This is a genomic window from Candidatus Eisenbacteria bacterium (assembly GCA_016867495.1).
In the GTDB taxonomy this organism is placed as follows: Bacteria; Eisenbacteria; RBG-16-71-46; order CAIMUX01; family VGJL01; genus VGJL01.
Window position 1 is genome coordinate 1 of the sequence record VGJL01000001.1, and the last position, 191,279, is coordinate 191,279.

160 protein-coding genes, 5 tRNA genes and 1 pseudogene are annotated in these 191,279 nt (G+C 66.6%); 36 read left to right on the forward strand and 130 right to left on the reverse strand.

What is annotated here, in order from left to right; genetic code table 11:
* The 6 genes from uvrC to FJY88_00030 all read left to right on the forward strand — a co-directional run.
* The coding region (gene uvrC / locus FJY88_00005; protein MBM3285727.1) for an excinuclease ABC subunit UvrC at positions 1-2,088 on the forward strand (2,088 nt) is incomplete at its 5' end.
* Positions 1,988-2,980, forward strand: coding sequence for a tyrosine recombinase (locus FJY88_00010; GenBank protein MBM3285728.1), 993 nt, complete (start codon positions 1,988-1,990; stop codon positions 2,978-2,980). The genes uvrC and FJY88_00010, both read left to right, overlap by 101 nt.
* A gap of 11 nt (positions 2,981-2,991) precedes the next feature.
* Positions 2,992-3,663: a hypothetical protein gene (locus FJY88_00015; protein MBM3285729.1), complete on the forward strand. Its 672-nt coding sequence runs from the start codon at positions 2,992-2,994 to the stop codon at positions 3,661-3,663.
* A gap of 11 nt (positions 3,664-3,674) precedes the next feature.
* On the forward strand, positions 3,675-5,657 hold the full coding sequence (locus FJY88_00020; protein MBM3285730.1) for a DEAD/DEAH box helicase: 1,983 nt from the start codon (positions 3,675-3,677) through the stop codon (positions 5,655-5,657).
* Complete coding sequence (locus FJY88_00025) at positions 5,654-6,817, forward strand: hypothetical protein (GenBank protein MBM3285731.1); 1,164 nt, start codon at positions 5,654-5,656, stop codon at positions 6,815-6,817. Before FJY88_00020 ends, FJY88_00025 begins: the two co-directional genes overlap by 4 nt.
* Before the next feature lie 46 nt (positions 6,818-6,863).
* Positions 6,864-7,538 (forward strand): tetratricopeptide repeat protein, encoded by a 675-nt coding sequence (locus FJY88_00030; GenBank protein MBM3285732.1) that lies wholly within the window; start codon positions 6,864-6,866, stop codon positions 7,536-7,538.
* A 27-nt stretch (positions 7,539-7,565) separates the two neighbouring features.
* Here FJY88_00030 and FJY88_00035 read toward each other — a convergent pair whose 3' ends face one another.
* The 11 genes from FJY88_00035 to FJY88_00085 all read right to left on the reverse strand — a co-directional run bounded on the left by FJY88_00035 (position 7,566) and on the right by FJY88_00085 (position 21,336).
* Positions 7,566-10,673, reverse strand: a complete 3,108-nt coding sequence (locus FJY88_00035; protein ID MBM3285733.1) for an insulinase family protein — start codon at positions 10,671-10,673, stop codon at positions 7,566-7,568.
* Positions 10,674-10,733: 60 nt separating this feature from the next.
* Positions 10,734-11,597 carry a tetratricopeptide repeat protein gene (locus FJY88_00040; protein MBM3285734.1) on the reverse strand — a complete coding sequence of 288 codons (864 nt, stop codon included), beginning with the start codon at positions 11,595-11,597 and terminating at the stop codon, positions 10,734-10,736.
* A gap of 8 nt (positions 11,598-11,605) precedes the next feature.
* Positions 11,606-11,938 (reverse strand): thioredoxin, encoded by a 333-nt coding sequence (gene trxA / locus FJY88_00045; GenBank protein ID MBM3285735.1) that lies wholly within the window; start codon positions 11,936-11,938, stop codon positions 11,606-11,608.
* Between the two features lie 21 nt (positions 11,939-11,959).
* Positions 11,960-12,964, reverse strand: coding sequence for a hypothetical protein (locus FJY88_00050; protein MBM3285736.1), 1,005 nt, complete (start codon positions 12,962-12,964; stop codon positions 11,960-11,962).
* On the reverse strand, positions 12,961-13,476 hold the full coding sequence (locus tag FJY88_00055; GenBank protein MBM3285737.1) for a hypothetical protein: 516 nt from the start codon (positions 13,474-13,476) through the stop codon (positions 12,961-12,963). Before FJY88_00055 ends, FJY88_00050 begins: the two co-directional genes overlap by 4 nt.
* A 37-nt stretch (positions 13,477-13,513) precedes the next feature.
* Positions 13,514-14,941 carry a sigma-54-dependent Fis family transcriptional regulator gene (locus tag FJY88_00060; protein ID MBM3285738.1) on the reverse strand — a complete coding sequence of 476 codons (1,428 nt, stop codon included), beginning with the start codon at positions 14,939-14,941 and terminating at the stop codon, positions 13,514-13,516.
* 11 nt (positions 14,942-14,952) lie between these two features.
* Entirely contained in the window at positions 14,953-16,707 is a 1,755-nt protein-coding gene (locus FJY88_00065) for a PAS domain S-box protein (protein MBM3285739.1), read from the reverse strand.
* 69 nt (positions 16,708-16,776) lie between these two features.
* Positions 16,777-17,832 carry an NAD-dependent epimerase/dehydratase family protein gene (locus FJY88_00070; GenBank protein MBM3285740.1) on the reverse strand — a complete coding sequence of 352 codons (1,056 nt, stop codon included), beginning with the start codon at positions 17,830-17,832 and terminating at the stop codon, positions 16,777-16,779.
* 119 nt (positions 17,833-17,951) lie between these two features.
* Positions 17,952-18,689, reverse strand: coding sequence for a hypothetical protein (locus FJY88_00075; GenBank protein MBM3285741.1), 738 nt, complete (start codon positions 18,687-18,689; stop codon positions 17,952-17,954).
* Positions 18,690-19,073: 384 nt separating this feature from the next.
* Positions 19,074-20,027: an SDR family oxidoreductase gene (locus FJY88_00080; GenBank protein ID MBM3285742.1), complete on the reverse strand. Its 954-nt coding sequence runs from the start codon at positions 20,025-20,027 to the stop codon at positions 19,074-19,076.
* A 13-nt stretch (positions 20,028-20,040) separates the two neighbouring features.
* The gene (locus tag FJY88_00085) at positions 20,041-21,336 is read right to left on the reverse strand and encodes a nucleotide sugar dehydrogenase (GenBank protein ID MBM3285743.1); all 1,296 of its coding nucleotides are present in this window, start codon (positions 21,334-21,336) and stop codon (positions 20,041-20,043) included.
* 284 nt (positions 21,337-21,620) lie between these two features.
* Here FJY88_00085 and FJY88_00090 point away from each other — a divergent pair, with 284 nt between their 5' ends.
* Complete coding sequence (locus FJY88_00090) at positions 21,621-23,231, forward strand: S41 family peptidase (protein ID MBM3285744.1); 1,611 nt, start codon at positions 21,621-21,623, stop codon at positions 23,229-23,231.
* 105 nt (positions 23,232-23,336) lie between these two features.
* Here FJY88_00090 and FJY88_00095 read toward each other — a convergent pair whose 3' ends face one another.
* The 11 genes from FJY88_00095 to FJY88_00145 are packed head-to-tail and all read right to left on the reverse strand — an operon-like array spanning position 23,337 to position 39,019.
* Positions 23,337-25,235 (reverse strand): fibronectin type III domain-containing protein, encoded by a 1,899-nt coding sequence (locus tag FJY88_00095; GenBank protein ID MBM3285745.1) that lies wholly within the window; start codon positions 25,233-25,235, stop codon positions 23,337-23,339.
* On the reverse strand, positions 25,232-26,068 hold the full coding sequence (locus tag FJY88_00100; GenBank protein ID MBM3285746.1) for a PEGA domain-containing protein: 837 nt from the start codon (positions 26,066-26,068) through the stop codon (positions 25,232-25,234). Before FJY88_00100 ends, FJY88_00095 begins: the two co-directional genes overlap by 4 nt.
* A gap of 42 nt (positions 26,069-26,110) precedes the next feature.
* Positions 26,111-27,556 carry an O-antigen ligase family protein gene (locus FJY88_00105; protein MBM3285747.1) on the reverse strand — a complete coding sequence of 482 codons (1,446 nt, stop codon included), beginning with the start codon at positions 27,554-27,556 and terminating at the stop codon, positions 26,111-26,113.
* A 45-nt stretch (positions 27,557-27,601) separates the two neighbouring features.
* Complete coding sequence (locus tag FJY88_00110; protein ID MBM3285748.1) at positions 27,602-29,032, reverse strand: hypothetical protein; 1,431 nt, start codon at positions 29,030-29,032, stop codon at positions 27,602-27,604.
* Positions 29,033-29,050: 18 nt separating this feature from the next.
* Positions 29,051-30,571, reverse strand: coding sequence for a tetratricopeptide repeat protein (locus tag FJY88_00115; protein MBM3285749.1), 1,521 nt, complete (start codon positions 30,569-30,571; stop codon positions 29,051-29,053).
* The gene (locus FJY88_00120) at positions 30,568-31,404 is read right to left on the reverse strand and encodes a hypothetical protein (GenBank protein MBM3285750.1); all 837 of its coding nucleotides are present in this window, start codon (positions 31,402-31,404) and stop codon (positions 30,568-30,570) included. Before FJY88_00120 ends, FJY88_00115 begins: the two co-directional genes overlap by 4 nt.
* 20 nt (positions 31,405-31,424) lie before the next feature.
* Positions 31,425-32,051, reverse strand: a complete 627-nt coding sequence (gene epsI, locus FJY88_00125; protein MBM3285751.1) for an EpsI family protein — start codon at positions 32,049-32,051, stop codon at positions 31,425-31,427.
* Positions 32,045-32,959 (reverse strand): exosortase/archaeosortase family protein, encoded by a 915-nt coding sequence (locus FJY88_00130; GenBank protein MBM3285752.1) that lies wholly within the window; start codon positions 32,957-32,959, stop codon positions 32,045-32,047. Before FJY88_00130 ends, epsI begins: the two co-directional genes overlap by 7 nt.
* Positions 32,937-35,162, reverse strand: a complete 2,226-nt coding sequence (locus tag FJY88_00135; protein ID MBM3285753.1) for a hypothetical protein — start codon at positions 35,160-35,162, stop codon at positions 32,937-32,939. Before FJY88_00135 ends, FJY88_00130 begins: the two co-directional genes overlap by 23 nt.
* Before the next feature lie 12 nt (positions 35,163-35,174).
* On the reverse strand, positions 35,175-36,122 hold the full coding sequence (locus FJY88_00140; GenBank protein MBM3285754.1) for a hypothetical protein: 948 nt from the start codon (positions 36,120-36,122) through the stop codon (positions 35,175-35,177).
* A complete protein-coding gene (locus FJY88_00145; GenBank protein ID MBM3285755.1) occupies positions 36,119-39,019 on the reverse strand; it encodes an SDR family NAD(P)-dependent oxidoreductase in 2,901 nt (966 codons plus the stop codon). Before FJY88_00145 ends, FJY88_00140 begins: the two co-directional genes overlap by 4 nt.
* Before the next feature lie 20 nt (positions 39,020-39,039).
* Between FJY88_00145 and FJY88_00150 the strand changes: the two genes are divergently transcribed.
* Positions 39,040-39,834 carry a hypothetical protein gene (locus FJY88_00150; protein ID MBM3285756.1) on the forward strand — a complete coding sequence of 265 codons (795 nt, stop codon included), beginning with the start codon at positions 39,040-39,042 and terminating at the stop codon, positions 39,832-39,834.
* A 25-nt stretch (positions 39,835-39,859) separates the two neighbouring features.
* On the opposite strand, the gene FJY88_00155 is transcribed toward FJY88_00150, so the two are convergent.
* Entirely contained in the window at positions 39,860-40,291 is a 432-nt protein-coding gene (locus FJY88_00155) for a hypothetical protein (protein MBM3285757.1), read from the reverse strand.
* Between the two features lie 47 nt (positions 40,292-40,338).
* Here FJY88_00155 and FJY88_00160 point away from each other — a divergent pair, with 47 nt between their 5' ends.
* Positions 40,339-41,664 (forward strand): AI-2E family transporter, encoded by a 1,326-nt coding sequence (locus FJY88_00160; protein MBM3285758.1) that lies wholly within the window; start codon positions 40,339-40,341, stop codon positions 41,662-41,664.
* Here FJY88_00160 and FJY88_00165 read toward each other — a convergent pair.
* The 19 genes from FJY88_00165 to FJY88_00255 form a co-directional block, all read right to left on the reverse strand.
* Positions 41,621-42,163: a CvpA family protein gene (locus FJY88_00165; GenBank protein MBM3285759.1), complete on the reverse strand. Its 543-nt coding sequence runs from the start codon at positions 42,161-42,163 to the stop codon at positions 41,621-41,623. The two genes, FJY88_00160 and FJY88_00165, sit on opposite strands and share 44 nt — an antisense overlap.
* A gap of 185 nt (positions 42,164-42,348) precedes the next feature.
* Positions 42,349-44,484 carry a sodium-translocating pyrophosphatase gene (locus FJY88_00170; GenBank protein MBM3285760.1) on the reverse strand — a complete coding sequence of 712 codons (2,136 nt, stop codon included), beginning with the start codon at positions 44,482-44,484 and terminating at the stop codon, positions 42,349-42,351.
* A gap of 87 nt (positions 44,485-44,571) precedes the next feature.
* The gene (locus FJY88_00175; GenBank protein ID MBM3285761.1) at positions 44,572-45,336 is read right to left on the reverse strand and encodes a TonB family protein; all 765 of its coding nucleotides are present in this window, start codon (positions 45,334-45,336) and stop codon (positions 44,572-44,574) included.
* The gene (locus FJY88_00180; protein MBM3285762.1) at positions 45,336-45,824 is read right to left on the reverse strand and encodes a biopolymer transporter ExbD; all 489 of its coding nucleotides are present in this window, start codon (positions 45,822-45,824) and stop codon (positions 45,336-45,338) included. The genes FJY88_00175 and FJY88_00180 overlap by 1 nt, the downstream gene beginning before the upstream one ends.
* Positions 45,825-45,827: 3 nt before the next feature.
* Complete coding sequence (locus FJY88_00185; protein ID MBM3285763.1) at positions 45,828-46,280, reverse strand: biopolymer transporter ExbD; 453 nt, start codon at positions 46,278-46,280, stop codon at positions 45,828-45,830.
* Positions 46,249-46,983 (reverse strand): MotA/TolQ/ExbB proton channel family protein, encoded by a 735-nt coding sequence (locus tag FJY88_00190; GenBank protein ID MBM3285764.1) that lies wholly within the window; start codon positions 46,981-46,983, stop codon positions 46,249-46,251. The genes FJY88_00185 and FJY88_00190 overlap by 32 nt, the downstream gene beginning before the upstream one ends.
* A 22-nt stretch (positions 46,984-47,005) precedes the next feature.
* Complete coding sequence (locus tag FJY88_00195; protein ID MBM3285765.1) at positions 47,006-47,359, reverse strand: STAS domain-containing protein; 354 nt, start codon at positions 47,357-47,359, stop codon at positions 47,006-47,008.
* Positions 47,360-47,393: 34 nt separating this feature from the next.
* On the reverse strand, positions 47,394-49,244 hold the full coding sequence (locus tag FJY88_00200; GenBank protein MBM3285766.1) for a tetratricopeptide repeat protein: 1,851 nt from the start codon (positions 49,242-49,244) through the stop codon (positions 47,394-47,396).
* 32 nt (positions 49,245-49,276) lie between these two features.
* Complete coding sequence (locus tag FJY88_00205) at positions 49,277-50,296, reverse strand: hypothetical protein (protein MBM3285767.1); 1,020 nt, start codon at positions 50,294-50,296, stop codon at positions 49,277-49,279.
* Between the two features lie 19 nt (positions 50,297-50,315).
* Positions 50,316-51,281: a hypothetical protein gene (locus FJY88_00210; GenBank protein MBM3285768.1), complete on the reverse strand. Its 966-nt coding sequence runs from the start codon at positions 51,279-51,281 to the stop codon at positions 50,316-50,318.
* A gap of 14 nt (positions 51,282-51,295) precedes the next feature.
* Positions 51,296-51,937 (reverse strand): hypothetical protein, encoded by a 642-nt coding sequence (locus tag FJY88_00215; protein MBM3285769.1) that lies wholly within the window; start codon positions 51,935-51,937, stop codon positions 51,296-51,298.
* 392 nt (positions 51,938-52,329) lie between these two features.
* Entirely contained in the window at positions 52,330-53,757 is a 1,428-nt protein-coding gene (locus tag FJY88_00220) for a hypothetical protein (protein ID MBM3285770.1), read from the reverse strand.
* Positions 53,758-53,824: 67 nt separating this feature from the next.
* A complete protein-coding gene (locus tag FJY88_00225; GenBank protein ID MBM3285771.1) occupies positions 53,825-54,640 on the reverse strand; it encodes an SAM-dependent chlorinase/fluorinase in 816 nt (271 codons plus the stop codon).
* Positions 54,637-54,996: a divalent-cation tolerance protein CutA gene (locus FJY88_00230; protein MBM3285772.1), complete on the reverse strand. Its 360-nt coding sequence runs from the start codon at positions 54,994-54,996 to the stop codon at positions 54,637-54,639. The genes FJY88_00225 and FJY88_00230 overlap by 4 nt, the downstream gene beginning before the upstream one ends.
* Positions 54,997-55,087: 91 nt before the next feature.
* Positions 55,088-55,465 carry a hypothetical protein gene (locus FJY88_00235; protein MBM3285773.1) on the reverse strand — a complete coding sequence of 126 codons (378 nt, stop codon included), beginning with the start codon at positions 55,463-55,465 and terminating at the stop codon, positions 55,088-55,090.
* A gap of 115 nt (positions 55,466-55,580) precedes the next feature.
* Entirely contained in the window at positions 55,581-56,909 is a 1,329-nt protein-coding gene (locus FJY88_00240) for a DUF4340 domain-containing protein (GenBank protein ID MBM3285774.1), read from the reverse strand.
* Between the two features lies 1 nt (position 56,910).
* Complete coding sequence (locus FJY88_00245; protein ID MBM3285775.1) at positions 56,911-58,455, reverse strand: hypothetical protein; 1,545 nt, start codon at positions 58,453-58,455, stop codon at positions 56,911-56,913.
* Positions 58,452-59,375, reverse strand: a complete 924-nt coding sequence (locus tag FJY88_00250; GenBank protein ID MBM3285776.1) for a hypothetical protein — start codon at positions 59,373-59,375, stop codon at positions 58,452-58,454. The genes FJY88_00245 and FJY88_00250 overlap by 4 nt, the downstream gene beginning before the upstream one ends.
* Positions 59,240-60,187: an ABC transporter ATP-binding protein gene (locus FJY88_00255; protein ID MBM3285777.1), complete on the reverse strand. Its 948-nt coding sequence runs from the start codon at positions 60,185-60,187 to the stop codon at positions 59,240-59,242. The genes FJY88_00250 and FJY88_00255 overlap by 136 nt, the downstream gene beginning before the upstream one ends.
* Positions 60,188-60,190: 3 nt before the next feature.
* On the opposite strand from FJY88_00255, the gene FJY88_00260 reads away from it, so the two are divergent.
* Both FJY88_00260 and FJY88_00265 read left to right on the forward strand, forming a co-directional pair.
* A complete protein-coding gene (locus FJY88_00260) occupies positions 60,191-61,870 on the forward strand; it encodes a LysM peptidoglycan-binding domain-containing protein (protein MBM3285778.1) in 1,680 nt (559 codons plus the stop codon).
* A gap of 164 nt (positions 61,871-62,034) precedes the next feature.
* Complete coding sequence (locus tag FJY88_00265) at positions 62,035-63,468, forward strand: proline--tRNA ligase (GenBank protein ID MBM3285779.1); 1,434 nt, start codon at positions 62,035-62,037, stop codon at positions 63,466-63,468.
* Positions 63,469-63,541: 73 nt separating this feature from the next.
* Here FJY88_00265 and FJY88_00270 read toward each other — a convergent pair whose 3' ends face one another.
* From FJY88_00270 to FJY88_00325, 12 genes are all read right to left on the reverse strand, one after another.
* Complete coding sequence (locus tag FJY88_00270) at positions 63,542-65,653, reverse strand: hypothetical protein (protein MBM3285780.1); 2,112 nt, start codon at positions 65,651-65,653, stop codon at positions 63,542-63,544.
* Positions 65,654-65,670: 17 nt separating this feature from the next.
* Positions 65,671-68,370, reverse strand: coding sequence for a hypothetical protein (locus tag FJY88_00275; protein ID MBM3285781.1), 2,700 nt, complete (start codon positions 68,368-68,370; stop codon positions 65,671-65,673).
* 234 nt (positions 68,371-68,604) lie between these two features.
* Entirely contained in the window at positions 68,605-69,489 is an 885-nt protein-coding gene (locus tag FJY88_00280) for a porin family protein (GenBank protein ID MBM3285782.1), read from the reverse strand.
* A 204-nt stretch (positions 69,490-69,693) separates the two neighbouring features.
* Complete coding sequence (locus FJY88_00285) at positions 69,694-70,584, reverse strand: hypothetical protein (protein ID MBM3285783.1); 891 nt, start codon at positions 70,582-70,584, stop codon at positions 69,694-69,696.
* Positions 70,585-70,822: 238 nt separating this feature from the next.
* Positions 70,823-72,280: an HAD-IG family 5'-nucleotidase gene (locus tag FJY88_00290; GenBank protein MBM3285784.1), complete on the reverse strand. Its 1,458-nt coding sequence runs from the start codon at positions 72,278-72,280 to the stop codon at positions 70,823-70,825.
* Positions 72,281-72,415: 135 nt separating this feature from the next.
* Complete coding sequence (locus FJY88_00295) at positions 72,416-72,673, reverse strand: hypothetical protein (protein MBM3285785.1); 258 nt, start codon at positions 72,671-72,673, stop codon at positions 72,416-72,418.
* Positions 72,674-73,754: 1,081 nt separating this feature from the next.
* The gene (locus tag FJY88_00300; GenBank protein ID MBM3285786.1) at positions 73,755-75,473 is read right to left on the reverse strand and encodes a GAF domain-containing protein; all 1,719 of its coding nucleotides are present in this window, start codon (positions 75,471-75,473) and stop codon (positions 73,755-73,757) included.
* Positions 75,470-78,718 carry a tetratricopeptide repeat protein gene (locus FJY88_00305; protein ID MBM3285787.1) on the reverse strand — a complete coding sequence of 1,083 codons (3,249 nt, stop codon included), beginning with the start codon at positions 78,716-78,718 and terminating at the stop codon, positions 75,470-75,472. The genes FJY88_00300 and FJY88_00305 overlap by 4 nt, the downstream gene beginning before the upstream one ends.
* A gap of 20 nt (positions 78,719-78,738) precedes the next feature.
* Entirely contained in the window at positions 78,739-80,445 is a 1,707-nt protein-coding gene (locus FJY88_00310) for a hypothetical protein (protein MBM3285788.1), read from the reverse strand.
* A gap of 226 nt (positions 80,446-80,671) precedes the next feature.
* A complete protein-coding gene (locus FJY88_00315) occupies positions 80,672-81,334 on the reverse strand; it encodes a glycosyltransferase family 2 protein (GenBank protein ID MBM3285789.1) in 663 nt (220 codons plus the stop codon).
* Between the two features lie 63 nt (positions 81,335-81,397).
* Positions 81,398-82,486, reverse strand: coding sequence for a glycosyltransferase family 4 protein (locus FJY88_00320; protein ID MBM3285790.1), 1,089 nt, complete (start codon positions 82,484-82,486; stop codon positions 81,398-81,400).
* Complete coding sequence (locus FJY88_00325; protein MBM3285791.1) at positions 82,486-83,370, reverse strand: site-2 protease family protein; 885 nt, start codon at positions 83,368-83,370, stop codon at positions 82,486-82,488. Before FJY88_00325 ends, FJY88_00320 begins: the two co-directional genes overlap by 1 nt.
* Before the next feature lie 129 nt (positions 83,371-83,499).
* On the opposite strand from FJY88_00325, the gene FJY88_00330 reads away from it, so the two are divergent.
* The 6 genes from FJY88_00330 to trmB all read left to right on the forward strand — a co-directional run bounded on the left by FJY88_00330 (position 83,500) and on the right by trmB (position 89,526).
* Complete coding sequence (locus tag FJY88_00330) at positions 83,500-84,399, forward strand: ATP-binding cassette domain-containing protein (GenBank protein ID MBM3285792.1); 900 nt, start codon at positions 83,500-83,502, stop codon at positions 84,397-84,399.
* Positions 84,336-85,664 (forward strand): ABC transporter permease, encoded by a 1,329-nt coding sequence (locus tag FJY88_00335; protein ID MBM3285793.1) that lies wholly within the window; start codon positions 84,336-84,338, stop codon positions 85,662-85,664. The genes FJY88_00330 and FJY88_00335 overlap by 64 nt, the downstream gene beginning before the upstream one ends.
* 54 nt (positions 85,665-85,718) lie before the next feature.
* A complete protein-coding gene (locus tag FJY88_00340) occupies positions 85,719-86,036 on the forward strand; it encodes a hypothetical protein (GenBank protein MBM3285794.1) in 318 nt (105 codons plus the stop codon).
* Complete coding sequence (locus FJY88_00345) at positions 86,033-87,631, forward strand: hypothetical protein (GenBank protein ID MBM3285795.1); 1,599 nt, start codon at positions 86,033-86,035, stop codon at positions 87,629-87,631. The genes FJY88_00340 and FJY88_00345 overlap by 4 nt, the downstream gene beginning before the upstream one ends.
* A 129-nt stretch (positions 87,632-87,760) precedes the next feature.
* Complete coding sequence (locus FJY88_00350) at positions 87,761-88,825, forward strand: Mrp/NBP35 family ATP-binding protein (GenBank protein ID MBM3285796.1); 1,065 nt, start codon at positions 87,761-87,763, stop codon at positions 88,823-88,825.
* Positions 88,822-89,526, forward strand: a complete 705-nt coding sequence (gene trmB / locus FJY88_00355; GenBank protein ID MBM3285797.1) for a tRNA (guanosine(46)-N7)-methyltransferase TrmB — start codon at positions 88,822-88,824, stop codon at positions 89,524-89,526. Before FJY88_00350 ends, trmB begins: the two co-directional genes overlap by 4 nt.
* Here the strand turns inward: trmB and FJY88_00360 are convergent.
* Positions 89,423-89,776, reverse strand: coding sequence for a DUF2087 domain-containing protein (locus FJY88_00360; GenBank protein MBM3285798.1), 354 nt, complete (start codon positions 89,774-89,776; stop codon positions 89,423-89,425). The genes trmB and FJY88_00360 overlap by 104 nt on opposite strands.
* Before the next feature lie 300 nt (positions 89,777-90,076).
* On the opposite strand from FJY88_00360, the gene FJY88_00365 reads away from it, so the two are divergent.
* A complete protein-coding gene (locus FJY88_00365; protein MBM3285799.1) occupies positions 90,077-90,535 on the forward strand; it encodes a dCMP deaminase family protein in 459 nt (152 codons plus the stop codon).
* Between the two features lie 80 nt (positions 90,536-90,615).
* On the forward strand, positions 90,616-91,236 hold the full coding sequence (locus FJY88_00370; protein ID MBM3285800.1) for an ATP-dependent Clp protease proteolytic subunit: 621 nt from the start codon (positions 90,616-90,618) through the stop codon (positions 91,234-91,236).
* Positions 91,237-91,301: 65 nt separating this feature from the next.
* Here FJY88_00370 and FJY88_00375 read toward each other — a convergent pair.
* A tRNA-Ala gene (locus FJY88_00375) sits at positions 91,302-91,374 on the reverse strand.
* Positions 91,375-91,497: 123 nt separating this feature from the next.
* Between FJY88_00375 and FJY88_00380 the strand changes: the two genes are divergently transcribed.
* The 3 genes from FJY88_00380 to murB all read left to right on the forward strand — a co-directional run bounded on the left by FJY88_00380 (position 91,498) and on the right by murB (position 93,562).
* Positions 91,498-91,581 (forward strand) — tRNA-Leu (locus FJY88_00380).
* 137 nt (positions 91,582-91,718) lie between these two features.
* Positions 91,719-92,666, forward strand: a complete 948-nt coding sequence (locus FJY88_00385) for a TerC family protein (protein ID MBM3285801.1) — start codon at positions 91,719-91,721, stop codon at positions 92,664-92,666.
* The gene (murB, locus tag FJY88_00390) at positions 92,666-93,562 is read left to right on the forward strand and encodes a UDP-N-acetylmuramate dehydrogenase (protein ID MBM3285802.1); all 897 of its coding nucleotides are present in this window, start codon (positions 92,666-92,668) and stop codon (positions 93,560-93,562) included. The genes FJY88_00385 and murB overlap by 1 nt, the downstream gene beginning before the upstream one ends.
* An 11-nt stretch (positions 93,563-93,573) precedes the next feature.
* Here the strand turns inward: murB and dacB are convergent, their stop codons facing one another.
* Genes dacB through dnaJ form a run of 5 tightly spaced genes read right to left on the reverse strand, consistent with a single transcriptional unit; the run spans position 93,574 to position 100,474 of the window.
* Entirely contained in the window at positions 93,574-95,097 is a 1,524-nt protein-coding gene (gene dacB, locus FJY88_00395) for a D-alanyl-D-alanine carboxypeptidase/D-alanyl-D-alanine-endopeptidase (GenBank protein MBM3285803.1), read from the reverse strand.
* A 6-nt stretch (positions 95,098-95,103) separates the two neighbouring features.
* On the reverse strand, positions 95,104-96,981 hold the full coding sequence (locus FJY88_00400; GenBank protein ID MBM3285804.1) for a phenylalanine--tRNA ligase subunit beta: 1,878 nt from the start codon (positions 96,979-96,981) through the stop codon (positions 95,104-95,106).
* The gene (locus FJY88_00405; protein ID MBM3285805.1) at positions 96,972-98,489 is read right to left on the reverse strand and encodes a phenylalanine--tRNA ligase subunit alpha; all 1,518 of its coding nucleotides are present in this window, start codon (positions 98,487-98,489) and stop codon (positions 96,972-96,974) included. The genes FJY88_00400 and FJY88_00405 overlap by 10 nt, the downstream gene beginning before the upstream one ends.
* A gap of 15 nt (positions 98,490-98,504) precedes the next feature.
* On the reverse strand, positions 98,505-99,317 hold the full coding sequence (locus FJY88_00410) for a 16S rRNA (uracil(1498)-N(3))-methyltransferase (GenBank protein ID MBM3285806.1): 813 nt from the start codon (positions 99,315-99,317) through the stop codon (positions 98,505-98,507).
* Positions 99,318-99,319: 2 nt separating this feature from the next.
* Positions 99,320-100,474 carry a molecular chaperone DnaJ gene (gene dnaJ, locus FJY88_00415; protein ID MBM3285807.1) on the reverse strand — a complete coding sequence of 385 codons (1,155 nt, stop codon included), beginning with the start codon at positions 100,472-100,474 and terminating at the stop codon, positions 99,320-99,322.
* A gap of 303 nt (positions 100,475-100,777) precedes the next feature.
* Here dnaJ and FJY88_00420 point away from each other — a divergent pair, with 303 nt between their 5' ends.
* Complete coding sequence (locus FJY88_00420; GenBank protein ID MBM3285808.1) at positions 100,778-101,392, forward strand: hypothetical protein; 615 nt, start codon at positions 100,778-100,780, stop codon at positions 101,390-101,392.
* A 32-nt stretch (positions 101,393-101,424) separates the two neighbouring features.
* Entirely contained in the window at positions 101,425-105,804 is a 4,380-nt protein-coding gene (locus tag FJY88_00425) for a hypothetical protein (protein ID MBM3285809.1), read from the forward strand.
* A 25-nt stretch (positions 105,805-105,829) separates the two neighbouring features.
* Here FJY88_00425 and FJY88_00430 read toward each other — a convergent pair whose 3' ends face one another.
* From FJY88_00430 to FJY88_00505, 16 genes are all read right to left on the reverse strand, one after another.
* A complete protein-coding gene (locus tag FJY88_00430; GenBank protein ID MBM3285810.1) occupies positions 105,830-107,119 on the reverse strand; it encodes a transglutaminase domain-containing protein in 1,290 nt (429 codons plus the stop codon).
* A gap of 4 nt (positions 107,120-107,123) precedes the next feature.
* Positions 107,124-107,924, reverse strand: coding sequence for a hypothetical protein (locus FJY88_00435; protein MBM3285811.1), 801 nt, complete (start codon positions 107,922-107,924; stop codon positions 107,124-107,126).
* A gap of 78 nt (positions 107,925-108,002) precedes the next feature.
* On the reverse strand, positions 108,003-109,529 hold the full coding sequence (locus tag FJY88_00440; GenBank protein ID MBM3285812.1) for a sugar transferase: 1,527 nt from the start codon (positions 109,527-109,529) through the stop codon (positions 108,003-108,005).
* The gene (locus FJY88_00445) at positions 109,415-110,488 is read right to left on the reverse strand and encodes a glycosyltransferase family 4 protein (GenBank protein ID MBM3285813.1); all 1,074 of its coding nucleotides are present in this window, start codon (positions 110,486-110,488) and stop codon (positions 109,415-109,417) included. The genes FJY88_00440 and FJY88_00445 overlap by 115 nt, the downstream gene beginning before the upstream one ends.
* A 63-nt stretch (positions 110,489-110,551) precedes the next feature.
* Complete coding sequence (gene hemW / locus FJY88_00450) at positions 110,552-111,694, reverse strand: radical SAM family heme chaperone HemW (GenBank protein MBM3285814.1); 1,143 nt, start codon at positions 111,692-111,694, stop codon at positions 110,552-110,554.
* A gap of 4 nt (positions 111,695-111,698) precedes the next feature.
* Positions 111,699-112,307 carry a signal peptidase I gene (gene lepB, locus FJY88_00455; protein MBM3285815.1) on the reverse strand — a complete coding sequence of 203 codons (609 nt, stop codon included), beginning with the start codon at positions 112,305-112,307 and terminating at the stop codon, positions 111,699-111,701.
* Positions 112,308-112,331: 24 nt separating this feature from the next.
* On the reverse strand, positions 112,332-114,128 hold the full coding sequence (gene lepA / locus FJY88_00460; protein MBM3285816.1) for an elongation factor 4: 1,797 nt from the start codon (positions 114,126-114,128) through the stop codon (positions 112,332-112,334).
* A 2-nt stretch (positions 114,129-114,130) separates the two neighbouring features.
* Complete coding sequence (locus tag FJY88_00465) at positions 114,131-114,649, reverse strand: hypothetical protein (protein ID MBM3285817.1); 519 nt, start codon at positions 114,647-114,649, stop codon at positions 114,131-114,133.
* A tRNA-Sec gene (locus FJY88_00470) sits at positions 114,612-114,707 on the reverse strand. The genes FJY88_00465 and FJY88_00470 overlap by 38 nt, the downstream gene beginning before the upstream one ends.
* 88 nt (positions 114,708-114,795) lie before the next feature.
* The gene (locus tag FJY88_00475) at positions 114,796-115,206 is read right to left on the reverse strand and encodes a RidA family protein (GenBank protein ID MBM3285818.1); all 411 of its coding nucleotides are present in this window, start codon (positions 115,204-115,206) and stop codon (positions 114,796-114,798) included.
* Positions 115,207-115,213: 7 nt separating this feature from the next.
* Positions 115,214-117,040, reverse strand: a complete 1,827-nt coding sequence (gene glmS / locus FJY88_00480) for a glutamine--fructose-6-phosphate transaminase (isomerizing) (protein ID MBM3285819.1) — start codon at positions 117,038-117,040, stop codon at positions 115,214-115,216.
* A gap of 2 nt (positions 117,041-117,042) precedes the next feature.
* Positions 117,043-118,461, reverse strand: a complete 1,419-nt coding sequence (locus FJY88_00485) for a phosphoglucosamine mutase (protein ID MBM3285820.1) — start codon at positions 118,459-118,461, stop codon at positions 117,043-117,045.
* 19 nt (positions 118,462-118,480) lie between these two features.
* A tRNA-Thr gene (locus FJY88_00490) sits at positions 118,481-118,556 on the reverse strand.
* A gap of 71 nt (positions 118,557-118,627) precedes the next feature.
* Positions 118,628-118,703, reverse strand: a tRNA-Phe gene (locus FJY88_00495).
* Between the two features lie 138 nt (positions 118,704-118,841).
* Entirely contained in the window at positions 118,842-119,234 is a 393-nt protein-coding gene (locus FJY88_00500; GenBank protein ID MBM3285821.1) for a response regulator, read from the reverse strand.
* Between the two features lie 28 nt (positions 119,235-119,262).
* Complete coding sequence (locus FJY88_00505) at positions 119,263-120,543, reverse strand: hypothetical protein (GenBank protein MBM3285822.1); 1,281 nt, start codon at positions 120,541-120,543, stop codon at positions 119,263-119,265.
* Between the two features lie 262 nt (positions 120,544-120,805).
* Between FJY88_00505 and FJY88_00510 the strand changes: the two genes are divergently transcribed.
* Together FJY88_00510 and FJY88_00515 are read left to right on the forward strand one after the other, a co-directional pair.
* Complete coding sequence (locus FJY88_00510) at positions 120,806-121,117, forward strand: DUF3467 domain-containing protein (protein MBM3285823.1); 312 nt, start codon at positions 120,806-120,808, stop codon at positions 121,115-121,117.
* 44 nt (positions 121,118-121,161) lie between these two features.
* Complete coding sequence (locus FJY88_00515) at positions 121,162-122,367, forward strand: pyridoxal phosphate-dependent aminotransferase (GenBank protein ID MBM3285824.1); 1,206 nt, start codon at positions 121,162-121,164, stop codon at positions 122,365-122,367.
* A gap of 22 nt (positions 122,368-122,389) precedes the next feature.
* Here FJY88_00515 and FJY88_00520 read toward each other — a convergent pair whose 3' ends face one another.
* Positions 122,390-123,313, reverse strand: a complete 924-nt coding sequence (locus FJY88_00520) for a LysR family transcriptional regulator (protein ID MBM3285825.1) — start codon at positions 123,311-123,313, stop codon at positions 122,390-122,392.
* A gap of 135 nt (positions 123,314-123,448) precedes the next feature.
* Between FJY88_00520 and FJY88_00525 the strand changes: the two genes are divergently transcribed.
* The gene (locus FJY88_00525; protein ID MBM3285826.1) at positions 123,449-124,756 is read left to right on the forward strand and encodes an inositol-3-phosphate synthase; all 1,308 of its coding nucleotides are present in this window, start codon (positions 123,449-123,451) and stop codon (positions 124,754-124,756) included.
* A gap of 114 nt (positions 124,757-124,870) precedes the next feature.
* Here the strand turns inward: FJY88_00525 and FJY88_00530 are convergent, their stop codons facing one another.
* The 13 genes from FJY88_00530 to FJY88_00590 all read right to left on the reverse strand — a co-directional run bounded on the left by FJY88_00530 (position 124,871) and on the right by FJY88_00590 (position 139,640).
* Positions 124,871-125,680, reverse strand: a complete 810-nt coding sequence (locus FJY88_00530; protein ID MBM3285827.1) for a fumarylacetoacetate hydrolase family protein — start codon at positions 125,678-125,680, stop codon at positions 124,871-124,873.
* Between the two features lie 52 nt (positions 125,681-125,732).
* Positions 125,733-126,737 (reverse strand): lysophospholipid acyltransferase family protein, encoded by a 1,005-nt coding sequence (locus FJY88_00535; GenBank protein MBM3285828.1) that lies wholly within the window; start codon positions 126,735-126,737, stop codon positions 125,733-125,735.
* Positions 126,617-127,741, reverse strand: coding sequence for a DNA-protecting protein DprA (gene dprA / locus FJY88_00540; protein ID MBM3285829.1), 1,125 nt, complete (start codon positions 127,739-127,741; stop codon positions 126,617-126,619). Before dprA ends, FJY88_00535 begins: the two co-directional genes overlap by 121 nt.
* Positions 127,734-128,873, reverse strand: coding sequence for a GTPase ObgE (obgE, locus tag FJY88_00545; protein MBM3285830.1), 1,140 nt, complete (start codon positions 128,871-128,873; stop codon positions 127,734-127,736). The genes dprA and obgE overlap by 8 nt, the downstream gene beginning before the upstream one ends.
* 29 nt (positions 128,874-128,902) lie before the next feature.
* Positions 128,903-129,211 carry a zinc ribbon domain-containing protein gene (locus tag FJY88_00550; protein ID MBM3285831.1) on the reverse strand — a complete coding sequence of 103 codons (309 nt, stop codon included), beginning with the start codon at positions 129,209-129,211 and terminating at the stop codon, positions 128,903-128,905.
* Positions 129,212-129,236: 25 nt separating this feature from the next.
* Positions 129,237-130,448, reverse strand: a complete 1,212-nt coding sequence (locus FJY88_00555) for a pyridoxal phosphate-dependent aminotransferase (GenBank protein ID MBM3285832.1) — start codon at positions 130,446-130,448, stop codon at positions 129,237-129,239.
* On the reverse strand, positions 130,445-130,996 hold the full coding sequence (coaD, locus tag FJY88_00560) for a pantetheine-phosphate adenylyltransferase (GenBank protein ID MBM3285833.1): 552 nt from the start codon (positions 130,994-130,996) through the stop codon (positions 130,445-130,447). The genes FJY88_00555 and coaD overlap by 4 nt, the downstream gene beginning before the upstream one ends.
* Positions 130,981-131,550, reverse strand: a complete 570-nt coding sequence (gene rsmD, locus FJY88_00565; GenBank protein ID MBM3285834.1) for a 16S rRNA (guanine(966)-N(2))-methyltransferase RsmD — start codon at positions 131,548-131,550, stop codon at positions 130,981-130,983. Before rsmD ends, coaD begins: the two co-directional genes overlap by 16 nt.
* Positions 131,547-132,083 carry a shikimate kinase gene (locus FJY88_00570; GenBank protein MBM3285835.1) on the reverse strand — a complete coding sequence of 179 codons (537 nt, stop codon included), beginning with the start codon at positions 132,081-132,083 and terminating at the stop codon, positions 131,547-131,549. The genes rsmD and FJY88_00570 overlap by 4 nt, the downstream gene beginning before the upstream one ends.
* Positions 132,080-132,433, reverse strand: coding sequence for a hypothetical protein (locus FJY88_00575; protein MBM3285836.1), 354 nt, complete (start codon positions 132,431-132,433; stop codon positions 132,080-132,082). The genes FJY88_00570 and FJY88_00575 overlap by 4 nt, the downstream gene beginning before the upstream one ends.
* 122 nt (positions 132,434-132,555) lie before the next feature.
* A complete protein-coding gene (locus tag FJY88_00580) occupies positions 132,556-133,575 on the reverse strand; it encodes a PorV/PorQ family protein (GenBank protein MBM3285837.1) in 1,020 nt (339 codons plus the stop codon).
* A gap of 23 nt (positions 133,576-133,598) precedes the next feature.
* A complete protein-coding gene (locus FJY88_00585; protein ID MBM3285838.1) occupies positions 133,599-136,733 on the reverse strand; it encodes a hypothetical protein in 3,135 nt (1,044 codons plus the stop codon).
* A 57-nt stretch (positions 136,734-136,790) separates the two neighbouring features.
* A complete protein-coding gene (locus FJY88_00590) occupies positions 136,791-139,640 on the reverse strand; it encodes a TonB-dependent receptor (GenBank protein MBM3285839.1) in 2,850 nt (949 codons plus the stop codon).
* 304 nt (positions 139,641-139,944) lie between these two features.
* Here FJY88_00590 and FJY88_00595 point away from each other — a divergent pair, with 304 nt between their 5' ends.
* From FJY88_00595 to FJY88_00630, 8 genes are all read left to right on the forward strand, one after another.
* Positions 139,945-140,496, forward strand: a complete 552-nt coding sequence (locus tag FJY88_00595) for a type II secretion system protein (GenBank protein MBM3285840.1) — start codon at positions 139,945-139,947, stop codon at positions 140,494-140,496.
* Positions 140,497-140,516: 20 nt separating this feature from the next.
* Positions 140,517-142,115: a hypothetical protein gene (locus FJY88_00600; protein ID MBM3285841.1), complete on the forward strand. Its 1,599-nt coding sequence runs from the start codon at positions 140,517-140,519 to the stop codon at positions 142,113-142,115.
* A 17-nt stretch (positions 142,116-142,132) separates the two neighbouring features.
* A complete protein-coding gene (locus FJY88_00605; protein ID MBM3285842.1) occupies positions 142,133-142,618 on the forward strand; it encodes a hypothetical protein in 486 nt (161 codons plus the stop codon).
* Between the two features lie 13 nt (positions 142,619-142,631).
* Complete coding sequence (locus tag FJY88_00610) at positions 142,632-145,472, forward strand: DUF1080 domain-containing protein (protein ID MBM3285843.1); 2,841 nt, start codon at positions 142,632-142,634, stop codon at positions 145,470-145,472.
* The gene (locus FJY88_00615) at positions 145,469-146,314 is read left to right on the forward strand and encodes a hypothetical protein (protein ID MBM3285844.1); all 846 of its coding nucleotides are present in this window, start codon (positions 145,469-145,471) and stop codon (positions 146,312-146,314) included. The genes FJY88_00610 and FJY88_00615 overlap by 4 nt, the downstream gene beginning before the upstream one ends.
* Before the next feature lie 273 nt (positions 146,315-146,587).
* Positions 146,588-146,989: a hypothetical protein gene (locus tag FJY88_00620; protein ID MBM3285845.1), complete on the forward strand. Its 402-nt coding sequence runs from the start codon at positions 146,588-146,590 to the stop codon at positions 146,987-146,989.
* A gap of 18 nt (positions 146,990-147,007) precedes the next feature.
* Positions 147,008-148,363 carry a DUF4900 domain-containing protein gene (locus FJY88_00625; protein ID MBM3285846.1) on the forward strand — a complete coding sequence of 452 codons (1,356 nt, stop codon included), beginning with the start codon at positions 147,008-147,010 and terminating at the stop codon, positions 148,361-148,363.
* Positions 148,344-148,898 (forward strand): hypothetical protein, encoded by a 555-nt coding sequence (locus FJY88_00630; GenBank protein ID MBM3285847.1) that lies wholly within the window; start codon positions 148,344-148,346, stop codon positions 148,896-148,898. Before FJY88_00625 ends, FJY88_00630 begins: the two co-directional genes overlap by 20 nt.
* A 150-nt stretch (positions 148,899-149,048) precedes the next feature.
* Here the strand turns inward: FJY88_00630 and FJY88_00635 are convergent, their stop codons facing one another.
* The 39 genes and pseudogenes from FJY88_00635 to FJY88_00825 form a co-directional block, all read right to left on the reverse strand.
* Positions 149,049-149,570, reverse strand: a complete 522-nt coding sequence (locus FJY88_00635) for a hypothetical protein (GenBank protein MBM3285848.1) — start codon at positions 149,568-149,570, stop codon at positions 149,049-149,051.
* Between the two features lie 438 nt (positions 149,571-150,008).
* Entirely contained in the window at positions 150,009-151,469 is a 1,461-nt protein-coding gene (gene pilQ, locus FJY88_00640) for a type IV pilus secretin PilQ (GenBank protein MBM3285849.1), read from the reverse strand.
* Entirely contained in the window at positions 151,441-151,926 is a 486-nt protein-coding gene (locus tag FJY88_00645; protein ID MBM3285850.1) for a hypothetical protein, read from the reverse strand. The genes pilQ and FJY88_00645 overlap by 29 nt, the downstream gene beginning before the upstream one ends.
* The gene (locus FJY88_00650) at positions 151,919-152,635 is read right to left on the reverse strand and encodes a hypothetical protein (protein MBM3285851.1); all 717 of its coding nucleotides are present in this window, start codon (positions 152,633-152,635) and stop codon (positions 151,919-151,921) included. The genes FJY88_00645 and FJY88_00650 overlap by 8 nt, the downstream gene beginning before the upstream one ends.
* 38 nt (positions 152,636-152,673) lie before the next feature.
* On the reverse strand, positions 152,674-153,234 hold the full coding sequence (locus FJY88_00655; GenBank protein ID MBM3285852.1) for a hypothetical protein: 561 nt from the start codon (positions 153,232-153,234) through the stop codon (positions 152,674-152,676).
* Positions 153,231-154,364, reverse strand: a complete 1,134-nt coding sequence (pilM, locus tag FJY88_00660) for a type IV pilus assembly protein PilM (protein ID MBM3285853.1) — start codon at positions 154,362-154,364, stop codon at positions 153,231-153,233. The genes FJY88_00655 and pilM overlap by 4 nt, the downstream gene beginning before the upstream one ends.
* Before the next feature lie 9 nt (positions 154,365-154,373).
* Positions 154,374-155,177 carry a prepilin peptidase gene (locus FJY88_00665; protein ID MBM3285854.1) on the reverse strand — a complete coding sequence of 268 codons (804 nt, stop codon included), beginning with the start codon at positions 155,175-155,177 and terminating at the stop codon, positions 154,374-154,376.
* Positions 155,178-155,182: 5 nt separating this feature from the next.
* Positions 155,183-157,870, reverse strand: coding sequence for a hypothetical protein (locus FJY88_00670; protein ID MBM3285855.1), 2,688 nt, complete (start codon positions 157,868-157,870; stop codon positions 155,183-155,185).
* A 50-nt stretch (positions 157,871-157,920) separates the two neighbouring features.
* Positions 157,921-158,652 carry a hypothetical protein gene (locus FJY88_00675; GenBank protein ID MBM3285856.1) on the reverse strand — a complete coding sequence of 244 codons (732 nt, stop codon included), beginning with the start codon at positions 158,650-158,652 and terminating at the stop codon, positions 157,921-157,923.
* A gap of 25 nt (positions 158,653-158,677) precedes the next feature.
* Positions 158,678-159,748, reverse strand: a complete 1,071-nt coding sequence (locus FJY88_00680; GenBank protein MBM3285857.1) for a PilT/PilU family type 4a pilus ATPase — start codon at positions 159,746-159,748, stop codon at positions 158,678-158,680.
* Between the two features lie 2 nt (positions 159,749-159,750).
* Positions 159,751-161,064: a hypothetical protein gene (locus FJY88_00685; protein ID MBM3285858.1), complete on the reverse strand. Its 1,314-nt coding sequence runs from the start codon at positions 161,062-161,064 to the stop codon at positions 159,751-159,753.
* 6 nt (positions 161,065-161,070) lie between these two features.
* Entirely contained in the window at positions 161,071-161,559 is a 489-nt protein-coding gene (locus tag FJY88_00690; GenBank protein MBM3285859.1) for a hypothetical protein, read from the reverse strand.
* The gene (locus FJY88_00695) at positions 161,556-162,152 is read right to left on the reverse strand and encodes a hypothetical protein (protein ID MBM3285860.1); all 597 of its coding nucleotides are present in this window, start codon (positions 162,150-162,152) and stop codon (positions 161,556-161,558) included. The genes FJY88_00690 and FJY88_00695 overlap by 4 nt, the downstream gene beginning before the upstream one ends.
* Complete coding sequence (locus tag FJY88_00700; protein MBM3285861.1) at positions 162,082-162,654, reverse strand: hypothetical protein; 573 nt, start codon at positions 162,652-162,654, stop codon at positions 162,082-162,084. Before FJY88_00700 ends, FJY88_00695 begins: the two co-directional genes overlap by 71 nt.
* On the reverse strand, positions 162,651-163,625 hold the full coding sequence (locus FJY88_00705; protein ID MBM3285862.1) for a hypothetical protein: 975 nt from the start codon (positions 163,623-163,625) through the stop codon (positions 162,651-162,653). The genes FJY88_00700 and FJY88_00705 overlap by 4 nt, the downstream gene beginning before the upstream one ends.
* A 25-nt stretch (positions 163,626-163,650) precedes the next feature.
* Positions 163,651-164,976 (reverse strand): hypothetical protein, encoded by a 1,326-nt coding sequence (locus tag FJY88_00710; GenBank protein MBM3285863.1) that lies wholly within the window; start codon positions 164,974-164,976, stop codon positions 163,651-163,653.
* 11 nt (positions 164,977-164,987) lie between these two features.
* Positions 164,988-165,473, reverse strand: coding sequence for a hypothetical protein (locus FJY88_00715; GenBank protein MBM3285864.1), 486 nt, complete (start codon positions 165,471-165,473; stop codon positions 164,988-164,990).
* A complete protein-coding gene (locus FJY88_00720; GenBank protein ID MBM3285865.1) occupies positions 165,470-165,910 on the reverse strand; it encodes a type II secretion system protein in 441 nt (146 codons plus the stop codon). Before FJY88_00720 ends, FJY88_00715 begins: the two co-directional genes overlap by 4 nt.
* Before the next feature lie 42 nt (positions 165,911-165,952).
* Complete coding sequence (locus FJY88_00725) at positions 165,953-166,456, reverse strand: prepilin-type N-terminal cleavage/methylation domain-containing protein (protein MBM3285866.1); 504 nt, start codon at positions 166,454-166,456, stop codon at positions 165,953-165,955.
* Between the two features lie 53 nt (positions 166,457-166,509).
* Positions 166,510-166,926 carry a prepilin-type N-terminal cleavage/methylation domain-containing protein gene (locus FJY88_00730; protein ID MBM3285867.1) on the reverse strand — a complete coding sequence of 139 codons (417 nt, stop codon included), beginning with the start codon at positions 166,924-166,926 and terminating at the stop codon, positions 166,510-166,512.
* Between the two features lie 217 nt (positions 166,927-167,143).
* Positions 167,144-167,581, reverse strand: coding sequence for a prepilin-type N-terminal cleavage/methylation domain-containing protein (locus tag FJY88_00735; GenBank protein ID MBM3285868.1), 438 nt, complete (start codon positions 167,579-167,581; stop codon positions 167,144-167,146).
* An 88-nt stretch (positions 167,582-167,669) separates the two neighbouring features.
* Complete coding sequence (locus FJY88_00740; GenBank protein ID MBM3285869.1) at positions 167,670-168,914, reverse strand: type II secretion system F family protein; 1,245 nt, start codon at positions 168,912-168,914, stop codon at positions 167,670-167,672.
* Between the two features lie 30 nt (positions 168,915-168,944).
* On the reverse strand, positions 168,945-169,583 hold the full coding sequence (locus FJY88_00745) for a hypothetical protein (GenBank protein MBM3285870.1): 639 nt from the start codon (positions 169,581-169,583) through the stop codon (positions 168,945-168,947).
* 18 nt (positions 169,584-169,601) lie between these two features.
* Positions 169,602-170,672: a hypothetical protein gene (locus tag FJY88_00750; protein ID MBM3285871.1), complete on the reverse strand. Its 1,071-nt coding sequence runs from the start codon at positions 170,670-170,672 to the stop codon at positions 169,602-169,604.
* Between the two features lie 787 nt (positions 170,673-171,459).
* Positions 171,460-171,552, reverse strand: a pseudogene (locus FJY88_00755) (prepilin-type N-terminal cleavage/methylation domain-containing protein).
* A 296-nt stretch (positions 171,553-171,848) separates the two neighbouring features.
* Positions 171,849-173,249, reverse strand: coding sequence for a sigma-54-dependent Fis family transcriptional regulator (locus tag FJY88_00760; protein MBM3285872.1), 1,401 nt, complete (start codon positions 173,247-173,249; stop codon positions 171,849-171,851).
* 17 nt (positions 173,250-173,266) lie between these two features.
* Positions 173,267-174,838, reverse strand: a complete 1,572-nt coding sequence (locus FJY88_00765; GenBank protein MBM3285873.1) for a PAS domain S-box protein — start codon at positions 174,836-174,838, stop codon at positions 173,267-173,269.
* 4 nt (positions 174,839-174,842) lie between these two features.
* Complete coding sequence (locus tag FJY88_00770; GenBank protein ID MBM3285874.1) at positions 174,843-176,063, reverse strand: type II secretion system F family protein; 1,221 nt, start codon at positions 176,061-176,063, stop codon at positions 174,843-174,845.
* Between the two features lie 15 nt (positions 176,064-176,078).
* Positions 176,079-177,182, reverse strand: coding sequence for a type IV pilus twitching motility protein PilT (locus tag FJY88_00775; GenBank protein ID MBM3285875.1), 1,104 nt, complete (start codon positions 177,180-177,182; stop codon positions 176,079-176,081).
* A gap of 163 nt (positions 177,183-177,345) precedes the next feature.
* Complete coding sequence (locus FJY88_00780; protein ID MBM3285876.1) at positions 177,346-178,464, reverse strand: DegT/DnrJ/EryC1/StrS family aminotransferase; 1,119 nt, start codon at positions 178,462-178,464, stop codon at positions 177,346-177,348.
* 50 nt (positions 178,465-178,514) lie between these two features.
* Entirely contained in the window at positions 178,515-180,185 is a 1,671-nt protein-coding gene (pilB, locus tag FJY88_00785; GenBank protein ID MBM3285877.1) for a type IV-A pilus assembly ATPase PilB, read from the reverse strand.
* Positions 180,186-180,335: 150 nt separating this feature from the next.
* Positions 180,336-180,842, reverse strand: coding sequence for a helix-hairpin-helix domain-containing protein (locus tag FJY88_00790; protein ID MBM3285878.1), 507 nt, complete (start codon positions 180,840-180,842; stop codon positions 180,336-180,338).
* A 30-nt stretch (positions 180,843-180,872) separates the two neighbouring features.
* The gene (locus tag FJY88_00795; protein ID MBM3285879.1) at positions 180,873-182,567 is read right to left on the reverse strand and encodes a hypothetical protein; all 1,695 of its coding nucleotides are present in this window, start codon (positions 182,565-182,567) and stop codon (positions 180,873-180,875) included.
* A gap of 233 nt (positions 182,568-182,800) precedes the next feature.
* Positions 182,801-184,522 carry a tetratricopeptide repeat protein gene (locus FJY88_00800; protein ID MBM3285880.1) on the reverse strand — a complete coding sequence of 574 codons (1,722 nt, stop codon included), beginning with the start codon at positions 184,520-184,522 and terminating at the stop codon, positions 182,801-182,803.
* 12 nt (positions 184,523-184,534) lie between these two features.
* Positions 184,535-185,833: an imidazolonepropionase gene (locus FJY88_00805; GenBank protein ID MBM3285881.1), complete on the reverse strand. Its 1,299-nt coding sequence runs from the start codon at positions 185,831-185,833 to the stop codon at positions 184,535-184,537.
* Between the two features lie 16 nt (positions 185,834-185,849).
* On the reverse strand, positions 185,850-187,526 hold the full coding sequence (gene hutU / locus FJY88_00810) for a urocanate hydratase (protein MBM3285882.1): 1,677 nt from the start codon (positions 187,524-187,526) through the stop codon (positions 185,850-185,852).
* Entirely contained in the window at positions 187,523-189,631 is a 2,109-nt protein-coding gene (locus FJY88_00815) for a hypothetical protein (protein ID MBM3285883.1), read from the reverse strand. Before FJY88_00815 ends, hutU begins: the two co-directional genes overlap by 4 nt.
* A complete protein-coding gene (locus FJY88_00820; protein MBM3285884.1) occupies positions 189,628-190,008 on the reverse strand; it encodes a DUF2304 domain-containing protein in 381 nt (126 codons plus the stop codon). Before FJY88_00820 ends, FJY88_00815 begins: the two co-directional genes overlap by 4 nt.
* Entirely contained in the window at positions 190,005-190,751 is a 747-nt protein-coding gene (locus tag FJY88_00825) for a glycosyltransferase family 2 protein (GenBank protein ID MBM3285885.1), read from the reverse strand. Before FJY88_00825 ends, FJY88_00820 begins: the two co-directional genes overlap by 4 nt.
* A gap of 204 nt (positions 190,752-190,955) precedes the next feature.
* Between FJY88_00825 and FJY88_00830 the strand changes: the two genes are divergently transcribed.
* Positions 190,956-191,279, forward strand: a 324-nt coding sequence (locus FJY88_00830; protein ID MBM3285886.1) for an NAD-dependent DNA ligase LigA, incomplete at its 3' end; no start/stop codon positions are given.

Genomic DNA, 191,279 nt, shown 5'->3' on the forward strand with positions numbered 1-191,279 from the left:
CGATCCGCCGGCGGGGCTCGTCGCCGCGGCAGGACGTTTCCTGGCGGCTTCGCTCCTGGGCGGCTGCGTAGCCTACGCGTGCGACCGCTGGATCCCCCTCCCGGCCCCGCCCCGTCTCGCGGCAGCCGGGACCGGCGGAATCCTCGCCTACATCGTCGTGCTCACGGCGATGGGCGCGGAGGAGCCGCGGGACCTCTGGGCGATCCTCGGAGGGAGGCTGCGGAGGAAGGGATGAAGCTTCTGGAGGAGCGGCTGCGCATGCTGCCGCGGCGGCCGGGCGTCTATCTCTTTCGCACCAGCGCCGGCGAGGTGCTCTATGTCGGCAAGGCGAAGAGCCTGCCGCCGCGCGTCCGCAGCTATTTCCGCACGCGCCACGAGCCCGGATCGAGGCTGGCCCAGATGGTCCAGCGGATCCATGACATCGAGACGATCGTGACCGGGTCCGAGACGGAGGCGCTCATCCTCGAGGCGAACCTGGTCAAGGAGCATCGTCCCCGCTACAACGTCTTCTTGAAGGATGACAAGAGCTACCCGTTCCTCCAGGTGACGACAGGCCATCCCTTCCCCGGCCTCTTCCTCACGCGGCGAGTGATCGCCGATGGGTCCCGGTACTTTGGGCCGTACACATTCGTGAAGGGCCTGAGACGGACGTTGAAGGGGCTGCGCGGCGTCTTCCGGCTGCGCAACTGCACCGATCAGAGGTTGGAGAGCGGGGGACGCGAGTGCCTCGAGTACTTCATCGAGCGCTGCCCGGCTCCCTGCACGGCGAGAATCGATCAGGCCGACTACGGCGCCATCGTCGCCCGTCTCCTTCGTTTCCTCGGGGGAGATGTCGGCGGCGTCGTGGAGGAGATGCGCGCTCGGATGCTCGCCTGCTCCCGAGAAGCGCGCTTCGAGGAGGCAGCCCGCCTGCGAGACGACATCGCGACCCTCGAGCGGCTTGGCCTGCTCCAGAGAATGACCCCGGCGCTGCAGTCCGATACAGATGTCGTGGCGCTCGTCCGGCGCGGCGCGCGCGCCTGCTGCGTCGCCATGCATGTGCGCGACGGGAAGGTCCTCGGCAAGGAGCAGCGCATCGTCCTCAGGGCATCGGAGACGGAGGAGCCGGAGATCCTGAGGCTCTTCCTCATCGATCTCTACGGCGGTGCTCAGGATCCCCCCGATCTGATACTCACATCGCTCGCCCCCTCGGAGGCGCCGCTCCTGGAGGGGTGGCTGTCATCCCGGCGGGGGGCCGCGGTGCGGATCCGCCCGGTCCGCGCGGGCGCGAAGCGAGGGCTGCTCGACCTGGCCCGAGAGAACGCGCATCTCGGACTGGAGGAAGAAGAGCTCCGGCAGAGGAAGAGGCGGACTCTCGTCGACCCCGGGATCTATGAGCTTCAGGAGAGGCTCGGTCTACCTCGAATCCCCTATCGAATCGAGGGGTTCGACATCTCCAACCTCCAGGCGACCTATGCCGTCGCGGCTCAAGTCTGCTTCCAGGACGGATCACCCTTGAAGAGCGCCTATCGCCGCTATAGGATCAAGCAAGTCCAAGGACCGGACGACGTTGCCATGATGGAAGAGGTTCTCAGGCGACGGCTCGGGAGGCTGCGGCAGGATGGAGGGGCTGGGCCCGATCTGATCCTGGTCGATGGGGGGAGAGGGCAAGTGGGCAGGGCGGTAGCCGTCCTCGAGCAAGCGGGCCTTGGCGAGATCGCCGTCTTGGGGTTGGCGAAGCGGGAGGAGCAGTTGGTCATCCCCGGCGTCAGCGAGCCCCTCCGTCTCCCTCGCAACTCGGACGCGCTCCGACTTCTGCAACGGGTCCGCGACGAAGCCCATCGTTTCGCCCTCTCTTACCATCGGTCTATTCGGGGGAAGGGGCAGACCAGGTCCGCTCTCGATCCGTTGATGGGAGTCGGAAGGGTGAGGCGGGCGCGTCTGCTCGAGCGCTTCGGCAGCGTCGAGGGGGTCAGGCGCGCAAGCGTCGAGGCCCTGGTGCGCGTGCCTGGGATCGGGCCTCGGATCGCCCGGCGCATCAAGGAGGGGCTCGGGGCCGCAGAGATCCCGCGAGCGGAGATCTCCGGAGGGACCGTTGACGAGTCTTGAGGCGGCGCTGGACGCCTACCTCGACCACCTGCGCCTCGAGAGGCGCCTCTCCGCGCGCACCGTCATCTCCTACCGGAGCGACCTGGTCCAACACGTCGCCTTTCTGCTGGAGTCCGGCGTGACGGCCTGGAAGCAGGTCGACACAGAGCTCCTGCGAAGGGACCTCGCGCGCCTGCACGGGGAGGCGAGAGCGCGGCGGAGTCAGCAGCGGTACAGGAGCAGCCTCCGGGGGTTCTACCGGCGCCTTCTGGAGGAGGGGGAGATCGACCAGAGCCCCGCCAGGGACCTGGAAGGCCCCCGCGTGGCGCGGCGACTTCCCGAGAGCCTCTCGATCGAGGAGATCGAGAGGCTCCTGGATGCGGCGGGCGGGCGGGAGCCTCTCGACTTGCGGGACCGCGCGCTTCTCGAGATCGCTTATGGCGCAGGTCTGCGCGCCTCGGAGCTGGTCGGCTTGGGCGCTGAGGCCGTCGACCTGGAGAACCGCCTGATCCACGTTCATGGCAAGGGAGACAGGGAGCGGGTGGTTCCTCTGGGCAAGCCGGCCTGCCGGGCCGTGCGGGACTACGTCGCGAGGGCTCGCCCCCGCTTGGCCCCCGGTGGGGGATCGGAGCGCCTCTTTCTCAACCGCCGGGGTCGCCCCCTCTCGCGAATGGGCTTCTTCCGGATCGTTCGAAAGAGGGGAGAGGTGGCCGGCCTCGATCCTCGCCGCCTCCATCCGCATCTCCTGAGACACACCTACGCGACCCACCTCCTCCAGAACGGAGCATCCTTGAGGATCGTTCAGGAGCTACTGGGCCATCGCTCCCTGACCACGACGGAGATCTACACAGCCGTCGACCCCGCCTACCTCAGGCGGATTCACAGACAGCACCACCCCCGCGGCGGGGGATGAAAGGAGCCCGCGTGAGACGCGCCACATGCGATCGGAGGGGTTTTGGAGGGGCTGGGGCCGTCCTGCTAGCTCTGCTGCTCCAGCTGGCCTCCCTGGTTGCCCCGGCAAGCGCCTACGAGCACCGCCAGAGCACCCCCAGCTTCGGAGTCCAGTTCGGGTATGGACGAGTGTTCGGTGACGACTCGTACCGGATCTCCTATCCCGAGGGGACTGACGAGACCTACCGAGTCGGAATCTCCAAGTACCACGATGAGTGGGGACCGTCCGCCCATGTCGCCGTCCGCTTCGTCCTGGACCGCAGCCACGCGCTCGGATTCGGGTTCGACGACCTGCGCTACAAGAGGAACGCGGACCTCGATTCGGCCCTCAAGGGTTCTCTTGCGCAGTGGGCCAAGTTCACGTCCTTCCGGGCGGACTACTACATGTACGTGAACCGTCGCCAGAAAGCCTCCTACTACGTGGCCCCCAGCGTGGGGATCCAGCAGCGCGAGATCCGCTTCGCCAGGAGCGAGGTGGAGAAGCGCGAATTCCGCCTGCTGTACGGGGGGGCCCTGGGTATGGAATACTTCATCCGCCGGTCCTTCAGTGTGGACCTGAGCGGCCGTGTCTATGGCCTGCCGGGGCAGGACGGCACCAACCTGGTGGTCCAGCCAGCGCTGGGAATCCACATCTACGTGATCTGAGAGGAGAGGGGTTGGCTCCGGTCAAGCGGTTCGCGGTGGGGGACACGCTCCACCATGTCGACTACGGGGAGGGGATGGTCGTTGGGGTGCGCCCCCGCCCCTTCTTCGACATCCTGGAGGTCGCCTTCCAGGACGGCGTGCGCAGGCTGAACTCCAACCACCCGCGCGTCGGCCAGAAGGCCCCGGAGCCTGCGGGCGCCCCCCAACCGAGCGAGAACGCGCCCGAGGAGGCGCGCCCCGGGACGCAGGACGAGAACGGCGCCCTTTGCATCGATCCCGAGACGGTCGACGCCTTCCGATCGCTCGCGGAGATGCCCAAGGGAAGCGCAGAGCGATTCCTGGTCCACCTCGCCGCGGAACGCCTCGCGCTCACAAGGGGATTCGAGAACCTGCTCTGCCTGAACGGCGTCCGCGATCTCGAGCGCTATGACTTCCAGATCCGGGCCGTCCTCAGGGCGCTCCGCCAGATGCGGGGCAGGGCCCTGCTCGCCGATGAAGTCGGTCTGGGAAAGACGATCGAGGCGGGACTGATCCTCAAGGAGTACGCGCTGCGAGGCCTGGTCCGGCGCGCGCTCGTGCTCGCGCCCGTTTCCCTGCTCACGCAGTGGCGGGAAGAGCTGACGCACAAGTTCGATCTTCCGTTCGTCGTGCGCGCCCGGGGCGAGGGATGGGGGAACCACGCCTTCCTGATCGCCTCGCTCGACACCGCCAAGACGGAGCGCAATCGGGAGGAGATCGGGCGCCAGGGATTCGACATCCTCGTGGTTGACGAGGCCCACCGCCTCCGCAATCACCTCACCCAGGGCTGGAGGTTCGTGGACGCCCTCTCGTTGAAGTACCTCCTTCTCCTCACGGCCACGCCCGTCCAGAACGACCTGCGCGAACTCTACAACCTCGTGACTCTGCTGAAGCCTGGCGTGCTGGGAACCTATCGGGCGTTCAGGAAGCAGTTCATGGTGCGGGGCGACAAGCGGTTGCCCAAGAACACGCGGCAGCTCTCCTCTCTTCTGAGCGAGATCATGATCCGGACGACGAGAAGCTCGACGGCGCTCAAGTTTCCCAAGCGCGAGGTGATGATCGAGACCTTCGACTTGAGCCCGGAGGAGAGGCGCCTCTATGACGGGGTGTCGAGCTTCGTCCACGACATCGTCTCCGACAGCGAGCCGGACGAGTACGGCCATTGGCACTTCCTCTTGCTCGTGCTCCAGAAGGAAATGGGCAGCAGCCACCTCGCCGCGCAGAAGACTCTCGAACGCTCGGCGCGGGTCTTCCGGACGGGAAACCAAGCGAAGAGACTGAAGCGCCTGGTCGAGATGGCCCGCGCCGTGCGCGTCAGCAGGAAGTTCGAGGGCCTGCAGCAACTCCTGAGCAAGACCGACGCCGACGAGAAAGTCCTCATCTTCACCCAGTTCCGCCGCACCCTCGAGTTCCTCGAGTCGGGGCTTCGCGCCCTGGGGGAGGAGCCGGCGATCTTCCACGGCAGCCTCACAGCGGCGGAGAAGGACACTGCCGTCGAGGCCTTTCGGCGCGACAGGCGGATCCTGATCAGCACGGAAGCAGGGGGAGAGGGGCGCAATCTGCAGTTCTGTCGCACCGTGGTCAACTACGACCTCCCGTGGAATCCGATGCGGATCGAGCAGCGCATCGGCCGCGTGCATCGTCTGGGTCAGACTCGAGACACGAGGATCCACAACTTCACCGCCAAGGACACGGTCGAGGACTACGTCCTCGCCATTCTCCACCGGAAGATCAACATGTTCGAGCTGGTCATCGGCGAGATGGACATGGTCCTCGGCCAATGGAGCGAGCGGGAGAGCTTCGAACAGCGCGTCTTCCAGATCTGGGCGAGTCACCGCAACAGGAAGGACCTCGAGGAGGCCTTCGGCGCCTTCGGTGAGGATCTTCTGCTGGCGCGCAAACGCTACGAGAAGATCCGCGACTATGACCAGGCGATCTTCGAGTCGGTCGGGGCGCGGGAGGGGGAGATCTCGTGATCAAGGCTTCGGTCCTGCAGCGCTTCGTCGAGGATTGGCTCGAGGTCCGAGGGCTTGAGCCGCAGAGGCTGGAGCCGGACGTCTGGTCGTTTCGGCTTCCCAAGGAGCTGCGCGAGCGCTTCGGGCGCGGGGAGCTCGTCTTCTCGTTCAACCAGCGGGCCCTCTCGCGCCACCCGAGATCGGAACTGGCCACGGTCGGGAATCCTGTGTTCGACCGTCTCCTTGCCGTGGCGCGCGAGGAGGGGCGCGTCGGAATAGCCTTCGCAAGACCACCCTCTTCAGCCGCGCGCCCGCCCGCGCTCTCGAAGGCGATCAGCCTTGGAGGACAGCCGCCCGCGAAGGTCGAGCCGACCTACCAAGCGGTCTACCACTTCGTCTTCACGATCGGTTATCCATCGATCGAAGCTCCGGACGAGACCGAGGTGGTCAGCGTCGATGGGGCCACGCTCGAGACCTGGGCGCAGACGCCCGATCTGGCCGATCTCTGGGGAACTCTGGAGCCTGAGCCGCGAAAGGGCCGGAGCCTGCTGCCGCCGCTGCCGATTCCGCCGCGGGTGATCGAGACTGCCCTGGCCGGATTCGAGAAACGGATGAGGCGCCGCATCAAGAAGGTCCTGGCCACATCGGAGACCCGGCTTCAGCAGGAAATCGAGTCGATCCAGGGATACTACGAGCAGCTGATCGAGGAGGCGCGCAATCAGAGCCGCCGGTGGGCGACCAAGGTCGAGGACCGGGAAGACCGGATCCGATGGCTCCAGCTCGAGTGGAAGCGAAGAACCGAGGAAGCGAACGAGTTCTGGAGGCCCAGGGTGAGCGCCCGCCTCGTGGCTCTCGGTCTGCAGATGATGCCGCGCGCCGCCTATCGATACGCCGGCCCCGGCAAGGGCCAGGGCAGGTCCGCTCCGCGCGGCGCCCTGCTGGTATGGGACGAGCAGTCCCGCAGGTTCCTGCCGCCCTACTGCGAGGCGTGCGGCAGGGTGGGTCTGACGGAACCCCAGGCTCGCCCGCGGGGGGGGATGGTCTGCCTCGAGTGCGCCGGCAAGGAGCGAGAGATCGAGCATCAGAGTCTGGAGCCGGGGGAGAAGGGGGGATCTCCGCGTGAGAAGCCGCGCGGGAGGCGGGCACGCGGGCACTTGACCCTGGTCCCCGGGGACCGATAGGCTCGAACAGTTCGCGCCTGATAGTTCGAGGAAAGGGAGGCATGGGTTGACGGAGAGGCTTTCCAAGGAAGAGCTGCGCGAGGATCCGGTCCTTAAGGCCGCCGCGCGCTTCGCCCAGGCGGTCCGGGAGAGGGCCGCGACGATCGCCATCGTGGTCGGAGTCTTGGTGGTGGCCCTCGTGGCGGTGCATTTCATGCGCCAGTCTCGCGCCAAGACTGCCCGGCAGGCCGCAGTCGTTCTGCTCGACGCGGAGTCCTACTACCAGAACGGAATGCTGGAGATGGCCGCCCGGCAGTTCCAGGAGACGGCAGAGAGGCACGGAAGCACCCCGAGCGGGAAGCTCGCCCGCCTGCGCAACGCCGACTGCCTGCTCGAGATGGGACGGCCCGAGGAGGCCGCCCGTCTCTATGAGGCATTCCTCCGAACGCGTCCTTCAGATGGATTGCTCCGGGCCTCTGCTCTGAGAGGGACGGCGGCCTCGCTTCTCGCCCTCGGCAGGGTCGAGGACGCGGGGCGGAAGTTCCTGGAATCGGCGGCTGTCGACGGCTCGCCCATGCGATCCGACGATCTCGCGTCGGCCGGATCGGCCTTCGCGGACGCCGGGAAGTACGACGACGCGATTGCGGCCTACCGGCTGCTGCTCGAGAAGTTTCCGGAAAGCCCCCGGGCGCGCGAGGCGCGCGAGGGGCTCGCGGCGGCCGCGGCGCGCAAGGGGCCCTGACGCGCCGCTCCCTGCGCCGTCGCGCGGTCAGTAGGTGACAACGACGAGGCCTGGGCCCTTCCCCCGAAGGGACGGAAGAGCCGCACCGACATCCCGGGCCGTCACGGCCATCGGCGCTCGCAGCCTCTCGTCGATCCCAAGGGGATCTTCTCCGCTCAGCATCGCCATCCCAGCCGCATAGGCCCTGTTCATCCGGGTCGCGCGCCTCATGAGGGCGCGGCCGTAGATCTGCGCCGCCTGCGTCGTCACGGCCGCGGAGTCGGGCGCGTTCGCGAGGGCCGCCCCCAGGAACTCATCGAATCCGGCCAGGATCCGCGGGAGATTCTTGCTGGCGGAGCCGGCAGAGGCCGTCCAGAGGACCGTGCCGTCATCGAGCCACTCGACCGAGGAACCGATCGAGTAGGCGAGGCCCTCTGTCTCGCGGAGCTGGAACTGGATCGCGGAGGAGAGAACCGCATTCCAGACCTCGATCGCCGGTTGTGTCTCGCCGTCCACCCTTCCCAGGAGGCGGGAATAGACGAGGCTTCCTTGCTTGGCGTCCATCCTGTGAACACGAAAGAGAACCGACTCGGGGAGAGCGAGACCCGGCAGGTCCGGCGGGATCGAGTCGGCGCTCGGGAGCGACCCGCGAAGGCGCGCGGCAATCGATTCCCCCAAGTCGAGCGGGGGAGGGGACGAGCCGGCGGGAAGCTCGCCCAAGTGACGCTCGGCGAGCGCCACGACGTCCTCCGGCGGCAGGGAAGTTCCCACGACCAGGAGCATCCGATTGCCGATCCAGTAGCGGCGCGCGAGATCGCGAAGCGCGGGGGGAGTGATCCTCGCGAGCGTCTCGGGGGTTCCGAAAACGGCGCGCGACCGCGGAGCGGAACCATGGAGCGCCCTTCGCGCGATCGCCCGCCCTGCGGTTGCGGCGCTGGCCGAGGCGCGTTGGGCTGCCGCGAGCATTGCCTTCTGCTGCTCCCCGAACTCCTCGTCGGTCCAGGCCGGAGGGCCCAGGAGCTCGGCAAGCAGGGCGAAAGCCTCCTCAGCATGCTCGTCCAAGGTCTGCAATCGGACGAAGCTGGCCCGAGGGCTCGAGTAGAAGTCGTCATAGGGGATGTTCGGGTCATCGGCCGTCTTCACCTCAGCGCCGATCCCCCTGAGCCTGCGGGCGAGCTGCTCCGGCGAGGACTTCGATGTTCGGACCTGCATCAGGCGGTGGAGCAACTCCACGGCGCCATCCAATCCATCCGGCTCGACCTCCGATCGTCCGCGAACCAGAAGATGGAGAGCGAGAACGGGGCTCTCGGCACCCGATAGAACCAGCAGATCGATGCCGTTGCGGAGGGTCGTCCTCAAGTGCGCGGCGCCAGCCCCTGAGGTGTCGTCGGGCTTCGTTTCCTCGCGGGGCAGAACGACCGCCAGCCGGAAGCGATCCCCGGGCCAGCGAGAGTGCTCCGTTTCCAGGTCTTCTATCGTGAGGCGGGCGAGCCGCTCGGGAAGCGTGAGGATCGAGGAGAGCCCCTGGCCGGCGATCTTGTCTCCGCGAACGATGCCGTAGAAGTGCGGCTTCTCCCGCAGGAAGAACTCCTCGGTTTCCTGGCTGACCTTCCATCCATGCAGATCGGACTCCGAGGGGAGTGGGATCGTCCGCAGGATCTCCGGCACGACCGGCTCGACGGCCCGCCAGTCCAGATCTGCGTCCGTCTCGACGCGGATACGCAGGAAGGTGCCCCCGGGAGCGAAGTCGAGCCACCCGCCGCAAGAGTGGATCCCGCGCGGGAAGCGCTCCCGCAGAGCCCTTTCGAACGGGGAGAAGCTCTCTCCGGCGAGGAGCGAGGTCAGACACTCGACGGCCAGGCATGCGGGTCCATCGGGGGAGGGGCCCGGAAAGGTCCATTGCTGGACCGCCGTCGCTCCCCCACTGCTGGCGACGGTAGGGGAGGGGTCCCACGCCGGCTCTGCCAGGGCTGCGGCTGGCGGAACCGGCCCCGGGGGCTCGGCCCCGAAGATCTCATGAAGCGCCCTTTCCATTTCGCTTGAAGCAAAGTCGCCAATCACCAGCACGCTCATGTTTTGCGGCGTATAGAGACCCTTATAGAAGGAGAGGATCGTCTCGCGGCTCAGGGCCTTGATCGAGCGTTCGCTGCCAAGCACCGGAAGGGCTAGCCCAAGCCCTCCTGGACCGAAGGTCATCAGATCGAGGAGCCGCTCGCGGTCGAAAGTCCCCGCGTCCTTGTCCTTGGCGAGTTCCGCTAGGATGATGCCCCTCTCTTTCTCGAGCTTCTCGGGAGGAAGGATCGAGTGAAAGAGCATGTCCCGCTGGATCTCCAGCCCCTGCCGGATCTTCTCCGATGGAGTCAGCATCATGTAGAGGACATGGTTCCGGCGCGTCGTCGCGTTGTTATAGGCGCCAAGGGCATCGACCTCCGCATAGAGCTGCTCCTGCGTCCGGCTCTCCGTCCCATTGAAGAGAAGATGCTCGAGGAAGTGGCTCGCCCCGCTCGTCGTGAAGTCCTCGCGGGCCGACCCCGAGTGGACGAAGACCGAGCTGCCGATGAGGGGGGCGGCGTGGTTCTCGAGAAGCAGGTAGGCCATGCCGTTGTCGAGGTAGCCCCAGCGTGGCGGGTTCAGATCGGCCCGCGCGCCGCCGGCAGCGACGGGGGAGAGGCATGCCAGCAGAAGGGAGAAGGCCAGGAAGCCGGCCCCGAGAGCCCTTTTGAGGCTCTGTCGTAATGGCGCATAAGAACTATTATGTAACGTAGTCAATTCAGCCCCACGCCCTGCGGCCCGCTCAAATCGCATCGCCGTCCCTTGCATTCCGCCTCCTTCCCTCCAGCGGCCTGCCCCCCGCTGAACCCGCCGGGCGGCAAGCCTGTCACACAACACGCTGGCGCGCGAGCCGCTAGAGCAGCATACGCAGTCGCACGCCCCTGCCTGCCGAACGGCACGCCCCCTGCAATCCGAAACCGCGGAGGTGAGAGCGAATGGACGCAACAGCGTCCACTGAGTCTCGCCTCCTTGCGAGGGGGCCGACTCTGGGCCGCCCGTGAGCAGTCCCGGCAGCCACGGACCGCGAGAATACTCTAGGCGTTCCGTGAATGGCTGCCAGGCACGGCGGAGGCGGATGACACCCCAAGAAATCGCCGGCGGCATGCCGGCATCCGATCGGGCCCCCGGCTACGTGCCCTTGGGGCCCGATCATCTATCTCCTCGCTAGCCGAGCTCGGCAAGCCGCTCGCGGGAGCGGGCCGCCAACCATCCCTCCGGGAGCGTCTCCAGGATCCGTCGGAACTGCTTGCGCGCCTCTTTCCTGTCCCCATCGGCGAGGCAGGACTCCGCCAGATGGTAGAGGGCGATCCCGCGCATCCTTCCCCGGCTCATCTTCGCAAGCGCCGCGAAGAGCGGGCGCGCCTCGCCCGAGCGTCCCGCCCCCATCAGCGCCCTCCCGCGCAGTAGCAGGAGATCCCCCGCTCGATCTTCCCCGAGGTCCGCCCCCGCCTCCGTCGTTTCCTCCAGCAGCGCGCATGCCTCCTCGTGGGCGCCGCGACGCAGGAGAATGCGCGCAAGGTCGATCCTCACCTCGATCAGCTCGGGATGGTCCTTCGCCCTCTGGCGGAGCGTGTACTCCTCTGCGCCGGCGTCGAGGAGACGATCCAGAAGCAGAGCGAAGTCGGACGGCGCCTTGTAGCCCCGGACTGCCTGGATCGGCGAACCGTCCCAGCGAAGGAAGACGACCGTTGGAAAGGCCGTCGCCCCGAGCTTGCGCGCGAGATCCGCCCTCTTCTCGCCATCCACGCTCACCGCGACCATCCGGCATGAGCGTTTGACCACGGCCGGGTCCCGATAGGTCTCGCGCTCCATCTTCCGGCACCATCCGCACCAGCCCGTGTAGAAGTTCGCCAGGACGACCTTGTCCTCCACCTCGGCTTGCTCGAGCGCTGTCTCCAGATCGGCGACCCATCTTATCGCCTGAAGATCCTCGCATCTCTCCCCGGCCCCCATCGACTCCGCGGACGCACACAGAGGGAGCAGGACGACGGCCAGCACCGCAAGGCAGCCCCGGGATCGATGCCGCATCGAACCGCCTACGAGACGCCGAGGGCGCCCGCCAGGGCGCTCTTGAGCGCATCCTTGCTCATGGCCCCGACCTGCTGGCCCACCGGCTTGCCCCCCACGAAGAAGATGAGCGTCGGGATCCCCTGGATCCCGTAGGCGCCCGGCGTCGCATGGTTCGCGTCCACATCCAGCTTCGCGAAGAGGACCTTGCCGTCCATCTCAGCCGCGAGCTCCTTGACGACCGGCGCCATCAGCCTGCAGGGATTGCACCATTCGGCCCAGAAGTCCACGACGACCGGGATCTTGCTGCTCAACACAACGCTCGCGAACGTCTCATCTGTGACATCGATAACCTGCGCCATTTCTTCTCCTCGTTTCGCGCCCTACTCACCCTTGCGCGCCGTCCCCTCGGCTCGGCACACCCTCGCCAACATCGTCTCGAAAGCGGTCTCCTGTACGATGGAAGCGATCTCTCCCCTCTTGATCGCACGTTCAAGACCGTAGCACTCCCTGAGCAGCCGGAGGACGGCGCGCGGGTCGCGTCCCCCCTCTCCTCCTCCCCTCCCCCACCTCGCATCGAGGAACTTGCTTCCCATCATCCAGGTCACGGCCGCGGGAGCGAACTTCGGCCGCACCGCGGCCCAGTAGCGCAGAGCAAGCCTGACGTCCCCGCCCAGAACCGCCTGCTCGAGGTCCGCGAGCGAGCCGGCGATTCCCGACCTCAGCCAACTCCGCAAGTCCTCATCGGTCACCTTGGCGCCCGAACCCAACCGCAGGGCGAGCCGATCGATCTCGTTCGAGATCTCCATGAGATTGGGACCGACCGCGTCGACCAGCCTGCGCGCGGCATCCTCAGGCAGGGAGAGGCCATGGCGCTCCTGGGCGAGCTTCTGCGCGAGCGCGACGCCGTCAGCATGACCCGGGTGATCGAGAGGGATCACGGCGTCGACGCGCGAGAGCGTCCCCTTCACGAACTCGCTCGCCCGCTCGAGCTCCCATAGCGGCTTCTCGCTCGTCAAGACGAGATGGACGCCGGGGCTGGGCGAGTCGAGACAGCGCCAGAACTCCTCCCGGTCGGCTTTGCCGGAACGCCCGTAGCGCTCCACTTCCGTGACGACCACGAGGCGCGCGTCGCCGAAGAGACCCACCACCCGGAGCCCTGAGGTCAGCTGCCCAAGCGGCAACTCGCGCGCCTGGTAGGTCTCGCGGCTCCAGCGGCCGCTGTCCGCTTCCTGTCCGAGCACAGAGCGCCGCAGGAGCGCCAGCATCTGGTCGCGGATCAAGACCTCGGGGCCCGCCAGCAGAACGCTCCCCGGAGGACCGAACTTCTCCAGGAGGGGCGCGAACTTCCCCGGCGCCGTCCGCTTCCCGCCCCAACCCGCGCTCACCATTGCTCCATCGTCCGCGCAAGGACATCCTCGGCGAGGTCCGCGATCGCCTTCCTGCGCGCCGCCTCCTCGTCGCGCAAGCCGTCCTGCCCCTCTCCGGCGACGCGGTAGACGGCCGAGACGACCAGCGACTCCTCGCTCCAGAGCTCTCTGTTCTTCACGCTGTCTCGCATCGTGAGCCCAACGCGCATGACGACGATGTAGTCCTCTGGAACCTGGGCGGCCGAGTAGTTGTGGACCTTGTTCTCGTAGGAGACCACCCGCCCCTCGAGGATGCAGTCGGCGCGGCTCTCCCCCGCGATCTTCAGGCGGCCGTCTTGCAGGAAGCGCTGGGTGATCGCATCGGTCACCTCGTTCGCCAGCGCTGGCTCGTGAGTGTCGTTCATCAGGATCGGAACGGAGACGCTCTTGATGTGCGACGGCAGCGAGCTGCCCGTGAAGGAGTAGATCCCGCAACCCGAGGCGAGAAGAGCGACCCAGGCGAGATGGCAGGCGCGCGCACGATTCCCCATGGACGGAGTATAGGAAGCGCGCGCGCGCGGGACAACTCTAGGGCTCGCGCGCCCCCACAGGCTCGCGCAGCCCGTACTGCTTCATTCGATATCTGAGCTTGTCGCGGGTCGTCTGGAGGATCTCCGCGGCCCGGGTCTGATTCCCGCCGGCCGCCTCGAAGACTCGGCCGATCAACCCTCTCTCGACCGCCTCCATCCACTCCTCGAAGGGAATGCCGCCCGGGTCGATCTTGCCGTCGACCATCACCCTTCGGATCGCATCCAGGAGATCTCCTCCGCCTCCCGCCCCGACCGCCTCTCCGCCCATCTTGAGCTGCTCGGCCTCGATCCTCTCTCCATCCTCCAGGAGCACGGTCCGTTCGATGACGTTCCGCAGCTCGCGAATGTTGCCGGGCCAGGCGTACTCGAGCAGCTTCGCCATCGCCTGGGGGCGGATGCCCCGGAAGCGCCTGCGGAATGCCTTGCTGAAGAAGGAGACGAAGTGCTCCGCCAGCAGGGGGATGTCCTCCCGTCTCTCGCGGAGGGCGGGCATTCGGATCGGCACGACCATCAGACGGTAGTAGAGGTCCTCGCGGAAGCGCCCCTCCCCCACCATCCGCGCCAGATCCTGGTTGGTCGCGGAGAGGATCCGCACGGAAACCTGGATGTCCCGGGTTCCGCCGACCCTCCGGAACGACATGTTCTCCAGCACCTTCAGGACCTTGACCTGGAGGTTCGGGCTCATCTCGCCGATCTCGTCCAGGAACAGGCTGCCTCCGTCGGCGAGCTCCAGGAGTCCCTGCTTCCTCGCGCGGGCGTCCGTGAAGGCCCCCTTCTCATGCCCGAAGAGCTCAGACTCGAGAAGCTCCCGCGGGATCGCCGCGCAGTTGATCTCGAGGAAGGGGCCGTTGGCGAGAGGGCCCATGTCGTGGATGTAGCGGGCGATCACCTGCTTTCCCGTGCCGCTCTCGCCGGTGATCAGCACGCTCGTCGTGTCGCTGGCGGCTACCTTCTCGGCGACGTCATAGACGGCCTGGATCGCCGGCGAGGTCCCGCGCACGAATTCGCGTTCGTAACGCTCCTTCTCGTGCCGGCGCCGCATCGAAAGCTCCCTGAACGCCCGCGCCGACTCCAGAGCCTTGCCGCAGAGCACCTGGACCTGCTCGAGGTTCACCGGTTTGATCAGGAAGTCGTAGGCGCCAGCCTTCATCGCCGCCACGGCGGTCTGCACCTCGCCATAGGCCGTCATGACGATCACGGGCAGCTCCGGCTCCCGCTCGCGCAGGCGCTCGAGGAGGTCGATTCCGGATCCGTCCGGAAGACGGAGATCGAGGAGGACGAGATCGGCGCCGTCGGCGGTCGCCCTCTCCCATCCCTCGGCCAGCGTGCCGGCCGAGCGCACTGCGTACCCTTGCTGCTCCATCGCCCGGGTGAGGAAATGGCGCAACGATTCCTGGTCGTCGATGATCAATACGGAAGCCGACATGCGGATCCTCCCTACGGGATCGGATCGGGCAGCCTGAGCGTCACCCGCGTTCCTCGCCCCTGCTCGGAGGCGATATCGATCTCGCCGCCGTGCTGGCCAACGATTCCGCGGCAGACATACAGGCCAAGACCCGTCCCGGTTGGTTTCGTCGAGTAGAAGGGCTCAAAGATGTGGGCGAGGTGTTCCGGCGGAATCCCAGCGCCCCCGTCCTGTATCCAGAGCAGAGTCGAGGGCCCGCCGCCGGGATCCTTCTCCCAGCCGACCTCGATCCGACCGCCGGGCCGCGACGCCTCGGCGGCATTTACGAGCAAGTTCACCAGGACCTGGAGCAGCCGGTCCACGTCCACGTCGATCTCGGCTTCCCCGTCAGCCGCCCGCCTCGGCTCGACAATAAGGCTGAGGTTGCGCTCGCGGAGGGCCGGCTCGACTGCCTGACGCGCCCGCAGAATCAGGTCCTCGACGCGGATGCGAGTCCTCTGGAGAGGCTGATTCCTGGAGGGCTCGAGCAGATCCCGCACGATCCGATCGAGACGGGCGATTTCGGCCTGCACGAACTTCAGGTCGCCCTGATTCTCCGCGGGAAGCGCTCGCGACAGGAACTCGACGCCGGCTCCGATCGCGGCCAGGGGATTGCGGATCTCGTGCGCGACCGACCCGGCGAAGCGACCCAGGGCGGCCAGCCGGTCGAGTCTGCGGACCTCCGCTTCCATCGTCCGGATCGGACGCAGATCCGAGAAGGTCGCGACGATCCCGCCCTGCGCGCCGTCATCCCCGTTCAGGGGAACCACGGTCACGCTGACCGGGACCTTCTCCCCCTCGGAGGCGATGCCCGCCTCAGCCTGGGTGATCCGTTCGCGCTTGGCCAGGCCCTGCAGACAGTGACGCACGAGAGCGGGCGCGCGGCCTCCAAGGTCCTCCACCTGGCGCCCTAGGACGTCCGCCGCCTTCAGGCCGAGCATCGAGAGCGCCGCCGGATTCGCCGCGTTCACTCTTCCATTCCCGTCTGTGGCGAGCAGTCCATCTCCCATCGCCTCGAGGAGACACTCACGAAACTCCTGTTCCTGCCGGCTGCGGCGGCTCTGCCGAACGCTGTCGAGGAGCGTCGCGGTTTGAAACCCCAGCTCGGCGAGATCGAATGGGTCCTCGCCGGCGCCGGAATCGTGAGCGGGGCGTACCGCCAGGACTCCGATCACGCCGCCCTCTTCATGGGACAGCGCCTCGTCCCGCTCGCCGTTCCTCGCGCCCGAGCGCAGGGGAAGGATGAGGGGAAGGCAAGGCGGCGCCCCGACCGTCCCGCTCCGGGCGGCGCCCCGGACGGTCTCCCCGCCGAGGGCCGATTCCCATGCCGTGCCTCGAAGAAGCTCCTCCGGCCAGGCGACCGCCTCGCAGTGCGGGCCGTCGCCCGAGCGGGCCCTGTATCCCTGAAGCCGGCCGTCGTCGCGCCGCGTGAGCAGGAGCACCTCCGCCAGGGCGTAGGCGTGCCGAAGGTAGAGAGTGACGGTCCTCAGGGTCCGCTCCTCCTCGGGCTGGCGGAGGAGCGTCTCAGTCAGCTCCCGCAGGGCCGCGAGACGCACATCCTCCTCGATCAGCCTGCGCTGCTTCTTCTCCAGAAGCTCCAGGATCGGCCAGAGGACCATCTCGGCGTCCCCGTGGGGCGCGAGCAACGGAACTTCAGGGATGAGCGCCCTCAGATCGTCCAGGCGCGCGCGTAGCGTGGCCCTTGCGGGCCTTTCGACCCGCAGGCGCGAAGTTGCTTTGCCGGGCAAACCGACGCCCTCCGTTGGGTTTCCCCACGGATATCGGCGCTGCGGAACGAGCGGTTGAGGAACTTTGCGCTAGGCGGACAGGTGGGAAAACAGGCCCCGGTTGTCCGTTGCCCATCGGATGAGCCGCGCGACACCATCGGCCGGAGAGACGAGGGGCTCCCATCCGAGCTCCCTGCGGGCCTTCTCGATGCTCGAGATATAGACCTTCTGATCGCTCGGCCTCCAGGGCCCGTAGGCGCACCGGACGGGGCGCCCGAGGTGACCCCTCAGGAGCTCGAGAAGTTCGAGCAACGATAGGGTGTTCCGCGGCCCGCCGCCCAGGTTGTAGACACCGACCTGCGGTCCTCTCTCGATGAAACACTCATAGGCGCGGATCAGATCATCGACCCAGAGGACGTCGCGGACCTGGCGCCCGTCCCCGAAGATCGTCAGCGGCGCGCCGGCCAGCGAGGCCAGAACGAACCATGCGACCCATCCCTGGTCCTCAAGCCCGAATTGCCGCGTGCCATAGATGCACGACATCCGGAAAACACCCACGCGGAGGCCATACAGGTGGCCATAATCCTGCGCGTAGAGGTCCCCCGCCAGCTTCGAGCATCCGTACGGCGTGTGCTCGCAGAGGTCGATTCCGTAGCCTTCGGGTATTCCGCCCTCGTAGTCCCCTGCGAAGAGATAACGGTCCTTCTCCTCTCGCAGCGGAACGCGATTCACATTCGCGCCGTAGACCTTGTTGGTCGAGCAGTAGAGCACCGTCGGCCGCGTCGGGGAGAGCCGCGCCGCCTCGAGGACGCGAAAGGTGCCCAGGGCATTGGAAAGGAAGTCGGTCTCCGGATCGACCGTCGACGTGGTGACGGCCGTCTGCGCGGCGGCGTGCAGTACGGCATCGGCATCCCTCAGGGCGCGATCCATGACGCCCGGTTCGCGGATGTCGGCCCGGATCCTTTCGATGCTCGACATGGAACCGAGGCGGTCCCAGTTGTATTGGGCGTTCGGATCCTCGCGACGCAGGAGACGCCCGCGCGAGAGGTTGTCGACCACGACCACCGCGTGGCCGCGCGCCGCGAAACTCTCCGCGGCGTGCGAACCGATGAAGCCCGCCCCTCCGGTCACGACGATGCGCGCCATTCCAGATCTCCCGCGCCGCCATTACGGCACGACGTCAGACTATCGAGCCGGACGTCGGGTGGCAAGCCGCGCGGCCAGCGAGGACGCGGGGGTTCCGGGGCGAATCGCTGATCGACCGCTCAAGGGCGTTCCCCGTCGATGACGCTCACGCTGAAGGAGTGGGCCGTCCCGGTCTCCTGCTCCGGGACATAGGCATAGCCGAACCGAATCTTGCCGAGGGGGATCTCCACTCCCCCGCTGATCGTCGCCGGCTCGGCGCGCCGATCGCCGCGAACCGCGAGACCGGCCAAGAGAGAGGACCCGGCAGGACCTTCGAGGCGGACCCCAGTCAGAGCCCGGGCCTCGCCGCCTCGCTCGGCGACCAGGCTCAACGCGATCTGTCCCTTCCGGGCCAGCCGCATCGCCCCGCCCAGAGCGACCTCGGCCGGAAGCGGATAGCGATCCTCTTCCCCTTCGCAGTCCGGACCGAGGTTGCGGCCGCAGGCGGCGAGGGTGAAGGGGCCGGTGTCATACTCAAGACCGGCGCCAAGAGCGACGCCGCCGGCGGGCCTGCCGGGCAGATGAAGACGCATCATGTGGAGCGACGCGCCCAGACGGAGACCCGGCGCCACCGGGCGCGCATACCCCAGGCCTCCAACGACCTCGGCCGGGGCGAAGGTCCCGCCCTCGCTCCCGTCCGAGTCATAGGCCGGCATCGCCCCGGCGTGTAGCGCCGAGATTTCCGCAGCGCAGACGCCGCCGAGCATGCCCGCGCTGGCGCCCGCCCACTCCAACTTGAGGCCCCACATCCAGTCCTGATGGGCCATGCCGATCCAGGGGGATCTCTCGCTGGCGAGCCCGGCCGGGTTTGCGCGCAAGGCGCTCGGACCAGCCTCCGCCGCGCAGTGCTGCCCACCCCGCGCGATTTGGGCCGATGTGACGGGTCTTCTGAGCGACTCGAAGGCGAAGATCCCGCCCCCGGCACCGGATGAGCCCACAGAGAGGCATATGCAGACGGCAGCGGAAACCGCAGAGAGGATCGGCTTGCTCGAGGCTCTCAGGTCGGACATGGCCCTGACAAACGCCGCGATATTCGTGCCTGTCGGCGCAATCGGGCATGGAGACCAGCGCAGGGCGTAAAAGAGCTATTACCTGCGCGTTACGCGTTTCTTTGAGGAGGAGGGAAAGGGATCTCTCTCACCGCAAACGGGCGTCGACCTTGCGGATTGCACGGCGCCCTGGCGACCTGCCAGAGACGAGTGTCACTTCTGCGCTTCGTCCGACGCCTGGACGGTCAAGCGGATCCCGTCCTCGAACCCGATCGTGGGCGCGAATCCCAGGAGCTGCCTGGCCAGCGAGACATCGGCCTGCGAGTCGCGAACATCCCCCTCCCGCGGCGGCGCGAACACGGGCTTCGGCTCCCGTCCCATGAGACGCCCTAGATGATCCAGAAGCGCAAGGAGCGAGATTCGCTCTCCGCAGGCCACATTGAGGGCCTGGCCGCCAAGGCGCGGGCCGTCGAGGGCCTTCAGGTTCGCTTCCACCACGTTCGCGACATAGGTGAAGTCGCGCGTCTGGTTCCCGTCCCCGTAGATCGTCGGCGATCGCCCCTCCGCGAGAGCCCGAATGAAGAGCGGGATCACGGCGGCATAGGGCGACTCAGGGTCCTGTCGCGGGCCGAAGACATTGAAGTAACGCAGAGTCACGGTTCCCATCCCATAGAGCTCGGCGTACAGCCGAGCATACTGCTCCGCGACCAGCTTGGAGAGGGCGTACGGCGATCGCGGCGCGGCCGCCATGCTCTCGCGCTTCGGCAGCTCGGGCTGATCGCCATAGACCGAAGAGGACCCCGCGAGGACGAATCGCTCCACACCCGCCCTCCGGCATGCCTCGAGCAGGATGAGGGTTCCATCCGCGTTCACCTGATGAGTGGTCCAGGGATCGCGGACCGACCTCTCGACGGACGGAAGGGCCGCCTGATGGGAGACCGCCACGACACCCTCCACCGCGTCCGAGACCGTGGCGGCGTCCCGGACGTCTCCTTGGATGAAGTCGATCCTGTCCGGATAGCGCGAGAGCAGGGCCTCCACATTCTGTCGCCGCCCGGTCGACAGGTCGTCGAGGATCCGAACCGCACGGCCCCTCGCGGCCAGCCCATCGGCCAGATGGGAGCCTATGAAGCCGGCTCCCCCCGTTACAAGGACCAGTTCCCTCATCATCCTCCCCGTCTCAGAGCCGGAACAGCTTTGGGCTTTCAACGCCCTTCCAGACGTTGCGCGTGTCGACCACCAAGCGGCTCTGCGCAAGGATGCGCCCATAGTCGATCGAGCGGTGATTCGTGATCACGACAGCGCAGTCGTAATCCTCGAGGACCGCGTCGTTCAGCTCGACCGACTCCAGGCGCGCCTCCCCGAACTCGAGCTCAGGGACCCGGGGATCGTGGTAGTCGACATCGCCCCCCATCTCCTTCAGCAAACCTATGACGTCCAGGGCAGGCGACTCGCGCGTGTCGTCGATATCGGCCTTGTAGGCGACGCCGATCACCAGGACGCGGGCGCCATTGACGCTCATGCGTATCGAGTTCAGGGCGCTGACGACCCGGGCGACCACTTCTCGCGGCATCTCCGAGTTCACCTGGCCCGCAAGCTCGATGAAACGCGCCTCGAAGCCGGCCGCTCGAGCTTTCCACGACAGGTAGAAGGGATCGATCGGAATGCAATGGCCCCCGAGCCCCGGTCCAGGATAGAAGGGCATGAAACCGAAGGGCTTCGTGGCCGCAGCATCGATCACTTCCCAGACATCGATCCCCATGCGGTGGCAGAGCAGCGCCATCTCGTTCACCAGCCCGATGTTGACGCTCCGGAAAGTGTTCTCCAGGAGCTTCACCATCTCGGCGACCTTCGGGGAGCTGACCGGCACGACGGTCTCGAGCGTGCACCCATAGAGGAGCGCCGCCAGCCGCGTGCACTCGGGAGTCACTCCGCCCACGACCTTGGGGATGTTGCGCGTTTGGTAGACCGAATTGCCGGGATCGACTCTCTCGGGCGAGAAGGCCAGGTAGAGGTCGGTCCCGACCTTCAGGCCTGACTCCTCGAGAGACGACTGGATCAGCTCCTCCGTTGTGCCGGGGTAGGTCGTGCTTTCCAGGATGATGAGCATCCCCGGATGGAGGTGGCGTCCGATCTGGTCGACCGCGGATACTATGTACGACACATCCGGATCTCGCGTCTTGCGCAAGGGCGTCGGCACGCAGATGTTGACGACATCACAGGCGGCCAGCGCCGACGCATCGGTTGTCGCATCAAGCCTTCCGGACTCGACTAGAGGGGCCAGGTCGTCCCCGGGGACATCCTGCACGTACGAGATGCCGCGCATCACATGCTGAGCCTTCATCGGATCGGCCTCGACACCGGTCACGCGGAATCCCGAGCGCGCAAACTCGACGGCCAGCGGGAGACCCACGTATCCCAGCCCAATCACCCCCAGGTGCGCCGTCCGCTCGCGTATCTTCGTCTCCAGATCCACGATCTCCCCCTTCTTTTCTAGAAGTGATCGGTTGGATGCGGCGGCGCTTGAGCCGGATCCCACTTGGCAGCCCGTCGACCGCCGGGGCGATCCCCTCTTACTCCACGATCCTTCGCGCCCGCCCACCCGTTTGGACGATAGGGCAGCGCGCGACGGCGGGCAATCATCCCCATTTGCCTCGGAATCCCCGGAACCGTATGCTGTTCTTGACAGTTGAAGAAGAACCGGCCGGCCGAAGAGAGTAGGGCGGCTGATGCCGGAGGGGCACGGAGGGAGATCGAATCATGGGACTGAAGCGAACAGGCCTGGTCTTGACCGGATGCGTCTTCCTCGCGGCGCTCTTGATCGGCGTCCTCTTCCTGAACAACGGGATCGCCTCTGGCGGGAGCGTCTACACGCAGCTTCAGGTTCTCACCGAGGTGCTCCGGCTGGTCACCGAGAACTATGTCGAAGAGGCCGACGGGACCGCTCTGGTCAATGGGGCGATCGCCGGCATGCTCGACGAGCTCGATCCCCACTCCACCTACTTGGACCCGGACCGCTACAGGCGCATGCAGGAGCGCAACCGCGGCATGTACTACGGCATCGGCGTCTCCTTCGAGATCGTCGACGGCGATCTCACGGTGGTCTCCGCCATCGATGGCTCCCCCTCCCACAAGCTCGGCATCCGGCCCGGCGACGTCATCGTCAAGATCGACGGCGTCTCGGCCAAGGGTATCAAGCAGGAAGAGGTTTTCGACAAGCTCAGGGGCGAGCGGGGAACGATCGTGCACGTGACGATCCGCCGCCCCGGGGAAGAAGAGCTTCACGAGTTCGACATCGTGCGCGATGAGATCCCCATCTTCAGCGTCCCGTATTCCTTCATGCTGCGACCAGGCGTCGGGTATGTCCGGATGATCCGCTTCTCCGGCACGACCAGCGACGAGCTCGAGGAAGCGCTCCAGAAGCTCGAATCGCAGGGGATGGAGGAGTTGATCCTCGACCTCAGGGGCAACGCGGGCGGTTTCTTGAACGAGGCGATCGAGGTGGCGGACAAGTTCCTGCCCGCCGGCAAGAAGCTGGTCTACACCGTCGGCCGGATTCCTGACTCGAGCGAGGAGTACTATTCGACCGGGCGCGGGAAGCACACGCGCTACCCCCTCGTGCTGCTCATCGATCACTACAGCGCCAGCGCTTCGGAGATCGTCTCAGGGGCCGTTCAGGATTGGGACCGCGGCCTCGTCGTGGGCCAGACGAGCTTCGGCAAGGGCCTGGTCCAGCGGCAGTACCAGCTCAAGAACGGAGGCGCCCTCCTCCTGACCGTCGCCCGCTACTACACTCCCAGCGGTCGCCTGATCCAGCGAGACTACTCTGACAAGGAGCAGTACATGAGAGCCGAGCTCGACGACGGCGCGCCGGAAGCCTCTCCGGATGTCGAGGCGGCCGAGATGCCCGAATTCAAGACCGCGGCCGGCCGGATCGTCTACGGCGGCGGCGGCATCACGCCTGATGTGAAGCTCACCGAACGGTGGCTCTACAGCAGGCTGCAGCGCGCGCTGGACCGCTCCTACTTCGACTTCGCGAACCGCTTCGTGAATGAGAGTCGCTACCGGCCGCCCAGCTTCGATGAGTTCCGCCAGAGTTTCGTGGTCACGGATGAGGTCTTGCGCTCCTATGAGGCCTTTCTCAAGGACCGCGAGGTCAAGTACGAGCCGGACAGCCTCAAGGCGGAGATCGATCAGGTCCGATCAGGGATCAAGCGCGAGATGGCCCGCAATCTCTGGGGAGAGAACGAGCGCTGGCAGATCCTGATCGAGTCGGATCCACAGGTGCTCGCCGCGCTCGACCTTCTGCCTCAGGCCGAGTTGATGGCGCGCAACGAACCGGCCGGCGACTGGCAGACGCGATCGCGCTAGCAGCCCAGGCTTTGGCGCCAGGTTCGGCGATGCCTCGCCGGGAGGCCCCGGAACCGACGTCATCTCCATTCCCCCCGCCGACGGCATGGAGCCGAGGGCCGGCGGCTACGGCATGTTGCCGGCCGTCGTCACCATGATCTCGTTCGACGGACTGGCGTGCCCCCCCTTGTCCCTGACGTAGACTCTGTAGTAGTAGCTCTGGTTCGTCTGGAGCCCCTGATCGATCCACCTGGTGCGCTCGGCCTCGGTGATCGTCGCGATCAGCTGGTCATCTTCTCCGACTCCGGCGCTCGGCGAACGGTAGAGACGGTAGGACTGGAAGTCCCTCTCTTCGCTCGCCGTCCATGACAGACCGATCGTCGTCTGCCCTACCGGATCGGGCGCGCTGAGGGTCACGGCGGCAGGGTAGAGGTCGTCGATGACCGCCGCCACCTCGTTGCTCACCGAGGCTGCGCCGAACGCGTCGACAACCTCTACGACGTAGCGGTAGGTGGCGCCTTCCTCGATCTCGCTGGCATCGGTGTGGGTCGTCGTCGCTGACGACTGGATCGTAATCAGGATCTTTCGGTTGGGGTCGCGCAGCACATCGTTCCGCTCACCTCGGATCAGCCTGTAGGCGGAGAAGTCGGCATCGAAGTTGCGGCTCCATGACAGATGAACCTCGCGCGCAGTGACGCCGAAGGGAGGATCGAGGACGACTCCCGCCGGGGCATCGTTCGCGATCGGCCGGCCCATCACCTCGTTGCTGGGAGTCGAGAAGCCCAGGGGATCGACCACCTCCACGACATAGTAGTAGGTCGACTCAGGCGGGAGCCCCGTGTCGGTAGCGCTCGTCTGCGAGCGCGAGGAGATCTCCTGTAGCAGTCTGCGGGAAGGATCGGTCGCCACGCCCGGGCTCTCCGAGCGATAGACCACATAGCTCGCGAAGGGGAGCCCCTCCGGGGCGCGCGACCAGTGGAGCGTGATCTCGCGCGGACCCGCGCTGGTCGGCGTCTCGAGGACGACGGCGGGAGGATCGGCGTGCACGGTCAGCAAGCGCGGCGCCGCGAGCTCAGGAGCCTCGTTGCCTGCCTCATCAAGGAAGTGTCCCACCATCTCGGCGGCAAGGAACTGATGCGAACTCTCCGCCTCGTACGCCAGGACGAAGACCCCATCCGCCGCCGCCAGATCAGGGGCCGACCCGTCGTCCCGCATGGCCCGCCTCGGTCCGCCCCGCGTGATCTCCACCTCCGCCTGGCCCCCCGTCTCCCCCGCGACGAGTGTGAAGACGACGATCTCTCCAGGCGACCTGCTCTCGCTTCCCGAAAAGCTGAAGTCGCTGATCTCCGCGCGCGTGTCCAGTCGGATAGCGTCGCCGACGATCTCCGACGGATTCCCGTCCGCATCGGTGAAGCGCGCGTAGACCCTCTTGTCCCCATCGCCTTCCTCGAGAGTCCAGGCGAGCCTGGACGCGAACCCGACCGGGGATGATCCGCTCAAGTCCGCGGCCGATCCCAGCGTCACCGCAGCGGTCCCCGAGGGCCCGCGGAGATCCACCAGGACGGAGCGCGCGTTCGTCACGGGCCGCCCATCGGCGATGGCCACGGCATAGAGTCCGGGTGTCGCGAGCGCCTCGCGGGATCGAACCCCCTCCAGCCCGTTGTCCAGAACCGCACTCACGGAGAACCAGGCGCTCGCTCCGTTGGCCAGGCCCTCGACCGCGCATGGACTTGTCCCGGAGGAGTCAGCGAGCTCGATCTCGCCGGAAACCGGATCCTTCCTGTAGACGCGATAGGAGCGCACCCTGCTTGCCACCGAGGAGTCCGGCAACTGCCAGGAGACCGCGACGCGGCGGTTGCCGACCGTCGCCCCGACACCAGTCGGCACGGGCGGCCTCACCCCCCCGGCGTAGGGATCGCGTGGGTTCTGGCCGGCATCGAACGAGTGCTCCTTCGAGCACCCGGCCCCACCCGCAGCGAGGAGCACCACGAATCCCACTATTGCCAGCCTCTTTCTCGCCCTCATCGCTTCACTCCTCCATGCAGCGGCCACCGCAGCGAGAGGCCGATCCCGCTCGGTTCCTCCCCTCCCACAGCCAGCATCGGTCCACCGGCCCCCCATGGGGCGACGCCCGCATAGATCCCCCCGGCAGGCTCCGGGAAGAAGAGAAAGGCGTCGAGGACCGAGAGCGCGTAGACGCCCACGGTCGCGACCAGAAGCACCTGGCGGCGGTCGTATGCCCTGTCGGCCCTTCGCTGCGCGCGCTCCATCTGCCTTCTCTTATCGTCGAGCCAGGTGACGTTCTCCTCAGCTAAGTAGGCATCCCTGGCGGCCCGAAACGACTCCACATGATCCTTGTAGTCCTCGTCCAGCCACCAGAGCCCCCCCACCGCGCCGAGGCTCCCGAGCATGAAGAGGGCGCCCTTGCCCGGCTGCTCAGCGTAACGCTGTCCCCACCCAGGAAGCAGGACGGAGCGCGCCGCGGCCTTCCACCGTTGCTTGGGAACCAGCTCGATCGATAGGTCGCGAACATCGCCGGGCGCGATCTCGATCGTGCGGCGCCAGCGTTCGAACCCGCTGAGCGTAGCGCTCACCCAGTAGGTCCCTTGCAGGCCCCGTTGAAGGTCCCACGGGGTCGTGCCCCGCCATCGATGCGCCCCCGCCAGCGTCACCAGCGCACCGGATGGCTCCGATCGGATCCGGAGCACGCCCAAGGGGGCGAGGAGCGCGGGCGGAACTTGCTGGACTCCGGGCTCCTGTCCCCGGGCCGGCTCCGGCACGGCAAGCGTTGCGAACAGAAGCCCGATGAGCGTCGCGCCCCGGAGCCTCCTGGCGATCCCTGTTCCCGCGAGTCGCATCGATCCTCCTATGGTCCTATCTCGCCCGCCGTCGGGCTCTTCTCACGCCTTGGCCAGCCGAGGGCGTGTCAAGCGTTCCTCAAGAGCGACGACGGCACTGAGCAGAAAGAAGAAGCCCGTCAAGCCGAAATCCAGAAACCTCGTCCCAAAGATGTTCGCGATGAGAAGCGTGAGAATGGCGCCGTGATAGGCCCGTCCAAGGATGAGCCCCCGCCCCCCCCGCTTCTGTATTGCACTGCCCAGTCTCCACGCCCTGAAGAAGATCCACAAGAGGAGGAAGAGCCCAGGGAAACCCATCTGGCCGGCAACCTCAATGTAGAGGTTGTGCGCGTGCTTGTAGTTCCCGGCGGCGATGCCGGTCGCGACCGACAGGTTCCCGTACCCAACGCCGATCAGGGGGTGGTCCACGATGAGATCCGCCGCGTCCCGCCAGATCGAGAGCCGCCCTCCTGATTCGATGTCGATCGCAGTCTGCCTGTCCTCCGACGCTGCAGCCTGCCAGACTTGGGCGACTCTGTCTTGCACGAAGGAGGGAGCCCACAGCGCCCCGCTCAGGACAACCGCGACCAGAATGGCGCCGCCCGCAACGTTCGTGCGAAGCACCTGAGGAACGGCCCCGATCAGAAAGGCGACATACGCGCCCCGGGAGTTGGGCAGGATCATCGCTGCGGCCGGGAGCAGGGCGGCAATGGCTCCGCCCAGCTTCTTCCATGCCTTGTAGGCGGGAAACATGCACAGGGCGAAGACGGCCGCCATCGCCAGGTAGGCGCCCATCTTGTTGATGTCACCAAGCCCCCCGGCCGTGCGCTTGCCCCATCCGTCCCGGATCGTCTCCTGGAGCGGTCCGATGACGGCAAGCGCCCCGCTCAGAAGGAGGACGGCCACCAGACGCCAGAGCGCCCTTCGGTCCCGCACGAGGGGCAGGACCACGAAGAAGACGAGGAAGCCGGAGATGATCCCCCATACGTACTTGAACCTCGCGATGCCTCCAATCCAGCGATCGGCATAGATGAACTCGCCGTAGTACCACGAGAGCATCAGCCAGGCCAGAAAGAGGAAGATCGGGAGGTTGAGCGGGGTCGCGATCAAGACCCGCGTCTCCCCTCGCAGCGCAAGAACCAGTACGGCCAGCAGCGATCCGAGCACAAGGAGATTCGCCGTATTCAGAAACGGCACGGGCGAAACGGGCAACCACTCCCCGAACGGAAGAACCAGGCAGATGACGTACGGGAGCCAGCGGGGACGGGCCATGAAGAGGCCGGCGAGGACGGCCACGGCGGCGATCTTGAAGAGCCTGTGAGTCGCTTGGTCGAGCGCGTAGCCAAGGAAGGCCAGACCGTAGGCGATTCCGATCGCGAAGACGGTCGCCGCGGCTGTGATCGCGACTGTCCGCGTCCGTTCCGCGATCTCCGGCGCAGTCGGCAGCTCGCCGTAGGAACCCCTGGGATCGGAAGCCCGTCGCGACAGCGTCTGAGGCGTCTGCGACATGCGCCTATCTCTCCCCGGCTCCGGCCAGCCCCGCGCGCCTCAAGCTCATACCTCCCTCAAACGGCTCGCGGCGTCTCCTGGCTCTTCCGGCGCCCCCAGCAGAGGGGCCAATCGGGCGCTCAGACGGCCGAGAGTCTTCAGGTCCTCGGGATGAAAGGCCCTGCCTTCCCCAGGTCCGCATCCGAGGATTGCGACGAGCCTGCCTCGCGACACGATGGGAAAGAAGACGCGTAGACGGTGGCGCGACTGGAGTTCCTCGCAGGCCACGTGCAACGGGACCTCCTTCACGGATGCCGCATCGCCTGTGATCACGAGGGGCTGCGCGCGCCCCGAGAGGGCGCGGACGAGGGGATGTGAGCCCGCCAGATTGGAAATTCCTGCGTCTTCGACCGGGAGGAACGCGCGAGCCGCGGAGCGCTCCACCCATAGCGCCAGATGGATCGGTCCGAAGATCGACCGCAGCGCTCTCCGCATCTGCCCCATGAGGGCCGCCGGATCCTTCGCCTCCTGCACCACGCGCTCGAGCCTCTCCCAGGAAGCCTGCTGCGAGAGGGAAGGCGGGTAGAGATGGCGGTCGAGGAACGTCTGCAGGCCAATCCGCAGGCCGGGAAAGACCCAGAGTGCGAGGCCGCCCGCAAGCAGAAGGGCGCTTGCGGCCTCGTACCAGAGGGCTTCCGTCTCTCCCAGCCGGCGCAGCAACTTCGAGATCAGAGCCAGGCCGATGAGAAAAAGACCGAGCGCCGTCACGATGGATGGGGAGGGGACGAGCGGACGGCGTACCGGCAGGCTCAGCTCCTCCCTCCACTTCCTCCCAAGCGCCAGCATCGACATCGCGATCGCAAGAATCAGCCCGGGCAGGAAGAGCGTCACGATCCGAAAAGGCCGCTCGCCATAGAGGAGCATTTCCGCCAGCAGATAGAAGCCTATCAGGTGGACCGGCAGCAAGGCGTAGATGGCGTGGGCGATCCGTCTCCGGCCTTCGAGTCGAGCAGCCTCGAGCGTGCCCTGCAGGTTCCAGAGGGCGATCGCCAATCCGACTAGCGCATAGAGGATCTGGACCCGCCCGAGAGGCCCCAGCACCTTTATGGCCACAGGATGCCCCGAGCCTTCCTGGACGGCGAGCGGAGGAAGCCACACTCCTCCGATCAGCAGGCCGATCGCCGTTAGCCAGAGAAGTGAAGCGAGGGCAGCCTCCGTACCCCGCGCAGCGCCACCCTCCGGGCGGCCGAATCGCGAAGAGAAGGCGACCCAGGTCGGCACGCCGAGAAGCACGCTGCCCCAAGTGAGGCCCAGCAGATAGGGTCTCACGGGCTCCCAACCACGGACGGCCAGGGCGCCCAGGGCGAAGCAGGTCGCTCCCAGACTGATCGATCCGATCGCCAGAGGTCGGTCTCCCGGATGGCGCCCGCCCCTCCTCCGGGCGAGGCAGAGAAGCCAGACCAGCGCGCCTGCCGCGAACCATGGTGCCGAGAGCATCCCGCCGCCCACCGGGGCTCAGGGCCTCCGCAGCCGATCCGCCTCTCGCCGAGCCTGCGCAGCCAGCGGCGATGAAGGATACGTGGCGGCCACTTCCTCAAGGATTTGCAGGGCTCGCTCCGGAGATCCCAGGTGTTCCGCGTGGATACGCGCAGCCTCCATCAGCACCGCGGGGCTCCGCGGGTCGCGCGGGAACATGGCGGGCAGCGAGAGCAGCCGCTCAGCCGCTGCCGTCCACTCCTCCAGAAGGATCAAGACTCCAGCCGTGCTCTCCTCCACCAACCAGAGGACTCCCGCCTCGGGCCTCTCCTTCCGTAGTTCCTCGTACCCCTCGAGCGCGCGCTGGAGCGCGGCACGCGCCGCGCTCTCTTCGCCGACACGGCGATAGTGGGAGGCGATCTCGAAAGGGGCTCGAATCGCGAAGGAGGTCGTCCTGTAGTCGGTCATGAGGGACCGATAGCGCGCGAGCGCCTCGGGCCACCTGCCGGCGTGCGAGAGAATCGCGGCGGCCAGCGCCTCCGCCTCCGCGCATCGCTGCGCATCGGCAGGAAAGGCCTGCTTCACCGACGAGAGGGCGGATAGGGCCTCGTCCGTCCTTCCCAACACCCCCAGGCAGTCGGCCTGACGGATCCTGGCGGCGGCGGCGAGGGGGTCCGTCGGGAATCTCTCCGCTATCTCCGCGAATGTTCTCGCGGCGGCGGCCGGGTTCCGCTCCCCCTCTTGCTGGAGGGTGCCCAGAACAAGCAGAACCCGCGGCTCCATGCTTCCCACCCCAGGCGTCCGTCGGGCGCGTTCCAGATTCTCGGCCGCCTTCGCAAACCTTCCGCGCCGTCCCTCTATGGATCCCAGCTGGACCCAGGCCAGCGCCGAGGCGGCATCTTCGGGGCTCTCCTGCACGATCGTCCGATAGTAGACCTCCGCCCGGTCAAGCTCGGCCGCGGCCTCATCCAACCGCCCCATCTCCCTCAAGAGATCTGCGGCAAGCAGCGGGGCATCCTGCACGGCCCCCACCGGCCGTCCGTCCGGCCGACGGGCGGGCAGGGCCGAGGCCATCTCCTGGTAGAGCCGGACGCACCCATCCAGGTCCCCCCGCGCCCGAAGGACGGACGCCAGTTCCGCGTGAAGCTTGAGCGTCAAATCCAGATCCCAGGGATACCGTTTGCGCGCGCCATCGAGAACGCGAACGACATCCTCGTTCTCGCCGCGCATCTCGTGAACGCGGACCAGTCCTCGCTCGGCGTGGGCCTTTATCCGCCCGATGGCGTGCGCCACCGCCGTGTCCCCGCCCGCGCCACCACCCTTCGAATCGACGACTCTCTGGAAGGCGACGAGAACCCGGCGGGTCTCCTCCTCCGTCGGCGGAGTCGCGACGCTCATCCGCACAGCCGCCTCCATCCGCGAGGCCTCCCAGTAGGCGCGCTCCGCACGATAGAGATCCCCCGCGTCCCGCTCGGAGCATCCGCCCTGCAGCAGCGCGGCAACGACCGCGCCGGCGGCAAGACGGGCCGCCCCTCCCCGGCAGAACCCAGCCACGCTCATTCCCCCCTCTCCGTGACGTAGAGTCGATAGAGGCGCGAACCCGCTCCCACGACATAGAATGCCGCCACCATGTAGAGCGCCGAGGCGCCGACAAGCATCCAGGCGATCATCTCCGGGCTCATGGAGCGCACGACGGAGTCGGCGCGCCGCAGCATGGCCGAGACGGGGATCTGGATCAGGTTTGGGACCAAGACGGCGCCGAAAGTCGCGATGGGCATCCTCACCATGATCGAGAGGCTGCGGCCAATGGCTCTCCCGACGCCCCGCCCCCCGACCAGCAGCACCAGCGGGACATAGAGAAAGAAGGCTTCGAATAGCGAGCCGAGGCCGATCGATCCATACCGGAAGAGCCGCAGCCTGGTCGCGCCGACATCCTGAGATCCCCCGAAGAGCAAAGCGGGCAGGAAGTAGAGGAGCAGGGCGAAGAGAACGATCAAAGGCAGTCTCGCGAGCACCAAGCGTCCGTAGGACTGGCCCGCCCGGCTGTAGGCCCCGCCTGTCGGTTCGGCGGGGTGATCGATCTGCCACGCGATCAGGAAAGCGGCTCCCAGCGTCCAGGAGGCGACCAGGAGGTCGATCGCGAGAGCGAAGTAAGAGAACAGGCTCGGAAGCGCCAGATAGAAAGTCGGGTAGTGAACCACCGGCTCCCCGCCCAGTAGGCGCAGGATCGGCACCATGAGCGGGGACAGGAGCGGTCGATGGAACTGCGTCAGGAGGAGGATCATCCCCGACTGCACGAGCCAGAGGAGCACGAACGGAACCCACTGCCGCCCGCGCCCCAGGCAACGTGTCGTCTCGATCCATGACCAAAGGAGCAGGCTGATCTGGTGCATCCCTGCGAACCGTCCTTTCCCTAGTCCCGAATCAGGCCCGGAAGATCCCGCACGATCTCGGTGACAAACCGGCGATTCCACTGGTCCGCCTCGCCAGGCGAGTCGGTTTCGAGCGTAGAAACCCGGATGAAGATGCCATAAAGACGATTTTGGCGCAGCCCTTGAGTGAACAGACCCCAGCGGTATCCGCGAACATCCTCAGGCGTCCCGGCGACGGGGCGGTACCACAGCGTGGCCACACGCTCTGCCCTCCTCCCCTTGCTCGCCAGGAACTGGGAAGCCCGCATCCCCCCCATCAGCGTTTCGAGATCCAAGGGGGGAAGCTCGCTCGTCCGGTATCCCTGGCTTCGGTAGCAGAGCTGCGGATCGTGCCCTCCGAGTCGGCGGTTCACGAAGTAGATCAGGACCAGCCAGATGGGGACGCCATCGGGCCGGACATAGCGACGGACGAGCAGGTCGTCATGTTCCAGATCCTCCAGAACCATCTCGGCGACTGGGACATCAACCCCTCGCAGGCCGGCGATCTCAAGGGGGAGGGAGGCCAGATTCGATTCAGCGCCTCTCCCCGGCGGCGCCGCGACTCGATAGAGGCCGACCAGTCCCAGCAAGAGGCAGGGGAAGACGAGAGGCGCGAGGCGGCCTAGCATCGCAGGAGTCCCTTCGAGACGACCAGCATGGCGAAAGCGATGAGGAACAGGGCGTACCCTCCCGCCGTGTGGAACGCTCCGGCCGCCTCCTGCGGCCCCGCGATCCCGGCGTAGACGCAGAGGGCGGCGATCCGCACGACGTTCGCCGCGACTGCGATCGGCAGCGCGAGGGCGAAGAGGACCACCCTCCTGACGACTCCGCGGTGGGCCAGATAGGCGAAGAGCGCGCCCAGGGCGAGCAAGGCAACCAGAGAGCGGAGGCCGGAGCAGGCGTTCTCGACCTCGAGCGTTCCCCCGGGGAAGAGGAGATTCACTCCGTCGCGGTGCACGATGACGCCCATCAGCTTGGCGATCGCCACGGCGCCGCGCGCCGCCACGACCTTCAGCTGGTAACTGAGTCCGTGGACGAACCAGGGCATCAGGGGGAGCATGAACAGCAGGAAGGCGAGCGGGAAGAGAAGCCGCCTGAAGGAGGAGACACCGTGAATCTGGAGGGCCGCCCCGGCAAGTGCCAGCACAAGCGACAGGCCCTGGAGGGCCACGACGTCCCCCCGGAGACCCACGATCTGCAGGACGGCGGCCGGCAACAGCAAGGCGATGCCCCGCCAGCCGGCGCGACTCTTCTCTGCGGTCAGCCAGCTCCGCTGGCGCCAGACGAGCCAGGCCGCCACGGGCGGAATCAGGAAACCGTGCGAGTAGTTTGGATTGCGCATCCAGAGATTCCACAAGTCAACCATGGTCGACTGATAGGCGAAGACGATAGCCCCTGCAGCGAGCGCCCAGGCGCCGATCAGCCAGATCCCCGGTCGCCTGAGATTCGCCACAGCGAGAATCGCGCCGCCGTTCTTGCTCTCCACGCTCACCGGCCGCTCCCCCGCCGTCCACTCATGATGAGCGTCGCTCTCCATAGCGGTAGCCGAAGTACCGGTGGTTGTAGTAGTACGGCATCAGCTCTTCGACGTTGTTCATCAGAAGTCCGCGCACGTTGCCCGTGAACTGCTTCTGCAACTCCACTCCGCGCTCGACGAGGTGGCGCGGCGTCGATCTCGCCTTCAGGACAATCAGAACCGCGTCCACGAGTTGCCCGATGATCAGGGCGTCGGGGACCGGCACGTTCGGCGGAGAGTCGACAATCACGAAACCATACCGTCTCGTCAGCTCGGGCAGGAGCCACGACAGGTTCTCATAGGTGAGCAGGTCGTTTCGGGGAGCCAGGTGTCCTCCCAGAGGGAGGACGTGGAGATTCGGCATGGAGGTCTTTTGAAACCACGACTCCTCCAGGCGGTGGACTTCGAGCGCCTTGATCACCCCCGGATTCTCGCCCGAAACGCCGAGGACACGACCTAGAGCGCCTCGCCGGAAGTCCAGATCGACCAGTAGCACGGGCAACCGCGCATCCTCCGCCGCGGCGGCCGCCCCCAGGAGAACGCAGGTCGTCGACTTCCCTTCCCCCCCCCGCGCGCTGGTGATGAGTAGACTCCGCACAAGGCCGTCCGACTCGCTCCTCAGCTCGAGGGCAACCCTTCGCATCTCCTGGAAGGGCGGGGAGTCTTGCAGGTAGGCCCCCAGGCGCGCGGCGTTCCAGACAAAACTCCCCTCCCGCGCGGTCTTGCGCAGGGATTCCACCTGCGGAAGGGTGCCAATCACCCGGAGACCGAGAGATCGCTCCGTTTCTCGCGCGTCCCTGAATGTGAGGTCGTGCCTCTCGACCAGCGCGAGGGCTCCAATCCCGAGCGCAAGACCGACGATCGTCGAGAGGATCGCGACCGCCACGCGGTTCGGCTTGAAGGGCTTCATGGGTCGCGACGCCGGCTCGAGAACGGTCAGGCGTCCGGCGGCCTTCGTCGTCTCGAAAGCCCCGCTGATCTGGCTCGAGGCGATCTGCTGGACGAACGCGTTGTAGAGCGTCCGGTTGGTCTCGACCTCCTGCGTCAGTCTCCGGAGCGTGGTTTCGGTCTGCGATGTGCCGGAGACACGCGCCTGGTAGGAGTCCAGCAGCGCGTCATAGGTCGCGAGCCTGCTGGCCCCGGCGTCCACCCGCGCCTCCGCGATGACCGCGAGAACGGCCTCATCACGCAGTCCGGCGCTCGCCGTCAGCCCCGATTCCGAAAGAAAGGCGCTCGCTGCGGCGCGCAGCTCGTCGGTCTTGCGGCCGATGACGAGAGCAGCCGTCTCTTTCCCCTGCCCGACGCGCGGTCCGGGCGTCAGCGTCGCCTCAGCGTATGCCCGCTCCAGATCCCTGATCTCCTCGAGCAAAGGCGACCAGTCCGAAACGATGCGCTCTCGGAGCGTCGCCGCGGTGGCCGTCGATTTCCCCTCGAGCGCCGTCCTTCGCGCATCGCGGTCCTCCCGCATGCGGTCCAGGGTGGTGGATGCCTCGGAGCGAAGCCTGCGCGCTTCGGCGACGTTGCTCTCATTGATCAGACCGGCATTGACGACGACGGCGGCCATCCCTCGCTGGAACTCCTGCAGTCTCTGCTCCGCCTCGCCGAGTCTCTGCTTGTAGACGACGAGCTGCTCGAGGCTGAAGTCGTGCAGCGATCGCACGCGCTCCAGCTGGGAGGACTTATTCGCCTCGATCACGCCCGTCGTCAGATTCTGCGCGATCTCCCGGGCGCGGTCCGGGTAGTAGTCGGCGACCGTGATGACGACGACGTTCTCTCCGGTGCGACCCCTGGCGGTTCGTATCGTCTCGCGCAACCACTGCGTGAGGCGCAGTTCCTGGAGCGCCTCGATCGTCATGTCCGGATACTGCTTTCTGCTCTTCTCGACCCACTTGCGGAGTCCGGGATCGGTGCGCAGGCCGGATTGATCCGCCACCTTCAACAAGAACTCGTTGCTCTGCATCAGCGATTGCAGCCTCGCAAGCTGCTCCTGCACGCCGCTGACGGGGAGGATCCCCTGAAGCTCCCGACTGACCGGCTGGGGAAACTCGAGCAGGATTGTCGCAGAGGCCCGATACAGGGGGCGCATGATGCTCGGATGGCCGACGACGATGCCCGTCAGAAGTCCAGCGAGCGCCGGGACCAGGAGAACCCACCGGCGTCGCCAGACGATCGCCGCCATTCCCCTGAGATCACGCCCTTCCTTGACGACCGGAGATGTCTCCATGGCGCGCGCCTCCTACTGCGTTGTGAGTACGTCCGAGATGAGGAAGAGATTCAGGATATCCCGTGACAGCCCGAGGACCTCTCGTGTCGCGAGCCATGCGGCACCGCTTCCCCGCCGCCGCTGCGAAGGCACGCCGATGGCGTCTCCGGGCTGCACGATGAAGTCCGACCAGCCGGCCTCCAGGTATCGATCGAGATCGACTTCCGCAACGAAGCTCTTCCCCTGCGCGTCGCGTCCGACAACCCGGACGCGCCCGAGATCGGCCGCCGGCCCGGGCCCCCCGGCAAGGCTGAGCACTTTGACAAGATCCAGCCCGGTTCCGACGGAATAGGCTCCGGGTCTGGCCACCTCGCCAATGACATAGGCAGCCCGGCTAAGCTCTCCCCAGGGGCCGCCAACCGCTGGGACATAGATCACATCGCCCGGCATGAGCGGCGGCAGAGATCCGAAGTCGCCTGATTGGAGCGCGCTCGTCAGGTCAACCGTGAGGACGGTTTGCTGGTCTGCGACCTTCCGGAAGACCTGGACGCGGCCCAGATCGGCAGTGGCGCCCAACCCCCCTGCCGCCCCGAGAGCCTCGATGATCCCCGGTATCTGCTCGAAACTGTATCGCCCGGGAGCCGTCACAGCCCCGGAGACCGTGATGCGGCGGCTGTTGAAAGCCTGCATCTCGACCGTCACCTGCGCGGGTCCGCGCAAGAGATCGGTCAGACGTTCCTCGAGGTGTCTGGCCAGTCCGGCCGGCGAGTAGCCGGCAGCTTGCACGTCGCCTAGCGGCGGGAATGTGATCTCGCCGCCGGCGCGAACGGTCACGGTGCGGCTGAGGTCGGGCCTTTCCCAGACAGAGATCATGAGCACATCCTCAACATCCAGGATGTAGTCGCTCTGGGTTTCTCCCTCTCCCGCGCCGGCGACCGTCGTCGCCAGCAGGCACAGCAACACGAGGATCCTCGCCATCATGCCTTCCTAGCCTCCTTCCCGCCGTCCCTTGCGGGAGCCGCGTAGGGAACGTCCCGCACATCGAGCCCGCTGCCGTTGCTGCGCGGTCTGAGCAGTCTCGGCAAAGCAAGCCTTAGAGCATCGATGTCCAGCCGCCAGTTCCGGTGCTGGCCGTAGTATCGATCGTAGTTTGGAACCTCTTCCCCCGCCCCCCCGACAAGCTGCGCCGGCCCGGTCAGGCCCGGCCGTTGCGCGAAGCACCAGGCGCTCACCCGGGACTGCTTCCATGTGTCGCTCTCGATCAAGTGGCAAGAGGGGCCCACCAGACTCATATCTCCCTTCAGGACCGACCACAGATAGAGGAGTCGATCGACGCGCGCAGCCTCGAACCACCTCCTCAGATGGCGAACCGCGGATCCGCCGCCGGCGGGCTCCTCGAACTCCAGAGCATATGTCACGAAGGGGCGTCCCGGGAGCGAGTGCTTGCGCCGATCGTCGTATCTGCGATCGATGTGGACCCCGGCCGGCGCCAGTCTTCGGTCGCGCGTTCGCCGGTTCATTCCGATCCTGTCTTCTCGCCTGAAAACGACGCGTCCCGGGCCCAGAAGGGCCATGAGGCCGTAAGCGAACGCCGCGGGAGCCGCCAGGATCGCCAGACCGAGGCCGGCAGCGAGCATGTCGAGCAGCCGCTTGCCCGGAGCGCTGTCGGAGGCGGCATGGGGCTCGGCGGGCGCATCATAGGCGACGCGCTCGGGCTCCTGCGGCAACGGTTCCGGTTCCTGCGTGACGTACTCAGGCACCATGCCCATCATCGCCTCGCGAATGGCGTCCGGCGGCGCCTCTCTGGCCAAGTCGATCAGATCCTGAACCCGGCGTTCAACCAGGTCGGGATCGACGTTTTCGAGCTCACACCGCAGGATCTTCGCGTGGCGCGTCGTCCGCGTGGTCTCCTCAGCCGTCAGGATCTCCTCGGAGAGCTTCTCCCCGGGGCGGAGGCCTATGAACTCCACCTGGATGTCGTGATCCGGCCTGAGTCCGCTCAGCCGGATCAGCTGCTTCGCGATATCGAGGATCCTGACCTGCTTTCCCATGTCGAGGATGAAGACGTCCCCCGACTGGCCGAGCAGGATCGCCTGGATCACGAGCTGACTCGCCTCCGGAATGGTCATGAAGTACCGCCGGGCCTCGGGGTGCGTCACTGTGAGCGGCCCCCCGCGGGCCAGCTGTCGCCTGAAGATCGGGAGCACGCTCCCATCCGAGCCGATCACGTTCCCGAATCTCACAGCGACCATCGTCGTCTTGGATCGCGAGGCCATGGCCTGCAAGAGCATCTCGCACGCCCGCTTCGATGCCCCCATCACGCTCGTCGGATGGACTGCCTTGTCGGTCGAGATCAAGGCCAGCGTCTCCACTCCTGACGCCTCCGCCGCGAGGGCTACGTTTCGCGTCCCCAGCAGGTTGTTCAAGATGGCCTCGCGCGGACTGGTCTCTAGGAGGTTCACATGCTTGTGCGCGGCCGCGTGCAGCACGAGGTTCGGCCTCTGGGCCAGCATGAGCGCGCGCATGCCGCTCTCGTCCTTGATGTCTCCCACAACGTGGAGAAGGTCCAGCTTGCGATGTGTCTCCTTGAGCTCGAGACCCAGATAGGTCAGGCTGTTCTCGTTGTGGTCGAGCATCACGATCCGCTCGGGATCGAAGCGCGCGAGCTGCCGGCAGAGCTCCGATCCGATCGACCCTCCTGCACCGGTCACCAGGACAACGCGCCCCTCGATCGCCTGGCGTATCCCAGGCAGGTCGATCTCCACGGGTTCCCGCCCCAGGAGGTCCTCGATGCGGATCTCGCGGACTTGGTCAAGGGCCCCTCTCCCTTCGATGTAATCGGCCAGGGCGGGGACGGTCTGGCAGACAACCCCCTTCTCTATGCACACGCGGGCGACCTCGCCCACCAGCCTCCCCGGGGCGGAGGGGGCCGCGAGGATCACGGCGTCGATCCGTTCCTCCTCGAGGATTCGGGGAAGATCGAACGTGGTGCCCAGCACCTCGATGTTCTCGACCCTGGCGTGGAGCTTGTCGCGGTCGTCGTCCAGGAAGCCGATGGGGCGACCGGCGAAGTTGACGGTCCGCGCGATCTCCCTCGCCACCATCGCCCCCACGTCCCCCGCGCCGACGATGAGAATCCGGCGGTCCTTTCTTGACACCCAGGGCATCGGATACCGGAGGAGCCTCCATGCGACGCGGACACCCATCACAAGGACGGCTGCCATGATCCAGGAGAGGACGATGACGCTTCTCGGCAGGGGTTGCGGCCGGATGAGTTGGTTCACTACGTAAAGGGCCAGGAATGCCAGCGTGAGCGCGTTCGCGATCGAGAGCGCCGTGGGGAGCCCCGCGTACCTCCAGAGGGTCCTGTGGACCTTGAAGAGATCCAGACAGAGGAGGCCGACCAGCACGGCCACGGCGGCTCCGAGCACAAGGCCGCCCTGGAACTGCTCCGGGATCCTCCCATCGAATCTGAGGAGGAGCGCGAGGTAGACGGAGGCGATAAGCAACACCCCGTCCATCAGATGAAGCAGGATGAGCCGGACAGGCTTGGGCACTCTCGTTCCTCCTTGGTCGCCTCTTCCGCGGCGCCTCCAGCGCCGCCCGCGCCGCCAATGCCGCGGACCGCCACGGGGCCCACAACACGGGATTATCGGCGCAATCGCTTGCCGGGTCGAGCAATGGTGAGTTCCCGCCTGGCGCTTCGCCCGGAGAGCCGATCGACCCGATACTGGCCCCTGCGGGAGGCCGGCGGACCAGACGAGCCTTCCCTGGGCAAGCTGCTCGCCAAGAGCCCGCTCTCCATGGGCGCGACCCGGTTCACGGCGGCGTTGACACGGCCCGGCGGCACGGCGATTCTGGCCTCGCCCAGGGGCCATCGAGGCCCAAAGGAGGCGGAATGAACGAGAGCTTATCGACCCCCGGCGACTCCGGGGCGCGGTCGTCCACTCCAATCCACCCCGACTCCGGCCCAGGCCCCCTCACCAGGTTCTTCCGGGCCCTCGGTCTCTCGCCCGGGGCCTACGGGCTGCCTTACCGCAGAAGCGACTGGCTCGTCCCGTTGCTCATCGTGCTCGTCCTCCACCTGGCCAGCGGCCTCGTCTTGCGGGACCTATTCGTCCAGGCGCAGATCGAGCAAGTTCGAACGATGCTCGAGTCGAATCAGCGCCTCTCCGCCGAACAGAAAGAGGAAGCAATCGAGCAAATGACGGGGGGGGCTGCGGCCGACCGGATGGGCTGGGGAGCAGTCGCGGGGTCAGTCGTCATGCCGGTGATCGGAGCTCTTCTCGGCGCTGCCATCCTGCTCTTGATCCTGAACTTCGGCGCCGGAGGAAGCGTCCGTTACGGACCTCTCTGGTTTCTGATGACTCTCTCTCTCGCTCCCACAGCGATCCACACGGTTCTCTTCACGATCCTATCCCTCTCCCGCGGCAGCGTGGATGTGGCCTTCGGCCCGGCCGCCTTGTTGCCCACCGATGCCGGATGGATCAGGACCTTCCTGCAGACCTTCGACTTCTTCGGGTTCTTCTGGGTGTTCGCGACACAGTATGTCGGCGTGCCGGTCGTCACCGGAATGCGCCCCCAGAAGGCCCGAACGGGTCTTGTGATCCTCTGGGTCGCCTACATCCTCTTCGCACTCCTGGGGGCTTTCGCCTCCGGATGCGCGATGACGATGGGAGGCGGCGGCGCGTGATCGATTCCGAGAGGACCGCGGGGCCTCAGGCGTGCTTCTGGATCAGATGGAGCAGGTCCTCGTGGAGAGCGCTTCGCTCCGCCTCGTCCAAGGCCAGGAGGGTGATCTGACTCAAGGAGCAACCCTCCAGCAGCTCATCGATCAGGACCGAGAGGGCGGCCTGGACCGTCTCTCGCCTCGTCCCCTTTGCGGCTCCGTGGAGCGAGTGGATGAGGAGCTGCTTCCAGTGACGGACGGCCGCGACCTCCAGCGACCGGCTCATCGCCTTCGCCGCGGCGGCCGCATCGACGCGGAGGTCCTGTCCCATGACGGCCGCGTGGACGACGCCGGCCAAGGGGAGCGTTCCGGCCCCCGTCACAGTGACCTCCCCCATCGGAATGGGGCCCTGGCGGACCGCGGCAAGCTCGATCTCCTCCCCGCCAGCCTGCTTCAGAGCCAGGGCCGGACCGGCGGCCATCCAGAGGTAGTCGTTCGTGGGGAGGACCAGCCCCTGGGCCTCGGGCCATGGCTTGGAGGCCAGCTGAATCTCAATCCGCGTCTGGACCAAGTGGAATGACAAGTCGCAACCCCTCCACAGATGCCAACGAAGGCCTGACGACCGGGATCCACCCGCTTCTCGGCGCGCTGCTTGCGGGCGTCCTCGCCCTCATCATCTGGTCGCTCTACCGCGCGATCGGGATGCTCATCCCGATCGTGGCCGCCGCGACTCTGCTGTGGCCGCAGCGCCGACAGGCTTGGGCGCGCGCCCTGCTCTGGCTCCTCGCGCTCCTGGCCGTGATCTGGATTCTCCACAAGGCCCGCATGGTTGTCTATCCCCTACTCGCCGGACTCTTGATCGCCTACTGGCTCGATCCGATCGTAGATCGACTGGAGCGCCGCCGCGTCAAGCGGAGCCTCGGCTCGCTGATCGCCCTGCTCCCGGCCATGGTCGTGGGGCTCCTCTTCGTCGTCTTCGCGCTTCCCCTTCTGATCGAGCAGCTCGGTCTCCTGATCGCGGCCATTCCTCGCATCTACGACTCGCTCTACGAGAGGCTCCGGCCCTGGGTCGAGACGGTGATCCCCTCTCAGGGAGCCGCGAGGTGGAAGGAGCTCCTGGTTCCGGCGGGGGCTCACATCGAGACGATCCTGCGCGGACTGTGGGGCGGAGCTTCCGGTCTGGGTCGGGGTATCGGCGCGTTCGTCGGATTCCTCGGCATGCTTGTCCTCGCGCCGATTCTGACCTACTACCTCCTGGTCGACTTCGACCGGATCCGGATCTGGCTCCCCTCGCTCCTTCCCGAGCAGAGACGGGCCTGGGCTTCGGAGGTCATGACCCTCTTCGAGCAGACGGTCAGCTCCTACTTCAGGGGACAGGTCCTCGTGGCGTTCTGCATCACGCTCCTGCTCACCGCCGGCTTCCTCCTCATCCGCCTCCCGTACGCGGTGGTCCTCGGAGCGCTTGCCGGTCTCTTGAACCTCGTCCCGGTCATCGGATTCTGGACGAGCGCCGTCCTGTGCGCCGCCGCCGCCATCCTGAGCGGCGAGCCGGGCCCAATGCTCTTCCGACTGGCGATCGTTCTCTCCCTCGGGCAGGTGCTCGAGGCTCAGGTGCTGACCCCCCGGATCGTGGGTCGCGCCGTCGGCCTCAATCCCGTGATCATCTTGCTCTCGGTCCTGGTCTGCGGAGCGCTCCTCGGCCCCGTGGGACTGATTCTCGCGGTGCCCGCGGCCGCCTTCGCGCGGGGTATGCTGCGGCGCCGCGCCGCGCGCAACAGCGCGCGATCCGACTCGCCGCAGTCGCCGCCTGCTAGGTTGGAATCGCCTCCTCGTCCGTCGCCCGGCGCTCCATGACTCGGATCCACCCCTGCTCCATCTTGAGCCGCAGGGGCGCCGGCGCGAGACCTGACACGACCGCCCCAGCCGGTCCCAGCAGGGGAATGACGCGCGTCTCGCGCATCAGCTTTCCCTCGGGAGGCAGATAGGCCACGAGGAAGGAGGCGATCGCCGCGGAAAGGAAGAGTCCCCGAGCGAGCCCGAGAAGGCCGCCCAACCACCGATCCCCCGCGCCCCTGTCCTTGCCCCCCTGACCCCCCGCGGCCGCCCCGAGGAGTCGGAGCAGTGCGAAGGCCAGAAGCCCCACAAGCACCCCCGTCACGATCACGACCCCGGGGACACGCTGGATCGTCGCCGGAAGGCGGCTCAGCACCGGATGCGCCAGGTGCACTCCGAGAAGGACGCCCCCCAGCCAGGCGGCCAGGGAAAAGAGCGATTCGACGAAGCCGTTGCGAAAGCCCGCGACGAGGCTCAGCACGACAAGGATGACGAGACCCAGATCGGTGACCCCTACCATGGACCACTCCTCCGCCGTGAGGCGCGCGGCGTGGGCCGAATGTAGACCCCCGTCTCGCCCGACACAAGATCAGAGACTCATGGAAACGGCCCGACGGGCCGGAAGGCTTGCAAGCGCGGCCACCAAGCAGGAAGGCCGGGCGATCGCGCCCGGCCTTCCTCTCGATCCGCGGCAGATGCCCTTCGCTATACGAAGAGCGCCGCCAGAACCAGAGTGACAGTGGACAGGAGCTTGATCACGACGTGAAGGGACGGGCCGGCCGTGTCCTTGAGCGGGTCGCCAACCGTGTCGCCGACGACCGCCGCCCGGTGGGCCTCCGACTTCTTCCCGTGGACATGGCCGGCATCGTCGGCGAGATGCCCCGCCTCGATCATCTTCTTGGCGTTGTCCCAGGCGCCTCCGCCGTTGTTGAACACCGTCGCGAGGACGATCCCGGCCATGGTTCCGCACATCAACAGGGCGGCCACAGCCTCAGCGCGGAGGACAAGCCCCACAATGACAGGGCTGGCCACCGCGACGATCCCCGGCAGGACCATCGCCTTGAGAGAGCCCCGAGCCGTGATGTCGACGCACTTGCCGTACTCGGCCTTGCCGGTTCCTTCGAGCAACCCGGGGATCTCGCGAAACTGCCTCCGTACCTCCTCGATCACCTTCTCCGCGACCTTGCTTACCGCCCGGATCGCCAGGGCGCTGAAGAAGAAGATCAGCATGATCCCCACGAGCGCCCCGGAGAAGACCTCCACTTTGCCGAGGTCGACGTGTGCGAGCTGCGGCAACCCGGCCTCCTTCTGCACCAGTCTGACCTTGTCGATGTAGGCGCTGAAGAGCAGGAAGGCGGCGAGGGCCGCCGAACCGATCGCGTACCCTTTCGTGAGAGCCTTGGTCGTGTTCCCCGCAGCGTCGAGAGCGTCGGTTCCCCGCCGGACATCCGGCGAGGCGTTCGACATCTCGGCGATGCCCCCCGCGTTGTCCACGATCGGGCCGAAGGTGTCCATCGCCAGAATGTAGGCGCAGGTCATCAGCATCCCCATCGTCGCAACGGCCGTGCCGAAGATTCCCGCCGTCGACTGCGCGACCCCGAGGGCGTCGGCAGCCTCGCGACCGCAGGCGTACGAGCCCATGATGGCGGCGACGATCACGAGAACCGGCATCGCCGTATTCTCCAGCCCTACGGCGAGGCCCGTGATGATGTTAGGGCCGACCCCTCGCAGCGACGCCTGCCCGATGCTCCGGACCGGACGCCAGCGCCCTTCGGTGTAGTACATCGTGATGAGAACGAACGCCACGCTCGTCGCAAGGCCGATCAGGCCGGCCAGGAAGAACCAGTTGCTTCCAAGCAGCTCGCGTACGATCCAGTAGAGCCCCGCGATGGAGAGAACGACGGAGATCATGTAGCCGCGGAAGAGGGGCGTCATCGGCGCCTCCTTGCCACGGTGCTCGGTCAGGAGGATGCCGACCGCGCTGGCGATCAACCCGGCGGCGCGCACCACGAGGGGGAAGAAGATCCATTCGGGACGGCCGGTCACGACCGCAAGGCCCACTCCCAGGATCATGGCGCCGATGTTCTCAGCCACCGTCGATTCGAACAGGTCGGCGCCTCGGCCTGCGCAATCGCCCACGTTATCGCCGACCAGGTCGGCGACAACCCCTGCGTTGCGCGGGTCGTCCTCCGGGATCCCCGCCTCGACCTTCCCTACCAGATCGGCTCCCACATCGGCCGCCTTGGTGTAGATTCCCCCTCCAAGCTGCGCGAAGAGCGCCACGAAGCTCGCGCCGAACCCCATCCCGACAACCAGGAAGGGAGCGTGCGCGTATCCTTGGGGATTCATGCCGCCGTAGGCCAGCACCATGAGGTAGACAGACATCAGCGATAGGCCGACGACCAGAAGGCCGCTGACCGCCCCGCCCCTCAGGGCGACCTTCAAGGCGGGTCCGAGTCCGCCCCTGGCGGCGTTCGCGACACGGCTGTTGCTCTTGACCGCTACCCACATCCCGATCACGCCGCTGATCATGCTCGCCGCGGCCCCCACGAGAAAAGCGAGCCCCGTGCGCCACCCAAGATCCCAGCCGACGACTCCCGTCTCCGACGTCTTCTCGAAGAAGGTCACGAGAAGCGTCACGGTGATCGCCGCCAGGATGGTGAGCGCCACGATCGTGCTGTACTGCCTGGTCAGGAACGCGGTGGCTCCCTCCTGGATCGACCGGGCGACCGCGCGCATCTCCGGGGGGCCCTCGTCGAGCCTGAGGACGCGCCAGATCAGGTAGGCCGCCAGGACCAGACTGCAGAGGCCCGAGACCGGGACCAACCACACCAAGCTCATGCAGGTATCCCCCTATCACGTGAACCGCTCTCCCATCCCTGGAAGAGCGGCGTTGTCTGCCAGTGTCGAGAAGGCACGCTAGCGCGCCTAGTTCAGCGAGAAGCGCATCGGGATCTGGACCCAGACGGCGACCGGCTTGTGCTGCTGGAGGGCGGGCTTGAAGACCGCCTTCCTCGCCGCGGCAACGGCAGCATCATTGAGCATGGGGACGCCATCGGTCACGAAGGCGTCCGCCACCTTGCCGTCCTTTCCCACGAGCGCTCGCACCATCACGGTTCCTTCGACCTCGGCCTGGCGCGCCATATCCGGATAGATGGGAGGAGGGATCTGGATCAGCACGGGCATCTCTTCGACCGCCACGAACTCGTCAGGTGAGGGGTTGTCGCTGGTCACCGCGTCCGGGATCACAACCAAGGAGTCGCCCCCCGCGCCGTCGAGGGAGGAGAGGGTCGTGGGCACGAATGCCTCCGCTAGCTGCTCCTGCGTGGCAATCGTGGAGGTGGTCGCCTGGAAGTCCGGCACAGGCTCCGGAACGCCCAGAGAGGGCGGCGCGATCTGCTGGGCGATGGCCACCTGAGCGCTCGCCGCCGTCTCCTGCGCGAGGGACGGGGGAACACCGAGCTCCCTGTAGCTCACGATCTGAACCTCACGGGGACGCTCGACTTCCTTCTCCATGCTCCGCGCGACCAGCCAGGCGCCGAAAATGAGCAGATGAACTGCGGAAGCGACGCCGATCGACCAGTAGAGGAAGCGCTGGTAGCGCCGCCGCAGCGGATGCATCTCCCCTACGACGGGGAGGCGCTCGGCGAAAGAGAAGTCGAGCGGGCTGGCCGCACTCTTTTGGGTTGTCATCACAGGGCCTCCAGCTGCCGGGCTTCCTCTTCCGTCATGGGTATGAGGCTGAAGCGGGACATCTCGGCGATCTCCAGCTCATCCATGATGTCGACCATCGTCTCGTACTTGGCCAGGCGATCGAGCTTCACGAGGACGATCAGCTCAGGATTCAGGCGCACATTGTCGGTGAAGAGCTGACCCAGGTCCGGCAGCCTGGTCGAGATCATTGGGCCGGTCGCGAGCTTGTAGAAGTAGCGGAGGTCTTTCCCCACGAAGAGGGTCAGAACGTTCGACTCCGGAACTTCCACCTTCGCCCCGGCGGGGGGCAGGTTCACCTCCATGGCCTGCGGCTTGCGAAAGACGGTCGTCACCATGAAGAAGATCAAGAGCAGGAACGCGATGTCGACCATGGGCGTCATGTCGATCCGAATGGCGACACGGCGCTTGGGCCGCCGCAGCCCGCTCTGCTTCGCGCCTCTACTGCTTTCGGCAACGTCGCCGCCCACGGCCTATTTCCCCCTCTCTTCTGGCGTCCTCAGATCTGTCATCAGATTGAACCGATAGGAATTCGTATTCTGCAAAGCGTCCATGATGTCAGCCACGTACCCGTACTCCGATTGCTTGTCCCCCTTGACGATGATGCGCGCTCCGGGACGCCGGCTCCGCATGGTGACGATCGCCTGCTGCAGCTCCTCGCGAGGAACCGCGGCCGCGGCCCCCGACTCATCGCCGATGAAGATCCTTCCCGCCTTGTTGACCGTGATCACGATGATCCCGGTCTCGGGCGTCTTCAGATTCGACGTGGAGGCCGGCAGATCGACAGCAACTTCCTCCGGCGGCTTGAACTGCGTCGTCGCCATGAAGAAGATCAAGAGCAGGAACGCGATGTCGACCATGGGCGTCATGTCGATGCGGATCGAGACCCTTTTCTTAGGGCTTGCCACGAGTCTGCCCCTTGTCATGCATCAAGAGCTGAACGACCTCGTACGTCGTCTCATCCATCAGGTAGTTGAAAGAGTCGACCCGATTCGTGAAGTAGTTGTAGCCAACGATCCCGACAATCGCCAGACCGAGACCGCCGGCAGTGTTGATGAGCGCTTCGGAAATCCCGATGGCAAGCTGGATGGCGTCCGGCGCCCCCGCGTGCCCCATGGCCTTGAAGGAGCGAATCATGCCAACCGTCGTGCCGAGCAACCCGATCATCGTCGCAATCGAGGCGATGGTGGAAAGGGCGATCAGGTTCCGTTCGAGAAGCGGGGTCTCGAGCGCGTTCGCTTCCTCGATCGCTCGCTTCGTCTCCTCGATGATCTCGTCCTTCGGGAGGTCGGACCCCTGGAGCATGTCGTAGCGTTCCAGCCCGGCGCCCACGACATTCGCCAGGCAGCCTCCCTGCTTCTTGCAGACGGTGATCGCATCGGGGATGGCTCGCCCATCGAGGCTCTTGCGGAGCGCGCGGGTGAAGTGAGCTACGTCTCCGCGACCCTGCGCCCGCTTCAGCGTGATCATCCTCTCGATGATGAATGTAACACAGATGATTGAGATGGTCATCAGAAGCGGAACGATCGGACCTCCAAGCTTGATGAATTCGGGAAGCATGTACTGGTAGATCGCCCAGGAGACCAGCGCAGCCCCCACAAGGATCGGGACGAACACATAACCTTTCATTTCAGTCCTCCGTTGACACTCCCTACGACTGATCGCTCCGGTTGACCCCCGCGAGCGCTTCCTCCACACTGTCGAACGTCTCGAATACGAAGTTGAGCTTCGTGATCAGGAACAGATTCTTGATCCGCTTGCCGATGCGCGAAAGCCGCAGATACCCCTGGCGATTGCGGCAGCTCGTGTGCAGGGCTACCAGGGTTCCCAGGCCAGCGCTATTGATGTAGGACACGCGCCCGAGATCCACGACCACCTTGGGCACGCCCTCGGCGATCACGCCCTGGATCGCGCGCTCCAGCTCACGCGTCTCTTCGCCGCCGCTCAAATCCTTGTGCGGCGCAAGCACATTGACATCGCCCCTCTTGTCCTTCTCTAAGCTCATCGGTTCCCCCTACGGTCACACACACATCGCCCCACTACTTTCCGGCCGATCCCTTCTTGGCCCCCTGCAGGGCGTCCAGGGCCGCCTTGGCCGACACGTGGGCCGGATTGATCGCCAACGCCTTCTGCAACGCCGCCACGGCTTGGTCGGTCGACCCTTGCAGTGCCCGAGCCTGTCCCAGCATCGCCCAGCCGTCGGCGCTGTTGGGATCGACGGTGGTGGCCTCATCCAGCACGGAGGCGGCCTGACCGTAATCCCGCCGCTTAATGTAGCAGAAACCAAGTCCCCGAAGGGCCATGGCGTTTTGCGGGTCCCTTTCCCGGATCGCCTTGTACTCGAGCACCGCCGCGCCCAGGGAGTCGGCCCCCACTAGGGCGTTGGCCAGGTAGTTGCGCGCGGGGACATAGTCCGGAGCCAGCGCGACCGCCGCCCGGAGGGTCCGGATCGCATCGGCGCTCCTCTTGGCCTGCATGTAGGCGATGCCGAGGTTCACCTGAGCTCCCGCGTTACCCGGCGCGAGACCCACCGACTTCTCGAAGAGCGCGATGGCCGAGTCCGGCTTCCCCTGCGTCAGATTGAGCAGCCCCAGCGCGAAGAAGGCGTCGGCCTGCGTCGAGTCCATCTCGAGGGCGCGCAGGAGGCTGCCCCTGGCGGCTTCGAACTCCTTGGCGTCCAGCCGGATCTGACCCATCCGAACATGATCCGCTGCCTCGAACTTTGTCGAGTCCGTGACGGATCCGTAGAGGCGGCCGGCGCGTTTCCTGTCCTGGTTGATGAACTCGCTGCGGGCGAGCTGGACGCGGATGTCCGCATTGAGGCTGTCGATCACGAAGGCCTGCCGGGCCGCGTCGAGCGCCTGTCGGTTTCGCTTCGTCTTCAAGCACGCCTCCGACAGCCCGAGGAACCCCTCCCAGTCGTCTGGCCTCAATCCCGTGAAGGCCAGATAGGCGGTGGCCGCCTCCTCATTCCGGTTGGCAAGCGCATAGAGGCCGCCCATGTCCTTGACGGCGGGGGCATAGGTCGAGTCCATCCGGACGGCCTGCCTGTACTGCTCCAGGGCGTCGTTGTAGCGCTGCTCCCGTTGATAGAGGACTCCCAGCCGGTGGTGGACCGGCGCCGTCACCGTAAGTCCAGGCGTGGCGAGCGCCTTCTCGTAGGCGTCGATCGCCAGTGTCGGCGCCCCCCGCTTGGTGTAGATCTCCGCAACGAGCGTCCCGTAGTCGGGATCGTTCGGGTTGATGGCGAGGGCCGCCAGGGCGTTCTTCTCCGCTCCCGGCAGATCGCCCTGCGCGTACTGGACGAGCGCCATGCCGTGGCGATAGAGATCCTCTCTCTCCTTCAATCCCCTCTTCCTGGCACCGTCCTCGAGGAACTTGGCGGCCTCGTCATACTTCCCGTCCTCGATGGCGATGCGGGCCATTCCATACTGAGCCTCCCAGAGCCCCTTCTTCTCGACGAGCGCCTGCTCGAACTCCTGCTTGGCTTCGGCGAAGCGCTGCAGCCGGATCAAGACGAAGCCGAGTCCCGCATGGGCTTCCGGGAACTCCGGATTGCCGGTCTCTTGGTTTTTCTCTGTTATCGCCTGCCGGTAGAGGGGCTCGGCCTCCACGAAGGCAGCCTGAAGGTGAAGGATGTCGGCCAGGCCGAGGTGGGCACGGTGGATCTGATGCTCGTTGGCGATGGCCTCGTTGAAGTGAGCCTTCGCATCGTCGAGCCTCCCCTCCTCCACCGCCTTGACACCCAGGCGGACCGGATCGTCCTCATACCGATACCCCTTCTTCCCGGCATGGGCAGCGAGGGCCAGGGCCCCCATGAGGAGGAGGGTCATCGCGAGCGCGAGCCACGAGGGCGCGCCGCCGCGCCTATTGAGTTCCATTCCCGGCATGCAGACTCCCTTTCTTCCTGTCTTCCATCTCCTCAACCGATCTTCCCGACCGGTCGGCTCGTCAGTTGTATCTCTCGCGGCATGTCCCTCGCCGGCAAGAACCCCTCCCGCGCAACAAGTCTCTGTCCCCTCCCGCTGAAGAGGAAGGAGACGAAGCCGGAAACCGCCGCGCCGCAGTCCGGTCGACAGGCAATGTAGAGGTAATGAAACAACGGGTAGTCGCCGGCCGCAAGCGCCATGTCGCTCGGCATCGCGCCGGGACGGGCTTCGCCCGCGAGGCGGACGGCCTTGAGCCCTCGAGGCCTGCTCTCCGAGGAGACGGCCAGCGTGCTTGCGATGCCCATGGCGCACGCATCCCGCCCAACCGCGGCGGCAACCGAGGCATCATCCTCGCACCAGAAGACGCTCGCTCCAGCGGTGTCAGGCAAACCGATCTGCCCGACGAGCGCGGTCCACAGCCCGAGATTGGGGTCTGGCGCGTAGATATGCGGCCGCCCGTCCGCGTAGGCGCAAAACGCGGCGGACACGAACCGTTCAGGCAGGGTCCCGCCGGCGAGGAGCGCGCGCAGCTCGTCAACATGCAAGGAGTCGATGGTCGCAGACTCCGGAACGAGGATCGCGATCCCGCCGAGGGCGATCGGGAAGCTCCATGTCGTGTCGACGACCGAGCGCACCACGGCCTCCTCGTCGTCGGTCGGAAGCCGCCCGAGGAATGCGACATCGGCCCGCAGGTTCAGCAGATCCTCGAGCGCATGCCTTGTGCCCCCTCGATTGAGCCGGAAGGCGACCTCCGGATATAGCCGCCGGTACTCCTCGGCGAGCCGTGGGATGAGCGAGGGCGCCAGATCGAGCCCGGTGAGCGTGAGGATCTTCTCGGTCTTCTCCGCCCGCGGCAAGACGCGGGTCTCCGGCCAGAGGCCCGGAATGGCGCGCGCCAGCACCAGGACAACCAGGACGGCGACATAGAGCATCCACCGCCTGCGCAGAAGATTCCCGGGGAATCCGCCGTCATCTCCGGCCGCCGGCCGCGCGGCCATGGGCTGCCTGGGCATGTCGCTTCCCTTCCCGAGGCTAGCGCCTGCCTATCGTGACCCCGAGGAAAGGCAGCACGTCGCCATGCGCTGCCCTCGCACCGACGCCGATGTGCAGCCGCTGCGTATAGAAGGGCGAGACGCGCAACCCGGCGGCCGCGTAGGCGCCCGGGTCATCCTCGCCCCCGCTCTCGGTGAGCACGGAATAGCCGGCCCCGAGGTCCAGTCCCAGCCGCCGATGCACAAGGGGCCGCGAGAGAAGGAGGCCAACCTCCTTGTTGGAGGACTTCTCGCGGGAGTCGAGACCCCAGCCGAGGGAGAGGCCGACATCGGTTCCCGCGGGGTTCCAGAGAACGTGCTGCAGCTCGAGGTTGGTCAAGTCCAGATCCTCCCCGACGTCACGCCGCACCGCGAAGCCTGTCCTCGCCGGGAACGTCCCCTTGGGGTCATATGCTTCCGCCCGGCGCGCCTCGTAGAGCGCCTGGGCCGTTCTCTCCCGCTCGGCGCGGGTCCGCTCCAGCTTCGCAAGCGCCTCATCGCTCTGCTCCCGAAGCGACTCGATCTCCTCTTCGCGAGTTCTCAGCTCCGTTTCATACTTAACAACCTGGGTGACGGCCTCCTGGGTCCGTTCCTTCATCGCCAGGACGTTTTCGGAGAGCGGGAAGATCTGGGCCCCGAGGGCCTGGCTGCGGACGAGCCCTGACTCGAACTCGTCACGGAGCCGCATAAGGTCCACGTAGGACTTGACGCTGTCGGCGAGCATCCCCTGGAGGTTGACAGAGGCCGCCGCGACAACCGAGTCGGCCTGCTGCAGGAGACGGACCCCCTCCGCCTCCGCGGCGGACCGCTCGACTTCCTTGCGCTGCGCGACAGCTTCCCCCCTGGTGCTCATGAAGATGCGACCCGCGACCGCGAACAGAAGCACGATGATCGCGAGGTCGAGGAGATGCCAGAGATGCTTCTTCCGGAGCTTGAGTTCGGGCTTGGGGAGTTCGTCGAGTGGCATGTTCCCTTCCTCCCTCACCGCTTCGGCAGGTCGTCTCGATTGGGGAAGTCCCCCGAACCGGTGACGAGCGCGCTGTTCTTCCTGTAAGCATCCGGCCGGAGAATCCGATCGGCGAGGTCCTTGTCTGTTGAGATCTCCGTCTCGAGCCGGGCAGTCTCATCGCCTCTTTCTGCGATCAAGGTCCTGAGCGAATCGACTCGGGCCTGCAAAACCGACAGCCGATCCGAAAAGACGCCCATCTTGCCTTGCGCCTCCGAGAAGACCGCGCGGAGCGACTCGGCCTGGGCTTCGAGCATCCGGATCTCCGTCCGCTCCTGGCCCTCGAGCACCCGAAGGCTGTCAAGGAGATCGCCCATCTGAGCGAAACGCACTTGGAAGGTGTCTCCGACCGCCCGCAGCAGCGATATCCGCACTCCCATCTTGCGGGCCGCCGCGAGCGAGCTTGTGCGCGTCACTTCGATTCCCTGACGATGCTCGGCGATCTTGGCATCGATCTGCTTGGCCATGGGATCGATCTTCCTGGCCTCGAACCACCACATCGCGATGAGCGGAACCACCAGGAACCAGCTCCGGGCGAAGATCGCCTTGAAGATCGGGTTGCCTGGCTTCTCGTCTCCCCACAGATCTTCGCTACCCCTGGAAAAGCGCGATGGCATCGCTCTGATCCTCCATGGGCCGCGCCTTCCGGCGTGCTCTCTCTAATGCTGGTCTACGGCAGTCGGGCCAGGGAAGAGCCCCGACCCGACCCGGCACCTTGGCGCCTGCGCTGAGCAGACGCCAAACCCGCGGGCCGGGGGTCGGTCCGGCGCGGGGAAGGGAGACTTCTGACTCTCGTGCGGTCTGCTTCTCATTGAGGCGCAGGTCTCTGAGGGAAGACGCGACTGGCTGGCTAACCGCCTTCTCTCCCAAAGCAGTCCCGGCGGTCCGAGATCCCGCTTCCGCACCCATTACACCCCCCTCCCGGCACCATCAGTCTCACGGTCCGGGCACCGTCAACACAAGAGGAAATTGCCTTGGGCGTGGAGTGGAGGGGGCCGGAGCCCCGGGTCTACCGGCTCAGCACGACCCTTCCGGTTTCCGCGCGGGAGCCGTCCAGACGCAACTCGACGAAGTAGAGCCCCGAGGGGCAGGCGCTTCCCCCCTCGTCCCGTCCGTCCCAGGCCCACTGATGGAAGCCTGCGGAGTACTCCCTCGCCGGCATCTCCCGGACGAGCCTGCCCTGGAGATCGAGCACCGCGATCGATGCCGCCTGAGGGGAGCCTCCCGGCACCTGGAAACGGACGGTCGTGGACTCATCAAACGGATTCGGGAAGCAGGGCAAGAGGCGCGCTACAGATCCCTCGCCGTTGTCCTCCGTCGATGCCGGATCGACATCGGCTGTGACCCAGACCGGGGCGGACCAGGTCTTGTCGCCATCGACCTGGCTCACCCGCACGAAGTAGTAGTGGCTCTCCCCGTCGGCCAGTCCGCGGTCGAAGACCCAGGAGATCGTGGTTGCGACTTCCAGATGGTCGGCCACGACCACCCCGTCTTCATAGAGCTCCGCGCGGACGAAGAGGCCCGACCCGTTGAGGGCGACGGCGCTCCCCGTCAAGGTGAGATGGGCGCCCGAGACGACCTCCTGACCCATGATCTGCCCGTTCGCGTAGAACTCGAGGGCGATCCTGTCGGTCGGAGGGTTGACCTCCATAGCGTAGACACGCCTGCTGCGCAGGGCGCTCAAGACCGCCCCCGCCGTCAGCTCGTCCGCGAGAATCCCGGTCAGGTATATGTCGCCTCCCATGCTCGGGTTCGGCTGATCCCCCCAGTGGCCGTCGTGGTTGTCCTGGTTGGCGAAGGGAGCCAGGTGCCAGCCGTTGTCCAAGGCCTGGATGTACTGGGTCTCGTAGTCGTCAATCCTGAGCCCATTGCGAACCTCGATACCGATCATCTGGTTCACATACCCTGCATAGAACGCCAGGTTGTTGAAGTTGGTGCCGTACTGAGGGTTGGGATGATTGAAGACGCCGAAGGCGCCGGTGTCTCTGATGAAGGAGTAAGTCGCCAGCAGGTTGTCCGTGGGGTTGGGGTTTCGATAGAGGCAGTCGAAGATGTTCATGTGGCCGAAGTCGTTCAGGTTACCGAACTCCTGCGCGCCGAAGGCGACGAAGACTCCGTCCTCTGTGAAACTGGCCGCCGTGGAGAGGAGGTTCGTCCACTCGTACTGGGTCAGCATGTGGGTGTGCTCGGTGAGGGCCAGGACGTCGATGTTCGCTACATCCCTGGCATATGCGTAGGCTTCGGCAGGAGTCCCTGTGCCGTCCGAGAGCGATGTGTGCCCGTGCATGCTGGCGAAGTAGGCGTTGTAAGCCAGGCCCGCCCCCGGAATGCAGGCGCACGCGACGATCAGAAGGCCGAGCCGTCGGATCATTGAGCTTCCCCTTATGATGGTGGTCGTCCTGCGGCCATCCCCAGACACTCTCAGTATACAGCCCATCGCGCGGGGGCTCAAGCAGATGCGGGCGCCTCGGCGTCAGCCGAGTCGTGGAGCGCGGTCTTCGCCCTCAGTCCGGAAGCCCCTGCCCGGCCAGCACCTGGACCAGATCCCCCTTGCCGGCGCCCATCTGCCGGTCCGCGCGCCCGCCGTGGATCGCGATCTCGAGCAGCTGCATGCTTCCGAAAATCGCCAGGGCCTTCCCCCTGGGAACATCCTCATACGACCGCGAGATCGACTCGATGGCCTTTCCGTTCGTGGTGACGCGGAACGTCCTGCCCGCGGTCACAGCGTCGAAGACCTCGCGTGTGATGTTGGTCACGAGATTGCCGAAGCTGTCGATGTAGATCACTTCTCCGCTGATCTGATCCTGCCAGACCGCGGGGCGCCGCGGCTCGCATCGAACCGGGTCGCGGACGATCGGTCCCAGATCGGCGGGCCGGACGCCGTTCGCCAGATGGGCTGCGACCGGAGCGAAGACGTCCCGGCCGTGGAAGGTGTCGCTCGTCCTCAGGAGCTTGAACTCGCTCCGCGCGATCTCTCGGACCTCGAGCTCTGCATGCGCCGAGTAGATGCGCGAGAAGACGCCGTTGTCCGGGCCGACGAAAAGACAATCGGGGACGTCGACGACGATGGCCCGTCGCTTCGTTCCTACTCCGGGGTCCACGACGACCATGTGCACCGTCCCCGGCGGAAAGAACCGATAGCTGCTCTCCAGGACGAACGAGGCCTCCATCAGGTCCTGATGGCCGATCTGATGCGTGAGATCGACGATCACGGCGCCCTTGCAGATCGAGTGGATGACGCCCTTCATCGTCCCGACATAGCTGTCCTTCGTCCCAAAATCCGTAGCAAGCGTGACGACGCGGCTCGGCTCGTGCTTCATGACTCCACCTCCCTGTCGATGCCCGTGCTCTCGTAGAGCCACTGCAGATAGGGTGTCGATCCCGAGAGCACAGGCAGAACGAGGAACTCGGGAACCTCGTAGGGATGCAGGCGGTCGATGACGTCCCGCACGCGCTCAGCCAGAGCCCGGCGGGTCTTGACGAGCAGGATCAGCTCGGCCTCGTCGAACTTCTCTCCCTTCCACCGATAGAGGGAGCGCGCGCCGGGAACGAGGCTCACGCAGGCGGCAAGGCGGAGATCGAGCAAGCCATCTGCGATCGCCCGCGCGTCAGCGTCCGTCCCCACGGTGGTGAGTATGACGACCGCCTCGTCCTGATCCTGCGGGGAGAGGCCCATGGCCGCCAAGGGTACGGTTCGTTGGCCGGGAAGGTCAAGAAAGCGGCCCCGCGCCGGGCAGGGCCGCCTTCTTCGAACGGATCGGGCAGGCTCAGGCGGCCTTACGGTACTTGGGCCGCACGCGGGTCGATGCGTAGACGCGCTTCTCGTTCTGCGGACGGCTCCTCATCGCGCGCGCCCCCTGCATGGGACGCGGCGCCTGACCCGCGCGCTGCGGCTTGCGCCACTGCCTCTGCCGGGCCTGGTACTGGTTCTGCCCGTACGCCTCGTACCAGCAGTTCCAGAAGTTGTAGAGGTCCACCATGAGGATCCTCTTGGGGCTGTCCTGCGGCTTCCACCAGACGCGGGAAACGTTGTGGCGGGCGCAGAAGTTCATGACCGCCCGGGGGGTGGCGCACCCGCGGTACTTCATCGCCGCGACCTGCTCAGGATTGACCAGCGTGAATGACTGACGATACCAGTTCTTCATCAGAGTTCTCCCTCCTTCCGTGCGGAAGTTCTCTTCTTTCGTCGGCTGCAGGTCTCGGCGAATGAAGGGAAATCCAGGTCCGCGCCGGTAGGCGGTCCCGGGCCCGGACAGGCGCCTATGGCCTGACCGGGCTCCGGATCCAGGCCAGCCAGAGCCGATAGACCTCCGAGGGGATCCCGCACGCGGTCGGTTGGCGCCGGCTCACGGCGACGGCCGTCTCCCCGCCGTCGTGCCCGAGCCGCAGCGTGTCCACCCCTCCCCCGCCGCCAGCCAGGAGGATGGCGATCTCCCCCGGGAGGGTCCTGGGCGGCGGCCCTGAATGGAAGGCGATGGCCCGAATCTGACAGGTATTTCGAGCCATCCGCCCGAAACCCTCCGACCGCACGGCGAGAGTCTCTTTGCCCGCGATCTCCGCCCAGTCCCCCGCGGGCAGGCGATGGAACAGACGGGAGAGGCTTCCACCCTCGATGCGGACCGCCTGCAACGAGTCGTACGCCACGTCGAGAAGGAGCGGCTCGCGGAGGAGCTTCAGTCCATCGACCCATGGACGGAAGGACTCGCTATCGATCATGGCCACGACGTCACGGCCGGCCGGGATCACGAAGACGCTCCGCTGGTCCTTCGTCGGGTGTCCGATCCGGACACTCTGATGCAGCCGGCCCTGGTGAAGGGTCCAGGTGGCGCGGGGCGGATCGAGGCCGGCGGCGGCCAGATCGACCTCGCCAGTCGGTCCAAGAATGGACTGCAGCTTCTCCGATCGGAGCGCGGCGACGGCGCGACCGATCGTGACGGCTGATCCCTCGGCGAGGAGCGGGGAGACGATCTCCCACCGATCGGCCCGCCGCCGAATGATCCTGATCCTTTCCTCCCGCGTGACGACTTCCAGGCTGTCGAGCGGTCCCACCTCGATCGACGTCGCCTCCGGCGCGTGAATGTCGTCCTTCGGCGGGGCGAGATAGCGCATCGACAGGAACGGGTCGACCACTCTGATCCTGGGATCGCCCCCTGCCCGGGCGAATCTGCCTCCGCTCGCGGGGAGCGAGTCGCCCAGCAGGATCGTGTAGCTCCCCCCGGGCCAGAGACAGCTCCACCGCGCAATGGGCCGATGCAAGCCAAAGGGCTCCGAGGAGGTATCGGGAAGGATCCGCAGCGGCGACATCGTGGCGGCCACCTTGATCGACTGGGCGAGGAACCTGTCATCGGCCCGATCCCGATAGGGCTGGACGATCCAGAATCCGTCGCTCTCCCGCACGACCCTGATCCGCTCTCCTCGGCGCTGGAAGAGGACTTCCGTGACGACGGAGGGATCGAAGGCGCCCCCTTCGAGGACGGCCGACTCCGTCGGGGATCCTGTTCGATCCTCTCGCCTGAGAAGCAAGGCCACGAGCACGACAAGCAGGAGAGCCAGGACGATCTGGCTTGCGGTGGGCGGGCGGCCGCGCATCCTAACGGCGCCGGCTCCAGACCCAGAGCCCCAGGGCGAGGAGCGAGAACGGCACTGCGATCTGGAGCAGGTAGAAGAGAGTGCGGAGTCCGCGGAGGCTCACCCGGAGAGGCGTTCCGCGCATGTCGATCGGCGGGATCTTGAGCAGGAACTCGCGCCTGGCCAGCCAGTGGAATGATCGCAGCGCCAGATCGCGATTGGAGAACAGGTCGAGAAACTGCCCCGACAGCCAGTCGGAATCGCCGATCGCCATGAGGCGGGCGTAGGGTTTCTCCGCCGCTGCGCCGCTTGCCTCGCCCGTCGCGGGCGCGGGGACTTCCCACTCCTGCACGACACCGAGCGGCAAGGCCGCGCTCGACCCGATCGGCTCCTCTGATCCGCCGATCGCCGGCGTGATTCTCCTCGCCCCCTCCCCCGTTCGCAGGAGGACCTTGGCGTTCACTCCCCAGGTCGGCTCATCGCCGAGCCCCACTGAGCGAACGCCCGGGAAGACGCAGTAGCCGATCCCGGCCGGGGTGATCGGATGAGCCCCGTGATCGGCGGCAACGACAACCCGGGGCCCAAAGCCCAAGCCGCGCGTCGCCGGGCTCTCGTCATAGACCTCCAGGCTGTCCAGGACGACGCCCCTGGACCGGAGCATCTCCTCGATCCCCGTCATCGCCCCGGGTTCGAGACAGACCAGCGCTCGCCCTCCCCCGTCCAGGAACTCCCCGATCTTGGCGAGCTCTCCCGGCAGGAACCGCCGGCTCGCGCCGACCACCGCGAGCATCGCCGCGTCCGGGGGGATCGCTTCCTCGAAGAGCCGCACCTCCATCGGCTCGTAGCCGGACTGACGCAGGACAGAGGCGAGCTTCCCGATGCCAGCCGCCCCCCCGTCGGCGATCGATCGCTCGCCGTGCCCGCCGACGAAGACGACTCTCGATCGACGGGGATTCTGAGCCCGGACGATCGTCTCGCTGATCGACTGCTCGGTCAGCTCGTCGGCCTCTTCCTGAACGGCCCCGATCCGGACGACCACGAGGGAGGCCCGGTTGATTCCCAACGACCGCATCTCATCGGGCCGTCGATCGGGATCGACCATGCGCACGCTGACCCGACGCGATGCGACCCGATAGATTTCGAGAAGATCGACGGCCCTGGCGCGCTGCGGGCTGGTCTCCCGGTAGATGCCGATCAACTCGATGGGGGCCTCGCCTTGCCCGAGGACCGCCTCGCTCATCGGGGTCAGCTTGTTCAGCAGGCGCCCCGTCGCATCCATTCGCAGCGGCCTCTGCTCGAACACGATCGCCGCAGCGAAAAGAACGGCGGCGGCCAGCAACCAGGTCCCGGCGGGCCCGGGCTCAGAGACCCTGCGCGCGCGAAGCAGGAGAAAGGCGATCTCCCGGCGCCCGCGGTAGAGGAGGACCGCGAATGTCACAGCCGCGCCGAGCAGGCAGAGCCGCGGCAGGTAGGCCTGCGAGCCCGACAGACTCGCGAGAGCCCCCGCCAGCGCGGTCAGGAAGAGGGCCGCCAGCAGGAGCGGTAGAAGGCGCGAGCCGCCGTTCACGCGCCCCTCCAGCGCAACAGGTCGAGCGAGCGAAGCGCCAGCGCGAGCCAGAGCGCAGTCCCGCCTAGGAAGAAAGCGACGTGACGCAGGTCGATGACGCCGCGCGTGAAGTCCTCGAAGCGCGTGAGCACCGCGACGTAGCCGAGGGCGCGCGCGATGGCGGGGCTCACCGCCTCGGTCACGCTCGGCCCCAGTCCGAGCAGGAGGAGGACTCCCAGAGTCAGCACGCCCGCCTCGACCTGACTCTGGGACAGCGCCGAGATCAGGATCCCTAGCGAGACCATGAAGAGGCCCAGGAGAAGGAGGCCAAGCCCGCCCGCCGCGGCTGCCCCCCAGTCGGGCGTCGTCAGGAACGCGAGGACGAGTCCGTGGAGAGGAACGACGAGCAGCAGGGCGAGGAGACAGCAGAGGGAACCCAGCAGCTTCCCGAGAACGAGATCGCTCCCTCGCAGAGGAAGCGAGAGCAGGAGCTCGAGACTTCCGCTGCGGCGCTCCTCGGCCACGCTCCGCATGGTGAGGAGCGGAATGAAGAAGAGGAGCACGGAACCGAGATTGTAGAGGTAGGGGCGCATGACCCAGTCGTTCACGTGCAGACCGACGTCGCCGGTTCTGACCTGGGCGCTCTGCGCGAGGCTCAAGGCCGCCTGCCGATATCGTATCAGCAGGCCGACGAATATAAGCCCGGCCACCAGAGAGAAGACGGCCGCGATCGACCATCCCACCGGGGAAGCGAAGAATCCGCGCACTTCCCGCATGGCGAGGACCCAAGCCCTGCGCGGCGTTCTCATGAGTCCTCCCCTCCCAGCGTCAGGCGACGGAAGACATCCTCGAGCCCGCCGCTCCCCGATCGCCAATCGAGAATGCTCGCGCCCTGGCTCACGAGTCTCGCAAGGGCCTGGCGCCCTTCCTCCTCGCTCCATGGGGCCTCGATCAGCCAGATCGACTCATCGCTGGCGCGCGTCACGCGGGCGCGCGGGTCGCCCGGGTCGGGGCTCGTCGCCAGACGGACCTTCGCGAGCACCTGCCTCGCCCCACCTTCCTTCACCCCCAGACGGTCAGGCCGGTCCATCGCGACAAGCTTGCCGCGGTTCAGGATCATCACCCGATCGCAGATCTCGAGCGCCTCCGGAAGAATGTGGGTCGAGAGGAGAATCGCCCTCTCCTTGCCCAGGGCGCGCAGGAGGCTTCGGAACTCACGAATCTGATTCGGGTCCAAGCCCGAAGTCGGCTCATCGAGAATGAGGACATCGGGCTCGCCGAGGAGGGCCTGCGCCAGACCGACGCGCTTCCTGTACCCGTGCGATAGGGAACGGATCGGGCGAGCCCACACCGCGTCGAGCGCCAGGCGCTCGCGCACGGCTTGGAGGGCCGCCGGGCTCTCCCCCGCGCCGAACCCCTTCATCGTCGCGACGAATGCGAGGTAGCCCGCGACGCGCATCTCAGAGTAGAGGGGCACAATCTCCGGAACGTATCCGAGCCGCGCCCGCGCCCGCTCCCCCTCCCGCAGAACATCATGCCCCGCCAGTCTCACGCTCCCCCGCGTGGGGATCAGGCTGCCCGTGAGCATCCGCAGCGTGGTGGTCTTGCCCGCGCCGTTGGGCCCGAGCAGACCCACGATCTCGCCTCGCTCGACGCGAAACGAGAGGGAGTCGACGGCTCGGATGGGACCGAAGTCCCTGGTGAGATCAGCCGCCTCGACCGGGGGGGCCAGGACCTGCGCAGCTTGGCTCATCGGATGATGATCCGACGGCCCGCCCCCGGCGGGTCGAAGGTGCGGAGCGGGCCGCCGCCAGGCTCCCTCGCGCCGCGCTGGCCGCTCACCGATTCCCTCCCGACGGAACTTGCGACGCTCACGCTCCTCCTTCTAGACTCGCGCCATACGGGCCTCTTCGCATCTGAGAAGCGGGCAGGCGCGCTGCGAGGCCGACGCCGCCCGAGCCTGGCTGAGTCGAGCCGACGTTTCGAACGAGCATCTCAGATGCGATCGGACCGCGCCAGGAGCAGTCTTCAGATCGTCCCCGGATCGACCGATCCTTGGCACGGGAGTCGAGGCGAGTCTAGGAGAGGAGGGCGTCGCAAGGCAATGAGGGGAGCGTACCGGCGATCGGCGCTACGGGGCCTGCTGCTTCTCGCCCTCTGTCTTGCGCCAGGCCTGCGAGCCCACGGGGATGGAGCGGCTTTCCCCCGCCCAGCGGAACTGGAGGAGCACGTCCAGTTCTGGATCGAGGTCTTCACCGAGCACGATGGCGACTGGACCGTCATTCACGACGAGGACGATCCGCGCATCCGCTATGAGACGGTCGGCACCGCCGGCCTGAACGAGCGAGCCCGGCGGGATCTGGTCCGCGAGCGACGGGTCCACTACATCAAGACCCTCGAGAGTCTCTCCATGAAACCGAAGGAGCGCTGGAGCGACGAGCAGAAACGCGTGGCGGCCCTCTTCCCCACCGGCTCGGGAGTCAGCCGATTCATCGACGCGGCCGGCAAGGTCCGCTCCCAGCGCGGAATCCGGGACCAGTTCCGGGCCTCGCTCGTTCGATCCGGACGCTGGAAAGAGACAATAGAAGGGATTCTGGCCGCCTACGGCATCCCGGAGGAGATCGCCGCCCTTCCGCACATCGAGTCCAGCTACCGCCCCGACGCGCTCTCGAAGGCGGGCGCCGTCGGAGTCTGGCAGTTCACATCGGGCACGGGCAAGCGGTTCCTGCGCATCGATCGCTACGTCGATGAACGGCGAGACGTCTACCTCAGCACGCACGCCGCGGCCCGATACCTCAAAGAAGCGCACGAGAAGATCGGCTCATGGCCTCTCACGATCACGAGCTACAACCATGGCGTGAACGGGATCCTGCGCGCGCAACGGGAGCTGGGCACGAGCGACCTCGTCCGACTCATCCGGGAGTACGACGGACCCTACTTCGGCTTCTCCTCGAAGAACTTCTATGCCGAGTTTCTCGCGGCCCTCGAAGTGACCGGAAACGTCCCTTCCTACTTCGGGGCGCTCGAGTCCGATTCGCTCGAGCGGGTCGAGCGCTTCGTCCTGCCCGAGGCGGCCCGCGTCGATGCCATCGCCAAGGCGTTCCGCACGACGACCGAGGAGTTCTGCAGACTGAATCCGGCCCTTCTCGACCCCGTCGTCGAAGGGCGCCTGCCGGCGCCGGCCGGCAGCGTCCTCAACGTGCCCGCCGGACGCGTCGAGGACCTCGCGGCGGCCTTCGATTCGATTCCCGCAGCCGCGAGGCGCGGGGGCGCCGACCCTGGCGAGGAGTACCGCGTTCGCGCCGGAGATACGCTGGGGAGCATCGCGCGGCGCCACGGCGTGAGCGTCGCCGATCTCCAGGAGATCAACGGCATGGGGCGCTCGACTCAGATCAAGACCGGCCAGAGGCTCCTGATTCCCGACGGTCTGAACTAGGGCCCCGCTCCCGCCGCGGCCGCGATCAGCCGCTGACGTCCCCCGCTCACGAGGTTCAGTCCCTGCGCCGGCATCCGCGCTTCTTGACACGGGCGACCCGCCTTCGGGATGCTCGCCCTGTTTCACATCCATACTCATCGGACAGCAAGGAGGTCGGCGTGGGCATCGAAGGGATCACCCCGCGGAGTCAGGATTTCTCACGGTGGTATCAAGATCTCGTCCAGAAGGCGGAGCTTGCGGATCACTCCCCGGTTCGCGGGTGCATGGTCATCCGGCCGAACGGCTACGCGATTTGGGAGAAGATCCAGGCTGGACTGGATCGCCTCATCAAGGAGACCGGCCACCAGAACGCCTACTTCCCCCTGCTCATTCCGGAGAGCTTCATTCACCGGGAGGCGGAGCACATCGAGGGCTTCGCCCCTGAGCTGGCGGTCGTCACGCACGCGGGAGGGGAGAAGCTCGAGGAGCCGCTGGTCCTGCGCCCCACATCCGAGACGATCATCTACAGCATGTTCGCCAAGTGGGTGCAGTCGTACCGCGATCTTCCGCTCCTGATCAACCAGTGGGCCAATGTGATCCGCTGGGAGCTGCGAACGCGCCTCTTCTTGCGGACGACGGAGTTTCTCTGGCAGGAGGGGCACACCGCCCACGCCACGGAGGAGGAGGCGGAAGAGGAGACGCTGCGGATGCTCGGGGTCTACCGCACCTTCGCCGAGGAGCACATGGCCCTTCCTGTCTTTGCCGGGAGAAAGACGGAGGCGGAGAAGTTCGCGGGGGCGAAGCACACCTACTCGATCGAGGCCATGATGCAGGACGGCAAGGCGCTGCAGGCCGGGACCTCCCACAACCTGGGCCAGAACTTCGCGAAGACATTCCAACTCCAGTACCAGACCCTCGACAACCGGATGGACTTCTGCTGGAACACCTCTTGGGGCGTCTCGACGCGGCTCGTCGGCGCTCTGATCATGGGGCACTCGGACGACAACGGGCTGATCCTTCCGCCGCGCCTGGCCCCTCTCTCCGCCGTCATCGTCCCGATCTGGAAGTCCCCCGAGGAGCGGACCAGCGTCTCGGCTTTCGCATCCGAGATCGGAGAGAGCCTGCGCGCCGCCGGGCACTCCCTGCGGGTTGATCTGCGCGATCAGCTCACCCCGGGCTGGAAGTACGCAGACTGGGAGCTCAAGGGAGTTCCGGTCCGGATCGAGGTCGGGCCGAGGGACCTAGCCAAGAACCAGGCGGTGCTCGTCCGGCGCGACAACCGCGCCAAGCAGTTCGTCCCCCGGGAAGGGATCGCGGCCGCCTTGAAGGAGACCTTGGAGACCATGCAGCGAGACCTCTTCGCGAAGGCCCTCGCCTTCCGCGATTCTCGCACGCGCCCCCTGGAGGACTACGACGCGTTTCGCGCGTACATGGAGGCCGACATGGGCTTCGCGACCGCGCACTGGTGCGGAGCGGCGAGCTGCGAGAGCAAGGTCAAAGAGGAAACCAAGGCCACGATCCGAACCGTTCCGGAAGGAGACTACCTTCGCGAGAAGGGCCGATGCATCGTCTGCGGGGACTCCTCCGATCGCCGCGTGATCTGGGGCAAGGCCTACTGAGCCGCGTCCGGTACCGGTCGATGCAAGGCGCGGGCGGGGCGGCAGGAGGCCCCGCCGGAGTAGAGCCGGCGGCCTAGGGCGCCAGCCATACCCGCCGCACGCTCTCGTTGCCGGCGGCATCGACGGCGCGGGCGGCTACCCAGCCTGCGTCCTCTTCCCTTTCCAGACCGACTTCCGCCCGGAAGCGCTCCTCGCGCGAGTCGAAGAAACCGTCCTGGGCCGACGCCGGCCGCCACGCCTTGCCCGCCAGGGAGATCTCCACCCGCACGATGGGAGAGGCCTCATCCTGAGCGGCGCCCTCGACCACGATCCGCATCGGCCCCTCGGCGCGGACCTTGAGGTCGACCAGCTCGGGAGGCCGGTGGTCGACGCGAAACGGCCCCGCGATCCGCTCCGTCCGCATCGATTCGCCCGGAGGATTGGACGGGGCGTCGCTGGCGGCCACGAGGATCTCGTATCGGCCGTCGGGAAGCGTCCGCGTGTCGAGCGCGTAGGAGGTCGCCGGGTGGTCGCGGGCGAGCACCCTGAAGCGCTCTTCCCCTGACTGTCGTATCGCGATCTCGAAGCTCATCTCGTCGCCGTTGGGATCACTCGCCTCCCAGATGATCGAGCGGACAGTCCTCACCCACTCCGGGGCCTCCGGTGCCGGATCGGGGGGGGGCGCCGCCGGATCCCTCTGGAACTGCACCCTCACGCCGCCCCCGAGGTCCTGGATGTAACCCGCATCAGCCCCTCCTGCGGCCCCCGGCGTCACATCATCCGGCGAGAGCCGCAGCGATCCCAGCCTCGGGGCGAGGTTCGCCTCGCTGTAGGGGATGGAGATCGCCCGCAGGCGCGCGGATCCTCCCGGACCATGCCCGACGAGCCTCGCCTCGCACTGAAGGAAGCGCGCCGCCGGACTTGTGATGAGCGATCCCTCTGGATCTATGAGGGGCTCGCTCCACTCGCTCCACGACGAATCCGGATGACTCGTGAAGCCGGAGCGAGTCCTGACTTCCCACTTCCCCGTCCCGTCCAGCACCTGCCAGGATGCCCTTCCCCACGAGACGCTCCCGCCGGCGTCGACCGGCTCGGGCTGGATCCATGCCTCGTTCCGCGCAGACGGACTGAGCCGATAGACGCGCCCCGGATTCCCGGTGCCGACGTAGAGATCACTGCCTTCGGGCAGCAGGGAGAGCACCTGCCCTTCCTCCGGCTTCCAGACGAGGGTCTCCTCTCCTGTCGGCGAGACTCTGTAGATCGCCGCCGTCGAGCCGGTTCCAACCCAGAGGTCTCCCCCCGGCGCGAGCGCGAGGGCGTGGACGGTCTCTCCGGGCTTCTGCCAGAGGCGACGGGCCACCCCGTTCCCCCCGACCGCGAAGAGCACGGCTCCGGTCGGCGTCGCTCCCTCCGCTTGGGGGGATGGCCGCTCCTGCTCGGCCGCGATCGCCCCATTCGCCGCGAAGAAGATCGTGCCGTCGGCTGCGACCACGATGTCGGAGATCTCCGTTGGAAGAGCGTCGTAGAGCACCCGCGGCGCGCCCGTCGCGGGATCGATCTCGAGAAGCAGGCCCCGGCCGTCGGTCCCGGCGATCAGCTTCCCCCCGAGAGACCACGCGAGAGCCACGACATGGTCATCCTCCGGGCGGTAGATCACGGACGCTTCGCCGTCCGGTCGGACTCTGTAGAGAAGCCCCCGCTCTCCCGTCGCGGCATAGAGGTTCCCCTGAGAATCCGGCAGAAGGCTCCAGACGATCCCTTCGGGAGTGTCGAAGTGCGTTCTGACGCTACCGTCCGCAGCGATCTCGCTGATCGTCCCGTTCGGGGCTCCGGCGGCGAAGAGCCGGCCCTTGACGGCGGCGAGGGCGAAGACCTCGTACTCGAAAACGTGGGAGACCTGTCCGGAATCGATCCCCTCGTCGATGCGGAAGACCGATCCTTCGGAGCCGGTTCCCGCCTGAATGGCTCCATCCGGCCCCCTCAGAAGAGTCCAGACTTGCGTCCCGGCGTTGGCGAGGAGCGCCTTGGAAGCGAGACCGACCCCGACGGAGCCATCTTCACTGACGGCAACCGCCTCCATCTTCCCCTGCCGGAAGGCCTCGTATCCCTCGATGCGCACGTGGCGGGTACGGGCCGCGTCGCACTGATTCACCGGCGAGGCGATCAGAAGAAGCCCCGCGCAGACGGCGCCGACCTGTTTCTTCATCGTAGCCCTCCCCTACGCTATTCGATTCCGACGCGCACCATCAGGGCGCCCGTCACGACTCCTCCCGCGTCGATCCTCCTCTCGTCGAGAAGCGGATTCGGCGCGGGCCCCGCGGGCCCTCCTCTGTTGGCCGTGCCGAGAACGGCCAAGACCGAGCCAGGCAAGCGGCCGAGTTCGCGGTCGCCCAGCGCGGTCCCCTCCCCCTCGCCGTAGACGCGGACTAAGAGATCTCCCTCGTCCGGGAAATCCCGGATCAGTCGCTCGAGCCCCTCGAGATCCCGCGGTTCGTAGAGCGCAGGCGCGCGGTCGCGGTCCCAATCCGTCAGATCTCTCGCGCCGCCCGCGACGATCAGAAGAGTCTGGCCGGCCCAGCGTCCCGGCACCGGGAGATCGATCGTCAGCTCGCGCTCGGCTCGCTGGTAGTCCACGAGCCTCGCCACCAACCGGATCCGCTCTCCCGCCTGGATCCTCCCCTCGCCAGATCTCAAATCCACGAGGGTCGTCCGCCGCGATCCGGGCCGGTAGGAGAGATCGAAGGCGACAGAATCGATCGAGACCTTCCCAAAGGGGTTCGCAAGGAGGAGCGGGATGGGGCCGAGAATCGATCCGGCCACGTCGCCGGCCGGCGAGCTCGTGTCGATCCGGTCTCTCCTCGTCAGAGTCCGTCCGCCGTTGTAGTGGATGGCGATCCTCGCGTCGACGCTCGTCTCTCCCGTCCTCCACCCCTGCTGCAGGAGGGAGTTGGCGGCCACCCAGTTCAAGAGGAAGGGCTCGAGCATCGTCCCGCGGGCGGTCCGATAGCGGAAGACTTCCCGGCCGGAGGTGCCCTCGATCGCAAGCCGCACAGGCAGCATCGCCGGAGCCTCGCCGATGACTCCCACGACTCCGGCGCGCAGGTCCTGGCGGATCGCGCCGACGATCGGGCCGGCGCTGCCCATCTTGAAGGAGACGCCGATGGAAGGAACGATGGTGTGGATCCTGACCGAAGTCATCGGAAGCTCCACGGGGCCGGCATGGAACAGCGGATGGCCGTAGGCGAGGATCCGGTTCCCTTCCCTGTGCGTGAGGGTTCCGATGGCCGAGAGAGTGGCGTCGCCGTCGATCAGAACCACACCCAGCGCGGAGCCGGGGCCGAGATCGTTCGGAGGACCGCCGTCCCCGTTCGAGGCAGCGGCGCCCGGAATCGGCCGAGGCAGCCCCGCCCTCTCCGCGAAGCGTCCCAGCAGAGACTCGGCATCCTCCGTCCATCCGGTGGCGCTGAGGGCGACCATCGCCGTCGCCTCCCCGGAGGAGACAGGACTCGGGATCAAGGCATCCCACAGCCCGTCCCCCCAGCGCCGCGCCACGAACGCCTCTTTCAACTCCCCGTAGAGGCCGCCCATGCCGCCCATCCAACCCCCGGGCGCCTCGTCGGCCCTGTCGAGACCGGCGAGCATCTCCCCGATCGGCGTGATCATCCCGATCGGCTCCTTGGCGAAGGCGAACGCGAAGGCGATCGCCCCGACGAGCCGGCCGTCAACGTAGACGGGGCTCCCGCTCATCCCCTCCACGACGCCGACATAGGCCAGGGTGTCCCCCAGCCCGCGGAACAGGATGAGATCGCCTTTGGCGCGGTTGCCCTCCAACACACCCAGGAGTTCGACCGGGAAGGAACGAGGCTCGAGGCCCGAGAAGACGGTCAGCGCAGTGCCCCGCATGCCTGGACGGATCTCTTCGGGGGCGAGCGTCGCAGGCCCCGCCGCCGACCCCCCGGCGAACACGGCCAGGGGGAGGATGAGCGCCGCCAGCCCTGATCGGGCGGCCCGCAGACGAGCGATCTGCTTCAAAGACCCTCCATCATCCGCTGCCATGGCACTCGGGCGAGCGCTCACGCGCCCGCCCTGGCCGCCGGGGATCGACGGACTTGTGCATTGTAATGATCGGTCGCCGCGGCGGCCATCATCGCTTTTCCCTTGCCCGGCAGAGGGGAGCGTTCCTAGAATCCGCCCTTCCCGGAGGTGCCGATGCGGGTCAGCGGGTTCTCCTTCGTCAGGGATGCCGTCCGGCTCCACTATCCCATCTGCGAGGCGATTCGATCCGCCCTGCCGCTCGTCGACGAGTTCGTGATCGCCGTGGGCCCCTCGCAGGACGGGACCTTGGAGGCGGTTCGCGCCATCGGAGATCCGCGCGTCCGCGTTCTCGAAACGAGCTGGGATCCGTCCCACTTTGTTCATGGAAAGATCAACGCGACCCAGACGGACATCGCGATGGATGCCTGCTCGGGCGATTGGGGTATCTACCTGCAAGCGGACGAGGTCCTTCACGAGGACGATCTCCCGATCATCCGCGCAGCGATGACTCGATGGCTCGCCGACCCGGCGGTCGAGGGTCTGCTCCTGCGGTACCTCCACTTCTGGGGCGAGTTCGACCGCTTGCAGTGGACGCGCAACTGGTATCGCCGAGAAGTTCGCGTGGTGCGCCTCGGAACAGGCATCCGCTCCTGGAAGAGCGCCCAAGGATTCCGCAGGGAAGGCGACAAGCTGCGCGTACGGGAGACCCAGGCGAGGGTCTTCCACTATGGATGGGTGCGTCCCCCCGAGGTCATGAAACGCAAGCAGATCGCTCTGGACCGTCTTCACCACGACGAGGCCTGGGTCCGCCGGCGTCATCCCGAGGCCGATGGCCACGCATTCGACTACGGCCGGCTTGAGCACCTTCGCCACTTTCGGGGCACTCATCCGGCGGTCATGCGCGAGTGGATCGGGCGCAAAGACTGGCGGGCGGAGCAGTTCAGGAGACCGGGCACGCGTCACGAACACGATCAGATCGGCACGCGGCTGTGGACCTGGATCGAGGATACGATCCTGCGGACGCAACTCGGCGTCTACAGGAACTACAGGAAGATCGGGAAGGCCTGAAGACCCGCCGGCGTCTGCGCTTTTCTCTCCCCCGCCAATGGGCGGGGATACGGGCTAGAAGAGGTAGAACCTCAAGCCTATCTGTCCCTGCAGACCCGAAAAGTCCTGTTCGAGCACTCGGCAAGTGGGTTCGACGGCCATGCACTGGCGATACCTCTCGTTCAGGAATCCCCACAGGAAGGACTCTTCAGGCAAGTCCCGGTTGTTCGGCAGCCTGTCCGCTTCCGGGCCGGTACATCCCGCTTCGTCATCGTTCGAACCGGGATCTCGCAGCTTCGTGATCGTCCACTCCCCGCTGTCGAAGCTCGCCTTCGCTTGTCTCCACCCCAGTTCGAAGGCGAGGCTGAAGCGGTCCGCTATGGTGTACTCGCCCGCCAGACCGGCAGCGAACCCTCTGCCGGAGCCTTTCACGGTGAGACCGTCGAGCCGAGGCGAGCCTTCGCTCGTGTTCTCATGGCTGATCTTCGTCACCGAGTCCAGTAGGAAGACCGGACCCGCGAAGGCGCGCAGGGACATGTCGTCCGTCGGCCGGTAAGGGATGCGATACATGGCGCGCGGGAAGAGGAGTTTCGTGCGGGGTTGGACAGAGATCTTCTGGAGAAAGTCGACGCTCGTGCTACCCCAGGTAGTGCCGTAGATGAGGCCAACGCGGATGGACGGCAGGAGATCGAAGTGGATGTCCCCGCCGACGTTGAAACCGAACCGGATCCTCTCCGGCAGCTCCCAGTCGGCCGTGCCCTCGGCTCCGCGCAATCTCGCGTTGCTCCTGCCGATGCCATCATTGATGTCACCGAGGTCCAGGCCGTTCAGTCCGCTCCGAATCCCCAGCGAGAGCCTTCCGATCGGGTCTCCCGCCCAAGCGGCGGACGGCTGCCAGATCAGCATCGCAGCCAGAAGCAGGGCCCCGAACCCCACCCATCCCAGTCCCTTCAACACCATCGTCGGACCCCTCCCCGCAAGCTCCTTCCCGAAACTGGCTTCGGCAGAAAAGAAACCGGCGCTCACCCCGACCCAAGCGAGCGCACCGTAACACACGCCTGGGCGGGTGTCAACGCGTCCCGGCTCGGAGGGCGGGCCTCGGCACACCAGCCGACCGCGTATCCCCGCTGCGGCGCGCGACAGCTCCACCGGCGCGGAGGACTCTCACCGAAACATCGCCTTCAGGGTGGACCATCGCACGGTTCGGACGGCCACGGGCGTGCAGCCATTCGCTCCCGAGATCGAGAACTCGCCCGACGCCCCCCCGAAGCCGTCGACCACGAGGTAGTAACGTCCTGCGATGGCCGCCGTATACTCGAACGCCGACATGTCCGGATAGGCGTCGTCTCCCGCCACACAGGTGAAACGCCCCTCGCCACACTCGGCGAGCAGATAGACCGAGTCGTCCCAATCCATGACTGTGTCCATCACGACCGAGAGCCTTTCGCCGGACTTCAGATCGGTGAAGTAGACCAGGTCGGGCCCGCTCGCCGAGTATCCCGTGCAGCTGGACGGATAGAATGGGGAGTAGTCGTTCGACGCCAGCGCCGTCGAGCCGATGATGGAGTAGGTTCCGCATGGGAGGCGGCTAGCCCCCGCGCAGTCGTCATTCGCCGGAGGAGGAGGCAAGGCATAGTCGCTGAACGAGACGGCGTCGAAGTCTCCTTCCGCTCCGTCGGATCCCACGTAGCCAAAGGCAACGAGCACCGTGCTTCCAATGTGCTCCCTGACATCCACTCGATGGACCTCCCAGACCCAGCTCGTCCCGCGATTGGCGGATCTGAAGTCCCACACGACCGCGCCGTTGATCGCGACCAGCAGGTTGTAGTTCTGATGCGGAGTCGTGCTCCAGTAGACGCTTCCCATCGCGGCGAAGGTCAGTGTCGCTTCATCGGGGGCGAGCGTGTGCGCGAAGCTCAGCCACTCCTCCTGCTCGCCGAGCCGATCGTCGTAGGGGCACGCGGCGCAGAACTCCCCCTCGAACGGATCGACGGAACTCTGGCGCCACGTGGCAAGGGGATTGGTCTGAGAGATCGACCAGCCTTGAGGAGGCACTCCAGCCTCGAACCCTTCTGTGTACGCAATACCCGCAAGCGGCGCGGGGCGGTGCCGATTGGGATTGGCCTTCGGCTCCTCGCTCCCACTCCGCGCCTTGACTGTCGCGCTCAGCGAAGCGCAGAGAAAAACACCGATGAGGCCGGCCCGCGTGAGGAGACTCGCCGCCGCTCGCGTGGCAGCCATGGTCACGCCGGAATGTCTCGATGCCGCGGTCTTGAGGCAATCGCGCATTGCGCTACCGTTCGTGCGGCATCACTTCAGGTAGGACGTGAAAGTACTTCGCGACAGGGTAGTGGATGAAGTTCGAGACCCGTCCCGTGTAGATGCATGCGAAATCCTGGACCTGTTCCGCGAAGTGACTCGGCGCGTGGCCGGTTCTGAATACCGGCCCCCAGTGGATGTTGTGGGCACGATCGATGAGCCCCGCCAGGCCGTCTATCTCCCGCTGAAGGATCCGAAGGCGCTCGTCGATCCGATCCCGGAGGTCCCGGGCCCGCTTTCTGCCCAGCCCGGGAAGCTGCGGAGGCGCGTCCCCCCGCGCCGCCCGATCGAGCCCGTCCCGAACAAGGTCCAGCTGCTCGCGTCTCTCGCGCGCGCGGTGAAGACGCTCGATCGACGCCGCCATGCGGCCGCGCGCGGTCAACTCTTCCTCCAGCTCCTGGATCACCATCGCGGTCCGCCACATGCGCACGCGCTTCGACTTGAGGATGTCCCCGTATGTGTGGTCGCCGAAATAGAGGATGCGATCGCCTGCGCAGCCGATCCTCCGTTCCAGGTCCCGCACGCCCCCGCCAGCGACCGCCTTCAACCTCTCGCTCGCCCGGCGCACGCCCGGGAGCGCGGTCGGCATCGAAACCGTGCGGTTACGGAAGAAGCCCGGCTTGCCGGCGCGGACGACCACAAGATCGAAGAACTCGGTCCATCCGCGCTTCGATGGGATCATCCCCCCCAGCAGCCGGTCCATGATGAGCGATGTGTAGGAGGCCTCGGAGTTGGTGAGCAGGAAGAGGCGATAGCCGTGCTCCTTCATCCGGTGCAGCGTTGCCGGCAGCGAGGGATCACGGACAAGGAAGCGTCCTGGATCCTTGGCGATCTCGTTCTTGATGCTCCCGTCGGCGTGGGCCTGGTCAACCGCCCAGCGGACCTCGTCGTACAGAGTTCGGTAGCGATGGGCACGCCACCGCTTCCTGTCGGCGAGATCCACGAGCTGGGCGTACAGGTCGATCTCGGGCAGCGAGAACGGCGTGTCGATGGGCATGAAGCTGTCGCCCGAGAGACGGATCGGGCTTCTCTGGTAGAGCCGCTTGCGCTCCTCGTCCGGCAGCCGCGAGGTCCCGTGGTAGGCCTGGGCGACGTAGCGGTGCTGATCCATCTTGAGGATGTTCCCGCGCCGCTTGTCGACGATGAGACCCCTGATGACGAAAGAGGCGTCGTATCTCAGATCGGCAACATCGGATGGGTAGCCCGCCGCAAGCAGCTTGCGCTTCGCCTTCTCGAAGGCCAGTTCCTCGAAGGGCCTCTTGCGATAGAGCGCCAGAGTGTGGTCCATGTCGAACCCCACCGCCAGCACCGCCGACATCCTCAGGTCCCTGTTGACATAGATGCGACTCTCGGGGGGAATCCCGGCCGCCTTCTCGATCGTCCTCCAGCCCCTAGAGCTGATGGTCTTCTGGCCCCTGCGCGACGTCCTCATGCTCGTGCAGGATCTTAAGAGGGCGAACGGGATGTCTCAAGCGCGCAGGATTCTCCGGGGTGGGCGAGTTCGGGAAAGCGCATGAAAAGACCGCGTCCCCGGGGACGCGGTCGGAGGCGGGGACTTGGAGCCACGTCACTCGACGAGGTCGATACGGTACCTCGAGAAGTGCTGCAGGGGGGCAACCCTACCCATCCCCCCCGCGACGCTCGGGATCGTCACCCAGCTGTTCTGAGTCAGATCGAGCCACTGCACCGCGCAGCTCGCCGGAGATGCCCCGGTCGGAGCGCTGAGGTGAAGCTCAACCGGGACGAAGAAGGTCTGTCCGTGCGGCTCGAGCTCGACCGTACCGTCAGAGAACTGCGTCAGGCGGACGGTCGTTTTCGTCTGCAAGGCCCCCTTCGGAACAACAACCATCGCCCCTGAGACAGACACGGTCCCGCCGGCAGGACCGACCTCTCCCTTGGCATGCGCAATTGTTTCCACCTGAGCCGTCGCAAGCGCGGGTTCGGGCGCAAGCAGATCACTTGGCTCGGCCGAACAGCCAGCCATTGCCAGGAGAGCAAGACCGAGAGCACATAGGCTGAGTTCATGATGGCGCGTGGTCATGGCCGGATCCTCCTCAGAGTTCTGACGCTTGGGGGAGCGGCAGCTTCGATGCCAGGCTTGCCGTCAAGGTCAGAGAGAGTTCAAGATCCGTCTAACTGATTAGTAGTGCAGGAGCTAACGGATGGCAGAACTCCGGTCGAAGGGGGTGGGAGGCGCGCAGGACTGTGGACTCGTCTGCAATGCCCTCGATCGAATCGATCCAGCTTCCATCCCGGCAGGCAGGAGAGCGTTGTTTCTCAAGCAGTTGGCTCACGCGGCTGAAAGGAGCCACTCCGGAGGGTGAAAACCCATTGAACTGAGGCCTGCTTCAACCACGCTGGCCGGAGGGGCGCATCCAGCCGAGCTGGCACCGAAGCAGGCCTCCTTACTGATTGGCGACCCTCCCGCTGCCCTCACTGGCCCGAGAGGAACCGGCTGGCGGTTGGGCTGATCCCGCCATCACCGAGCTGTTCTACCAGCCCGCCCGGCCCATGGCCGCCACGACCACCGCCAACAGCTGCAGCAAGAGTGTGAAGAACATCCTGTCCACCTCCTTCCTGGGTCGAGGCTCTCGCCTCAGATTGGCGACCTCCAGTCGCCACCGTCCCATCAAGCAGGCGGCATGCCAGCGGCTCAGCCGAGACACATTCCCAATCGATCTTCTATCTTATATTCTATCAATGTGTTGCATTGACGTCGAATCACGAGCTTTCGACTGGCGGCGTTGTCCCCGGCATCGCACCAGTCAAGGAAGAACGACAGTAGACGCGGCTAATGGTCATAGGAGGCCGGAACTGCCTGCAATGATGATAGATCGCTCGCCTTACACCGGGAGTCGTCTATCGTTTACATGACCCTGCTGCTAGGGCAGGCTCACAACACATCCTCAGGCGGAAGGCCGCTTGAGTCTGTGGTGCCGGATCCGGTTGTGCAGGTGCTGTCTCGAGATGCCAAGAGTGCGCGAGGCGCTGCTCACATTCCACCCGCAGTTGTTGAGCGCGCCGAGGAGCAGGCGCCTTTCGACATCCTCCCGTCGCTCCCGGAGACCTCCGTCAGCGACCAGATACCCGGCCGAAGCTTCGGATGCCCCCTTCCCCCGCCCCGCGAGCTGCAGATCGCTGACATCCAGGGGCTCCCCTCTCCTCAAGAAGACGCAGGACCCCTCGATCAGATTCTTCAGCTCCCGCACATTGCCGGGCCACGATTGCTCTAGCAGGAATCGCATCGCCCCGGGCGTGAATCCGCCGTACGGGCGATCGAGGGCTGTCAGGGTCTTCCGAAGGAAGTGCTCGGCAAGGAGAGGGATGTCATCCCGTCTCTCCCGCAAGGGTGGAACCCGCAGCGTGACGACCATCAAGCGGTAGTAGAGGTCTTCGCGGAACTCTCCATCCCGGATGGCCTGCTCGAGATCTCGATTCGTCGCGGAGAGCACGCGCACGTCGACCTTGCGCTCATGCGTCTCCCCCACCCTTCGAATCTCCTGGCTCTCCAGAGCGCGCAGGAGTTTCACCTGCAGCTTCACCGGCATCTCTCCGATTTCATCGAGAAGAAGGGTGCCTCCACTTGCCGCTTCGAAGAGCCCCTGCTTGTCCTGCACCGCGCCCGTGAAGGATCCCCTCTTGTGACCGAACATCTCGCTCTCGAGGAGATCGGCCGGCACAGCCCCGCAGTGGATTCGGAGCAAAGGACCGGACCCCCGTGGACTGCCCGCGTGGATCGCGGTCGCGACCAGTTCCTTCCCCGTGCCCGTCTCGCCCAGGATGAGGACTGGAGAGAGAACCTCTTGGACAAGACCGATCCTTTGCCGCAGCTCCTCGATCGCGCGGCTCCTTCCAAGAATCTCCGAAGCCCCCCGGGAACCAGGGAGCGACTGCCGCAGGCCTCGGTTCTCGCGCTCGAGCCCGGCGCGCGCGTCGAGAATCTCGCGATGCAGGCGCGCATTCTCGAGCGCGACGGCGGCCTGCGCGGCGAAAGCCTCCAGGACATCGAGGTCCTCTTGGGCGGGAAGGGTCTCCGGCCTCCGGCTGTCGAGATAGAGAACGCCGATCGGACCGTGCGTGGTCCGGACGGGGACACAGACGATCACGGAGAGATTCAGGGCCTGAATGCTCTCTTGGGTGCGGAACTCCTCGCGCTGGAGCGCGTCCGTGACCCACAGGGATCGTCCATCCCGGAAGGAGGTCGTCGCCAGGGAACGGCTCACCTCGCTCTCGAACGCCGCGTCGAGATGACCCAGGGAAGCATCGAACCCCCGCTCGACCCTGAGGCGGCCGTGTGGATCCGGCCGCAGGAGGAACCCTCTGTCGACACGACAGAGCCCGACGACCTCCTGCAGAATCGCCCCGATGAGCGTTTCCAGGTCCAGGATGGACGACAGAGACCGGACACACAGGACCAGCCGCTCGTACATGTTCAACCTGCGGTTGAGCTTCTCTGTCTCCTCCAATGTCCGGGTCTCTCTCTCCGCGAGCAGGCTCCTCTCGACCGCGCTCAGCGACCTGCCGAGATTCTGGAGAAGATCACGCGCTGCAGCTTGATCCGGCGGCGAGGCGGCTTCCTTCTCGGATGATGGCTCGCGCTCGGCGGGTTCGGGTTCACGTCTCATCGCAGAAAGACCTCCAGATCGGAACTCCCATCGCACAGCGCGCTGAGAGTCTCTCGGTCTCCTTCACACCACGAAAGGAAAAGGCGTGGATCGGGCAACAGGATGTAGGATTCCTGAAGGCCCGTCCCGCCGATCGCATCCAGCAAGTCCTTCAGCGCTTCGCGGGCGTTACGAAGGGCCGCGATGGCCATCGCCGTCTCGCCTTCGGCCCGCGCGACCATCGCCATCGCGGCATGGCACTTCCAGGTCCATGGGCGCAGGCCGATCTCGGTGCCACGTATCCCTGCCTCGCCAAGACTCCTGAGCCCCGCGGAGCGATCGGCGGAGCCCTCGCTTCCCGTACGGGCAGCAGCGCGCGCGAAGCCAGCAATGACACCAAGGTCGCCGCCGCACGGAAGCACGCCTGTCGCCGCTGCCTCAGCGAGCAGTGCCCGCGCATCACCAAGGGCACCCCACGCGGACTCGGCGAGCGACCATTCGACCAGCGTCCGGGCGACCTCATCTCCCGCTCTGATCCTCCTCGCCAGCCCGATCGCTCTCTCCCAACTGGCCCGCGCAACGTCTCGGTCGCCGCTGAGCCTTGCGAGTCTCCCGAGATCACGACGAAGAATCGCCTCCACCAGTGGATCAGGCTGCACGCTCAGGCGCCTCTCCGCCAGTCTGGACACCTCGGAAGCCATCTCCAGCATGCCTACATCAGTGAGGATCGCCACTTCGAGCGCGATGGCGCTTGTGAGATCGTCCTCCGCTCTCTCGGCCGCCAGCCCCTCACGTGCTACTCGACAGCAGTCCAGTGCCTCCAGCACACGCCCTTGGAGTTGAAGCACTGCAGCCAGGTTGCGCATCGTGAAGGCCAGGTGCATCGGATCGCGCAGATCTCGGTACGCGGCAAGTGCACTCCGGTTTGACGCTTCGCAATCAGCAAGCTGGCCAGCCTCAAAGTGGACACCTGCGAGGTTTGTCTGAGCTGTCGCTACTTGAATAGCGTCGCCCCGATCGTGCGCGACCAGGTAAGCCGTCTGCAGGAGCTTGGCCGCGTCCTCGAATCTCCCCTGTCGGAACGCAACCCCCCCCAGCGTCGCCGCGGCCAGCTGCCTTTCCCGAGCGCCCTCCGCCTCCAGGCACGCTTCGCAGACGGCATGCACCTTCGCATAGGCGGCGCCTCCGCTTCCGCGCGCCGAGAGGACTTCAAGGAGAGCATTGGCGAGTCGCAAACGCTCCGCGGGCGTCGTTCCCTCATCCGCCTCGTCGAGGAGAGCGAGACCGACGCGCTCGGCTTCCTCGAGCTGACCCAATGCGTTGAGGGACTTGATCAGCACGACGCCCGCCCCCCGCCGTATCGTCGGTCTCTCCGAGGCCCCAAGAAGAGGGCGGACCAGGTCGATGGCCTCCTGGCGTCGCCCCCCCCGGAACTCCAGGTGAGCCTCCAGCAGGACTCGCCACTCGCCGTCGAGAGATGGCCCGTCGCTCCGAAGGAGGGCCATGCATCGCGCAGGCGCCCCATCCTCAAACGCCAGCCAGGCGAGCAGATCGAGCCACTCCGGAGCGCATGCGGCCCCCACAATCCGCCTGGATTCCCAGAGCAGCTCGAAGGCGAGAGCCAGATCCCCTTTCCCAAGGAGCTCCTCGACGCCCGGCCGCGCATGCTTTCTCACACCGTCCGCGTCCGCCGCCCCCACCGCATGACGCAACGCCACCACATCGCCGCCGACGGCGCGCTCCAGATGCCGTCTGTGCGCATCGCGAATCGCCTGATGGCCTGCGAACGCCGCGAGGCTCTCCTCGTCCCATGGCGGGATCGCCCGCCTCAGTCTCCCCTCCTCGTCCTTGAGGAGCCATCCCCCGCGGACGAGCGGATCATCCTTTTCGGCGAGGGGTGCCTCTTCCGCGACGACGGCGGCGAGCAGATCCGCGATGCGTTTGCGGTCGCGCTCCCCCAACTTCGATCCCTGCGCGGCGGCGAAGGTTCGCCTCATCCTGCCTGCGCGCCGGCGGGCCTCCTCACCTCCCAGACGCTCGCAGATTCGCGCGTGAAGCAGCGCCCGCGTCCAATCCTCCTCGCCCCCCTCCGCGATGAGCCCAAACGCTGCAAGCGCCGCCTGCGCCTGGCGGGGGCCCACGCGCCCGGTTTCGACGCGGGTCTCGTCCGGCCTCGCTTCTCCGATCCGGCATCGGAGAGTGGACGCTCCTCCTCCAGGAGCAGGACCGAGGTGGACTTCGAGCAGACCCTCCTCGACGCGGCACGCACCGCCAAGAACCTCGGCGCGCGCTCGGAGCCTCTGAAGCAGGCGGTGGCGACCGCTTCCCGGCGGCCCCTCGATCACCCATCTCTCTTCCCGCGCCCTGCCGACGACCTCGTCCCAGCGCTTCTCGATCTCGGGGTCAGGGACGTAGGGAAGAGCGCTCGGCGCTGGCACCCGCCTCCGCTCGAGATAGCGATCGAGAGAGCCTGTCATGCTGTGGAGCGACTCCCATGCGGCCGATGCGCTGACCGGCCTTCGGTCCGGATCCGGATCGAGCATCGCCTCGACGACACGATCGAGACCCTCCGGAATCCCCGGCACACGGTCGCGCAGTCTGAGCTGAGGCCGGGAAGTCTGTCTGCGCAGCTGCTCGGTCGCATCCCCGCGGCCCCATGGGCTCTCACCGGTCCAGACCTGGACAAGGAGGCTTCCGGCGCCATAGAGGTCGACTCGATGGTCCCACTCGGCACCCGCGAGGATTTCGGGAGCGATGAATCCCCAGGTGCCTCGCGGCGGGGTCCGATCGCCGATTGGACACGCCAGACCAAGATCAATGAGGCAGAATCCGCGCGCGCTTCGAAGGACCTGGCTCGGCTTCAGGTCGAGATGCGCGTGGCCGACGGCATGGAGGGTCGCGAGGGCGCCCAGCACCTGCCGCAGGGCCTCGAGGCTGTCGGGCTCCCATCCGGGGGGAATCGCGGGGCCCCCATCCAGAGGCCCAAGCTCTTCCATCAGGTAGCCCCGCGATCCGTCTTCGAGGTGTAGGAATCCCTCCACATGGACCCAGGCGGGGTGGTGCAGCCTCTCCAGCAGCAGAAACTCCTCGGCGACCGCCCGGCGCGCCTCTTCTCCGGCGCTCGGGAGGACGATCTTGAGGACTTTCCTCTTCTCATCCAGTTGGTCGAAGACGCGGAACAGAGCGCGTTCCTTGCCGGCGCGCACCTCGCTGATTGCCCGCAGCCTTTCAGGCAATCCCGGGATCGACAAGGCCTGCGAACTCATCTCGCTTCGCTCCCAATCGATCAGCGTGCTCGGGTCAGCTTGGTCTGCATAACACGGCCGTCCGCGAACCGGGCGCGAAGAAGGTAGACGCCCGCGGGGAGCATCCGTCCGGCGGCATCGCGTCCGTCCCAGGCCAGCGCGTCGTCACAAACCGCGCGGCTCCAGAGTCTCCGGCCCGCAAGATCGATGATCTCGCACGACCATCCCAGACGGAGCACCCCCCCCTGAGTGAAGAGCCGCACAGGTCCCGTCGATGGATTGGGAGCCACGACAAGCTGGAACCTGTCCGTCCCGCCTCCCTCGCTCACCAGGGCCGGGTTCCTCGTGTTGCGGAACAGGTACTCCCCGATGTTCGAGTCCCAGTTCGAGACCGCAAGGTCGAGATCGGTGGACGAGACGTAGGTCACGCGGACATCGGCGTATGTCGGCGGGGGCGCGTCCAGGATGAACCATGCGTCGTCGGGGTCGAGGTAGACATCCTCCGGGTCGATCTCCGAATCGCCCACGATCACCCGTATGAGCTCGCGCGCAGGTCTCGACGGCAGGTAGAAGAGGCGTCGGGCTCCGTCGCCGACAAAGTCGGCAGAGAGACCCCGCTGCAAGGCATCGTTGTCGACATCCTCCCACACCTCGTTCTCGATGACCGAATCGGTCGCCGACGTGTAGGACGGATTGGCCCCAAGAACGCCGGCGACATTCTCATAGATCCGCACCGGGTCCCACCAGGTCCCCGCCGCGAGATCCAGGTCGCCGTCCTCATCGATGTCGACGAAGGAGACGTGGGAGCCGTAGCCCGTCTGGTTCGAGACCCAACCGGGAACGGTGGAGAGGGTTCCGTTGCCGAGATTCAGGTAGAGTTTGAAACGGCCGCTACCCCCGAGCTGGCTGTTGTCCGCGATCGCCAGATCGATCCACCCGTCTCCGTTGAGATCCCCGGCCGCGGCCGTGTTCGCGTAAATGGAGGCGTCGGTCGATGACCATCCGGCCGTAGTCTGGATCGCCCCGGCCTGTGAGAAGTAGATCCGATTGGGACAGGAGGAGCCGGCGAAGGCCAGATCGAGCGCCCCATCGCCGTTGAAGTCGGCCCATGTCACGTCCAGGGAGTACTCGACCTCGGTCGACAGCCAAGCGGGAGCGGTCCCCAGGACGCCGCCGTCGTTCCGGAAGATCCGGCGCCGCTCGGGCGAGTTCTCGTAGTCCTCGCCGGCGGCGCAGGCGAGGTCCGGGTCGCCATCCATGTCCATGTCGCCGAAGGCGACGCTGAAACAGTAGAAGTCCTCGGCAGACTGCCAGATCGGAGTAGCGCTGAAGGTTCCATTCCCGTTGCCCCGGTAGAGCTTCACCTTTCCCGGCGTGCTGAAGCCGCTCGGTCCGATGTATACGGCCACGGCGCAGTCGACGAAGCCGTCGCCGTCGACATCGGCCAAGTCGAGATGGCCGTGGTAATCGATGTCGGTCGAACTCCAGGTGGGCGCGAGAGGGAAGTTCCCGTTCCCTTGGTTGAGATAGACCACCAACCGCTGGCGGGCCATGTCGTTGCCGTTGGCGACGACCAGGTCGACCCAGCCGTCACCATTCAAGTCGGAGACCCCGAGTCCGGTCCCGTACTGCCCGTTGGGCGTCGACTGCCAGTACGGAGATGTCTGGAGCGGGATGACGCCGCCCGCGGAACCGATGAACGCGATGAGAAGCAGGCAAGCAGCTGGGACGATCCGATGCATCCGCATGGTGAACTCCTGGTCACATCCTGTGGCCGCAGGGGACCCGACCCGGGTCCCGGTTGTCGAGCTTGCGTCAGCTATTCTAAACAGCGAGGGGGTCTATGTCAACGAATGGCTACACCCGGGCCAGCAGCCAGCCATGTTCCGGGAGAGGTGGCACAGGCGAAAGGGACCGGCCCCTGGGGAGCGCAGGCATGGAAGAGGCTTGGCGCTCCCAGCGAGGGGGCGCGGCTCAGTCGAAGAAGCGGTAGCGAAGGATGGCCCCGATCGCCGCGATCCCGTCCTTCAGCCGGATCTTCTTCCCTTCGGAATAGCCCCTGCTCCTGTAGCTCACAGGGACTTCCAGGAAGCGCGCTCCCCCCCGGGCCAGCTTCGCGGTCACCTCCGGCTCGAAGCCAAACCGGTCGGAACGAAGACGGAGCGACTGGAGTGTCTCGCGCTGGATGCACTTGTAGCAGGTCTCCATGTCCGTCAGGCGTAGGCCGTTCAGGAGATTCGAGAGGGTCGTCAGGAACCGGTTCGCCAGGTAGTGGAGAACCAGGCGCCTCTCCCCTCCCTGACGCAGGTACCGGGATCCGTAGACGACGTCCGCCACGCCGGCCTCGATCGGCGCGAGGAGCGCCGGAATCTGTTCCGGGTCATACTCCAGATCCGCGTCCTGGATGACTACGAGATCCCCGGTCGTGTGCGGTATCGCGGTCCGGATCGCCGCTCCCTTTCCACGGTTGGTCGCGTGACGGAAGAGGCGAACGCGGGGATCGCTGATCCCTGCGAGAATCTCGGGCGTTCCGTCGCGGGAGGCGTCATCGACGATCAACAGCTCCAAGTCCAGGGGCACCTCAAGGACCCGGCGCACGACCGTCTCCACCGTCGCCCGCTCGTTGTAGACGGGCATGATGATGCTCACCTTCACGCTCTCGCTCCGGCGCACGGCATCGCTCTCGACATGCGGATCAGCCTAGCAGCAGGCGCTCTCGCCGGCAAAGGCATCGAGGTAGAGCCTCTCGACCCGCTCCACCATCGTCCCGATCCCATGTTCCGCGGCGACCCGCCGCATCGACTCGATCTCCATCGACCGCAGCCGGTCGCGGTCGCGGGAGAGATCCATGATGGCCGAGGCCCACGACGCAGGCTCGCGGCGCAGCAGGAGCCCGGCCGGCGGCTCCCCTCCCAGAAGCTCGTCGAGCGCTGCGATCTGCGACCCCAGAACTACCACACCGGCCTGCATCGCCTCGAGGACGGCCAGCGGCTGCCCTTCCCACCGTGACGGGAAAAGCAGCAGATCCAGTTCATCCAGGAAGTCCTCTGCATGGTCGATCTCACCCATCCAGACGAGAGAGCCCGCTGGACAGCCATCGGCAAGTCCTTCGCGAAGCCGCTTCGCGAGGGGGCCGTCGCCTGCGATACGCAAGGTCCATCCGCCTGGCATGGCGCCCTTCAGGTGCCTCACGACATCGATGAGAAAGAGAGGATCCTTCTGTGGGGCGAGCCGCCCGAGGAACCCGAGGCGAAGCGTCCCCCCTCCTCTCTCGCTCGGAGGCCGCCGCCTCGGAGGGATGCCGTTCGAGATCCTCACGACGCGACTTGGGGGCAGACCGCCGCGGATCAGGACCTCGCGATCCGCCTCGCAGACGGCGATCGTCCGCTTCGCGAGCCGACAGAGGAACGCCTGCGCTCGCAGCCGCGCGCCCGCGAGCCCCTCGCTCCCCAGCCCATGCCGCGTCTCAACGACAAGAGCGATCCCGGCGATGCGGCCCGCCAGACACGGAAGACGTCCGCTATGCGCGTGGAGGATATCGATCTCACGCTCCTTCAGCAGCGATACCAGCCGGAAGACGTAGGTCGGATCCGGGCCCCGCGTCCGCCGCAGATGGACGACGGGAATCCCGGCGCGCTCGAAGGCAGCCTCCGCCGGCCCACTTCGGCTCACCGCGACCAGCGGCTCCCATCCTCTCATCTTGAGGCCTTGCGTCAGGGCCAGGACGTGGCGCTCCGTACCGGCGAGGGCCGCTCGATGCAGGACGTGCAGGACTCTTCGCGACGGCATCACGGGCTGATGGCGAAGGGATGAGGAACGAAGCAGAGGACGAAAACAGCAAGGGCCGCGAGTCCCAGAAGGATCCGCCGCCGGTCGAGCGGCGCGCTCCGCAGCTTCGTGGCGGGGTGCTTCACCCCGAGCACAAGCAACAGGGCGAACCAAACGAACCAGCCGGAGAAGACCAGCGCGCCTAGCAGACCCAGGCCTCCGAGGCAGACGAAGGAGAGCCAGATCGATCTCCTGCCCAGCAGGCCATAGGCCACATGGCCGCCATCCAGCATCCCGATCGGGATCAGGTTCAGTCCGGTCACGAACAGGCCCGTCCACCCCGCCAGGGCGACGGGATGCAGAAGGACAACGGCCGAGGAGTCCACGTCCCCAAGGACGATCCTCTGCAACAGCGAGAAGATGAGGGAGTCTCCGAGGACCAGGCCGGGGGTGGGCATGGGACCCTCGACGACGCGGGAGAGGGCAAGACCCAGGACGCTGACCGGCAGGGCGACAGCGAGCCCCGCCAGGGGGCCCGCGATGCCGATGTCGTAGAGGATCCTGCGCTCCCCCGTGCGCAGGCGCATGCGGATCACCGCTCCAAGCGTCCCGAGGAAGGAGATCTGCGGCGGAAGGGGGATGAAGTAGGGCAGCGTGGAGGGTACCGCGTAGCGCCTGCACATCAGGTAGTGCCCCATCTCATGCACCAGGAGAATGGCCACGACGCAAGCGCCGTAGAGAAACCCGTTCGCGAGGGTCGTCGTCAGCAGGGTCAGGGCGAAGAGGACGCCGGGCACGAGGAGTTCGCGTCGAGTGGGTCCCCGCGCCTCGACCGTGTCCCCCCGCGCCTCAGGAGCGTCGAGGCTCCAGTAGGGTATGCGGGCAAGCTGTTCCCGGACGTTCAACCGTCGATTCCTCCCGCCGCCAGAGCCTGGGAGTATAGCATCGACTTCGGTCGTCGGCCCCTCGTCCATGCCATTGCCTCTGGCCGTGGCTCCCTCCGACGACTATCATCCCCCTGACAAGGAACCCCTATGGACGCGGTCTCGATTCAGGGCATCTCCAAGAGTTTCCAGAGCCAGAAGGCTGTCGACCGGCTCAGCCTGGACGTTCCGGTCGGCTCGATCTTCGGTCTGCTCGGGCCGAACGGATCTGGCAAGACGACTACGATCCGCATGATCCTGAAGATCCTGCTCCCTGACGAGGGGACGATCCGCGTTCTCGGCTCTGATCTCGACGACGCCGGCAAGCGCAAGGTCGGCTACCTCCCCGAGGAGAGAGGCCTCTATCGGTCGATGCGCGTCCTCGATCACCTGGCCTTCCTCGGAGCGCTTCACGGACTGAGCCTGCGCGAGGCGCGCGCCAGGGGAAAACGCTGGCTCGAGCGCTTCGAGGTCGGAGACTGGGCGAACCGGAGGATCCAGGAACTGTCGAAGGGGATGCAGCAGAAAGTCCAGTTCATCGGGACGGTGCTTCACGAGCCCGAGCTCGTAATCCTCGACGAGCCCTTCTCGGGGCTCGATCCCGTGAATGTCCGCCTCCTCAAGGACGCGATGCTTGAGTTGAGGGACCGCGGCTGCACCGTGATCTTCTCGACGCACCAGATGGAGCAGGTGGAGAAGAGCTGCGACCGGATCTGCCTCATCCACAAGGGCCGCGCCGTGGTCCAGGGGCCCCTCGCCGAAGTGCGCGCGCTCCATGGCGACGACACGGTCCAGGTGGAGTACTCCGGGGATCTGCCCCGCGATCTCCTCGACTCGATGGAAGCGGAGTACCGGGACCACGGCCGGTACGTGGAGATTCACCTGAAGCGCCCCGACGATGCAGGAGCGCTGCTGCGCCGGCTGGTCGAGCGGGTCGAGATCCGACGATTCGAGGTGGCGGAAGCCTCTCTCGAGGAGATCTTCATCAGGCTGGTGGAGGGGGCGCGGTGAGACAGCTCTGGACGATCCTGAGGCGCGAGTACCTCGAGAGGGTCCGCCAGCGCTGGTTCATCATCGGCACAGTCCTCGGCCCCGTCTTCATGCTGGGAATCACGGTCGTCCCCGGTTATCTGGGGTCGCGCTCGACGGGCCGCTCGATCATCCTGGCCTGCATCGACCAGACGGGAGCCATGGAGCAGCGCCTGGAGACGGCGCTGTCGGATACGCTTCCCGATGGGTCCCGCCGGTACACGCTCGCCTGGGAACAGGCCCCCGCCGACACCGTCGCGGCGCGCATGCAGATCGACCGCCTGCGCGAACGGGTCCTCGAGGGCGAGTTCACGGGGATCCTCTGGCTCCCTCCCGACGCGCTCGATGGCGGCGATGCCCGTCTCTACGCGCAGGGCCTTGCCGACCCGGAGATCCTCGGGAGGATCCGCGAAGCGATCAACCGGACGGCGATGGTTCATCGCCTCGCTCAGAGGGGCGTCACCATCGATGACACCGAGGCGATTTCGAGGGACATCCGCTTCCGCAGTTTCAAGGTGACGAAGGACGGGATGCGCGAGGGCGGATTCGCCACCGACATCATCGCCGGGTTCGTGCTGGCCTTGATCCTCTACATGACGCTCTTGATCTACGGCGTCAGCATCCAGCGCTCGGTGCTCGAGGACAAGAACTCGCGGATCGTCGAGATCCTCCTGACCTCCGTGCGGCCGCTTCCGATCATGCTTGGCAAGATCCTGGGCGTCGGGAGCGTTGGCCTGACGCAGTATGCCATCTGGTCCCTGGTGGCTATCGCAGGAACCGCCTACATTCGAGCGACAAGCCCGGTGCTGGCGAACATGACCGCGATCCCTCCGCTCAGCCTCGTCTTCTTCGTCGTCTACTTCCTACTCGGCTACTTCCTCTACGCAGGCCTGTTCGCGGCCGTCGGCGCGATGGTCACGAACGACCAGGAAGCCCAGCAGCTCAACTGGCCGGTCTCGCTGCTGCTCGTCGTTCCCATGCTGCTGCTCCAGATGATCCTCCGAGACCCCGACAGCACGGCGAGCGTCGTGCTCTCCCTGGTGCCGTTCTTCAGCCCCGTCCTGATGCTGATGCGAATCAACCTTCACACGCCGCCCGCGTGGCAGCTCGCCCTATCCGTCGGGATCCTCCTGGTCTCGGTCCTCGCGGTGGCGGCGATCGCGGGGCGGATCTTCCGCATCGGCATCCTTGTTTATGGCAAGCGGCCCACGCTCCCCGAGATCCTGCGGTGGGTTCGCGAATCATGATGTCGGATCGGATGCTCGCTCGCCCGCCGCGGCGCGAGGCGCGCTGAGGGGAAAATGGCCATCGAGGGATTCGTCGTCGTCTATCGAGCGGCCGGGCTTGCCGAAGCGGAGATCGTCAAGGGGTACCTCGTGGCGCAGGGCATCCCGGTCGATCTCGCCTACGAGAGCGCGGGGCCGGCCATCGGAATCACGATGGATGGCCTGGGCGAGGTGCGCGTGGCGGTCCCTGCCGAGTGGGAAGAAGCGGCGCGCGGCGCAATCCGCCGCAGGCTCGCCGAGGCGGCCAGGCAGCGCGCGAGAGCCTCCATGAGGGTCGTTCCTCCCAGGGAGACGGAACCCCCCGCTCGGGAATCGGATTCCGAGACGCCGTGAGTCGGCCCAAACTCTCTCCGACGGACGCGAGCGCCGACCGAGCAAGACCACTGATCGCGCCTCCCTGGGCCGTCGCGGCCGCCGGCGTCGCGCTCGCAGGGCTGCTTCTCATCACGCTCCGCGACTTCTACAACGACGACGCATTCATTCCCCTGCGCTATGCGCGGAATCTGCTGGACGGCGCCGGCATCGTCTGGAATCCAGGCGAGCGAGTCGAAGGATACACGAGCCTCCTCTGGGTGCTTTGCTCGGCCGCCCTCGGTATTGCAGGGCTCGATCTGGTTTTGGCGAGCCGCCTGCTCGGCATGATCGGTCTCCTGCTTCTCCTCGTGCTCCTGGCCGTCCGAGAGGGGCCGGACGGATCCCGCACGGCCCTTCTTCTCGGAAGCATGGGACCGCTCGCGGCCTGGGCCATCGGAGGGCTCGAGACGCTTGGCTTCGCATGCCTGATCAGCGTCGCCCTCCTCTCCGCGGGGCGCCTCATCGAGTCGCTTGACCAGGCCAACCGGCTGCGCCCCGGAGCCTTTCCGCCGGGAACCCGAGGAGCAGCATTCCGCGTCGGCCTCGTCTTCGGTCTCGCCGAGCTGTGCCGGCCGGAGGCGACGCTCTTCGCGGCCGTCGCCATCGGCTGCCTGCTCGCGACAGGGATCCGTCGGGTCGGCCCGCGAGACGCGCTCCGGATGGTCTCGACCTGCGCGCTTGGCTTCGCGGTCCTCTTTGTCCCCCGCCTCCTGTGGCGCATCGCCTACTACCGCGACTTCGTTCCGAACACATTCCACGTGAAGGCGGGAGCGGGATTCACGGTGCTCCCCGACGGTCTGCTGTATCTCGCGGACTTCCTCCTGTACTACCCCGCTCTGCCGCTGCTGGCTCTCGCCGGCTGGCACGGTTGGCGGACGCGCCCCCTGGCCGCGTCCGAGCGCTTCGCGCTCCTGGCCTCCGCCGTCTACCTGCTCTACGTGGTTTGGATCGGCGGCGATCACATGCAGTGGTTCAGGTTCCTCGTGCCCATCCTCCCGATGCTCTTTCTCGTCTGCGCGCGGAGAATCGCCCCGTCCGCGCTCGATCGACGCAGGGAGGCCCTCTCGCTCCTCTTGATCCTGGTCTTCTGCTTCATGAACGTGGTGTCGACAGTCCACCTCGCCCGCGAGAGGCGCTGGGGGGAGATGGAAAGCCCCGCGAGAAACGGGCGGGCCGTGGGCCTCCAGATCCGCGACGCGTGGCCGCGGGGCTCGTTGGTCGCCCTGAACACGGCCGGGTCGACTCCCTACTACTCGGGGCTGCCCTGCATCGACATGCTGGGCCTCAACGACAAGCGGGTCGCCAGGCGGAAGATGCCGCCGCCGGATCCCGGTTTGCCCTGGGCAGGACTGCAGGGCCACCACAAGGGCGACGGGGCGTACGTCCTTTCCCGCTCGCCTCGATTCATCATCTTCGGAGGCTCCGAGGGGTACCCCGAGCCCTGGTTCTCGGGCGACTTCGAAATCTACAGCGACCTCCGGTTCAAGAGAGCCTACCGGCTGCGCGAGGTGATGATTCCCACCGGCGGCGCGGAGCCGCTGTTGTTCCGCTACTACGAGCGGATGGAGCCCTGAGGCAGCACCCGGATCAGCCTCCGCGTACTCCTCGCGCGCTCCGGCGGCTATACTGGACGGTTATCGTACGGGCCCGACGAGCAGGCGGCACGGGATCGCCGCCGGCCTTCGACCCGAGAAGGAGGCAGGATGGTCGAGAAGGAGAGGATCCTGGACGCCCTGCGGGAGGTCCGATTCCCGGGTTTGGAGCGAGACATCGTCTCGCTCGGATACGTGCGAGGGATCGCGAAGGACGGAGACCGATGGCGGGTCGCGCTGGAGATCGCGACCAACGATCCCGCAGCCGCCGGCGAGATCGAGGCGGATGTCAGAAGGCGGTTCGGCGCGCTCGGCGTCCCCTTTGAGCTCGATCTGTCGCTGCCGCATCGGCAGGCCGTCCAGCCGGGGCAACTCGCCCCCGGCGCAGTCGACCTGCTTGCCGGGGTTCCTCTGAAGATCGCCGTCGCGAGCGGCAAGGGCGGGGTCGGGAAGTCGACCGTGGCCGTGAACCTCGCCGTGGCCCTCGCCAGTCTGGGGAAGGCAGCCGGCTTGCTCGACTGCGACATCTACGGCCCGAGCGTGCCCCTCATGCTGGGGATGGAGAACGAGCGCCCCCTGATCGCGGACCAGAAGCTCCTGCCGCTGCAGCGCCACGGGGTTCGAAGCATGTCGATCGGGTATCTGGTCGATCGGGCCACACCGGTCATCTGGCGAGGCCCGATGGTCGGCAAGGCGCTCGAGCAACTGATGACCGATGTCGCGTGGGATGGGATCGACACCCTCGTTCTCGATCTCCCGCCGGGAACGGGGGACGCCCAGATCTCGATCGCGCAGCTCGTCGCCCTCTCGGGAGCGGTCATCGTCACGACTCCGCAGGATGTCGCTCTGATCGACGCCGGCAAGGGAGCCGCGATGTTCGAGAAGGTCCATGTCCGAGTCCTCGGATTGATCGAGAACATGAGCTACTTCGCCTGTCCCCATTGCGGCGAGCGCACCGAGATCTTCCGAGGAGGAGGCGGACGCCGCGAAGCGATGCGGCTGGGCATCCCCCTGCTGGGGGAGATCCCGATCGATCCGCGCATACCAGTGGGCGGCGACCTCGGCAGCCCAGTCGTCGCGGAAGCTCCGGACTCGGAGGCGGGGCGCGCCTTCTTAGCGGCCGCGCGGGCCTTGCTTGACGCTCTGGGCGCCGGGGCGACGGTCGGCCGGACGTGAGGAGGGTCCGGCTCGACGAGATCCGTCCCTGGATTCTCGACTTGAGCGAGCGAACTCCCCCGTTGCGATGGGAGGAGATCTTCGCGGTACCCGTGCGCGGCGTCGAGCTCGAGATCGGGTCCGGAAAAGGGAGATTCCTGCGGGAGCAGGCCGCCTCCCGCCCCGAGACCGGCTTCCTTGGCGTTGAGCGGGCGGGCAAGTGGTTCTCGCTGTGCGCGGAGCGCCTTGCCCGCGACGGCCGGAGGAATGTCATCCTCGCGCGCGCGGACGCCTTCGACCTCCTGTCGCGCTGGGTTCCGGAGGGATGCCTGCGCGCCATCCACGTCTACTTCCCCGATCCGTGGCCAAAGAAGCGCCACGCCAAGAGGCGTCTCCTCTGCCCCGCCCTCTTCGACCTCGCGGCGCGGGCGCTCGAGCGCGGGGGGATCCTTGCGATCGCGACCGATGTCGAGCCCTACTTCGCGGCGGCGCGGGAGTGGCTCGCGGGCCATCGCTGTTTCGAGGAGACCGGGGCCCCCGAGCTGGCGGCGGCTTCCGAGGCGACGAACTACGCCGTCAAGTATGCGAAGCAGGGGCGGACCCTCTGCTTCTGCGTCTTCAGCCGGACGGCCGATCCTCCTCCGCCCGCGCCTCTTCCCCCGATGGCGGCGCCGGGTTGCGGCGGTAGGTGCCCTTCTCTCTCGTCAGAAGCTTCGCCATGATCAGCTCCCGGCGGAGCGTGCAGAAGTCGCCGTGGAATCCGGAGAGGATCTCGTTCACCTCGGACTCCTTGTAGTCCCGACCCGCCTCGAATGATCGGGCCAGGATCCGCAGCACGATCTCCCGGCGGCTTCGCCGCGCCGGGATCTGCTTCAGCCGCCCCCCATCGAAGAATCGCCTCCGGATCTGCTCTTCCGCCCCCTCGGTTCTACCGGAGGGCCGGTTGGAGACGCTCTTCAGCCAGGCGCGCAGCTCCCCCTCCTCGATCCTCCAGTCCTTTCCGATCTTGTAGGCAGGTATCTCGCCCGCGAGCAGCTTCCTGACCAAGACCTGATGGTTGAGCTTCAGAAGGGTCGCCACTTCCGCTGCCGTATAGAAACGCATCTCCTGTTGAGGACTTTCAACCATGTAATACCTCCTATAAATAGTATAGAGGATTCTACCGGATTGTCAAGAATATTACAGGACTATAGCGCCACGCTCGCCCACCTGCCTCCAACCCCTTTCGGGCGGGGGCCAGCATGCTAGACTCCCCCGACAGGGGTGGAGGCCATGGACTCAAGGGTCAGCTGGCACGAGTACTTCATGGGGATCGCGCATGTCGTCGCGACCCGATCGACATGCGACCGGAAGAACGTGGGGGCGGTCATCGTGCGGGACCGCACGATCCTCTCGACCGGCTACAACGGCAGCATCCGGGGCATGCCCCATTGCGACGAGGCCGGCCACATGATCGAGAACGGGCACTGCGTCGCCACGATCCACGCCGAGACCAACGCCATCCTCCAGGCCGCGAAGAACGGCGTCCGCATCGACGGGGCCGAGATCTACACGACGGCGAGCCCCTGCTGGAGCTGCTTCAAGATGATCGCGAACGCCGGCATCAGGACGATCTACTTCGGGGAGTTCTACCGCGACGAGCGGATCTTCCGGCACGCCGAGCTTGCCGGGATCGCCCTCGTCGATCTCTCGGGCGGACGCCCCGAGCGGCGATCAGAGGAGACCGGCTAGGCTACAGGAAGGACCCGGCAGGGCCGAAGGGATAGGAAGGTCAACAGAGGGAGGGCGATGTGGACGAGCTGACACGGACGCTGCACGACCAGGGCGATGAGGAAGAGGAAGAGAATACGGACGAGGGGCCTCCCGCGCAGAAGGAAGAGGAGCCGAAGCTGCTCGAGCGACTCCTGAAGACCAGGACGATCCTGATCTCCGAGGAGATCACGGCGGACGTGGCCCGACGCGTCTATCAGAACCTCCTGCTCCTCGAGGCGGCGGATGGGGCCAAGCCGATCACCGTCATCATCAACAGCCCCGGCGGGGAAGCCGACTCGGGATTCGGCCTCTATGACATGCTCCACTTCGTGCGCCCTCCGGTCCGGACCCTCGTCGCCGGCCTTTGCGCCAGCGCGGCGATTCTCGTCTTCATCGCCGCCGAGTCGGGGTCGCGCCTCAGTCTTCCCCACTCCCGCTTTCTCCTGCACCAGCCGTCCTCGGCGAGCTTCGGCCAGGCATCCGATCTCGAGATCGCGGCCAACGAGATCATTCGACTGCGGGACAAGTACAACCATCTCATCAGCGACGCCACGGGCAAGTCCACCGAGACGGTTTCCCACGATGCGGATCGGGACTTCTGGATGGCGGCGCCTCAAGCCGTGGAGTATGGGCTGGTGAGCAGGATCATCACACGGCGGACCGACATGGACGGCGCCTGATACGCCCTATGGGGTCAAAGCGAGCCCCCGGAGCCTGGTTGCGGATCCGGGGGCCCTCGCTTACCTGGAGCTGATCGGGATCGAACCGACGACCTCATGACTGCCAGTCATGCGCTCTCCCAACTGAGCTACAGCCCCATCGCGCGCATGGTCACCGGCCAGTCACGAACCTAGCGACGCGAGGCGTCGACTGTCAATCGAAAAGCCCCTTGCAAACCGCCGCGTCCCGTCGTGTATCCTGTGCGGGCCACGAGCGAATGAGCCGGAGTGGTGAAACTGGCAGACACGCGGGACTCAAAATCCCGTGAGGGCAACCTCGTGTGGGTTCGACTCCCACCTCCGGCAAGTCCGACCCGCGACCGCCCTCGCGTTCGCCTCGCGTCGCAGCGTCCGCCCCGCTTCCCCCGCCCGCAGCTACATGATAGCGTGCGGCCTGTCGTTGACGAGGAGACCGGCTCGTACCGGCGGCCCGGGAGGAGAGATTGTCCCAACTTTGGCTTTGGCTGATCTTCGCCTCGGTGGCGGTACTGACTCTCGGGATCGACCTCGGGGTTCTCCACCGCAGGGCGCACGCCGTCCGGCCGAAAGAGGCCGCCATCTGGAGCGGCGTCTGGGTCACCCTCGCCCTCTCCCTCGGGCTCCTCGTCTTCCTCGTGGAGGGGCACGCCAAAGGGCTCGAGTTCCTCACCGGATATGTGATCGAGCTCTCCCTCTCGGTCGACAACATCTTCGTCTTCGTACTGATCTTCGCCTACTTCGGCGTCCCCGCCGACTACCAGCACAGAGTCCTGTTCTGGGGCATCGTCGGCGCCGTCGTGATGCGCGGCTTCTTCATCTTCTTCGGCATCATGCTGCTCCAGTACTTCTACTGGCTCGTCTACATCCTGGGAGCAGTCCTCATCTGGGGCGGGATCCAGCTCCTCCGGCAGAGCAAGATCGGCGTCGACCCGGAGAAGAACCGGCTGCTCAAGCTCTTCCGGCGGACCGTTCCAATGGTGCAGGACTACGATGGGCAGAAGTTCTTCTGCCGCCGCAGGGACCGCCTCCTCGCTACCCCGCTCATCGCCGTCCTCCTCGTTGTCGAGACGACAGACGTGGTCTTCGCTCTTGATTCGATTCCAGCGATCCTCGCTATCACTCGCGATCCCTTCATCGTCTTCGCCTCGAACATCTGCGCAATCCTCGGCCTGCGATCGTTCTACTTCCTCTTCGCCACCCTCGTCGATCGTCTGCACTATCTGCAGTACGGCCTGGCGGTCGTGCTCTGCTTCGTCGGGGTCAAGATGGTCCTCTCGCACTTCGTCAAGATCCCGATCGGAGTCTCCCTGGAGTTCGTCGCGGCGGCCATCGCCGTTTCTGTCATCGTCTCGCTCATGAGGCCCGGGAAGAGCCGGCGGGAAGCCGTCCAGGCCGAGGCCGCGGAATCGTGATGCGTCGGGGGAGCTGGACTGAAGGGGCGCGCCTTGCGCCATTCACCTCCTGGCGGATCGGCGGCCCTTGCCGCGCGCTCGCAGAGCCCGCGACGCCGGAGGAGCTGACCATCTCGCGCAGAGAAGCGGAGCGCCTCGGCTGGCCGGTCTTCCTGTTGGGAGGCGGGACGAACCTGCTGGTCGCCGATGAGGGGTATCCCGGTCTGGTCGTTCGCTACGCGGCCCGGGGAAGGAGCCTCGAGGTGATCGGGGATCGCGCCATCGTCCGCGCGGAGGCCCGTATGCCTCTGGCCGGCCTCGCCCGCGAAACCGCCCGGTCGGGATGGGCGGGGATGGAGTGGGCGGAGGGGATTCCCGGAACCCTGGCCGGCGCCGCCGTCGGCAATGCCGGCGCCTACGGGGGGCAGATGGCCGATGTCGTCGTGGGAGTGGAAGTCGTCCTGCCCGACGGCAAGCTGGAAACCTGGCCTCCCGGTAAGATGGAGTACGGCTACCGCCGCTCTGCCCTCAAGGGGCGCGATCCCGCGGGCCCTACCGTCGTGGCCGTTCAGATCGAGCTTGAGCGGGACGATCCGGAGCGCCTTGCGGCCGAGATCCGACGGATCGCCGGCGAAAGGAAGTCGAGGACGCCGGCCGGGGCTTCCTGCGGATCTGTCTTTCGCAACCCGCCCGGAACCTCGGCGGGCAGGCTGATCGACCAGGCGGGCTGCAAGGGACTGCGAAAGGGAGGCGCGTTCGTCAGCGATCTGCACGCGAACTACATCTTGAACGAGGGTGGAGCGCGAGCCCGCGACGTCCTCGATCTGATCGACGAAGTGCGCCGTCGCGTTCGCGGAGCCTTCGGGATCAGTCTGGAGCTGGAGATCCAGCTGGTCGGCTTCGGCGAGTCAGTCTGACGATCCCGAGGTCAGGGAGCCACGAAGAGCCGAAGCCAGGCCTCCTCGCGCGCGCGAAGCGCGGCGATGGCGCCGGCGCCCGGCTTCCCCTGCTGGAGGATGCAGAAGGCGTAGCGTTCCCCTCCGGCCCGATCGACGTAGCCGGCCATGCTGCTCACGCCGATGTCGCCGAGCGTCCCTGTCTTGGCGCGCAGCCCCGGGGCGCCGCCGTCTCGGAAGCGCTTCTCCATGGTCCCCTCGTCCCCGGGGCGGGCGAAGGAGGCATAGAGGTCCGGGAAGATCCTCTCTTCGCCGTGCGCCCAGGCGAGGAGGCGCACGATCTGCTCGGCGGAGATCCGGTTCGAGGGAGAGAGGCCGCAGCCATCCTTGAGGATCGGCAGGGGATCCAGACCGACCCTGCCGCGGAGCCACTCCTCGACCCTCGCCCTTCCCGCCGCCGCGGACCTGTCCGCGCCGAGATCCACCAGGAGAAGATCCGCCATGAAGTTGTTGCTCCAGAGATTCATGCTCCGAACGAGGAGCGAGAGCGGCAGGGACTCGAGCGTGGCGAGCGGGTAGGCCCCGGCCGGCGGAGCCCCGAGTCGTACTCCGGAGACCCCGATCCCCTGCTGCGCCAGGATGCCGCGCAGCATCCCGCCCGCGAGAAAACCCGGATTGCGGGTCGATCGGAAGATTCGCGCCGGGCCCGACCCATGGGCGATCGCGCCCTCGAGAGTCCACACTTCCCTCTCCCCATCGAAGCTCCGCCTCGCGACGACCGGCGCGGTCGCCTTCTCAAGAACCGTCTCGACGAGGCTGTTGCTCTCGATCCCTGGAAGGGGAAACGGCTCAATCCGGCACTCCGCCCTCTCTCCAACGCTCGCTCCCGGCAGGATGAGGAACGAGACGCTGTTGAAGTTCACTCCGAGAATCGAGACGGGGGCCGCATACGGGCTGTCCGAGGCTTCCGCGAGCCGCAGCGAATCGAGGTCAGCCACGATCGGAGCGGCAACGACGATGTCGCCCCGCACCTCCGTGAGGCCCGAGATCGCCGCTTCACGGCCCAGGAGCCAGAGACGCTCGGAGACGAGGAAGGGGTCTCCATCCCCGACCAGGTACAGATCCCCTTCGAGGATCCCGCCGCGCGCTTCCTGCTCCCGGAGGAGCGACGTGGAGAACCGATGCCCCGGGCCGAGCATGTCGAGGGCCGCCGCGCTCGTCACGACCTTCTGCACGCTCGCGGGGGGGAGCATCAGCTCCCCTCCGATCGCGACCCTCTCCCCCGCTCCGCAGACCGGCGCGAAGACCACGCCGACGGCGATCGTCTCGTCTTCGTTCGCGGCGCGCAGCGCATCCGCGAGGGCCGCGGGCGTCCCCGCCGATGATCGAGCGGCGATCAGCGCGATCGCGAAGAGAAGAGCGATGCGCGGGCCCTGCGCCGTTCGCCTTCCGCGACCGCGGGAGGGGCCGGAGATCAGATCCTCCGCGCGGCGGAGAAGAGCGGCCGAACCCTTGATCCCCCGAGCGTCCGAGAGCGAAGCGCGCCCGCTGGGCATCCTGTGTCAGTCCTCCAGCTCGAATCGCTGGAGGGGCGTCCGGCCCGCCAGCAGGTCGACCGACAGCTCCGCCAGAACCGATGGATTCTCGAGGCCGAAGCGAGCGAGGACGTCCGGATCGACTTCGCCGAGCATGCCGGCAACAGCGCCGTCGGGCATCAGCAGCCGCGCGCAGCGGCCCTTCAGAAACGGCGCCTCGGACGCGGCCTCCCAGGAGGGAGTCACGCCGAACTCCCGGGCGACCGCCTCGGCGTAGGCCCGCGCATCGGTGAATCCCACCTTGGGTCCGATGATCCCGAAACCCACCGACCGCCGCTCGCGCGCGCGCGTCTCCGACTGCTCGTCCAGATCGACGACGTCCCCCACTTCGAACACGCGCTGCGGCAGCGGCTGATGGCGGTTGTGCCGGAAGATCTGCAGGAGTCCGGGCAGCAGGCTCCTCCTCAAGCGGGTCTGCTCGGTCGAGATCGGATTGGCGATTCGCACCGCCCGGTCGTCCGGCGGCCTCCCCAGGTTGCGGTCGTGCTCCTCATCGCTGCTCAAGATCATCGTCAGGCTCTCGTGGAACCCGAGGCCGCAGAGAACTTCCCGGACGTGGGACGTCAGGGTCTCCAGGGCGCGGGGCTTGCCGACGGTCCTCGCGGGGAGAAGCTCCGGCGCGATCCGGTGGTATCCATAGGCGATCGCCAGGTCCTCGATCAGGTCGTTCTCGTGGAGGATGTCGTTGCGATAGGCCGGGATCGACACATCGATCACGCCTTCGTTCGACTCGCGCGCGTCGTGTCTCATCCGTTCCAGCAGCTCGACCGCCTGCCCGGCCTCGATCCTGATGCCGAGAAGCCGCGCGCTCTTCTCGACGGCCACGCGGCCCGGCTGCGGGGTCAGATCGGGCATCAGCAGGCTTCCCTCCATGCCGGCCCGCCCGCTCATGTCGCTCGCTCCCTCGATCGCGACGGCCCGAAGCCTCGCTCCGGAGAGATTCTCGAGCATGGAGGTCACGAGGATGTTGAGGGCCCGCTGCACGACGCGCTGGCCGAGCCCGGTCACGTCGATGAAGAGGTTCCTGCTGCCGAGGTGGACCTTCGTCTCCTCGCTGTTGATGATCGGCGGCATCGACAAGACCTTCCCCGTGCGATCGCGGAGGATCGGATACCGATCGAACGAGTCGAGGAGGTGGCGGAAGGCCCGCCCTTTGGGGTGGCGATCAAGGATCTCTCGCAAGGTCATCCCGACGCCATCGGCGACCCCCAGGGGGACGAAAGCGTATGCGGAAGGGTCCTCACTCGTATACTCGATCTCCGGGACCACAGTGTCGAAGTCGTAGACGCCGATCGAGGCGAGTTTCCGGTTGCGGCCGAGGGCCCAGTGCAGGTTCTCCTGCAGCTTCATCAAGACCTTGAGCGTTCCCTCGTCCAGCCTGACATTCTCGAGCACCGCGCACGCGATGTGAGGGCGATGACTCCCGGGCAGCCTGACAGAGGGATCGACACGAACCGTCGCCGCCTGCGGCCCGACCTCGTAGACGGGCGCTCCACGCTCCAGGTCGAGGTAGCCTCGAAGAGCCCGGGCGAGCCCTCCCGGGTCGAACATGTCGGGCCTCACGGCCAGCAGCTCCATCCGGACGACCTCGATCTCGGGGAGGTCCTCGAGGGTCGAGGGATCCTGCCGGTGATCCGCATCGCACCGATCGCAACGAGCGGGCGGGTCCTCGGTCGGAGTCCGTTCCTCGATCCACCCGCAGCGCGCGCAGCGGGTCCTCGGAAGGAGCGCGAATCCCTCCACGTCGCACCCGATCTCCTCCAAGACGCGCAGGAGTCTGTCGCGGGGGATCTCGGCGCCCAGGCGCTCGCGCAGCGCATCCAGCGGGATCGCGATCACAGGCATAGAGGAACCCCCTTGAGCCACTCCGTGTCGGGCAGGTAGAGATCCCGCATGTCACTGAGGTCGTAGCGCATCATCGCGATTCTCTCGAGCCCGAGGCCCCAGGCCAGGACAGGGCTCTTGCATCCCAGCGGCTCTGTCACCTCGGGCCTGAAGATCCCCGCTCCACCCATCTCGACCCAGTCCTTCCGTTTCTCGAACCAGATGTAGACCTCGACGCTCGGCTCCGTGTACGGGAAGAAGGCCGGGCGAAACTGGAACTGTCCAAAGCCCATCTTGCGGTAGAAGGCCGAGAGAGTGCCGAGGAGGGTCGCGAAGGACGCCTCCCTGTCCACGACGATGCCGTCGACCTGATAGAAGACCGGCAAGTGCTTGTAGTCGATCGTCTCGCGGCGAAAGACCCGCCCGACGCAGAAGACCCTCCGCGGCCCGATCGGATCGGCCGCCAGGGCTCGCGCGGTGGTCGCGGTCGTATGCGTGCGCAGGACCGCGCGCGCGGCCTTCTTCTCGTCCCATCGATACTGCCATCCGATCGAACCGGTCTCTCCCCCATCTTCGTGAGTCCGCCGGACGCGATCCACGAGCGTCCGGTCCTCCGGCAGCGGAACATTCCCGGGCCGATCGAGAAAGAAGGTGTCCTGCATCTCCCGCGCCGGATGATCCTGCGGCTGGAAGAGGGCATCAAAGTTCCAGAACGAGGACTCCACGATCGGTGAGACGATCTCCTGGAATCCCATCTCGAGGAAGACTCGCCGCGTCTCGTCGAGTACGCGCTGCAGCGGATGCCGCTTCCCGGGGAAGACGGGTTCGGTCGGCAGGTTCACGTCATAGGGACGGATCGTCGCCTCCCGCCACCGGCCCGAGGCGATCAGCTCGGGCGTGAGCTGGTTCACCTCCGATGCTCTTTCGATGCCCGCGGAGAGCAGCTTCCTCCCCTCGGCGGTCAGGTGAAGGCGCCGATGGGCCTTCTCGCGCACCTCGCACCATTGCGGGCGCCCCTTGAGGAGTTCGAGCGCCCCCGCGAGATCGACTCCGGCGCGTTCCAGATCCTCCGCGGTCGCCTTCTCTCTGCGGAGCAACTCATCCAGCAGCCGCTCATCGGCCGTCGCGGCCGGGTCGCGCGCGAGGCTCTGGAGGATGGGGCCATCCTTCTTTCCCCATCCCCGCGACTGGAACCAGCGGAGACAACCTCCGATCTCCTTCGGCTCCATTCCGGTCCTGCCCGGGGCATCGGAGATCGCTAGGGTTCCGCCGGCCTCGACCACGGCGGCGAGGAGTCGGCGTTCCGGGATTCCTCCCTGAATCCAGCGCCGCCCTTCGGGGCGAATCACCAGCTCGCGATAGGCCTCCTCGGCAATTCTCAGGAGCCCGATCTCGGCAAGCTGCACGGCCGCGGCGGCCACGCGCGCTTGATCGAGAGCGAGATCCTCGCCCAGCTCCGCCACCCTCTTGCCGTCGCCAGCCTCCCCAAGGTGCGCGAGGAGCCGAATCTGATCGTCAGGCAGGCGCATTCCATCGTCCTCTCATCATGACGGCCTCGCCGTCGTTTCCCCTTCTCTCGCGGCCCGAGCGAGGCGGTGGCTGCCCACGATTGCCGCCGTCTCCGCCCGCAGTCGGGTCGGCCCGAGGGACCAGCGGATCGTACCGCAGGCTTCGAGCGCGCGCCTCTCGCCCTCGCTCAGCCCCCCTTCGGGCCCCACGAGCAACCGGACGCGCAACGCCCCGCGCAAGTCGGGCAGCGCCTCCGACCCGGCGGGATCGGCCAGCAGGGCCACGGTGCGCGCCCCGTCGGGCCGGGACGCTCCCTCACGCCGCGCCGGCGCTCCTCCGCGCTCCGGGGGACCGCTCGCGCCCGAGCCGGAGAGCGCGAAAGTGACAGGATCCTCGGGATGGACGATCTCGGGCAACCAGGATCGCTCCGACTGCTTCGCGGCCTCGCGCGCGATCCTCTCCCAGCGGGCGCGCGGAATCGCGGCCGACTCCTTCACGGCGCGCTCCCAGAGAAGAGGCGTGAGCGAATCGACGCCGACCTCGACCGCCTTCTCGAGAAGCCACTCGACGCGCGCCCGCTGCCGCAGCATCGGGAATCCGAGATCGAGTCGCGGCGCGGGGGGTTCGTCCCGCATCCTCTCGATCACGGTTCCCACCAGGCGCCCCTGCTCCTTCCCCAGAACCACCCGGTATCGTCCCCCTCGCCCGTCCACCACCCTGCACGCATCGCCCGGCTTCAACCGGATCACCCTGAGGATGTGGCGGCTCTCCTCCTCGGGAAAGAGGACGCGGCCATCGACGTCAATGCACTCGGCCGGCACAAGGAAGGGATGGGGATCGCGGCCCATGCTCAGCCTGCGAAGGCATCCCGGATTCGATCGAAGAACCCTTTCTCGGCCTTCGCCGGACGGTTCCCCTCCAGGCGGCGGAGCTCCTCATATAGTTCCCGCTCGCGCGCTCCGAGCTTCTCGGGAACGCGGATCTCGACGCGGATCAGCTGGTCGCCGTGCTCCCGCGACCGCACGGAGCGGATCCCCTTGCCCCGCAGCCGCAGAACCTTCCCCGCCTGGAGTCCGGGCGGGATCTCGACCATCGCCCTTCCCCCCAGCGTCGGGACCTCGATCCGCGCGCCGAGGGCCGCCATCGCCGGCGTGATCGTGATCCGAGTCAGAACGTCGTCGCCATGACGCTCGAAGATCTCGTGGGGCTTCTCCTCGAAGATCACGATGATGTCGCCAGGAGGGGAGCCCCGGAAACCGGCGTGGCCCCGTCCCCTGAGGCTCATGTAGTTCCCCTCCATCACCCCGGGAGGGATCTTGACGATCACCGTCTCCTGGCCCGCGCCGACTCCGTCTCCCCGGCACTCACGGCAGGGGTTCTCGATGATCCTCCCTTCCCCGCGGCATCTCGGACAGGCAGTGACATTCACGATCTGCCCGAAGAAGGACCTCTGGACCTGCCGCACCTGTCCCTGCCCCGCGCATTGCACGCAGGTCGTGACGCCGCTGCCGGGCTCGCCACCCGTCCCCTTGCAGTGCGGGCAGGGCACACCCTTCTTGACCCGCACCTTCTTCTCCGTCCCTTCGGCGATCTCTTCCAGACCGAGCTTCAGTCTGATCTGGATGTCTCCCCCCCGCGTCTCCCGCGCCCTCCCGCCCATCTCCTCGTCGCCGAAGAAGGAGCCGAGGCCTCCGAACTCCCGCATGAAGGCGCGAAGAGCGTCCGAGAGATCGAAACCGAAGCCTCCCCCAGCTCCGGCGCCGCCGGCCCCGTAGGAGGGATCGACGCCGGCGTGACCGAAGCGGTCGTACTGCGCCCGCTTCGTCTCGTCCGAAAGGACCTCGTAGGCCTCCGTCACTTCCTTGAAGGACTCTTCCGCCTCCTTGCTGCCGGGATTGCGGTCGGGATGGTGCTTGAGGGCGAGCTTGCGATAGGCCTTCTTGATCTCATCCGGGCCGGCGCTCTTCTCGACGCCCAAGACCTCGTAGAAATCTCGCTTCGCCAACTCGACAACCCCTCCACGCGCCTTCCCGCCGCGGATCGAGCCGGGACTTGACGCTGATTCCCAACCGTAGGACCCGCATCACCGGGGGTCAAGTCGCGTGCCACAGGCCTGATGGACGCCCGCTCTCCGGCTCGCAACTCGGGGGAGAGTCTACGCGTCGGCCGCCTGTCATTGGAAGCCGTGCCGAGCCCGCGCCGGGATCCGGATTGACCTTCCGCGAAGCGATGGGCTAGCGTGAGGCCTCCCGGCACGAGCGGGTCAGGTCAGCGGATATTCGCGGTCAGGTCGTCCAAGGAGGGCCAGATGATCGAGCGACTCGGGCGCGAGCCGAGGCTGTCGGGCCGACGCAGGAGAGGCATCGTCTGGACGGGGCTCATCGGCAGCCTGTCGCTCCTCGTTCTGCTCGGCGCCCTCGGCATCGCCGGCTGCGGAGATGACAAGAGCGGCAAACCGGACGATCAGCCGACTGGACCACGGCATCCGCAGGACCTGTTGCCGCCGACCGGAGGCAGCATCACGCGCACCGGCGATCTCCTTCTCGCCGACACCGCCCAGGAGCTTCAGGCCGCGATCAACGGCGGCTACACCCTGTACGTGAGCTACTCCTTCCAGGAGTTCGCCGGCCAGGAGTACACGGCCCAGGTCGGGGCGGAGCAACGCGTCAGGATCTGGATCTTCCGGATGGACACGACGGGGAACGCGCAGGGGCTGCACAACGACGAGAACAACCAGATGGGAACGCCAACCGACGAGTACGGCGAGGAGGCGCGGATCGACGTCAGCACCGCGACCACCATCCGCTTCTGGCGCGGCGTCTACTGGGTGTTTCTCACGATCGACAGCGCCAACGCCGACGCGCAGACCTTCCTCGGCCTGCTCGCGACCGACATCGACACCGAGATCCAATCCGGAAAGTAGAGAGCAGGGCTGCGCCTCCCGGAGACGAGCGGATGAGAGCCCCACGGGCAGTACCTTTCCCGCTCGCCCGGCCGCGGCCGCTTTCTTCCCTGCGCCGGTCCGCATCGAGGTCGACCTCCTGGGCGCGGGCGCGCATCCCCACCGTCCTCCTTCCCCTGCTCCTCCTTGGTCGCCTCGATTCGGCCGAGGGTGAGCCCTTCTCGGCGACCGAGGCGGGCGACCTGAACGAGCGCGTCATCTGGACGAACGACCGGCTCACGATCCTCACCCCTGCCGCGCTCGTCCGCTTCGAGCCTGTCTCCGAGGCCTGGACGCTCATCGAACCCTCCGATGGCCTTCCCGACCCGCCGTTGCGCGGCTTCAGCCAGTTCGAGGATCAGTTCTGGATCGCCGGCGAGGGCGCCGCCCTCACGAGTCCTCGCTTTGACGCCTGGCAGACCTTCAAGAGGGGCGACAGCCCGCCGTGTGCGGGCCTCATCGACATCGAGGCCGACGACGAGTACGCCTTCGCGGGAGGCGAACTCGGCGCAGCCCGCTTCGATCAGTACATCCGCGAGTGGGAAGTGCTGGCCGGCCCGGACGGGCGGCCCCTCGGTCCCGTGCGGGACCTCGTCGCGGATGACGAGCGGGTCTGGTTCGCGCTCGAAGGCGGCGTCGCCGAGTATCGCAAGGACACGCAGAGCGTCCGCGTCGACTCGATCCTGGGAGAGTTCCGCTCTCCCGCGGTCCTCGCCATGCGACAGACCACCCGTCATCTCTGGGCCCTGACGCGCGCGGGCCTCGCGCGCTACGACAAGGAGTTGAGGAGCTGGAGCAGCTACGCCGCCGGGCGCGATCTTCCTGACGCCCGAGTCCACGAGTGGATTCTCCAAGGCGATGACGTCTGGCTCGGGACCGACGAGGGGCTCTGGCAGTTCCAGAACGCCACCGGCATATGGCGCCGCCATCCGGCAATGGAAGGGATGCCCGGAGAGAAGGTCGTCGCCTTCGCCCTCGAGCCGGATCGGATCTGGACGGTGACGGATGAGGCCATCGCCCTCTATGAGAACGCGGCGGCGCGATGGATCGACTTCACCCCCGTCGTCCCGCTCCCGCGTGAGGAGATCGCCGACATCGCCTTCAGCGGGGGAACCCTCGTTCTGGCGGGACGCCGGGCGGTCGCTTGCGGCCTCCCGCGCGGGCAGACCAATCCCAGCCTCTATCTCTACGCCGTCCGATCTCTCCCCGAAGGCGACGCGACCCCACCAACGCCAGAGAGGAGATGGGGCCTGGGTCTCGATGAGCGCGGCGCGACCCTCGAGATGCCAGGGGCGGCGTCCATGCAGCTCGGCGGAGGCGCGACGATCTTCATCGAGGATGACGACTACGCTCCCGCGGGCGCGAAGGGGATCGAGAGGCTGACCACAGAGGAACGCCTGGACCTCTCCCTGAGCGGACGCTTCGGGCGGGAGCGGACGCTCACCGGCCGCTATGACACGACCGATCCCGAGAATCCCGCCTATCAGCTCACCTACAGAGGCTCGCGCGACGACAACCTCCGAACCGCGAGCGTCGGCGAGATCGAGCAGGAGATTTACAACTCGCGCTTGACGCCCGGCACGGGTCTGCGGGGCGGATCTCTGAGGCTCGAGGCGGGACCCCGCTCGACCGAGAGGAAGCGCCGCTTGGTGACCGCCGACGCCTGGGCCGGCGAGCGAAGAACCCGGCCGGGACGCGATGTCTTCTACGGAGGCAACCGCTCCGTGACCTCCCGATTGCGGGATGTCGACTACCTGCGCCGGCGGGTCTATGCCCTGCCCGACTTGTGGACGGATCGCGATCTTGCAGGCGCTCGGCTCTACAAGGACGACAACGATCCAGAGACCGATGGGGTCAACACGGAGGTTCGGGAGCTTGCCGGGATCCCCGGGGCCTGGGATCTCATGGAGCCGATCCGGGACTACTCCTACGAGAGCGACCATCGGAGGCTTCTGCTGGCCGTCTCCCTTGGAGACGACGACCGGCTGGTCCTGGTCCGGACAGCGCCGGATCCCCCCACGCCGGCCGATCGACTCGAGTCCACGGTCGCCTTCGAGCCCCGCGTCTCGGAGATGGACCTGACCGGCCGTTCGCTGAGGAATGTCTACTCGATCGGGGTGGAGATCATCCCGGGATCTCTCTCCGCCGCCATCCTCGACTCGACAGGCTCCGATACCGACTCCGAGGGAACTCCCCATCTTCGGCTCTTCGGGCTGGACAGCGAAGGCGACGGCGAGGTCGACCGCGACCGGCTGAGCCTTCTCTCCGGCCTCCTCGCCTTTCCGGACTCGCTCCCCTTCCCCGCGGAGGTCTATGCAGACCCCCCGCGGTCGGCCTACACCCTGAGCCTCGCGTACGAGACGCGCCTAAGCGCGTTCCGGCTGACTCACTCCAACGTGGTCCCTGGCTCGGAGCGGATCACCCTCGATCGAGAGCCTCTGAGGGCTGATGTCGACTACAGCATCATCCCCTCCTCCGGCCTCTTCGTCTTCTTCGAAGGGATCGTCCTCGAGGACGATTCCGTGATCGAGGTCGAGTACGACTACGAGGTCGCGGAGGAGTCGGCCGATCTCGAAACCGAGACTGTCGTGTCCGGGCAGGTCGGCCTCGCCCCCGGGGATCTCGCCTTCGCGGGGCTGAGCGCGACGCGCTGGACCGACGAGAAAGGCGCCGTGACCGCGATCACGGGGATCAACAGCCGCATCGAAACGAAGGGGGACGACTCCTTCCTGCGGCTCTCTCCGGAAGCGGCCTGGTCGCGGGCGATCGCGCGGGCGGATGATGGGACCGGCGCCGGCGGGTCGCCGGCCGGGCGCGATGGATGGGCGGCCGGCGCGAGCCTCCAAGCCAGGCGCGGTTCGATCGAGATCACGGGGAGTCACCGGCGTCTTGGAGAGCGATTCACATCGTTCGAGGACCGCCGCACACTCCTCGGCAGGCTTCGGGACGAGTCGGAGGCGGCTGCCCGATGGAGCCCGAGCGCCCGCCTGCAGACCGAGGTCAACTGGGCGCGCGCGCGCTCGGATTCCGCCGAGGGGGCGGGACTCGAGTTGGGGGGTCGCGAGTCCTCTTTCACCGGCAAGGTCAGACTCCTCCGAAGCGGCCTGCCCAACCTGGAGATCCGGCGCGGCCGCGTCAGGCTGGACACGCCCCGCGGCGAGCAAGAGAAGTGGATCACGCGCGCGGAGGTGGAGATCAGCCCGGAGCAGGCGGGCGTCCGTCCCCGCTTCCTCCGCCGTGTCTGGCTCCGGTCCTTCTTCCAGCGCAGCGAACGACGAGGCGAGATCCTGAGTCCCGGGAGCCAGGCCGCTTCCCGCGACTCCCTGCCGAGGGATGAGATCGCCGACACGTTCTTCGCGCGCCTCAACGGATCGACCGGGAATCCCGTCTCGTGGAACGTCGCCTTCGAAGCGCGGCGATCCTCCCTTCCCCGGCCAGGAATGGACACGACGCAGGACCAGCGCCAGAGCCTCGACGCCACCCTACAGTCGCAGGCGCACCCGAGCCTGGATCTCCTCCTTCGGATGGAGTCCGAGCGGGAGTTGTTCGCCGACAGCGGCGGCGAGGATCTCGGCCACCAGACCCGCAGGACGTTCTCCGGAAGCGGGCTGATCTACCCCGGAAGGATCAGCCGGCGCCTCACCCCCCTCTCCTTCCGAGTGGAGGTGGGAGGAGATGAGACAGGCCGAGGGGAGGCCGGCGATCGACGACCCGGCGCCGAGTTCCTCTGGGGCGCCTCATGGAAGCCCCGGCGTCTCCTTGTGGAGCGCCGAGCGACGATGGAGAGTCGACTGCAGGTCTTCTCCTGGTTGCGCTGGATCGAGCGCCTGGAACACCGTTCGGAGTCGGAGGAGCGCGAACCCCTCAGATCCGCCGGCGTCACCCGTTTGATCGAGACGAGGATGGAAGCGAAGCCCAGCGCCGGTCTTCTCACCCTCCGGGCGATCCTCGAGCGGAGCGAGCGCGGCGAGCAGGAGGAGAGCCGCCGCTTCGTCGGCCAATGGGACCAAGGGTGGGGCCGCGGGTTTCTCACCTATCTCGCGCTCGAAGGCCGGCATGAGAAGATGAACGAGAGAAACCTGCGCGCGCAGATCCGCGACTGGACGCCGGAAGCCCGCCTCTCCTGGCGGCGTTCGCGGTGGCAGACCGACGCCTCGATCGGGGTCTCCCTCAACTGGAACAGATCCGAGGATGCCTCCCTTGGGGCGGCCTCAAAGGCTGAGACGAAGAGGCGGGCCGGCCTCACGACATCGCTGAGCGTGCAACCGGTCAAGATCCTCACGCTGAAGCTGAGGCACCTCTATTCGTTCACCAAGATGCCCGCAGCCGAAGCGGGGAGCTTCGCCCGCGATGAGGATCATGACTTCCGAGTCACGGTTCTCCTGCGCTCCTAGGGCGGCATGACCGCATCCGGGAGGCCTAGTTCGTCATCGCCTCAAGGTAGTCGACGAGAGTGCGCGCGCGGGCAGACTCCAGCTGCGCGGGGCTGATCGTCCCGGTCTCGAGAAACCGGGTCCACGCGATCGATGTGGCCCGCACAGCCTCCCCCGCCGCCTCGAAGCCGGCCAACGGCGCGGCGACAGTCCAGAAGAAGTCGGTCCCCCAGAAACAGAGCCCCGGCCGGGAGATCTCGGCCTCCTGCCCGAAGGGGCACCCCGCGGGCGCCGCCACGCGGGCCACGCCGCCCATCTCCTCGTCGGCGAGGGTCGTCTTGGCCATGATGACGCACCGCCACGGCTTCAGAGGGATCTCGTCGTGGAGAAGAGAGGGGTCGAAGGGGATCCATGATCCGTCTTCGAAGTATTCCACCACGCGGTGCATCTCCAGGCGCTGCGAGTTGATCGGCACCACGGCCAGGGATCGACAGGGCGCGCCCCTCTCTCGCATGAGGGCGCAGGCCAGGTTCGCGTTCGCCGTGCATATCGTCTTCTCCCCGCTCCTCAGGACGGCGAGCGCATCCAGGGTTCGCGGCGCCTCCCTCCGCGCCATCCCCTGGATGAAGCGCTGGATGCTCGCGGCATAGTCCCGCAACGCTCCGTCGCGCGGGTAGAGGCGCTCCGCCAGCTCCTCGACCTCTCCTGCGTCGGACTGCGCGCACGCCGTCGAGGCGAGATACTCCTCCGGCCGCGTTCCGTTCTCGCTCGGCTCGCGATCGACGATCAGGATGACGCCCGACCAGTCGATCGCGATCTCGCGCTCCCGAACGCCGTTCAACCCGACGTTCACGAAGACGTTGCCGTCGCTCCGCTGCTGGAGGAGGGAGGCGACCAGCGCCTCCGGGGGCGTGACCGACAGGGAATAGCAGACAGGGATCTGGCGGCCGGTCATCTGCGGAACGGGAATCAAGACATCGTAGCGACCCGAGGCGTGGGCCTTCAGGCGGACACCGCCCAGGACCCCCGCGAGGCCGGGCCCCTGCTGGGCCCTTGGGGGGATCGCGGAGGCGGCTGCCTCGATCGACGCGCGTATCGCCGAGGCCTCCGCCGTCTCCACCGTAGCCAGGGCCACGCCGGACGAGACATCCCACGCCGGCTTCCCACGACCGCAACCCGCCAGCAGGATGAACAGCCCTGCCGCGCATGCGGGCAGGGCGCCCGCCCGGAACAGAGGAGATCGCCCGCGCCGTCTTGCCGGTCCCCCGGCGATCGATCTCATCGGGGAGCGACCTCGCGACCCGTCTCGCGAGCTGCCGCCGGCCCCTGTCACCATCGCCTCACTCGTTCGCGCCTTCCCCCGCTATGCGGGACCAGCGTGGCCGCCTGCGCTCCAGGAAGGCGTTCACTCCTTCCCGCGCCTCGTCGCTCTCGCGCATCCGGGCGATCCAGTCGGCCGTCCTCTCGTGGATGTCCGGAGGAAACGGGTGCAGAGCCTGAAGGAGCTGCTTGGCCTCTCTCTGGGCCGTCGGCGCACCGGAGAGCAACTCGGAGATCAGCCGCTCCGCCATCGCGTCCAGTCCCTCCGGATCAGCGACCGAGGCGATCAATCCAACCCGCAGGGCCTCCTCCGCCGTGAAGCGTTCGCCCGTCAGAAAGTAGCGCTGCGCGTCCGCCGGCCTCAGCTTCTTCAGAACGAAGGGAGAGATCACTACAGGGATGATCCCCAGCCGCACCTCGGTGAACCCGAAGAAGGCGTCGCGCGCCGCGACCGCGATATCCGCGACCGCGACCAGCCCCATACCCCCGCCCAGGGCCCCTCCGCGGATTCGGGCGACGATCGGGGCGGGACAACTCGCGACCGACACAAACATCGCGGCGAGCCTGCGCGCATCGTCCAGGTTCTCTCTTCGCGTGAACTGCGCCGCCCTGCGCATCCACTCGAGGTCGGCGCCCGCGCAGAAGAACTCCCCTTCCCCCTCGAGACTCACGACGCGTGTCCGAGGTGCGGCTGCGACGGAAACGAAGGCCTCCGTCAGCTCGGCGATCATCCGCTCGTCGAAGGCGTTCCTGCGCTCCGGCCGGTTGAGCCTGATGCGCAGGATCGGAGGCTCCTCGCGAATCTCGATCGTCGCCGCCATAGTCCCCTCCTCGAGCGAACTCGCCCAATCCTATGCATGCCTGCGGCGCAGCCGCGAGGTCTCACTGCCGGAATCGACTCAGCTCCCGCGCTGCGTGAAGACCGCGCGGACCGTCATGAGGAGAATCCTCAGATCGAGCCAGAGCGACCAGTTCTCCATGTAGTAGAGATCGTAGCGGGTCCGCTCCTCGATCGGGACGTTGCCCCTCAGGCCGTTCACCTGCGCCCAGCCCGTCAGCCCCGACTTCACCCTGTGGCGGCCGTAGTAGTCGGGCACCTCCGCCTGAAAGCGCGAGACGAAGTGCGGACGCTCAGGGCGAGGCCCGACGAGGCTCATGTCCCCGCGGAAGACGTTCCAGAGCTGTGGCAGCTCATCGAGGCTCCAGGTCCGAATGAACCTGCCCACGCGCGTCCGCCGCGGATCCTCGTCCTCGGCCCAGACCGGCCCGCTCTCGGTCTCGGCCCCCATCCTCATCGAACGGAACTTGAGGATGTGAAAGACACGCCGATCCCTCCCCATCCGCTCCTGCCGGTAGAGGACGGGACCCGGAGAATCGATCCGGATGGCGAGCGAGCATGCGAGGAGCAAGGGCCAGAGCAACAGCAGGAGCGTCCCGGAGAGAGCGATGTCCATCGTCCTCTTGAGCACTCCCCCCCATCCGGCCAAGGGGATCTTCCTGCCTCGCACGACGGGGAGTCCCGCGATCTCCTCGACCTGGATCCCGCCCCTGAACGGAAAGCCGATGGAGGGAACGATGTCGAAGTCGAGATCCTCCTCCCGGCATAGCCCCGCGATGCGCTCGAGAAGCTCCTCGCGGGATGGAGGCAGCGCGATCAGGATCCGATCGAGTCGGGCTCTTCGCGCAACCTCTCCCACCTGGCCGCAGGGGCCTAGATCGGCAACCCCTTCCGGCGCAGCAGGATCGGACGATTCCCTGAAGATTCCGATGAACTCGTGCGGGATCACGCCGGCGCGGGGCAGCGCGCGAGCGAGCGCGAGCCCCTCCGCCGAGGAACCCACGAGGGCGAATCGGATCGGCGGGACGGCGCCGGCTCCGACGAGCGCCCGAAGGAAAAGCCTCCGCAGTCCCCGCAGCAGGAAGAGGGTGATGAGCCAGATCAACGGAGCGGCGATCCGCGAGAAGCTCGCCTCCCGGTAGAAGAAGGCGACGGCCGCGCTCATCAACATGCCCAGCCCCGAAGCGCGCGCCAGGACCGGCGTCCTGAGCCCCCTCCGCGTTCCCTCGGCGCGATAGAGCCCCAGAGCGTGGAAGAGGACGATCCAGAGAACGGCGGCGGCGAGACCCGCGATCAGATAGAGGCGCAGCGGAGGGATGTCGGGTTTCGGGGGAAGGATCTGCGTCACCGGCCCGGAGAATCGGATCGTGTGCCCGAGGACGAAGCCCCCGACAACCGAGAGGAAGTCGGCCACATGCCAGATCGCCTGGATCCGGACGACCCGCTTGCGGCGATCGACCTGACCCATGGCCCTCAGGACCGTCCTGCCGCGCCGACGCCCTCGTCCGCCAGCCAGGCGTCGACTTCCGCCTCGAACCTCTCGCGACCGAACCGGAGCGCGTGAGTCCGGATCGCCTCTGCGTTCCATCGGATCGTCGCGGCGCGCGCGAGCGCGCCCCGCAGCGCCTCCGGACTCGGCTCGTCGAAGAAGAGACCGGTCACGCCATCCACGACCGTCTCGAGCGCGCCGCCTCGGCGCAGAGCGATGACCGGCTTTCCGCAGGCCATCGCCTCGACCGGCACGATCCCGAAGTCCTCCTCGCCGGGGAAGATGAGGCGGCGGCACTCCTGCACCAGCCGGACCGTAGCATCGGGGTCGAGCCAGCCGAGGAACCGCACATTCTCGGGCGCCATGCGGATCAGGCGTTCCCGCTCGATGCCGCTGCCGGCGATGACAAGCTCCGTTTCGAGTCCGCGGTAGGCCTCGAGCGCCACGTCGATCCGCTTGTAGGGAACCAGCGCCGAGAGGATCAGATCGTAGCTCCCCCCCCCGCCCCCGGAGGGCGGCCGGAAGCGGCCTGTGTCGACCCAGGGATGGATCACGCGAGCCTCCCGGGCATACCAGCGTCGGATCCGGGCGGCCACATGCGCGCTGTTGGCGGCAAAGGAATCGACCCTCGTGCAGCTCGATACATCCCAGGTGCGCAGCCAGGTCGCCACGATCGGCATCAGCCACGAGGCCGGAGCCCCGAGTCTCCCTTCCCCGAAGTACTCCTCGTACGCCGGCCACACGTAGCGCATCGGCGTGTGGCAGTAGCAGAGGTGCTTCGTCCCAGGATGGACCCGCGCCCCTTTCGCGACGCAATGGCTTGTCGAGAGGACAAGATCGCATCCGCGCAGGTCGAAGCGCTCGATAGCCGAGGGGAGCAGCGGCAGGTAGCGCTGATAGGAGCGCGCCCCGCCCGGCAGCCTCTGGACGAAGGATGTGTGGATCGGGTGCTTCTCGATCGAGGGGCTCACGGAGCCGGGCCTGTGCACGATCGTGTAGACGGGGGCTTCGGGAAAGCGCTCGCAGAGGGCCTCGAGGACCTTCTCCCCACCCCTCATGCCTGTCAGCCAGTCATGCACCAGCGCGACGCGCACGATTCCCTCGATGCCGTATCCGAAGGACTAGGCCGCCTCGAGCAGAGCCGCGATCACGCGGTTCGACACGAAGAGGCCTCTTTGCCCCAGCCTCAGCCGCTCCCCATCATCCTCCACGAGTCCGGCCTCCGTAAAGGCGCCGATCTTCCCCTTGAGCGCCCCCGCCCACGCATGACCGAACTCGCGCGCCAGATCCCTCCACGCGAGCCCGTCTCGCAATCTGAGGCCGAGCAGGAGCCTCTCATCTGCCCGACGCTTCGCGTCGACGGCCTCCTCCTCCCGCGGGGGCAGCCGCCCCGCCTCGAGCGACAGGAGGTAGGTCCCCAGATCGGCGCTGTTGGCAGCGCGCACTCCGTTCAGGTGCCCGTGCGCGGCCGGGCCGAGACCCAGGTAGTCTCCGCCCGACCAGACGCCCTCGTTGTGACGGCACCTGAATCCCGGGCGCGCCCAGTTGGAAATCTCGTAGTGCTCGTATCCCGCTTCCTCGAGCACGAGACAGGCCGCGTCGTACTGGCGGCGCTGAGCGGCGTCCGAAGGCAGCCTCAGCGCTCCCTCCTTCACTGGCCGCTCCATGGCGACTCCGGGCTCGAGCGTGAGCAGATAGCAGGAGAGATGCTCCGGGCCGAGAGAGACTGCGGTCTCGAGGCTCCGGCGGAAGCCGCGCCCGCCGTCCGATCCCGGGAGGCCATAGATCAGATCGATGCTCAGATTGCGAAAACCGGCGCGCCTGGCATCGGCGATCGCCGCCTTCGCGCGCCCGGCGTCGTGCAGCCGCCCCAGGAGGGCAAGCTCGGCGTCGCCGAACGACTGGATGCCCAGGCTCAGCCTGTTGAACCCGCTCTCCAGAGCCGTTTCGAGAAAGGGGGCGGTCGCCGAGTCGGGGTTTGCCTCAAGGGTCCACTCGGCATTCGCCGCGATCGGCGCGCGCTCCCTGATCCCCCGCGCCAGGGCGGTCAGCCGCCTGGGACCCAGCGCCGACGGCGTCCCTCCCCCGAGGAACACGCTGTCGAACGCGCCGCCCGTCCATGACGGCAGGCGCATCTCCGCCTCCCGGACGATCGCGCGGACGGCCCGGTCCTTGGTCGCGTCGCCCGCGACCTCCGCGTAGAAATCGCAATACGGGCACCGCCGGGCGCAGAACGGAACGTGGATGTAGAGACCGGGCCCCATCGCCTCACCGGATCAGCCGGAAGAAACGCTTCAGGCGCGGCACCTTCTTGTGGCCGTCCCAGGAGAAGTAGATGACCTCCGCCTTCCCCCGCACCAACCTCATGTCGAGGAAGTGCCAGAAACGGCTGTCCTGGCTGTTGTCCCGGTTGTCCCCCATCATGAAGAGGCTCCCCTTCGGCACGCGCACGGGGCCGTAGGTGTCACGCCGCGGGTCGATCCGGCGATCGACATGCTTGACGTACCCCTCATCCTTCCGAACGCCGTCAACATAGAGGACCTTGTCGCGGTACTCGATCGTCTGCCCTTCCACCGCCACGCACCGCTTGATGTAGTCCTCCTTCGGATTCTGCGGGTTCTGGAAGACGATGACGTCGCCGGGCCGCGGCTTCCTGAATCCCGGCAGCCGCTTGTGCGTGAAGGGGATGTTGGGACCGTAGGTGAGCTTGCTGATGAAGAGGAAGTCGTGGATGAGCAGCGTATCCTCCATCGAGGGGGAAGGGATCCGGAAGGCCTGGAACGCGAAGCTGCGGATGATCAGGAAGAGGACGACCGCCCACACGGCCGAGTTCAGCCACTCGCGGACCTGGCGCTTCCACCAGCTCTCCTTCGCCATCGGCGACTGACGCGAGGCCATCGCCTACTCCGTCGTCTTCAGGAGAGCCAGGAACGCCTCCTGAGGAATCTGGACCGAACCGATCTGCTTCATCTTCCGCTTTCCCTCTCGTTGCTTCTCCAACAACTTCCGCTTCCTCGTGATGTCTCCGCCGTAGCACTTGGCGAGGACGTCCTTGCGCAACGGCGAGATCGTCGATCGCGCAATCACCCGGGAGCCGATCGACGCCTGCACCGCGATCCGGAAGAGCTGTTTCGGGATCAGCTCGCGCAGCCGGTCGACCAGCTCGCGGCCCCACTCGTAGGCCTTCGACTCGTGCACGATGATCGATAGGGCGTCGACCCTGTCGCCGTTCAGCAGGATGTCCAGCCTGACCAGCTTCGACTCCCCGTAGTCGTAGAACTCGTAGTCGAGCGTCGCGTACCCCCTGCTGCACGACTTCAGGCGGTCATAGAAGTCGTAGATCAGCTCCCCGAGCGGAACCAGGTAGGTGAGCCTGGCGCGGGTGGGGTCGAGATAGTGGATCTCCTGGAAGTCCCCTCTCTTCTCCTGCGCGAGCTTCATGACGTTGCCGACATACTCGGTCGGAGTGATGACCGTCGCAAGAACGAATGGCTCGCTCATTCTCTCGATCTCGGTCGGCTCGGGGAGCTGCGAGGGGCTGTCCACTTCCACATCGGTTCCGTCCGGGCGATGCGCGACATAGGGGACCGTCGGCGCCGTGGCGATCAGATCCAGGTCGTACTCCCGCCTGAGCCTCTCCACGACGATCTCCAGGTGGAGGGGACCGAGGAACCCGGCCCGGAATCCGAAGCCAAGGGCCAGGGAGGTCTCCGGCTCGTACGTGAGCGCCGCGTCGTTCAATCGCAGCTTCGCCAGGGCCTCCTTCAGCTTCAGATAGTCGTCGTTGTCGATGGGGAAGAGACCCGAGTAGACCATCGGCTTCATCGGCTTGTAGCCCGGGAGGGGTTCGACATCCGAGCCGGCGTGCGCCACCGTGTCGCCGACCTTCGCCTCTGAGACGTTCTTTATGCCGGCCACGATGTACCCGACATCCCCCGCCTCGAGCTTCTCCTCGACGACCATCCTGAGCTGGAAGATCCCGACCTCGAGGACCTCATACTCCTTGCCTGTGGAGAGGATCCGGACGGTCTCGCCGGGCCGGACCGTTCCGTCCACGACCCTCACGTAGGCGAGCACTCCGCGGTAGCTGTCGAAGGCCGAGTCGAAGATGAGCGCCCGCAGAGGCGCCTCGGGCTTCCCCTTCGGGGATGGAATCTCGCGTATGACCGCTTCGAGGATCTCCTTGACGCCGATCCCCTCCCGGGCGCTGGTGAGGAGGACCTCCTCCTCCTTGTGCCCCAGGAGGTTCTGGATCTGCAAGCGGACTTCATCCACGCGGGCGCTCGGCAGATCGATCTTGTTGAGGACGGTCAGGACCGTCAGATCATGGTCGAGGGCCATGTAGAGGTTCGAGAGGGTCTGCGCCTCGATCCCCTGCGATGCGTCGACTAGCAGGAGCGCCCCCTCGCAGGCGGCCAGACTCCTCGAGACCTCATAGGAGAAGTCGACGTGCCCGGGCGTGTCGATGAGGTTCATCCGGTAGGTCCCGCCGTCCTCCGCCTCGTAGCGCATCGTGATCGCGTGGGCTTTGATCGTGATTCCACGCTCGCGCTCCAGGTCCATGTCGTCCAGGACCTGCTCGCGCATCTCCTTCTTGGAAAGCGTCTTCGTGATCTCGAGGAGTCGATCGGCCAGCGTCGATTTCCCGTGGTCGATGTGGGCGATGATGCAGAAGTTGCGCACGCGCGCGCGCTCGATCGTCAAGGGAGGACCTCGTAGCGCAGAAGGAAGGCGGAGTCTTCCTCGCGGAACTCGGCGTCGAATCGATCGAGATGCGCGTCCACATAGGCGTCCCCGACGCTCAGCAGGATCGTGAAGGCGCACCACCAGAGGTAGTCCTTCTTGGTCGCCTTGTGGATCGAGGCGGTCCAGGGATCGCCCCGCTCGAGGGCACGATCGGCCAGGCGGTCCTCGTTCCAGATGCCGTAGAGGAAGGCCGCCTCCACCCCGCCCAGCACCGCGGCCTTGAAGTACTGCCCGTTGTGGAGCTGTCCCCACCCCGGAAAGGCTGCCGAGCGCATCATGACCCAGAGCGGCGCGTCGATTCCCCTGCCCCTGCCTACGCTCGACGAGTCGGCCGCGTCCGCGGCGCGGGCGGCGTCCGTCAGGAGGGGTGCCAGGAGAGACCCCAGGATCAGAACCGCGAGCGCGGCCGCCGGGCAGGGAGTGCGCGCTTTGAACTGGCGGGAACGTGTGGGAATCGAACCCACCTCGGACACTGTAATGCCCGACAGAGGATTTGAAGTCCTTGGGACCCACCAGGACCCATTCGTTCCCGCTCCAAACACGCCATGCACCCGGTGAGGATAGGTATCTGGCGCCCGCCCGGTCAACGATACGATCGCCGGCCCGCCGCCGGATCCGCTCAAGCGCCCTCGCGATCGGGCCCCGCTGCGGCGATCATGTCGATCTCGATTCGGGCCCCCTTCGGAAGGCTAGCGACTCCCACCGTGCTGCGGGCGGGAAACGGCGAGCCGACGCGCCTGGCATACTCCGCGTTGACGATCTCGAAGTCCCGCAGATCGGTCAGGTAGAGCGTCGTCCTGACCACCCGATCGAGTCCCGAGCCGGCCGCTTTCAGGATCGCCTCCAGGTTGTCGAGGACCCTGGCCGCCTCGGCCTCGATTCCGCCGGACACGAGCTGCCCGGTCGCCGGGTCGAGCCCGATCTGGCCCGCTGAGAAGACCAGACGCGACCCGCGGACGACGATGCCCTGGCTGTAGGGACCCAACGCCGCCGGCGCCCCGCTCGTCTGGACGGCCTCCCGATCGCTCATCATCCCCTCACTCCACGGTGACGCTCTTCGCGAGGTTGCGCGGTTGATCCACATCGCACCCGCGGAGCACCGCCATGTGATAGGCCAGCAACTGCAGGGGGATCACGGACAGCAGGGGGGTCAACGGCTCGAGCGTCTGGGGAACGTAGATCACGTGGTCGGCCAGCCGCTCCAGCTCCCTATCCCCCTCGGTCGCGATCGCTATGATCCGTCCCTTGCGGGTGCGAACCTCCTCCATGTTGATCAGGATCTTCTCGTACACCGAGTCGCGCGTGCAGATGAACACGACCGGCATGTTCTCGTCGATCAGGGCGATCGGCCCGTGCTTCATCTCGGCCGCAGGGTATCCCTCGGCGTGGATGTAGGAGATCTCCTTCAGCTTGAGGGCCCCTTCGAGCGCGACCGGGAAGTTGTAGCCCCGCCCCAGATAGAGGAAGTTGTTGTGCTTCGCGTAGACCGAAGCGATCTCGCGTATCTTGTCGCTTCCCTCGAGACACCGATCCACGAGAGCGGGGATGTCCAGCAGAGTCTGGGTGAGCGGGCGGGCGGCCGGGAGAGGCTGCCCCCGCAGATGCGCCAGGTGCAGGGTCAGGACCATGAGGACCGCGACCTGGGTTGTGAACGCCTTGGTCGACGCGACGCCGATCTCGGGTCCCGCGTGGGTGTAGATCCCGCCGTCGGCCTCGCGCGCGATCGTTGAGCCGACGACGTTGCAGATGCCCAGCACGCGCCCCCCCCGCCTCTTCGCCTCCCGGAGGGCGGCCAGCGTATCGGCGGTCTCGCCGCTCTGGCTGATCACCACGACGAGCGTGGAGGGATCGATCACGGGGTGGCGGTAGCGAAACTCCGAGGCGTACTCGACCTCTGCGGGGATCCGGCAGAACTCCTCGATCATGTACTCGCCGATCATCGCTGCGTGCCAGGAGGTCCCGCAGGCGGACAGGATGATCCGGTCCATGCGCCGGATCTCGTCTGGCGTGAGATTCAAGCCGCCCAGGTGCGTCTCCGCGCTGTCCGGCTTCAAGCGGCCGCGCATCGCGTCCATGAGGGAGCGCGGTTGCTCGAAGATCTCCTTGAGCATGAAGTGGGGGTAGCCAGCCTTCTCGATCTGAGAAAGCTCCCAGGTGATCTCCTCGACCGCCTTCTCCACGGCTACCTCGTCCAGGGTCTCAGTCCGGTATCCGTCCCGGGTGAGCACGGCCATCTCCTCGTCGTCGAGGTAGATCACCTGCTTGGTGTAGGGCAGGATCGCCGAGACATCGGAAGCGATGAAGTACTCGTTCGAGCCCACGCCGACGAGGAGCGGACTGCCCCGCCTCGCCCCGATGATCTTGCCCGGATCGAGGTCGGTCACGACGGCGATGCCGAATGTCCCCTCGACGAGCTTCAGGGCGGTGGCCACCGCCTCCTCGAGCTTGCCCCGCCAGCTCTCCTCGACCAGGTGGGCCAGAACCTCGGTGTCGGTTTCCGTCTCGAAGGTGTGACCGCTTCTCGTCAACCGCTCCCGCAGGGCGGCGAAGTTCTCGATGATCCCGTTGTGGACGACGGCGAAGTGGCCCTTGCAGTCCTGATGCGGATGGGCGTTTCTCTTGCTCGGGATCCCGTGCGTCGCCCACCGCGTGTGCGCGATGCCGACGGTCCCCACGATCGGGCTCTCGACCGCGAGCTGCTCGAGGATGGCGATCTTGCCCACATCCTTGCGGACCTGGAGCCCGCTGCCGTCGAGGATCGCGATCCCGGCCGAGTCATATCCCCTGTACTCGAGGCGCTTGAGGCCCTCGATGAGGATCTCCTGACATGGACGCGGCCCCACGTATCCAACGATGCCGCACATCGCTACCCCCGTCCGCCGTCCCGGCACAGGCCGAGGATCCGCTCGAGGAGTCCTCTCGCCTCAGGCTCGGACGACGCTTCCACCACGAGTCGCAGAATCGGTTCCGTCGCCGAGCTGCGCAGGTGGACGAACCCGTCCGGCCTCGACCACCGCAGCCCATCGATCGAGCTCTCAACGCCCCCGAGGAGCGTTTCGATGAAAGCCTTGTAGGCCGTCAGCGGGACTCCCCTCGCGACGGCCAGTTTCGCCTTCAGAACGTAGCGCGGAGGGAGCGTGGACGCCAGGGCCATGAGCCCTCCCTTGCATGTGGCGTGCGCCTCCAGAAGCCATGCGGCGGCCACGGCGGCGTCCCTCCCCAGGTGCACCTCGGGGTCGATCACGCCCCCGTTCCCCTCGCCGCCGAGCACGGCGCGCGTCTCGCGCATCCTGGCCACCACATGCGCTTCGCCGACTGGCGTCCGCTCCACCCTGCATCCGTGCGCCTCCGCGACGGCCTCGAGACGCGTCGAGGTGCTCAGGTTGGTGACGACGGTCCCCTTCCTCCAGGCGAGCAAGTGGGCGGCCACAAGAGGAAGCGTCCACTCCTCCCCCACGACCCCTCCCTGCGGCAAGGCGATGGCGCATCTGTCGGCATCCGGATCGACCGCGAGGGCGATCGCGGCGCCCCTGCTCGCGGCCTCTGAGGAGAGCGCCTCCAGGGCGGGGCCGGTGGGCTCCGGCTCGCGGGGGAACCTCCCGTGCGGCTCCTCGTGGAGGACGTCGACGACGGCGCCGAGCCCCCGAAGCAGCTCGGGAAGCAGAACTCCGCCCGCGCCGTGCACGCAGTCGAGCAGCACGCGCGGCCTGCGCTCCCTGATGCGGGCTCCATCGACCCTCGACTCGATCGCCCCCCGGTGGAGCGCTAGGGCCTCGGCCGACCTGTCGATCCGCTGAGCGCGCCCCTCGCCTCGCGCGAAGGAGGCGCCCTCGGGGGCCACGCGCGCGCGCAACTCCTCGAAGGCGCCGCTTGGGAGAAACGTCCCGTCAGGCCCGACGAACTTCATCGCGTTCCACTCTGCCGGATTGTGGCTGGCAGTCAGAATCAACCCTCCGGCGGCTCCCCATCGCTCGACGGCGAGCTGAACGGTCGGCGTCGGCACGATCCCCAGATCCCAGATCTGCCGGCCGAGCGACGCGAGGAGATCGGCGGCGACGGACGCGAAGCCTTCACCGCTGGGGCGCGAATCGCGCCCGAGGACGATCGGGCCCGGGGGAAGCTGCCCGCTCAAGGCGGCCGTCCAGCGCGCGATCAGATCGGGGGTCAGGTCCGAGCCCACGAGCCCCCGCACACCCGAGATGCTCACCATCAACGGACTCATGCCGTCCCGCCCTCGCCTCCCCAAGACAACGCCCGTCCCCGCGGCGGCGGAGAGGGCGTGCATTTCCAGACCCGATGAAGAGTGGAGCTGGTGAGCGGAATCGAACCGCTGACCTGCGCATTACGAATGCGCTGCTCTACCTGCTGAGCTACACCAGCACCCATTGTCGCCCCGGCGCGCCGTCGGGCCCGCGTCCGGACGGGCAAGCCGATCACCGACAGGAAGACAGTGGTGCGGCCTCGCAGAGTCGAACTGCGGACTTCCAGATTTTCAGTCTAGCGCTCTACCAGCTGAGCTAAGGCCGCACCCAAGCCATTGATGATCCCGGAGAGCGCCCCGGAGGGTCAAGCCGTTTTTGTCGCCGCACGCGCCGAAACCGCGCGGACCGACGCGATCGCGCCCGAGACGCTCGCTCGGAGCGCCCACTCTCATCATGGCGCCGATCAGGACGATCTCGCGGGTTCAAGAGCCGGCTCGCCGGCGCGGGCCAGGAGCGCTTCCGCGACCGCCCCCTTCAGCTCGGAGAGATCCGAGGACTTGACGACGTAGCGGTCCGCCGACCAGCTCGCGAAGTCGGCCTTGAAGGAGGCGTAGGCGGAGTTGAGGACGATGGCGACATCCCCCCTTCTCCCCAGGATGCGTCGCAGCGTCTCGAGGCCGTCGATCCCCCTCAGCCGGAGGTCGAGGACGACGGCGTCGATCTTCTCCCGTGCCACAATCTCGAGCGCATCTTCCCCCGCCGGGACCGAGAGAACACGATAGCCCTCGTCGGCGAACTCCTCCTCGTAGAGGAGTCGAAGATTCGGATCATCTTCGACGATCAGGATGGTGGTCATGCGCGGCCTCCCTGCGCGGGGGAATCGGTCAGGCGGCACGCCGCCGATCGCCCCCGGTTCTTCGCTCGCGGTTCTTCCTCCGATCGGGGTTCAGCCTGATTGGCAGGCTCACGGTGAAGATCGCGCTCCATTCGTCGCTCGAGCGCACCCGCACCTCGCCCCCGTGCTCCTTCACGATCTGGTCCGCCACGGCCAACCCCAGCCCGCATCCTCCGGCGCGGCCGGCCGCAAACGGAACGAAGAGGGACTCGAGCATCTCACCGGGGATCCGATCGCCATCGTTGGCGATCTCAACCTGAGCCCATCCCTCGATGCTCCGCGTCGCGACGCGCACCCGATTCCCCTCCCGAGTGGACGCGGCCGCGTTCTTGAGGATGTTGAGGATGACCTGCTTCACCCGGTCCGGATCCAGCAGCATCGGTTTCCCGTTCCGCTCGTAGCTCTCGATCAGCCGCACTCCCTTCTCCCGCAGCTCGTCGACGACGAGCCCGACGGCCTCGCGGGCAACCGACGCGAGATCCACGTTCACGAGGCGCGGCGCGGTCCGTTGGGCAAAGAGGAGCTGCTCGGAAAGGAGGGATTCCAGACGCCTGATCTCCCGAACGATGATCGAGGCGTAGGACCGGTTCGGATCGTCGGGCGAGAGGCCCTTCTCGATCCGGCGCGCAAACCCCCCGATCCCGGAGAGGGGATTGCGGATCTCGTGGGCGACCTTGGCGCTCATCTCGCCGAGAGCGGCAAGACGCTCGCTCTGCAGAAGCATCCTCTCCATCTCGCGGACCCTGCGGTCGCCCTCCCGCGTCCGGTCCGAGAGCTCGGCCTGCTGGATCACGACGCCCGCCAATCCGGCCAGGGCGGCGATCAAGAGGTCATCCGGCGACGCGGCGCCGGCGTCGGCTTCCGTCTCTTCCCTGGCGGGCGCCCGGACAAAGATCAAGACGCCCAGCACCCGCTCGGTGGCCAGGAGCGGCAGACCCACCATCTGCTCCGGGCCATCGGCCGTGGCCTCGAGCGGGACGCGAAGATGGCGCCGCTCGCGCGCGACCTGCTTGGCCAGATCGGCGGCGAAAGGAAGCGGGTCGGGCCGCGCGCCGCGCGAGGCGAAGCTGGCGGCGATCCGGGTTCGGTCGGTTGCCTCCTCGTGGATCCAGACGCTGGCCCACGAGGCGGCGGCCCCATCGACCAGGCACCTGAGGATGCCCCGCAATCCCTCGTTCCTCACTCTGAAGCAAGGGAGCCCCGCCGAGAGATCCGCCAGCATGCTCAGCAAGGCCCGCGAGCGACCGAGCGTCTCGCGCTCATCCCTCATGCCGATCTCCCTTCCCGCCCAGATCTCGGAGGGAGCCAGATTTCCCTCTCACGCCGGGCGGGCGGTTGTCTATACTCCGGGTTGCCGTTCGACGCGGGCATGGCTCCCGCCGGGGAGCGGCCGGGCTGGGCGTGGGAGCCGACGGGACTCCGCCCGGCCCTCTAACGAGGCATCGCGCCCGTCCGCAGGCCGGGCGAGAGGACAGAAGGCGATGGGTTGGCTCAAGAAGGGTTTCGTCAGTCCGCAAACGGGGAGGAGTCCGATGGAGAAGCCGCAGGCTCAGAACCAGGTCCAGATTCCGATCGACATGAGCGATGTCGAAGGGACCTATGCGAACCTTGCGAACGTGCACTACACGCCCTCCGAGTTCATCCTGGACTTCGCGCGCTATCTTCCTGGCTCCCCCAAGGGGAAGGTCTATGCCCGGATCGTGATGACGCCCCAGAACGCTCGTGCCCTTCTGCGCCTCTTGGAGGCCCGCATAGGGGCCTACGAGACGCAGTTCGGCAAGATCCCCGGGCAGGGCGAGCCTGCCCACACTCGAGATATCGGCTTCAAGCCGGAGACTCCTTAGGGGGTTTCCCGGCTGAGGTGGGGCAGATGACGGGAGGTATTTCGATGTCCGGCTTGACGGTTTCGCAGCGCGGCCGTTCCGTTCCCCCTTCACCCATCCGCAAGCTCGTTCCGCTGGCCGATGAGTCCCGCAGGCGCGGGATCCACGTCCACGGACTCAACATCGGCCAGCCCGACATCCCTACGCCCGAGGCGATGTGGGAGGCCCTGCGCAAGGGGCTCCCGCGCACCCTCGCCTACTCCCCCTCCGCCGGGAACTCCGAGCTCCGCGAAGCCTTCTCGCACTACTACGCGACGCACGGCATCCGTCTGGCCCCCGCGGAGATCATCGTCACCGCGGGAGGCAGCGAGGCGATCCTCTTCGCCTTGGGAGCAGTGGCCGACGCGGGCGACGACGTGATCATCCCCGAGCCGCTCTATGCGAACTACATCGGATTCAGCCGTTTCCTGGGAATCGATGTGCGCCCCCTGACCTGCGACCCTGAGAACGGCTACCATCTCCCTCCGACGTCGGCGTGGGAGGCTCTCCTGACGCCCAGGACGCGAGCGATCCTTCTCTGCAATCCCGGCAATCCGACAGGGACGGTCTATGAGGACGCCGAGATCGAGGAGACGGTCTCCTTCGCCCGCAAGCACGACCTCTTCCTGATCGTGGACGAGGTCTACCGGGAGTTCTGCTACGACGGGCTCAAGCACCGCTCGCTCCTGACGCTCGAAGGGCTCGACGACCGCGTGATCCTCGTCGATTCGATCTCCAAGCGCTTCAGCGCCTGCGGCGTCCGGATCGGATGCCTGGCGACGCGCAACACGGAAGTGTTCGGCACCGCGCTCAAGTTCTCGCAGGCCCGTCTCTCCCCGCCCGGCCTCGGTCAGATCGCCGCGGTCCCCGCCCTCTCTCTTCCCCCCGCCTACTACGAGGGTTTCGTGCGGGAGTTCGAGGCCCGGCGCAACATCGTCGTCGAGATGCTAAAGGGCGCCCCCGGAGTCGTCTGCCGTCCTCCCAAGGGCGCCTTCTACGTGATGGCCCGCCTCCCCGTCGATGACGCGGACACCTTCGTTCGCTGGATGCTGACCGATTTCCAGAAGAACGGAGAGACGACTATGGTCGCGCCGGGAGACGGATTCTATGCGACGCCGGGCAAGGGGAAGCAAGAGGTCCGCCTCGCCTATGTCTTCGAGGAGGATGTTCTCCGCAGAGCGGTCGGTGTCTTCCTGGAAGGGCTGCAATCCTATCCGGGGCGGAACCGCTAGCTCCAACCGGCGCGCGGCTGGGCTAGCGGAGGCGGGCTGCGCCGGCTGCCGGCGCTCCGCCCGACGGACTCCGATCGAGCAGCCTGAGGAAGGCTCTTCCTGCCCGGGATCCCGCTCCGCCCGGCGGCAGCAAGAGACCCGAGAGCCGATCGAGAGACCAGCCGCGAACGGTGACGATGGCGAGCCTGTCCCGGCGCAAGTCCTCGGCGAGGGCTATCTCCGGGAGAACCGCCACGCCGAGCCCGCCGCGCGCCATCGTCCGCATGACCTCGGGGCTCGAGACCTCCATCGCGACGCGGGGCCGCAATCCCCTGGAGACGAAGTAGCCTTCGATCAGGTCGCGGGTCACGGAGCCACGCTTGTGGGCGAGCAGGGGCGCCTCTGAGATCTCTCGGAGCGAGACGCTCCTCCTCCCCGCGAGGGGATGAGTCGGGGAGGCGACGAAGCAGAGCCGGTCGCGGAAGAGCGGCCGGACCGGCCCGGGAGGGTCGGGAATCGGCAGGGTCGCCAGAGCGAACTCGATCTCCCGCGCCCGGACCCCCTCCGCAAGGGCGAGACTCCCCTCGCTCACCAGCTCCAGACCGACCCCGGGATGCCTCTTTCTGAAGACCCGCAGCAGGGGCGGCAAGCGGTGCTCCAGGATCACATCCGTGGAGCCGAAGCGGAGGGTTCCCTCAAGGGGGCCCCGCCGCAAGTCCCCCTCGATCGATCGCAGCTCGTCGAGGACCTTCCTGGCTCGCTCGAGGACCGTCCTACCCTCCGCCGTGAGCGCCACTCCGCGCGCGCGCCGCGCGAGAAGCTGCACGCCGAGCTGCCGCTCCAGGCGCGACACTCGGATCGAGACGGCGGGCTGGCTGACGCCGAGCGCCCGCGCGGCGGCGGTCAAGCTCCCCGATCGGGCCGCGGCGTCAAGGCAGCGCAAAGCGAAGAGATCGATTCCCTTCATCGCTATCCATACGATTCCTTTATGGCGACTCTAATGACTATGCCATGGAACAATGCCTGACGGAAGCGCCAACATCCTCCAGACGAGTCCGGCGGGCCATCCCGGTCCGAGGCTCGCGGCGAAAGGAGTCGAACAATGAGCGTCACCATCCAGCCTGCGGACGGAAGACTCGGGGTCCTCACCCCCGGCTTGGGGGCCGTCACCACCACATTCATCACCGGAGTGGAGTCCCTGCGCAAGGGGGCCGGGATCCCTTATGGGAGCCTCACCCAGATGGGGACGATCCGCCTCGGCAAGCGGACGGAGGGGCGCTCCCCCTCGATCAAGGACTTCGTTCCCTTGGCCCCCCTGGAGGGCATCGCCTTCGGCGCGTGGGACCCGATTCCGGATGACGCCTACCGTTCGGCCAAGGTGGCCGGCGTTCTCCGCGACGAGCACCTGGACCCCGTCCGATCGGAGCTCGAGGCGATCCGGCCGATGCCCGCGGTCTTCGACAACCGCTTTGTGAAGAAGCTCCAGGGGACGAACGTGAAGAAGGGCAAAAGCCTCATGGAGATGGCGGAGGCCCTCCGGGAGGATATCCGGAGGTTCAAGTCGGAGAATCGCTGCGACCGCTTGGTGATGATCTGGTGCGCTTCGACCGAGATCTTCCTGAAGCCCTCGGCGGTCCACCAGACGTTGCAGGCCTTCGAGGATGGGCTCCGCCGGAACGATCCGGAGATCGCTCCCAGCATGGTGTACGCCTACGCCGCCCTCAAGGAGAAGGTCCCCTTCGCCAACGGCGCCCCCAACCTGACGGCCGACATCCCGGCGCTTGGCGAGCTGGCCCGCGAGCAGCATGTCCCGATCGCCGGCAAGGACTTCAAGACCGGCCAGACCCTGATGAAGACGATCCTCGCGCCAGGATTCAAGGCGAGGCTCATCGGGGTCTCCGGCTGGTTCTCCACGAATATCCTCGGCAACCGCGACGGCGAGGTCCTTGACGATCCCGAGTCGTTCAAGACGAAGGAGGAGAGCAAGCTCTCGGTGCTCGATTCGATCCTCCAGCCTCATCTCTACCCCGAGCTCTACTCCTCCCTCTACCACAAGGTCAGGATCAACTACTACCCGCCCCGCGGAGACAACAAGGAAAGCTGGGACAACATCGACATCTACGGATGGATGGGCTACCCGATGCAGATCAAGGTGAACTTCCTCTGCAGGGACTCGATCCTCGCCGCGCCCATCGTGCTCGACCTCGCCCTCTTCATGGACCTCGCGCAGCGGGCCGGCATGCGCGGGATCCAGGAGTGGCTCTCGTTCTACTTCAAGAGCCCGATGCATGCCGAGGGACTCTATCCCGAGCACGACCTCTTCATCCAGCTCATGAAGCTCAAGAACACGCTGCGCTGGATGAAGGGCGAGGAGCTGATCACGCACCTGGGGATCGAGTACTACGACTAGTCAGATACAGCCAGCCGCAGGCCCCTTCAGGCGACTGCTCTTGCGGAGTTTCCGCCTAGGCAGAAACTCCGCGGTCGCCTTGGCGTCGCCCTTCTGGGCCTCCGGCTGGCGTCCTCATCCGGCCGACACAGGATTCTCGAGAACTCCTATGCCGTCGATCTCGACTCGGACGACATCGCCGGGCTTCATGAAGACGGGCGGGTCGCGAAAGACCCCCACGCCGGCCGGCGTCCCGGTGGCGATGATGTCTCCGGGAAGAAGCGTCATCTGGTGGCTGATGTAGGAGACGAGGTCTCGCGGGGGAAAGATGAGCTGCGAGGTCGAGCTCTCTTGCATCTTGCGCCCGTTCCAGAAACAACGAATGCCCCGATCGCACGGATCGAAACCCTCCGCGGCGACAATCCACGGCCCGCAGGGGCCGAAGCTGTCGAAGCTCTTGCCGCGGAAGAACTGCTTGTCGCCGAACTGGGCCTCGCGTCCGGAGACATCGTTCATGATCGTATAGCCGAGGATGACGGCGTCGGTTTCATCGGCCCGGACCCGCCACGCCCGCGCTCCGATGACGATCGCCAGCTCCGCCTCGGCGTCGACCCTTCCCTCCTGGGGCGGCACCCGGATCGGATCGCCGCTTCCGATGAGGCAACTGGGCGCCTTGGAGAAGAGGAGGGGGGAATCGGGAGGCTTCTTCCCCTGCTCCAGGGCATGGTCTCTGTAGTTCAGGCCGACCGCGATGATCTTCGATGGGTTCGGGATGACCGGACCCAGACGCTGGCCCGCAAGGGGGGACCAGGCCTCCGGGGGCGACTCGAGCGCAAGGGCGCGCTCCTCTCCGAGAAGACCATCCTCGAGGATCTCTCGCCAGCTCTCCCCCTGGCATGAGAGACAGAGCGCTGCGTCATCGGAGACCCAGGCCGGCCTCTCCATTCCGATCGGTCCGACGCTTGCCATTCGCATCCTGGACCCTCCTCTCGCCCCGCTAAGGCCGCGGGCGCGTCTTCCACCGGCGATGCATCCAGAACCATTGCTCGGGGTAGCGGCGGATGAACGCCTCGAGATTCCTTGTGAGGATCTCCGTGTGGCAGCGGATATCCTCCCCCTCGTCCTCCCCGCGCGGCACGAGAAGGGGCGGCAGGAACTCCGCCCTCAGGCGGCCGTCCGGGAGACGGACGGCGAATCCCTGCAGGATCGGCACGCCGAATCGCCTCGCCAGCCGCACCGGCCCCACCGCGGTCGAGGCGGGGCGCCCCATCAACTCGACGAAGACCCCGTCGCGCCCGGCGTCCTGATCGCCGACGATGACGACCAGGTTCCCTTCCCTCATCGCAAGGATGAGATCCTTCAGTCCCTTCTCCGCCGGCAGGGTGCCCACGCCCAGGCGAGCGCGGATCGAGTCGATATACGCGCCCGCCAGCTTGTTGTGGTGCTCCCCGACGATCGCCTTGGTCCGGTGCCCCAGGGCCGCCGGGAGCGAACCCAGCCATTCCCAGTTCCCGAAGTGGGCGGTCAGAAGGATCGCTCCCCGGCCGGCCGATGCCACCGCTTCCAGATGCTCCCGATGCGCGACATCCCCCATCGCGAGCCTCGCCTCGCGGGGGAGCCGATTCATCCGGGCCAGATCGACCGAGGTCTGAGCGAAGCTCCTGTAGGCGCCCCTCGCGATCCGCCGCCGATCGGCATCCGTCCTCTCGGGAAAGGCAGCCTCGAGATTCCCGAGCGTCACGGACCGGCGAATGCGAACGACATCGAATGCGAGATCCCCGAGTCCGCGGGCCAGTGCGCGCCCGGAACGTGCCGAGAGCCTCGATACGACGCCCACGAAGGCGCGCAGAAGGGCATGCTCGATCCGGTCGCTAAGCCCCACTAGGCGCCCCTTCCCGCCTTCGCGTAGGACATGCCGTGCAGCCGGCGCACTCGGCCCGAAAGCTCCAGCCTGCCGAGTGAAGGCAGGATCTCCTGCGCGGAGCAAGCCAGGCGGCCGCACAGGCTGTCGAGCGAGCGGGGACCCGAGGCGAGCGCCCCCAGGATGCGAGCATCGAGCCCTTCGGCCGCAGTCTCAGCGTCGCATCCACCATCGTCTGCAGACAGCCCGCCCGGGGCAGGCACGCCAAAGCGCTCGATGATATCGGCGGCGGACGTGACGAGAATCGCCCCGCTTCGCAGGAGCGCGTTCGGCAGGATCGATCCCTCCCCCACCGGATCGCGGGGAACAGCCCCCACGTCCCGCCCTATGGCGAGGGCATGATCGACCGTCGAGCGCGCGCCGCTGCGCCCGCGACCCTCGACCACGACGATCATCCCTCCCAGCGCGGCCAGGATCCGATTGCGGCGGGGAAAGTGGAGGGGCCGCGGCTCGACCCCCAAGGGAAACTCGCTCACGAGCGCCCCCGAGAGAGCGATCGCCTCGCCGAGCCTGGCGTGGCTGGGCGGCGTGGGGCGGTCGATGCCCCCGGCGAGGACCGCGATCGTGCGGCCGCCGGCCTCGAGCGCGCCGCGGTGAGCGGCGCCGTCGATTCCGAGGGCGAGCCCGCTCACGATGGTCATTCCCGCCATGGCCAGATCCCGCGCGAGCGACCGGGCGAGCGACAGACCCGCGTCGCTCGCGTATCTCGCTCCCACGATCGCCAGCGACGGCGCGGCGGGATCGTGCAGCCTTCCCCGCACGTAGAGGACGGCCGGCGGGTCCGCGAGCTCGGTCCAGAGCCGTCGGAGCCAGGGGTGGTCCTCGGGGGTGAGGATCTCGACCCCCCGCCGCGTCGCTTCCTCCTCGATCGCCGCGGCCTCCTCGATGCCGGGCCGCGCGGCGGTCATCTGCCGGAGATCGGAAGGACGAAGGGCGAGATCGCCCGGGATCCGGTCGGGGCGGACTGGCAGCTCGGGAGGCGATCCAGGGCAGGATCGCGCCACGGAGGCGAGCGCGAGCGGCCTGAGATCGTGACGCAGCGACCAGGCGATCCACCGGAGCCGCCTGAGGCGCGGCTCAGTCATCGGTCTCCTCCGCCGCCGGGTCCTCCGAACGAAGGACGAGCCATTGGCGCGGCCACGGGGAATCCCCAAGAGCCTCCCCCCGGTCGATCCGCTCCGCGAAGCTCCGCGTCCCGCTTGGATCCGACTGCGATTCCGGCGCGGCCTCCGGGACGCGCGGCTCCTCGCAGCGATCGAGAAACTCCCGCAGGGCGCGGAGGAGGTTCTGGATGCCGCGGCCGGAGTGGGCCGAGAAGGCCAGAGCCTCTTGCCCGGCCACGCGGGGCGGCGACCATGAATCTCCGCGCAAGTCGGCGCGACTGAATGCTACGAGCCATGGACGCCGGCATAGAGCGCCGCTCCAGCTCTCGATCTCCCTGCGAAGGATCTGAAGATCCTTCTCTGGGTCCTCCGAGATGCTGTCGAGCAGGAAGAGCAGGACGCGGGTGCGCTCGATGTGCTTCAGGAAGCGGGCTCCCAGTCCGCGTCCCTTGTGAGCCCCCTCCACGAGACCCGGGATGTCGGCCATCACGAAGGCGTAGAACTCTCCGCCGGGGACGATTCCCAGATTCGGCTCCAGGGTCGTGAAAGCGTAGTCGCCGATCTTGGGCCGGGCGTTCGAGACGCGCGAGAGCAACGTCGACTTCCCCACGTTGGGCAGACCGACGATCCCCACGTCGGCGAGCAGGCGCAGCTCAAGCAGGAGGTCCCTCGCCTCCCCTTCCCCCCCGGGGGTGGCGAATCGCGGCGAACGCCTTGTCGAGGACTTGAAGTGGACGTTCCCCTTGCCGCCCTTCCCGCCTCGGGCGACGAGGAAGGAGTCGCCGGCGACGACCAGATCCGCGACGAGCGCTCCGGTCTCCGCGTCGCGGACCACCGTGCCGGCGGGAAGGCGGATCAGGTAATCGCCGCCGCGCCTTCCCGAGCACTGCTTGCCCGAGCCGTTCATCCCTCTGCCGGCCTCATGAAGAGGCCGGTGTCGCAGATGCAACAGGGTTCGCATGTCGGGATCGACGATCAGCACGACATCGCCGCCGTCCCCGCCGTCTCCGCCGTCAGGGCCTCCGCGCGGAACGAACTTCTCCCGGCGGAAGCTCACGCATCCGTCGCCCCCGCCGCCCGCGACGACGCGGATCCTGGCCTCATCGACAAACATCGATCGGGATTCCGCGGGGAGGACGTCGCCTACGGACTGGGTTTCGCGTTCTTTGCGGACGCGTCGGGCTTCTTGGCATCGCCGGACTTCTCCGTTGCGGGCTTCGCCCCGGCATCCCCGCCGCCCCTCTCCGCCTTGGTCTTCGCGCGGTATTCGGGACTCCGGTAATCGGTGGCGTAGAAGCCGCTTCCCTTGAAGAGGAGGCCGGCTCCGGCGCCGATCCGCCGCCGGACCGCTCCCCTGCACCTGGGACATCTCTTGCGCACGGGATCGGTCATCTTCTGGAACAGCTCGAACTCGTGTCCGCACTTGTCGCAGACATACTCATATGTGGGCATCGACTACCTCTCGAAAGGACCTTCCTCAGGAGCCGCGGACTGGACCGAGCTTCTCCAGCGCGCCGCGAAGCAGCCCGAGACCCGTCTCCAGCGTCTCCTCCGAGGCAGCGAAGGAGATCCTCAGGTACTCCGGCGCATGGAACGCCCCGCCGGGCACGGTCGCGACGCCTGTCTCGTCAAGCAACCATGAGACCAACTCGGCATCGGAGTTGAGTCCCCCGCCTCCCTTTCGCGCGCCGAGGAAGGAGGAGACGCGCGGAAACAGGTAGAAGGCTCCCTCGGGCTCGAAGAGATCGAGGCCGGCCGTGCCGCGGAGGATCCGCATGACCAGATCGCGACGCCGCTCGAAGACGGCGCGCATCGCTTCCGCGTGCCGGCCGGCCGCCTGAAGCGCGTAGCGGCTCGCCTCTTGCGAGATCGAGCATGGGTTCCCGCACTGATGGCTCTGGATCGCGGAGGCGGCCGTGATCCAGTCTGCCGGTCCCGCCGCGTAGCCGATCCTCCAGCCCGTCATGGAGAAGGCCTTCGAGACGCCGTTGACGATGGCGATCCTCGCTCGCAGGGCGGGCTCGACCGTCGCCAGGCTGACGTGGCGGCGCCCATCGAAGAGAATCCGCTCGTAGATCTCGTCCGTGATGATCCAGAGCCCCGCCTCGAGGGCGGCGGAGGCGACCGCGCGCAGATCCTCCTCTGTATAGACTGCTCCCGTCGGATTGCACGGGCTGTTGAGCAGCAGCCCCACCGTCCGGGGCCCGACGGCGGAGCGGAGCATCTCTCCTGTCAGGCGGAACCCGTCCTCGAGCCCAGTCGCTACGAAGCGCGGCTCGGCCCCGAGGAGATGTATCATCGAGGGGTAGCTCACCCATGTGGGCACCGGAACGATGACCTCATCGCCCGGGCTCAGCGCCGCGGCCAGGAGGTTGTGGATCGAGTGCTTCGCCCCGCTCGAGATCAGGATCTCCCGCGCCGGGTCGTAGGAGAGATGGTTCTCGTCCCGCAGCTTGGCGGCGACCGCCTCCCGCAGCTCGATCGTGCCCATCGGCGAGGTGTAGCGCGTCTTCCCCTCCCGGATGGCGGCGATCCCCGCCTCGCAGACCTCTCCCGGCGTGGGGAAGTCGGGCTGACCGACCCCGAAGTTGAAAACCCGGCGCCCTTGCCTCGTCAACTGGCGCACTTTCTCGTCCACAGCCCCCGTCTCCGAGAGCCCCACCCTCGATGCGAAAGTCCCGATCCTCACCGACTCCTCCTCCCGCTACCGCGGGGCTTCGCTCCATCTCCTTGGCGCATACGGGCGCTGAGCATCCTGGCCACGGACGGCGCGACCAGCTTCGAGAGGTCCCCGCCGTGCCTGGCAATCTCCTTCACCAGCGTCGAGTTGATATAGGAAAACTCCTCCGTCGGCATGACGAAGAGCGTGTCGATCTCGGGCCAAAGCTTCTGGTTCATGGTCGCCATCTGGAACTCGTATTCGAAGTCGGAGAAGAAGCGCAGACCCCGGATGAGGCTTCGCACGCCCCGAGCGCGGGCGAATTCCACGAGGAGCCCTTCGAAAGGCTCGATCTCGATCCGCCGTCTCAACGACCTCGGAATAGAGCAGGTGACCATCTCGATCCGCTCCTCCAGCGTGAAGACCGGCTGCTTCCGCTGCCTGTCCGAAGCGGCCACGGCGATGAGGACACGATCGAAGATGTGCAGGGTCCGCATGAGAATATCGATGTGACCGAGAGTCACCGGATCGAAGGTCCCCGGAAAGATCGCTGTGCGCTGCTTCACTTGCCCTCCCATGCGAAGAAGACCAGGTTGGTCTCGCCGACCGCGTGCGTCCTGTAACGGTGGAGCCGGCCGACGGTCTCGGCCGGTTGAACAGCATGCTTCGACGTTTCCACAACGAGCACTCCATCGGCGGCAAGCAGCGCGCCGGGACCCGAGCGGAACGCCCGCGCGATCCAGTCGCGGTCCGCCTCCGCGTACGGCGGATCGGCGAACGCGTAGCGGAACGATCTGCCCTCTTCCTCGAGAACCTTGACCCCCGACCCGACCGAGGCCGCGAGGACCCGGCTCCTCGCCGACAGGCCGAGATCCTCGATGTTGCCCCTGAGGAGGCGAAGGGCGCCCGGATCGCGCTCGATGAAGCATGCCTCGGCCGCCCCGCGGCTGAGCGCCTCGATTCCGACGGCCCCGACTCCGGCGAAGAGATCGAGGACCGCCGCTCCCTCGATCGCCTCCGCCAAGATGTCGAAGAGGACTTGGCGCACGTGCCCTTGCGTCGGCCTGAGGGTCTTGCCCGGCGGCGTCCTGAGCGTGCGCCCCTTCAGCTCTCCGGCAATGACCCGCATCATGCCCTGCTGCCCCGGAGCAATGCGATGGCCGATGAAAGCTCATCGCAGATCGCGTCGATTCCCTTGCCGTCCGTGTCGACGACCAGCTCGGCTCCCCTATAGAGATCCTCACGCGAAGACAGGAGGGAAGGCAGTACGAGCCTCGCCGCGGCGCCCTCCCCCAGGGGCCGCGCCGGCGCCCCCGGGGCTCCGATGCGCCTCATGATCTCCGGGAGGGACGTCTTCAGCCAGACGGCGACGCAGCGATCCTCGAGGGCGGCTCTGTTGCGAGGATCGATGAGGGTCCCCCCCCCGCAAGCGATGATCAACCCCTCGCCGGCGCAGAGATCGCGGAAGATCCTCCCCTCCACCTCTCGGAAGTAGGGTTCGCCCCGGGCCGCGAAGATATCGCTGATCGGGAGCCCCTCCGAGCGCTCCACGAGGAGGTCGACATCATGGAAGGGAAGCCCAGTTCTGCTGCTCAACGCCTGCCCGACGGTCGTCTTGCCGGCCGCCATGAATCCGATCAGAGCCAGATTCGGGGCGGGAATCATGGCTTCTGCCCGCCCTCGGCCGGCTGGCCCGCATCGGGGGGCGCGGCCCCCGTCTGCGGCCTCTCCCCAGCGCCCGTCGCCGGCTCCGGCCCATCGGCCGGTTCGCTGATCTCGACCGAGGCGAGCGGGCGCTTCTGGCCTTCTTCGGCCCTGTGCCTCTCGTAGAAGTCGTCCGGCTTCACGACCTCGGTCGATCTGCGGACTGAGTCCTCGACCCCGCGCAGCGTACGCTGCAGATCGCCAAGGCCCTTTCCAAGCGTCCGCGCGATGTCAGGGATGTGGCGCGGACCGAACAGGACAAAGACGAGGAGCAGGATGAGGAGCAGCTCTTGAGTCCCGACGTTGAACACCGATCGACCTTCTCCCTTGTGCCACTGAGACCTTCACCATGCTACCAGAAGCGCCGGCGCCCGCAAGAAGGCGGGGGGCCCTGTCGGACCCCCCGCCTGAGGTTTCAGCTACCGTGGAAAGGCTAGAAGTTGAATTTCACCCCGACCATGTGGTTGTCGTCGAAGAAGTCGTTCACGAGGCGCAGGGCGTAGTCGAAGTTGAGCTTGCTCTGGCCGCCCAGCGGGAGGGCCACTCCGAGGCCGAACGCCGGGCCGTAGAGGTAGTCGTCGTTGCCGCTCAGGGTCCCGCCTCCGCGCACGAAGAACTGGTCGTGATAGGCGAACTCCGCCCCCAGATTGACCTCGTCGTCGTTGAAGTTGTTCGACTGGAAGCTACCGTACCCCGCGACCATCCCGATGTCTGTGAGCGGGTACTCGTAGCGCCCGCCGAACTCGATGTAGCTCGGCAGCTCGAACGGCGCGGAGAGCGACGAGAGCGAGCGGTCGCCCGCCTGGGGGTTGTCCGAGGTCCGGTGGAAGCTCTCGAAGTCGGCGCCCGAGAACCTCATCGTGGGGCCGATGTTCTTCAGCGCCAGTCCGAACGAGACCCCCTTGGGGCCCGGCCGGTACTGGATCCCGATGTCGAACGCGACCCCCGACGCGTGGGCTTGAAGAACCGACTCCGAAATGAGCTTGCCGGTGAGGCCGATCGTGACCTGATCGGTCATGTAGCGCCCGTAGGAGAGACCGAGGATCGAGAAGTTCGGCGAGAAGACCCTCCCGGTCCCTTCCGGCGCCAGTTCGGTCGTTTCGATGATGTCGCCGATCGAGAGGACGTCGGCCGTCACCGCGATCGTCCCGAAGCTGGTCTGCGCGGCGACGCCGACGTAGTTCTTCTTCATGTCGGCGATGTAGGTGAGGTTCGAGAAGAGAGCCTCGACCCCCCGCACGCCGGAGATGGCGGCGGGATTCCAGTAGAGCATCTCGAGTCCGCCCCAGTCGGCGACGGCGCCGTCGCCGATCGCGAGTCCTCTGGGGCTGTTCGGGATCAGTAGCTCGGAGGCACCCGCCGTCCCGATCCGGTCGGAGTTGCCCGCGAAGGCCGCCGCCACGAGAGCCGTGGAGAGCAGGACCGCCGCAGCCAGGACAAACTGAACCTTCATCGCGTATCCTCCTTTCCCTGGTTCTAGAAGCGATTCAGCCGTTCTTTTTCGACGAAGACGGCAAGCTTGCCGACATGAGCGCCGACTCCCTTGGCGTCCACATGGAAGATGTAGATCCCGCTGGCAACCGGTATCGCCTGCTCGTTCTGGAGGTCCCACTCGAGGATCGAGCTGACCTGGTCCTCCGCTCCCTCCTTCTCGAGCGTCCGAATCAGCTCGCCGGCCAGATTGAAGAGGCGAATCGTCGTCGGCACGTTGGGCAGATTGATGAACCGCACCACCCGATTGAACTGATCCAGCTCGTAGGCGCTCTGGTTGAGATAGGGATTGGGGACAGCCCGGATGCGGCTGAGATCGTACCCAACGACATCCCCCGCCCTGTCGCCGGCTGCGTAGGTCCTGAAGCGGAACTTGTCCGCCGGGGTGTTCGGCTTCGTCGTCGAGAACTTGATGACGGTGCCGTCCGGCGGCATCTGGAGAGGATCGGCATCCGACCAGACGACGAGCCTCGCGAAGAGCTCGACTCCGGTTGGATTCTGGCCCCACTCTCCATCGCTCACCTCGGCCACGACCTGCTCCCAAGTGAATCCCTCGCCCAGCGTGTTGGCGTAGATCCAGTCCGTGGCGCGCTCTCCGTAGTGTCCGTCGACATTGTCCTCGGGGAAGTCAAACTCGTTGGGGGAGGCGCCTCCTTCGACAATCAGAGGCACCAAGCGCACTTCCTCCTGCGTCAGGGGATCTACCCAGTAGAGGCCGAAGGGAAGCGGGCGCCATCTCGCGTCGTCCAGCCACCACCAGCCCCAGTTGTTCACGAAGTCATAGTCCCACTTCATGATGATGTCGTTGGCCGTGTGGTTCGCGTTCAGGGTTCCGTCTCGCATCAGACGGCCCTCGCCGCCGTCGCCGCCGCCGCAGGAGAGCCCCCAGTCGGCCGTGGAGTTGTAGCTCCACCAGAGGTCGTTGCCAGGTCCGCCCCAAGCATCGGGCTCAACCGGCGTTCCCCCGCCGAGGCCGTCCCCGTGGATGATCTCATCCATCATCGGACGCGACGGCTCGCGCTGGTTCCGCTTGAACCCGGGCGCGGGTCCGAGGACGCGGACCATCATCCCGTTCACGATCGGGTAGCCGTACTCCTCGGGATCGGGGGACTGGAACTCCTGTCTTGCCAAGAGCGTGTCCTCTGATCCGCTCCTTACGAGATCCCAGACCACCTTCGTGACCTCGTGCTCGTCCTCGATCTCGACGACCTCGCGGAAGGTCACATCGTACTCGGCGTTCTCCACCAGCGAAGGGTCGATGAAGACGACCTCGACCGAGCCGTCGCTCGTCCCGCTCATGCGGACGATCTCACTGCTCGGCAATCGCAGCAGGCCCGATGAGGCCTTCGGCGTCACCGTGACTCCCTGGGGAGAGTTCTCGAGCGTCGGCGAGATCCATCCCAGCTGATTCTCCCCGACGAAGAAGGGCTCGATGTTCCTCACGTCATATGAGTACGACGTCACGGCGAAGAAGTAGTCCAGGTAGTTAACCAACTGCCCGCCCTTGATCGCGTCCTGCGCGATGGTGATCTTGTGGGTCAGGCCGCTGTCCGAGCCTCGCTGGACAATGACCCTCTGGGTGCCTCCCGCCCCGATGTCGAAGACATCGCCATAGATCAGGGCAACCGCGTCGGCCACGTCCCAGGTGTAGATCTTGTGCCACGGGCCCGCTACCGATTCCCCTTGATAGAGGTTGTAGCCCTGGTGGTGGTACTCCTGGTCCAGCTCCTCGCTCAGATCCACATGTCCGAGCGCGTCCGTCGACCAGATGAGATCGACCGATCGATCCCCCGGCAGATAGTACATCTGCGGCCTCGGCGGGGAGGACGGAAGCTGGAAGTTGATGTCGAAGACCGCCTGCGCCTGCTCGTCGTAGAGCTTGAGAAGCTCGAGGCTCTCCAGCCTATCGGCCCCCTGCGCGATGATCAGCCCGGCGACGACCTCCTGGCTGTCGCCCGGGGCCATCGAGAAGGGGCCGGAAGAGAGCATCAGCCGGCGATCCGCCGCGTTGGTGTCGAGCCACCCGGTCCCGGCGACGGGATCGCCGGCGACCATGTAGCGCGTCGGCAGATTCGTCGTCGGATCGATCTGTTGGCCTCCGAGCGGATCGAGCCCCAGCATGTAGTTGTAGGACTGAGAGGCGGAACGGGGATCCGTTCCATTGATGTACTTGTTGAAGGACGTCATCGGCAGGTTCCTGTAATCGGGAACCGCCCGGCCGCTCACGTAGGCGGTGTCGCCGGGGCTGGGCACGATGGGTCCTTGGAAAAAGTCGAAGCCGACCGCCGGAGGGGCGCTCTCGTAGATCTCGTCGTCGTTGGTGTCGTTGTAGCAGTAGCCCAGGGAGAGAAGCGTGTCGCAACCGACCAGATCGTCGTCGGCCCCTCCCAGGTCCGGGTCGGACCAGAGCGAGATGAAGCAGTCCTCGAGCGTCTCGTTCCCCCGGTTGATGATCTTGAACTTCACGAAGACCATGTTCCCCAGAGGGGCGGGGCGATCGAAGGCAAAGGTGGTCTGCTGGATTTCGATGTTCTGCGGCGCCGTCGCGCCGGCGTTGTTCGTATGGCCGGAGGGATCGGCATCGTTGTAGACCGCCCAGAGCGTCTGATCGCCCACGAAGAGGGGCCTGCCCTCTGCGTCCACGGGGGCGCCATCGGCGATCGGCCAGTTCAGGTAGTCCTCCGATTGCGTGTCCCCCTTGACAATCTTGTAGACCCGAAGACGGGCGTCCGCCGGATTGTCGTAGGTGATCGTGCTGCCCTCGTTGTAGATCCGTCCGGGCTGGTACTCGAGGTCGTACTCCGCGACCGTGACCCTCACTTCCCCTTCGGCCTTCGACCCGAACCAGAGGCCGCATGCATAGACGGCGGCCTTGTTGGTTCCGCGCGGGAAGAAGGTTCCCGAGGGGCCTCCCTGCGATTCGAGATCTCTCCCGAACCCGCCGCTGTTCGTCACGAACATGTCGATGTTGTTGACATCGATACGGGTGTCGTTGTCGACGACGAGGGGAACCAGCAAGCCGGCGACTCCCCCACCCACGACGGCGGCGGCCGGAAGCGGCCCGGCAAGCAATCCAGCCAGGATCAGCCAGGCCAGAATCCACCGGTATGGCCGAATCATAGATCCTCCTTGTTCAAGCGCCTGCCTCGAAGAGGCGACATCCATCTGGCGCTTCATCTAGAAACTCGTCCTGAGTCCGAATCGGACCATACGCGGGCTGTCGTAGTTGTTCGGGTTTCTCTGGGCCAGGCCGTAGAGACCGCGCTCCTCATCCGTGGAATAGGAAAGCGCTCCCGTCGGCGTTGTCAGCCAGCCGGTCTCAGCGGGATCCCCAGACGAGCTGTAGACGGCGACCGGGTTGACCCTGTTGAGGACATTCAGGACCCAGAGGTAGGCGTTGATCTCGTACCTTCCGAAGGCGAAGCCGCGATCGAGCTTCATGTCGACGCGATTGCGCCAGGGGCCGTAGAGCGAGTTGATCGAGCCCGAGGGCTGGATCGTGACCGCCGCCAGCGTAACCTCGTCATAGGCCTTGGTGGGCGTGTACGGATTGCCGCTGCTGATGTTGATCAGCACGTTGACTCCCATCTTCTCGAAGGGGCGAAGGCCGCCGATCACCGGCCCCTGTCCCTTCTCGAAACGATAGTCGACGTTCGCCGAGATCTTGTGGCGTTGATCGAAGTCGAGGGGCGCGGTCTGCTTCGGCGCGATCCCTCCCGTCCAGGCGATATTGCGCTGGGAGTTGGCCACGGATCCCGTCCCGTTCGCGAAGGAGTAGGTGTAGTTGAGCTGCGCGGCGAGATTCGAGGTCCGGCGCAGGTCGAAAGCGAAGTCGACTCCCTTGATCGTGCCGTAGTCGGTGTTGCGGAACGAGGAGTAGGAGTTCGGAGATGAGCGGATCGACTGGACCTGGACGAGGTCCTGGACGTTCTTGTAGAAGGCGGTCAGGTCGATGCGCGCGCGCTCCGAGACCTGCTGGGTGAACCCGACCTCATAAGCCGTCGTCGTCTCGGGGGTCAGGTTCGGATTCCCGAAGGGGTAGTAGTACCCTCCCTCCCTCACCTTGTACTCGCCATAGACGAAGCCGGTGTAGAGGTCCTCCAGGTTCGGCTGCTGGAAAAAGATCCCGTAGTTGGCGTGGAACTGCGTCCTCTCGCTCACGGGGAAACCGACTCCCAGGCGAGGACTCAGCTTATGCCTGACCTTGCTGTCCTCGAGGTCCTCGGGATCCAGAACGGCCCGGTCCTCGCCGAGGGGCAGCTCCTCGTTCGCGAAGATCTTGGTGTCGACATCCAGGTAGTCGTAGCGCAGACCGGCATTCAGGATGAACTGGTCCTTCTCGTACTTGTTCTGCACATAGAAGGAAGCGTCCTTGGGATGCTTCGCTCCGTCCAGTCCCCTATCGAGAGGCTTCTCGGGATCGTCGAGCGCATATCCGAAGCGATCGACGTCCACGAGTCCCTGCGGCGTTCGCATGCGGTAGGGGAAGAGATGCCGGTAGCGCCGCAGGGTGTGATCGCGGTACTCGGCTCCCACCTTCGCCTGGTTTGTCGGCGTCCACTGGACCGTCATGTCGCCCTTGAATCCAAAGTAGGACGACTCCCGATGAAGATAGTCGTCCCAGACCGAGGCGGTGCTGTCGCTGTAGACGTAGGTCGTGTCGCTCCCCACGATCCGCTGGAGGTCCTCAGTCGGCCCGTACCAGAAGAGGGGCGTCCCGGGATCGTAGGTCGGATTCCCGTCAGGACGGCTGTAGGCGTCAAGGTCCTTGAAGTAGCGGCCGTCCCCGCGGAACCGCTCCGTGTAGAACCAGTTCGCTCCGAAGGAGTAGAATGTCCGCGGGTTGATCGTGTGCGTGAAGGTTCCGAAGAGGCTCTTGTTGGTGTCCTGATAGCGCGGTGTGTGCGGCAGGTTGAACAGGTAGGAGTGCCGGTACTCCTGCCAGTCGTCCCTCGAGTTGAGCGTGCCGACGCGGATCTTGTATGGAGCGCCGAGCTGCCAGGTGCCTTTCGCCTGCCATGTGTAGCCGGACAGATCGTTGTTGGGAAGCCTCCCGTCCTTGTATAGCGCCTTCTGTTCGCCGGTGAAGCCGAGCTTCTCGATCGGCTTCGGAGCGCGGTCGCGCTGCCAGCGGCTCTCGCCGCTCAGGAAGAAGGTCAGCTGATCCGTGCCCGGGATCACCGGACCTCCAAGAGAGGCGTCATAGATGTTCCAGTCGTAGCTCTTGGCGCCTAGCCATTCGCCGATCCTGTTGTCGGTGACGACCTCGACGCTGCCGAAGTATTCCGGCTCTCCCTCCCGCGTGATGACGTTGACCGCGCCGGACATGATCTTCCCGTACTCGGCATTGAAACCGCCCGTCATGACCACGATCTGGTCGATGGCGTTCTGGTTCACGGAGGTGGTCGAAAGCCCGGTCAAGGGGTCCTGCTGCGAGAACCCGTCCACGTAGTAGGCGACCTCCTCCGCCCTGCCCCCCCGCACGTAGAGACGAGGCGCGTTGCTCGCCTCGGCCCCCACGGGGGTCAGGCTCTGCGCGACGATGCCGGCCTGCTGGCTTGCGACGTTCTGGTATCCCCTCGCGGGGAGATTCTCGACCTCCTCGCGACCCAGGAACCGCGTCGTGCCCGTGAGGTCCTTCTGGATGAGCGGCTTCTCGGCGCGGATCTCGACGGTCTGGACCACGCCCAGCACCGTCTGTTCCAAGGCGAAGTCCGCCTCCGTCGTGAAGTCGGGTGCGACCCGCACGTCACCCAGGACCACTGGCTTGTAGCCGACTAGGGTCGCCTGCAGCTGGTAGGTTCCGGCCGGAACGTTGAGGACGAAGTAGCGCCCCGCGGCGTCGGCCGTCGCCCCCATCGTTGTTCCGACGATCGTGATGTTCGCACCGGCGAGCGGTTGGCCGCTCTCCCTGCCGGTGACGACCCCTGAGATCTTCCCCACCGTTCCCGCCCACGCTGTCGAGACCAGGATCGGCCCCAGCAGCAGCAGGAAGGCAAGTCGGTGGAGACGGTTCTGCAGGAACATACGCCCCCCTTCCGCTCACAATGAGCAGGCTGTGGACTCCTTGTCCGATCGGACCATCCGGCCCGCGACTCCTCCCAATCCAAGCACCTCCGCGACGAGAAGTTATTCGCTTGGAACCCAAGAGCTTAGGGCGGCAGCAAAGTAGTCCCGCCGCAGACCGGTGTCAAGCTCTTTTCCCCTGCCGGTCTGGGCCCCCGCGGCACTGCGCGAAAGGAGTCGTGCGAAACGCACCCCCGGGAGCCTCCCGACCCTCTATCGGCGGGGCAAACCTCAAGCTTTCGCACTAGTTAGCCGATGAACAGGCATGGAATGGAAGATGCTCGCCGCAAGGGAGTTCCGGCCTCCGCCGGCCGGAGATGCGCTCTCATGGCAAGGGGGTGAGCGGCAGGTGAGATCGAAGAGCAGGCGCCAACCTATAGCTATCCAAGGGTTTACGCTGGTCGAACTCATGATCGCCTTGGTGATCCTCGCCGTGGGAATTCTCGGAGTCGGACAGATCTTCGCCGTCTCGGGAAGGAACGCGGCCATGGGGCGGGCGGAGACGACGGCAGTCAGCCTAGCCCGGGAAATCCAGGAGAAGATCATGAGCGAGTCGGTGGATCAGGTTCCCATGGTGTTCGATGGGGTCGACACCACGGAGCCCTCGACCGTCACCCTTCCCTGTGAGGAGTGGGCGGCTCACATCAGCGAGCAGCTCGGCCCGGGAGCGAGCGGTCGGCTCGACGTGTTCGATTCCGACTCGGATGAAGAGATCCTACCGGGGATGTTCTCCGTTCTCGTCCGGATCTCGTGGCCGTCCCGCGGCGACACGCTGACGCTTCCCCTCCGGTTCGCGATCACGGACATCGGCCACTGATCCGAAGGATGGAGCCGTCCATGAAACCCCACGATCCCATCTTTCTCGGCCCGCGCGCCGGGAACACCCTGCTGCTCGCTCTCCTCATCCTCGCGGCGCTTGCCATTCTCGGGGGCTCGATTGCCGTCGTCACGATGGGCGACCGGAATCTCTCGCGCTACGAGCGTCACAGCGTCGAGGCGCTGGCCGCCGCCGAGACCGGCGTGGCCTTCGCCAAGCGGAGCATCAAGGACCTCGTCGCGCCCATGGCCGACGAGGACTCCGACGGGCACCCGGACTTCCGCCTCTCGGACACGCTTTCCTGGGACGGAAGCTACCACGTCATCGCCGAGGCGAGCGACATCAAGGGCGTCGGCATCACCGCCTATCAGGCGAACGGCTTCACGATCGTCTCGGAGGGGGAGTTCCGCGGCGCCAAGCGTCGCGTCAAGGTGGAGATCGTCCACGACAGCTTCCTCAAGTACGCCCGCTTCACGGCGCTAGGTGACCTGACATACGCCTGTGACGCGAACATCACCGGGGAGGTCTACGTCTATGGAGATCTGAACGTCCCCTGCGGTTGCGCCTCGGGCCGTCATGATCGATTCCTCGAACTCGTCTCGGTGGTGGGCGACATCCCCAACGCGGGTTGCGCCGACTTCTTCCGCGGCTACGTGACCGACGCGGAGCCCATCGACCTGCAGAACTCCTTCGACTGGGGCGACGTCCGCGACAAGGCCCGCGGCCTGGGCGCCGACAACGCCTGCGAGAAGAAGGGCAACATCGGCGTCTACATCTCGCTTCCAGGGACCGATCCCCTGGGCCTCGCATCGCAGGCATCCCCCAACCAGAACGTTCTCGTCTTCGAACGCTTCGACTTCCAGGATCTGACAACGGCGCCGCCGGACACGGTCGTCCGCTACAACGGCTCGCTCGTCATCAATCCGCAGACGGGGCAAGCGCTCCGTTTCTCGGACTTCAACGGGATGATCTTCTTCGAGGGGGACGCGTCGATCCGCGGCACGCTCGACGGGGTCAGCGCGCGGAGCATGACCGTGTACGCAACCGACGACATCTGGATCCGCCACAACCTGATCACGGGCCACTCGGGATACGATCCGACGACCCGTCTCCCCAACAGCACAGGCGACCCGGTCAATCTGGGGCTCGTCGCCGAGGACTACCTCTACCTGCACGCCAACACGCCGCGCGTGCTCCGCGTGGACGCGATGCTTCTCTCCCGGACCTCCACGTGGGCGGGCCAGGGAAGCGAGGCCGATCATCCCACCGCCGGGCCCGGGCCTCTCGATCTCGATCTGGATGGGATCTTCGGCGAGAGCCCCCGCAACAATGACCCGGTCGCGGGCGAGGGGTGGGACGAGACAGTCATCAATTCCAACACGTGGGTCCTGAACATCAGCGGGGGGATCATCACCAACGTCGGCGGAAACGCGGCCCCCTGGAACAACTCCGGCGTCCTGGCCAACGCGAGCGGCCCCACCCGTCGCTACAACTACGACCTGGACCTGACAAGCTATCCGCCCCCTTGCTATCCCGTGCCACTGAATCTCTACAGGGACGTCTCCTGGACCGAGATCACTGACGTCCGCCCCGAGCTGGCCAGCCACTTGCCCGACTGAGCGGAGGATCGGACGCGATGACTCGCCCCGCAAAGAACCTCGGCTTCACTCTCGTGGAGACGATGGTGATCGTGGTGGTCCTGGGATTGCTCCTGGCCGCCTCGATCCCCGACTTCGCCGACTCGAACCGGCGCCGGCGCGTCGAGGCCGCGACCGATCAGATCGCGACGGCGCTCCAGATCGCGCGACAGCGCGCGATCGCGACCCGCGTCCCCCACCGCGTCGTCCTCGATCCGGAGAACCGCGCCTACTGGACCGAGCGGTCGCAGAGCGACTCCACGTGGGTCATGGATCCCGACGAGATCCGGACTTTGCCGACCGCAGTCAACTGGTCCTCGAGCGCCGGGGGCGATCCCGAGAACCTGGATATCGAGTTCGAGAGCAGGGGAACGGTCCTTGCCGAAGACGCGCCATTCACAGCCGTCTTCAGCAACGCCCATGCCGACACGTTCGCCATCTCCCTCGTCCGAACCGGCCGACTGACCATATGCGGCGCCCCTTGAGCGAGGAGGAGCCATGAACGGCAAGAGAACCCATCCGCATGCGGGCTTCACCCTCGTCGAGACCCTGGTCGTCCTCGTCATCTCGGGGATCATCGTCTCGGCTCTGTACCAGGCGTTCTACGCAGGGCGCAGGAGCCACGACGTGCAGAAATACCTCGTCGAAATGCAACAGAACGCGCGCGTGGCGGTCGCCTCGCTTGCCGACGACTTCCGGCACGTCAGCTACGGGAAGGACCCGACGCAGCCCTCTATCCGATACGCGGGGCCCGACTCGATCGTCTACATCGCCGACATCATGACCGAGTTCCCGGGGGCCGAAGTGATCTCCTATTCGCTGCATCCCGATGGGGATCCCGACACGCCCAATCCCGATGACACGGTCCTCATGAAGACGGTGGCCGACAGCGGGGGGACCGTCCTCTATGCAGAGCCGCAGTCCTATGGAATAGCGCAGGGAGGAGTCTCATTCCGCTACTTCAACGGCGCCGGCACGGAGCTGTCCAACCCGGTGCCGCAACCGGAGATGATCGGCGAAATGCAGGTCGAGGTCACAGCGACGCAGGCCCGGAGATGGAAGCAGCAACCTTACGAGACGATGACCCTCTCGTCCACAATCTACCCGCGCAACCTGCCGCTGTCTCCCGCGCGGAGCAGGCCGAGCACGCCTGCCTGCGGCGACCCGACCTTCCCGAACTGCAGCTCGGCGACCCTCACATGGCAGACACCGACAACGAACACCGACGGCACGACCTTGGCATTCGGAGACATCAGCCACTTCAACTTCTACTACGGACTCGATCCGGACGACATGTCACTCAACGCCCGCCTTGCCCGAACCTTCAATGGCTGGACCGTTCCGGATCTCACTTGCGAGACTCACTGGATCGCCGTGACGTGCGTCAGTCGAAGCGGCGTCGAGAGCTTCCCCTGCCGCCGCGAGGTCGTGATCGGAGGCGGATCTCTCCCCGCGGCCCCCGCCGCGCTCACCTCCACCGACACCGGCAACATCACCCTCCAATGGCCTGCAGTCACGCAGTTCGAAGACCACGAGCCGATCACGGTGCCGGTCGAGTACCCTGTCTACAGATCGACGACCGAAGGATTCGAGCCGGACGAGGCCTTGAGAATCGGGACCGCTAGTGGGGGGAGCACGACCTACGTCGACGCCTTGCCCAACGACTGCGCGACCTACTACTACCGCGTGACCGCCTCCGTCTGCTGCGCCGAGGGAAATCCGTCCCCAGAACACTCCGTGCTTCGCCCATCGCCGCCGCAATGCCCGGCCAATCTCGCGGCCGAGACGGGGGTCCAATCCGGCGATCTCCAGGTCTGGTGGAGTCACCCGACCCTGCGGGAGAACCTCACTCCGCTTCCGGCCGAGGAGATCGGAGCCACCAAGATCTACTGCGACACGATCCCCGGCAGCACCGCTCAGTACTTCGTTCTGGAGGGGAACGACGACGAAGCGACCTTGACCGGCCTTGTCCCGTGCAAGACCTACTACCTCCATGCCCGCACGATCGACACGTGTGGGCATGCGAGCGGCAGTTCCTGTCTCGGAAACGAGGTCTCGGTTCAGCTCGCCGAACCCTGCGATCCGTCCGTCCCGGCATCCCCCGCCTCCCTCTCCCTCACGCCGCTCGACAACCGGGTCGACCTCGTCTGGACCGCCAACCAGACCGACTGCGACTTCTCCGGATACCGGATTCATTACGGAACCTCGAGCGGCGTCTACACGGGCACCGATGCGTCGGAGGGAATCTCCCCGATCACGGTCCCCCACGAGCAGGTGACCGAGGGTGGAACCTGCGCCATGAGCCTCACAGGCCTCGAGGGATGCACGACCTACTATGTTGCCGTCACGGGGATCGACCGTTGCGACCCTGCTCACGAGAGCGAGCCCTCTCCCGAGGCCTACGGAATGACGACCTGCTCCCCGTGCATGATTCAGGCGAGCTGTCCGGCATGGGTCTCCACGGCGGCGGCCCTCTACAAGGACGCCCGCCTCGAGATCTACACCCAGGGCGAGTCGAGCGAGACGCTCGCGAAGCTCGTCCCGTCCTGGAACGGCGGGGCCTTGATCACCGAGGTCCTCTATGGCCGCCCGCTCGCCACGATCTGGAAGGCCGACGGGACGGCGGGCGAGGACGGCCCGGTGGGGCCCCGTCCGTCGGGCGCCACGCTGAACCTGACCGACGTGACGGTGCCGTCGTGGACTTCGGAGGCGGACGGCGGGCCGCTCGAGCTGCTCTTCGACAGGGATGTCAGGGACGTGGGACTCGATCTCGTCTTCAAGAACCCGAGCGGCGGATATTGCACAGACGGGGCCGTGAACCGGGCCGTCGCGATCTTCGACGACTTCGATGACGGGAACATAACGGGCTGGACCGTCCGCAGCGGGACCTGGAACTCGAACAACGGCCAGCTCTACCAAGCGAGCACATCCAACAACAGGCTATTGATAGGCGCCGATGCCCTGACGGACCTCACCTACGAGGCGAAGATCTGCCCGATCTCGGGAACGACGGCCTACATCGTCTTCAGATACACGGACGACAACAACTTCTACCTGCTCGGCCTCCGCACCGATACCGACATCGTTCGCCTGGCCAGAGTCAAGAGCGGAACCTTCACCCAGACCGCCTCCTACAGCACACCGCTCGCCAACGGGGAATGGCACAGCCTGAAGGTCGTCCTCTCCGGCAAACGCGCGATCTGCTTCTTCGATTGCGCCCAGGTCATCGATTACACGGACAGCAACATGAACGCCAGCGGCAAGATCGGATTCAGGACGTCTTCCACGTCGTCCCGCTGGGACGACGTCCGGTGCCAGAGCAGCGCCGTTCTGCCATGAGGCGGCTGCTCCTGCCGCTCGCGCTCGTCATCGCCTGCGGCTCCCCCGCGGCGGCAGGCGGCATGGAGGCCGCGCGGATCCTGCGCATCGCCTGCACCGCCGAGACGCGCGGCAATCTCATGCCCTGCCCTTGTCCGGAGAGGCCTCTGGGCGGATTGGCGCGCAGGATCGGCCTCCTCGATTCGCTTCGAGCGGCCTCGTCCGAACCGCTCCTCATCGTCGATGCCGGGCGCTTTCTTCCGTCGCGCGCGGAGCATCACCTTCTGCCTGAACAGACGCTGATCGACCTGCGCCAGTTGCTCCGGGACGGGGCGGTGGCGGCGGGCTACGACGCCATAGCGATCGACCCCCCATCGGACGCTTCCCCCGGCCTTGACGCCCGATGGCTGGCGCCCAACCGAGCCCGCATCGTTCAAGCCGGGAACCTGAGGATCGCGGTCGCCGCCGCCCATGAGGGCATCGATCCCGCTCCCTGTCGCAAGTCGATTCGCGACCTCGGAAAGGCCGACGCCGTCCTCCTGCTCTGCGCCGGCGATCTCAGCTTCGCGCGCGCCGCCGCCAGGGTTGCGGGCGCCGACATCGCCATCGTGGCCAGGGGGGCCAGGTTCGAAGCGCCCCTGGTCCATGACGGCGTCCTCTTCCTCGGACCGGGACGGTCGGGCAAGTCGATCGCGCTGGCGGAATGCAGGATCGTCTCTCCCGGCAGGGTCGAGCCCCTTGGCGTCCGCCTTCGCGCGATGGACGCGAGCGTGAGGCCGAATCGCGCATGGCAGGACAGGGTGGAGGAGGCGATCCTGCGGTTCGAGAGCGAGCACCCCATGGCGTTGGAGGCCACGGAGTAGGACTCGGGGCCTACCCAATTCGCCGCTATCATCGCCATTCCCTCCAAGTGTAAGCATTCACAATCAATTGCGGCATTGACAATCCCTTCCTCGTTGTCTATCCCTACTAGTCGCACGGGCGCTGTGCCTCAGCGACTCTCATCCGGTGTTGGAGGCGGGCATCCCTTCAGCCAATCCGCGGCGATGCCGAAGGTTAGAGGGAACAGCCCGACAGAACCGAGGGGGTGACGGGACATGAGGCCTCTCCTGCGATCGTCTCATGCGGAGTCGGCCGTGAGCGTCATGCGGCCGTCTGGAGCGACCAGACGCTCGGCCATCCGCGGCGCATCCCTCCTGGAGGTCATGATCGCCACGGTCGTCGTCAGCGTCGTGGTCCTGGGGACGGTCGAGTTCTTCGCGAAGGGACACCTCTGGTTCAGGCGCGAGGAGCAGAAGCGCGTGGCCACGCTGCTCGCGCAGGATTCCCTTGAGAGGACCATCGCCCTGGACTACGGACTGGTGGCGAACTGGGCCGAGAATCGAAGCGTCTCGTCCACGTCCTACGCGATCGCCGTGACGGTGCAGAACAACGCGCCCGAGTCCAACATGAAGACCGTCCGGTCAGTCGTGACCTGGAACGTGAAGCCGTCGGTCCAGAGGAGCGTCTCTCTGGCGACGCTCGTCTATAACAACTGAACCGCGGGAGGCGCGAGCATGCGACCCGCCATCGGAAGAGCCCTTGGTTCCCGCGGCGGCTACGCCCTAGCCGTGGTCGTGATCATCATGTTCGCCCTCGGCGTCATCGCGGCGTCGTTCATCGCGCTCGCCGGCTACGAAACCAGAGCCTCCCACACCGACCTTGCGAAGCAGCGCGCCTTCTGGCTGGCGGAGGCCGGCAAGGAGCGAGCCCTCAGGTGGATGGCGAGCCTGACGCGCCCCCCCGAGACCGACGTCCGGATCTACACGGCTGCGGCAGGGCCCGATGGCGGCAGCTACACCGTGGATTGCCTGGTCGACAGCGCGGGGATCTACCAGGTCGAGAAGTGGTTCGTCCTCGATTGCGTCGGCCGATCGGAGGGCGTGGAGAGACGGATCAGGCAGCGCATCCGAATGACATCCTTCGCGCAGTACGCCTACTTCACCGATGATGAGCGGACTCCAGGAGGGCAGTACATCTGGTTCATCTCGGCCGATCAGATCCACGGGCTCGTCCACTCGAACGGCACCTTCAGGATCGCCGGGAGCCCCCGTTTCTTCGACGAGGTGACCTCCGCCGCGAATCGGATGATCGGTTACCAGAACTACTCGGTCTACGACCCGAGCGGTTGGCCCGTTGGCGGCAACGCCCCCGTATTCGACGAGAGCTTCCGGCTCAACGTGCCGAGCATACCGCTGCCGACGCAGACCCTCGATCTCAAGGCGGAGGCCCAGAGCGGGGGGCTCTTCCTCGCCCCGGCCTCCACGATCGAGCTCGGGAAGCTGGCCGACGGGACGGTCACGCCCGGCTGGCTCCGCTATCGCAACACTCCCCCCCCGAACGGCCCTTGGACCGGCGTCCGGATCTCCTCCCTCGGGAAGAAAGTCGTCTACGTCAACAATCCTCTCGAGGTCTCGGGCCGCCTGGACGGAGAGGTGACCATCGGCTGCCTCCGCGACATCACCATCGTCGACGACATCACCTATTGGGGCAGCAGCGCCGCGGGGACGCCGCCTCCGGGTTGCGACGACCTGCTGGGCCTCGTGGCCGAGCGGAACATCATCTTCGACAACTCGAGCGCGACTGTGGACCTCAAGATCAACGCGGTCTTGATGGCGCTCAACACGTCGATAACGGCGGAGGACTATGGCACGCGTCCCCCTTGCGGAAATCTCACCATCTGGGGAGGCCTGATCCAGAAGTACCGCGGCCCGGTAGGCACATTCCGCAACGGCGTGCTCCAGACCGGCTACGCGAAGGATTACCACTACGACACGCGCGTCACCGCGCGCACGCCGCCGGCATTCCCTCTGACAGGCGTCTACCAAGAGGCATCATGGATGGAGACCTGGGATGCGAGCTATCCATTCTGACCCCGCGAGCAGGACCATCAGCACGCCGCGCTTGAAGGGCGCGCCCGCGGAGAGGCGTCCCTGCTCCGCCGCCTTCACGCTCGTCGAGCTGATGATCGGCATTTTCCTCGCCCTCGTCGTGGCCCTGGCGGCCGGGGCGGTCTACCTGGGAGTGGCGCAGAGCTTCAAGACCGGCTCCAAGAAGCTCCGCTCGCAGCAGGATGCGAGCCTTCTCTCCACATCGATCAGCCGGCAGATCCGCGTCGGCTCCGCCTATCAGATCTACAACGTCCCCAACCGCACCGTCCCGGCAGACTCGGGCGACGGCCTGGCGGTCCTCGACGGGACCGGCGCGGTCCTCTCGCGCATGGAGTGGAGCCCCTCGCTGAACACGATGGTCGACGCCGCGGGAAACCGCATCACAGCTCTCACCCTGCAGAACATGCGCTTCGCGCGCGATCCTGCGGTCGCTCAGACGGTCCGCTTCCGATTTGCGGCCGACGACCAGATCGGCGGCCGCGTCGAGGTCCGAAGCACCGCCCACCTTCGCAACTGACCAGATCCCGAAGCCGTCCGCGGGCCGGCTCATCGGCACGAAGAACGCCTCCCGCACACCCCCGCTGGCAGGCGACAGTGCCGGTTTTGGCGCGGCCGCTCGGAGGCCGGCAGGGTTGGCCGCTCGATCCTCCGTCCTGGCCAAACCGCCTCAAGGGGCGAGGATCACCGGCACGTCGAAAGTGCCTTCCATCACGTCGACATCGACCCTCTGGCCGGGACTCACCATGGAGAACGCGTGGAAGGAGAAGGTCCCCTCCATCCGACTCGCGCTGACTTGACTGATAGTCACGCTCCCGGTCTCGGAGTAGTGAATGCGACTGTTCTTGATGATAGACCCCACCCCATCGACGGGCGGGAAGGTGAGATCGAAGGTTCCCGTCGCCGGGTCGTGGTAGACCTGGATGTCGATCATGTACTGGTCTGATCCCAGTGTCACATCGCCCTGGATGTGCATCGAACCGGGCAAGCCCTCTTGCGGTTCGACCTTGAGGCCATAGGCGTCCGCACAGGTGAAGTCCAACTGGAAATCTCCTGTGATAGCGGCGGTGATCGTCCCGTCATGTTCCTGGTTCTGGTCGCCGGGCCCTGTCGTGCTCTTCTTGTCGTCGTCGCCGCAGCTCACCAGCGTGGTCAGACACAGCACGGCCAGCAGGCCTATCCAACGTCTCATACTCCCTCCCTCGAGTAGTTATGCGCGGGTGAAGGCTCCCCAGGCACGGCCGGCAGGCACGGACGGCCCCCGATCCAGGGGAGCGCTCACACCCACGGGCAATCGCAAACTCCGACAGAATCCTAGACGAGGCGGAATCGGGAGGCAATTGTTCTGCCGTGGCCGCTCGGGCAAGAGATCGGGCGATTCGGCTATCACCACAACCACGACCGTATCGGCGAGGCGTTCTGGAACCCCGCCCCGGCCGACGTGCACCCCGGCCGGGCGAGGGACATTCTGAGAAGCCGCGTCGAGGTCCGAAGCGCGGCCCGCCTTCGCAACTGACCAGATCCCGAAACCCGTCCGCGGGCCTGCTCGCGTGCTCGAAGGAAACCGGCCGCACACCCCCCCGCCGGGCAGGCGACAATGCTGGTTTTGGCGCGACCGCTCGGAGGCGAGCTAGGGCTGGTTGCTCGCGAGCCTCTCGACGATCCTCGGCGTCACGAAGATCATGAGCTCTCTACGGTCATTGCGCACATCGCTCGACTTGAAGAGGTTGCCGAGGAGCGGAATCGATCGCAGGATCGGGATCCCTTCCTCGAATCTGGTCTCGGCCGTGCGGATCAGTCCGCCGATCACGGCCGTCTCGCCGTCCCCGACCATGACCCGGGCGTCCGCCTCCGTCGTCGTGAAGACGATCCCGCCCTGGACGGTCGCCTGCGAGGAGAGGTCGCTGACCTCCGGATGGAGGTCCATCGTCACCCGCCTGTCAGCGTTGATGTAGGGCGTCACCTCGAGGGTGATCCCCACCTTCTTGAGCTCCGTGATCGGGTTGCCCGCCTGATCGAGGACGATGAGCGGGACTTCCTTGCCGACGAGAATCCGCGCCTTGCGGTTGTTGACCGTCGTGATGCGCGGCAGAGAGATGATATTGGCCTTGTTCTCCCGCTCCAGCGCCTGGATCGTCCCATCGATGTCCCCGAAACGCCTCACGACGCCGAAGTCCAGCTCGGCCGCCGCGGACACCAGCGGCGACTCGTGGCTGATCGACCCGGAGAGCCGCTCCTTCGAAGAATGGAGATTCTGGACGTTCCATGTGATCCCGAGCTGCCTCGCGGCCGAGGCGTCGACGTCGACCAGGCGGGCGACGATCTCGACCTGACGGGTCTCGCTGTCCAGGTCCTCGACCAACTGCCGGATCTGGGCCACCCTCTCGGCGATGTCGGTCACCAGGATCGAGTTCGTCCGGGGATCGACTTCCGCGCTTCCCCTCTTGCTCAACGCGAACTGGACGCAGCTCTTGAGCTCCTCCGCCGTGGCGTAGTCGACCTGGAAGATGGCCGTCTCAAGGGGCAGAACCTCCTCGCGCTTGCGCGCGGCGGCCTCCACTTCCAGATCCTCCTCGGCGATAGTCTTGCGCGAGGCGACGCGCAGGATGTCGCCCTGGGATACGGCGGTCAGGCCTGCCGAGCGGCAGACGACATCGAGGGCCCGTCGCCACGGGACCTGCGAGAGCCTCACGTTGACCGCTCCCGAGACGTTGTTGTCCGGAATGATGTTGACCTTGCCGAAGGCGGCGATGGAGCGAAGGACCGTCCGTATGTCGGCCCCCTGGATGTCCAGATCCATCGGCTCTCCGCCTCCGGGCGGATCGATGAGCGAAGGCGCGGCGAGCGCGGCGTCCACGATCTCGGCGCGAGGATCCCACCGCCCCATGGAGGGAGCCTCATCGTGAACCGAGTTGGGGCTCTCGTGGGAACGCATCGCTTCCCGCTCGGCCATCACCTTCATGATCAACGCCCTGTCGGCCGGGAAGTGCCGCTGCGGCCCATCGGCCGACCCGGCCGTCGCCCAGAGGGCCACGCCCAGCGTCACGACCGTGACGAGCAGACTAACGGTTGCGGGACCGCGGATTCTCATTCCATCCCCCTCCCTGCTCAAGCGGCAGCGACTTGGTTCGCGAGGCGCCGTACTCCGTCACATGGACCACGACCCGGTCAGGCCGGATCACAGCTACGCTTCCATCCCCCAATCGGTCGCCCTCCCGGAGGATCAGGCTGCGGCCGTCCTCCGTCTCGAGCAGGGCGAAGCGGTCCTTTTCGGCCCAGAGGATCCCGACCACCCTCAACTCCTCGCTCATCGGCCTCGGGCTGGGATTCTCGTCTATGTACTCGTCCGAGATCAGGCTGACGAAGATGTCCCGCCGCCCCATCCCTTCGTAGTAGTAGGGGTCGGGCGCCATCAGCAGGTCGTCCAGCTCGTCTGCCGGCGGCTCTGCGGCCGGGGGAGTCGCGTCCGCTGCGACCGCGAGGCCGCTCATCCCGATCAGGGCGGCCGAGATCAGCCCCAGAGCCCGAGCGACGGATCTCTCACTCATCGCTCCCCTCCCCTCGCTGCTTCGCCTTGAGCTTGCGCCCCGCTTCCTTCGCCTGCTCCATCTTCTTGTTGATGCTCCCTTTTCCCTTCGCCTTCTTGTCCCCCTTCGCCTCTCGGTCCTCATCCCCCGGCGGAACCCCTGTCCCGCCCAGGGTGTAGGTCCTCGCAACGAAGGAGGCGGCGGCCGGCTTCTCGAGGGGAGAGTCCTTCGCGCTCTCGATCGAGAGGTCGCTGACCGTCACGATCCGCTCCATGTTCGCGATCTCTCCGAGGAACGTCCCGATCTCGTGGTAGCCCCCCTCGACCTTGATCTCGATCGGATGCTCCGTGTGAAACTGCGCCGGCTGAGGCGGCGAGGGCCTGAAGAGGACGAAGCCGACCCCGGCCTGATCGCCGATCGTCGTGATCGCCCGCAGGAGGGAGGCCATCTCCTGCTGGTCCGGCAGGAGCTGCTGGGCGGTCGCCCATTTGCGGTGAAGAAGATCGAACTCCTTCTCCATGTACGGAAGCGAGTTGATCGTCTGCCGCGCCTTCGTCAAGTCCTGCGTCAACCCCTCGTAGCGCCCCGAGAGCTCCTTGAGCTCCGACGCCCCCGCCTTGTACGTGAACGGAACCAGCGTCGTCATGAAATAGACGTACAGGAGGGCCGCCCCCAGGGCCGATCCCAGGATGATCTTGCGGCTCTTCGGATCGTTCAGCTGCAGTGCCATGCCGTCTCTCTCCCCTCGTCGCGACGAAGCGCCCGCCGCTAGGGCTTGACGCTGCTGGTGAGAACGAAGCGGACGACCTTCCCGTCTCCGACCTTCGCCCGCTCGCTGACCGAGAGCGCGACGTCCTGGAAGATGTCCCTCTCCTCGAGCCGCATCATCAGCTCGGCCACGAGCGTGTTGGAGAACGTCATCCCCTCCAGCTCGATCGCGCCGGGAGCCTTCTGCTCCACCCGCGTGAACCACAAGTACTCGGGCGTCTCGGCCGCGATCTCATCCATCATCTGGACCGGCAGGTAGCGGTCGCGACCGAGGTCCTGGATGGTCACAAGCCGCTGGTTCAGGTCCTGGCGTTCCTTCATCAGGACCTGAATCCTCTCGATCTGCGGTTTGAGACGCCGCGCCTCGGCCTCGGCGAGCCCGATATCCTCCTTGAGGGTCGCGATCTTGTAGCGCTGCATCACGCCGATTCCGACGATCGGCGCCAGGACGGCGATCGACAGCGCGAGTGTGAGCCAGAATCCCCGTCTGGGGACCTTCAGGAGGGCTGGGCGGTCGTGCCGCTCGCGCTCCTCTTCGAGCAGAAGATTGACGCGAATCACTTCTCGTGTGCCTTTCTCAGGGCGAGCCCGATCGCCACCGTGAGCTGTGGACCAACAACCTTGGGGTCGTCGCCACCGAAGACATCCGGGGTGTAGCTGATCCTTCGCAGCGGGTCGACCAGTTCGACCGAGACCCGCTGCCTCTCCGCAAGGACATGGGCCAGGCCCCGAATCCGCGCTCCTCCGCCGCAGACGAAGATCCTGTCCACCCGGTCCGCCTCTCCGTTGGACTTCAGATAGGCCAGGCTCCGCTCGATGCCGAGGCCGATCTCGTCGCCGAACGATCTCACGGCCGCCGCGATGTCTACCGACCCGGCGTCCTCGCCCTCCTTGCACGCGGCGACGGCCTCGTCCCTGTTGATCTGGTATCGCTTCTGGAGCCCTTCGATGAAGCTCTGGCCTCCGATGGAAAGATCCTGCGTGTAGAGCGGGATTCCGTCGCGGACAATGTTCACATTGGTCAGCTCGGCGCCGACGTTGACGAACGCGATGGTCTCCTCGCGGGCGAACTCGTAGTTTGATTCGGCTGCGTTCTGAACGGCGAAGGAGTTGACGTCGATGAGGGAGGGGTCGAGTCCGGCCTCGCGGATCAGGTCGGCGTGGGTCGTGACAAGCTCCTTCTTCGCGGCGACCAGGAGGACCTGCATCTTCGTCGGCCCCGCATCGACCCCCAGGATCTCGAAGTCCAACGAGACGTCGCTGATGTCATAGGGGACGTGCTGCTCGGCCTCCCAGTGGATGGCTTCCCTGGCGTCCTTGGGGTCGAGCCGATCCATGGTGATCCGCTTGACAATCACGCCGCGGCCGGCGATCCCGGTTGCGACCTGTCTCTGCTTGATCCCGCATCGCTCGAGGAGATTCTGAACTGCCTCGACCACCATCTGGCGGTCCATGATCTCCCCTTCCACAATCGCCTCGGGGAGCAGCTCGACCACTCCGTACTTCAGGAGCCTGGCGCCGTCCTTCCCGGTTTCGAGCTCCGCCACCTTGATCGCGCTGGACCCGATGTCGAGACCTACCGCCGACTTCCCCCTTCGGAACACGCGTGACCTCCCGTCCGGGGGCACGCGGACCGGGTGGCGCCCCCGAGGACCCTCTGTCCCCGTTATCGGCCCATGGGGCGCTAAGATTTACCGGGATCAGAAGCCCCGGCGCTGGAACAGGTCCAGATACCAGGTCCAGATGCGGGGGCCGAGGAGAAGCACCGCCGCGGCGGCGGGCGCCAGAAACGTCCCGAAAGGCAGGGCGGTCTGGCCTGTCGCGCGGCGTCTGGCCAGGAGGGCGAGCCCGAGGATCGAGCCGACCAGGGAGCTTAGAAGAATGGTGAGGAAAACTCCCCGCCAGCCCATGAAGGCCCCCAGCATCGCGGCTAACTTGACATCCCCCATCCCCATCCCCGCGATTCCGCGGATCGCGCGATAGGCCACGGCGACGAGGAGGAGGGCCCCCCCGCCCACAACCGCCCCCACGATGCCGTCCAGGCGCGAAACGCCCAGGACCGGGCAGACGAGGATGCCCAGGACGATCCCGGGGAGACTGATCTCATCCGGGATGATCCTGTGGTCGAGATCGATCCAGGTGATCGCGATCATCGATAGGAGGAAAAGCGACCGGACCGCGAGGCCGAGGAGATCGCTCGACGCGAGGGCGGCAAGAAGGAGCGAGAGGCCTCCCAGCGCCTCGATGGCCGGGTACCGGATGCCGATCGGCGCCGAGCAGCGCCGGCAACGCCCCCTCAGAAGCAGATAGCTCAGGATCGGTATGTTGTCGTGGATGGCGATCGGCGCCTGGCATCGCGGGCATCGCGAGCCCGGGCGCGCGACCGACAGGCCCAGCGGGAGCCTGTGGATCACCACGTTCAGGAAGCTCCCGAGACAGAGGCCCAGGAGGCCCAGGAAGATCCAGATTCCCGGGACCTCCCGAAACCCGAAGTCGACGGTCATCTTCCCTAGTGCAGAGTCCCGGTGATGAACGTCGTCTTGTTTCCGTTCTGGCTCTTGACCGTCACCGTCACGGTCACGTCCGACGCCACGTCCACCTCTGGCTCCGGATCGGACAGGACCGCCTGGAACGTCGTGTAGTCGTCGCTCTGCGTGTCGGTGAGAACGAACTCCGTGACTCCCCCGAGGCCGCCGGCCGTCGTCGTGACGGTGATGCTCGTGCCCTCAGTGAGAGGATTGAAGTTCGCGTCCCTCACCCGATAGGTGATCGTCACCGACCCGCCGTTCGGGATGCTGAATCCCTCATCGGGCTCCGTGATCTCCACGATCGTGTGGCCGCTCCACATCACGTAGTTGCAGGTCTGGATCAGATCGCCCGACTTGCCGACGGTCTGCGCGCAGATTCGCACCAGGCCGTCTCCGCCCGGGATGGCGGGGAATGGAGCCGCCGTCTCCTCCAAGACACGCGCGTCCCCGAGGGAGCTCGTGAACCCGCTGCCCTGAACGATGCCGTAGTCCGCGAAGAACCAGGCTGCCGTGGAGTCGGGGACCGGATTGCCCCACTGGTCGCCGATCTTGGCCGTGACCCCATTGATCAGACCCGCATAGACCAGGCCCGCGATGTTGACGTTTTCAAAGAAGACAGAGAAGTGCTCCGGATCCGGCAGGTCCCCATGGATCGCCACGCGCACCGGGCGGGAAAGCAGACCGCCGGATGTCGCCTGGACCTCCACGGTTCCGGAGACGATCCCCGCGTTCACGGTCGCCGTCACGATGCCCCTGTCGTTTGTCGTCGCCGTGAGAGGCCAAACGGTGGCGTCTGTGCCGCCTCCGAGTGGACGGATCGCGAAGCTCAAAGTGGCCCTGTGATCGGCGTCGACCGGAATTCCCCGCGCGTCTTGGACCTCGAAGCGGATCGTCGCCGTCTCGTGGTCGGAGGAGCCGCGCACGCCGATCCGCGGATGTTCGACCTCCACGGCCTCGACGTGAGACGCCCCCTCAGAGACGAATCGGATGTCGATCGTCTTCTGGACGGTGCCCGCCTGCGCGGTGACACGGCCGGTGCCGGTCCTGTAGGGGATCGCTCGCAAGCGGAGTCCCGCCAGACCCGCGGCGTCGGTCGGCGTCACGTCCTCGATCACCCCGAGGCTCGTCTCGAAGTTGACGACCGTCCCCGGGGCGACGGGCGCGCCGAAGCGATCACGGACGGCGGCGGTGATCCTCGCCATGGCCACGCCGTCGGCGAGGATCGAGGAAGCGTCGGCGGTGAGCTCGATCTCGCCGACGCCCAGATGGGTCAAGAGGATCGGAAGCGTCGCCTGCGCCACTCCGGACTCGGCCTTGAGGAGAACCGATCCGGCTGAGGTCCCGGCGAAATAGAGTGCCGTCGCAACGCCCCGCTCGGTCAGCGCCGCCGGCGGGATGACTCTCCCCGACCCCTCCTCGACCGAGAAGATCACCAACGTCCCGTCGGGGACAGGGAATCCGTCGCCGTCGAGCGCTGTGGCTGCCAGTTCTGTCTCGCTCGATCCATCGGCGGGCAGGGATGTCTTCTCGGCCGCGAGGATGATGCTCTCGGTGCTCGGCGGCTCCAAGAAGGCGACGGTCGCGGCTTCCTCGAGGACGGAGCCGAATCGGGCGGTGACCGTGGCATTCTGAGCGGCCGTGGAGGAGACGAGTGTCGCGACGGCCGCCCCTGTCGGGTCGGTTGTGACGGGCGAGGTGATCGTGCCGCCCGTGGTCGAGAAATCGATCCGGGCGCCGGCGACAGGCGTTCCCAGTTCCGTGACGGTCAGACGGGCGAGGAGGCTGGTCGATGAGATGCCGTCTGCGATGAGGGCGGCGCTGGCCGCGCTCAGCGACAGAGTCAACTGCTGAAAGGGAACTCGAACCTGAGCGGTCAGGTCGGCCCCGTAGTAGGCCGTGACTGTCGCCTCCGTGTCCCCGGGCTGCGCGGTCAATGTGGCCCAGGCGTTTCCCGCGGCATCTGTGTTGATCTTTCCGGTCACTCTCCCGGCCGTGGTGCCGAAGCGCACCTCCTCCCCCTCGAGGGGGACCCTGCGCGTGGTCTCCATCAGCGTGGCGATCAGGTGCGAGTCTGTTATCCCATCCGCCGGGATGGCCGAGGGCTCCGCCCCCAGGGCGATGCTCACGCCGCGCATCAGGATCGAGACCTCGTCCCGGAGATTCCCCGCGGGGAGAGCGATCGACTGGCCGCCAGGAGCGAATCGTTCGCTGGCGGCGCGCGCCATGAGGTCGGCGCTCAACGGCGCCCTCGTGATCAGAAGGAGGGTCCGCTCATGCAGAGGAGCGCCCGTCTTGCCGGCAGGGACCTCGGCGCGCACGGAGGCGACGATGTCGGTCCGCGAGGCCGCCGCCGTCAGGACGGCGATCGCGACGCCTTTGTCGTTCGTCGTCGCGTAGCTCTGGATCCTCCCATGCGTCGTGGAGAACGAGACGCCCACGTTCCCGATGCCGCGTCCCTTCTCGTCAACGATGGTCGCGCGCACGGCAAGAGTATCCATTCCGTTGGCGAGCACCGGTCGAAACGAGCTGGCCAGGGCCAGATCGTCCGGTTTCGGGGTATCGGTCGTCCCGTTGCCGCCCGCGCCAGTGACATCCTCAGATTTCTCGCAAGCCACCGTCAGCGCCATAAGCAGAACGGCAACGCTCAGCAGTAGAATAGTCCGTCTCATTGTCCACTCCTTCGCCGGACGAAGGCGGCGATCACGCCGGCCTCCTTGCCCTACCCGCGGATGAAGATCCAGTACCCCAAGGCCAGCAAGAGAACGACCACCAGAATGATCGTCAGGCTGCCCCCATAGAGGGCGACCACCGGGCTCATGAGGCCGAGGACCCCGGACCAAATCGAGTGAATGCCGCCGGCCACGTTCCCGCCGACCCCGCCTACGGTCGTCGGCGGCTGGGCGACGAATCGGCCGCTCGCGTCCCAGCGGATGCCGAAGGCGCGTCCCAGTAGGTAGATCACCAGTGCGATGATGCCGAGGCGGACGATGAAGCTCAGGAGGCCCAGTCCCGGGACGCGTCTATGGATCTTGTGCCGGGGCAGCCCGCTGGGCACCGCGTGGGTCCCCCGGAGGCCTGCGGCGGCCTCCCGGCGGCGCACGGTCCCCTTGAGTTTGTTCAGGTAGATGAAGTGCTGGTGCCAGACCCGCTCGAAGTCCTCGGCCTCGCGGGCGCTCGGCGCGGAATCGCTCCTGAGCGTCCGATAGCGGTTGAGCAGGTCTGTCATCATCGTCACCTGCCGCTGCGACTCCTGGGCGATCGGCCCGGGGCCCGCCTCGCCGAGGATGTGCGGCAGCTGGCTCGCGATGCCGGCCTTCACCTTCAGGAAGCGATCTTCCCGCTCGGCGCTGACTTCGGCGGAACCCAGCGACTTCGTCACGATCTCACGAAACTCTATCCAGCTGCGGATCAGATTCCGCAGCCTCCACCAATGGCGGCAAGATTCCAGCATTTGCGCATCCTCCCTTCTTGCCAACCTACCGCGACTTGATGAGAAGCCGCGCCTTCTCGGGATCCTGGAGCCGCGCCACGACGTCGGCGGTCCGCACGATTCCCGCGCCATGCAGCTCCAGGAGGGAGTCGTCGAGCAAGACCATTCCCTCGGCGAAGCTGCTAGAGATGACATTACTGACCTGATGGATCTTCCCCTCCCGGATCAGGTTCGAGATCGAGCTGTTGACGAACATGATCTCCCGCGCGGCGATCCGTCTCTGGATGTCGGTCCTTCGCAAGAGGACCTGGGAGATCACCGCTTTGAGCGATAGAGCCAGCCGCGCGCGGATCTCGGCCTGGTCGTGGATCGGGAAGACGTCCACGATCCGGTTCACCGTCTTCGAGGCGGACGGCGTCGAGAGGGTGCTGATGACAAGGTTTCCCGTCTCGGCCGCCGTGAGGGCCACCTCCATCGTGTCGCGGTCGCGCATCTCCCCGACGAAGATGACGTGGGGCATCTGCCGCAGAGCGCTGCGCAAACCGATGACGTAGTTCTTCGTGTCGGCTCCGATCTCTCGCTGGTCGATCACGCAGACCTTGGAATTCAATAGGAACTCGATCGGATCCTCGATCGTCACGATGTGTTTCGGGACCTCCCCCTCGGTGTTCATGTATTCGAGGAGGCTCGCGATCGTGGTCGACTTCCCGGCGCCGGTCGGACCCGTCACGAGAACCAGTCCGTTCGGAATCGAGAGCAACTGCATAAGGAGCCGATCGGGGATCCCAACCTCGCTGTAGCGCGGCACCTCGAGAGGAACGAGGCGCAGGACAGCCGCGATCGTCCCCTTCTGCCGGTAGACGCTGACGCGGAATCGCGACACGTCTTTCAGGTGAAAAGAGAGGTCCAGCTCCCACTCCTGCTCGAAGACCTTGCGCTGGGCATCCTTCAGGAGCTGGTAGGCCAGACTCTCGCTCTCCTTCCCGCTGAGCGGATTGGGAGGGGTGTGCGGCTCGAGCGCCCCCTCGACGTGGTACGTGACCGGGGCGCCGGCGGAGATGAGGATGTCGGAGGCCCTGCGGCGCACACCCTCGTGCAGGATTTCCGCGATGTCCATCTCTACTGTCCCCCAGCCTCTCCGGCCTCGGGCGTCGGCAGGGAAGCTCCAGCATCACCGACGATCCTGGGGACGATTTCGATCACGAGATCGAGCTTCGCGACATCGTCGCGGACGTGGCTGAAGAGGTATCCGATGATCGGGATCCTGCCCAACAGCGGGACTTTCTTCACCGTCCGCCGGCGCTCGTCGGACAAGAGCCCTCCGATGTAGATCTTCTCTCCGTCCCGCACTCGCACCAGCGTCCGGGCGCGCCGCGTGGATGTCTGCGGGAGGTCGTTATCGGGGCCGACAAAGCGGGTGATCCGCGACAGCTCCGGCTCGACGACGGCCGTGATATACTCCCCTTCACCGATTCGCGGCGTGATGGCGAGCTTCACTCCCACGTCGATCTTCTCGAGCTGGACCGTCTGCATGACCCCACCGGCGGCCCCGGCCGAACTCAGGGATGTGATGACGACGGGAACGGTCTCCCCGGCGAAGATCTCCGCAGGCTTGCCATCGAGGGTCACGACCTTCGAGTTGGCGAGCAGATTCGCGTTGCCGTCTGTCAGGAGGGCGTCCAGAACCACCTCGAAGGTCGCCATCTGCCGATGGTAATCGGCAGTCTCGTCCGCCTTGACGAAGTTGATCTTCTCCGGAAGCTGCCCCGGCGCGCTTGTCCCGTGGACTCCCTCTGTCACGACCGTGTTCCACTTCGTGATCTTCTCCCAGTCGATTCCGGCCTCGAGAAGCGCGGTCGTGTTGACCTCGATCATCCTCGCCTCGAGGAGGATCTGGGCAGGCTTGCGATCGAGCTGAGTGATGATCTCCTCAGCCTGTTCGATCGTCGATTGCGTCGCGTGGATGACCAGTCGGTTTCCGGCGGCGTTGGCGCTGATCCCCTTGCAGAGAACCTCGAGCATCGCGCGAAGCTCGCCGGCGTTGGCGTGCTGAAGCTCGAATACTCTGGTCACGAGCCCCGTCTCGGTCATGAGGGTCGCGTTGTCCGCGACGAGGATCGATTTTCCCACGCGCTCATACCCGAGTCCCGCCGAGCGGACCACCAGGTTCAGCGCCTCGTCGAATCTCGTATTGCGCAGGTGGATCGAGATGCGACGGTTCTGGACCTCGGGGCTCGTGACGATGTTGAGCCCTCCTCGGTCGGCGAGGATCTGCAGCACCCCGTTGACCGCGATGTCGTCGGCATCGAGCGTGATGAGCGCGCTCGGATTCCCCGCTTGCGCGCGCACCCCCGAAGGCAGTGTCAGGGAAAGGCTGATCAGCAAGGCACACAGCGCAACCCATCCAGCTCTCACGGTGATCGGAACCATCATTGCCTCCTAGGACGAGGGCAGAACAACGGTCTCGGCGCCTCGGCTGATCTTGACCGAGGTCGGCCTGATATCGTCCACTACCCAGCCGCGGAACTCCTCCCCCTCGCGCAGCCATCCGGAGGTTTCCCCCCCGACTCTGATCTGCACGGCGGGATTGATGTTGTCGAAGAGAAGCGCCCCGATGCTCGGAGCGTCGCCGTCGTCAGGCTTCCTGGCCCGATCCCGCGCCACCTCGCCCCTCGGGGCTGTCGGCGGCCGAAACGGGTCCCGGTCCCCCAGTCTGGCCGCCGCCAACAGGCTGTCTCGCTGAGCCCACCCAGCCGGCGTCTTGGAGACGCCTGCTGCGACCGGAAGGCTCTTCTGGTGCGATCCCCTCCCCGCATCCAGAACGGCGGTCACGGCACTCCCGCCTCTGAAGGCGAGGAAGGCGACTCCGCTCAGGAGCAGGGCGATCCCCACCCAGAAGCTCCTCCCGCTTGGCGTAGCCGCTGTCATTGCCCCCCCCCTTGGAGTGGATCGTAGATCGAGAGTTTCAATCTCCCTTCCAGGGAAGTCCCTTCGTAGGGCTGCATCACTGTGAAGCCGTCGATCGTTGTCAATCGGGGGCCCTGCTCCAGCGTCCGGATCAGATCGAAGATCCGTCCGAAACCGCCGCGCACCACAAGGGTGAAGACCGTCCTGCGGGCCCGACCCTGAGCCACGCTCGCCTCCGTCGACAACTCGACGGTGGTCAATCCGGCGCGGGCAACAACGTCGTTGAGGAAGGCCACGGGATCGACCGACGAATCGAAGACGAATCCTCTCTCCGGGTCGCGGATTCCGAGGCGTTGAGCGGCGGCCGCGAGGTCGAGATCATGCTGCTGGATTCCGGCGAGATTGACCAACATGGAGGCTCTCTGGGCACGCAGGCGGCCGATCTCCCGCTGCCGCGGCTGGTTCACCCCTAGATCGAGCGCCAGCCCCAGAAGGAGGAGCATCGCCGCGGCCAGAAAGACCCGCCCCTGCGATGTGAGATTCCTACTGGCCATCGCCCCCCCCGCGCGTCTCGCAGACGATCTGAAAGCGACTTTCGCCCGCATCGGAGGCATCCATTGCGCCGAGCCTGACTTCGGGAAGATCGGCAGCGATGCTCGGATCGCGGCGCATGGCCTCCATGAAGCGCGAGACCGGCGCGGCCTGGTCGCCGCCGGAGCGGATCACCCCTCCGAGCACGAGACGCGGCGGCCTCCCTTTCTCGGACACCTGCCCCACCAGGCTCTCGAGGCGAAGCTGCCGATCGATGCATGAGGAGACAGCCGTGAGCTTCGGAGACCAGTCGATCCTGCCGCGGCGGATCTCGAGGAGCGCCCGGGCCGTCTCGGCTTCGGGCGTCGCCACCGACAGATCCTGCGTTCGCAGGGAGACCCGGCTGATCTCGCCCCTCAGAGCGTCCACCTGCTGGCCCAGGAGGACGGAGCTCAGGACCAGCACGCCCACGATCACGACCTCGATCCCGATCAGAACCGTGACGGCCGCTGTCCAGTAGGTCCGGCGCCTGGCGAGGCGTCGCCTGAGGTGATAGTCGCGATAGAAGTTCAGCCTGTACGTCATGGCGCCACATCCCACCAGCGCGCGAGGCCAACCGCGGTGGAGAACCTGGGTCCGCTCGATGCCGCTTCCTCGATCCCCGATGCGGCATCGGCCAGGTCGCCGAGGGGGTCGAGCAGATCGACGGTGAGACGCAACCCGCCTGCGAGCCGTTCCACGATCCCTTCGCGCAGCGATCCTCCGCCGCAGACATGGATCGCATCCACGTCCGCCCTGTGGCGCCCCCGGTAGAAAGTCAGCGTCTCGCGGATCCCCTCGATCAGGGCCTCCGCATAGCCGTTCGTCTTTGTCGGATCATCCGTGCGGGGCGCTGACGGGCCAACGGGCCGGCTGAGCAGAGATCCCGGCTGCCCCTTGAGGACCAAGGCCGCGTGCCTTCCCCCGAGATCGAGGAGACCATGGACGACGTCCGGCGCGGCCTGCTTCATCGGCTCGGCGGAGAGGCTGTTGAGCGCAGCCAGCGGCTCGACCTCGACCACCTCGGGCTCGATGCCGTTCTTGGCGAGGACATGAAGCGAGAAGTCCCTCTGGGCGCTCGGCGCGGCAGCCAGCAGGACCCAGACCTGGCGTCCGCCCTCCTCGGAGGGCGGGCCGTCGCCCAGGATCTGGAAGTCGAGAAGCGGAGCGCTCATGCTCTCGATGATCAGGTGCTTCTTGGCCTCGAACGGCAGGGCGCGGCGCAGATCGTCCGCGGACAGGGCCGGAAGAAGGACCTCCTTGAGGCTCGCTTCCTCACCCTCCATCGCGACCGCCACTCGGCCGAGGGCTCCCCTCCCGAGCCCCAGACGCTGGAGAAGGCGCCCGAGAGCCGCCACGACAGGGCCGGACTGTCCGCCGGACTCATCGGCCGGGTTCCACTCCTCCAGTCCGATGTGCGTGATCCGCTCGAGGCGGGTCTTCCCCACGCCCCTCACGAGCTTCACGCTGCCGGTCCCGAGATCGATTCCGGTGCGGGCCATCCTTGGTCCGAGCAAAGCTCCTCCCTGTTCCTTCGTCGATCTAAGCTGGGATCTCTCTCCAGCGAAGCACTTTCAGCGTTCCTGACACACCAGACGGCCAATCCTGCTGGAGGTAGTCCGGCAGGTTGGGTATGAAGCCAGGATTGAACGTGATATCGGGACCGCCCGTGCTGTGGAAGTCCCGCAGACAAATGAGACTGCCGACGATGTCGAGGTTCGAGTTGATCGTGACCACGTCCCTCGTGACATAGATCAGGGCCGGGTAGCTCGAGGTGCCGAGGTGGGCCTGCGCGGATCCCTGCCGCTCGAGGTCGTACAGGATCATCGCGATCCCGTTGTACGGCTCGAAAGTGATCTGCTTCACCTCCGTCGTCCGTCCCGCCCAGAACTGCCAGTCGATTCGTTGATCCTCGGTCGCGCCCGTGAATCTCGTGTTGATCACGGTCGCGTGGATGTTCGACGCGGAGGATCCATCGATGACGACCTTGCTGAACTGAGCCGCGGCCGGGCTCAGCGGCAGCTCGCCGAAGTTGACGACAGCGGAAGTGTTTGGCGAAACTCTCTTGAAGACTCCGCTCGCGTCATTGAAGTAGTTGTTGATCAGGGTGTGACTCGAGAAGCTGTAGGTGTAGACGCCGACTCCGCCCGAGGCGGCGTAGCTCACGACATCCGTCATCGTGTTCGCGCCGGTAATGTCGTTTCCGTTACGATCGAAGATCTTCGCTTGATCAACGCTGCCGATGCGCGTTCCCCTCACGTAATAATAGGTGGCGTCCGGGAAGTGCGCCGGATCGGTGTAGATCGGGGGCGGGGTGATCACGAACCCCTCGGTGTATTCCCCGTCGCAGGTGAAGTGAGGATCTCCGTTGCCGTTGTTCCCCCCGGCACTGCCATTGATGTGGGCGTCTCCGGTCAGGCAAAGGTTCCCCCCCACTTCGGCATCGCCCATCACCAGCAAGGGAAGCCCGAGGGCCGTCGGCGGCACGTCCGCGACGACCTCGACCCTCCGATGCGCCCCCTTCACGTGTCCGGTCGCCACCAGCTTGACGGCGCTCGTGTAGGACTGGTATGTGGTGTCGGCGACCGTCAGGTCGTAGGTTCCCCTCCCTTCGGCCGCTGCCGACCACCCGGCGCGCCAGGAGCGATCGGTGCCGAACCTCGCCCTCGCCCTCTCGATGGCCCCATCGGCGAGATAGAAGGCCTCGCTGGAGTTCTGCCTGTAGAGCGCCTGTCGGGTCTCATAAGAGGACATCGCGAAGAACGACATCCCCGCGATGATGAGGATGAAGCAGAAGATCATCACGGTCGGCAGGGCATACCCTGCCGTCCCGTGTCCTGCGCCCCTAGCCTCTGTCCACGTTCTCATCGATTCACCACCTAGAACTTGAAGGACTTCGCCCGCACGGCCGCCCGCGACCGCGCGCTGATCCGATTGCCCGACTTGTCTTCGAACTCGAGATTCACGGTCGCGCTCCGCGCTTCCGGGTCTCCGGTGACGGAGAAGAGCGTGCAGCGGCGATCGACCACATTCGCGCCGTTCTGCTGCAGCCTCCCCTCGCCATTCACAGTCGCCAGCTTGAACCTCTGAGCCACACTCCCATCGAAGTAGGTGTGGAACTCCGTGGCGGAGACGAAGACGAGGCTGTCCGCGGCGCGGACGGCTCGGCCCATCGTCTCGACGGCCTCCGTCACATTCGCCTGGAGGATTGCCTTGTCGCGGCCCCACCCCCAGGCGCGCTGGTTGGCGAGGATGATCCGGCCCAGAGCCAGGACGACGATGAGGGCCAGGAAGCACGCCACGAGAAGCTCGATCATCGTGTAGCCCCCCGCCCTTCCATCTCTCGCCTTGATGCCGATCCTCACGGCAGCCCCCTCCCGAAAACGGTCGTCGTCTCCAGGCTTCGGGTCACATCCGACCCGGAGACCTTCTCCCTCCAGCTCACCGCCACTCGGACCCTGGTCGCGCCGGTCTCCGGACTGTCGGCGCTCACCGCATGCGCCACCCTGTAACTGCGATTCTCGAGCACGAACGTCGTGTCGACTCCGTGCACGAGCGGGAGGTCATCGTACGAGTAGTCGCGGCGCAGCCCGTCGAGGCGCATCTGGGCCACAGTCGTCGCTCTCCTGCGGTTCTCCTCGTAGTCGAGCTGCCTTCGCCCCCCCACGAAGTATCTCGTGATGCCGAAGAAGGCGATGAGAAGAAGGGAGGCTGCGATCATGATCTCGACCAGCGAGAATCCTCCCTCTCCGGCCCTTCTCGGCCGGCCGCGGAGATCGCCATGGAGTGCTTCACGCCCCATCGTGACCATCCCGTTCAAGACACTTCTTCCCGCCCTCTGCCTCTAGAGCCCGATCACCACCGGATTGCCGGCGTTCCTGTCTATGCTGGGCGCGGTCATTGTGATCGTGACCCCGGCCATCCTCGTTCCGCTCCTGCCTACAGCCCGCACCGCCAACGCGTTGGTCCTGGCGTTCCTCCCGGCGCCGCTCCGGATCGCATAGGAGAAGCATGGGGTCGCCGCGAGGCTCACGAGCCCCCCGCCACTCGCCGGGGGCCAGATGGGATTCCCTGCCGCGTCGGGGTTCTGAACCGCATAGGTCCTCGCCGCATCGATGATCTCTCCCAGCCTGGTCGTAGCCTCGGTCGTTCGCGCATGCCTGACGTACTTCCTGTGAATCGGAAACGAGACGACTGCGAGAACGGCCACCACAACGACGGCGACCATGAGCTCGATGATCGAGAAGCCCGCCGCCGGCTGTCTCCCGGGCGACGGCGAACTCGTCGGCGACCTCAGTGGACCCAACCGGTCCTTCCCTTCTCCGGTCCCTGTTTCGCAATCAAGCATCCAGGGGAATCGGGGCCGCCGGCGGCGGCCCCGCCCCCCGCTTCGCTGAAACCCTACAATCCCGTCACGACCGGCGCGTTGCCGTTGGAGTTGATCCCCACCGTGGCGATCACCACCGTGACCCCGGCCATCCTCGCCCGGCCGGTCGCCGTCATCGTGAAGGTTCCGGTGTCCGCCGGGTTGGTGGCCGCAATGCCGTAGGTGAAGTTCTCCGTCGCCGAGAGATCGACGATCCCGCCGGCCGCGGTCGGCCACATCGGCACGCCGCCCGCGTTCGGGTTCTCCATCGCCCAGGCCTTGGCGGCCGTGAGGATCTCGCCCATCCGGCCGGTCGCCTCGGTGACGCGGGCGTTCTTGATGTACTTGCCGTAGATCGGGATCGCGATCGCGGCCAGGACGCCGACGATCACGACGACGACCATCAGCTCGATCATCGTGAACCCCTTCTGGTTCTTCCGTTTCCGAAACAGCTTCATCTCTAGTTCCTCCTCTGCTCGATCCACTCATCAATCGCGCCCCGGACCTCTATCCGATGAGCGGCCGCCAGCCCGGGACCCGACAGCAAGCCGCACGCCTCCTCGCGAGGCCACAGATTCTGACACACACTCAAGACTCCACTCGTAACTGCGAACACGCCGGGCACTCGTCGACGGGCCCGATTCAATCTCCCCGACTTCGTCAAAGTGGTCATAGACCGGTGACGACCGGCGCGCTTCCGTTCGAGGCGATCCCCACAACCCTCATGACGACCACGACGCCGGCCATCCTCGCCCGGCCGGTCGCCGTGCAGGTGAAAGTGCCGGTGTCCGCCGGGTTGGTGGCCGCAATGCCGTAGGTGAAGTTCTCCGTCGCCGTGAGATCGACGATCCCGCCCGCTGCGGTCGGCCACATAGGCACGCCGCTCGCGTTCGGGTTCTCCACCGCCCGTGCCTTGGCGGCTGTGATGATCTCCCCGATCCGCCCCGTTGCCTCGGTGATCCTCGCGTTCTTGACGTATTTCCCGTAGATCGGGATTGCGATCGAGGAGAGGATCCCCACGATGACCACGACGACCATCAGCTCGATCATCGTGAACCCCTTCTCGCTCTTCTTCCTCCGGAACATCTTCACTCTTGTGCCCTCCATTGACCATCCGGCTTCGCGCCGAACGCCGCGTCGCAGCCGGTCCCGAAGTCTGCCCACGGCCCGCACGGCCCTGCGAACCTCCCTGACCCTAGAAGTTGTATCCCCCCTTCATGATCGCGTCGCCGAGATAGAAGATGGGGAGGAACATGCTCACGACGATCACCCCGATCAGTCCGCCCACTACGACGATCATCAACGGCTCGATGAGCGATGTGAGGCTGTGCACGGACGCCTCGACCTGCCGGTCGTAGAAGTCGGAGACCTTGAGAAGCATCGTGTCCATGTCGCCCGTCTCCTCGCCCGTCGCCATCAGCTGCAGGACCATCTCGGGGAACTTCCCGGTTGCCCTGAAGGAGCTCGTGATCCCGTGCCCGGCGCCGACGTTCCCCTTCGCATCATCTATCGCGTGGGCCACGACCGAGTTGCCCGAGGCCCCCTTGACCAGCTCAAGCGCGTCGAGAATCGGCAGCCCGCTGCGGAGCAGCATCCCGAAGGTCCGGGCAAAACGGCTCATGATCGCCTTGCGAATGATCGGCCCGAAGATCGGCATCCTGATCAGAAAGGTGTCCATCGCGTACCGCCCCGATCGAGTGCGGGTCCAGAGATAGAAGAAGAGGATGACTCCGATCGTGATGACCGCGGAGAGCAACACGTTGTGCCGCACGGCGTTCGACGCGGCGACAACGGCTTGCGTCAGACCTGGCAGATTCTGCCCGAGGTCCGCGTAGATCTCCGCGAAGGTCGGGACGATCTTGAAGAGCAGGAAGGCCGTCGCCCCGATCGCGAAAACCAGCACGAACAGCGGATATGAGAGAGCCGACCGCACCTTCGTCTTGATCGCGTCGATCTTCTCCAGATAGACAGCCAGATCCTCGAGGATCTCATCGAGGGTCCCGGCCCTTTCGCCAGCTCGGATCATGCTCACATACATCCGGTTGAAGGCCTCCGGATGCGCGACCATCCCATCGGAGAGGCTCTCTCCGCGCTCGATCCGGTTGGCGATGTCTGCGACCGCCATCGCGAGCATCTTGCTTCCCGCGTCGGCCGCGAGGCCGCGCAGCCCCCTGACCAGCGGGATCCCGGCCTGGAGCACGGTCGAGAGTTGGCGGGTGAACAGGGCCAGCTCGCGCGTGCTGACCCTCCCGAGGTGCATGCTGCTGAGCCGCTGATGCCAGGGCAGACCCCTGTCCTGGCTGCGATCCTCAGTGACGTGAAGAACGACGTACCCCTGAGAGTGGAGATGCGAGACCACCTCGTCCACGCTCGAGCCGGCTGTGAAGCCGGATCGCTCTTCACCGCTTCTGCTCTTGACGACATACGCGAAGTTCCCCATGCGCTCTCCCCGGATCGTTCCCTCGATCCGCTACTCGTCACTCAGACAGACGCGCAGGACATCCTCGACGGTCGTCGTCCCATCGAGGGCCTTCTCGAGTCCGGCCTGCTTCAGCGTCCTCATTCCCTCCGCGATAGCCTGGCGCCTGATGTCGGCGGCCGGCCGATTCTCCGCCATCATCTGGCGCAGCGCCGGAGTGAGAGGCATCATTTCCACAATCGCCACTCGCCCCTTGTAGCCTCTCCCTTTGCAGAGGGCACAGCCACGGCCCCGGCGATAGGTCACTTCCCCGCGACCGCGCAAACCCTCCACCCCGATCCCCATCGCCAGCAAGGTCTCCTCGGGCGGCCGGTATTCCTCCACGCACTGCGGGCAAACGCGGCGCACGAGGCGCTGGGCGGCGACGAGGGTCAAGGAGCTCGCCGCCATGAACGGCTCGACCCCCATCGAGACGATGCGCGTCGCCGTCGTCGGCGCGTCGTTCGCGTGGATCGTGCTGAAGACCATGTGCCCCGTGAGCGCCGCGCGCACGGCTATGTCGGCCGTGTCCTGGTCGCGGATTTCGCCGACCATGATCACGTCGGGGTCCTGCCGCAGGAAGGAGCGCAGCGCGTTGGCGAAGGTCACCTTCTTGCGCTCGTTCACCTGGACCTGGTTGATCCGGGAGATCTGGTACTCGACCGGATCCTAGATCGTCGTGATGTTGAGCGTCTCGTTTCGCCGTTCCAGCAATCCGGCGTAAAGGGTCGTGGTCTTCCCCGAGCCGGTCGGTCCGGAGAGGACGACCATGCCGTAGGGCTGGTTGATGGCCCGGATGAAGCGGTCGTAGTCGGTCTTGGAGAAGCCCAGATCCCGGAGGGAGAAGTTGAAGTCGGTCTTGTCGAGGAGCCTCAGAACGAGCTTCTCGCCATGGATCGTCGGAATCGCCGAAACGCGCACATCGACCTCGACGCCGTTCTTCCTGTGCGTGAAGCGGCCGTCCTGGGCAGCGCGCCGCTCAGCGATGTCCATGTTCGAGAGGATCTTGATGCGGCTGATCGTGCCGGTGTAGACGGCCCTGGGCGGAGTGAGAGCGTCATAGAGCATCCCATCGACGCGGTAGCGGATCACGAGGCCCGCTTCCGTCGGCTCGATGTGAATGTCCGTCGCCCTCTCCTGGATCGCCTGCGCGATGACCTGCTCGACCAGGTTGACGATGCCGGCCTCCTGCGCGCGACGCTCGGCCTCCTCCTCGTCCGGCTCGTCCTCGACGATCGTCTCCCCGATCTCGCCGACCACCTTGTCGATCAGCTCGGTGACATTCTTGCTCCCCTCCACGAGCCGGTAGCTCGACTCCCGCGCCCGCTCGAGGATCGCGGGAGACGCGAGGAGCAGCTCCAGCTTGCGGTCCGAGCGGCGAGCGATCCTCTTCAAGGGGTCCATGGCCTCCACGTCCAGCGGATCTACGACCGCGACACAGAGACTCTTGTCCGTGATGCGGACCGGGAGGACATTGAAGCGGCGAGCGAAGTCGATCGGGACGTAGGCGAGGGACGCCGGCTCGACGGCGTCCTGGCCTGGGTCGAAACGCCTGAGCCCGAGCTGGCGGGCGAGCGTATCGACGAGGTCTTCCTGGGTGATCAGACCCCACCGATAGAGGATCTGCCCGAGGCGCTCCCGCGTCTCCTTCTGCTCGGCGAGCGCGTCCTCAAGCTGCTTCGCCGTGATCTTGCCGCTCTGGACGAGGAGGTCGCCCAGGCCCACGGCGTTCGCCTTCATCTCGTCGCCTCTAGCGTCATTGGCTCCGCCCGCCTTGCGCGGGGAAGTGAAACGGACACCCTGACACGCCGATTCCGGCTGGACGGCACAGCGCGGGAGGTCGCCCCTGCATCCGTCACACGGGCTCCTCGAAGATCACGCCAGCCGCTTCGATGACCAGCGACTGTATCAAGCGCCGAAGGTCCCCCAAAGACGAACTGTCTAATCCTGCCAGCCACGCGCGCGGCGTCTCCCTTATGGCCTCGGGCCAGGCCCTGCGTGCCGACCCCCTGGGGACAGATCCCCCGATCTCCCAGGCTATTCGGCCGCGACGGCGGGGCGATTGACCCTTTAATGGCTCGTGCCAGCGGCGATCTCGGTCCGAGGAGTGTCCGTCGGGACGCGGAGTCTTGGCGCACAGGGGTGGGCGGTGGCGGGGCCTTCATGGCGGAAACGCGAAGCGCGGGGCCCCGAAGGAACCCCGCGCCAGCGTCAACCCCGGTGCAGGCGGTTAGTTGACCGTGTTGCTCAGGACGAGGATCTCGCCCCCTTCCTTCCCGATCGCCGTGATCGTGTAGCTCGTGTTGTCGTCGCTGACGTCGTAGTAGCAGACGCCCGCGTCGGCGCCCGCGGCGCCGTCGGCGTAGGCATCGCCCCCGAACGGATTGTCGTAGTCGGCATTCAGCTCGTCGGCAACCCCGTCCGGATAGACGCCGTTGGCCTTGACAGCCTCGTCCTCAGCATAGAGCTGAGCGGCATGGGCGTTCGCCTTGACCGAGCCCTCACGGGCGCGGTCCTGCATGCTGACATAGTTGGGAATCGCGATCGCCGCCAGGATCCCGATGATCACAACCACGATCATCAACTCGATCAGTGTGAAACCCTTCGCGTTCCGGAACATGATGACACCTCCATCGCCCGCGCAGATCGGTTCGTCTTCTCGCCCCGGCGGCTGCCGGGGCCCGACCGGTATCGCCGGTCTCCAGACAAGTCGGCCCAATCGCCGGTCGACTCCCTTCATTGGCCAGGCGCGTGCCACCGGAGGGCGTCTCGTAACTATCTGCGGAGGTGGACGTTGGCGAGCGAGGCCTCCCGGAGGCGTTCGGCCGGAAGGACTTCCTGCAAGCGAGCCGCGTGCAATTGGCAACGGGGGGCGCGATCTTGCACCCCCCGTTGCGAACTGCTCGGCGCTCCACGTCATGCGGCTTCGGCCTGCCCCTCCTCCGAACCTGCCGCGGCGTCCTCCCGGTCGCCGATCCCATAGGAGATCAGCTTGCGGTAGAGAGTCGATGGATTGATCCCAAGGATCTCGCTCGCCCTCTTCTTCTGCCAGCGCGTGAAGTCAAGGACCTTCAGGATGTATTCCTTCTCCAGCTCGTCGATCGTCAGACACAGAGTGTCGATGACGAGAGACCCGGACCGGGAGGGTCCCCTCACGACCTTCTCGGGAAGGTCCTGGAGCCTTATCGCTCCCCCCTCGTTCAGGATGACCGCCCGCTCGACGACGTTCTCGAGCTCCCTGACGTTTCCAGGCCAGTCATAGCGGCCCAGGGCTTCCAACGCTTCCGGTTCGACCGTCTTGGCGCCTTCGCCTCCGGCGAAGCGGGAGAGGAAATGCTCGGCGAGCAGGGGGATGTCGTCTCGCCGCTGGCGCAGGGGAGGGAGCCGGAGCGGGATCACGTTCAGTCGATAGAACAGGTCAGTCCGGAAGCGCCCTTCGTTGACCTCGCGCTCCAGGTCGGCGTTGGTCGCCGCGATCAGCCGCACGTTGATCTTGATCGGCTTCGTTCCCCCGACCGGGATGATCTCCCTTTCCTGGAGCGCCCGGAGCAGCTTCACTTGCGTCGCGGGCGCCATCTCGCCGACCTCGTCGAGGAAGAAGGTCCCCCCCTCGCTCACGGTGAAGAGGCCGGGCTGGTCCTTGATGGCCCCCGTGAAAGAACCCTTCATGTGACCGAAGAGGTTCGATTCGAGGAGGTCCTTCGGAAGAGCGCCGCAGTTGATCGAAACGAAAGGCCCCTGCGCCCTGCGGCTACTGTAGTGGATCTCGCGGGCGATCAGCTCCTTGCCCGTGCCGCTCTCGCCGTAGACCAGGATCGTCGCCTCCGTGTCGGCCACCTTCTCGATCATCTTGAAGACCTTGGTCATCTCTTCGGACTTCCCGATGATCTTCCGCTCGGCGTGGGTCGATCTGAGCTGCTTCTTGAGGACCTGGTTTTCGGACTGCACCCGTCCCATCGAGAGGGCATTCTTGATGACGAGCGCGATCTCGTCATTGCGCGCCTTTTTCTCGATGTACTGGCAGGCTCCCTTGTTGAGGGCCTCGATCGCTGAGGCCGTCGAGGCGTACGCCGTCAGAATGACAACGGGAGTCTCAGGAGACTTCTTCTTGACCGTCTCCAGCACCTCGATCCCGTTCATGTCGGGCATCTTGAGGTCCGTGATCACGACATCGATACGTTCCTCGTCGAGGACGCCCAGACCCGCGCGCCCCGTCGACGCGCTGATCACCCGGTATCCCTCCTTCTCGAGGAGGACCGTGAGGAAGCGGCGCATGCTTTCCTCGTCGTCGATTATCAGGACGCACGGTTTGTCCATTGTTGCTCCTCGTTGTGTCACGCCGCCTTCAACCCGACAGAGGCGTGTGGAAGCGCCAACCTAGCCCGCGCTCCCCCGCCAGCTCTAGGCTCGAGGATCACGTCTCCCCCGAGCCGCCGCGCCAGCCGCCGTGCGATCGAGAGCCCGAGTCCCGTCCCGCCGGGCTTGTGGGAGCAGAAAGGCTCGAAGAGCGCTTCAGGGTCTCCGTCGGGCAGCCCCACGCCCGTGTCTGAGACGGCGATCTCGAGCCTCTCTCCTTCCACCGACCAGCTCACTTCCACACGCCCCGCCTGGGTCGCCTCGAGAGCGTTGATAAGGAGGTTCCGGAGCGCAGCCGACAGCATCGCTCGATCGGTCTGCACGCTCGCGCCGGGCGCCCCCCCTCCGGCCCGCACAACGACGTCGGGTCGCCGCGCGGGATGCATGCGGACCGCGGCCACCTCGGATCCAAGGAGGTCATCGAGATCGACATCCTCGATCGTTAGGCTTTTGTCTCGTGTATAGGAGAGGAAATCCGTCAGGAAGCTCTCGAGCGATTCGGATTCCTTGAGGATGATCTCCAACAACTCCCCCGCGGTCCCCTGAAGGGGGATTTCCCCCGCCAGGAGCTCGATCGAGCCGACAACGGGCTTCAGCGTGTTCCGGATCTCGTGGGCGAGATGCCCCGAGAGCTCTCCGATGCATGCGAGCCTCTCCCTGCGCGCCTGCTCCGCCTCCTCCCTCTTTCGGCTGGTGAGGTCGCGGAGCAGCAGGACAAGCCCTTGCGAGAGTCCTGAGCGATCCCTGACGCACGAGACGAGAACCTCGACCGGGACCTCCGGCGATCCGCTCGAGGCGGGCAGAAGGATCTCGCGGCAGGCATCCCGGTCCGCAGCCTTCGTCTCCTCGATGAACCCCACCAGGGGACGGAGGCGGGGAGAGACGCCGATCTCCGAGAAGCTCCTCCCCTCCAGGTCATCGGCCCCGAGTAGCGCGGCCAGCGCCCGATTCGCCCTTCTGACGGTTCCCGCTCGATCAAGACAGAGCAGGGGCGTGCCGATGCTCGCGACGATCGTCTCGGCGTCGAGGAGGACTCTCTCCAGCTCCCCGCGAACGCGATCGACCTCCCTGCTCTTGACGGCGATCCTGCGACCCAGCATTCCCGCGAGGAAGCCGAGGAAGAGGAGGAAGAAGCTCGTCAGCAGAGGCGCCCACGCGATCGGCTCCCCGGTTTCAACGATCCCCCACCAGTAACCGCCCACGGCGCCCGCGGCGACGCCCATGCTTCCCAAGAGGCCGAAGAAGAGGCCCGAGGCCGCCACCGAGAGACTGAAGAGCAGGACGAAGGGGCTCCGCCCCGCGCCGGTCGAGCCGACCAGGAGGGACTCCACCGCGAGGTCCAGTCCCAGCGTGGCGGCGAGGATGTGCCGCCCCCATCCCGGCCTGAACCGCAGGAGGAGCAGCCCCGAGGCGCTCGTGACCAGCACCAGCGTGAGGACCGAGAGCGGCAGGCCTTGCGGCGCCCGCGCGGCAGGAAGGGCGAGAATCGCCGCGACCGCGCCGCCCAGGGCCGCCCGCGCGGCGAGGTATCTCCCCGTCGAAGGCCCCACGAATCTAGTTCCCGGAGCCGGCGACCACGTTGATCAGCTTGAACATCGGCAGGTACATCGCGACGACCATTCCGCCGACCAGCACGCCCATGAAGACGATCAGGATGGGCTCGATGACGGACGTCAGCGTGTCCACCGCGACGCTCACCTCCTCGTCATAGAAGGCGGCGATCTTCTCGAGCATCTTGTCGAGCGCCCCCGTCTCCTCCCCGACGGCGATCATCTGCACGACCATCGGCGGGAAGACCTTGGACTCGCGCAGCGGAGCCGAGATCGTCTCGCCCTGCCCGATCGAGCCTTTCGTCGCGAGGATCGCCTCCTCGATGACCTTGTTCCCCGCGGTCCGCGCGGTGATCTCAAGGGCGGTCAGAATCGGGACTCCCGAGGCGATCATCGTCCCCAGCGTCCGGGTGAATCGGGCGATCGAGGCTTTGCGAAGAACGTCGCCCATGACCGGAACGCGCAGGAGAAAACGGTCGATCCTCATCCGTCCGGAAGAGGTGCGGTAGTAGCGGCGGATCGCCATGATCAGGAGGACGATCCCGCCGCCGAGCGCCCACCAGTAGCTCTTGAGGAAGACCGAGAGCATCATGACGATGCGCGTGGGCAGCGGCAGCTCGCCCCCGAAGTCCTTGAAGATCCGCGCGAAGGTCGGGATGATGAAGAGGAGCATGAAGGCTGTCGCGCCGACCGCCACGGTCAGCACCACGGTCGGGTAGGTCATGGCGCTCTTGACCTTCCGCCTCAGATTCTCCGCGGCCTCGAGGTAGCCGGCGAGACGCTGCAGGATGCCGTCCAGGATGCCGCCCGCCTCGCCCGCGTCGACCATGTTGACGAAGAGGCTGTCGAAGACGCGCGGCTTGCGCCCCAGGGCTTCGGCCAGGGTCGCTCCCCCCTCTACGTCGTGCATCACCGATGCGATCACGTTCCGGAAGACGGCCCCTTCAGCCTGCTTCGAGAGGATGTCGAGACATTGCACGAGCGGGAGTCCGGCGTTCACCATGGTGGCGAACTGCCGGGTGAAGAGGACTACCTCTCGCGTCTTGACGCGTCCGCCGCCCAGCTTGAGCGAGAGCGCCGCCTTCTTGGGCTTCTCCCGGATGTAGTGCGCGATGACCCTCTTGCGGCGGAGGTGCGCGACGGCCTCGTCGCGGCTGTTGAAGGTCAGCTCACCCGAAAGCTCCTCGCCCGAGGTCGTCTTCCCCTTGTATGCATAGACCGGCACGCGACATCCCTCCCGCTACCGCGAAGTGAGCCCGACACTCTGCGGCCGATAGGTCGGGTCTGACTTCTGGACCATCTGCTCCAACTCCAGGATGTTGGAGCTGTGACCGAGCGCGCTCTCCAATGTGATCCTGCGTTGGATGTAGGCGGCGAAGAGGCCCTGATTCATGGTCTGCATTCCGAACTTCTGCCCCGCCTGCATCAGCGTGTAGATCTGGTGCGTCTTGCCTTCCCGGATGACGGCGGAGACTGCCGGCGTGCAGACCAGAACCTCGCTCACGTTCACTCGCCCTCCGCCTCGGGCGCGCGGGATCAACTGCTGCGTGACCACACCCTTCAGGACGAAGGCGAGCTGCGAGAGCACCTGCCTCTGCTGGTTCGCGGGGAAGACGTCCACGATCCGGTTGATCGACTCGAAGGTCGAGTTCGTGTGCAGCGTGGCGAAGACGAGATGGCCCGTCTCCGCGATCGTGAGGGCGGCCTCCATGGTCTCGAGGTCGCGCATCTCTCCGATCAGGATGACGTCCGGGTCCTGCCTCAAGACGTATTTCAGCGCGTCGACAAAGCTCCTCGTGTCCGAGTTCACCTCGCGCTGATTGACGATCGACCGCTTGTGCGGGTGGATGTACTCGATCGGATCCTCGATCGTGATGATGTGGCCCGGCCGCGTGGAGTTGATCCTGTCGATGAGAGCGGCGAGCGTGGTGGATTTCCCGCTTCCGGTGGGACCGGTGACCAGGATGAGGCCGTTCGGCAGCTCCGCGAACGTGCGGACGACCGGCGGGAGGCCGAGGTAGTCGAAGTCGGGAATCTGATAGGGGATCCTGCGGATGGCGGCGCAGGTCACACCCCTTTGCAGAAACACGTTCACCCTGAAGCGGGCGAGTCCCTGGATCCCGAAGGAGAGATCGAGCTCCTTGTTCATCTCGAAGCGCTTCTTCTGATCGTCGCGCAGAACGCTGTAGATCAGCGCCTCGCACGTCTCCGGGTTCAGCGGCTCGTGGACGGTGGGGATGATCTCGCCGTCGATCCGGAGCTGAGGCGGGACCGCCGCGGTCAGGTGCAGGTCGGAGGCGTTCTTCTCGATCATCTCCTCGAGGAGCGTGTGCAGCGTCAGCATGGTCCCTCCCCGGCCGGCGACAGCGCCGGACCGGAAGCAAGCGAAGCACCGCGGACCGCTGGCGGGCATGGGCGCGACGATCCGCCGGGGGAGTACGCCACCCCCCCTTCGTCTTGTCCCTCTAGGGTTTTCGTCCGCTCGACGCGGGTTCTTGAGGCGGGACTTAGACCTGGCGGTCCGCCCAGGCGAGAAGCTGGGCGATCACATGCTCTTGCTGCTCCTCCGCGAGGTCGGGATGGATGGGGAGAGCCAGGCAGGTCCGCGCGGCCTGCTCCGCCACCGGAAGATCGCCCGGCCGGCCACCGTACGAAGCGAAGCACTCCTGGAGATGGAGCGGGAGCGGGTAGTAGACGGCGGTGGCGACCCCCTGCTCGGCAAGATGTTTCGAGAGATCGTCGCGCGCCCCGCGTTCGACGCGGATCACATACTGATGAAAGGCATGGACCCTGCCGGGCAGTACCGGGGGAACGCGCAGCGCGGGGTGGCCGGAGAAGGCCCTGGAATAGCGGGCCGCGTTCGCGACCCGCGCCGCGATCCAGTCGTCCAGACGGGCGAGCTTGGCTCGCAGGAATGCGGCCTGCAGAGGGTCGCACCGGCTATTGGTCCCGACGGTCTTGTGGATATAGCCTCCATCGCTGCCGTGGGCGGCGAGCCGCCTCACGCCGGCGGCGAGCGAGTCGTCATCGGTGGTGGTCATGCCGGCGTCCCCGCAGGCCCCGAGGTTCTTGGTCGGGTAGAAGCTGAAGGCGGCCGCATCGCCCAGCGAGCCCGCCGGCTTGCCGTCAAGCGCGGCGCCGATCGCTTGGGCCGCGTCCTCGAGCACGGCGATGCCTCGCCCTCTGGCGATCCCCCCGATCGCGTCGTAGTCGGCGCACTGCCCGAAGAGGTCGACCGGGATGACAGCCCGCGTGCGATCCGTGATGGCGCGCTCGAACGAGCCGGGGTCGAGGTTCATCCCCTCGGGCTCGATATCGCAGAAGACGGGACGCCCGCCGGCGTTCACGACGGCGCCGGCCGTCGCGAAGAAGGTGAAGGTGGGCACGATCACATCGGAGCCCGCCCCGACTCCCAGCGCCTTCAGCGAGAGCAGCAGCGCGTCGGTGCCGGAGGCGAGGGCGACGGCGTGGCGGGCCCCGACCCTGGCGGAGATCTCTTCCTCGAGCGCCCGGACTTCTCCCCCCCCGATCCACTGGCCGGAGGAGAGGACGCGCTCGGCGGCCTCCAGAAGGTTCTCCCGCAAGGACTGGAACTGCGCGCGCGTATCGAGCATCGGCACCCGCATAGGCATCTCCTTCCCCTCCGGAGATCCTAGACCATTTGGGTGCGGCGGCTCTACTCGTCCGGGCCGGTTTCCTTCAGGACTTCCTCGGGACTCGTGACGCCGCGCTTCAGCTTCTCGAGGGCGTCCATCCGAAGGGTCAACATCCCCTCCTTCACCGCCTGCGCCTTGATCTCCCGCGTCGAGGCCCGGCCGAGGATCATCTCACGGACGGCGGGCGACAGCGGCATCACCTCGTAGACTCCCTGGCGACCCCGGTAGCCGGTGCTGTTGCAGTCGTAGCAGCCGCGGCCACGAAAGAGCGTGAGGTCGCATATGTCGCCCGGCTTCAGCTGGAGCTCACGGAGAAGCTCGTCGCTCAAGTCGACCGGCTCCCTGCACGAGGAGCAGACCTTCCGGATGAGGCGCTGGGCGACGATCAGATTGGTCGAGGAGGCGACCAGGAACGGCTCCACACCCATGTCGACGAGTCGCGTCAGCGTCGACGCGGCGTCGTTCGTGTGAAGCGTCGAGAAGACGAGATGCCCCGTGAGGGCCGCCTTCACCGCGATCGAGGAGGTTTCCTTGTCCCGCATCTCCCCGACCATGATGATGTTGGGGTCCTGCCGCAGGAAGGCGCGCAGAGCCGCGGCGAAAGAGAGGTCGATCGCATCGTTCACATTCACCTGGTTGATCCCGTCGAGGTTGTACTCGACGGGGTCTTCCGCGGTCATGATGTTCACGCCAGGCAGATTCACCTTGGAGAGGGCCGAATAGAGGGTCGTCGTCTTGCCGGAGCCGGTCGGCCCTGTGACGAGGATCATCCCGTAAGGCAGGGCAATCGCGCGCATGAAGGCTTCCAGCGCCGACGGCTCGAGCCCGAGCTTCGTGAGGTCGAGCGAGAGATTCGACTTGTCGAGGATGCGCAGCACGATCTTTTCGCCATAGATGCACGGAAGGCTTGAGACTCGCAGGTCGACCTGCCGCCGCCCGAGGCGGATCTTGATCCGGCCGTCCTGGGGCACCCTCCGCTCCGCGATGTCCAGATCGGCCATGATCTTGACCCGGGACGTGATGGCCGCACGGAGCTTGTGCGGCGGGGACATCATCTCGTAGAGAGTGCCGTCGATCCTGAAACGCACCCTGAGCGTCTTCTCGTACGGCTCGATGTGGATGTCGCTCGCGGCGCGCCGGACGGCCTCGGAGATGATCCCGTTGACGAACCGCACGACCGGCGCCTGCTCCGCCCCCGAGACGCCCGGATCGATCGACTCCTCATCGAGCGTCTCGACGACCTCGACATCCTCTTCGACCGACCGCATGATGTCGTCGATGGAGCCCGCGGACTCGTAGTACTTGTCAATCGAGCGTCGGAGCTGTCCCTCGGTGGCGACGAGAACGCGAACCTCGTGCCCCGTGATGAACTTGATGTCGTCGATCGCGAAGAAGTTCGTTGGGTTGGCCATCGCGACCGTGAGCTGTCTTCCCACCCGGGCGATCGGGATGACCTGGAACTTGTTCGCCACCTCCGGAGGGATCATCCGGACGACAGCGGGATCGATCTCGATCTGATCGAGATTGACCGCCTGCGTTCCATAGACTTCGCTAAGAAAGACGAGCAGCCGCTCTTCGGAGACCGAGCCGAGCTTCACCAGGGCGGCGGCTATCGACCCTCCCTCGCCCTTCTCGATCTCCCTGGCCCGCTTGAGGTGTTCCTCGGAAACGAGCCCTGCATCCAGGAGCATTGTGCCCAGATCGTGTTTCACTCGCCTGCCTCCGGAGTGTCGTGCGCAAACCTCAGGGGGTCCCGGGCCCAGGGATGCCAGCGCATCCGCTCGGGTACCAGAGACATGCCAGCTTCCGATCCTCTATCCGGCCGACAAGCCGTAGCCGTGTCAGGGCTTCCCGTGCGCGGCGTCGGCGGCAACCCCGAGACCCGTTGCACCCTGCGACCCGGAAGTGCAATCCGCAGGGGCCCGGGAGGCGGCCGTCGAGCAGGAGATGAGGGGAGCGAGGAGGGCCGCGGTCTTTGGGCCGATCCCCGGGACGCGCATCAGGTCGGCGGCGGATCGGAATGGACCCTGCCGGGCGCGGGTCGCGATGATCCTCTCGGCGAGGCGCGGCCCGATGCGCGGGAGCCGGACGAGGTCCTGAGCGCCCGCGTCGTTGATCCTCACCCTCCCCTCCTCAACGAGGCCGGCCGGAGGAGCGGCCGTCGAGTCAGGACGGTCTCGCCCGGCATCAACGGCTCGATCTGAACCCGCCGCAAGGATGACGAGAAGGGAATCGCCGCCTCCCTCCGGCGGCGGAGCGTCCGAGACGACGAGACGCGCCAAGAGCCCGAGGATCAGGAGCCCGCCAAGGGCGATCAGGGCCCTGCGCTCATCGGGTGTGAAGAGCATCCCGCGCCGCCTAGCCGGCGACCCGGCGGACTACTCGGCGAAGAACCACCGGACGCCGGCGCGATAGTGCCGGCGCGGCAGCGTCGAGAAGCCGCCCTCGTAGCTCATCGACGGCGAGATCGTGTCGGAGAGATTGGCGAGAACGAAGTAGATATCGGCCCGGCCCACCCGCGCCCGCGCGATGCCATCGAGCCGCCCCTGGGAGGGAAGGATCGCATATGGAGTCGCGCTCGCGCTCATCCCCGTCCCTCGCAGGCTGAGATCGAGCCTGAGATCCCCGGAGAAGAGGGCTCCGGCCCAACCGAACCCCGCGCCACCACGCAGGGCCGCCGCGCCCAGATGGGCCTTCACTCCGCCGCGGGCACCGGTCCCCATCCCATCGAGAACCGAGTAGAACCCGAACGGCCACATGCCCTCCCACCGTCCCCACACGGAGGCGAGTCCCGTCTCCCCTCTCTGCAGCGAGTCCTCGAGGTCCGCGCGACGCTGAGTCGCCAGCAGCGAGAGATCTCCCGCGTCGACCTCGAGGGTGCGCGTCATCCAAAGCAGGTCCCCGCCAAGGCGCAGCCGATTTCGGGCCAGGTCGCCTCCCCAGGTCGCCTCGCATCCAGCGCGCCACAGCGCCTCGGCCGGCTCATCGATCCGCTCGGATGCGAGGCCCAGACCCTGCAATACCCAGGCCTCGCCGTCGGCCGGCATGCGGGGAAGCGTCCGGTTCCGGACGGCGCGGCTGCAGTGAAGGAGGATCCTCTCCGCCCTCATGCCCGATGTCTCGTACTCGAACGCGAAGACCGGGGACGCGGCCAGGGGTGCCAGACGGGTGATGCCGGCCGAGGCCCGCACGACTCCCGCGGCGCCCCCTCCGCTCCAGCCGAGCGCGGATCCGACTGACAAGTCCTCGAAGAGGCGCCCGGCGCCGCCCGCGAGCCGTCTCCGGGTCCGAGCGACATCGACCTCGGTCACAAGGCTGACCCTTCCCCCCACGGCGCTCCGGTGAGCGGCGCAGCGGGTGATCACAGACCGCGAGCGTCTCTCCGTGAGGCCAAGCGCCGTCTCGAAGCCCGCGCGCGTCCAGTTCCACTGCGAGGCGACCTCGATCGAAACCCCGGCGGAGTCCGGGCGGCGCCACGAAAGCGACCAGGCCGTCCTGTCCCAGAGGCCGCGCTTGGTCGAGAGGAGGCGGAAGCGGTCGGCGGCGTCCTGGCATCCCCCCTCTATCCAGCTCCGCCCGAGCGCGAGCGCGGTTCGCAGCCCGATCGTCTGCCCTTCCTGTTCCCTCCACGGCTCTCGACCCGCGCTCTTCGAGTCGCCGTAGAAGCCTGATACGAGAAAGCGTCCGATCGGGCGACTCACCACGAGCTCCTCGCTGAAAGTCCCATAGGAAGCGCGGGTCAGACGCACGGCGCTCACGGCGCGGTCGGGCGCGATCGCGGCGGAGCGCAGATCGATCGTCTCCCCGCCTGTCGAGGAGAGCGGCGAGACGATGGGCGAGTAGGGCCGGAGGACCGCATCGCCGATGGCCAGAACCGGCACGGGCGAGAGGGACGTCTCGGGCCACCGCGACGGCCCGACGGGAAGTCCGTCCAGGCGCATCTCAGGAATGTCGCGGCCGGGAGCCGTGCCGAAGAGAGGCTCCGGGAGGTGCGGGCTCCCGGGATCGAGACAGAGGATGCCGAGCCCGTCCCTCAAGGCCTCGCGCGCCTCCTGGATCGCTCGAGTCCGCATGGCGGACGCATCCATCTGGCGCAAGGGGGCGGGCTCTCCTCCCGGGGCGACGGGAGGGGGTTCGGGCATGAGGGAGAGCCAGAGAAGGGTATCGGAACCGCTCGGATCTTGCGAGATGGAGTCGGGAAGCGATGCGGCCCTGCCAGCGTCGCTTCCATCGATCGATCCCCGGGAAAGGGAATCGGGCTGCTGCGCGGCGCCGTGCGAGACAGTCGAAGAGACGAGAAGGGCGGCTATCCACCCAAACGGGCAAGCCGCTCTTGCGAGTCGAGGAACGCCCCTTTCGCGGCGAGCCCGCGGAAGAGGGCGCGGGCTTCCTCCGACTCCCCGATCTCCTCGAGCAAGCAGGCCATCTGATAGGCCACCGGGCGTCGTTCCGAATCCGGCCGCTCGGGGACATCCAGAGCGGCGCGATACTCTCGGACGGCTTCTTGCGGCCTGTCGAGACGCTGCAGGGTCCGCCCCCGCATCTCCCTGACCTTCAGCGCCATCTCCGCGGGAAGATCCGGTGTCGCGAGGACGACTCCGAACTCCTCGACCGCTTCCTCCAGCAGGCCCATCTCCAGATGACTCACGCCAAGGTCGTAGTGGCCCTCGTGATCTCCGCTGGAGACCAGCTCGCGCACACCCGCGCGGAACTCGTCGAGCAATGCCGCCAGATCGACCCATTCCTCCGTTCCCACGCTCTCCCGGTCGCTAACACAGACGGTCGCGCCCGACATTCCCGGCCGCGTCTCCGGCCCGCCCCTGGGGCCTCCGTTGCCGCCCTCTGGCACCGCGAGACCCATCTCGCGGAAACGAGCGATCCGACGCTGCGCCGTCGCGTCGCCGGGATCGAGGTCGAGGACCTCCAGAAAGCGGCGCAGGGCTCCCTCGTAATCCTCCCGGGTGATCAGGAGATCCCCCAGCAAACTCAACTGGCGGACCGCCGCGAGTTTATCCCCGAGCTGGACGTGAACGGCAACGAGTTTCTCAGCCGCCCAGAGATCGTTGGGACTCTCATCCAATAGGCGGAGCAGGAGCTCTCGGGCTCGCTCCGGATCCCCGCGACCGATCGCTTCCTCGATCATTCCGCGCCGGAGGCGGGCGGCGGCCTCCGCTCCGTCCTCCGGGAGCTCTTCATTTGGCGGCAAGGGGGCGGGAGCGACTTCCGTCGGCTGCGCGTCTCGGGGATCCATCGCGTCGCAGGCATCGCCCCCTGTGGATATGGCATTGGGCTCCGGCGCCTCGACGAGGATCTGCGGCGGCTGCCCGCAGGCGTCATCGACGGTCAGACAGAGAGCGTTCGCCCTCTCCCGCAGGGCGCTGGCGATCTCGAATCCGCCCGCGCCGGCGGCCTGGTCGGCCAGCCCTTCCAGCAGATGGGCCGCGCGATCCTGCCTGCCGGCACGGATGTATAGCTCCGCCAGTCGGAGGGCGACCTCCACGCGCGGGCCGCTGAGCTGAGCCACCCGTTCGAGAACCTCGATGAACTCCTCGCCCCCCGCTTCGCCCCCCGCCCGGTCGAGGTAGTTGAGGTAGCAGGTCACCGCGTCGCCGATCAGTCCTTCCTTGGAGTAGAGATCACCGAGGCGCCTGTAGGTGCGCGCGCGCTCCGCGTCGGTCCGGAGGACCCTCTTCGCGACGGCGATTGCGTTGCGAAACAGCCCGACTCTCTCGTAGGCGGAGATCGCCTCCTCGTACGAATCGATGGCGTCTTGCGACTTGCCTTCCCGGTCCAACAGGTCTCCGTGAAAGACATAGTCGTAAGGATCGGGCTCGCCGCCGAGGAGGAGCCGGCCCATTTCCTCCACCGCCTCTGTGAGCTGCCCCGCCCGGGCCAGCTGCTGCGCCCTACGTCGAACGACGACGCACTTGTCCAACGCTGCCTTCCCTCCGGGCTCGACGCGCGACCCCAAGCGACCTGCCAACGACGGTCCCTCCTCCATATCGACAGGAGGGGAAGGCTTCTCCAACCTTTTCCTGGATCAGGTGTTCCGGGTCTTTCCGGCGGAGGCGAGGCGGGTCCCTTCGATGACCCAGCGACCACGCTTCATCACGCGAGATGGAGCCAAGCCGCCGAGGTGATAGACGATCGCGGCCGGATTCGAGGCGGGCAGGACCTGAAGATCGGCCAGGAGGCCAGGGGCGAGACGCCCGACCTCTCCCGCGAGGCCCAGGGAGTGGGCGGCGTTGACGGTCACGGCGGTCAACGCCTCGGCGACCGACATCTTCATCTCCAGGACCGCGAGCGTCAGGACCAGCGGCAGGTTCGTCGTCATCGAGCTGCCGGGGTTGCAGTCGGTCGCCAGAGCGATCGGGATCCCCAGCGACGAGATCTTTCCGGCGGGGGCGTAGCGCCGGCTTCCCATCGAGAATGTGGTCGCGGGCAGGAGAATCGCGATCGTTCCCGCGCGCTTGAGGGCGGCGAGACCCTCATCGCTCGCCTCCATCAGGTGGTCGGCGGAGACGGCGCGGATCTCCCCCGCGAGCTCCGAGGCCCCGCTGGGAGCGAACTCGTCGGCGTGCAGGCGCGGCGTGAGCCCGTGGCGGCGGCCCGTCTCCAGGATCGTCCGCGCCTCCTGCGGAGTGAAGACCCCCTTCTCGCAGAAGACATCGCAGAACCGAACACGGGTCTGGCTCGCCGCGGCGGGGATCATCTCATCCACGATCTCTCGGACATAGCTCTCCCGCCGATCCCGGTAGTCCGGCGGGATGTCGTGCGCTCCGAGGAGCGTGGTCAGGATGTCGATCGGGTGCTCCTCGTCCAGGATGTCGAGGAGCTTCAGGGCGCGGATCTCGTGGCGACTGTCGAGCCCGTAGCCCGACTTCGCCTCGATCGTTGTCACGCCATGGGAAAGCATCTGGTCGAGGCGCGCGCGCGTCTGCGAGAGGATCTTGTCGTCCGACGCGTCCCTGAAGGCCTTGACGCTCGAGAGAATGCCGCCCCCCATGGCGGCAATCTCCATGTAGCTTCGCCCCTCCAGGCGCATCGAGAACTCATGGTCGCGGCTCCCCGCGAAGAGGACGTGCGTGTGAGGATCGATGAAGCCCGGCAGGACGGTCGATCCGGGAAGGCTGATCACGCGATCGGGAGTAGCCTCATACCGCCGGCAGATCTCATCGGTCGATCCGACTCCAGCGATTCGATCGCCCCGGATGGCGATCGCGCCGTCATCGATCCGTCCCAGCGCCTGCGCCTCCCCACCGGCGCGCGGGACAGCCCCCTGGTCCATCGTGACCAGCGCCGCGATCTCCCGCAGGAGGATGTCGACCCGCTCTCTCATTGACGCCTTCGGCCTCCTACTCCTCCATCATGGGAATCTGGACGCCCAGCTCTCTGGCGCAGGAGATCGCCTCCTCGTATCCGGCGTCCGCGTGCCGCACCACCCCCATGCCGGGATCGCTTGTGAGCACGCGGGAGAGCCGCTCTCCGGCCTCGGGAGTGCCGTCGGCCACCACGACCATGCCGGCGTGGATCGAGTTGCCGATCCCGACGCCGCCTCCATGGTGGATCGACACCCAGGAGGCGCCGCAGGCCGTGTTGACCAGAGCGTTCAAGAGGGGCCAGTCGGCGATCGCGTCGCTGCCGTCGCGCATCGCCTCGGTCTCGCGGTAGGGGCTCGCGACCGAGCCCGAGTCGAGGTGATCGCGTCCGATGACGATCGGCCCCTTGATCTCGCCGCGCGCCACCAGATCGTTGAAGACTCGGCCGATCTTCTCCCTCTCCCCGTACCCGAGCCAGCAGATCCTCGCCGGAAGCCCCTGGAAGGCGACTCGCTCCCCCGCCATGCGGATCCATCGCGCGAGCGAGGGATCGGACGGGAAGGTCTCGAGGATCGCTTCATCCGTCCTGTGGATGTCGGCCGGATCGCCAGAGAGCGCAACCCACCGGAACGGGCCCTTGCCCCTGCAGAAGAGGGGGCGGACATAGGCCGGAACGAATCCTGGGTAGTCGAACGCCCTCGCGAAGCCGGCCTTCCGCGCCTGCCCTCTGAGATTGTTGCCGTAGTCGAAGACGATCCCTCCGCGATCGAGGAATCCGACCATCGCCTCCGTATGGCGGGCCATCGATCGCATGGAAGCATCGATGTATCTTCTGGGGTCGCTCCGGCGCAGATCGAGGGCGGCCGCGAGGCTCATCCCTCCGGGCACGTATCCGTTCAGCTCGTCGTGCGCCGATGTCTGATCCGTCACCACATCGGGAAGATCGCCGCGAGAGAGGAGCTCCGGAAGGACCTCCGAGGCGTTTCCAAGCAGCCCTATGGAGAGAGGTCTCCGCGCCGTCCTCGCTTCTCCGACCAGGCGCAAGGCCTCCTCGAGACTCTCGGTCCAGCGATCGAGGTAGCGCGTCGCGATCCTCCGCTCTATCCGCTCCGGATCGACCTCGACGACCAGCGCGACTCCCTCGTTCATCGTGACCGCGAGAGGCTGCGCCCCGCCCATGCCCCCAAGTCCGGCGGTGAGAACCCACCTGCCCGCGAGCGTGCCCCCGAAGTGGCGCCGCGCGACCTCCGCGAAGGTCTCGTAGGTCCCCTGCAGGATCCCCTGCGTTCCGATGTAGATCCAGCTTCCGGCCGTCATCTGGCCGTACATGATGAGCCCCTGGGCCTCCAGATCCCGGAAGCAGTCCCAGTTGGCCCAGGCCGGGACCAGGTGCGAGTTGGCGATGAGAACGCGCGGGGCCATCGGATGCGTCCGGAAAACGGCGACCGGCTTGCCCGATTGCACAAGGAGCGTCTCGTCGTTTCCCAGGGATCGAAGCGAGCGGACGAGGGCCTCGAAGCAATCCCAGTTGCGCGCCGCCTTTCCCGAGCCTCCATAGACGACGAGGTCCTGTGGCCGTTCCGCGACGTCCGGATCGAGGTTGTTCATCAGCATCCGGAGCGCCGCCTCCTGCACCCATCCCTTGCACGAGAGCTCGCGCCCTCGAGGGGCGCGCACCTCGCGCGCCCGCGCCCGTCCCGCCGTCGCGCTCATTTCTGCATCTCCTCCCTGCCGCCCTCTTCGGACGCCGACTGAAACCAGGCCTCGCCCTCGCGAACCAGATCCTCCCACGACACGACCGCCTTGACCGGAATCCCGAGAGCCCGCGTGAAGCGCTCGCCGTATGATCTGCGCAGGATCCTCGGATCGAGGATGGCGAAGATCCCTCGATCGCCGCGGCTTCGGATCAGGCGGCCGAAACCCTGCCGGAAGCGGACGATCGCCTCGGGGAGCATGAAGTCCTCGAAGCCGTCGCCACCCTCCTCCCGCAATCTCTCGGCCAGGGCCTCCACATACGGGTCGGTCGGGACGGGAAAGGGAAGACGCACCATCACGAGGATCTCGAGCTCCTCCCCGGGGAAGTCGACCCCCTCCCAGAAGCTCGCCGCCCCCAAGAGAACGGCCCGTTCGCTGGCCTGAAAGGCCTGGGCGAGGGCCTGGCGGCTCGCGTCCCGGCCCTGAGCATAGACATGGATCCCGCGATCTTCCAGCGGTCCTCGGATCGCCTCCTCGACTCGCCGCAGCGTTTCGTGGGAGGTGAAGAGGACGAGGATCTTCCGCGGAATCTCGCGCGCGAGGCGCTCGATCGCCTGCGCGAGATCGACCTCGTGGCCCGCATCGCGGGGATCCCTCATCAATCGCGGCACCAGGACGCGCACTTGGCGCTCCAGATCGAAGACGGGCGGAAGGACCAGCTCTCGGCAACCCTCGCGCAAGCCGCACTGCCGGGCGAAGAAGCCCGTGGAGCCGTCGACGGCGAGAGTCGCGGAGGTGAGAACGAGCGGGCGCCCTCCCGAGAGCCGCTCGCCGAGCGAATCGGAGAGGGCGATCGGACGGGAGCGGATCGTCGCGCCATCGTTCGCCTCGTTCTCGAACCAGAAGACGGCCCCGGGGTCGCCCGCCTCGACCAGGAAGGTGAGGTCCCGGACGGCGACATCCAGGTCCTCGATCGCTCCGGAGATCTCAGACAGGAGCGATCGGCCCGCGTCGCCGGAACCGAGCGGCCCCGAGAGTTCGTCCAGGAATCTCCGGTGGGCGTCGAGCAGGGCGCCCGCGGCGTCGAGGAGGGGGTAGGTCGTCTCGGGGAACGGCCCGCCCGAGCCGGCGCCGAGGCGGTAGCGCGCGCGGCCGCCGGTCGCGGGGAAACCCTCCATCGAGCGGAGCGCATCGAAGTAGGCGCGCGACCGATCGATCAAACTCCCGAGGTCGGCCTCCAGCTCGCGGATCCGCGCCACCCAGCGAGCCCGGTCGACGCGGGAGTGCCACCCCCTGATCGCGCGGCGGATCCTGTCCGTCGCGCCCGGCTCCCCTTGTCCCCCCAACCCCATCAGGACCGAGATCCAGGAGCGGGAAGAGACGCTCCGGGCGAGCGCGTCGGCCGCGACCCTCGGAAGGTGGTGCGCCTCGTCGACCACGAGGCCGTCGTAGGGAGGCAGGCCCGCTCCTCCGCCGAGGATCTCGAGCACGAGGAGGGCGTGGTTGACGAGGACCAGATGGGCGTCTCGGGCTCTTCGGCGGGAGAGCTTGAAGTAGCAACCCTGGTCGGGCGCGCACTCGTTGGAAGCGCAGAAGCGCGCCTCGGAGCTGACGCGCGACAGGAGCGCGCGCAGCCGGGGCGCCAGCGCCGGGGCATCGTCCAAGTCGCCCGACTCGGTGCGCTGCGCCCATCCCTCGAAAGCGCGCGTGAAGGCCTCGCCGTCGGTGGTTCCGAGGAACTCCGGCCGCGCCATCTCCCAGCGGCGCCGGCAGAGGTAGTTGGCCCGCCCTTTCAGGACGGCAACGTCGATTCTCCGATCGGTGAGCCTGCGCAGCAGAGGCAGATCCCTCCGCAGGATCTGGTCCTGAAGATTGCGCGTGTGGGTCGAGACGAGCAGGACCTTCCCTTCCGCCTTGGCCCAGAAGGCCCCGGAGACGAGATAGGCGAGAGACTTGCCGACCCCTGTCGGCGCCTCGACGATCAGCGTCTCGGAGTTCTCGAGGGTCGCGCGCACGGCCGCGGCCATCTCCGCCTGCTGCGGGCGCCACTCGTGCCGATCCAGGACGCGGGAGAGAGTCCCCCTGGGCCCGAAGACGCGATCGATCGAAGCCTGCAGGCTCAATGCTCCTTCCCGTCCCGCTCTCCACGCGGCGCCCGGTCCGACGCCTCACCCCCCGCCCTGAGGAGCGCGATCTCCTGCGCGAGCGCGCGGAAGGCCTCTGTCAGGCGCGCCAGCCGGACAGTGAGATGAAGCACGATCGCAAGCAGAACCACGACGCAGAGAAGCAAGAAGAAGGCCGGCGGATAGTCGATGCCGATCCATCGGCTGATCGCGTCGGCTTGCTTCTGGACGAGGCCGGCCAAGACCGCGAGCCCCGTGAGGAGAAGCCAGAGGATCGAGTATTCCAGGCCCAGGGATCTCCGGCGGACCATCCCGAGAACGACCAGCAAGAAGATCAAGCCCACTCCGATGATCAGCAGGCGCGCGCTGAGGGTCACGGGACCTCCTCATCGATGGCCCTGCGCTTCTCGCTGAGGGCGAGCAGGATCGAGAGGGTCATCTTGATGACGTAGTAGATCGGTCGCAAACCGCTGTGGATCGAGCTGCCGGTCGGCTTCTCGTACATCGTGACAGGGACCTCGGTGATCCGAAAACCCCGGCGGCCCACGAGGATCAGGATGTCGGCATCCGGGTAGTCCTGGGGAAAGTGGTTTCCCCGAGAGTGGAAGAGGACGAGGCGGCGGCTCAGGGCCTGGAATCCACTGGTCGGATCGCTGATCCGCTGCCCCAGCGCCTGGCTCGCGATGCCGCCGAAGAAGCGCATGCCGACCGCGCGCAGCCAGGGCGCCCGGTAGCGTCGCGCGCCGGAGCGAAACCGCGAGCCGAGGACGAGGTCGAATCCATCATCGAGAGGCGAAAGGAGAGGCAGGATGCTCTCCGGCTCGTGCTGGCCGTCGCCGTCCAACTGGACCACGCGCCCGAACCCCTCCCGGTCGGCGTAGCGATATCCGGTCAAGAGCGCCGCTCCGTAACCGAGATTGACGGGGTGTCGTGCGACGCGGGCTCCCGCCCCGCGCGCGATCTCTCCCGTGCGATCGCGGCTGCAATCGTCCACGACGAGGATCTCCGCGCTAGGAGCGACCCCACGCACCCTCGCGATCAGACCGCCCAGGTCCCGCTCCTCGTTGAAGGCGGGGATGAGAACAAGGAGGCGTTCCGCGCTGTTCCCTTCTCGAGCCATCGCCGTCCCAGAGTATCGCACGAGGGGAGGAGCCTCAAGCCTCCATCGCCCGGGCGCCTCCACCCCTGGGCCGGAACCGGCCATCGCCTCTTGCGGGCCGCGGCGCCTCGCGGGCCGTACGCCCTCGCAGTCCATCGCGTCTTGCGGGCCATCGCGTCTTGCGGGCCATCGCCGGGACTCGTAGGCTGGTGGCGGAGGCATTCGATGGACCGAGGGGAAGCGGAGCGGCGCGCGGCCCGCCTGCGCGAACAGATCGTCCATCACGCGCGGCGCTATTACGTCGACGCCGACCCGGAGATCTCCGACGCCGCTTACGACCGCCTGGTCCGGGAGCTGGAGGGGCTCGAGGCCGCCTTCCCCGATCTCGTCACTCCGGACAGCCCTACCCAGCGGGTCGGAGGAGAGCCCCTCGAGCGGTTCGAGACGGTCGTGCACTCCACGGCGATGCTCTCGCTCCAGAACACCTACGACGAGAGCGAGCTGCGCGAGTTCGACCAGAGGGTCCAACGTTTCCTCGGTACGACGGAG

Bases quoted from the DNA above. Each gene is read 5' to 3' on its own strand.
- FJY88_00100 (MBM3285746.1), bottom strand. From the start codon at position 26,068: ATGCGACTCGCGGGAACAGGGATCGCCAGGAGGCTCCGGGGCGCGACG.
- FJY88_00590 (MBM3285839.1), bottom strand. From the start codon at position 139,640: ATGTTCCTGCAGAACCGTCTCCACCGACTTGCCTTCCTGCTGCTGCTG.
- FJY88_00600 (MBM3285841.1), top strand. From the start codon at position 140,517: ATGAAACCCCACGATCCCATCTTTCTCGGCCCGCGCGCCGGGAACACC.
- FJY88_00230 (MBM3285772.1), bottom strand. From the start codon at position 54,996: ATGGGCCTCTCCCCGCAGGATCAGGACGAGGCGGTCGTCATACTCACC.
- coaD (MBM3285833.1), bottom strand. From the start codon at position 130,996: ATGGGAGGGCAAGTGAAGCAGCGCACAGCGATCTTTCCGGGGACCTTC.
- FJY88_00280 (MBM3285782.1), bottom strand. From the start codon at position 69,489: ATGGTGTTGAAGGGACTGGGATGGGTGGGGTTCGGGGCCCTGCTTCTG.
- FJY88_00570 (MBM3285835.1), bottom strand. From the start codon at position 132,083: ATGATTCCCGCCCCGAATCTGGCTCTGATCGGATTCATGGCGGCCGGC.
- FJY88_00260 (MBM3285778.1), top strand. From the start codon at position 60,191: ATGATGATCCGACGGCCCGCCCCCGGCGGGTCGAAGGTGCGGAGCGGG.
- FJY88_00305 (MBM3285787.1), bottom strand. From the start codon at position 78,718: ATGAGTTCGCAGGCCTTGTCGATCCCGGGATTGCCTGAAAGGCTGCGG.
- rsmD (MBM3285834.1), bottom strand. From the start codon at position 131,550: ATGATGCGGGTCATTGCCGGAGAGCTGAAGGGGCGCACGCTCAGGACG.
- FJY88_00615 (MBM3285844.1), top strand. From the start codon at position 145,469: ATGAGGCGGCTGCTCCTGCCGCTCGCGCTCGTCATCGCCTGCGGCTCC.
- FJY88_00215 (MBM3285769.1), bottom strand. From the start codon at position 51,937: ATGCCATCGCGCTTTTCCAGGGGTAGCGAAGATCTGTGGGGAGACGAG.
- FJY88_00430 (MBM3285810.1), bottom strand. From the start codon at position 107,119: ATGGTGACAGGGGCCGGCGGCAGCTCGCGAGACGGGTCGCGAGGTCGC.
- FJY88_00610 (MBM3285843.1), top strand. From the start codon at position 142,632: ATGAACGGCAAGAGAACCCATCCGCATGCGGGCTTCACCCTCGTCGAG.
- FJY88_00315 (MBM3285789.1), bottom strand. From the start codon at position 81,334: ATGCCCGTCTACAACGAGCGGGCGACGGTGGAGACGGTCGTGCGCCGG.
- pilB (MBM3285877.1), bottom strand. From the start codon at position 180,185: ATGCTCCTGGATGCAGGGCTCGTTTCCGAGGAACACCTCAAGCGGGCC.
- FJY88_00510 (MBM3285823.1), top strand. From the start codon at position 120,806: ATGGAGAAGCCGCAGGCTCAGAACCAGGTCCAGATTCCGATCGACATG.
- FJY88_00425 (MBM3285809.1), top strand. From the start codon at position 101,425: ATGAGAGCCCCACGGGCAGTACCTTTCCCGCTCGCCCGGCCGCGGCCG.
- FJY88_00205 (MBM3285767.1), bottom strand. From the start codon at position 50,296: ATGCCCAGGCAGCCCATGGCCGCGCGGCCGGCGGCCGGAGATGACGGC.
- FJY88_00210 (MBM3285768.1), bottom strand. From the start codon at position 51,281: ATGCCACTCGACGAACTCCCCAAGCCCGAACTCAAGCTCCGGAAGAAG.
- FJY88_00340 (MBM3285794.1), top strand. From the start codon at position 85,719: ATGGCCATCGAGGGATTCGTCGTCGTCTATCGAGCGGCCGGGCTTGCC.
- FJY88_00145 (MBM3285755.1), bottom strand. From the start codon at position 39,019: ATGGCCCCTGGGCGAGGCCAGAATCGCCGTGCCGCCGGGCCGTGTCAA.
- FJY88_00780 (MBM3285876.1), bottom strand. From the start codon at position 178,464: ATGCGGGTGCCGATGCTCGATACGCGCGCGCAGTTCCAGTCCTTGCGG.
- FJY88_00740 (MBM3285869.1), bottom strand. From the start codon at position 168,914: ATGGGGAACTTCGCGTATGTCGTCAAGAGCAGAAGCGGTGAAGAGCGA.
- FJY88_00685 (MBM3285858.1), bottom strand. From the start codon at position 161,064: ATGATGGTTCCGATCACCGTGAGAGCTGGATGGGTTGCGCTGTGTGCC.
- FJY88_00775 (MBM3285875.1), bottom strand. From the start codon at position 177,182: ATGCTGACGCTGCACACGCTCCTCGAGGAGATGATCGAGAAGAACGCC.
- FJY88_00795 (MBM3285879.1), bottom strand. From the start codon at position 182,567: ATGCGGACTCGAGCGATCCAGGAGGCGCGCGAGGCCTTGAGGGACGGG.
- FJY88_00420 (MBM3285808.1), top strand. From the start codon at position 100,778: ATGATCGAGCGACTCGGGCGCGAGCCGAGGCTGTCGGGCCGACGCAGG.
- FJY88_00725 (MBM3285866.1), bottom strand. From the start codon at position 166,456: ATGCTTGATTGCGAAACAGGGACCGGAGAAGGGAAGGACCGGTTGGGT.
- FJY88_00630 (MBM3285847.1), top strand. From the start codon at position 148,344: ATGCGAGCTATCCATTCTGACCCCGCGAGCAGGACCATCAGCACGCCG.
- FJY88_00445 (MBM3285813.1), bottom strand. From the start codon at position 110,488: ATGAGGGGTGGGGAGAAGGTCCTCGAGGCCCTCTGCGAGCGCTTTCCC.
- FJY88_00155 (MBM3285757.1), bottom strand. From the start codon at position 40,291: ATGGCCGCCGGTCCGGCCCTGGCTCTGAAGCAGGCTGGCGGGGAGGAG.
- epsI (MBM3285751.1), bottom strand. From the start codon at position 32,051: ATGCTAGGCCGCCTCGCGCCTCTCGTCTTCCCCTGCCTCTTGCTGGGA.
- FJY88_00760 (MBM3285872.1), bottom strand. From the start codon at position 173,249: ATGGACAAACCGTGCGTCCTGATAATCGACGACGAGGAAAGCATGCGC.
- trxA (MBM3285735.1), bottom strand. From the start codon at position 11,938: ATGGCGCAGGTTATCGATGTCACAGATGAGACGTTCGCGAGCGTTGTG.
- FJY88_00525 (MBM3285826.1), top strand. From the start codon at position 123,449: ATGAGCGTCACCATCCAGCCTGCGGACGGAAGACTCGGGGTCCTCACC.
- FJY88_00185 (MBM3285763.1), bottom strand. From the start codon at position 46,280: ATGACAAGGGGCAGACTCGTGGCAAGCCCTAAGAAAAGGGTCTCGATC.
- lepB (MBM3285815.1), bottom strand. From the start codon at position 112,307: ATGGCGAAGGAGAGCTGGTGGAAGCGCCAGGTCCGCGAGTGGCTGAAC.
- FJY88_00750 (MBM3285871.1), bottom strand. From the start codon at position 170,672: ATGAAGGCGAACGCCGTGGGCCTGGGCGACCTCCTCGTCCAGAGCGGC.
- FJY88_00515 (MBM3285824.1), top strand. From the start codon at position 121,162: ATGTCCGGCTTGACGGTTTCGCAGCGCGGCCGTTCCGTTCCCCCTTCA.
- FJY88_00130 (MBM3285752.1), bottom strand. From the start codon at position 32,959: ATGGAGAGCGACGCTCATCATGAGTGGACGGCGGGGGAGCGGCCGGTG.
- glmS (MBM3285819.1), bottom strand. From the start codon at position 117,040: ATGTGCGGCATCGTTGGATACGTGGGGCCGCGTCCATGTCAGGAGATC.
- pilQ (MBM3285849.1), bottom strand. From the start codon at position 151,469: ATGAGAATCCGCGGTCCCGCAACCGTTAGTCTGCTCGTCACGGTCGTG.
- FJY88_00650 (MBM3285851.1), bottom strand. From the start codon at position 152,635: ATGGCACTGCAGCTGAACGATCCGAAGAGCCGCAAGATCATCCTGGGA.
- FJY88_00120 (MBM3285750.1), bottom strand. From the start codon at position 31,404: ATGCACCAGATCAGCCTGCTCCTTTGGTCATGGATCGAGACGACACGT.
- FJY88_00060 (MBM3285738.1), bottom strand. From the start codon at position 14,941: ATGTCGGCTTCCGTATTGATCATCGACGACCAGGAATCGTTGCGCCAT.
- FJY88_00320 (MBM3285790.1), bottom strand. From the start codon at position 82,486: ATGCCGTCGCGAAGAGTCCTGCACGTCCTGCATCGAGCGGCCCTCGCC.
- FJY88_00605 (MBM3285842.1), top strand. From the start codon at position 142,133: ATGACTCGCCCCGCAAAGAACCTCGGCTTCACTCTCGTGGAGACGATG.
- FJY88_00675 (MBM3285856.1), bottom strand. From the start codon at position 158,652: ATGCTGGAATCTTGCCGCCATTGGTGGAGGCTGCGGAATCTGATCCGC.
- FJY88_00440 (MBM3285812.1), bottom strand. From the start codon at position 109,529: ATGGAACGCAGAGGCGATCCGGACTCACGCGCTCCGGTTCGGTCGCGA.
- FJY88_00095 (MBM3285745.1), bottom strand. From the start codon at position 25,235: ATGAGGGCGAGAAAGAGGCTGGCAATAGTGGGATTCGTGGTGCTCCTC.
- FJY88_00405 (MBM3285805.1), bottom strand. From the start codon at position 98,489: ATGCGCCTGCCTGACGATCAGATTCGGCTCCTCGCGCACCTTGGGGAG.
- FJY88_00090 (MBM3285744.1), top strand. From the start codon at position 21,621: ATGGGACTGAAGCGAACAGGCCTGGTCTTGACCGGATGCGTCTTCCTC.
- FJY88_00330 (MBM3285792.1), top strand. From the start codon at position 83,500: ATGGACGCGGTCTCGATTCAGGGCATCTCCAAGAGTTTCCAGAGCCAG.
- FJY88_00350 (MBM3285796.1), top strand. From the start codon at position 87,761: ATGGTCGAGAAGGAGAGGATCCTGGACGCCCTGCGGGAGGTCCGATTC.
- FJY88_00805 (MBM3285881.1), bottom strand. From the start codon at position 185,833: ATGAGAGAGCGGGTCGACATCCTCCTGCGGGAGATCGCGGCGCTGGTC.
- FJY88_00250 (MBM3285776.1), bottom strand. From the start codon at position 59,375: ATGGAGCGAGGAGGAAGGGCGCCAGGCCCTTGCGAGACTCGTGAGCCA.
- FJY88_00585 (MBM3285838.1), bottom strand. From the start codon at position 136,733: ATGATTCGGCCATACCGGTGGATTCTGGCCTGGCTGATCCTGGCTGGA.
- FJY88_00410 (MBM3285806.1), bottom strand. From the start codon at position 99,317: ATGGGCCGCGATCCCCATCCCTTCCTTGTGCCGGCCGAGTGCATTGAC.
- FJY88_00080 (MBM3285742.1), bottom strand. From the start codon at position 20,027: ATGAGGGAACTGGTCCTTGTAACGGGGGGAGCCGGCTTCATAGGCTCC.
- FJY88_00035 (MBM3285733.1), bottom strand. From the start codon at position 10,673: ATGCCGCCGGCGATTTCTTGGGGTGTCATCCGCCTCCGCCGTGCCTGG.
- FJY88_00175 (MBM3285761.1), bottom strand. From the start codon at position 45,336: ATGACAACCCAAAAGAGTGCGGCCAGCCCGCTCGACTTCTCTTTCGCC.
- FJY88_00195 (MBM3285765.1), bottom strand. From the start codon at position 47,359: ATGAGCTTAGAGAAGGACAAGAGGGGCGATGTCAATGTGCTTGCGCCG.
- FJY88_00255 (MBM3285777.1), bottom strand. From the start codon at position 60,187: ATGAGCCAAGCTGCGCAGGTCCTGGCCCCCCCGGTCGAGGCGGCTGAT.
- FJY88_00735 (MBM3285868.1), bottom strand. From the start codon at position 167,581: ATGGAGGGCACAAGAGTGAAGATGTTCCGGAGGAAGAAGAGCGAGAAG.
- FJY88_00235 (MBM3285773.1), bottom strand. From the start codon at position 55,465: ATGAAGAACTGGTATCGTCAGTCATTCACGCTGGTCAATCCTGAGCAG.
- FJY88_00300 (MBM3285786.1), bottom strand. From the start codon at position 75,473: ATGAGACGTGAACCCGAACCCGCCGAGCGCGAGCCATCATCCGAGAAG.
- FJY88_00055 (MBM3285737.1), bottom strand. From the start codon at position 13,476: ATGGGGAATCGTGCGCGCGCCTGCCATCTCGCCTGGGTCGCTCTTCTC.
- FJY88_00070 (MBM3285740.1), bottom strand. From the start codon at position 17,832: ATGGCGCGCATCGTCGTGACCGGAGGGGCGGGCTTCATCGGTTCGCAC.
- FJY88_00595 (MBM3285840.1), top strand. From the start codon at position 139,945: ATGGAATGGAAGATGCTCGCCGCAAGGGAGTTCCGGCCTCCGCCGGCC.
- FJY88_00505 (MBM3285822.1), bottom strand. From the start codon at position 120,543: ATGAGGGATGAGCGCGAGACGCTCGGTCGCTCGCGGGCCTTGCTGAGC.
- FJY88_00720 (MBM3285865.1), bottom strand. From the start codon at position 165,910: ATGGGGCGTGAAGCACTCCATGGCGATCTCCGCGGCCGGCCGAGAAGG.
- FJY88_00500 (MBM3285821.1), bottom strand. From the start codon at position 119,234: ATGACCACCATCCTGATCGTCGAAGATGATCCGAATCTTCGACTCCTC.
- FJY88_00485 (MBM3285820.1), bottom strand. From the start codon at position 118,461: ATGCACGCCCTCTCCGCCGCCGCGGGGACGGGCGTTGTCTTGGGGAGG.
- FJY88_00290 (MBM3285784.1), bottom strand. From the start codon at position 72,280: ATGAGGACGTCGCGCAGGGGCCAGAAGACCATCAGCTCTAGGGGCTGG.
- FJY88_00625 (MBM3285846.1), top strand. From the start codon at position 147,008: ATGCGACCCGCCATCGGAAGAGCCCTTGGTTCCCGCGGCGGCTACGCC.
- FJY88_00475 (MBM3285818.1), bottom strand. From the start codon at position 115,206: ATGAGCGATCGGGAGGCCGTCCAGACGAGCGGGGCGCCGGCGGCGTTG.
- FJY88_00220 (MBM3285770.1), bottom strand. From the start codon at position 53,757: ATGGGCTGTATACTGAGAGTGTCTGGGGATGGCCGCAGGACGACCACC.
- FJY88_00400 (MBM3285804.1), bottom strand. From the start codon at position 96,981: ATGCCTGTGATCGCGATCCCGCTGGATGCGCTGCGCGAGCGCCTGGGC.
- hutU (MBM3285882.1), bottom strand. From the start codon at position 187,526: ATGAGCGCGACGGCGGGACGGGCGCGGGCGCGCGAGGTGCGCGCCCCT.
- dprA (MBM3285829.1), bottom strand. From the start codon at position 127,741: ATGACTGAGCCGCGCCTCAGGCGGCTCCGGTGGATCGCCTGGTCGCTG.
- FJY88_00200 (MBM3285766.1), bottom strand. From the start codon at position 49,244: ATGCCGGGAATGGAACTCAATAGGCGCGGCGGCGCGCCCTCGTGGCTC.
- FJY88_00645 (MBM3285850.1), bottom strand. From the start codon at position 151,926: ATGAGTGAGAGATCCGTCGCTCGGGCTCTGGGGCTGATCTCGGCCGCC.
- murB (MBM3285802.1), top strand. From the start codon at position 92,666: ATGCGTCGGGGGAGCTGGACTGAAGGGGCGCGCCTTGCGCCATTCACC.
- FJY88_00170 (MBM3285760.1), bottom strand. From the start codon at position 44,484: ATGAGCTTGGTGTGGTTGGTCCCGGTCTCGGGCCTCTGCAGTCTGGTC.
- FJY88_00365 (MBM3285799.1), top strand. From the start codon at position 90,077: ATGGACTCAAGGGTCAGCTGGCACGAGTACTTCATGGGGATCGCGCAT.
- FJY88_00135 (MBM3285753.1), bottom strand. From the start codon at position 35,162: ATGGAGACATCTCCGGTCGTCAAGGAAGGGCGTGATCTCAGGGGAATG.
- FJY88_00435 (MBM3285811.1), bottom strand. From the start codon at position 107,924: ATGGCGGCGACGATCGAGATTCGCGAGGAGCCTCCGATCCTGCGCATC.
- FJY88_00700 (MBM3285861.1), bottom strand. From the start codon at position 162,654: ATGACGTACAGGCTGAACTTCTATCGCGACTATCACCTCAGGCGACGC.
- FJY88_00190 (MBM3285764.1), bottom strand. From the start codon at position 46,983: ATGAAAGGTTATGTGTTCGTCCCGATCCTTGTGGGGGCTGCGCTGGTC.
- FJY88_00690 (MBM3285859.1), bottom strand. From the start codon at position 161,559: ATGACAGCGGCTACGCCAAGCGGGAGGAGCTTCTGGGTGGGGATCGCC.
- FJY88_00040 (MBM3285734.1), bottom strand. From the start codon at position 11,597: ATGCGGCATCGATCCCGGGGCTGCCTTGCGGTGCTGGCCGTCGTCCTG.
- FJY88_00115 (MBM3285749.1), bottom strand. From the start codon at position 30,571: ATGAGCGTGGCTGGGTTCTGCCGGGGAGGGGCGGCCCGTCTTGCCGCC.
- FJY88_00790 (MBM3285878.1), bottom strand. From the start codon at position 180,842: ATGCTCTTCACACCCGATGAGCGCAGGGCCCTGATCGCCCTTGGCGGG.
- FJY88_00150 (MBM3285756.1), top strand. From the start codon at position 39,040: ATGAACGAGAGCTTATCGACCCCCGGCGACTCCGGGGCGCGGTCGTCC.
- FJY88_00550 (MBM3285831.1), bottom strand. From the start codon at position 129,211: ATGCCCACATATGAGTATGTCTGCGACAAGTGCGGACACGAGTTCGAG.
- FJY88_00275 (MBM3285781.1), bottom strand. From the start codon at position 68,370: ATGAGTGCCCCGAAAGTGGCGAAGGTGCTCAAGCCGGCCGTAGTCGAA.
- FJY88_00520 (MBM3285825.1), bottom strand. From the start codon at position 123,313: ATGAAGGGAATCGATCTCTTCGCTTTGCGCTGCCTTGACGCCGCGGCC.
- FJY88_00165 (MBM3285759.1), bottom strand. From the start codon at position 42,163: ATGGTAGGGGTCACCGATCTGGGTCTCGTCATCCTTGTCGTGCTGAGC.
- FJY88_00670 (MBM3285855.1), bottom strand. From the start codon at position 157,870: ATGAGACGGACTATTCTACTGCTGAGCGTTGCCGTTCTGCTTATGGCG.
- FJY88_00160 (MBM3285758.1), top strand. From the start codon at position 40,339: ATGGCTTGGAGGCCAGCTGAATCTCAATCCGCGTCTGGACCAAGTGGA.
- FJY88_00530 (MBM3285827.1), bottom strand. From the start codon at position 125,680: ATGGAGAGGCCGGCCTGGGTCTCCGATGACGCAGCGCTCTGTCTCTCA.
- FJY88_00695 (MBM3285860.1), bottom strand. From the start codon at position 162,152: ATGCCTCCGATGCGGGCGAAAGTCGCTTTCAGATCGTCTGCGAGACGC.
- FJY88_00105 (MBM3285747.1), bottom strand. From the start codon at position 27,556: ATGTCGCAGACGCCTCAGACGCTGTCGCGACGGGCTTCCGATCCCAGG.
- obgE (MBM3285830.1), bottom strand. From the start codon at position 128,873: ATGTTTGTCGATGAGGCCAGGATCCGCGTCGTCGCGGGCGGCGGGGGC.
- FJY88_00710 (MBM3285863.1), bottom strand. From the start codon at position 164,976: ATGAGAACGTGGACAGAGGCTAGGGGCGCAGGACACGGGACGGCAGGG.
- hemW (MBM3285814.1), bottom strand. From the start codon at position 111,694: ATGGGGCCCGGTCTCTACATCCACGTTCCGTTCTGCGCCCGGCGGTGC.
- FJY88_00825 (MBM3285885.1), bottom strand. From the start codon at position 190,751: ATGGCTCGAGAAGGGAACAGCGCGGAACGCCTCCTTGTTCTCATCCCC.
- FJY88_00580 (MBM3285837.1), bottom strand. From the start codon at position 133,575: ATGAAGGTTCAGTTTGTCCTGGCTGCGGCGGTCCTGCTCTCCACGGCT.
- FJY88_00635 (MBM3285848.1), bottom strand. From the start codon at position 149,570: ATGAGACGTTGGATAGGCCTGCTGGCCGTGCTGTGTCTGACCACGCTG.
- FJY88_00110 (MBM3285748.1), bottom strand. From the start codon at position 29,032: ATGCTCTCGGCACCATGGTTCGCGGCAGGCGCGCTGGTCTGGCTTCTC.
- FJY88_00680 (MBM3285857.1), bottom strand. From the start codon at position 159,748: ATGGACATCGCGGAAATCCTGCACGAGGGTGTGCGCCGCAGGGCCTCC.
- dacB (MBM3285803.1), bottom strand. From the start codon at position 95,097: ATGCCCAGCGGGCGCGCTTCGCTCTCGGACGCTCGGGGGATCAAGGGT.
- FJY88_00270 (MBM3285780.1), bottom strand. From the start codon at position 65,653: ATGAAGAAACAGGTCGGCGCCGTCTGCGCGGGGCTTCTTCTGATCGCC.
- FJY88_00240 (MBM3285774.1), bottom strand. From the start codon at position 56,909: ATGCGCGGCCGCCCGCCCACCGCAAGCCAGATCGTCCTGGCTCTCCTG.
- FJY88_00225 (MBM3285771.1), bottom strand. From the start codon at position 54,640: ATGAAGCACGAGCCGAGCCGCGTCGTCACGCTTGCTACGGATTTTGGG.
- FJY88_00140 (MBM3285754.1), bottom strand. From the start codon at position 36,122: ATGATGGCGAGGATCCTCGTGTTGCTGTGCCTGCTGGCGACGACGGTC.
- FJY88_00665 (MBM3285854.1), bottom strand. From the start codon at position 155,177: ATGACCGTCGACTTCGGGTTTCGGGAGGTCCCGGGAATCTGGATCTTC.
- FJY88_00310 (MBM3285788.1), bottom strand. From the start codon at position 80,445: ATGCGGATGCATCGGATCGTCCCAGCTGCTTGCCTGCTTCTCATCGCG.